The 230,686-nt window shown below is 52.1% G+C and carries 205 protein-coding genes and 2 tRNA genes (2 of these 207 running past the window's edge); 63 read left to right on the top strand and 144 right to left on the bottom strand.

The window, feature by feature from the left end; genetic code table 11:
* From fliF to flgK, 12 genes are all read right to left on the bottom strand, one after another.
* On the bottom strand, positions 1 to 698 hold the start of the coding sequence (gene fliF / locus PGW97_RS04195; RefSeq protein WP_273858859.1) for a flagellar basal-body MS-ring/collar protein FliF. 1,051 nt of this gene lie to the left of the window's left edge; 698 of the gene's 1,749 nt are visible here — the first part of the coding sequence; it begins with the start codon at positions 696 to 698; the stop codon falls past the left edge of the window.
* Positions 699 to 713: 15 nt separating this feature from the next.
* Complete coding sequence (gene fliE / locus PGW97_RS04190; RefSeq protein WP_047883845.1) at positions 714 to 1,025, bottom strand: flagellar hook-basal body complex protein FliE; 312 nt, start codon at positions 1,023 to 1,025, stop codon at positions 714 to 716.
* A gap of 91 nt (positions 1,026 to 1,116) precedes the next feature.
* A complete protein-coding gene (locus tag PGW97_RS04185) occupies positions 1,117 to 2,520 on the bottom strand; it encodes a sigma-54-dependent transcriptional regulator (RefSeq protein ID WP_217392109.1) in 1,404 nt (467 codons plus the stop codon).
* Entirely contained in the window at positions 2,517 to 3,581 is a 1,065-nt protein-coding gene (locus tag PGW97_RS04180) for a sensor histidine kinase (RefSeq protein WP_217392108.1), read from the bottom strand. The genes PGW97_RS04185 and PGW97_RS04180 overlap by 4 nt, the downstream gene beginning before the upstream one ends.
* 203 nt (positions 3,582 to 3,784) lie before the next feature.
* Positions 3,785 to 5,242 carry a sigma-54 dependent transcriptional regulator gene (locus PGW97_RS04175; RefSeq protein WP_047883848.1) on the bottom strand — a complete coding sequence of 486 codons (1,458 nt, stop codon included), beginning with the start codon at positions 5,240 to 5,242 and terminating at the stop codon, positions 3,785 to 3,787.
* 247 nt (positions 5,243 to 5,489) lie between these two features.
* Positions 5,490 to 5,903: a flagellar export chaperone FliS gene (gene fliS, locus PGW97_RS04170; RefSeq protein ID WP_273858856.1), complete on the bottom strand. Its 414-nt coding sequence runs from the start codon at positions 5,901 to 5,903 to the stop codon at positions 5,490 to 5,492.
* 14 nt (positions 5,904 to 5,917) lie between these two features.
* The gene (locus PGW97_RS04165; protein WP_273858855.1) at positions 5,918 to 6,211 is read right to left on the bottom strand and encodes a flagellar biosynthesis protein FliS; all 294 of its coding nucleotides are present in this window, start codon (positions 6,209 to 6,211) and stop codon (positions 5,918 to 5,920) included.
* 28 nt (positions 6,212 to 6,239) lie between these two features.
* Positions 6,240 to 7,637 (bottom strand): flagellar filament capping protein FliD, encoded by a 1,398-nt coding sequence (fliD, locus tag PGW97_RS04160; RefSeq protein ID WP_217392106.1) that lies wholly within the window; start codon positions 7,635 to 7,637, stop codon positions 6,240 to 6,242.
* Between the two features lie 12 nt (positions 7,638 to 7,649).
* Positions 7,650 to 8,087 (bottom strand): flagellar protein FlaG, encoded by a 438-nt coding sequence (locus PGW97_RS04155; RefSeq protein WP_273858853.1) that lies wholly within the window; start codon positions 8,085 to 8,087, stop codon positions 7,650 to 7,652.
* A 73-nt stretch (positions 8,088 to 8,160) separates the two neighbouring features.
* Positions 8,161 to 9,627: a flagellin gene (locus PGW97_RS25140; protein WP_337960369.1), complete on the bottom strand. Its 1,467-nt coding sequence runs from the start codon at positions 9,625 to 9,627 to the stop codon at positions 8,161 to 8,163.
* A gap of 272 nt (positions 9,628 to 9,899) precedes the next feature.
* The gene (flgL, locus tag PGW97_RS04135) at positions 9,900 to 11,126 is read right to left on the bottom strand and encodes a flagellar hook-associated protein FlgL (protein ID WP_273858851.1); all 1,227 of its coding nucleotides are present in this window, start codon (positions 11,124 to 11,126) and stop codon (positions 9,900 to 9,902) included.
* 15 nt (positions 11,127 to 11,141) lie between these two features.
* Complete coding sequence (gene flgK / locus PGW97_RS04130; protein WP_273858850.1) at positions 11,142 to 13,097, bottom strand: flagellar hook-associated protein FlgK; 1,956 nt, start codon at positions 13,095 to 13,097, stop codon at positions 11,142 to 11,144.
* A gap of 671 nt (positions 13,098 to 13,768) precedes the next feature.
* Here flgK and PGW97_RS04125 point away from each other — a divergent pair.
* Complete coding sequence (locus tag PGW97_RS04125; RefSeq protein WP_047883855.1) at positions 13,769 to 13,951, top strand: hypothetical protein; 183 nt, start codon at positions 13,769 to 13,771, stop codon at positions 13,949 to 13,951.
* Positions 13,952 to 14,212: 261 nt separating this feature from the next.
* Here the strand turns inward: PGW97_RS04125 and flgJ are convergent, their stop codons facing one another.
* From flgJ to PGW97_RS04070, 11 genes are all read right to left on the bottom strand, one after another.
* Positions 14,213 to 15,298, bottom strand: a complete 1,086-nt coding sequence (flgJ, locus tag PGW97_RS04120; RefSeq protein WP_273858849.1) for a flagellar assembly peptidoglycan hydrolase FlgJ — start codon at positions 15,296 to 15,298, stop codon at positions 14,213 to 14,215.
* A 29-nt stretch (positions 15,299 to 15,327) separates the two neighbouring features.
* Complete coding sequence (locus PGW97_RS04115) at positions 15,328 to 16,446, bottom strand: flagellar basal body P-ring protein FlgI (protein WP_047883857.1); 1,119 nt, start codon at positions 16,444 to 16,446, stop codon at positions 15,328 to 15,330.
* Positions 16,447 to 16,450: 4 nt separating this feature from the next.
* Complete coding sequence (locus PGW97_RS04110) at positions 16,451 to 17,212, bottom strand: flagellar basal body L-ring protein FlgH (RefSeq protein ID WP_047883858.1); 762 nt, start codon at positions 17,210 to 17,212, stop codon at positions 16,451 to 16,453.
* A gap of 27 nt (positions 17,213 to 17,239) precedes the next feature.
* Positions 17,240 to 18,028, bottom strand: a complete 789-nt coding sequence (gene flgG, locus PGW97_RS04105) for a flagellar basal-body rod protein FlgG (RefSeq protein ID WP_047883859.1) — start codon at positions 18,026 to 18,028, stop codon at positions 17,240 to 17,242.
* A 19-nt stretch (positions 18,029 to 18,047) separates the two neighbouring features.
* Positions 18,048 to 18,800, bottom strand: coding sequence for a flagellar basal-body rod protein FlgF (flgF, locus tag PGW97_RS04100; RefSeq protein ID WP_047883860.1), 753 nt, complete (start codon positions 18,798 to 18,800; stop codon positions 18,048 to 18,050).
* 235 nt (positions 18,801 to 19,035) lie between these two features.
* Positions 19,036 to 20,355, bottom strand: a complete 1,320-nt coding sequence (flgE, locus tag PGW97_RS04095) for a flagellar hook protein FlgE (protein ID WP_273858848.1) — start codon at positions 20,353 to 20,355, stop codon at positions 19,036 to 19,038.
* Between the two features lie 20 nt (positions 20,356 to 20,375).
* Positions 20,376 to 21,089, bottom strand: coding sequence for a flagellar hook assembly protein FlgD (locus PGW97_RS04090; RefSeq protein WP_047883986.1), 714 nt, complete (start codon positions 21,087 to 21,089; stop codon positions 20,376 to 20,378).
* 18 nt (positions 21,090 to 21,107) lie between these two features.
* Positions 21,108 to 21,524 (bottom strand): flagellar basal body rod protein FlgC, encoded by a 417-nt coding sequence (gene flgC / locus PGW97_RS04085; RefSeq protein ID WP_047883862.1) that lies wholly within the window; start codon positions 21,522 to 21,524, stop codon positions 21,108 to 21,110.
* A 3-nt stretch (positions 21,525 to 21,527) separates the two neighbouring features.
* Positions 21,528 to 21,923, bottom strand: a complete 396-nt coding sequence (gene flgB / locus PGW97_RS04080) for a flagellar basal body rod protein FlgB (RefSeq protein WP_047883863.1) — start codon at positions 21,921 to 21,923, stop codon at positions 21,528 to 21,530.
* A gap of 169 nt (positions 21,924 to 22,092) precedes the next feature.
* Positions 22,093 to 22,923: a CheR family methyltransferase gene (locus PGW97_RS04075; RefSeq protein WP_047883864.1), complete on the bottom strand. Its 831-nt coding sequence runs from the start codon at positions 22,921 to 22,923 to the stop codon at positions 22,093 to 22,095.
* Between the two features lie 20 nt (positions 22,924 to 22,943).
* Complete coding sequence (locus tag PGW97_RS04070) at positions 22,944 to 23,861, bottom strand: chemotaxis protein CheV (RefSeq protein WP_047883865.1); 918 nt, start codon at positions 23,859 to 23,861, stop codon at positions 22,944 to 22,946.
* 171 nt (positions 23,862 to 24,032) lie between these two features.
* On the opposite strand from PGW97_RS04070, the gene flgA reads away from it, so the two are divergent.
* From flgA to flgN, 3 genes are all read left to right on the top strand, one after another.
* Positions 24,033 to 24,740, top strand: coding sequence for a flagellar basal body P-ring formation chaperone FlgA (flgA, locus tag PGW97_RS04065; protein WP_273858847.1), 708 nt, complete (start codon positions 24,033 to 24,035; stop codon positions 24,738 to 24,740).
* Positions 24,741 to 24,844: 104 nt separating this feature from the next.
* Complete coding sequence (flgM, locus tag PGW97_RS04060; protein ID WP_047883867.1) at positions 24,845 to 25,156, top strand: flagellar biosynthesis anti-sigma factor FlgM; 312 nt, start codon at positions 24,845 to 24,847, stop codon at positions 25,154 to 25,156.
* Positions 25,157 to 25,173: 17 nt separating this feature from the next.
* Positions 25,174 to 25,599, top strand: a complete 426-nt coding sequence (gene flgN, locus PGW97_RS04055) for a flagellar protein FlgN (protein WP_273858846.1) — start codon at positions 25,174 to 25,176, stop codon at positions 25,597 to 25,599.
* Between the two features lie 328 nt (positions 25,600 to 25,927).
* Here flgN and PGW97_RS04050 read toward each other — a convergent pair whose 3' ends face one another.
* Positions 25,928 to 26,362: an LPP20 family lipoprotein gene (locus PGW97_RS04050; RefSeq protein ID WP_217391998.1), complete on the bottom strand. Its 435-nt coding sequence runs from the start codon at positions 26,360 to 26,362 to the stop codon at positions 25,928 to 25,930.
* Between the two features lie 37 nt (positions 26,363 to 26,399).
* Entirely contained in the window at positions 26,400 to 27,035 is a 636-nt protein-coding gene (locus PGW97_RS04045; RefSeq protein ID WP_273858843.1) for a FlgO family outer membrane protein, read from the bottom strand.
* 213 nt (positions 27,036 to 27,248) lie between these two features.
* Between PGW97_RS04045 and PGW97_RS04040 the strand changes: the two genes are divergently transcribed.
* Together PGW97_RS04040 and PGW97_RS04035 are read left to right on the top strand one after the other, a co-directional pair.
* Entirely contained in the window at positions 27,249 to 28,391 is a 1,143-nt protein-coding gene (locus tag PGW97_RS04040; protein ID WP_273858842.1) for a flagellar assembly protein FlgT, read from the top strand.
* A 47-nt stretch (positions 28,392 to 28,438) separates the two neighbouring features.
* A tRNA-Arg gene (locus PGW97_RS04035) sits at positions 28,439 to 28,515 on the top strand.
* A 281-nt stretch (positions 28,516 to 28,796) separates the two neighbouring features.
* On the opposite strand, the gene PGW97_RS04030 is transcribed toward PGW97_RS04035, so the two are convergent.
* The 6 genes from PGW97_RS04030 to zipA form a co-directional block, all read right to left on the bottom strand.
* A tRNA-Ala gene (locus PGW97_RS04030) sits at positions 28,797 to 28,872 on the bottom strand.
* A gap of 276 nt (positions 28,873 to 29,148) precedes the next feature.
* Positions 29,149 to 30,573, bottom strand: a complete 1,425-nt coding sequence (gene gltX, locus PGW97_RS04025) for a glutamate--tRNA ligase (protein ID WP_273858841.1) — start codon at positions 30,571 to 30,573, stop codon at positions 29,149 to 29,151.
* Between the two features lie 173 nt (positions 30,574 to 30,746).
* A complete protein-coding gene (locus PGW97_RS04020) occupies positions 30,747 to 30,947 on the bottom strand; it encodes a hypothetical protein (protein ID WP_047883873.1) in 201 nt (66 codons plus the stop codon).
* A 383-nt stretch (positions 30,948 to 31,330) separates the two neighbouring features.
* The gene (locus tag PGW97_RS04015) at positions 31,331 to 32,707 is read right to left on the bottom strand and encodes an OprD family outer membrane porin (protein WP_207103298.1); all 1,377 of its coding nucleotides are present in this window, start codon (positions 32,705 to 32,707) and stop codon (positions 31,331 to 31,333) included.
* 504 nt (positions 32,708 to 33,211) lie between these two features.
* A complete protein-coding gene (gene ligA / locus PGW97_RS04010) occupies positions 33,212 to 35,227 on the bottom strand; it encodes an NAD-dependent DNA ligase LigA (protein WP_273858835.1) in 2,016 nt (671 codons plus the stop codon).
* A gap of 122 nt (positions 35,228 to 35,349) precedes the next feature.
* Positions 35,350 to 36,741, bottom strand: a complete 1,392-nt coding sequence (gene zipA / locus PGW97_RS04005; protein ID WP_273858833.1) for a cell division protein ZipA — start codon at positions 36,739 to 36,741, stop codon at positions 35,350 to 35,352.
* A gap of 453 nt (positions 36,742 to 37,194) precedes the next feature.
* Between zipA and cysZ the strand changes: the two genes are divergently transcribed.
* The 5 genes from cysZ to crr all read left to right on the top strand — a co-directional run bounded on the left by cysZ (position 37,195) and on the right by crr (position 42,044).
* Positions 37,195 to 37,956: a sulfate transporter CysZ gene (gene cysZ / locus PGW97_RS04000; RefSeq protein ID WP_047883877.1), complete on the top strand. Its 762-nt coding sequence runs from the start codon at positions 37,195 to 37,197 to the stop codon at positions 37,954 to 37,956.
* Positions 37,957 to 38,172: 216 nt separating this feature from the next.
* A complete protein-coding gene (gene cysK / locus PGW97_RS03995; protein ID WP_217391989.1) occupies positions 38,173 to 39,141 on the top strand; it encodes a cysteine synthase A in 969 nt (322 codons plus the stop codon).
* 314 nt (positions 39,142 to 39,455) lie between these two features.
* Positions 39,456 to 39,713 (top strand): phosphocarrier protein Hpr, encoded by a 258-nt coding sequence (ptsH, locus tag PGW97_RS03990; protein WP_047883879.1) that lies wholly within the window; start codon positions 39,456 to 39,458, stop codon positions 39,711 to 39,713.
* Positions 39,714 to 39,766: 53 nt separating this feature from the next.
* Positions 39,767 to 41,494: a phosphoenolpyruvate-protein phosphotransferase PtsI gene (ptsI, locus tag PGW97_RS03985; RefSeq protein ID WP_047883880.1), complete on the top strand. Its 1,728-nt coding sequence runs from the start codon at positions 39,767 to 39,769 to the stop codon at positions 41,492 to 41,494.
* A gap of 40 nt (positions 41,495 to 41,534) precedes the next feature.
* A complete protein-coding gene (gene crr / locus PGW97_RS03980) occupies positions 41,535 to 42,044 on the top strand; it encodes a PTS glucose transporter subunit IIA (protein ID WP_047883881.1) in 510 nt (169 codons plus the stop codon).
* 342 nt (positions 42,045 to 42,386) lie between these two features.
* On the opposite strand, the gene PGW97_RS03975 is transcribed toward crr, so the two are convergent.
* On the bottom strand, positions 42,387 to 43,280 hold the full coding sequence (locus PGW97_RS03975) for a Dyp-type peroxidase (protein ID WP_217391988.1): 894 nt from the start codon (positions 43,278 to 43,280) through the stop codon (positions 42,387 to 42,389).
* Positions 43,281 to 43,457: 177 nt separating this feature from the next.
* Between PGW97_RS03975 and PGW97_RS03970 the strand changes: the two genes are divergently transcribed.
* Positions 43,458 to 45,056, top strand: coding sequence for a GGDEF domain-containing protein (locus PGW97_RS03970; RefSeq protein ID WP_273858827.1), 1,599 nt, complete (start codon positions 43,458 to 43,460; stop codon positions 45,054 to 45,056).
* A 119-nt stretch (positions 45,057 to 45,175) separates the two neighbouring features.
* Here the strand turns inward: PGW97_RS03970 and PGW97_RS03965 are convergent, their stop codons facing one another.
* Both PGW97_RS03965 and PGW97_RS03960 read right to left on the bottom strand, forming a co-directional pair.
* Positions 45,176 to 45,583 carry a hypothetical protein gene (locus PGW97_RS03965; RefSeq protein WP_047883884.1) on the bottom strand — a complete coding sequence of 136 codons (408 nt, stop codon included), beginning with the start codon at positions 45,581 to 45,583 and terminating at the stop codon, positions 45,176 to 45,178.
* 5 nt (positions 45,584 to 45,588) lie between these two features.
* Positions 45,589 to 46,050, bottom strand: a complete 462-nt coding sequence (locus tag PGW97_RS03960; protein WP_047883988.1) for a DUF2919 domain-containing protein — start codon at positions 46,048 to 46,050, stop codon at positions 45,589 to 45,591.
* A gap of 579 nt (positions 46,051 to 46,629) precedes the next feature.
* Here PGW97_RS03960 and PGW97_RS03955 point away from each other — a divergent pair.
* The 3 genes from PGW97_RS03955 (at position 46,630) to PGW97_RS03945 (ending at position 47,825) form a co-directional block, all read left to right on the top strand.
* On the top strand, positions 46,630 to 46,992 hold the full coding sequence (locus PGW97_RS03955) for a DUF2956 domain-containing protein (protein WP_273858825.1): 363 nt from the start codon (positions 46,630 to 46,632) through the stop codon (positions 46,990 to 46,992).
* Between the two features lie 88 nt (positions 46,993 to 47,080).
* Positions 47,081 to 47,566 carry a DUF1499 domain-containing protein gene (locus tag PGW97_RS03950; protein WP_273858823.1) on the top strand — a complete coding sequence of 162 codons (486 nt, stop codon included), beginning with the start codon at positions 47,081 to 47,083 and terminating at the stop codon, positions 47,564 to 47,566.
* 70 nt (positions 47,567 to 47,636) lie between these two features.
* Entirely contained in the window at positions 47,637 to 47,825 is a 189-nt protein-coding gene (locus PGW97_RS03945) for a hypothetical protein (protein ID WP_217391982.1), read from the top strand.
* A gap of 169 nt (positions 47,826 to 47,994) precedes the next feature.
* Here PGW97_RS03945 and PGW97_RS03940 read toward each other — a convergent pair whose 3' ends face one another.
* The 6 genes from PGW97_RS03940 to napF form a co-directional block, all read right to left on the bottom strand.
* Positions 47,995 to 48,129, bottom strand: a complete 135-nt coding sequence (locus PGW97_RS03940; protein ID WP_084712460.1) for a TIGR02808 family protein — start codon at positions 48,127 to 48,129, stop codon at positions 47,995 to 47,997.
* 24 nt (positions 48,130 to 48,153) lie between these two features.
* The gene (locus PGW97_RS03935) at positions 48,154 to 48,729 is read right to left on the bottom strand and encodes a NapC/NirT family cytochrome c (protein ID WP_047883886.1); all 576 of its coding nucleotides are present in this window, start codon (positions 48,727 to 48,729) and stop codon (positions 48,154 to 48,156) included.
* Between the two features lie 25 nt (positions 48,730 to 48,754).
* Positions 48,755 to 49,225 carry a nitrate reductase cytochrome c-type subunit gene (locus tag PGW97_RS03930; RefSeq protein ID WP_207103302.1) on the bottom strand — a complete coding sequence of 157 codons (471 nt, stop codon included), beginning with the start codon at positions 49,223 to 49,225 and terminating at the stop codon, positions 48,755 to 48,757.
* Between the two features lie 85 nt (positions 49,226 to 49,310).
* Positions 49,311 to 51,797 (bottom strand): periplasmic nitrate reductase subunit alpha, encoded by a 2,487-nt coding sequence (gene napA / locus PGW97_RS03925; RefSeq protein WP_047883888.1) that lies wholly within the window; start codon positions 51,795 to 51,797, stop codon positions 49,311 to 49,313.
* A complete protein-coding gene (locus tag PGW97_RS03920) occupies positions 51,794 to 52,066 on the bottom strand; it encodes a chaperone NapD (RefSeq protein WP_047883889.1) in 273 nt (90 codons plus the stop codon). The genes napA and PGW97_RS03920 overlap by 4 nt, the downstream gene beginning before the upstream one ends.
* Positions 52,067 to 52,069: 3 nt before the next feature.
* Complete coding sequence (gene napF / locus PGW97_RS03915; RefSeq protein ID WP_047883890.1) at positions 52,070 to 52,561, bottom strand: ferredoxin-type protein NapF; 492 nt, start codon at positions 52,559 to 52,561, stop codon at positions 52,070 to 52,072.
* A 428-nt stretch (positions 52,562 to 52,989) separates the two neighbouring features.
* Here napF and narQ point away from each other — a divergent pair, with 428 nt between their 5' ends.
* Both narQ and PGW97_RS03905 read left to right on the top strand, forming a co-directional pair.
* Positions 52,990 to 54,639, top strand: coding sequence for a nitrate/nitrite two-component system sensor histidine kinase NarQ (gene narQ, locus PGW97_RS03910; protein ID WP_254463027.1), 1,650 nt, complete (start codon positions 52,990 to 52,992; stop codon positions 54,637 to 54,639).
* A gap of 4 nt (positions 54,640 to 54,643) precedes the next feature.
* On the top strand, positions 54,644 to 55,270 hold the full coding sequence (locus PGW97_RS03905; RefSeq protein ID WP_273858817.1) for a response regulator: 627 nt from the start codon (positions 54,644 to 54,646) through the stop codon (positions 55,268 to 55,270).
* A gap of 90 nt (positions 55,271 to 55,360) precedes the next feature.
* On the opposite strand, the gene PGW97_RS03900 is transcribed toward PGW97_RS03905, so the two are convergent.
* Entirely contained in the window at positions 55,361 to 55,642 is a 282-nt protein-coding gene (locus PGW97_RS03900) for a winged helix-turn-helix domain-containing protein (RefSeq protein ID WP_047883893.1), read from the bottom strand.
* Between the two features lie 227 nt (positions 55,643 to 55,869).
* The gene (ompW, locus tag PGW97_RS03895; protein WP_047883894.1) at positions 55,870 to 56,511 is read right to left on the bottom strand and encodes an outer membrane protein OmpW; all 642 of its coding nucleotides are present in this window, start codon (positions 56,509 to 56,511) and stop codon (positions 55,870 to 55,872) included.
* A gap of 459 nt (positions 56,512 to 56,970) precedes the next feature.
* Between ompW and PGW97_RS03890 the strand changes: the two genes are divergently transcribed.
* The 5 genes from PGW97_RS03890 (at position 56,971) to PGW97_RS03870 (ending at position 59,880) form a co-directional block, all read left to right on the top strand.
* On the top strand, positions 56,971 to 57,369 hold the full coding sequence (locus PGW97_RS03890) for an MAPEG family protein (protein ID WP_047883895.1): 399 nt from the start codon (positions 56,971 to 56,973) through the stop codon (positions 57,367 to 57,369).
* Between the two features lie 69 nt (positions 57,370 to 57,438).
* Positions 57,439 to 57,792 carry an ArsC family reductase gene (locus PGW97_RS03885; RefSeq protein ID WP_217391975.1) on the top strand — a complete coding sequence of 118 codons (354 nt, stop codon included), beginning with the start codon at positions 57,439 to 57,441 and terminating at the stop codon, positions 57,790 to 57,792.
* A gap of 14 nt (positions 57,793 to 57,806) precedes the next feature.
* Entirely contained in the window at positions 57,807 to 58,937 is a 1,131-nt protein-coding gene (dapE, locus tag PGW97_RS03880) for a succinyl-diaminopimelate desuccinylase (protein WP_217391974.1), read from the top strand.
* Positions 58,938 to 58,944: 7 nt separating this feature from the next.
* Positions 58,945 to 59,643 carry a M15 family metallopeptidase gene (locus PGW97_RS03875; protein WP_273858813.1) on the top strand — a complete coding sequence of 233 codons (699 nt, stop codon included), beginning with the start codon at positions 58,945 to 58,947 and terminating at the stop codon, positions 59,641 to 59,643.
* On the top strand, positions 59,644 to 59,880 hold the full coding sequence (locus PGW97_RS03870; protein WP_047883899.1) for a DUF2897 family protein: 237 nt from the start codon (positions 59,644 to 59,646) through the stop codon (positions 59,878 to 59,880).
* Positions 59,881 to 60,108: 228 nt separating this feature from the next.
* Here the strand turns inward: PGW97_RS03870 and PGW97_RS03865 are convergent, their stop codons facing one another.
* The 4 genes from PGW97_RS03865 to frsA form a co-directional block, all read right to left on the bottom strand.
* A complete protein-coding gene (locus PGW97_RS03865; protein ID WP_047883900.1) occupies positions 60,109 to 61,365 on the bottom strand; it encodes a glutamate-5-semialdehyde dehydrogenase in 1,257 nt (418 codons plus the stop codon).
* Between the two features lie 23 nt (positions 61,366 to 61,388).
* Positions 61,389 to 62,579, bottom strand: a complete 1,191-nt coding sequence (proB, locus tag PGW97_RS03860) for a glutamate 5-kinase (protein ID WP_254463025.1) — start codon at positions 62,577 to 62,579, stop codon at positions 61,389 to 61,391.
* Between the two features lie 113 nt (positions 62,580 to 62,692).
* Positions 62,693 to 63,097 (bottom strand): sigma factor-binding protein Crl, encoded by a 405-nt coding sequence (gene crl, locus PGW97_RS03855; RefSeq protein ID WP_047883901.1) that lies wholly within the window; start codon positions 63,095 to 63,097, stop codon positions 62,693 to 62,695.
* 185 nt (positions 63,098 to 63,282) lie between these two features.
* Positions 63,283 to 64,542: an esterase FrsA gene (frsA, locus tag PGW97_RS03850; RefSeq protein ID WP_084712461.1), complete on the bottom strand. Its 1,260-nt coding sequence runs from the start codon at positions 64,540 to 64,542 to the stop codon at positions 63,283 to 63,285.
* A 230-nt stretch (positions 64,543 to 64,772) separates the two neighbouring features.
* Here frsA and PGW97_RS03845 point away from each other — a divergent pair, with 230 nt between their 5' ends.
* Complete coding sequence (locus PGW97_RS03845; RefSeq protein ID WP_242551830.1) at positions 64,773 to 65,090, top strand: hypothetical protein; 318 nt, start codon at positions 64,773 to 64,775, stop codon at positions 65,088 to 65,090.
* A gap of 154 nt (positions 65,091 to 65,244) precedes the next feature.
* Here PGW97_RS03845 and gpt read toward each other — a convergent pair whose 3' ends face one another.
* Both gpt and PGW97_RS03835 read right to left on the bottom strand, forming a co-directional pair.
* Positions 65,245 to 65,703 carry a xanthine phosphoribosyltransferase gene (gene gpt / locus PGW97_RS03840; protein ID WP_047883903.1) on the bottom strand — a complete coding sequence of 153 codons (459 nt, stop codon included), beginning with the start codon at positions 65,701 to 65,703 and terminating at the stop codon, positions 65,245 to 65,247.
* A 53-nt stretch (positions 65,704 to 65,756) separates the two neighbouring features.
* Positions 65,757 to 67,046, bottom strand: a complete 1,290-nt coding sequence (locus PGW97_RS03835; RefSeq protein ID WP_273858806.1) for an NCS2 family permease — start codon at positions 67,044 to 67,046, stop codon at positions 65,757 to 65,759.
* 1,058 nt (positions 67,047 to 68,104) lie between these two features.
* Here PGW97_RS03835 and PGW97_RS03830 point away from each other — a divergent pair.
* A complete protein-coding gene (locus PGW97_RS03830) occupies positions 68,105 to 69,748 on the top strand; it encodes a methyl-accepting chemotaxis protein (protein ID WP_273858805.1) in 1,644 nt (547 codons plus the stop codon).
* A 132-nt stretch (positions 69,749 to 69,880) separates the two neighbouring features.
* The gene (locus tag PGW97_RS03825) at positions 69,881 to 71,341 is read left to right on the top strand and encodes an aminoacyl-histidine dipeptidase (protein ID WP_273858804.1); all 1,461 of its coding nucleotides are present in this window, start codon (positions 69,881 to 69,883) and stop codon (positions 71,339 to 71,341) included.
* Between the two features lie 287 nt (positions 71,342 to 71,628).
* Here the strand turns inward: PGW97_RS03825 and dinB are convergent, their stop codons facing one another.
* The 10 genes from dinB to bolA all read right to left on the bottom strand — a co-directional run bounded on the left by dinB (position 71,629) and on the right by bolA (position 81,136).
* The gene (gene dinB, locus PGW97_RS03820) at positions 71,629 to 72,720 is read right to left on the bottom strand and encodes a DNA polymerase IV (protein WP_273858803.1); all 1,092 of its coding nucleotides are present in this window, start codon (positions 72,718 to 72,720) and stop codon (positions 71,629 to 71,631) included.
* 223 nt (positions 72,721 to 72,943) lie between these two features.
* Positions 72,944 to 73,165 carry a (Na+)-NQR maturation NqrM gene (nqrM, locus tag PGW97_RS03815; RefSeq protein ID WP_047883908.1) on the bottom strand — a complete coding sequence of 74 codons (222 nt, stop codon included), beginning with the start codon at positions 73,163 to 73,165 and terminating at the stop codon, positions 72,944 to 72,946.
* A gap of 9 nt (positions 73,166 to 73,174) precedes the next feature.
* A complete protein-coding gene (locus PGW97_RS03810; RefSeq protein WP_273858802.1) occupies positions 73,175 to 74,197 on the bottom strand; it encodes an FAD:protein FMN transferase in 1,023 nt (340 codons plus the stop codon).
* Between the two features lie 140 nt (positions 74,198 to 74,337).
* A complete protein-coding gene (nqrF, locus tag PGW97_RS03805; RefSeq protein ID WP_047883910.1) occupies positions 74,338 to 75,561 on the bottom strand; it encodes an NADH:ubiquinone reductase (Na(+)-transporting) subunit F in 1,224 nt (407 codons plus the stop codon).
* Between the two features lie 22 nt (positions 75,562 to 75,583).
* Positions 75,584 to 76,180, bottom strand: a complete 597-nt coding sequence (gene nqrE, locus PGW97_RS03800; protein WP_047883911.1) for an NADH:ubiquinone reductase (Na(+)-transporting) subunit E — start codon at positions 76,178 to 76,180, stop codon at positions 75,584 to 75,586.
* 7 nt (positions 76,181 to 76,187) lie between these two features.
* Positions 76,188 to 76,820 carry an NADH:ubiquinone reductase (Na(+)-transporting) subunit D gene (locus PGW97_RS03795; protein WP_047883912.1) on the bottom strand — a complete coding sequence of 211 codons (633 nt, stop codon included), beginning with the start codon at positions 76,818 to 76,820 and terminating at the stop codon, positions 76,188 to 76,190.
* Positions 76,813 to 77,607, bottom strand: a complete 795-nt coding sequence (locus tag PGW97_RS03790; protein ID WP_047883913.1) for a Na(+)-translocating NADH-quinone reductase subunit C — start codon at positions 77,605 to 77,607, stop codon at positions 76,813 to 76,815. Before PGW97_RS03790 ends, PGW97_RS03795 begins: the two co-directional genes overlap by 8 nt.
* The gene (locus PGW97_RS03785; protein ID WP_047883914.1) at positions 77,597 to 78,841 is read right to left on the bottom strand and encodes an NADH:ubiquinone reductase (Na(+)-transporting) subunit B; all 1,245 of its coding nucleotides are present in this window, start codon (positions 78,839 to 78,841) and stop codon (positions 77,597 to 77,599) included. The genes PGW97_RS03790 and PGW97_RS03785 overlap by 11 nt, the downstream gene beginning before the upstream one ends.
* Before the next feature lie 3 nt (positions 78,842 to 78,844).
* The gene (locus tag PGW97_RS03780) at positions 78,845 to 80,185 is read right to left on the bottom strand and encodes a Na(+)-translocating NADH-quinone reductase subunit A (RefSeq protein ID WP_047883993.1); all 1,341 of its coding nucleotides are present in this window, start codon (positions 80,183 to 80,185) and stop codon (positions 78,845 to 78,847) included.
* Positions 80,186 to 80,821: 636 nt separating this feature from the next.
* Positions 80,822 to 81,136: a transcriptional regulator BolA gene (bolA, locus tag PGW97_RS03775; protein WP_047883915.1), complete on the bottom strand. Its 315-nt coding sequence runs from the start codon at positions 81,134 to 81,136 to the stop codon at positions 80,822 to 80,824.
* Positions 81,137 to 81,283: 147 nt separating this feature from the next.
* Here bolA and PGW97_RS03770 point away from each other — a divergent pair, with 147 nt between their 5' ends.
* The 9 genes from PGW97_RS03770 to PGW97_RS03730 all read left to right on the top strand — a co-directional run bounded on the left by PGW97_RS03770 (position 81,284) and on the right by PGW97_RS03730 (position 89,698).
* A complete protein-coding gene (locus PGW97_RS03770) occupies positions 81,284 to 82,414 on the top strand; it encodes a methyltransferase (protein WP_273858796.1) in 1,131 nt (376 codons plus the stop codon).
* Between the two features lie 73 nt (positions 82,415 to 82,487).
* Entirely contained in the window at positions 82,488 to 83,057 is a 570-nt protein-coding gene (locus PGW97_RS03765; RefSeq protein ID WP_047883917.1) for a YajG family lipoprotein, read from the top strand.
* Positions 83,057 to 83,611, top strand: coding sequence for a peptidylprolyl isomerase (locus PGW97_RS03760; protein WP_273858794.1), 555 nt, complete (start codon positions 83,057 to 83,059; stop codon positions 83,609 to 83,611). The genes PGW97_RS03765 and PGW97_RS03760 overlap by 1 nt, the downstream gene beginning before the upstream one ends.
* 47 nt (positions 83,612 to 83,658) lie before the next feature.
* Entirely contained in the window at positions 83,659 to 84,021 is a 363-nt protein-coding gene (locus PGW97_RS03755; protein ID WP_047883919.1) for a hypothetical protein, read from the top strand.
* Positions 84,022 to 84,148: 127 nt separating this feature from the next.
* Positions 84,149 to 85,522: an AmpG family muropeptide MFS transporter gene (locus tag PGW97_RS03750; RefSeq protein WP_273858792.1), complete on the top strand. Its 1,374-nt coding sequence runs from the start codon at positions 84,149 to 84,151 to the stop codon at positions 85,520 to 85,522.
* Between the two features lie 354 nt (positions 85,523 to 85,876).
* The gene (locus tag PGW97_RS03745; RefSeq protein ID WP_273858791.1) at positions 85,877 to 86,707 is read left to right on the top strand and encodes a nucleoside-specific channel-forming Tsx family protein; all 831 of its coding nucleotides are present in this window, start codon (positions 85,877 to 85,879) and stop codon (positions 86,705 to 86,707) included.
* 453 nt (positions 86,708 to 87,160) lie between these two features.
* Positions 87,161 to 87,985 (top strand): nucleoside-specific channel-forming Tsx family protein, encoded by an 825-nt coding sequence (locus PGW97_RS03740; protein WP_047883922.1) that lies wholly within the window; start codon positions 87,161 to 87,163, stop codon positions 87,983 to 87,985.
* A gap of 143 nt (positions 87,986 to 88,128) precedes the next feature.
* Positions 88,129 to 89,070, top strand: a complete 942-nt coding sequence (gene panE / locus PGW97_RS03735) for a 2-dehydropantoate 2-reductase (protein WP_273858789.1) — start codon at positions 88,129 to 88,131, stop codon at positions 89,068 to 89,070.
* Complete coding sequence (locus PGW97_RS03730; protein ID WP_273858787.1) at positions 89,060 to 89,698, top strand: DJ-1 family glyoxalase III; 639 nt, start codon at positions 89,060 to 89,062, stop codon at positions 89,696 to 89,698. The genes panE and PGW97_RS03730 overlap by 11 nt, the downstream gene beginning before the upstream one ends.
* A gap of 286 nt (positions 89,699 to 89,984) precedes the next feature.
* Here PGW97_RS03730 and thiI read toward each other — a convergent pair whose 3' ends face one another.
* From thiI to pomA, 3 genes are all read right to left on the bottom strand, one after another.
* A complete protein-coding gene (thiI, locus tag PGW97_RS03725) occupies positions 89,985 to 91,433 on the bottom strand; it encodes a tRNA uracil 4-sulfurtransferase ThiI (RefSeq protein ID WP_273858784.1) in 1,449 nt (482 codons plus the stop codon).
* Between the two features lie 288 nt (positions 91,434 to 91,721).
* Positions 91,722 to 92,618: a flagellar motor protein MotB gene (locus PGW97_RS03720; RefSeq protein WP_047883926.1), complete on the bottom strand. Its 897-nt coding sequence runs from the start codon at positions 92,616 to 92,618 to the stop codon at positions 91,722 to 91,724.
* Positions 92,619 to 92,674: 56 nt separating this feature from the next.
* The gene (pomA, locus tag PGW97_RS03715) at positions 92,675 to 93,436 is read right to left on the bottom strand and encodes a flagellar motor protein PomA (RefSeq protein ID WP_047883927.1); all 762 of its coding nucleotides are present in this window, start codon (positions 93,434 to 93,436) and stop codon (positions 92,675 to 92,677) included.
* A 288-nt stretch (positions 93,437 to 93,724) separates the two neighbouring features.
* Here pomA and xseB point away from each other — a divergent pair, with 288 nt between their 5' ends.
* From xseB to dxs, 3 genes are read left to right on the top strand one after another with little or no spacing between them, the layout of a single operon-like run.
* Complete coding sequence (xseB, locus tag PGW97_RS03710; protein ID WP_207103306.1) at positions 93,725 to 93,967, top strand: exodeoxyribonuclease VII small subunit; 243 nt, start codon at positions 93,725 to 93,727, stop codon at positions 93,965 to 93,967.
* The gene (gene ispA, locus PGW97_RS03705; protein ID WP_443147106.1) at positions 93,960 to 94,862 is read left to right on the top strand and encodes a (2E,6E)-farnesyl diphosphate synthase; all 903 of its coding nucleotides are present in this window, start codon (positions 93,960 to 93,962) and stop codon (positions 94,860 to 94,862) included. Before xseB ends, ispA begins: the two co-directional genes overlap by 8 nt.
* Positions 94,863 to 94,878: 16 nt before the next feature.
* A complete protein-coding gene (gene dxs, locus PGW97_RS03700; RefSeq protein ID WP_273858778.1) occupies positions 94,879 to 96,741 on the top strand; it encodes a 1-deoxy-D-xylulose-5-phosphate synthase in 1,863 nt (620 codons plus the stop codon).
* Between the two features lie 112 nt (positions 96,742 to 96,853).
* Here dxs and pgpA read toward each other — a convergent pair whose 3' ends face one another.
* The 8 genes from pgpA to nrdR form a co-directional block, all read right to left on the bottom strand.
* Entirely contained in the window at positions 96,854 to 97,339 is a 486-nt protein-coding gene (gene pgpA / locus PGW97_RS03695) for a phosphatidylglycerophosphatase A (RefSeq protein WP_047883931.1), read from the bottom strand.
* A 3-nt stretch (positions 97,340 to 97,342) separates the two neighbouring features.
* Complete coding sequence (gene thiL / locus PGW97_RS03690) at positions 97,343 to 98,317, bottom strand: thiamine-phosphate kinase (RefSeq protein ID WP_273858776.1); 975 nt, start codon at positions 98,315 to 98,317, stop codon at positions 97,343 to 97,345.
* Between the two features lie 72 nt (positions 98,318 to 98,389).
* Positions 98,390 to 98,857 (bottom strand): transcription antitermination factor NusB, encoded by a 468-nt coding sequence (nusB, locus tag PGW97_RS03685; protein WP_047883933.1) that lies wholly within the window; start codon positions 98,855 to 98,857, stop codon positions 98,390 to 98,392.
* The gene (gene ribH / locus PGW97_RS03680) at positions 98,857 to 99,327 is read right to left on the bottom strand and encodes a 6,7-dimethyl-8-ribityllumazine synthase (protein WP_047878822.1); all 471 of its coding nucleotides are present in this window, start codon (positions 99,325 to 99,327) and stop codon (positions 98,857 to 98,859) included. The genes nusB and ribH overlap by 1 nt, the downstream gene beginning before the upstream one ends.
* Positions 99,328 to 99,512: 185 nt before the next feature.
* A complete protein-coding gene (gene ribBA / locus PGW97_RS03675; protein ID WP_273858771.1) occupies positions 99,513 to 100,616 on the bottom strand; it encodes a bifunctional 3,4-dihydroxy-2-butanone-4-phosphate synthase/GTP cyclohydrolase II in 1,104 nt (367 codons plus the stop codon).
* A gap of 47 nt (positions 100,617 to 100,663) precedes the next feature.
* Entirely contained in the window at positions 100,664 to 101,320 is a 657-nt protein-coding gene (locus tag PGW97_RS03670) for a riboflavin synthase (RefSeq protein WP_047883935.1), read from the bottom strand.
* A 15-nt stretch (positions 101,321 to 101,335) separates the two neighbouring features.
* A complete protein-coding gene (gene ribD, locus PGW97_RS03665) occupies positions 101,336 to 102,481 on the bottom strand; it encodes a bifunctional diaminohydroxyphosphoribosylaminopyrimidine deaminase/5-amino-6-(5-phosphoribosylamino)uracil reductase RibD (protein WP_273858769.1) in 1,146 nt (381 codons plus the stop codon).
* A gap of 54 nt (positions 102,482 to 102,535) precedes the next feature.
* Positions 102,536 to 102,985 carry a transcriptional regulator NrdR gene (gene nrdR / locus PGW97_RS03660; RefSeq protein WP_047883937.1) on the bottom strand — a complete coding sequence of 150 codons (450 nt, stop codon included), beginning with the start codon at positions 102,983 to 102,985 and terminating at the stop codon, positions 102,536 to 102,538.
* A 63-nt stretch (positions 102,986 to 103,048) separates the two neighbouring features.
* Between nrdR and PGW97_RS03655 the strand changes: the two genes are divergently transcribed.
* The gene (locus tag PGW97_RS03655; protein ID WP_273858767.1) at positions 103,049 to 103,267 is read left to right on the top strand and encodes a hypothetical protein; all 219 of its coding nucleotides are present in this window, start codon (positions 103,049 to 103,051) and stop codon (positions 103,265 to 103,267) included.
* On the opposite strand, the gene glyA is transcribed toward PGW97_RS03655, so the two are convergent.
* Entirely contained in the window at positions 103,258 to 104,508 is a 1,251-nt protein-coding gene (gene glyA / locus PGW97_RS03650) for a serine hydroxymethyltransferase (protein ID WP_047883938.1), read from the bottom strand. The genes PGW97_RS03655 and glyA overlap by 10 nt on opposite strands.
* A gap of 445 nt (positions 104,509 to 104,953) precedes the next feature.
* Between glyA and PGW97_RS03645 the strand changes: the two genes are divergently transcribed.
* A complete protein-coding gene (locus PGW97_RS03645) occupies positions 104,954 to 105,580 on the top strand; it encodes a YitT family protein (RefSeq protein WP_217392077.1) in 627 nt (208 codons plus the stop codon).
* 310 nt (positions 105,581 to 105,890) lie between these two features.
* Here PGW97_RS03645 and glnB read toward each other — a convergent pair whose 3' ends face one another.
* From glnB to purL, 4 genes are all read right to left on the bottom strand, one after another.
* Positions 105,891 to 106,229: a nitrogen regulatory protein P-II gene (gene glnB, locus PGW97_RS03640; RefSeq protein ID WP_047883940.1), complete on the bottom strand. Its 339-nt coding sequence runs from the start codon at positions 106,227 to 106,229 to the stop codon at positions 105,891 to 105,893.
* A gap of 117 nt (positions 106,230 to 106,346) precedes the next feature.
* Positions 106,347 to 106,751, bottom strand: coding sequence for a hypothetical protein (locus PGW97_RS03635; protein WP_047883941.1), 405 nt, complete (start codon positions 106,749 to 106,751; stop codon positions 106,347 to 106,349).
* 166 nt (positions 106,752 to 106,917) lie between these two features.
* Positions 106,918 to 107,595 (bottom strand): HAD family hydrolase, encoded by a 678-nt coding sequence (locus PGW97_RS03630; protein WP_273858763.1) that lies wholly within the window; start codon positions 107,593 to 107,595, stop codon positions 106,918 to 106,920.
* A 149-nt stretch (positions 107,596 to 107,744) separates the two neighbouring features.
* Complete coding sequence (purL, locus tag PGW97_RS03625; protein WP_273858762.1) at positions 107,745 to 111,650, bottom strand: phosphoribosylformylglycinamidine synthase; 3,906 nt, start codon at positions 111,648 to 111,650, stop codon at positions 107,745 to 107,747.
* A 380-nt stretch (positions 111,651 to 112,030) separates the two neighbouring features.
* On the opposite strand from purL, the gene mltF reads away from it, so the two are divergent.
* Complete coding sequence (mltF, locus tag PGW97_RS03620) at positions 112,031 to 113,572, top strand: membrane-bound lytic murein transglycosylase MltF (protein WP_443147105.1); 1,542 nt, start codon at positions 112,031 to 112,033, stop codon at positions 113,570 to 113,572.
* 694 nt (positions 113,573 to 114,266) lie between these two features.
* On the opposite strand, the gene tadA is transcribed toward mltF, so the two are convergent.
* Positions 114,267 to 114,818 (bottom strand): tRNA adenosine(34) deaminase TadA, encoded by a 552-nt coding sequence (gene tadA, locus PGW97_RS03615; RefSeq protein WP_273858760.1) that lies wholly within the window; start codon positions 114,816 to 114,818, stop codon positions 114,267 to 114,269.
* Positions 114,819 to 114,941: 123 nt separating this feature from the next.
* Complete coding sequence (locus tag PGW97_RS03610; protein ID WP_047883945.1) at positions 114,942 to 115,829, bottom strand: LysR substrate-binding domain-containing protein; 888 nt, start codon at positions 115,827 to 115,829, stop codon at positions 114,942 to 114,944.
* A 223-nt stretch (positions 115,830 to 116,052) separates the two neighbouring features.
* Here PGW97_RS03610 and PGW97_RS03605 point away from each other — a divergent pair, with 223 nt between their 5' ends.
* Both PGW97_RS03605 and fghA read left to right on the top strand, forming a co-directional pair.
* The gene (locus tag PGW97_RS03605) at positions 116,053 to 117,183 is read left to right on the top strand and encodes an S-(hydroxymethyl)glutathione dehydrogenase/class III alcohol dehydrogenase (RefSeq protein WP_207103312.1); all 1,131 of its coding nucleotides are present in this window, start codon (positions 116,053 to 116,055) and stop codon (positions 117,181 to 117,183) included.
* A 50-nt stretch (positions 117,184 to 117,233) separates the two neighbouring features.
* Complete coding sequence (gene fghA / locus PGW97_RS03600) at positions 117,234 to 118,076, top strand: S-formylglutathione hydrolase (RefSeq protein WP_273858756.1); 843 nt, start codon at positions 117,234 to 117,236, stop codon at positions 118,074 to 118,076.
* Between the two features lie 146 nt (positions 118,077 to 118,222).
* Here fghA and PGW97_RS03595 read toward each other — a convergent pair whose 3' ends face one another.
* The 3 genes from PGW97_RS03595 to PGW97_RS03585 form a co-directional block, all read right to left on the bottom strand.
* Positions 118,223 to 119,779 carry an AbgT family transporter gene (locus PGW97_RS03595; RefSeq protein WP_273858754.1) on the bottom strand — a complete coding sequence of 519 codons (1,557 nt, stop codon included), beginning with the start codon at positions 119,777 to 119,779 and terminating at the stop codon, positions 118,223 to 118,225.
* Between the two features lie 387 nt (positions 119,780 to 120,166).
* Positions 120,167 to 121,726 carry an AbgT family transporter gene (locus tag PGW97_RS03590; protein WP_207103314.1) on the bottom strand — a complete coding sequence of 520 codons (1,560 nt, stop codon included), beginning with the start codon at positions 121,724 to 121,726 and terminating at the stop codon, positions 120,167 to 120,169.
* A gap of 346 nt (positions 121,727 to 122,072) precedes the next feature.
* The gene (locus PGW97_RS03585; protein WP_273858751.1) at positions 122,073 to 122,834 is read right to left on the bottom strand and encodes an FMN-dependent NADH-azoreductase; all 762 of its coding nucleotides are present in this window, start codon (positions 122,832 to 122,834) and stop codon (positions 122,073 to 122,075) included.
* A 57-nt stretch (positions 122,835 to 122,891) separates the two neighbouring features.
* On the opposite strand from PGW97_RS03585, the gene PGW97_RS03580 reads away from it, so the two are divergent.
* Positions 122,892 to 123,737: a LysR family transcriptional regulator gene (locus PGW97_RS03580; protein ID WP_273858750.1), complete on the top strand. Its 846-nt coding sequence runs from the start codon at positions 122,892 to 122,894 to the stop codon at positions 123,735 to 123,737.
* A gap of 223 nt (positions 123,738 to 123,960) precedes the next feature.
* Here PGW97_RS03580 and guaA read toward each other — a convergent pair whose 3' ends face one another.
* Together guaA and guaB are read right to left on the bottom strand one after the other, a co-directional pair.
* Positions 123,961 to 125,544, bottom strand: coding sequence for a glutamine-hydrolyzing GMP synthase (gene guaA / locus PGW97_RS03575; RefSeq protein WP_047883968.1), 1,584 nt, complete (start codon positions 125,542 to 125,544; stop codon positions 123,961 to 123,963).
* Positions 125,545 to 125,650: 106 nt separating this feature from the next.
* Positions 125,651 to 127,114, bottom strand: a complete 1,464-nt coding sequence (gene guaB, locus PGW97_RS03570; protein ID WP_047883969.1) for an IMP dehydrogenase — start codon at positions 127,112 to 127,114, stop codon at positions 125,651 to 125,653.
* A gap of 270 nt (positions 127,115 to 127,384) precedes the next feature.
* Here guaB and xseA point away from each other — a divergent pair, with 270 nt between their 5' ends.
* Complete coding sequence (gene xseA / locus PGW97_RS03565; RefSeq protein WP_273858749.1) at positions 127,385 to 128,746, top strand: exodeoxyribonuclease VII large subunit; 1,362 nt, start codon at positions 127,385 to 127,387, stop codon at positions 128,744 to 128,746.
* A gap of 59 nt (positions 128,747 to 128,805) precedes the next feature.
* Here the strand turns inward: xseA and PGW97_RS03560 are convergent, their stop codons facing one another.
* From PGW97_RS03560 to trmJ, 22 genes are all read right to left on the bottom strand, one after another.
* Positions 128,806 to 129,033, bottom strand: a complete 228-nt coding sequence (locus PGW97_RS03560; RefSeq protein WP_047883971.1) for a zinc ribbon domain-containing protein — start codon at positions 129,031 to 129,033, stop codon at positions 128,806 to 128,808.
* Between the two features lie 588 nt (positions 129,034 to 129,621).
* Positions 129,622 to 130,500, bottom strand: coding sequence for an alanyl-tRNA editing protein (locus tag PGW97_RS03555; protein ID WP_273858746.1), 879 nt, complete (start codon positions 130,498 to 130,500; stop codon positions 129,622 to 129,624).
* A gap of 88 nt (positions 130,501 to 130,588) precedes the next feature.
* The gene (der, locus tag PGW97_RS03550) at positions 130,589 to 132,091 is read right to left on the bottom strand and encodes a ribosome biogenesis GTPase Der (RefSeq protein WP_047886611.1); all 1,503 of its coding nucleotides are present in this window, start codon (positions 132,089 to 132,091) and stop codon (positions 130,589 to 130,591) included.
* Between the two features lie 179 nt (positions 132,092 to 132,270).
* Positions 132,271 to 133,428, bottom strand: coding sequence for an outer membrane protein assembly factor BamB (gene bamB, locus PGW97_RS03545; RefSeq protein ID WP_273858745.1), 1,158 nt, complete (start codon positions 133,426 to 133,428; stop codon positions 132,271 to 132,273).
* A 13-nt stretch (positions 133,429 to 133,441) separates the two neighbouring features.
* Complete coding sequence (locus PGW97_RS03540; protein WP_047886609.1) at positions 133,442 to 134,053, bottom strand: YfgM family protein; 612 nt, start codon at positions 134,051 to 134,053, stop codon at positions 133,442 to 133,444.
* Positions 134,054 to 134,066: 13 nt separating this feature from the next.
* Entirely contained in the window at positions 134,067 to 135,335 is a 1,269-nt protein-coding gene (gene hisS / locus PGW97_RS03535; RefSeq protein ID WP_273858744.1) for a histidine--tRNA ligase, read from the bottom strand.
* Between the two features lie 105 nt (positions 135,336 to 135,440).
* Entirely contained in the window at positions 135,441 to 136,556 is a 1,116-nt protein-coding gene (gene ispG, locus PGW97_RS03530) for a flavodoxin-dependent (E)-4-hydroxy-3-methylbut-2-enyl-diphosphate synthase (protein WP_047886607.1), read from the bottom strand.
* A 14-nt stretch (positions 136,557 to 136,570) separates the two neighbouring features.
* Positions 136,571 to 137,554, bottom strand: coding sequence for a cytoskeleton protein RodZ (rodZ, locus tag PGW97_RS03525; RefSeq protein ID WP_273858743.1), 984 nt, complete (start codon positions 137,552 to 137,554; stop codon positions 136,571 to 136,573).
* Complete coding sequence (pilW, locus tag PGW97_RS03520; RefSeq protein ID WP_047886605.1) at positions 137,544 to 138,302, bottom strand: type IV pilus biogenesis/stability protein PilW; 759 nt, start codon at positions 138,300 to 138,302, stop codon at positions 137,544 to 137,546. The genes rodZ and pilW overlap by 11 nt, the downstream gene beginning before the upstream one ends.
* 67 nt (positions 138,303 to 138,369) lie before the next feature.
* Complete coding sequence (locus tag PGW97_RS03515) at positions 138,370 to 139,491, bottom strand: bifunctional tRNA (adenosine(37)-C2)-methyltransferase TrmG/ribosomal RNA large subunit methyltransferase RlmN (protein WP_047886604.1); 1,122 nt, start codon at positions 139,489 to 139,491, stop codon at positions 138,370 to 138,372.
* A gap of 317 nt (positions 139,492 to 139,808) precedes the next feature.
* A complete protein-coding gene (gene ndk / locus PGW97_RS03510; protein WP_047886603.1) occupies positions 139,809 to 140,234 on the bottom strand; it encodes a nucleoside-diphosphate kinase in 426 nt (141 codons plus the stop codon).
* Positions 140,235 to 140,333: 99 nt separating this feature from the next.
* The gene (gene pepB, locus PGW97_RS03505; RefSeq protein WP_273858742.1) at positions 140,334 to 141,614 is read right to left on the bottom strand and encodes an aminopeptidase PepB; all 1,281 of its coding nucleotides are present in this window, start codon (positions 141,612 to 141,614) and stop codon (positions 140,334 to 140,336) included.
* A gap of 62 nt (positions 141,615 to 141,676) precedes the next feature.
* Complete coding sequence (gene pepB / locus PGW97_RS03500; protein WP_273858741.1) at positions 141,677 to 142,966, bottom strand: aminopeptidase PepB; 1,290 nt, start codon at positions 142,964 to 142,966, stop codon at positions 141,677 to 141,679.
* A 402-nt stretch (positions 142,967 to 143,368) separates the two neighbouring features.
* The gene (gene iscX, locus PGW97_RS03495; RefSeq protein ID WP_047886600.1) at positions 143,369 to 143,569 is read right to left on the bottom strand and encodes a Fe-S cluster assembly protein IscX; all 201 of its coding nucleotides are present in this window, start codon (positions 143,567 to 143,569) and stop codon (positions 143,369 to 143,371) included.
* Between the two features lie 122 nt (positions 143,570 to 143,691).
* Complete coding sequence (fdx, locus tag PGW97_RS03490; RefSeq protein WP_047886599.1) at positions 143,692 to 144,030, bottom strand: ISC system 2Fe-2S type ferredoxin; 339 nt, start codon at positions 144,028 to 144,030, stop codon at positions 143,692 to 143,694.
* A 2-nt stretch (positions 144,031 to 144,032) separates the two neighbouring features.
* Entirely contained in the window at positions 144,033 to 145,886 is a 1,854-nt protein-coding gene (gene hscA, locus PGW97_RS03485; protein ID WP_047886598.1) for a Fe-S protein assembly chaperone HscA, read from the bottom strand.
* Between the two features lie 38 nt (positions 145,887 to 145,924).
* Positions 145,925 to 146,440: a co-chaperone HscB gene (gene hscB / locus PGW97_RS03480; protein ID WP_273858737.1), complete on the bottom strand. Its 516-nt coding sequence runs from the start codon at positions 146,438 to 146,440 to the stop codon at positions 145,925 to 145,927.
* Between the two features lie 88 nt (positions 146,441 to 146,528).
* The gene (iscA, locus tag PGW97_RS03475; protein WP_273858735.1) at positions 146,529 to 146,852 is read right to left on the bottom strand and encodes an iron-sulfur cluster assembly protein IscA; all 324 of its coding nucleotides are present in this window, start codon (positions 146,850 to 146,852) and stop codon (positions 146,529 to 146,531) included.
* Between the two features lie 21 nt (positions 146,853 to 146,873).
* Positions 146,874 to 147,257 (bottom strand): Fe-S cluster assembly scaffold IscU, encoded by a 384-nt coding sequence (gene iscU, locus PGW97_RS03470; protein WP_217393343.1) that lies wholly within the window; start codon positions 147,255 to 147,257, stop codon positions 146,874 to 146,876.
* Between the two features lie 33 nt (positions 147,258 to 147,290).
* The gene (locus PGW97_RS03465; protein WP_047886594.1) at positions 147,291 to 148,505 is read right to left on the bottom strand and encodes an IscS subfamily cysteine desulfurase; all 1,215 of its coding nucleotides are present in this window, start codon (positions 148,503 to 148,505) and stop codon (positions 147,291 to 147,293) included.
* Between the two features lie 32 nt (positions 148,506 to 148,537).
* Positions 148,538 to 149,044 (bottom strand): Fe-S cluster assembly transcriptional regulator IscR, encoded by a 507-nt coding sequence (gene iscR / locus PGW97_RS03460; RefSeq protein WP_047886593.1) that lies wholly within the window; start codon positions 149,042 to 149,044, stop codon positions 148,538 to 148,540.
* Between the two features lie 121 nt (positions 149,045 to 149,165).
* Positions 149,166 to 149,888 carry a tRNA (cytosine(32)/uridine(32)-2'-O)-methyltransferase TrmJ gene (trmJ, locus tag PGW97_RS03455; protein ID WP_217393344.1) on the bottom strand — a complete coding sequence of 241 codons (723 nt, stop codon included), beginning with the start codon at positions 149,886 to 149,888 and terminating at the stop codon, positions 149,166 to 149,168.
* Between the two features lie 242 nt (positions 149,889 to 150,130).
* Here trmJ and suhB point away from each other — a divergent pair, with 242 nt between their 5' ends.
* Together suhB and PGW97_RS03445 are read left to right on the top strand one after the other, a co-directional pair.
* Entirely contained in the window at positions 150,131 to 150,931 is an 801-nt protein-coding gene (suhB, locus tag PGW97_RS03450; RefSeq protein WP_047886591.1) for an inositol-1-monophosphatase, read from the top strand.
* Between the two features lie 326 nt (positions 150,932 to 151,257).
* Entirely contained in the window at positions 151,258 to 153,873 is a 2,616-nt protein-coding gene (locus PGW97_RS03445) for a DUF3772 domain-containing protein (protein WP_273858731.1), read from the top strand.
* A gap of 178 nt (positions 153,874 to 154,051) precedes the next feature.
* Here the strand turns inward: PGW97_RS03445 and secF are convergent, their stop codons facing one another.
* From secF to PGW97_RS03415, 6 genes are all read right to left on the bottom strand, one after another.
* Positions 154,052 to 154,999: a protein translocase subunit SecF gene (secF, locus tag PGW97_RS03440; protein WP_047886590.1), complete on the bottom strand. Its 948-nt coding sequence runs from the start codon at positions 154,997 to 154,999 to the stop codon at positions 154,052 to 154,054.
* 12 nt (positions 155,000 to 155,011) lie between these two features.
* Positions 155,012 to 156,865, bottom strand: coding sequence for a protein translocase subunit SecD (gene secD / locus PGW97_RS03435; RefSeq protein ID WP_084712653.1), 1,854 nt, complete (start codon positions 156,863 to 156,865; stop codon positions 155,012 to 155,014).
* A gap of 24 nt (positions 156,866 to 156,889) precedes the next feature.
* Positions 156,890 to 157,222 carry a preprotein translocase subunit YajC gene (yajC, locus tag PGW97_RS03430; protein WP_047886588.1) on the bottom strand — a complete coding sequence of 111 codons (333 nt, stop codon included), beginning with the start codon at positions 157,220 to 157,222 and terminating at the stop codon, positions 156,890 to 156,892.
* Positions 157,223 to 157,238: 16 nt separating this feature from the next.
* Complete coding sequence (tgt, locus tag PGW97_RS03425) at positions 157,239 to 158,369, bottom strand: tRNA guanosine(34) transglycosylase Tgt (protein ID WP_047886631.1); 1,131 nt, start codon at positions 158,367 to 158,369, stop codon at positions 157,239 to 157,241.
* 288 nt (positions 158,370 to 158,657) lie between these two features.
* Positions 158,658 to 159,710, bottom strand: a complete 1,053-nt coding sequence (gene queA, locus PGW97_RS03420; RefSeq protein WP_273858729.1) for a tRNA preQ1(34) S-adenosylmethionine ribosyltransferase-isomerase QueA — start codon at positions 159,708 to 159,710, stop codon at positions 158,658 to 158,660.
* Positions 159,711 to 159,880: 170 nt separating this feature from the next.
* The gene (locus PGW97_RS03415) at positions 159,881 to 160,969 is read right to left on the bottom strand and encodes a S1 family serine peptidase (protein ID WP_273858727.1); all 1,089 of its coding nucleotides are present in this window, start codon (positions 160,967 to 160,969) and stop codon (positions 159,881 to 159,883) included.
* Positions 160,970 to 161,199: 230 nt separating this feature from the next.
* On the opposite strand from PGW97_RS03415, the gene PGW97_RS03410 reads away from it, so the two are divergent.
* Positions 161,200 to 161,673 (top strand): CBS domain-containing protein, encoded by a 474-nt coding sequence (locus PGW97_RS03410; RefSeq protein WP_047886585.1) that lies wholly within the window; start codon positions 161,200 to 161,202, stop codon positions 161,671 to 161,673.
* Positions 161,674 to 161,715: 42 nt separating this feature from the next.
* Positions 161,716 to 162,309, top strand: a complete 594-nt coding sequence (locus PGW97_RS03405) for an acyl carrier protein phosphodiesterase (protein ID WP_273858724.1) — start codon at positions 161,716 to 161,718, stop codon at positions 162,307 to 162,309.
* Between the two features lie 258 nt (positions 162,310 to 162,567).
* On the opposite strand, the gene aceA is transcribed toward PGW97_RS03405, so the two are convergent.
* The 3 genes from aceA to PGW97_RS03390 all read right to left on the bottom strand — a co-directional run bounded on the left by aceA (position 162,568) and on the right by PGW97_RS03390 (position 167,231).
* Positions 162,568 to 163,872 carry an isocitrate lyase gene (aceA, locus tag PGW97_RS03400; protein WP_047886583.1) on the bottom strand — a complete coding sequence of 435 codons (1,305 nt, stop codon included), beginning with the start codon at positions 163,870 to 163,872 and terminating at the stop codon, positions 162,568 to 162,570.
* 231 nt (positions 163,873 to 164,103) lie between these two features.
* A complete protein-coding gene (gene aceB / locus PGW97_RS03395; protein ID WP_273858722.1) occupies positions 164,104 to 165,714 on the bottom strand; it encodes a malate synthase A in 1,611 nt (536 codons plus the stop codon).
* Positions 165,715 to 166,328: 614 nt separating this feature from the next.
* Complete coding sequence (locus PGW97_RS03390; protein WP_047886581.1) at positions 166,329 to 167,231, bottom strand: hydrogen peroxide-inducible genes activator; 903 nt, start codon at positions 167,229 to 167,231, stop codon at positions 166,329 to 166,331.
* 134 nt (positions 167,232 to 167,365) lie between these two features.
* Here PGW97_RS03390 and PGW97_RS03385 point away from each other — a divergent pair, with 134 nt between their 5' ends.
* From PGW97_RS03385 to ppk2, 3 genes are all read left to right on the top strand, one after another.
* Complete coding sequence (locus PGW97_RS03385) at positions 167,366 to 167,974, top strand: peroxiredoxin C (protein WP_047886580.1); 609 nt, start codon at positions 167,366 to 167,368, stop codon at positions 167,972 to 167,974.
* 257 nt (positions 167,975 to 168,231) lie between these two features.
* Positions 168,232 to 169,026 (top strand): copper homeostasis protein CutC, encoded by a 795-nt coding sequence (locus PGW97_RS03380; RefSeq protein WP_273858719.1) that lies wholly within the window; start codon positions 168,232 to 168,234, stop codon positions 169,024 to 169,026.
* A gap of 174 nt (positions 169,027 to 169,200) precedes the next feature.
* Complete coding sequence (gene ppk2 / locus PGW97_RS03375; protein ID WP_047886578.1) at positions 169,201 to 170,022, top strand: polyphosphate kinase 2; 822 nt, start codon at positions 169,201 to 169,203, stop codon at positions 170,020 to 170,022.
* A gap of 137 nt (positions 170,023 to 170,159) precedes the next feature.
* Here the strand turns inward: ppk2 and phoU are convergent, their stop codons facing one another.
* The 4 genes from phoU to PGW97_RS03355 all read right to left on the bottom strand — a co-directional run bounded on the left by phoU (position 170,160) and on the right by PGW97_RS03355 (position 175,638).
* The gene (gene phoU, locus PGW97_RS03370) at positions 170,160 to 170,870 is read right to left on the bottom strand and encodes a phosphate signaling complex protein PhoU (RefSeq protein WP_047886577.1); all 711 of its coding nucleotides are present in this window, start codon (positions 170,868 to 170,870) and stop codon (positions 170,160 to 170,162) included.
* Between the two features lie 11 nt (positions 170,871 to 170,881).
* Positions 170,882 to 171,700: a phosphate ABC transporter ATP-binding protein PstB gene (pstB, locus tag PGW97_RS03365; RefSeq protein WP_047886576.1), complete on the bottom strand. Its 819-nt coding sequence runs from the start codon at positions 171,698 to 171,700 to the stop codon at positions 170,882 to 170,884.
* Positions 171,701 to 171,718: 18 nt separating this feature from the next.
* A complete protein-coding gene (gene pstA, locus PGW97_RS03360) occupies positions 171,719 to 173,335 on the bottom strand; it encodes a phosphate ABC transporter permease PstA (protein ID WP_273858715.1) in 1,617 nt (538 codons plus the stop codon).
* A gap of 83 nt (positions 173,336 to 173,418) precedes the next feature.
* Entirely contained in the window at positions 173,419 to 175,638 is a 2,220-nt protein-coding gene (locus PGW97_RS03355) for an ABC transporter permease subunit (protein ID WP_273858714.1), read from the bottom strand.
* 301 nt (positions 175,639 to 175,939) lie between these two features.
* On the opposite strand from PGW97_RS03355, the gene PGW97_RS03350 reads away from it, so the two are divergent.
* The 3 genes from PGW97_RS03350 (at position 175,940) to ppx (ending at position 180,227) form a co-directional block, all read left to right on the top strand.
* Positions 175,940 to 176,443, top strand: coding sequence for a glycine cleavage system protein R (locus PGW97_RS03350; protein WP_047886573.1), 504 nt, complete (start codon positions 175,940 to 175,942; stop codon positions 176,441 to 176,443).
* 176 nt (positions 176,444 to 176,619) lie between these two features.
* Complete coding sequence (gene ppk1, locus PGW97_RS03345; RefSeq protein ID WP_047886572.1) at positions 176,620 to 178,713, top strand: polyphosphate kinase 1; 2,094 nt, start codon at positions 176,620 to 176,622, stop codon at positions 178,711 to 178,713.
* Positions 178,710 to 180,227 carry an exopolyphosphatase gene (ppx, locus tag PGW97_RS03340; RefSeq protein WP_273858710.1) on the top strand — a complete coding sequence of 506 codons (1,518 nt, stop codon included), beginning with the start codon at positions 178,710 to 178,712 and terminating at the stop codon, positions 180,225 to 180,227. Before ppk1 ends, ppx begins: the two co-directional genes overlap by 4 nt.
* Before the next feature lie 172 nt (positions 180,228 to 180,399).
* On the opposite strand, the gene PGW97_RS03335 is transcribed toward ppx, so the two are convergent.
* The 5 genes from PGW97_RS03335 to PGW97_RS03315 form a co-directional block, all read right to left on the bottom strand.
* Complete coding sequence (locus PGW97_RS03335) at positions 180,400 to 181,332, bottom strand: PstS family phosphate ABC transporter substrate-binding protein (protein WP_217393480.1); 933 nt, start codon at positions 181,330 to 181,332, stop codon at positions 180,400 to 180,402.
* 183 nt (positions 181,333 to 181,515) lie between these two features.
* The gene (phoR, locus tag PGW97_RS03330) at positions 181,516 to 182,820 is read right to left on the bottom strand and encodes a phosphate regulon sensor histidine kinase PhoR (RefSeq protein ID WP_217393472.1); all 1,305 of its coding nucleotides are present in this window, start codon (positions 182,818 to 182,820) and stop codon (positions 181,516 to 181,518) included.
* A 65-nt stretch (positions 182,821 to 182,885) separates the two neighbouring features.
* Positions 182,886 to 183,575, bottom strand: a complete 690-nt coding sequence (gene phoB / locus PGW97_RS03325) for a phosphate regulon transcriptional regulator PhoB (protein WP_047886569.1) — start codon at positions 183,573 to 183,575, stop codon at positions 182,886 to 182,888.
* A gap of 171 nt (positions 183,576 to 183,746) precedes the next feature.
* The gene (locus PGW97_RS03320; protein WP_273858709.1) at positions 183,747 to 187,532 is read right to left on the bottom strand and encodes an AAA family ATPase; all 3,786 of its coding nucleotides are present in this window, start codon (positions 187,530 to 187,532) and stop codon (positions 183,747 to 183,749) included.
* 36 nt (positions 187,533 to 187,568) lie between these two features.
* On the bottom strand, positions 187,569 to 188,810 hold the full coding sequence (locus PGW97_RS03315) for an exonuclease SbcCD subunit D C-terminal domain-containing protein (protein WP_273858707.1): 1,242 nt from the start codon (positions 188,808 to 188,810) through the stop codon (positions 187,569 to 187,571).
* A gap of 153 nt (positions 188,811 to 188,963) precedes the next feature.
* On the opposite strand from PGW97_RS03315, the gene rdgC reads away from it, so the two are divergent.
* The 3 genes from rdgC to PGW97_RS03300 all read left to right on the top strand — a co-directional run bounded on the left by rdgC (position 188,964) and on the right by PGW97_RS03300 (position 191,885).
* Positions 188,964 to 189,875: a recombination-associated protein RdgC gene (rdgC, locus tag PGW97_RS03310; protein ID WP_273859618.1), complete on the top strand. Its 912-nt coding sequence runs from the start codon at positions 188,964 to 188,966 to the stop codon at positions 189,873 to 189,875.
* Positions 189,876 to 190,233: 358 nt separating this feature from the next.
* A complete protein-coding gene (gene trhP, locus PGW97_RS03305) occupies positions 190,234 to 191,625 on the top strand; it encodes a prephenate-dependent tRNA uridine(34) hydroxylase TrhP (RefSeq protein ID WP_047886565.1) in 1,392 nt (463 codons plus the stop codon).
* A gap of 5 nt (positions 191,626 to 191,630) precedes the next feature.
* The gene (locus tag PGW97_RS03300) at positions 191,631 to 191,885 is read left to right on the top strand and encodes a YfhL family 4Fe-4S dicluster ferredoxin (RefSeq protein WP_047886564.1); all 255 of its coding nucleotides are present in this window, start codon (positions 191,631 to 191,633) and stop codon (positions 191,883 to 191,885) included.
* Positions 191,886 to 192,018: 133 nt separating this feature from the next.
* On the opposite strand, the gene mepA is transcribed toward PGW97_RS03300, so the two are convergent.
* The 3 genes from mepA to PGW97_RS03285 form a co-directional block, all read right to left on the bottom strand.
* Complete coding sequence (mepA, locus tag PGW97_RS03295; RefSeq protein ID WP_273858703.1) at positions 192,019 to 192,858, bottom strand: penicillin-insensitive murein endopeptidase; 840 nt, start codon at positions 192,856 to 192,858, stop codon at positions 192,019 to 192,021.
* Between the two features lie 149 nt (positions 192,859 to 193,007).
* On the bottom strand, positions 193,008 to 193,988 hold the full coding sequence (locus PGW97_RS03290; protein ID WP_273858701.1) for a sugar-binding transcriptional regulator: 981 nt from the start codon (positions 193,986 to 193,988) through the stop codon (positions 193,008 to 193,010).
* A 65-nt stretch (positions 193,989 to 194,053) separates the two neighbouring features.
* Positions 194,054 to 194,182 carry a hypothetical protein gene (locus PGW97_RS03285; protein WP_273858699.1) on the bottom strand — a complete coding sequence of 43 codons (129 nt, stop codon included), beginning with the start codon at positions 194,180 to 194,182 and terminating at the stop codon, positions 194,054 to 194,056.
* A gap of 331 nt (positions 194,183 to 194,513) precedes the next feature.
* On the opposite strand from PGW97_RS03285, the gene PGW97_RS03280 reads away from it, so the two are divergent.
* A complete protein-coding gene (locus PGW97_RS03280) occupies positions 194,514 to 195,344 on the top strand; it encodes a siderophore-interacting protein (RefSeq protein WP_273858697.1) in 831 nt (276 codons plus the stop codon).
* Positions 195,345 to 195,431: 87 nt separating this feature from the next.
* Positions 195,432 to 196,511 carry a 3-deoxy-7-phosphoheptulonate synthase gene (locus tag PGW97_RS03275; protein WP_273858695.1) on the top strand — a complete coding sequence of 360 codons (1,080 nt, stop codon included), beginning with the start codon at positions 195,432 to 195,434 and terminating at the stop codon, positions 196,509 to 196,511.
* 94 nt (positions 196,512 to 196,605) lie between these two features.
* Here the strand turns inward: PGW97_RS03275 and PGW97_RS03270 are convergent, their stop codons facing one another.
* From PGW97_RS03270 to PGW97_RS03260, 3 genes are read right to left on the bottom strand one after another with little or no spacing between them, the layout of a single operon-like run.
* On the bottom strand, positions 196,606 to 197,406 hold the full coding sequence (locus PGW97_RS03270) for an ABC transporter ATP-binding protein (RefSeq protein WP_273858693.1): 801 nt from the start codon (positions 197,404 to 197,406) through the stop codon (positions 196,606 to 196,608).
* Positions 197,406 to 198,518 (bottom strand): FecCD family ABC transporter permease, encoded by a 1,113-nt coding sequence (locus PGW97_RS03265; protein WP_273858691.1) that lies wholly within the window; start codon positions 198,516 to 198,518, stop codon positions 197,406 to 197,408. The genes PGW97_RS03270 and PGW97_RS03265 overlap by 1 nt, the downstream gene beginning before the upstream one ends.
* Before the next feature lie 12 nt (positions 198,519 to 198,530).
* Entirely contained in the window at positions 198,531 to 199,541 is a 1,011-nt protein-coding gene (locus tag PGW97_RS03260) for a FecCD family ABC transporter permease (RefSeq protein ID WP_273858689.1), read from the bottom strand.
* 152 nt (positions 199,542 to 199,693) lie between these two features.
* Here PGW97_RS03260 and PGW97_RS03255 point away from each other — a divergent pair, with 152 nt between their 5' ends.
* Positions 199,694 to 200,629 (top strand): ABC transporter substrate-binding protein, encoded by a 936-nt coding sequence (locus PGW97_RS03255; protein ID WP_273858688.1) that lies wholly within the window; start codon positions 199,694 to 199,696, stop codon positions 200,627 to 200,629.
* Between the two features lie 107 nt (positions 200,630 to 200,736).
* Here the strand turns inward: PGW97_RS03255 and PGW97_RS03250 are convergent, their stop codons facing one another.
* The 14 genes from PGW97_RS03250 to PGW97_RS03185 all read right to left on the bottom strand — a co-directional run bounded on the left by PGW97_RS03250 (position 200,737) and on the right by PGW97_RS03185 (position 224,392).
* Positions 200,737 to 202,362 (bottom strand): amino acid adenylation domain-containing protein, encoded by a 1,626-nt coding sequence (locus PGW97_RS03250; protein WP_273858687.1) that lies wholly within the window; start codon positions 202,360 to 202,362, stop codon positions 200,737 to 200,739.
* Entirely contained in the window at positions 202,355 to 208,930 is a 6,576-nt protein-coding gene (locus tag PGW97_RS03245; protein ID WP_273858685.1) for a non-ribosomal peptide synthetase, read from the bottom strand. Before PGW97_RS03245 ends, PGW97_RS03250 begins: the two co-directional genes overlap by 8 nt.
* Positions 208,931 to 208,977: 47 nt before the next feature.
* On the bottom strand, positions 208,978 to 209,772 hold the full coding sequence (gene dhbA, locus PGW97_RS03240) for a 2,3-dihydro-2,3-dihydroxybenzoate dehydrogenase (protein ID WP_273858683.1): 795 nt from the start codon (positions 209,770 to 209,772) through the stop codon (positions 208,978 to 208,980).
* Entirely contained in the window at positions 209,772 to 213,017 is a 3,246-nt protein-coding gene (locus PGW97_RS03235; protein WP_273858681.1) for an amino acid adenylation domain-containing protein, read from the bottom strand. The genes dhbA and PGW97_RS03235 overlap by 1 nt, the downstream gene beginning before the upstream one ends.
* The gene (locus PGW97_RS03230) at positions 213,014 to 213,964 is read right to left on the bottom strand and encodes an isochorismatase family protein (RefSeq protein ID WP_273858679.1); all 951 of its coding nucleotides are present in this window, start codon (positions 213,962 to 213,964) and stop codon (positions 213,014 to 213,016) included. The genes PGW97_RS03235 and PGW97_RS03230 overlap by 4 nt, the downstream gene beginning before the upstream one ends.
* The gene (locus PGW97_RS03225; protein ID WP_273858677.1) at positions 213,961 to 215,688 is read right to left on the bottom strand and encodes a (2,3-dihydroxybenzoyl)adenylate synthase; all 1,728 of its coding nucleotides are present in this window, start codon (positions 215,686 to 215,688) and stop codon (positions 213,961 to 213,963) included. The genes PGW97_RS03230 and PGW97_RS03225 overlap by 4 nt, the downstream gene beginning before the upstream one ends.
* Positions 215,685 to 216,971, bottom strand: coding sequence for an isochorismate synthase (locus PGW97_RS03220; protein ID WP_337960368.1), 1,287 nt, complete (start codon positions 216,969 to 216,971; stop codon positions 215,685 to 215,687). The genes PGW97_RS03225 and PGW97_RS03220 overlap by 4 nt, the downstream gene beginning before the upstream one ends.
* A gap of 190 nt (positions 216,972 to 217,161) precedes the next feature.
* Positions 217,162 to 219,102, bottom strand: a complete 1,941-nt coding sequence (locus PGW97_RS03215) for a TonB-dependent receptor domain-containing protein (RefSeq protein WP_047886550.1) — start codon at positions 219,100 to 219,102, stop codon at positions 217,162 to 217,164.
* Positions 219,103 to 219,281: 179 nt separating this feature from the next.
* The gene (locus PGW97_RS03210; protein ID WP_273858675.1) at positions 219,282 to 220,526 is read right to left on the bottom strand and encodes an MFS transporter; all 1,245 of its coding nucleotides are present in this window, start codon (positions 220,524 to 220,526) and stop codon (positions 219,282 to 219,284) included.
* A 72-nt stretch (positions 220,527 to 220,598) separates the two neighbouring features.
* A complete protein-coding gene (locus PGW97_RS03205) occupies positions 220,599 to 221,306 on the bottom strand; it encodes a 4'-phosphopantetheinyl transferase family protein (RefSeq protein WP_217392170.1) in 708 nt (235 codons plus the stop codon).
* Positions 221,307 to 221,453: 147 nt separating this feature from the next.
* Positions 221,454 to 221,897, bottom strand: a complete 444-nt coding sequence (locus PGW97_RS03200; protein WP_217392169.1) for a prepilin-type N-terminal cleavage/methylation domain-containing protein — start codon at positions 221,895 to 221,897, stop codon at positions 221,454 to 221,456.
* Positions 221,887 to 223,188, bottom strand: coding sequence for a pilus assembly FimT family protein (locus tag PGW97_RS03195; RefSeq protein WP_273858672.1), 1,302 nt, complete (start codon positions 223,186 to 223,188; stop codon positions 221,887 to 221,889). Before PGW97_RS03195 ends, PGW97_RS03200 begins: the two co-directional genes overlap by 11 nt.
* Before the next feature lie 11 nt (positions 223,189 to 223,199).
* Entirely contained in the window at positions 223,200 to 223,853 is a 654-nt protein-coding gene (locus tag PGW97_RS03190; protein WP_217392167.1) for a PilW family protein, read from the bottom strand.
* Entirely contained in the window at positions 223,844 to 224,392 is a 549-nt protein-coding gene (locus PGW97_RS03185; RefSeq protein WP_107193813.1) for a pilus assembly FimT family protein, read from the bottom strand. Before PGW97_RS03185 ends, PGW97_RS03190 begins: the two co-directional genes overlap by 10 nt.
* 99 nt (positions 224,393 to 224,491) lie before the next feature.
* Between PGW97_RS03185 and PGW97_RS03180 the strand changes: the two genes are divergently transcribed.
* The gene (locus PGW97_RS03180; protein WP_273858668.1) at positions 224,492 to 224,938 is read left to right on the top strand and encodes a type IV pilin protein; all 447 of its coding nucleotides are present in this window, start codon (positions 224,492 to 224,494) and stop codon (positions 224,936 to 224,938) included.
* Positions 224,939 to 225,100: 162 nt separating this feature from the next.
* Here the strand turns inward: PGW97_RS03180 and dnaJ are convergent, their stop codons facing one another.
* From dnaJ to grpE, 3 genes are all read right to left on the bottom strand, one after another.
* Entirely contained in the window at positions 225,101 to 226,243 is a 1,143-nt protein-coding gene (dnaJ, locus tag PGW97_RS03175) for a molecular chaperone DnaJ (protein WP_273858666.1), read from the bottom strand.
* Positions 226,244 to 226,331: 88 nt separating this feature from the next.
* A complete protein-coding gene (gene dnaK / locus PGW97_RS03170) occupies positions 226,332 to 228,251 on the bottom strand; it encodes a molecular chaperone DnaK (RefSeq protein ID WP_047886626.1) in 1,920 nt (639 codons plus the stop codon).
* 208 nt (positions 228,252 to 228,459) lie between these two features.
* Positions 228,460 to 229,092, bottom strand: coding sequence for a nucleotide exchange factor GrpE (gene grpE, locus PGW97_RS03165; protein ID WP_273858663.1), 633 nt, complete (start codon positions 229,090 to 229,092; stop codon positions 228,460 to 228,462).
* A gap of 181 nt (positions 229,093 to 229,273) precedes the next feature.
* On the opposite strand from grpE, the gene nadK reads away from it, so the two are divergent.
* The gene (nadK, locus tag PGW97_RS03160) at positions 229,274 to 230,164 is read left to right on the top strand and encodes an NAD(+) kinase (RefSeq protein WP_242551893.1); all 891 of its coding nucleotides are present in this window, start codon (positions 229,274 to 229,276) and stop codon (positions 230,162 to 230,164) included.
* Positions 230,165 to 230,337: 173 nt separating this feature from the next.
* Positions 230,338 to 230,686, top strand: partial view of a DNA repair protein RecN gene (gene recN, locus PGW97_RS03155; RefSeq protein WP_273858661.1) — the 5' end (the start) only. It continues 1,319 nt past the right edge of the window; only the first 349 of its 1,668 coding nucleotides appear in the window; its start codon is at positions 230,338 to 230,340; the stop codon falls past the right edge of the window.

Here is a 230,686-nt window from a genome sequence, read left to right as displayed (position 1 = left end):
GGTTTGAGCCCCGGCACCGCCGTGGACACCATGTCGACAATTGAATCCACTTCCTGCTGGCCCAGCGTTGCACCGCTGCCCAACGTCAGAAAGACAGTGGCTGATGCTTCCTGGTTATGACGCACAAATACGCTCTGTTTTGGCATCGCCAACAACACCTGCGCTTTGCGGACCTGACGGATTTGTTCGATGGCACGGGCCAGCTGGCGCTCACGACTTAGCTTAAGACGCTCCTGCTCAAGCCGTTGCGACACACCGAAACCCATGTCTTTCAGCAGGATATCATCGCCTTCAGCGGTCGTCTGATTGAGCCCGGCCCGGGTCATCTCCAGCTTAATCGAGGAATAATTATCGGCAGGCACCCGGATGGTGTTGCCTTCCAGGGTGTAAGCAATTTTTTTCTGATCAAAATGATCGAGAATAGGTATCAGCTCAGCCGTTTCAAACGTGCCTAACGGACGCATCTCCGGCTCTTTCAGCCAGGAGATAACCAGCACAATCAAGGCCACGCAGATCGCCACTGACAAGACCAGAATCACCTGACGCAGAAGATCGAGGTTGCCCAGCATGCTGTCTACACGCGAAACACTCTTTTCTTCCGCATCCGGGTTCTGCATATCCAGGCTATCATTCGACAACGCCGGTGTAGATGCCTGCCCAGCCACAGCTAGCTCATTGTTTGAAGACGAATCCGACACTCAATAATTCCTGATTTATACCGGCATGTTCATTAATTCTTTGTAGGCCTCAACCATTTTGTTCCGCACCTGCACGGTTGCTTCAAAGGCCACACTGGATTTGTTGCGGGCAATCATAACGTCAGACAGAGAAACACTGCGGTCACCCTGATCAAATCGCGTCGCCAGCTCGCTGGACTGCGACTGCAGACCGTTGACGTTTTTAATGGCATTGCCCAGCAACGCGCCGAAATCTTCACTGACTTGCTGTGCTGAGGCAGGCTTGTTGGCATTGCTGGCCTCCAGTTTCATTGCCTGGAGTTCCGCCTGAAGTCCGTTTACTTTCATCTTCTCTCCTTACAAATCAGTCTAATTCTTATTGAAATCAACATTCTAAATAAATAATGGTAATGGCAAAACAACAGCATCATTACGCCGGTTAAACTGGGATATCGATTCCAGCATCACGCATTTTTGCCAACTTATAGCGAAGGGTTCGTGGGCTGATCCCCAGTCTTTCTGCGACATCTTTCCGGCTGCCATCGCAGGCACGAATGGTTTCTAGAATAATCGAAAACTCCTGCTCCCGCAGCTCATTTCCTAGGCCATCAGCAGGCACCGCTGTCGAGAAAACCGCACTGCACTTTTCCTGAACAGGCATCACATCCGGAATCACTGCCTGCTCAATGGTCGATTGCAAGTCACAGGCATCCAGCCAGTCCAGCCCTTCCAGCAGAATATCAGCTGAGGTAATGTACTGCCCCTGACACAGAATCAGCGCACGCTGGACGACATTATCCAGTTCCCGGACATTTCCCGGCCAGCTGTAGCGACGCAATTTAGCCAGGGCATCACCCGCAATCTCCGGCAAGGCCAGCCCCTGCTTTTTGCAGTGGCGATCCAGTAGAAACTGAGCCAATGGCTCGATATCGCCCGGACGATCAGCCAGCGCCGGCCACGCCAGCGGAAACACATTGAGCCGGTAATATAAGTCCTCGCGAAAATGCCCGTCCGTGACATACTGCTTCAGGTCACGGTTGCTGGTCGCCAGAACTCGTACATCCAGCTTGATACTTTTACGGCTGCCCAGACGTTCTACTTCTCTTTCCTGCAGCACGCGCAGCAGTTTGACCTGAAGATTCAGGTCCATCTCGCTGATTTCATCCAGCAAAATCGTCCCGCCCTGCGCCTGCTCAAATTTACCCGGACAAGCCTGGACAGCACCGGTAAACGCCCCTTTCTCGTAGCCAAACAGCGTGGCTTCCAGCATGTTGTCCGGTATTGCCGCGCAGTTGATAGCGACAAATGGGCCATCACTACGTGCCGAATGATCATGAATATAGCGGGACATGACTTCTTTGCCCGAACCGCTTGGGCCAAGGATAAGCACGCTGGCATCTGTTTTGGCTACTCTTTCCGCCAACGCCAGCAGCTTACGGGATTTTTCGTCTGCCACTACCGCGGAGGTAGATTCCGTCTTAATCGGCGCATAACGGCCAATCATGTTAAGCAGCACTTCAGGGGCAAAAGGCTTGGCCATGTAGTCGATGGCACCGTCCTTCATGGCCGATACGGCATCTTCAATATTGGCGTATGCCGTCATCAGCAACACCGGCAGTTTCGGCCAGTGCTGCTTGATACTGCGCAGCAGGCTGAGCCCGTCCATGCCTGCCATTTGAACATCCGACACGACGATATCAACCGGCTCCGATTTCAGCAGTAGCAATGCCTGCTCGGCACTCTCTGCTTCCAGCCATTGGTAACCTGCCAGAGCAAGTGTATCGACCAGGGCCTCGCGCAGTCCCTCATCATCTTCAACGACTAAGACACGGCTCTGATTCATAACATAACTCCTGTTTCTGACGTATCGGGTTGATGCGCGTAAGAAGATGACGCAGCATCAGGGACAGGCAAAGAAAGGGTAAAACAGGCACCATTACCTGGTTCAGAAGACACCCTCATCGTTCCCTTGTGAGCATTGACGACCATCTGGACCACAGCCAGCCCCAATCCGGTGCCCTGTTTGCGGGTCGTAAAGAATGGCTCCAGGATTTTTTGCTGCAGCTCGGCGGAGATCCCCGGGCCATTATCCAACACGGCAATATGAATCCGATCGTCTTGTTGTAGTACATGCACAGCAACACGGCAGCCTTTACCCGCCATTTGGACTGCATTGATAATCAAGTTACTAAGGGCATTCGCCAGCGCGTTCACATTACCGACCAAAACATGTGATTCATCATCACAGTCAATGCTGAAATCCACCTGGTTTTGCATTACCAACGCTTCAACCATCGTTTCCAGTTCGTTCAACAGTGCTTCCACGGTAAACCGTTCGATCACTTTGTTGTCGCCACCTTTGGCGAACAACAACATATCATTAACTTGTTTTTCAAGATCATGGAGACGGTCGACCAATTTGGCCTGAAAGCGATCTCGGGTAGCTTGAGCCAGATTCGGAGCCCCCAAATTAGAGGCATACAGCATGGCACTGGACAGTGGGGTGCGCACCTGATGGGCTAAGGAAGCGACCATTTTTCCCAGTGACGACAGTCGCTGCATTTCACTGATACGCGACTGGAGTAGTCGGGTTTCCGTCATATCAGTAATAAAAATCAACTGCCCGCTCTCTGTGGCAGAAATAGCCAGTCTGACACGGCGACCGTTTCGTAGTGACACTTCATGACCGTCGTCTTCTCGGGGCGCAAAGGCACGCTGAATGACCTCAACCCATTTCACGCCCACCAGCGGTTCACCCAGAAGGCGGCAGGCTTCGGGATTCGCTTCGCTGACTTTGCCGGCTGAATCGAGGAAAATCACGCCTGAAGGCATGACATCAAGTGCTTGTTGGTATCGGGCGACCTGCTGCGACATCGTGTCGAGCGAGGCGTCTTTGTTGTCCATCAAATCCCTGGCCATACTGATTTTTTATTAGTAGGTGTTTTCTTTAGCATTTTTCGTGCCAATAAAAAACAATAAGATTCAGTATGTTATGATGGCCAGAAACAAAAACAGCGATGTCAGTATTTTGACACCGCTGTTTTTAAATAGGCACTGCTTATTGTCTTGTCGCGAACTTCTACTATCCGCTCACTCAATACATTGTCTTAGCGAATTTCTTCTTTGTTTAGACCGTATTTACGCATTTTTTCAACCAGAGTCGTACGACGCATTCCCAGCATATCCGCCGCTCGCGCCACGACGCCACTTTGCGCTTCCAGCGCCTGACGAATCATATCAACTTCCAGCTCTGCCAGCATTTCCTTCAGATTCAAACCTTCAGGTGGCAGCCCGCTCAGGCTTAGGGTCTCTTCCGGTTCGCGGCTGTCTGTCGCAAACATGTCAGCCAGTGCCGCACGCTCCTGATCTTCAAGCGACAGGAAGTTTTCTTCCGGCTGGAACTCCGGCAAATCACAATAGCGGTACTTCATCGGCAGGTGGTTAACGTCAACCATCTCGCCCGGATAAAGAATGATCAGGCGTTCAACCAGATTCGCCAGTTCACGAATGTTACCCGGCCAGTCGTGATCCATCAGCGAGGTAATCGCACGCGGGGTAAAGTAAACCGGCTTCGCCCCTTCAGCTTCCATTCGAGCCAAAAGTTCCTGAAGCAGCAGCGGGATGTCTTCAATACGACCGCGCAGGGCGGGCATTTCAATTGGGAAGACGTTCAGGCGATAGTAAAGATCTTCACGGAAAGTATTGTCGCTGATCATCTCTTCCAGGTTGCGGTGTGTCGCTGCGACAATTCGCACATTGGCTTTGATGGTTTCCGTGCCACCGACGCGCTCAAAACAACGTTCCTGAAGGACCCGAAGCAGTTTCACCTGCATGGACATTGGCATATCGCCAATCTCGTCCAGGAACAGAGTGCCGCCTTCAGCCAGTTCAAAGCGACCTTTACGGGCAGAAATCGCACCGGTAAATGCCCCTTTCTCATGGCCAAACAGTTCACTTTCCAACAGATCCGGCGGGATAGCCCCACAGTTAACCGGAACAAACGGGCCTTTACCACGGTTGGAATGGTAATGAATGTTTCGTGCCACCACTTCTTTTCCGGTGCCGGATTCCCCTAATATCAGAACACTGGCTTCCGTCGTCGAAACCTGTTCAATAAGATGGCGGATCTCACTGATCGCTTCACTGCGACCCACCATTGAGCGAAATAAGGTGTTCTTTCGTCCCAACTGAGGCGCCTGAAACGCACGTTTGCCGAGAAATTCCTGGCAGTGACGGAATGCATTGGTCAGCTGACTGTAGTTAAGTGGTAGCTCAAGGTTTCCGACATAATTTGGCAGCCCCGCTAACGCCTGTTCGTGACCAGACAAAGCAATGACCGGGATATGATTATTGATGCGAAGGAAGTCCAGGATTCTGCTGACCGCTTTATCGGCTTTGATATTACCCAGTAAACAGGCACCCCAAGCATTTCCCCACACAGAATTATCGATCTCTTCAGAGGATAAAGTGACATGTTGTTCACCGAGAAAGTTCAATATGACACTAAAATCGTGGCGATACTGCTGATCATCATCAATAACGAGGGTTTTTGCTAAACCTTGCATAGGAAAGATATTGCCTGTCTGTAATTATCTAATCGTGGCACCCTGCCAAACGGATAAAATCCTACAACGTTAATCGCGAATTTTCGTTTATAAAAATAAGATGGTTGCCAGGTAAATTGGCAACCATTGTAATCAATGTACAGTAGAAGGCAACTGACTTCCCTCAAAGTGAGAGACCAGTACAAATGAAGGGGCTTTTGCCGTGCAACAATAGGAATATTTGTCACACGGCGAGGTTAACCATACATTAACCGGCGTTTTCGGCCTGTTCAGTGGCATAATGGTACTCTGCCGGGATTTGATCCCAGGCTGATTTAATTTCACTGATCAGTGAAATTACTTCCGCAATTTTCTCCGGATCGTTGTTCAGATTTGCGTCAAGGATATGACGCATCATGAAATCGTACAGGCGATCCAAATTAACAGCAACGTCACCACCATCAGACATTGAAAGTGTTTCACGCAGACTGCTGATGATTTCCAGGGCTTTATTCAGGCGCTCACCTTTGGCCGCCATATTCCCCTGCTCCATTGCCGCTTTACCCTGAACCAGGCGTTCAATGGCTCCGGCCATCAACATCTGTACGATGCGATGTGGTGAAGCACTGGCTAGCTGAGAGTTTACCGATACTTGCTTGTAGGCCTGAAGGGAACCACGCATGATAATTTCCTAATTTATTTTTGATACATTTGATAAATCGACACTGATTTTTTGCCTTTTTTGGCAATCAACAGCTTCTCTTTAATACGGGAACGGTTTTGCTCCAGCAGATGCTTAATTTCCCGAGTACGCTGCTGTACCTCATCAAATTTTTGACGGGTCAGCGTTTTTTCATCTGCAAGGATAGTTTTCACCATCTCATGACGAGCAGCCACCAACGTCTGTAGCTGCTCCGGAAATTCTTCCGGGTATTCTTCCATTTCAACCATCACTTTAATACGATGCTCAAGCTGATGTAGTTCTTTCATGGTCTTACCTTACTGAGAGCAACACGTTCTAGAGCAACAAGCTCTGCATGGTTGCCAGCTCCTGGGTCATTTGGGCAATCGCGGCATCCATGGCTGACAGTTGTTTGTATGTGCGATCTTCAAAGTCTTTCATACGGGCATCGAGCTGAGACATATCGTCTTCCAGACGCTTTTGCTGCTCTTTCAGGCCATCTTCTTTGCTGGTTATCGTGCCATCACGGCCAACAAAACCTTCCAACAACTCGTCAGCTTTGTCCAAAAAGCCATCTTCACTGGTAAAGTAGGCGCCAAAAGCTGCGAAGTTTTCATCCAACATATCTTTTAGGATGTCATCATCCAGTTCTAACTTACCGTACCTATCCGTGGTAATACCGAAATCAGCCATGCGATATTCCTGTCCATCGACTGTCACAGGCTCATTCATCAAGTTACGCATCTGGCTCATCAGAGAACGAGATACACTGTCGCCAACTAACGGGCCGCCTCTTTCCTCTTCTACGTTATAAGTGGATTGAGACTCAATCATTTCAAATAAGCTGTTGTATTTTTCAACAAACTCATTCAGTGCAGTTTTTGGCTTGGCTGTATCATTTTCGATAGTGATAGTGACGTTTTTAATTTCCACATCATCGGTGTCAGTACCTGTACCGTATGTCCCGGTGAGCCTTTTAGCATCCAACGTGACACCAGCTATCGCATTTTCAAATTTGTTGGTTGAACTAGTAACCGTTGAGAAGCCATCAATAACAATCTGCGCATCCTGTGCGGCCTGCATTTCCGACATACTGCCACCTGGTGCAGCAGGATCATAGGACAAATTTGCCAGATCGCCTGTCATTCCCGACGCATCAATTTTAATTTGATTCTCGGCACCCGTTTTCGTCGACGAGAAGAGAATTTTTGAACCTTCGTCGTCAGTTATCGTGGTCGCCGTAATACCCGGGTTATCTTTAGAATTATTGATAGCAGCAACAACTTGCTTGAGGTTGTTCTTGTCAGAGCTGATATTTATGGTCATCGACTTATCACCCACGGTGATAACCATCTCTCCACTACCCAAATCAGCCTTTGGATCGGCATCAAAACTTGTAGTACTAACGATTTTATGGCTTTTAGCCAGTTGTTTAACTTCTATCGAATAAATACCATTTTGTGCATCACTATCCGCTTTAACTGACAAATAGCCAGCTTCAGAAGACGTTGCCTCTTTACTGACAAAAACTTCGTCTTCTTTGAATTTATCCAGCATATCCTGCATTGAACTGGCAGAAGACTTTACCAACCCATAGGCGCTCAAGCTATTATCAACCTTGCTCATTTGCTCAGAGATACGTAACTGTTTGGGCGTTCGCTCTGCAGCCACAAGCTGCTGCGTCATACCAGCAACGTCTAACCCTGATCCTAAACCACCAACAGATAATCCCATAAGTTCCTCTCTTTACACCTGCTGGCTGAGTGAGCGTGGTGCGTACTTTGCCAGGTTGCTGTTTAATTCAAGCAAATCTTGTGCCGGAATTTGTCGGACAACATCACCACTTTGCTTATCAATGATAAATACAACTTGCTCACCGCTCTCTTCATCCAACTCAAAGCGTAATGAGCGATTCATGCGGCCCATAAGGTTTTCCAGTAACCTTTGTTGCTCTTCCGTTGGATACTTAGGTTGCACTTTTTCTGAAGAGGCAGGCCCATCCACTGACGGTATAAGCTGGGAGTCATTGGTCGATACAACGTTAGATGCTGCATTTGGTGTGCTGTTGACACCATGGGAAGGCAATACATTGCCGTCAGGTGAAGCCGTCGTTGGCTTGTCACCCTGGCGAGCCGAAAACAGATTTGCTACTAATGTACTGGTTTTGTCTGGGCTGATTTCCATACTGTCCACCCATACACGTTCAAATACTCAAAAAGGCCCGGCATTCGCCGGGCCCAAACAACTTAAGTACGAATTACAGCAGGCTCAGTGCAGCCTGTGGGTTCTGTTTCGCCTGAGCCAAAATCGAGGTACTTGCTTGTTGCAAGATTTGGTTCTTGGTCAGGTTGGTGGTTTCTTTAGCAAAGTCAACGTCTTTGATACGGCTGTTAGACGCCGAAACGTTTTCGTTAATGTTAGCTAGGTTATTCAGAGTGTGGTTCATTCGGTTCTGGAATGCACCCAAATCAGCACGCTGCGTATCAATCTGCGCAATTGCGGAGTCAATAGTTGATACCGCGGATTGCGCACCATTTGCACTGGAAATATCAATAGAGTCCACTGAGTTTAGAGATACCGTCTCTGCGCCAGTAGTAATCTGACCCGCAGCCGTACCTTCACTTGTCGTTACAGACAGTGTATTTGACTGAGGGTTATTGGTTTTCAGATTGACCTGACCAGTGAGTGACTGTGTGGCATTAGTATTGTCCACTGTCGCTGTCGCGCCGCCAGTAGTCGACATGTCAGCATTTAGCTCAGTAAGGTTCATGCTAAAACCAGTCGTTGTACCGCCTGCTGTGATATCAATATTTTTGCCAGACTCAGAAACGATATCTACAGTGCCATCGTCATTTGCGATTGCGCGCAGGCCAGTTTCTTTTGAGTCAGCATTGATCTTATCAACCAGTGACGCCTCTTCAGAGCCTGATGGCATTGAGTATGTTTTACCATTTACATCCAGAGTGTTATCGCCAGCTGCGTCAAGTGTCATGTTGCTTAAACGAACACCTGTAAAGGCTTCAGCTTTCACCCCAGTATCTGACGTCGCTTTATTTACTGCAGAAGCAATATCTTCCGCAGATGCCGCGGCAGCAACAGCTACGTCCTTCTGGCCATCAGTACCAGTAACTGTCAGCGTCTGAGCCGTTACCGCGTTAGTACCAGTGGTGTTAAATGAGCTGATCGCTGCACCAGCCAAATCAACAGAAGAGTTACCTAGGGCAGTTGAGCGCATATCACCCAAAGACAAATCAACCGTCTCGTTTGCGTTAGAACCGATTTGGAACTGCTGGGTTCCGTATGTACCATCCAGAAGGTTATTACCACCGAATGTTGTCGTTTCAGCGATACGAGTCAGCTCATCTTGCAGAGCAGATACTTCTTTCTGTAGCGCTGCGCGGTCATCATCAGAGTTTGAGCCGTTGGCAGACTGCAATGACAGGTCACGCATACGCTGCATGATGTTGGTTGATTCCTGCATCGCACCTTCTGCGGTTTGCGCAATCGAGATACCGTCGTTAGCATTACGCATTGCTACGTTCAAGCCGTTGCTCTGACTGGTCAGACGGTTAGAAATTTGCATACCCGCCGCATCGTCTTTAGCGCTGTTGATACGAAGACCCGTAGACAGACGCTCCATGCTGCTGCTTACGTTGTTGTTCGCTGCGCCAAGGTTACGCTGGGCATTCATTGCAGCCACGTTGGTATTAATAGTAACAGCCATAATTTGCTCCCTGTTTATTTGCAACCCAGCTGTGGTAGCGGGGGTTTTGAGAATCAGTTTGTTTAAGTACCTTCTATAACGGCATGGAAAAATAAACCTTTAGGGATTTTTTAATTTTTTTTCCGGTTTTCTAAAACTCGCTCAATGCACAACAATCAAGTCACTAATGACTTTCTTTTGATACAGCCAGTTAGGTTACTATCAATACGATACGCAATAAAAAAGCGGCTAATCATTGCCGCTTTTTTTAAGGGGATATAATCACATCTGCATTACAGATAATTGAACAACGTCAGCTCTTTTGCCTTGTTAAAGGCTGCCTGTGCCGCCTGCATTGCGATCAGATTTTGGTTCATATCAATAATGGCTTCACTGTAATCGACGTCTTCCAAATTGCCTTTTGCTTTACTTAACGTCAGTTCAAAATCTTTATGTTGCTCTTCGAAGGTATCGAGTTGTTTCAAACCGACCCCCACATCTGAGCGCCGCTGGTTCATATGAACATAACCCGCATTAAACTCTTCGATGGTTCGCTGTAAGCCTGCTCGAGCTTCCGGAGAAGCATCATCATACTCAGCATAATCAATCGCACTTTTAATGGAATCGAACAGACTGAAGGTTTTCGCTGGCTCTAAGGTGACGGAGTCATTGGGCTTGATATCCCCATCAAACTGAAAGTTAAGTGAAATCTGACTACCTGGCGCCGGATCGCTGTATTGAATACCAACTGTCGCATCGTAAGCCCCACTGCCGAGAAGGGTGTTACTCGAATCATCGTAAAGTTCGTATTGCATCTCTCCTGCAGCATTTTCAACAAACGCCACACGATACTGCGTCGTATCATTCGGATCCTGATTGGTCGCCGACAATAGTGTCAATCCAGATTCCGGCTGGAGCCCTTGATAATCAGGCCTAAAGTCTCCGAATGGGTTTTCCACAGCCATGAAGACCTGTTGCCCTGGCTGACTGGTGTTTACAAAAACCGACTGGTCAACACGGGCCTGACGATGACCGGTATCACCAAGGTACTGAACATTACCCTGAGCATCCGCGACAAAAGGCATTTGATTCACCTGATTACCGGCGAAAATAAAATTGCCCCCTTCATCCTGACTGTTAGCCAGATCGATCAATCCCTGGTAAAGGCTTTCCAACTCGGACTTGAATGCCGTTTTATCATCCCCAGCCATCGCCCCATTGATCATCCCGATAACTTTTTGTTTGGTGCTGTCAATGTAATTCTCAGCGCCGCTCAAGGCGGTTTCCAGCGAACCAAGGCGGTTCCCGGCAAGGGTGATCGATTTCTGGTATTGATCAATTTGAACGAGCTGCTGCTTGTAGTTTTGCGTCGATACAGAGGCAACCGGGTCATCACCGGCGGTCTGCATTCGTTTACCGGTCGCAAGCTGCTCATTGGTTTCATTGATCATGCTCTGCTTACGCATCAGGCTGGATGTCAGGTTTTGATACTGGGTAAACGTGGATACTCGGCTAATCATAAATCACCCCAAAAATCAGATGGCACGCATCAAGGTATCAAAGGTTTCTTTGGCCACACTCATGATACGAGAGGATGCCATGTACGCCTGCTGGAATTTCATCAGGTTGGCGGCTTCTTCATCCAGGTTAACCCCGGACAGGCTCTGCACCCGTTCGGTTGCGGCATCGAAGTCCATCTGATTTATCTGAGTCATTTTTTCGGCGTTTTGTTTCTGAATACCAACATCGGTCGACAAGCCTTCAAACAGGTCGATGATTGAGGAACGGCCCCCGTTCATGCTTTTTTCCGTTTGCAGAGACTGCATAGCCATCAGATTGGAGTTATCCCCTTCCGCAGGTTTTGCGCCCAGCTCAACGACAAAACTGTCATTGGCTTGTCCGCTTCGGGTCAGCCGCAGCGTGGCGCTGCCGCTCGGATCGGTTAGCTGAAATAGACCATCTTGCAGCGGGTAAGCCAGCGCGGTGCCGCTATTGCCAAGTGAGTCAGTCAAAGTGAGAGCATTACCGTTTGCATCGGTCACCGAGACACTGTCTCCAGCAGCGGAGAGCTGCACTTGGTAACGGCCGGTTGCTGTTGCGCCAGGCAGCGCTTCAAGATGAGCGTTGCCTGTGTTCGTTTCAGTTTCTGTCACGACACGTTGTGCAGCAATCGCTTTCGGGTCGTTGGTATTCAAGCTTATTTCACCGGCTCCCTGACGCACTGGGCGAATCTGCACGCTTTCACCCTCAACCGGGGGCGTACCAATTTCAATGACCATGCCATCAACGGCAATTTGCTGGCCAGCAACACCTGAACCAGCCGCTTGGGTGACCAATTCATCTGCACTGTTGAACAACGAGTAGGTTAATGCACCTGTAACGGGATCAGCCTCAGTTTCCAGGCGATATTCATCGGCTTTGAGCTGTTTTACATCATCAATTGCTACTTTGATGTCAGCCGTACTGCCCACCTCGGTAATCACTCGCTGCTGTTGTGCAGACAAGCTGTTCACGTCTGTAAACAGGTTTTGTCCCGGCTGACCTTCCAGGTCTAGACCCTGACGTTGCATGGTATTGATCTCACTGGCAAAACCAATCGCCATTCGCCCTACTTCATTCATGCCTTTTTCAATGACGTCGCTACGGTATTCGATCAGAGCGCCGATTTTGCCACCCATCGATTCAGCCTTGAGGGGTTTCAGTGAGTTACCATGCTCCAGCGCAACCTGACTTTGACTTGGATCCGGCTCTCCGGGAACAATTGTAAGCTTGGACGGTTCAACGCCGGATACCAGCGTGTAGCCTTGCCCAATCATAATGGTCTGCGCCGGGTTCTCTTTATCAGAGAGCACCGTCACATTGGTGTATTCAGCAAGCTCGTTGATCAACTGCTGCTGCTGATCGTACAAATCATTTTTTTCGCCCCCCTGACTTTCCAGCACTCTGGCATTCAGGGCGGCAAGTTCTTGCCCCAGGGTATTGACCCGACTGACAGAAGCTGCCACTTGATCGCTGACGTCACGGTGCATATCCGTCAGATTGCCATGGGCACTGTTGAGAGTGCTAGCCACCAGACCGGCATTTTCAATCACGGCTTTACGGGAGCCCATATCATTCGGGTGATCCGCCAAGCTTTTAACGGCATCGTAGTAATCGTTCATGTTACTGACCGTTTTACTGGCATTACGGGAAATGTAATCGTCCATAATGGCAAGCTGGCTGGCTTTTTCATTGCTGGCATGCAGCTGTGTCGTGGTCAGCGTCAGCTCTCGGGCGGCAAAGCGATCGTAGGCCCGGCTGACATTATCAATGTATGAGCCAGAACCGTAATAATCCCCTCCCAGCCATACGGCATCATTGGCTTTCTGCTCGGCGAGCTGGCGGCTATATCCAGGTGTATTGACATTATTGATGTTGTGACCTGTGACATTGAGTTGTTTCTGCGAACTCCTCAATCCCGATACGCCAATCTGCAATAAATCCAAAGCCATAATTTCTCCTGGTTTCTACCATTTCGCCAGCCTGCTTACGAAAGCGTTCAGGCCGAACATCAGGGAATTAGCAAAAATCACGCCAACTCAAACGAGACTGATCGCGATTGCCACTCCCTAGTCATTTAATCATTTGCTTACGTGATAATTGCATTCTTGCTGAGGGCTGAGGGCTGAGGGCTGAGGGCTGAGGGCTAAAGTATTCGCATCGGGTGTAGCTGATACATCTCCCCGCTCACGGATACGCAACCCGAACGGAATTTCAGCACCGATCAACATGCCCAATTTGAAATTAAAATGTTCAATCAGCCAAAATAACCAAAGCATTTTTTTGATTTGGCACGATAGCTGCATTAGAAATGGGTGACGCTCTATGACTTGATTTAATTGTTGTATTAAACCAACAGGTCATATCGTCATGCTCGACACCCAAAGCATCTAAATTGATCTCTATGTATAGCTTCCTTTAGGTATGTTTGTAGGTGCTAGAGGGAAAGTAAGATGAAAACACGCAGTCAAGCCACTATAAATCATAAGGTTATCTGAGTTTCCTATGATTTGTACGCTTTGCGAAAACATCAAAAAGACTAAAGGTAGTTTTTATCTTTTCGAGCACTATAATGATTTTTTGATAAAAACAGAGTCAGCTAGGAAAAGTAATAAGGAACAGGATGAATATCGGGATTGCAACGTTACTGGGCTATGCGCTCAAAGAAATCGTGGGTCCGTTTATCATGGACAACATTAATGAAGGTAAGGCTGAGAAAGTTCAGCAGAATGAAATTCATCAGGCACTTTCTGAGAGTGAGGATACGCTGAAAATTGTTTCGACCATTGTCGATATTTTTGTCTGAAAGGCGTTTGTCTAAAAATGCCTTTATCTGACATGCTTTTAGTTAAAGTAAATAAAACCCAACCGTTTACGATGCTACCACTTTCTCTGATTTTATTTGCAGCCAGCCAGAACTGATTACCTGTTCGCTGTAACTAACAAGGTAAACATCTGGTTTCTACATCTGGCTTTTGCTGTTCATGGCTCTGTCACTCATGTCTCAGTAACGACAGTTACCGCGCTTTGGCCATACTTTTTCCACCCTTATTTTTCCATTCCGGCCTTACTTTTCCATCATCTCATTAACCTGATCGAGCACTCTGAGCACCTTCTTACTGTATTCAGGGTCCGTCGCATAACCGGCTTTGTGAATTTCTCTAACAAAACGTTCTGGCTGAGTGCGATAGTTCAGTGCCGTTTCATAGCGTGGGTTATCCTGCAAAAAACGCACATAATCGCTGAAACTGTCCTGGTAAGAGTTATATGACCGAAAAGATGCCCGCTCCTGAACAGGGATGCCCTGATGGAACTCAAGTGTTTGCGTCGTCAGCTTCTTCCCGCCCCAGCGTGAGTCCGCTTTAATATTAAACAAGTTATAGCTGTCGCCGGCGGCATTGCGCAGTACCTTTTTCCCCCAGCCGGTTTCCAGCGCGGCTTGCGCAATCAAGACCCCAGGATCAACCCCGAGCGCACGCCCGGCTCGCATCGCATAAGGTTTCATCGCCTGAACAAACTCATCGGGCGAAGTAAACGAGGTCGGCTTTCTCGGTGGTAAGGCTGGCATCTCAGAAGTGGCAGACACATCAACAGGTTGGGAGACGGCACGATATGGCGGCAACACGTTGCCACGCTCGCTGACAGGCATATTGCTATCAGTTACCGGCAACTGATTCGTCTCGACCAGCAATGAGGTTTTGACGGTATCCGGTGTTTGGCGACTGTCAGCCTCATTGTGCACACTGCGATCAGGCTGTTCAGGATGCAGAAGCTTCTCGGTATCACTGGGGCTCAATATAGTTTGAGCCTCATGAGACGCAGCCTCTTCACCGCTCAGGTGTGCCCCGAGTTGTTCCACAATCAGATCAGCCAACCCCAGGGAGTTCGTCCGGCTAAGCTCACTCGCCATCTGCTCGTCATGCATTTGCTCGAAAAACTTGGTATTTCGGCTGCTCATCAAGTCAGACTCAAACGCCGAGTTAGCTTCTCGCATGGATTTGAACATCATTTGAGTAAAAATGGCCTCAAACTGCTCAGCCGCGGCACGAAGACCCTGAGATTCGCCGTCTTTACCGGTTTTGACACCGGCACGCAGCCGTTCCAGGCCCGCCATATCCAGCACAAATCCCGTGTCAAATTGATTATTTTTCATCTTGTCCTCAAGACACTAAATAAAAAGCTTTAAATAATAATCAACTGGCCTTCAATCGCACCCGCCTGTTTCAGCGCCTGCAAAATTGCCATTAAGTCTGATGGGGCTGCCCCAACCTGATTGACCGCCCGAACCAGATCTTCCAGCGTTGCGCCAGGCTCGAACAGGAACATACGTGAATCTTCTTCTTTGACCTGAATTTCGCTATTGGGCACGACGGCTGTCTGCCCACCGCCGAATGCATTCGGCTGGCTGACCGCATAGTTTTCTTTGATTGAAACCGTCATACCGCCATGGGTAATGGCGGCTGGCTTCAGACGAACATGTTGACCAATCACAATGGTCCCTGTCCGGGAGTTAACGATGATTTTCGCCCCGGCATCGGCAGGTTTAAATTCGATGTTTTCAATTGCCGCCAGAAATGCCACGCGCTGGCTGACATCACGCGGAGCACGTACCCGGACGGACGCGGCATCTACAGCAGACGCGACGCCAGGGCCGAGGAAATCATTTACAGCCTCAACCATACTTTGCGCCGTCGTAAAATCAGGTTCAAACAGGTTAAATGTCAGGTAATCGCCGCGTCCGAACGGATTTGGAACTTCCTGCTCAACAATCGCGCCCGAGGGAACCGTCCCCACCGTTGGCGTGTTACTCATGATGCTCGAGCCATCGGCACCGTCTGCGGTAAAACCCCCGACAACCAAGCTGCCCTGCGCCACTGCATAGACTTTTCCATCCAGGCCTTTCAGGAAGGTCTGTAGCAAGGTACCACCGCGCAGGCTTTTGGCTGAGCCAATAGAGGATACAGTGATATCAATAGACTGCCCTTGCTTGGTAAACGGCGGCAATGTGGCATGTACCGCCACCGCGGCAACGTTTTTGGTACGAAAACGCGCATCAGCCGGCAGATTAATGCCGAAGTTGTTCAGCATGGCTAGAAAGCTTTGCTCAGTATACGTCGCAGAAGACGACTCACCGGTGCCCGGCAGACCGACCACCAGGCCATACCCGACCAGCTGGTTATCCCGCACTCCCGCAACGGATGAGACATCCTTAATCCGAGCTGCATTCGCCACACCGGCCATCATGGTCATAGATGCCGCCAGAACCAGGGAGGTCATCAGGGTAGTAATCAGTCTTTTCATAACTTTACATCGCTGCGTTAAAGAATCGGGCGAACCAGCTTGGCGTTTGCGTATCCTGGCGATCACCGGTCGCCGAATACTGAATACGGGCGTTAGAAATCCGGGTGGACGGAATGGAATTATTGGTATCAATATCATCCGGTCGGATCGTGCCACTCACCCGGATGTATTCATCCCCGCTGTTCAGAGTCAGCCATTTTTCCCCGCGCACTATCAGGTTGCCATTTGGCAGCACTTCAATCACCTCAACCGAGAGTGAACCGGAAAAACTGTTACTCTGATCCGCCGAAGCCGAACCTGAAAATTTGTTGTCGTTACTGAGCAGATAAGACAGGTTGTAATCAGCAATGGTGGCAGGTCGTCCGCCCAACTCAATAGGATCGAGTTTCATGTCAGTGGATTTGCCCAGATCTGAACTGGCGCTTTTTTTCGCCTGGGTCTTTTCCTGCAACATAACAGTGACAATATCCCCCAGACCGCGAGGGCGGGTGTCATTGTACAGATCCTGAGAAGCCGTATTGAACAGCGAACCCGTTGCTGTTGTGTAATGCTCAGGCTGATTAGGAGGACGAACAGCAGACCATGCCGGATCGCCCTGCACCGCATCTTCCCGCGTCCGCACCAGATCAATAATGCCTTTGCTCGGCTCCGTACTGCCTTCCACCGCATCCACATCGCTGACGGCGGTTTCCAGATCAGAACCGGTATCCGGTTTAGACACACACCCCGTCAGCAACAGGATCAGAATCCATACCCCGTATTTCATTGTTTATCCTGCCGCCTTTGATTTAGATTAAAGTTGCTGGTTCACGTAACTCAACATCTGATCCACTGTCGAGATCACTTTCGAGTTCATCTCGTAGACACGCTGGGCTTCAATCATATTCACCAACTCTTCGGTGACGTTTACGTTTGATGTTTCCAGCATGGACTGACGAATGCTGCCGAAACCATCAAGCCCCGGGATACCGTCCTGCGGATCACCACTGGCCCCCGTTGGCAAAAACAGGTTCTGACCAATAGGCTCCAAGCCTCCCGGATTGATGAAGTTGGTCAGGTTGATCTGGCCAATTGGCTGGTTTTCCTGTTGATCACGGATACGAGCAGACACTTCACCGTCGGTCCCCACTGTAATCGCCACGGCGTTATCCGGCACAACCAGTTCAGGCTCCAGGACATAGCCCGAGCCGGAGGTCACAATCTGGCCTTGCTCGTTGACCGTGAACTGGCCATTTCGGGTATAGCCGATATTGCCGTCAGGCATCATTACCTGGAAGAAACCATCGCCTTCCACCATCAGATCCAGTGCGTTGTCAGTGGTCTGGGTATTCCCCTGCGTAAAGACTTTCTGGGTTGCCACCACTTTAGAACCCGCACCCAACATCAGGCCGGATGGCAAAGTGGTGTTCTGTGTGACCTGACCGCCTGGCTGGTTGATATTCTGGTAGAACAGATCTTCAAATACCGGACGACTCTTTTTAAATCCCACCGTTGAGGCGTTGGCCAGGTTATTGGAAATGGTTGAGATATTGGTTTGCTGCGCGTCGAGACCCGTCTTACTAACCCATAGAGCTGGATGCATGCTGTTTTACCCCTGTTTCTTATCCAATACGCATTAATGATGCGGAGGCTTTGTCCATTTCCTCAGCGGTTTTCATCAACTTGACCTGCATTTCGAAATGTCGCTGCAAATCGATCATACTGGTCATTTCACCCACGGCATTCACATTGCTCCCTTCCAGGAAGCCGCTCAGCAACGTGACGGTTGCATCCGGCTCCAACCCGATAGGGTTGGGGGCACTGAATTTAAAGAGGCCATCGACATCTTTGAAAAGGCTTTTGTTATCCGGCTTCACCAACTTGATGCGATCAATCTGGATCATGGCTTCAGGCGGCGCGCCTTGCGGCAAAACATGAATCATGCCGTTCTTCTTAACCTCGATTTTGTTGATCGGCAGCGGAATCTGAATCGGGGTATCCCCTTCACCCAGAATTAACTGGCCGTTGCTGTTTTGCAGCATGCCAGCCTCATCAATTTTCAGGTGACCTGCTCGGGTATAGGCTTCTTTGCCGGTGCTGTCCTGTACCGCCAGCCAGCCTTCTCCTTCAATCGCCACATCTAACTCCCGGCCGGTAGACTTCACACTGCCTTGGGAAAAATCATTACCGGGACGTTCCGTCATAGTAAATACCCGGGTCGGTAAGCCTTCACCATAAGCCTGCATCATACGAGCCTGCTCGAGGTCGGCGCGAAAACCAGTGGTACTCACATTCGCCAAGTTATTGGCATGCAGCTGCATCCCGTACATATCTTGTTTGGCACCACTCATGGCCAGGAAAAGTGCACGATCCATAACATCTCCCTTCAGTCGATGGCAGAATCAAAGCAATTTCCATACCACAGATGCAAATTATTGTTTTATATGGACATAGCGCAGATGGAGTCGGCATTTCAGACGCAGAATTCAGCCACTGCCGATAAATTGGCACCCGGACGAGAAGCTTGAGGAAAAAAATTGCCGCCGACAGGTTGCCGGCGGCGGAAGAACGTTATCGCGTTATGATAACCCCTCGGGTAAACCGTTTGGACTATCGAATCTGCAGAATGTTCTGCTGCAGCTGGTTGTTCACATCCAGTGCACGGGAGCTGGCCTGGAAGTTACGCTGCGCTGAAATCAAATCCACCAGCTCCTGAGTCATATCGATATTCGACTGTTCCAGCGTACCGTTTTTAATGGCACCAAAGGAACCCTGAGCCGCATCCCCCCAGATCACTTCGCCGGACTCCTGACTGACTTTCCACATCGTGCCACCTTGCTGCGCCAGTCCCTGCTCATTTGGCACTCGTGCCATTGCTACACGCCCGACCACCAGATCTTTACCGTTCGAGTAAGAAGCCAGAATATTGCCATCCGGGTCGATATCAACATTGGACAGGTAGCCCGTAGTCGCGCCGTCTTTATCCTGGAAACGGCGGATTTCAAAAGGTGCCGCATATTGGGTGGTGTCTTCGTAATTCATCGACAGCGTTTGTGTCCCATCAGCACCGCCTACGTTGACACCTGCTGCCTGGAAGCTGACCGTCCGGAACTTGTCCGTTGAGGTCATTTTACCGGAGGTGTCGAAAGTCATGCGATGACCCACATGGCCAGTACCATTATTCACGACTTCATTCGCTGGTAAATTTGTCGGGTCAATATTCAATGGACTTTCAGTTCCTGCTGCATCCGTCACCGTGTAGTACACCTGCCAGGAGTTTGCCGCAGTCGGGCTTTCGGCCACATAGTAAGTGGACAGTTTGTACGGTTTACCCAAAGAGTCATACACGGTAGATGACGTCGATTTGTTGAATGAGTCCGGATTCTGTGGATCAAAGGGAGAGTTCACCGGCTGCGTTTCTTTGTTCGGCAGGTTCAGCGAAATATTCATGTTGTTCGATTTCTGCGGCTGACCGAACGTATCACTGATTTTCATCGGCTTAGGCTCATACGAGGCCACCGATTTGGTGTCATTGTTAACTTCATAACCCAGCAGGAAATTGTTTTCTGCATTGACAATTTCGTTGTCGCTGTTGAGGTGGAATGCACCGTTACGTGTCAGGCTGTTCACATTCGGCTCATTTTTATTGGCCGCTACCGCAAAAAATCCGGTGCCCGATACGCGTAAATCCAGCGGGTTATTCGTGTAGATACTTGAACCTTCATGGAACTGCTGAGCAACGGTAGATGTTTGCACCCCGCCGCCTGTTGTGGTTTTGCTGTTCGAGAAAATAGAGTTGGAGTAAACATCGGCAAACGCGGCACGGGACTCTTTAAAGCCGTAGGTGTTGGCGTTAGCAATGTTGTTACTGGTTGTGTTCAGATCTTTCTGGGCTGCACTCAGGCCGCTCAACGCAATATTCATGCTCATTGTTATAATTCCTCTTGCTGTTACGCCTTACCAACCTGCAGGACATCCGTCAGTTTGAACGGAGACTCAAAACCGGCAAGGTTCAGCATAACGCCGCCATCCCCTTTGCCTAGCAGAACACTATTTACATTAGCGTGGGTAAATACTTCAAAATCTTTACTCTGGCCATTGACCATGCCGGAGACTTTCACCGTGTAACGGCCTTCCGGCAACGTTTTGCCGTCCTCGCCTTTTCCGTCCCAGGCGATATCATGGTCGCCGGTCCCTTTCGCGCCTAAATCAATGGTGCGAACCAGCTCACCCTGGGCGTTTTCCACCCGCATTACAGCCTGATCCAGCGAATTCGTCAGTCGCACACGGCCACTGACATCGCCTTCCGCCGTTTTGAAACTGGTCGACTTTGGAATCAGCACATCCTGTCCTACCAGCGATGAAGCCTGCAAGGCTTGATTTGACGTCATCGCGGTATTCAGCAACCCGAATTGTTCGTTCATTTTGTTGATACCATCCACCGTGGCAAACGACGCCATCTGGGCGATCATTTTATCGTTGCCCACCGGCTCGAACGGGTCTTGCTGAGACAGTTGCTTGGTCAGCAGTGACAGAAAATCTTCTTGCTTAAGCTGATTCTGTCCGGTGATTTGCTGATCTTCCTGCACTTTCTTTTCGTGCATCTCTTTTAGCTGGTCGAGATAAGTGAGGTTAGTCTGCCCAGCACCATTAATCGGATTCATCGCCATGCCTCTCTATGCTTATTTACCCATCTGCAGCGTGCTCATCAGCATCTGCTTGCTGGTATCAGCCACCTGGACATTATTCTGATATGAGCGAGAGGCAGAGATCATATTCGCCATCTCTTCCATCACGTTCACGTTCGATTTATAGATATACCCATCAGCGTTCGCGAGCGGGTGCTCCGGGTTATATTCGGCTTGCAGGGGTTTCTGACTTTCGACAATACCTTTAACCTGAACTGGCACACTGTCTTCGCGCTGATAACTGGCGCTCTGCAATGCTGCGGCAAACACCGGATGACGAGCTTTATAGGTTTCAGACGCTGAGCTGCTGACACTGTTGGCATTCGCCAGGTTACTGGATGTGGTATTCAGACGGACGGATTCCGCACTCATCGCCGACCCGGCAACATTGAAGATGTTAAACAAACTCATCGATTACTCCCCTTTCAATGCCTTGCTGAGGTTCTTAAATTTCGCCCCCAGAAAGTCCAGTGACGCTTGGTATTCCAAGGAATTTTGCATAAATAGGTTTTGCTCAAGCTGGGCATCTACGGTGTTGCCGTCACCTGCATCAGGTTGTGTGGGTACACGGTATTTTTGCTCGCCCATCACGGTCGTAGAGGCAGGAATATGCCGGTTGTCCGTACGGCTAAGGCCAATTTTTGCCTCTGAGGTTGCCGCATTCAACGCTCGCTGAAAGTCGATATCTTTTGCCTTGTAGCCAGGTGTATTGGCATTGGCGAGGTTACTAGCCAGTGTTTCTGCCCGTTTAGCCCGCACACCAACGGTATGCTGATGTACACCCAGTGCTTTATCAAAAGAAATTGACATATCTGCCTCCGTAATTCTCTGATAATTACAAAGCAAAGGCCGTGCCAACGTTAAAGTCGGATTGATAATGTGGAAGAAATTAGGGGATAAAATGAAACAGGAGGAAAGAACTTCCCCCTGTTATTTACTCATCGGGCTGCTGGCCGAATGGCTTAGCTGGCAGCGACAATTACTTCAGCTTGTAAATGATACCCGGGTTACAACGGATCATTTCGAATTTATCACTCAGCCCTGTCAGCGACTCAGAAGCACCAAGGAACAAATATCCCCCTGGATTAAGACTGGTTGCCATTTGATTCAGCACTTTGGCTTTCATTTCCGGTGAGAAATAGATCAACACGTTGCGGCAAAAAATGACATCAAACTTACCTAGCAGTGCATAGCTGTCTTTCAGGTTCTGCGGACGGAAATTCACCATTCGCTTCACCTTATCATTCACCTTCATTCGACCGTCGCCGTTGTTTTCAAAAAACATCCGACGGCGCTCCGGCGATAATCCCCGGCTAAGTGCCAGGTTGTCATACACACCGGCGCGGCATGTTTCCAGCATCGTCTGGGAAATGTCGGTGGCCGTAATCTGAACCCCGGCGGTCAACATTCCCGGACGACGGTTTTGCGTTTCCAGCACCGTCATGGCAATCGAATACGGTTCCTGACCAGAGGAGCTGGCCGATGACCAAACCTTTATCGGGCGCTTGTTGGCAGCCAGCTCTGGCAGAATTTTGTCGGCCAGCACCGTATACGGATAAGTATCACGGAACCACAACGTTTCATTGGTGGTCATGGCATCCACGGCAGCGACTCTCAACTCACGGTGGCGACCGGAGATCACCAGCTGCAGCAACTCCGACAGTGACGAGAGAGCAAAACGGCTGATGAGTGGAGTGAGCCGGCTGCGCACCAGATACTGCTTGCTGTCACCCAGAACTATTCCACACTGAGCTTCAAGAAAACGGCAAAAATCACGGTATTCCTGATCATTAATTGTTATCGCTGTCATTTACTACTCAAAAATTATTGTTATCGTGGCATTGCGGCTTTTACCGCTGCACCTAGCTCATCAGGATTAAATTTCGGAATAAATGCATTCGCACCGACGCGTTCAACCATCGCCTGGTTGAACACACCACTTAGCGAGGTGTGCAGAATCACATGAAGATCCTTCAGTTTCGGATCGTTACGGATTTCAGCGGTCAGGGTGTAGCCGTCCATTTCCGGCATTTCAATATCTGAGATCACCAACGCCAATTGTTGATAGATATCCCCTTCTTTCGCCATTTCACGCAGGGTCAAAATGGCTTCTTTGCCATCTTTGACTAACACACATTCACAGCCAATAGCTTCAATGGCACGCTGAACCTGCTTACGGGCTACACTCGAGTCATCTGCCACCAGAACCCGGCGTACTGCTGGCAGGTGTTCAACCAGCTCTTCCAGGATGGTGCCTGTGATATCGGTATTTGCCGGAGAAATTTCATCCAGAATCTTTTCAACATCCAGAATTTCAACCAGTTCATTGTCGATTTCTGTAACGGCAGTCAGGTAATTCGCCCGGCCGGCCCCTTTTGGCGGTGGCAGAATCGATTCCCAGTTCATGTTAATGATACGTTCCACCGAGGAGACCAGGAATCCCTGCACTGAGCGGTTAAACTCAGAAATGATAACAAAGCAGTTATCCAGGTCATCAATCGGGCGGCCACCGGTTGCCAGGCTCATATCAATCACAGAAATGGTCTGGCCACGAATATGGGCGATGCCTTTAACTAAAGGGTGTAAGTTTGGCATGGTCGTCAGCTTTGGACACTGCAACACTTCTTTGACTTTAAAAACGTTAATACCGTAGCGCTGACGGCGGTTAAGTCTGAACGTTAGCAATTCCAGTCGGTTTTGCCCTACTAGCTGGGTGCGTTGGTTAACTGTATCCAGGATCCCCGACATAAGGATGACTCCATGTTATTTGTTTTAATAATTTAGATACGCGTTAGATGGGAAGTATCACGGCAATTCGCGTATGATAGCAGACGGTATCCGATTCCGGCTATCCGGTTGATGCAATGACTTACGAGGCTAACTATAGCCACTTTTTCTCCGCAGCAATGGGCGAAGACCGTGACCCCAAAAACACTTTTAAGATTACTAATCTTTTTTATCGGCCTGACAAGCACATTCTTTAGCAATTTTGTTCTTGGTTCACAGCAAAATATTCTTGAACAGGTCCAGCAAACGGCAGAGCAGTTTGTAACCGCACTGATTGATCCGCCTGACAATGGTGAGCTTCACGTGCAAGCTTCCCCTCTCGACAGTCGGCTTCGCCTTAGCCCGTGTCCAACTGAACTGGAAGCCACGGTGCCAGGTAAGCAGTCACTGACAGGTAATGTCACCGTCCTCGTCAAATGTCCGGCGGCAGACTGGCAGGTCTATGTGCCGGTAAAAACGCAGCTCATGCTCCCCCGCGTTGTTACCACGAGACCATTAGGACGGGGAATGGTGATTACCGCCGATGATCTCACTATACAGATGGTTGACTTACGCTTTCAGCGCGGAATGATTTTCGAACGGCCAGCTCAGATCATTGGCTCAAAAATGAAGCGCAACGTCAAAATGGGCGACACCATTCAAGGCAATGATATCTGCCTGGTATGCAGAAATGACCCGGTTCGTATCAATGCCGGAGGGAGTAACCTGAGCATCATCACCGAAGGCGTTGCCCTGTCTGACGGTTCGTTAGGCGAACAAGTTCGGGTGCAAAATGCCCGCTCCAAGAAAATCATCAATGCCTCTGTGACGGCAGTGGGTGAAGTGAGCGTAAGCTATTAAAGACAAACGACCAGCCCGGGATAAACTTGCGTATAATTACTAAAGTATTACCCACTACTGCCGATATCAGGTACATCCAGGTAACCGTGTAAGAGAAATGTCGTATGCCCAGCATTAATCAGTTAAGAACAAATTTGTCGTCCTCGCCGTTGACGACCCAGCGCTCAGGCGAGCAAAAAGAGAAAGCTCAGGTCAGTCAGACCAGTGAGCAGCAGCAAACCGATCAAGTTTCTCTGAGCTCTCAGGCTAAATCAGCAGGCAGCATTCATAAAGAGCTGGCGGCCATGCCGGAGAGTTTCGACAACCAAAAGGTCAGCCAGATTAAAGAAGCCATCGCGAATGGTTCATATGTCATTGATGCAGAAAAGCTGGCTTCAAACTTGCTTAAATTCGAAGACGAACTTAACGGGATGTAACTGACAGGTCATTGAGTATGTCTTCTATTCAGCAGCTTATTGTGCAACAGCAGGAAAATGTCCGCCGCCTTCTAGAAAACCTGAAAGCGGAACAACAGGCAATTGTCAGCCGCCATTCACAGCACATTGCGGATTGTGCAAAACAAAAGCTGGCGATTATCGACAATATCAAACTGGTGGATTACCAGCTTGGTCATCATGCCGAGACGCCATTGCTGAAAACAGATGACCAACTGATCACTGCTGTTGCCGCTATTCAGGCTGGCATTGCTGAATGCAATACCTTGAATGAAGTGAACGGTGAAGCTCTGCTACGCGCGCAGCGTACCTTCCACAAACTCAATAATCTGTTACAGCAGAGCCGAGGCAAACACCAGATGACTTATAACAGCGAAGGCCAGGCCACCAACACGCGTACACTGGGTACCGATTTAATTGCCTGATATTGTCAGCTTTACTGCTAAAACGGGTTCTGGCAACACTCGACATAGAAAGCTATTCATATTAGAAAGCAATTCATAACGAACTGTACGGAAACCCTGTCATAGAAAGTTGTTCATATGACGTAAAGCAGACGGTTATTTACGCTATCATCCACTGGCAAGATTGTGAGTACTCACGCTGGGCAAGTGAGTATCACGGAAAACCGGTACAGGTAGGCAGAACAAATAAAAAAAGCGGAAGGTATCTTCCGCTTTTTTTATTGCAGGTGACCCGTCAGCCAAACACCACCTTCAAACACCTTCGCCAAACGACATCGGCATCTTCATATTAAAACAGCGACGTCTGCTTGTTAGGGACATGATAGACATCCCCGACATCACTGAGGCGCTCCATCTTTTTCATGTCCAGACGCATTTCAGTCACATAGCTGTCTCCGACCGGGTAGCTACGGATCACTTCTGCACCGCGGATGTTCCCGTCCACACTGGCATCAGTACTCTCAATACTCAGTTGCTGATCATCAAGCCCAGCCTGAGCACTGATTCGAAAACCATAAACCTGCTCAGCCAGTTCACGATACGCATCAATTTTTGACGCTCTCATCGCCCGAAGCTGCTTTTCTTCCTGGGTACGTCCGCGCTGCTCGCTAATGGACGCATACCCAACGGCGGTAATCACATCCGTTGCACTGCTTCTGCTCTGCAACATGGGCTGACAGCCCATCATAAATACACTCAGCAAGAAGATTAATCCGTAGCGCATGTCTGCTCCCAATCTTTTAACTATCAGGTTGTAATAATCAAGGTTTTAGAATGACGTTATTATCAGCGTAAATTGCTGCGTCATCACGAATTATCACCCCGTTTCTCATCCGAACTTTGTTCAAGGTATCGAGGTCGCTGCCAATACGCTCAGCCGGCAAAAAGCCCTGCGCCGATGCAATCACGACTCGCGAACGCATCCCAATAATACGGGCATTGACCATCACCCCTGCGGCCTGACGAACCATCGTTCCCGTCAGAACAAAATCAACCGGTTGTTCCGCAGCCAGATCTTTCCAGTTACGGCTAATGGCAAAATCCCCTTCCGTCGTCACTTTTATGGCGCCGGTCGCTTTATAGTCAACCACGGTATAACCACGCTGCTGCATCTGGAACATAAAGCTCTCTGCGACAGTATTCCCCAACCAATTGGTTTCCCTCATGTCCTGCAGATCAACAAACGATGTCACAGCCAGCGGGGTTTTCGCCGTCAGGTATTGATTCGAGGCCACTAGCTGCTCGGTCATCCCCTCAATGAAGTAATCAATGGTATGGCGTGGTGTTTCTTTCAACATAAATGCACTGCCTGAATACGGCTTTTTACCGTTGTAAACAGGCGAGTAGGTACAAGATACCGTAACCAATGCCAGTACCAGTACGATCCAGTTTTTCATTCTAACCAGCTCCAAATGCGACGAGTCTCAATGCCATAGTTTTTTATCGTACAGTCGGAAAAAAACTTTACCGACTCGCTGCAAAATTGCGTATGGGAACACTTTTTGCTTAATCTTTTATTATTGTGCCAACAGCTCAGCCATAAAACTGAAGATAACAAGCCTGTTGGTATCACTAAGCAATTTTCGTACCTATAGTTAAAAGTGATCTCAATGAGAAAAAAAACAAGCGCGTTGCTCCTGAGCCTGTGTTCCTTGCTCTCGGCGCCTTTACAGGCATCCTGGTATGAGATCACCGGCAATGCCATCATCCTCGAGAGTGAAAGCCTGGCAAGACAAAATGCCCTGGAAGACGCGGTGTTTCAGGCCACCAGTTATGCCGGAGCGGATATCGCTAATATCGGCCTGATTAAACCTTACCTAGAGGATGGGAAGAAAGACTATCACTTCAGCGGCAACGAAATCCGTCATATTTCTGTCACTAAGACAGAGAAGAAAGGCGGCAAATATTACCTCACCGCTCGGATTGAGATCGCACCATCGGCAAAAAATTGCCACCGTACTCAATACAAAAAGGGCTTGCTACTGGGCGAGTTTGCTATTGCCTACCCTCAGCACGCCGCGCTGGGATCGATTTACCAGCTGGGTGACGATTTCACTCAGCTGTTTAACCGCCAACTTAATAAGAACTCCCAGAGCTTTGTCACTGCCGGCATCACACCTTTCCCGGTTAATCCCGGCCAGCCTGATTCATTGACTATGATGGCGGAAGATAATGACGCTCAATATATTGTCAGTGGCGAAATCACCGATTTGACTTCAACGGTAGACAACCAGATCCTCAGAACTGACAAGATCAATCGCCAATTTGCCGCGACATTGATGATCATTGACGGAAAAACCGGCGAGATATTGATGCAGAATAACTACCGGGAGGTGGCTAACTGGCCATTTTCCCGGACAAGCCTGGTGGATACCAAAAGTGCCCGTTTTTGGCAATCAGGCTACGGGCAGGCAATTGTGCGGGTCAGTCGCAACATGATGCTGGATTTGGAATCAGCCCTATCCTGCCGCACCAGTTTGCCTGAGGTGGTCAGTACCCGAGGCAACGCCGTGCAAATCAATGTCGGTCGAATTCATGGTGTTCGCGCCGGCGATCAATTGGCTTTGTGGCACTCCGCCGGATTTATTGATCAAAATGGAATTCCCCGGAACCGAATGGTACAAACCAATATCACACTCACCGTTGACCGCGTGTACGAAAAATCTTCCGAGCTGGTTGTCAGACAGCCCGAGCTCGCGGCCAGTATCCAACCCGGTGATTTACTGACCAAACAGCTCAGAACGCTCGACTAATTGCTTAATTTATAGTTAATTTTTTGTATAATGCCTGACAAGCAGTTGCTCCCTTAGCTCAGTAGGATAGAGCGTCCCCCTCCTAAGGGGAAGGCCACAGGTTCGACTCCTGTAGGGAGCGCCATCAAATATCAAAAAGCCCGGTACTCAGCTGTACCGGGCTTTTTTGTTTAGTTCAGCGAAAGGCCTTTTTGTACACCTGTTTCGCACACCAGCGCCCGCTCTCTCTGACTCCTTCATCAGTACAAACCGTGTCACCGACGCTTCTGTACCATCGCCTCAGCCTCTCATCGGACCTAAAGTAAAAACCGGTGAGAAGAACCAAAAAGCATCGCAGCTAACCCATCCGAACTTTTTTAAAGGCTATAAAGCAAAAAACCCCGCCAAAAGGCGAGGTTTTAAATTTGGTGGAGCTAAGCGGGATCGAACCGCTGACCTCTTGCATGCCATGCAAGCGCTCTCCCAGCTGAGCTATAGCCCCAAATTGTGGAATAGATAATAAAAACTTAATGAAATCATGTCAATGAACAAAAAGCCTCTCTCAGCCCCCATGATTTAAAAGCGTTAAACAAATCACAATATCCTTTGTTTTTTGGTTATTTTTCCACCACCAATTAACCAAAACGGGCTACGTCGATACAAAGCCAACGATTGACAACAGCTGCTTGAAATTTGTTTAGAGAATAAAAAAACCGGAGCAAAAGCTCCGGTTCTACGCTATCCAGAGGTCAAGACAACCTCGATTAAGCAGATATTATTAGCTGTTAGCTTCACGCTCAGCAATGTATGCCAGTGCCATTTGGATACGAGCCATAACACGCTCTTTACCAACCAGGCACATGACAGCATCAACAGATGGAGACTGACCAATACCAGTAACGGCAACACGCAGTGGCATACCCACTTTACCCATGCCCAGATCCAGCTCTGAACACGTATCCTGAATCACCTGATGCAGGTTTTCTGTTGTCCACTCACTCAGTGCTTCTACTTTTGCCAGCGCCAGTTCCAATGCTTCTTTCGCAACAGGACGCAGGTGTTTCTTCGCAGCACCGGCTTCAAATTCACTGAAGTCCTGATAGAAATAGCGAGATTGCTCAGCCAGTTCAATCAGGGTGTTACAACGTTCACCGACCAGCTTGATCACATCCGTGATAGCCGGACCTGAAGTGATGTCGATTTCTTTTTGATCAAGGTGCCATTGCAGGTATTGCGCAACGTACTCTGGCTCAGAATGCTTAATGTAGTGATTGTTCAACCACAGTAGCTTATCAGTGTTAAATGCCGATGCTGACTTGCTGATGGCATCCAGGCTGAATAGCTGAATCATTTCTTCTTCAGAGAAGATTTCCTGATCGCCATTTGACCAGCCCAGACGTACCAGGTAGTTCAGCAGTGCTTTTGGCAGGTAACCGTCATCACGGTATTGCATCACACTGACCGCACCGTGGCGTTTAGACAGTTTCGCACCGTCATCGCCCAGAATCATGGCACAGTGTGCAAACTCAGGAATAGGAGCGCCCAGCGCCTTGTAAATATTGATTTGGCGAGGCGTGTTGTTGATATGGTCTTCACCACGAACAATGTGCGTAATGCCCATGTCCCAGTCGTCAACCACTACACAGAAGTTGTACGTTGGGCTGCCATCGGTACGACGAATGATCAGGTCATCCAGCTCGGTATTGGAAATTTCGATGCGGCCACGGATATGGTCATCAAAAACTACCGTACCTTCCTTCGGATTACGGAAGCGAATACAGAATGGTGTTTCTTCTGTCGCCGCTGCATTAGCTGCGATCACTTTCGGGTGGTTCGCATCGTAACGAGGTTTCACGCCAGCAGCCATCTGCTCTTCACGAATTTCGTCCAACAGCTCTTTCGGACAGTAACACTTGTATGCTTTGTCTTCTTCAAGCATCTGGTCGATCAGCTGGTTATAACGATCAAAACGTTTGGTCTGGTAGTATGGGCCCTCGTCCCAGTTCAGACCCAGCCAGTTCATCCCCTCAATAATGGCATCGATCGCTTCCTGAGTTGAACGTTCCAGATCTGTATCTTCGATACGCAGAACGAATTCACCGCCCGTATGTTTCGCATACAACCAAGAATAAAGAGCCGTACGAGCACCACCAACATGCAGAAAGCCTGTTGGGCTCGGAGCAAAACGCGTTTTAACCGTCATGAATAATACCTAATTAATCGAATCGCCAGGCGAACACCCGGCCCAGAAAATGGCAACTAGTTTAGCACTTGAGACGCGGAAGGAAAATATTGCAGAGAGTATGTCTGGACTGGAAAGTTAATATCGGGAGCAGAAGGGACAAGCCCTCCTGCTTCTAACCTGTTAATGCGAGGTTAGATAACACTTTTTCCGCCTTTTTGCTGGCAGATATGCAATGGGACCCAAGATTCAGTCACCTTGCCTTGCTCGTTTTCTACCATACAACGGTAAATGGGCATTGCCGGTGCACCACCTGATCCCTGATTAGCTATCGCTAAGCCGGAATTTACTGCCCCCAGCAATCCAATCGTCAAAACAACCCACTTCAGTTTCATGGTTAACTCCTTAATTTCCGGTTATTGTCACATAAGGTGTTTAACAACCACTGCATTTGAGATGCTTTAACAGTATAGGTCAGTAAAAAACAACTACTCTCATAGCATATTATTTTTCGAAACGAAGTAAATCACTGTCTCGACGCTGGTACAAGAGACTGAGATTTATAGATAATTTTTAATTCTAAATATCAAACAAAAAAGACACTCTGATTTCCGTCTTTTATGTGTATTTTTCACACTTTATAAAATATCCACCGTCGCCAAAATCTCACTCACAACACTCAGGACGTCTCTCCCAACGGTAAGCAGCATACCTGACGCAAACATAAAAAGAGCCAGCCCGAAGGCTAGCTCTTTTATAGGCAGTGTAAAACGTTCGATTACTTGATGGTAAATGGCAGGGTCAAGGTAACCTTAATGTCAGACTCGTCTTGGAACAGGTTTGTCCAACCCGTCCAGTTTGGCGTATCTGTATCGTTCACGTATTCGGTGTAGTAGAAACCAATATTAGCGCCTTTCAGAGCACCATTTTGGATAGCGTAGTTGGCAAACACACTACCTGAGTACTCGAACAGGTCATCCAGGCCATCAACATCTGAAGATGCCATACCCGCCGCGGCACTGAAGCCTGCACTGAAGCCTGGCGCACCCAAATCGCTGAAGTCACGGTTTACCGAACCAAACACGGCAAACTCGCCATCGTGGTTAAAGTCAGAGCGGTTGTTCCACCAGATATCGTAAGCGCCGTTAGAACCGCCGTACTGGCTGGTCAGACGGTATGCAAAGTTACCCATGCTGTTCGAAATATCTGTCGAATCGGCAATGGTGTAAGTGGCTTCGGCACGTACTGTGTACTGACCAAATGTTTTGGCTGACAGGAAAGCCAGGTGGAAAGCCGTATCGTCATACTGCTCATCATCATCAATTACGTAAAGCTGTGGAGACAGGTACCAGCCGTTATCCAGCGTTTGCTTCAGTTTGATGTGTGCATTTTTACGATCGCCGTCGGTCAGACCGGCATATGCCACATCCAGCAGCAAACCATTCCCGAAGGTGTAGCGTGCACCCAGCGAGTAGGCATCGCCAGCATCTTCGTTTTTCGTCGTTCTCAGTTCATAAGTATCTTTGAACCATGGTGCCTTATAACGCGTTGCGTATACCGCCCCCAGCTCTAAGCCCCCCACAGAGAAGCCTAATTCACCACCTAGGTAAGTACCGGCCGCATAACTCCAGTTCACCCCCATGGCAGTAGGAACGCTTGGTTGGAAGTAACCCAAACGCGCCTTGGCATTTTCACCCAGCTTAAACTTAGCAGCCACAGTCTGATAGCTAACACCATTGCTGTTACAATCAGTCCAGACATCAGAACAAGAATTAGAACTCGCATTCTTATCGAACGGGTTATTGACATCCCAGAAGTTCATCTCGTGGTCAGCACCACCGTTCTGCCACATGTCAAAGGTCGCATAAACGTTCAGGTCTAACCCCACCACCCCTGAAGCATAACCGGAGCTAAAGCCCAAGTTTGTGTAGATAGAGCCATGGTCAAGGTTAGTTTCTTTATCTGTGTCACTACCGGTCACAGGATCGTAGTTACCACGAGTACGATCGCGCATCCAGAAGTTCACGGCACCGTTGATGGTTGAATCTTCAAAAAAGCCTTCGGCATGAGCCACTGGCGCAGTCGCCATTGACATACCCGCGACAAAACCGATTACAGCAGCACTAAGAGCAGAGCGCTTGAATAGTTTTTCCATGGAATAACTCCTAAATAATAACTAGCTGTTTTGTTCACGTACCTCAGTTGGCCGCCGTAGGTACGCAACAAATTCATTTTTGAGTGCACAGTCCAACTGCGCTTAGTTCACAACTAAGACTACTTTCGCAGCAAAAAACATCAAACATAACTTAATTAATTCTTTAAAAAATATGACTGAGTGCAAATATTCAGGGTGTTCGGTGATCGTGATCAAAAAAGTTCAATCACACAAACAGATAAACAATAAAACAAATGAATATCAACAACTTATATTTATTTCACATTAATAAATTGCGAGCTAGACAGAAAGAAACGAGCGTTTTCTGCAATTGATTACATTTTCAAATCCTTTAAGAAAACGATTTTTGCCGAAAAATATTTTTCAAATGAAAAAAGATTGAGAAAAATGAGGAGAAAATAAAAAGCCCTAGATAAATCAATACCTGGGGCTTGTTGGAGATATTATAAATTGTAAAAAAAGAAATTAACGAAATTGACGATATTAACGAGAAATGACGTTTATCAGGGTTTGCTCATCCCAAATTTCGATGCCCAACTCCTGTGCTTTTGCCAATTTTGACCCAGCCGCTTCACCAGCCACCAGCAAATCGGTTTTCTTTGAAACACTCCCCGTTACCTTTGCCCCTAACTTCTGCAGTGCGGCTTTGGCATCAGAGCGACTCAGCTGAGATAAGGTACCTGTCAATACCACCGTTTTGCCATCCAATGGCAACTCAGCATCTTCATCGGGTTTTTCAATAGCTGGCCAGTGAATCCCCACCTCAAGCAATTCTCGGATCACACTGAGGTTGTGTTCCTCACGGAAGAAGTTATAAACGTGAGCAGCAACAATAGCCCCTACATCAGGCACCTTCATTAACTGCTCTTCAGTGGCATTCTCGAGATTCTCCAGCGTTTCAAAGTAATTCGCCAGGTTTGCCGCTGTCGCCTCTCCTACTTCACGGATTCCCAAAGAGTAAAGGAAACGAGGCAGTGTGGTTTCTTTTGAGACCGCAAATGAATCGACTAACTTCTGTGCGGATTTAGGCCCCATACGATCCAGCACCGTGACAACCCCCGCCGACAGCTTGAACAAATCCGCCGGGGTCGTCACCATTTCCCGTTCGATCAACTGCTCTATGACTTTTTCGCCGCAGCCATCAACATCCATTGCTTTGCGTGACACGAAATGCTTTAGTGCTTCCTTACGCTGCGCGCGGCAGATCAGCCCACCAGAGCAACGGGTTACTGCTTCACCTTCGACACGCTCGACATGTGAATCACAAACTGGGCACGTTTGTGGGAATACGATTGGCAGAGCATCTGCCGGACGGCGACTTGTTACAACCGATGCAACCTGAGGGATCACATCACCGGCTCGGCGAATAACCACGGTATCGCCGATCATCACACCCAGCCGCTCAATTTCGTCAGCATTGTGAAGGGTCGCGTTACTGACGGTTACCCCCCCGACAAATACCGGTTCCAGTTTTGCTACCGGAGTAATGGCACCAGTTCGGCCAACCTGAAATTCAACATTTCTCAGTACTGTCAGCTCTTCCTGCGCCGGGAATTTATAGGCAATTGCCCAGCGAGGGGCTCGCGCAACAAAACCCAGTTGCTGCTGTAGCTCAATAGCATCCACCTTGATCACGACACCATCAATTTCGTATGGCAGTGACTGACGCTTGTCACCAATATCCTGGTAGTAAGCAATGACTTCTTGAATGTTATTCAGCTGTCTGACTTCCGGACACATCGGCAGCCCCCAGTTTTTCAACTGGACAAGACGCTGGTACTGGCTCTCTGCCAGCTCCATGCCCTCAACAACACCGACAGAGTAAGCATAAAAATGAAGCGGTCGAGTTGCCGTGATCCGAGGATCCAACTGACGCAGACTGCCTGCTGCTGCATTACGTGGGTTGGCAAAAGTTTTTTCGCCTTTCTTGCGGGCCTTCTCGTTCAGATCTTCAAAACCCTGCTTCGGCATGAAAACTTCACCGCGCACTTCCAGACGACGGGGCCATCCTTCGCCACGAAGACGGAGAGGAACAGCACGGATCGTACGTACATTTTCGGTAATATTTTCACCGGTTGTACCGTCACCACGGGTCGCAGCCTGAACCAGTATGCCATTCTCATACATCAGGCTCACCGCCAGACCGTCCAGCTTCGGCTCACAGCAGTACGTCAATGATGCGGCAGCCGGTAGCCGATCTTTCATGCGTTTTTCAAACGCCATCAGCTCCTGATCATCAAATGCATTGTCCAGAGACAACATAGGGATCTCATGCTGGATTTGAGTGAAAGCGGCTAAAGGCTGTCCACCAACACGTTGGCTTGGGGAATCGGTGGTGATCAGCTCAGGATGTTCAGCTTCCAGTGCCAACAGCTCCTGCATAAGGCGATCGTATTCTGCATCCGGAATCTCCGGGTTGTCTTCAACGTAATAACGGTAACCGTGGTAAGCAAGTTGTTCACGCAGCTCAGCCAGCTGCTGCTGAATATCATGGCTCATTGTGTTTCCTATCCTCTGCCGGGCTCGGGTTAATCATGAAAAAGCTGGCCCGGTATAAAAAACAAAGCCCTTTATACTGTGGCGTATAAAGGGCAATTTATTCTGCTCTCTGATGAGATTAATCAGACGTTCGTATAGCGATGCGCTTTTTCACGATACTGGCTGATACGGCGTGGGGTGATCAGAGAACGCTCGTGATCCAAAACATCCGCCCCCAGCGTGTCAGCAATGCGCTGAACGGTTTGCAACATCAGATTAAAGTGCTCATCGGCCCGCCCTGCTTCCGCCGGCAACATCAGATAAAAAGCAACCCCCGGGGTTTCAAAATTATCGCTGCCGCCTTCTGGGAAGTGAGCCGGGTGCACCATGTTGGTCACGGTGAAAATAATCGGCCCTGTCCCCGCTTTGTCCAGGTGACGGTGGTAAACCGAATTCTCACCAAAAATCAGGTTGTTTTGCTCAAAAGCATTGAATAATTTACTGCCGCGCAATGTGTGACCGTTACGAGCATGCACACCCAGCATCAGATAATCTGGTGGCAGCACTTCTGGTTCTGGTTCCGGAATCACTTCAGGCTCCACAATGACGGGCTCGGCGACTACTTGCTCGACAGGAACTGCCTCCGCCGGGTTGATTTGCGCAGCATGGCTGATTGGCGCAGCAGCTACATCCACAGGCACAACGTCAGACTGAGCTTGGCTATCGGACCCTACAGGCATAAACGCCATCTGGTGTGCTGTCGCCTGAGGTTGCTTCTCGGCTTGCGGTACAACATGCTCGCTTTCTTCTACGACCGGTGCAAATGTCGGTTCCGCGCGCACAGGCTTATTAGCCGCTGCTTTCGAGGCAACCGGCTGTGGCGCAACGGTTTGCGATGCTGTATTCGTTCGTGTTTGTGACGCGATTCCCTGAGCAGAAACGGTTTCTGGAACAGTTTCAGAAACGATTGCTTGATGCGGTGCCATCGCTGGAATCACCGCCTCCGAAGTCACAGTCTCAGGTACAGCCGCTGTTTGTGGTGCATGAACTACAGGCTGTAGCGAGTGCGGTTGCAGCTCTGGCGTAGGCGCAACTTCAACAAAGTCAGTTGGTGACGAAACCACGGGTTGTTGCGCCATTGGTTCTTGAATCACTGGCTGCTGGATACCAGGCTGTTGGATCGCAGGCTGCTCAGTGACAGGTTGTTCAGCAACTGGCTGAGGTGTGGCCTGAGTAGAAGGCTGCACGTCTAACAACGGGTCAACGTCCAGTTTGGCACCGAAATGCAATTCAGGTTCTTTTCGTTCCGGTTTAACCGGCTCCGGTTGCGGGCTTTCATGGTTCACGACACGTACTGAGCCCACACCATCTTTATCAAACCCGTCAGAGTCCCGAGATGATTCACTCAGCTTGCCCAGCGGTTTTTCGCTAAACTTCGCGGGCTTTTCCTTTCGACTGCTCCACAGACCATGCAGCAACAATGCTGCAATCGCGAGTGCACCAACAATAATTAGAACCAGACGCAATTCCTGCATATGAATACTCTGAATTTACTCGTTTCCCCATCAAGGGGTGAATCAACATTTCTGGTATCCCCCGGTATCGGCGATCCGGTAAGTACCGTGACACAAAAACCCGGTTGCAGTTTTCTCGTTTATCGCACTGACTCAGCAGACACGTAATTTGACGAACCATGTAGCCGGATTTATTACCCATGTGATTTTCTTGTTATCAAGAAAAATACACATCGGCAATCATTACTGTATCAAAACTCAAAACATAATGAGAAGGCGAATATGCTTAATCGTGTAAGATAGTGCTATCGAGCACAAAATCGACCACTCCTTGAACAATTTTACGGCGGCTTGACCTGTCAACAGCCCATGTAGATTGCGTCTTTCCGCTACACAACGTTAATATGCCCTCATACCCAACAAGGCTCATTAACGTATTCAGAGCCGTTGCCCTTTATTCGCCGAGGAGCTTTTATGCAATCACCGCGTCCTATTCAATCGCCATTAAGCGGTGCCGGATACTTTTTCCGTGGCCTGTCGTTGGCAATGGAGCCGGGAACCCGACGTTTCGTCCTGTTCCCGTTGCTGATCAACATTGTGCTTTTCGGCACCGCGTTTGGTTTTGTTCTAAGTCAGCTAGACGTCTGGATCAGTGGCTGGATGGACAAACTGCCAAGCTGGCTGGACTGGCTGTCATACGTATTGTGGCCTCTCATTGCTATCGCAGTACTGGTTACCTTCTCTTATATATTCAGCACCATTGCCAACTGGATTGCCGCACCCTTTAACGGCTTACTGGCTGAGCACCTGGAAGCCAAGCTAACCGGTAACAAAGCCCCTGATGCCAGCATTGCCACGGTCATGAAAGATCTGCCGCGCATCATGCACCGCGAATGGGTGAAGCTGAAATACTACCTGCCAAAAGCAATTGGTCTGCTGATCCTGTTATGGATTCCGGCCATTGGTCAGACGCTTGGCCCGGTGTTGTGGTTCTTGTTCAGCGCCTGGATGATGACAATCCAGTATGCGGACTACCCATTTGATAACCACAAAGTGCCCTTCCCAGCGATGCGCGATGCGCTTAAGCAAAAACGCGGGAAGTCGCTGAGTTTCGGCAGTCTGGTCATGCTGTGTACCATGACTCCAATCCTGAACCTGTTCGTCATGCCGGTTGCCGTCTGTGGTGCAACAGCGATGTGGGTGGATAACTACCGCAATCAGTATCGCAATTACTGATTCTCGTAACAAAATACCGCCAGAAAGCGAACCGGAAACGGTTCGCTTTTTACGTTTTGTGGCCTAGGTTTACATTTATTAACATGCACCCGCCCTGCCAATCTGAATGCGTCCTTTATAACAATAAGATATAACCACAAATTCCTTTTCAAACGTCTATCTGAGATTATGCTTAGAGTGTCATTTAATTTGAGCGTGTTACGAAGGAACGACACAATGAGCAAAATTTACGAAGATAACTCCCTGACTATTGGTAATACCCCTCTTGTTCGCCTTAATCGCGTCAGTAAAGGTAACGTTCTGGCTAAAATCGAAGCCCGTAACCCAAGCTTCAGCGTTAAATGCCGTATTGGCGCCAACATGATCTGGGATGCCGAGAAAAAAGGGATTCTGAAAGAAGGCGTGGAACTGGTCGAACCAACCAGTGGTAACACCGGGATCGCCCTGGCCTTTGTTGCCGCTGCACGTGGCTACAAACTAACTCTGACCATGCCTGAGAGCATGAGCCTTGAGCGCCGTAAGCTGCTGAAAGCTCTGGGTGCAAATCTGGTTCTGACCGAAGCCCCGAAAGGGATGAAAGGTGCGATTGAAAAAGCCGAAGAAATTGTCGCTTCAGCACCTGAAAAATACCTGCTTCTGCAACAGTTCAACAACCCAGCCAACCCGGAAATCCACGAAAAAACAACAGGCCCGGAAGTTTGGGATGCCACTGACGGCGAAATTGATGTGTTCGTATCCGGTGTCGGTACCGGTGGTACGCTGACAGGCGTCAGCCGTTACATCAAGCGCCAAAAAGGTAAAGCAATCACAACCGTTGCGGTTGAACCAAGCGAGTCACCAGTGATCACGCAGGCCCTGAACGGTGAAGAACTGAAACCGGCTCCTCACAAAATCCAGGGGATTGGCGCAGGCTTCATCCCAGGCAACCTGGAGCTGGATTTGATTGACGAAGTGCAACAGGTCAGCTCTGAAGACGCCATTGAAATGGCACGCCGCCTGATGGAAGAAGAAGGCATTCTGGCAGGTATCTCATCCGGTGCGGCTGTTGTTGCAGCAAACCGTATTGCAGAGCGTCCAGAGTTCGCAGGTAAAAACATTGTTGTCATCCTGCCAAGTTCGGGTGAACGTTACCTATCTACTGCCCTGTTTGCCGGAATTTTCACCGAAAAAGAAACGCAACAGTGATCACAGTTTTAACGGATAACGTGATCTGAGTCATCTTAAAGCCCCCTAGCAGGGGGCTTTTTTGTTGCAATTCAGGCGTAGCTCTAATATAAATCCGGTGTGTTTTATTTCCAGCCTCAAAATAAAAGGTCAAAAAACGACCTGAAAGAGACATGGAAAGCGAGAAAAGTCACAAAACATTGACTTGGATTAAACTCAGGCACCGGATTGTTAAGGTAGTTTATACTCCAGATTAGCGAGCATAGCTTAAAAGGGTTAAGCTTACTTTCAGTTACGTTAAGATTAAATAAATAATATTTGTATCGGGGTGAAAAATGTATCAAAAGCAAGTTGAGATCACTGCAGAAAACGGTCTACACACTCGTCCAGCTGCTCAGTTCGTAAAAGAAGCAAAAGGCTTTGACGCAGACATCACAGTGACTTCAAACGGCAAAAGCGCTAGCGCTAAGAGCCTGTTCAAGCTTCAGACTCTAGGTCTAGTAAAAGGCACAGTAGTAACCATCTCTGCTGAAGGTACTCAAGCTCAAGAAGCTGTTGACCACCTGGTTGCCCTAATGGACGAACTGCATTAATCCGCAGCCCGTTTATTACTTTTCCTAGTTATACGTCAAATTAAGGTAAGGCTATGATTTCAGGTATCCTGGCATCTCCTGGTATTGCTTTTGGTAAAGCACTACTACTGCAGGAAGAAGAGATTGTTCTGAACAAGACTCCTGTTTCTGCAGACCAAATCGAGAATGAAATTCAGCGTTTCTTCGATGCTCGAAAAAAATCTTCTGAGCAACTGGAAGTAATCAAGGAAAAAGCGCGTGTTACCTTCGGTGAAGAGAAGGAAGCCATCTTTGAAGGCCATATCATGCTGCTGGAAGACGAAGAGCTTGAAGAAGAAATCATAGCCTTCATTAAAGACAACAAAGCATCAGCTGACTACGCTATCTACTCTATTATCGAAGAGCAGGCCGTTACGCTGGAATCTCTGGATGACGAATATCTGAAAGAGCGCGCTACCGACATCCGTGATATCGGCAGCCGTGTTGTGAAAAATGCTCTGGGTATTAACGTTGTTAACCTGAGTGCCATCAATGAAGAAGTGATTCTGGTTGCCAACGACCTGACACCTTCTGAAACCGCACAAATCAACCTGAACTACGTTCTGGGCTTTGTGACTGATATCGGTGGCCGTACTTCCCACACCTCCATCATGGCACGCTCTCTGGAGCTTCCAGCCATCGTTGGTACCAACAACATCACAGCGAAAGTGAAGAACGGCGACATGCTGATTCTTGACGCAATCAACAACCAGATTGTGATCAACCCGTCTGATGATGAGCTAACCAAATTCAAAGCAATCCGTGATCAGTACCAGGCTGAAAAAGAAGAACTGGCAAAACTGAAAGATCTGCCAGCAATTACGCTGGACGGTCACCAGGTAGAAGTCTGCGGTAACATCGGTACAGTTAAAGACTGTGACGGTATCAACCGTAACGGCGGTGAAGGTGTTGGCCTGTACCGTACTGAGTTCCTGTTCATGGATCGCGATGCCCTTCCAACTGAGGAAGAGCAATACCAGGCTTACAAAGAAGTGGCTGAAGCCATGCACGGCGAGCCTGTGATTATCCGTACTATGGATATCGGTGGCGACAAAGATCTGCCATACATGGATCTGCCAAAAGAAATGAACCCGTTCCTGGGTTGGCGTGCGGTACGTATCAGCCTGGATCGTCGTGATATCCTGCGCGACCAGCTGCGCGGTATCCTGCGCGCGTCTGCCCACGGCAAGCTACGCGTTATGTTCCCGATGATTATCTCTGTTGAAGAGATCCGTGAACTGAAAGCAGCTATTGAAGAGTACAAAGCAGAACTGCGTGCTGAAGGTCTGGCGTTCGATGAAAGCATCGAAATCGGCGTGATGGTAGAAACCCCTGCTGCGGCGTCAATTGCGCACCACCTGGCTAAGGAAGTAGACTTCTTTAGTATTGGTACGAATGACTTAACCCAGTATACTCTTGCGGTTGACCGTGGTAATGAGCTGATTTCACACCTTTACAACCCACTGTCACCTGCGGTCCTGACCGTGATTAAGCAAGTTATTGATGCTTCTCACAAAGAAGGCAAGTGGACCGGTATGTGTGGTGAGCTGGCCGGTGACGAGCGTGCGACCCTACTCCTGCTGGGTATGGGCCTGGACGAGTTCAGTATGAGCGGAATTTCTATTCCACGCATTAAGAAGATTATCCGCAACGCGAACTATGCCGATGTGAAAGCCATGGCTGAGCAAGCGCTTGCTATGCCTACTGCCGCTGAAATCGAAGCGCACGTAGAAAAATTCATCGCAGAAAAGACCATCTGCTAAGATAGCTGCAGATAAAATAACAACGCTTAGGAGCAACGATATGGGTCTGTTTGACAAATTGAAGAAGCTGGTTTCTGACGACAGTGCTGAGGCTGGTGCAATTGAAATCATCGCGCCACTTTCTGGTGAAATTGTAAACATCGAAGATGTGCCAGATGTGGTTTTCGCTGAGAAAATCGTTGGTGACGGTATCGCTATCAAACCAGCTGGTAACAAGATGGTTGCCCCTGTAAACGGTACTATCGGTAAAATCTTCGAAACTAACCACGCTTTCTCTATCGAGTCTGACGACGGCATCGAACTGTTCGTTCACTTCGGTATCGACACTGTTGAACTGAAAGGCGAAGGCTTCACTCGCGTCGCTGAAGAAGGTCAAACGGTGAAAGTGGGCGACACTATCATTGAGTTCGATCTGGCACTGCTGGAAGAAAAAGCGAAATCTACTCTGACTCCTGTTGTTATCTCTAACATGGATGAAATCAAAGAGCTGAACAAGCTTTCTGGTGCAACCACTGTTGGTGAAACGCCTGTGCTGCGCGTTAAGAAATAAGACAACATCTGTTGTAGATAGCCACTCGCTATTGTGACATCAAAGCGCTGCCTTCGGGTGGCGCTTTTTGTTTGTCTGGCATTGTGTAGCGCCCTGTCGCAACACAAACATAAAAAAGCGAGAGGCTTTGCTCTCGCTTGCTTTGATTCTGTAAGGCCTGCTTTTCTGAGTGTCTGATAGACTCCAGGAGGGCGATGTATATATCGCCCATTTTTCCTAATTCCCCGTGCTCTGCAGAGTCGCCGGCTGTCGCAACAGCATGGCAATCCACTGACCGGGGCAGAACATACACTCAAGCTTGGTACCGGCGCGACCTTGCCGGGATCTTTTCTGCTTGGCTGATTACAGAGACTGCAACATTTCCATTGATGGAGCGAAGAAATACGCCCCGGTAACCGCAGATGTAAAGCGCAGCAGTTGGTCAGTTTTACCGTCAGTATGGCCGTACATGCTTTCCAGCATCGCTTTAAAGTTATGCTGAGTATTGCAGTAAGCAATGAACAACAGGCCATGGTCGCCGCTGACAGTGCCGTATGGCAGGCTGTGACGAACGATTTTCAGCCCTTTGCCTTCTTCTTTAATGTCAACACGGCCAACATGAGATGCTGCAGGAACGTTCTCCAGCTCTACAGAATCTGGTTTGGTACGGCCAATCACTTTTTCCTGAGCCTGAATATTCAGTCGATTCCAGGCTGGCAGGTTATGAACAAAGCGCTGCATCATCACATAACTGCCGCCCGCAAATTCGCCATCCTGAATCAGTGCCACATCAGCACGCGCTTCACGGGTTTTCGGATTTTCCGTACCGTCAATAAAGTCCGTCATATCACGGGCATCCAAGTATTTGAACCCGTAAGTTTCGTCCAGAATGTCCAGCTCTTCCGCTACCGGTTCCATGAACTTGCGTAGCAGGTAGAAATTAAGGTCATGACGACTAGAGTTAACGTGCAACAGAATATCACCGCCAGTTGCCGGAGCTGTAATCGCTCCCTCACCTAACGCAGTAAACTCATCAAACTGAGCCGGACAGCCTTTTTCCATCGTCAGCCAGAAAGGTTTACCGAATGCCACAGAGGCACGCAAATCCGCATGTTGCTGGCTATTGACACTCTCAACCAGATCATGAAGTTTCTGGCACTGCTCGACCACAGCGTGTCGGTCACCTTTAACATTCATGACCACATACAGTGCAAATGGACCGGCCTCTGGCAAAATTAGGGGTTGTGCAGTTGCCATATCTTTCTCCTGTTATTGCTCTCATTGCGCTTCGCGCTTTTCAGTCCGTTGATTATAACGCGTTTTCCATCACTATCGTTGATCATTGTCAGCGGTCGCAAAAATCCGTGTTCGCCTTTACATCTTTGATTAAGTTGTTGAAAATAATGAACACCATTAAGCACGTATTTGCATATTGTGAAATTCATCCCTTTTCTCTTCCTTTTATACAGTCTGATTGCCTGGCCATCCTTCGCGCTTGAATCTGTCACGTTGCAATTGCGCTGGCATCATCAGGCGCAGTTTGCCGGTTACTACATGGCACAGGTAAAAGGTTTTTACCGTGAAGCTGACATCAATGCCACGATAGTTCCCGGCGGAGAGGGAATTAATCCGCTCGAGCAGGTAATGAATAACCGGGCGGATTTTGGCGTTGGCAATACGGAGGTGCTGATCGGCTTCGGACAAGGCCAACCGGTTACCGCGCTGGCGGCCATTTACCAGCACTCACCGTCGATATTATTGGCCCGCTCCGATAGCCAGATTGATACCCTGACCGATCTGAAAGGCAAGCGGGTGATGATGTTTGCCGGCAGTACGGATGCCGAGTTGATCAGTTTGCTGACTGGCAACCAGATTCGCCTGAATGAGTTCGAGGCGGTGAATACCTCAGGGAATATTCAGGATCTGTTATCCGGCCGGGTCGACGTTTTCAACGGCTACCTGAATAATGAGCCCTACCTATTGAAGGAGTCAGGAGTCAAACCGGTGATCTTCCAGCCGGCTCAACATGGCATTGATTTTTACAGTGATATCCTGTTTACCCATCGACATACCGCAGAGCAGAAACCGGATCTGGCAGAGCGATTCCGAACAGCCAGTATCAAGGGCTGGTACTATGCACTGTCCCACCCGGAAGAAACACTGGATGTGATCGAATCACATTATCCGTCGCGAAAAACCCATGAGCATCTGGCCTACGAACTGGAAACATCACGCCCGATGATCCTGGCTGATTTGATCGAAATTGGCCATATGAATCCCCATCGCTGGCAAACCATTGCCGATCAGTTGAGTCGGCATGCCCTGATGCCACCAACAACAATCAATGCACAGTTCCTGTTTCACTACGACGCCCCTGACGCTGACAACCACCATCTGGCGATTGCTAACTCGGTATTTATCTTACTGGGCTTAGCGACGACTGCGGCTTTTCTTTACATCAAAAACGCCCGCCTCAAACGTGAAGTCAGTTTGCATAAACTGGCCAGAGAGCGGGCAAACCGTCAGGCACGCCGGGATCCATTGACCGGGGTTGCAAACCGGGTCGCGCTTCGGGAGATGTTGTGGGAAAGCATCTACAAGCCAAAGAATAAACAAGCTTATCCTGTATTACTGTTTATTGATCTGGATAACTTTAAAACGGTCAATGATACTTACGGCCATCAGGTAGGTGACATGGTGTTGCAGCAGTTTTGCCAGCGGGTGAAAGCTTTGCTGTCCGGAAGCGATGCTTTTTTTGCCCGGCTCGCAGGGGATGAATTTGTCGTTTTACTGCCCGACGCCCCCCACTCTGCGGCCGAGTCGCTGTCCCAACAGCTCAATCAACTGGCAACTGAACCCTTTCAGATGGGCAAGCAGTCAATACACATTGGCGCCAGTATCGGGGTCACCCGCTACCGGCAGGGAGACACACCAGATTACTTCTTATCCCGGGCTGATACCCAGATGTACAAAAACAAAAAACGCTCCCGACAGGAGCGCTCTTCTTCTGAGTTACCGATCTCTAACCAGTAAGGCAACTCAAATCATTTTTTTAGACCTACTTTTATACCTACGCATACACCCGCGCGGCCAATCTTTAACGCAAAAAGCAGGTGCAAAAAGTAGGCGTAAAAATAAAGCCAAATCGTCGTTTAGACTGATGTCACGGCAACTTGCAGCTTCAGTTGTTTTTCCCCTTCACTGTCTTGCCCTTCATACAAAATCGGGGTATCCAGTCCAGTGGAAAGGGTTGGAGCAATCAGGGTTCGCCAGCCGCCATCATCAAGTCGCTCCTGCACCTTAAAGGCGATCTTCACTTGTTCGGCGGAGACTTCTATCAATTCAGCACTCCCCACCAATTCGCGTTGATTCTGGCCAATTTCATCCAGTGTGCCAAAAAATACCGTTTCTTCACCTGGCAACAGCGACAGTGACGTATTCACCGACCGGGTCATACCTGCCCCAGTCAGCTCAAAATTAACATCCAGCAACCAGTCAGCCATGGCTAACGGGCTTAATAACGCACTAAACAGAACCAGGCCTTTACCCCAATCGTTCATGTTTGTTACCTCTCTATCGGCTTGTCGGCAAATGTGTTTCTGACCCGAGAACTTCTGAGTAAGTAACCGCCCAGCCATAGCGTCAGTAACAGGCTGATAGCTCGGGTCCAGCTGAACGCCCCGTGGGTCAGGATCAGCTGATGCATTTGCAACGCACAATCTGTGATATATGCCAGCAACAGGATGATTTTCCCCCGCTGCCAGATAAAATTAATGACTTTGTTGTTCTTATATCGGTGACCGGACAACCACATCAGCAACATTGCCGGGAGGCCGATCGCCATTGCCAGGTACAAGTTCTGTGGCAACGGATACAATGTTTCCAGAATCCGGGCTCCTTGCTGTCGACTGGCCCCTGCAATAATAAAAACCAGCCAGCCTTTTGCGCTGAAAAACAGAGTTAGCCATAACATGGCTGAAGGTTTCAGCAGCCCGTGACGGTCATAGGCTTCAATCGGGTATAACACCGTATTTCCCCAAACAATTACGATTTCAAATGGCGTTTCACATGCTAATGACTGACATGCCATTTGCTGACGTCATACCTTCTGATTCAGGCATGTCATTGACTTGCTACATGCGACTTACTCTATGCAATGGAGGCTGATGTGATCATTTTCAACACCAGCGCAGGTCAACGGTGTTTTCTGCTATATCTGACCGGTTTACTCAAGATAAGCCTTTATGATTATCGCACCAGCAGCCGTGGTAAATTCTGTGCTTTAACGCACTTTAAAACAGTTCAACTTGTAGCCAAGTTCACGTTTTTACGTTAAGTAACACACAAATTTCTAGTTTTATTACACAAGTCACATTGGGGATAATTATGCACCACCTCCCGGAAAACCCCTAATAATTCATTACTTTTCATTGCGTTAAAGATAAAAATAAAAATTCACACTTGGGCAAAATTCATTCACACAATGAAATATTTTTACGTGTTGTGTGATCACTTTTCATTGCCTATCGCATTAGCTTTCCCGCTGACGGAGGGTATAATTTGCCTCTGATAAATGATTCGACATTACACAACGACGGCAATCACTATGGCAGTCAAAAAACCACAGCAAACCCCATCTCCGGAAACCCAAACAGAAGCAATGCGCATTGCCCGCGCGACGCAAAAACCGGGGCAAACCAAGGAACAAACCAAACTGATTGCTCAGGGAATTCAACACGGTATAGAGCAGTACAAGAAGCAACAGAAAGCCAAGGCTCGAGAAAGAGATAAACTACGAAAGAAACAGTCCAAGGATAAGAACCCACTTAACGACCCGGCTACTTCTTACGACCACGACAATATCGCCCCACATGACCCATCATTGGCTACCCCGTCTCGCCAACAATGGCTTCCCTGGGTTCTTCTTGGCTTATCGTGGGTCGGGTTTCTGGCTTTCTACCTGCTGTAACCCATACAGAAGCTGCATTGGCGCTCAGCAAGACCGCCAACAGATATTGCGTTCATCCGAACTCAGACGACATACAAGGAATTCTGTCATGATAACAAGTCGATTACGCTTCTCCCGCTTTCCATTACTGACGGCTTTGAGCTTGGTACTCGCGGCGTGCAGCAGCACTGCTGCCCAACAGTCATCAGAAAATGACACGAGCACTCTCAATCACATCAAAATTGCTCAGCCGTGCGGCGACAAACCTAATTGCGTCTCCACACTTGATGCGCGTCAGGATTTTCAGCTTGCTCCGTTTACGCTGACGGAAAAAGGAGAAAAATACTGGAAAGCGGTCAAACGGGTCGCGACTCAGTTACCGGGAGCACGGATGGTTGAAGATAAACCGGACTATATCCGCATCGAGTGCACCAGCCGGGTCTTTAAGTTTGTGGATGATTTTGAGGTCCAGCGCGACGGCAACCAGCTCATTGTCCGCTCAGCATCCCGAGTCGGGTACTATGACTTCGGCGTCAATCGCGATCGCGCTGATCAGTTCCGAGAGTTATTAAAAGCGCAGGGTTATTTGCAATAACTTATTTGATAATAATTATCAGTTAGATCTATAATACTGGCTGGAATGACTCTTCTTGTTGGGGTGTCTTATGACCAAAGCCAGTTTTTTGCTGTTCTGTGTGATGGGCATCATCTGTATGGCACTGCTGCAACTTATTGATGCCAGTGTCGGTATACTGACGCCTGACCAGTATTTGCTGGAGTGGGGTGCCCTGGATGCTATCTGGATCAGCCTGCTCGCTTTAGCGGTATATGAAAATTTTCTGCACCGCGAATAATGCCGCCGACTCTTTTCAGGCTCAGGCTTAGCCTACAGCGAAGTACTAAGACAGGGCTGGAAAGACCAAAGGCTAAGAACGAAAAAGCCATGCCTCCTGACTACGGTCAGAAGACATGGCTTACGTTGGCTGATGCAATCACACCAGTCACCACCGACGCAACCGGTACTTAACTTTGCTTGTCTTTTCCTAACGACAGCAGACCAATGCAAATCACCGCAACGGCCAGAAAACCGCTCAAAATTATGACTGGCATCGCCGCATAACCCAGTGTGTGCCAGATTACCGATTCGAGTGTACTCATACGTTTCTCCTCCTCTACCGACGACTACTGCCAGCCTTCGATGCCTTTCATATCAGGCAGTTTGTGAGCAATCCCTTTATGACAGTCCACACAGGTTTTCTCTCCGGATGCCAACGCGGTAGAGTGCTGTTTCACACTGCGCGCGCCCTGCTCTGAGAAATCCATATACTCAAATTCATGGCAGTTGCGGCACTCTTTGGAATCGTTATTTTTCATCCGGTGCCATTCCCGGTTAGCCAAATGACCGCGCCTTTCCTGGAACTTTTCTTCCGTGTCAATCGTGCCTATCGCAAAGGCCACCAGCTCTTTCGATGCCTGTACCTTGCGCACAATTTTATCGGTCCAGTTATGCGGAACATGGCAATCAGAACAGATAGCCCTGACCCCGGAGCGGTTCGAGTAGTGAATCGTTTCCCGAATTTCTTTCACAATCGGCGCATGACACCCGGAGCAGAACTCTTCCGTATTCGTCGCTTCCATCCCGGTGTTAAATGCACCCCAGAACAGCAGGCCGCCCATAAAACCCATGAACAGGACCAGCCCGACCGCCACTTTACTTGGCGAGGTGAAGCGCCGCCAAAAGGATTTGATTATCTTCATTAATAGCCTCTTCTTTTCTATCCGGCTACTCGCGCAGCGCATCAACACGCTGGAAGTCATTGTCGACCAGTGGCTTCGCATCTGCCTGAGGCACATGGCACTGAAGACAGAAGTAACGCGATGGTGAGACATCAGACAGTACCTGCCCCTGACGAGGAGACTGGTAATGCGTCACACTGATTTTGGTCGCGCCCATGTCGTTGGCATTTTTCCAGCTGTGGCAGGCCAGACATTTATTGGCATTCAGAGAGACTTCATAGTTACGGATGGTATGCGGAATCAGCGGTGGCTGATAAACATAATCACTGTTAATGGTGCCCTGATCGCGAGGGTACCGTTTCATCGGATCAGCCGGACGAGTTTCTTCCAGGTTGGTGGCCCCGCGCAACGAAGACAGGCCACCTGTGCCGCCCGGATTATTCAGTGCTTCAGCACTGTGAACAACGCCGGTCAGCATCATACCGACTGCCAGAACTGCTAAGACTAATCGTTTCATTCTATTCTCCGCCTTAATGGCTAAATTCAGGTCGAGAGCAGGCTGCCTGCGTCAGGCAAACAGCCGCTGCTACATAGGTGACTTATCAGGCTTTAGAAATTTTGACCGGGCACTTCTTGAAGTCGGTCTGTTTCGATAACGGATCCGTTGCATCCAGAATCAGCTTGTTCACCAGAATTCGGGCATCAAAGAACGGAATGAAAACCAGCCCGACCGGTGGACGGTTACGACCACGGGTTTCAACGCGGCAGCGCACTTCACCCCGGCGAGACTGAACCAGTACCTCATCGCCACGACGCAAACCACGAGCCTGCGCATCATCCGGGTGGATGAAACACACCGCATCCGGCACCGCTTTGTACAGCTCAGGTACCCGACGGGTCATCGTTCCGGTATGCCAGTGCTCCAGTACACGGCCAGTACACAGCCACATGTCGTAGTCTTTATCCGGGGTTTCCGGTGCCGGCTCAAACGGTGCAAAAATGATATTCGCTTTACCGTCAGCGTTGCCGTAGAACTGATAGCCTTTACCTGCTGCAACGTACGGATCGGAACCTTCAATGAAACGCCACTGGGTTTCTTTGCCGTTCACGACCGGCCAGCGCAGACCGCGTACCTGATGGTAGGTATCATATGGTGCCAAATCGTGACCATGGCCGCGCCCAAACGAGGCGTATTCCTCAAACAACCCTTTTTGCAGGTAGAAACCCTGCGCCTGCGCATCATCATTCAGCGCCTGCGCTTCCGACAGCGGGAACTGGTCAATCTGGCCGTTGCGGAATAACACATCAAACAGCGTTTTACCACGGTACTGCGGTGCCTTTGCCAGCAGCGCGTCATCCCACACTTCTTCAACCTTGAAGCGCTTGGTAAATTCCATGATCTGCCACAGATCCGATTTAGCCTCACCCGGCGCTTTTACCTGCTGATACCAAACCTGAGTACGGCGTTCAGCATTGCCGTAAGCCCCTTCCTTCTCAACCCACATGGCGGTTGGCAGAATCAGGTCGGCAGCCTGCGCAGTCGCAGTCGGGTACGGGTCAGAGCAGACAATGAAGTTCTCTGGGTTACGGTAACCCGGCAGGCGCTCTTCATTGATATTCGGACCGGCCTGCATGTTGTTGTTACACATTACCCAGTAAGCATTCATTTTGCCGTCTTTCAGCATCCGGTCCTGCAAGACTGCGTGGTAACCCGGTTTTGGCGGAATCGTCCCTTCCGGTAATTTCCAGATTTTTTCAGCAATCGCGCGGTGCTTCGGATTGGCCACCACCATGTCTGCCGGCAGACGGTGAGAGAATGTTCCCACTTCACGAGCCGTACCACAGGCGGATGGCTGACCAGTCAGCGAAAACGGGCCACTCCCCGGTTGAGAAATTTTGCCAGTCAGCAGGTGGATGTTGTACACCAGGCTGTTCATCCACACCCCACGGGTGTGCTGGTTCATGCCCATGGTCCACAGCGACATCACCTTCACATTTGGATCGGCGTACTGCTTGGCCAGCTCGATCAGCTTATCCTGCGGGACACCGGACATTTCTGAGGCTTTCTCGACGGTGTATTCCGCCACCGATGCTTTGTATTCCTCAAAGCTCATCGGGTGCATCTTGCCCGAGTTGGCGTTCTTCGCTTTCACCTGCAGCGGGTGATCATCACGCAGGCCGTAGCCGATATCAGTGTCAGCACGTTTGAAATTGGTGTGCTTATTAACAAAGTCCCAGTTAACGGCATCATTTTCGATGATGTAATTGGCAATAAAGTTAGCAATCGCCAGATCCGTCTGCGGATGGAAGATCATGCCGTTATCTGCCAGCTCAAACGAACGGTGCTGGTAAGTGGACAGTACGTTCACCTTCACATGCGGATGGCTCAGACGACGATCCGTCACACGGGTCCACAATACTGGGTGCATCTCGGCCATGTTCGAGCCCCACAGCACAAAGGCATCGGCATTTTCAAAGTCGTCATAGCACCCCATCGGCTCATCGATACCGAACGTACGCATGAATGCCCCCACGGCGGATGCCATGCAGTGACGCGCATTCGGGTCAATATTGTTGGAGCGGAAACCGGCTTTCATCATTTTGGAGGCCGCATAGCCTTCCATAACCGTCCACTGGCCGGAGCCGAACATTCCCACCCCTGTCGGGCCCAGTTTGTTCAGCGCAGCCTTCCATTTCTCGGCCATGACGTCAAATGCCTGATCCCAGGACACCGGCTGAAAATCGCCGTCTTTGTGATATTTGCCGTCTTTCATGCGTAGCAAAGGGGTCTGCAAACGGTCGGTGCCGTACATGATTTTCGACAGGAAATAGCCTTTAATACAGTTCAGGCCACGGTTGACCGGAGCTTCAGGGTCCCCTTGAGTAGCCACAACCCGCCCGTTCTGCGTCCCCACCAGAACAGAACACCCGGTGCCACAAAAACGACAAGGCGCTTTATCCCATTTAATTTTGGTTTCGTCAGAACTAACAATTAAGTTAGTTGCTGAAGCCGGTAGCGAGATTCCCGCTACCGCTGCTGCTGAAGCAGCGGCGTTTGCTTTCACAAACGCACGTCTTGTCATTTTCATGAATCATCCTCAGATTGCGAATCAAAGTGTTCAATTTGGTGATACACTAAAAACGTCGTTAAAACGTGTTCTAAGTTATTGATTTTATCTATGGTGTCGGTCACGAAGCCCTGGTTTTCAGTTTCCAGAACCACAATGACTTTCCCTTCTTCACTGTCGCCGTAAATTTCCGCATTGGGCATGGCCGCGATTTGATCTTTCACGGAATCCAGAAAAGCCGGCTTCACATGCACGACCAGACTTGAGATATGGACTTCTTGTAGTGCCATGGCCTAACTCTCTTTGTTTTTAGGATTAACCACTGTGATCGCTGAGGTCGGGCAAACCGACACACACGCACCACACCCGGTACAATTGGTTGCCTCAAGTTCAGGCTGGGCCACGCCACCCGGTTGCAGCCGAAAACGGATTGCCTGGGTTTCACACATGTCGCCGCAACTGCGACATTCAACATGCTGATACGCCAGACACCCCTCTCCGATTTCCGCTACCATTGCCCATGCTGGCGTGGTTTGGGGATGAAACAGCGGTTCCGGACACACATCGGCGCAACGATAGCAAAACGTGCATTCTCCCCGTTTAAAATCGACTTCAGGAAAACCGCCGTCCCCGTGAATAATGATCTGCGTTTCACAGGCCGCGGCACACTTCCCGCATCGGGTGCAGCCGTCCGTGAAAATGTCGTCGTTAACCATCCAGGGTAAGCGTTGTTGCTCAGGTTTCGAGCGTCGGGTCAGTAAGCGGCGACGGGAGCGATCAAACATTGACTCATTCCTTTATGAAATATTATTAATAAACATAGCGCTTACCGACGGGCATACTCGCATCAGTACCGAATTCACCCGCTGAGTTGCTGCATTCGCAGCAAGCCTATTCACAAGCTGTCATTTTCTGACACCGCCAGTGTAAATTTAGTAATAAATGCTTAAATACCTAGTAAGGGTTAAATAGGGGGGGACTTTGTTTTGGATCAATAAAAGTCAACGACAGCTTTCACACTATTGACTGGCATTCTTGAGGCAGGCACCCCAAATATTCTCAAAAGGGATAAAACACAATGAGCATTCCCATTCTGCCGCAAGTCAGCGTACACTCAGTTCAGCCACCTTTCCGTCACTAATCCAATAAATAATAAGGAAGAATTGTGCAGAACCGGCCACTAAAGCCCGTGACGACCACCATCGCCCGATCCATGCTCGCCATCCTGTTGCTGTCGGTTGCCACTACCAGCTTCGCCCTTCTAACGCTGGCGTCGAGCCTGAATGATGCTGAAGCCATTAACGTTTCCGGATCACTGAGGATGCAGAGCTATCGCCTGGCCTATGATGTCGAAACGGAATCACCCGATTTACTCCTGCATGTTGAACAGTTTGAGCACTCGCTTCTGTCACCTTCCATGGCCGCTTTGTCACACTGGACCGTCCCGGACACCATTCAGTCCCATTACAGCAATTTGCTGCATCGCTGGCAGACACTTTATCCCTTGCTCCGGGATGGTGACGAGCAGGCTTACCTTCGCGAGGTTGCGCACTTTGTCGATCATATCGACGCATTTGTCCTCGAATTACAGGAATTTTCCACCATTAAACTCCAGGTCCTATCGATTGTCGGCGGCCTGGGGTTAAGCCTGATTCTGCTGGTTGCCCTGTTCACGATTCACTTCACTCAGCGCAAAATTGTCAGCCCACTCAAGCAGCTGGTGTTTGCCAGTGAACAAGTGAAAAACGGCCAGTTCACTCTGAACCTCAACCTGAAAAGTGATAATGAGTTGGGTCTGCTGGCTGGCACGTTTAACACCATGGCTTCAGAGCTGGGCAAGCTGTACCGCAACCTGGAAAAGAAAGTAGATGAAAAAACCCGCCGCCTGCGCCAAGCGAACGATTCACTGCAGGTGCTGTATAACTGCTCGCAGGAGCTGACCGAAAGCCGGCTGACCTCGAAGAACTTTGCCGCGATGCTAAAAACCTTGCTTCATATTGAGGGGCTGACCGCGACCAAACTGGTGATCGAGGAAGCCAGCGGTGCCAATACAGAAATCAGCGCCGGCACACCGACTGAAGGTCACTGGCACTATCAGGATTTGGAGCTCGACGGCCAGATTCTGGGACAGCTCTGGTGGCAATACACCCTGCCCTGTCCGGATCAGAGCCTGATCGACAACATCAGCCGCACCCTTGCGCGGGGCATTTATTACAATCGGGCCCAGAAACAGGCTGAGCAGTTACTGCTGATGGAAGAACGGGCCACTATCGCCCGCGAGCTGCATGACTCCCTGGCGCAGTCGCTGTCTTACCTGAAGATTCAGGTGACCCTGCTCAAGCGCCAGCTCAGCCAGGACGAAAAGGAACGGGCGATGGCGATCATCGGTGAAATTGACGCCGGCTTGTCGGGTGCCTACACCCAGCTGCGGGAACTGCTGAGCACTTTCCGGCTAACCATCAAAGAGGCCAACTTTGGTGAAGCTCTGGTCGAAATGCTCAAGCCGCTGGAAGATCAAAGCGATGCATTGCTGATCATCGATAATCAGCTGTCGTCGCTTAACCTTGATGCGCACCATCAAATCCATCTGCTGCAACTCATCCGTGAAGCGGTACTCAATGCCATCAAGCATGCCGCGGCAGACGAAATCATCATCACTTGCAGCCAAAATGAACACGATATTACTATCAGCGTCAAAGATGACGGGATTGGATTTGACCCGGCCAACGAAAAACTTAACCATTATGGTCTGGCGATCATGACAGAGCGGGCATCGCGCCTGCACGGTACACTGGATATAAACACGACCCAAGGCTCCGGGAGCGAGGTATTGCTTCGTTTTCAACTGGAGCCTCAAGGATAACGATATGGCAACCTGGAAAATAATGATTGTCGATGACCACCCGCTCATGCGCCGTGGTATCCATCAGCTACTGAGTTTTGAAAGCGATTTTGAGATTGTTGGTGAAGCCAGCAACGGGGCTGATGCGCTCCAACTCGCATCGGAAGCCGAGCCGGATCTGATCCTGCTGGATCTCAACATGAAAGGGATGTCAGGGCTCGATACCCTCAATGCCATGCGGGCTGAAGGTATTCAGTCTTGCATCGTGGTCCTGACCGTTTCTGACAGCAAAGCCGATATTCGAGCCCTGCTGAATGCCGGTGCTGACGGCTATCTGCTGAAAGATACCGAGCCGGATGAGCTGATCGATCTGCTAAAGCAAGCCCTGTGCGGTGGGAAAGCCTATAGCGAGCAGGTGCGGGAATACTTGGCAGACAACGATTCACAGGAGTCACTGCTTGATTCCCTGACCGACCGCGAGATGCAGATCCTGCAGGAAGTCGCCAAGGGGTTTCGCAACAAGCAGATCGCCGAGTCGCTGTTCATTTCTGAAGCCACGGTCAAGGTACACATGAAAAGCCTGCTCAAAAAGCTTCAGGTGAAATCACGCACTGCTGCGACGGTTCTGTACCTTGAGGCTCAAGGGCAGTAGAACCAGCAAGCGCTAATAAACGCAGCGAAAGAAAAACCGCAGACAAAGAAAAACCGCAATCGCGGTTTTTTCTTTTTGACGCTGTGTCAGTTAGTGGGACACCGATGCAATGATGTCCTTCTCCCGGGATTCCACCCACTGCAAATCAAACGGCCCCCAATCACAAAGCTGGTAGTAACCGTCATTATGACGTTTGCCGTCCTGAATAAAGGACAGCTCAATCCCAAACCCCGGCAAGGCTTTCAGTACGTCCTGAATAGTACGACGCGGCCAGCCGGTAATTTCAATTAACTTCGGCACATTAGGGCGATCAAGCTGCTCAACGAGCAGAGCGAGATACAGACGACGGGCAAAAACCGGATTCAGTTCCATTGAGACCTCCATAAGCTGATGGTTTTTTATTATTCCGTCTTCTGCTGAAGGGATGTTGCGTTTGATCAAGTTGCGGTAGGATTTCCAAGCACGTGCGATACGGTAGAGTGACGCATCTCGCAAAACTGCGGATTTAACGGGGAGATAAAAATGTTACCGCTTTGTAAATCAAATAACTAGGCACAACCCTCTCGGGTTGTGCCTGTGTTTTGATCATCCGGATAGGATTAGAACGTGTAACCGGCAGAAACCATAAATACCCATGGGTCGATATCGGTATCAATCGTTACGCGATCATTGCCGGCTTTAAAGCTTACGTCAGTATTGATATCGGCATACCATACTGATGCACCAACGAACCAGTTATCTTTCAGCTGGTAGTCAATACCTACGTTCGCTGCCAGTCCCCAAGAATCATCCAGTTTCAGATCCGACAGACCCAGCCCTTTCCCCTTACCGTTAAAATCTTCGTTAAAGAACGTGGTGTAGTTCAGGCCAGCACCCACGTAAGGACGGAACTTACTGGTGCTGTCCAGGAAGTAGTACTGAATCATCAGCGTTGGTGGCAGGTGCTCTACCTCAGCGATATCACCAACACCATTACCCAGTGATACGTCGTGTTTGAACGGGGTCGCAGCCAGCAGTTCAATACTGATATTGTCAGTCAGCATGTAGCCCACAGTCAGGCCAAGCTGAGTATTTGAGCTCACGCCAAATTCACCCAGACCCAGTACATCGTCACTGCTTTCATTCGGTACAACCGTCGCGGCACCAGCACGCACCAGGATGTCACCTTGTTTGTGAGCCAGCGCATAAGGGGCGGCAGAAAGGGTTGCGAACGCTGCTAAAGCACAAATTGTTTTTTTCATTATTATTGACTCCATTCCTTTTGAAACCCCAACAGGAAATTTATCGGGCTTGTCGTTTGAATGGTGCAGAATGTAACCACATTGAAACAGGCACGTATTGACTGAAATCAATTTAGAAAAATTAACACCAATAAATAACTTTTGATACAGATCAACAACTTAAAAACGATGGTATTTAATGGGCTACGAGTGTGCTTAAAATGGGCTTAAACCGCACAAAATATAAAAAACAGCTCACATTTCCTGGATTTACCTAACATCCTTTGCACTCTTAAATGAGGAACCGAAAAACATTTTTATCCTCACGAATTAATTGCCATCAGGTGCATATCAGAGAGGTGTTTGCCTCTTGCTCCACGGCATACAACCTCCTTCTGCCGATTCACTCGATGCACCGGCGTCAGACTCTCCCCTATACTGATCCCATTACCGTCAGGAATAATGTAAGAGGATACCGCCATGACCCCGGCATTTTGGTGCATTGTGATTGCGATCTTCATGAATTACCTGCTGGCGGGACTGGGTGGCTGGCTCACTACCCAGCAAACAGGCCGACTTGATATCCGCTATCCCCGCCTTCAGGCACAGTCTCTAACCGGAATGGCGGCTCGGGTAAACGCCGCGCAGGCCAACAGCTGGGAAATCCTGACTGTCTTTGCCTGCTCCGTATTCATTGCCCACCTGGCCGGTGTGCCAGCGTCCCAGTCAGCCCTGCCCGCCTACCTGTTTATCGCCTCACGCATCCTGTATTGCGCCTGCTATACCTTCAACCTGATCCCCTGGCGCACCGTGGTTTTTGTGGTCGGTATCTTTGCCTGTCTATGGCTGATAAAAATGGCGGCCAGCTATAGCGGTTAAGCCATTGCTAACCCCAGCCATTCTCGTTATAAAGAGGGACCAAATTCACAAAAAGTCAGTCAATCCACTATGAGTACCATCGCCTACGGCATTAAAAATTGCGACACCATTAAAAAAATGAAGAAATGGCTGGACGCAGAAAATATCGCATACCGTTTTCATGACTACCGCGTTGATGGCCTCGACCGCGACATGCTGGAAGCATTTGAAGCTGAACTCGGCTGGGAAGCCATGCTGAATAAGCGTGGCACGACTTTCCGCCAGCTCACAGAAGACCAGAAAGCCAACCTTAATCAGGAAACCGCGCTGGCGCTGATGCTGGAATACCCAGCGATGATCAAACGTCCGCTGCTGGTCCATAACGGCGGCTACCACCTTGGCTTTAAACCGGCCCAGTACCAAGAAATTTTCCAAACCAACTAATTAAGGATACAAGGATGTCAGATAGTCCGGTCATCGCGCTGGCCAAAGATTTAATCAGCCGCTCATCCGTTACCCCCGAAGATGCAGGTTGCCAGGATGTGATGATTGCCCGCCTGAAAGCACTAGGGTTCACCATCGAGCCTATGGTTTTCGAAGATACCACCAACCTGTGGGCACGCCGCGGTACAGAGGCACCACTGCTGGTGTTTGCTGGTCATACCGATGTAGTGCCAGCCGGTAACCTGAACCACTGGCATACGCCTCCTTTCGAGCCAACAATCATTGACGGTTACCTCCACGGCCGTGGGGCTGCCGATATGAAAGGCTCGCTCGCTTGTATGATAGTGGCAATTGAACGTTTTCTGGCGGAACACCCTGAACACACAGGCTCAATCGGCCTGTTGATCACATCTGACGAAGAAGGGCCGTTTATCAACGGTACCACGCGCGTCGTGGATACGCTGGAAGCGCGAAATGAGAAAATCGACATGTGTATCGTGGGTGAACCATCCAGTACCCATGCCGTGGGTGATGTCGTGAAAAACGGCCGCCGAGGCTCCATCACCGGTGATCTGATCATTAAAGGCACGCAAGGACATGTTGCCTATCCGCATCTTGCCGATAACCCGGTGCATCGTGCCATGCCGGCACTGGCTGAACTGGCAACAACCACTTGGGATAACGGCAACGAATTCTTCCCGCCGACCAGCTTCCAGATCGCGAACCTGGCGGCCGGTACCGGCGCATCCAATGTGATTCCGGGGGAATTCCACGTTCAGTTCAACTTCCGCTACAGCACCGAACTGACTGAAGAGGACATCAAGCGCAAGGTGCATTCCGTTCTGGATGCGCACGGCTTGGAGTATGAGATAACCTGGACGTTCAGCGGCCATCCGTTCCTGACCGATACAGGTACCCTGCTGGAAGCCGTTGTGGCAGCCATTGAAGAAGTGAACCACCAGAAACCTGAACTGTTGACTACCGGCGGAACCTCTGACGGTCGCTTTATCGCGCAAACTGGCGCACAGGTTATTGAGCTGGGTCCGGTAAACGCTACCATTCACAAGATCAACGAGTGCGTAAAAGTCGCAGATTTAGAGAAGCTGACCGATATGTATCAGAAGATCATGGAAAAAGTGCTTTAACACTATCATGTTAATTCACCCAACAACTGCCCGGCCGCACAGCGCCGGGCAACTGACCGGCCAGGACACCAGTCATCTGGTGGCCGTCGGTAACCAGTTTGTCCACCAGCAGATGGCGCCCGCACTGCGTGCCATGCAGCAGGCCGCACAGACCGCCGGGTTTGACCTTCGGCTGGCCAGCGCATTCCGCCCGTTTGAACGTCAGCTGCTGATCTGGAACAACAAGTTCAACGGCTTACGCCCGATACTCGACAGCCAAAGCCAGCCACTGGATCCGGCAACGCTGACGGATCTCGAAAAAATTCATGCCATTCTTCGCTGGTCAGCTCTGCCCGGAGGCAGCCGCCATCACTGGGGCACGGATGTTGATGTCTATGCCGCCAACTGCCTGCCGCAAGACACCGCATTGATGCTCGAGCCCTGGGAATACGAGCCCGGAGGCCACCAGGCTGAATTCAGTGAATGGCTGTGCCACAACATGCATTCATTTGGCTTTTACCTTCCTTACCGGGAAGAGCGCGACGGAGTGGCCTGTGAACCCTGGCACATCAGCTATTTTCCTGTCAGCCAGCATTTACTGGCACAACTGACTCCCGAGATGCTGAAAGCTGTGCTCAGTCACAGTGACATTGCCGGAAAGTCGCATATCCTGAAAAACCTTGATAATCTTTATATTAAGTACATAGAGAATATCTGCGAGGTGTAAATGGAATGGCTGCTCAACCCTTGGGTAATCACGCTGATTATTGTCAGTGTTCTGGTCAGCAACATCGCGGCTCTGAAGTACACGGCCAACATGAAGTTTGACTATAAGGACAAGGTCAAATACATGCAGGAAAAACACCAGCGTGAACAGGCCCAAAACAATGCGGAGCAAGACCCAAACGTTGCCGATCAAGCGACAGCACAAGAACAGCAAACAGAGCAACATAAAAACCCGTAAACTGACTTGCTCAAGAAGCAAATTTGCTTAATAAGCGCCTTGCTCAAACCGCACCCATAAAAAAAGCGAGAGTTAAACTCTCGCTTTTTTTTCTGATAACTCATCCCGCCACTGTTAGCAGGTCGCCCGTTCAATCGGCCACAGCGATAACAGCGAGTAAGCGCGGTGTTTGAAGTCAATGCGCGCTTACGATGCAATTATCGTTATGGCTGACTTAAAAGATAATCATTAAGCCCGAGCCAAGTAATCAGCGATCCCTACCCATTTGTAACTTGTTAGCTCTTCCAGCCCCATCGGGCCACGTGCATGCAACTTCTGAGTCGAAACCGCCACCTCGGCTCCCAAGCCAAACTGCGCACCGTCAGTAAAACGGGTTGATGCATTCACGTATACCGCGGCTGAGCCTGCTGCATTCACAAATCGCTCGGCCGCAGCCAGATCATTGGTCATGATGGCGTCGGAATGGCTGGCATTATGCTTACGCATGTGTGCAATCGCTTCATTCACGTCTTTCACGACTTTGATACCCAACGTAAAACTCAGCCATTCGGTGTCGAAATCCCCTTCAACCGCTTTACGCAGGTTGGCGGCTTTGCCTTCCAGCAGCTCATAAGACGCTTCATCGGCTACCAGCAAAACTTGCTTGGCATTCATTCGCTCAGCCAGACGCGGCAGAAACGCTTCGGCGATCTTCTCGCTAACCAGCAGGGTATCCAGTGCATTACAGGCCGACGGACGCTGCACTTTGGCATTTTCTACCACGGTCAGCGAGCGAGACAGATCGGCACTGGCATCCACGTAAACGTGGCTGATCCCAAACCCACCAATAATGACCGGAATCGTACTGTTCTCTTTGCACATCTTGTGCAAGCCTGCGCCACCACGCGGGATGATCATGTCAACGTACTGATCCATCTTCAGCAATTGAGAAACCAGTTCACGATCCGGCTTCTCGATATACTGCACCGATGCCGACGGCAGGCCGGCTTTTGCTAGCGCGACCTGAATAACTTTCACCAGTGCCATATTGGAGTGGAAGGTTTCCCGACCACCACGCAGAATACTGGCATTACCGGTTTTCAGGCACAAGGCGGCGATATCAATGGTCACGTTCGGGCGCGCTTCGTAAATCACCCCAACCACACCCAGCGGGACACGACGACGGCTCAGGCGCATGCCATTTTCCAGTACCTTGCTGTCGAGCTCAGAGCCCACCGGATCATTTAGACTGATCACATTGCGGACATCGTTGGCAATGCCGCTCAGGCGCTCTTCATTGAGCAACAGACGGTCAATCAGGGCATCCGTCATCCCTGATGCTTTCGCCGCTTCAATGTCCAGGGCATTGGCGGCCAGAATAGTGTCGCGATTGGCTTCCAGCTCATCGGCGATAATAGCCAGTGCTTGGTTCTTTTGCTTGGTTGCAGCGGTAGCCAGTTCAAAGGCCGCCTGCTGCGCAGCCTGGCCCATCAACTCAAGATTCATTGTGTTCCCTCAAATGCTTTTCTTTAAATAACGACCAGATCATCACGATGAACGGCAACCGGACCGTATTCGTAGCCCAGCACCCGGTAGATATCCTGGCTGTGCTTGCCGGCAATCTTCGACAAATCTTTGCTGGAGTAACGGCAGATACCCCGTGCCAACAATTCACCACGGGTGCTATAGATACGCGCCACTTCTCCCCGCTCGAAATCCCCGCGAACTTCGGTGATCCCTTTCGACAGCAGGCTGCTGCCCCGCTTTTGTACGGCAGCAACCGCACCGTCATCGATAACGATATCACCTGCTGGCGGAGGCCCGGCCAGAATCCAGCGCTTGCGGCTTTCCAGTGGGGATTCCAGCGGCAAGAAGCGAGTACCAACCGACTCACCATTGGTCAAGGCAGAAATCACATCCGGGCGACTGCCTGCGGCAATCGTCACTTCAATGCCGGCACGACGTGCTACGTCAGCCGCTTGCAGCTTGGTTGCCATGCCACCGGTACCCAGGCCGCCAACACTGCCACCGGCAATCTTGCGCAGGGTTTCGTCAATGGTGTGGACTTCACGGATCAATTCCGCATCCGGGTTATTACGCGGATCGGCCGTAAACAGCCCCGGCTGATCGGTCAGCAATAGCAACTTGTCAGCTCCGGTCAGAATGCCAACCAGCGCGGACAGGTTATCATTGTCACCCACTTTTATTTCGGTGGTCGCCACCGCGTCGTTTTCATTAACGATCGGGATAATGCCGTTATCCAGCAGCGCAACAATCATATCCCGCGCATTGAGGAAACGCTCGCGATCATCCAGATCAGCACGGGTCAGCAGCATCTGCCCCACGTGTAGGCCGTAGATCCCAAACAGACTTTCCCATTCCTGAATCAGTCGGCTCTGCCCTACCGCAGCCAGCAACTGCTTACTGGCCATGGTTTTGGGCAATTCGGGGTAACCAAGGTGCTCACGTCCCGCGGCAATTGCGCCGGACGTAACGATGATGACCTTGTGCCCCTGGCGGCGAAGTAAAGCACACTGCCTTACCAGCTCAACCATATGGGCACGATCCAATTTCAGGGTACCACCAGTCAGTACACTGGTTCCCAGTTTGACAACAATGGTCTGGGAAGCAACGGTCGTTTCTTGCTTCGCCTGCGCCTGAGCGGCACGCACGGCAACACGACTGGTTTGCTGTTCTTGAAGGAAATTTGTCTCTGCCATAGGGATCTAACAAAAATAATGAATAGACTGACGTTGTATCAATACGCTTAAAAAATCACAAGAAAAATGCGCCATTAAGGCGCATTTTTCTTGGCAATAAACAACTTTTTAACTCAGGCGGCGCTACCCAGTTCGGGTTCTTCCAGCGCTTTAGAGGCGGTTAATGAAAGTCCCAGTTCATCAACCAGCAAGCCCTTTAATTTCGGATAGAAATCATCCAGCGTCTGCTGCACAGCCTGAACGTGTTTCGCGGGCACGGTGTCCTTATCCCACTCCCCCTGATCGTTAAACCGACCAAACTGGTAGTGATACTCAAACCCGTTTTTCGTCGCTTCCATGATCAGCCACCAGCCCCAGAACTCACGTTCTTCCGGTGCTTTCTTGGCGCTGATACAGCTCGACAGGCAGTCAAAGAAAAAATGTCCCTCTGCAGAGAGATTCTGGCGAAGATAAGGCCCCAACGCCGTAAGCTTGGTCATCAAACGGCCATGCGGGGGAAAAGTCACTTGCGTTGTCATCGTCGTTCTCCATCCTTAGCAATCAATCAGCGGTGTTATCCCCCAGCCTGTATGGCTGGCCTTGCTGGGCAAGGTAGCCGGCATTCCTTCCGGCTTTTGTACCCACCATTTAAGCCCTAATACGCTGAAATTGCAACATTCCGTTTACAAGATTCCATTGGCAACATTGCGTTCAGCGACAATGATCAGGCCAGTTTTTCTTTCAGCCAGTCAACCACTGTAGTCATGGCACGGTGGTAACCGTCATGCAGAGGTTTGTCAGGCAGGGTAATGGCTTTACCGCCCCAGCTCGACATCGCAATCAGCTGGTTATCGATTTCAGTACATACCGGGTCACCTTTCAGGCCGATCCCCAGCATCGGTATCTCAATTTTCCGGCGGCCGACCAGCCCTTGCAGCTTCAGCGACCAGGCCGGGAGATGGGAAGTCAAACTCGCTTTGGAGACCCCGTTTTTCCCCATCCGGGACGCCATCATATCCAGGTACATACGCGGCATTGAATCCAGACGTTTTGGATCAGCCAACGCGGTATGAATCATTCCCCCCAGACTGATACAGGTCTTGAGTCGGGTCGGCTCAAGAAAACCGAGGCGAATGGCCGCATTACCACCGAAACGTAACCCCAGCATGGCAACCCGGGTGTGATCGACCCAAGGCACGTCTTTGACCTGTTGCAGTAACGCCTGGTGAAGACGACTGGTGTCTTCCGTCAGTGACCAGTGGCTACTGTGTCCGACAGAGGGCATGTCCAGCGTGATCATGGCAAACCCGGCCGGGCCGAAATAGTCTTTGTACAACCGCCACAGATCCGACTGAAGCGTATCCAGCCCGCCACTAACAATAACGGTCGGCAACAATTTATCGGTGCAAGGCAGATGGATAAAAGCCTGGAACGTCTTGTTGTCGTACTTCACATCTATGGTACGCATCTGATGTGGCAGCTTTTCCATAGCTTCGCGGTAAGTCTGATTCGACTGCAGCTCCGCCTGTGCGGCCAACTCATCCCCTTTAAGGTGCGGGTAAGCCCCCACACTGTAGTACATACTGGCAATCAGCAGTTCTTCCGCGGCCTTTTCCACCTCGCCGTTTTCGAGCATTTCCCGTGCAGCCTTCTGCCTTCTCGCCCCGACCTGACACCACTCATACACCCAGTTTCCGGGTTTATAGCCAATCACGGTATCCAGCAAATCGTCGCGGGTACGGGCTGCTTTCGAACTGGCAATACGGGCAAAGATGGCCTCCATCTCAATAGGGTCAATCCCCTGCCAGATCCATTGCGGACGACGCATAACCCGATACCAGCCAGCTTCACTATCGCCATCCAGGGCGCTGTGAATCGGCGTATCTTTAACATGGGCGAGCTTTACCAGGCTGGATGTTTCTTTCGACGTTTGGCGTGGAGCAAACAGCTTTTCAGATAGGTTGGTTTTGGACGGTTCAGACACGTGGGACTCCATCTCTGTCGCGACGCGCTGCCACGGCAAAAAATGGCGGCGTCATGTAGTAGGTTCTTGTGAAGAGTATACCATCCATCAAATGCTTACTATATGCCAGCCCTAACAAAACCGGCATCCGGACTGGACAAGTCACGGGGAATGCCGGTACGCGTTTCTCAAGCCAAACAAACGTCAGCTATGCTTGTACTTACCGAGCAGTATTTCGTACGGTGAACAATATGCGTAGTCCTGATATGCGTAGCCTTATTATGCTGATTAGCGTGGTTTTCTTTTCCGGACAAGCTCTGGCGTTTGGCAGCGGTGGCTCTATGGGGGGAAATCCCGGCGAAGCCTCAGGTGGGGTCAATGCCAAAACCGCCTTATGCCTTGATGTCTCGGGAGAGCGGATACCCGGCAGTTACCAGACCAAACTTGAGCGCCAGTGCGACATTACCGGTAATACCGCCGTTGATCTGATTAACTTCAACAATTTCTATCGCAATAAACCCCACAACGAGTCCTTGTCTGATATCCGGGCCAAAGCCCACCGCACTTGATAGGACGGTTCAAAGAGTGCGACGACTGGCCTTTCACTACCAGTGCCAACCGGTCAAATCACCGTCAATCACAACTAGTAGGCAAAAAGAAAGGAGCCTTTCGGCTCCTTTCCTGTGTGTTTCGCTTCGCGGCGATAACAGATGCTGTCGACAATCAGCGCTTGGCAATCGGGTCAACAAATGTCACTGCCATATCCCAAGGCTGTTCAATCCAGGTATCCTGAGGAATGTCGACCACGTAGTCATCAACCAGGTGTTTACCCGCTGGCTTAGCACAAACGGTCACAAATTTTGCTTTCGGGTACATCTGACGAATCACTTCCGCCGTACCGCCAGTGTCCACCAGATCGTCAACCACGATGAAACCTTCGCCGTCACCGTCTGCTTTTTTCAGCACGTTCATATCGCGCTGGTGATCGTGGTCGTAGCTTGAGATACACACGGTATCTACGTAACGAATACCAAGTTCACGAGCCAGAATGGCAGATGGCACTAGGCCACCACGGCTAACGGCAATGATACCTTTCCATTGATCCGCAGGCAGTAGTTTTTCTGCAAGCTGGCGGGTATACATTTGCATGTTGTCCCAAGTGATGACGAACTTATTACTCATATCCGATGAACCTCTGAGTCAGCGGCAGCGCCGCTGGATGGATTTATAAACTTTTATAGGAAAATAATTTTAGCAAGAAACAGGGCAGCAATTACCCAGACGCTGATATTGATATCCCGCCCTTTACCACTCAACACTTTGACAGCAGCATAGGTAATAAAACCAAGACCAATTCCCTCTGCTATGGAATATGTTAACGGCATCAGTAGGCAAACCACAACTACTGGTGCTGCTTCTGTTAAGTCGCGCCAGTCAATACTCACCAAACCGGACATCATCAGGATGGCAACATAAAACAGCGCGCCTGCAGTGGCGTAGGCTGGCACCATACCGGCCAGCGGAGCAAAAAACAGAGACAGCAAGAACAGGACACCGACGGTAACGGCTGTCAGACCGGTGCGGCCACCAACAGCAACGCCCGAGACACTCTCAACGAAAGAGGTTGTGTTTGACGTCCCCAGAACCGCACCTACAGATGTTGCCGTACTGTCAGCCAGCAGCGCACGGTTCAGGCGTGGTAGTTTGCCATCTTTGTCCATCAGGTTCGCTTTTGTCGCCACACCCACCAGGGTGCCGGCTGTGTCGAACAGGTCAACAAACAGGAAAGCAAACACAACAGAAATCAGTCCAACTTCCATAGCGCCGGAAAAATCCAGTTGCATAAAGGTTGGTGCAATGCTTGGTGGCATAGAAACAACACCGTTATATGCCACTTCACCGAACACAATACCCATTCCGGTTACAACCAGAATAGCAATCAGTACCGCCGCTTTGTAGCCACGGTGTACCAGCGCAATGGTCAGGAAAAAGCCCAGCGACGCCATCGCGGCAGGGAAGCTGGTCAAGTCACCAATGTGTACCAGCGTGGCAGGGTTATCAACCACAATACCCGAGCTTTGCAGAGCGATGAAAGCCAGGAACAGACCGATACCGGCAGAGATTCCCGTACGCAGTGCATGAGGAATCGCATTGATGATCCACTCACGAACCTTCAGCACACTCAGCGCAATGAAGCACAGGCCGGAAAGGAAGACCGCAGCCAGAGCGACCTGCCAGGTATGCCCCATGCCCAGAACAACACTGTAGGTAAAAAATGCATTGAGGCCCATACCCGGAGCCTGAGCGACCGGATAGTTCGCGACAAAGCCCATGATAAAACAGCCCACCATGGCAGCCAGACAGGTCGCAACAAAAACCGCGCCCTGATCCATCCCTGTCGCCGACAGCATAGTCGGGTTGACGAAGATGATGTAGGCCATGGTCAAAAAGGTGGTAAGGCCCGCCAGAACTTCAGTCCGAACATCGGTACCGTGTTCTTTCAGTTTGAAGAGTTTCTCAAGCATTGCTCTCAATTCCTTGGAGATATTACGCAAGTGTTGTTGTGTCTGTCTCGGCCTGAGCTAACATCAAAGTTAACGTCTGCCCGAACGAAAAATAGAAAACGTTTGCGTTTTCTATTTTTGGGTGGCGATTATATGCCTCTAACTCATCAATTTCCAGAAAATAACGTATTTATCACTAATCCACGCCGACAAATGGATAAAAATCCATCCCACCTTCTGAACCGCCAACACAAACCACTTATAAAACAACAAACTAAAATACAAATACGTTGAGTGTATTTTATTCAGGTGGGATTTTTCCGGGAAACGCAATCGATAATCTGTGCAGATTGAGCCACATATTTAGCCCTTACATCGAGATGTAATCGAATACATCACAGGCTGGCAAAATTCCGGCAACATTTAGGAGAGGGATTCAGGAAAAACACGCAAAAAAAAACGCCACTCCAAAAAGAAGTGGCGCTAAGAATGTAACTATAAACCGAAGAGCAGTTTTAAGAGATTCTCAAATTAAGGGGGTGAACAATACAGTTCGATACTTCGCACTCTGTCACTCAGAACAGAGAGCCAAGAGTCAGAAATTAGTAGCCGAATGAGCTTGGGTACTGGAAGTTAGCAGTATAAACAGAGCGCATGTTCCAATATTTTGTAACAGATTCAAAAACTTTCATTATTATCACCTTTAACTATTAAGCAAATACACACATAAACAATCGTGTTCGGCCTGCTTGGCTTCACTTAATCTCGGTTCCCTGGAGGCGATTTATCGGGCTCATCCTCGAGCAACTTGTTATGTCGTTTATCTTCTCTCTGAAGATGAGGCTAATATACCCACATCGTAATAAACTTTCAAGCAATTTCTTTAACTTCGTCACATTTTTCATTACCAATAGGGACTATCACGCTTGTATTGTAATTTTATTACAAAAAGGAATATTCCTTCTTTAACGCCCTTGAGACCAAAGTGTAACCGAGCCCTCTTGATCCTCTGACAACATGCAACATATGCTTAACACTGGTGATTATGCAATAACTATAATAAGGACAGAGGCAAAACCATGGCACGATTCCAACAACTCAGAGCACTCTCCATTAGCAAGCGTCTATACCTCATGGGTATCACAATTACCTTCCTGACTCTTGCCCCACTCATTCTCTTTGTATCCAGCTATCAGTCTGATTTTATGAGTCAGAAACGTCTTCAGACCCGGCATCTAGTCGAAACGGCATACAGCGTAGTGGAACATTTCTATCAGCAGGAACAACAGGGAGCACTTTCCCGTCCGGCCGCTCAGCAGCAGGCTAAAGCCGCCATCGCCGCTTTGCGGTATGAAAAAAATGACTATTTCTGGCTCAATGACATGACGCCAGCCATGATCATGCACCCGTTCAAACCGTCCCTGGATGGGAAAAGCCTGACCGATTTCCATGATCCGAACGGTACTCCCCTCTTTGTCAACATGGTCAATGTCGTTCGCCAACAGGGACAGGGATTTGTCGATTACTATTGGGAGAAACCCGGCCATGATGTCCCGGTTGCCAAAATCTCCTATGTCAAAGGTTTCACTCCCTGGGGATGGATCGTGGGCTCCGGTATTTATGTGGATGATGTACAGGCCCTGTTCTTCGCTAAACTGAAACAGCTCGGCGGGATGCTGGCCGGCTCACTCTGTCTGATGTTTGCCATTGCCTGGTATATCGGACGTTCTATCACAGCTCCCTGTGAGGAAACCGTGGCCGCGATGGAAGATATCGCCGGTGGTGACGGCGATCTGACACAACGCCTGCCAAGTCTGGGGAATGATGAGCTGGCCCAGCTTGCTCGCGCCTACAATACATTTGCTGAACGATTATCGGGCATGCTGCGAGACATGGCTCCGGTCAGTACCCAGATCACCGCGGCCGCCACCCAGCTCAACAGTGTTGCCTCACAAACTGCGACGAGTGCTGCCTCATCGCACCGTGGTATTGACAGCGTCGCTGCCGCGATGAATGAACTGCACACCAGTAATCAGGATGTGGCACAAGCGGCCCTGCAGGCGGCTGATGCCGCGACAGAAGCCCACCAGCAAAGCGAAGACAGTATCGCAGTGGTCTCGACCGCATCGGATGAGATGCGAGCCCTGCTGACATTGCTGGACGAGGCCAACAGCAGCGCCCAGGCGCTGGCCCAGGATTCCGAAACCATCGGGTCGGTGCTGGATGTCATTCGCGGCATTGCAGAGCAAACCAATCTGCTGGCACTGAATGCGGCCATTGAAGCCGCCCGGGCCGGTGAACAAGGTCGTGGTTTTGCCGTGGTAGCCGATGAAGTACGCACCCTCGCCACCCGAACGCAAACCAGTACCAATGAGATAGAAACCATTATCGGTAGCTTGCAGACCAAAGCACACAGCGTCAGCACGGCCCTGCTGGAAACGCGGGAGCAGTCGGCCAGTACAGCAGGTCATGCCGAGCAAGTGGCAGATGCCCTGACTGTCGTGGGCAGCCATATCACCCGTATTCGCGAGCTGAACCAGCATATCGCCGAAGCCAGTGGACAGCAGACGCTGGCAGCCGAAGAAATCAATATCAACCTCAGTCACCTGACAGAGCACAGCCACCAGACTGTTGAACAAGGCGACCAGATTGCTGCTAGCAGTGAACAATTACTTGCCAGCGGTCACAGTCTTGAAAGGCACATTCGCCATTTCAAGATTTAGCTGTAACCGGATCAGGCGCAGTGGTATCCTTGAGGTCAATTGCGATGGTGAATTATGCTAATAACTTAGGTGTATATAGCAGATTTCATCTACTTAATCGCACTAAACTGAAAGTTTATAAAGGAGACTGCTGTGTCTGAAATCAGTCAACTATCGCCACAAGTTGTGTGGCAATTCTTTGACCAAATCTGCTCGATTCCTCACCCATCTAAGCATGAGGAAGCTCTGGCACAACACATCATTACATTTGCCGAAGGAGAAGGCCTGGAAGTTCGCCGTGATAGCGTCGGTAACGTCTTTATCAAAAAACCGGCAACACCGGGAATGGAAAACCGCAAGGGTGTGGTTCTGCAAGCGCACATTGATATGGTGCCGCAGAAAAATGAAGACACAGACCATGATTTCCTGACTGATCCTATTCAGCCTTACATCGACGGCGAATGGGTGACTGCAAAAGGCACCACACTGGGTGCCGATAACGGCATGGGCATGGCTGCGTGTCTGGCCGTGCTGGCCTCGAAAGACATTGAACATGGCCCGCTGGAAGTTCTGCTGACAATCGACGAAGAAGCCGGTATGACCGGAGCCTTCGGCCTGGACAAAGGCTGGCTGGAAGGCGAGATTCTACTGAATACTGATTCAGAGCAGGAAGGCGAAGTGTACATGGGCTGTGCCGGCGGTGTTGACGGCGCCCTGACCCTAACGGTAAACCGTGAAGCGGTACCGGCGGATCATCAGGCAGTCAAACTGGTGGTAAAAGGCCTGAAAGGCGGTCACTCTGGCTGCGACATTCACACCGGCCGTGGCAATGCCAACAAGATTCTGGGCCGTTTCCTGTTCGGCCACGCGCAAGAGCTGGGTCTGCGCCTGCACGCCGTAAACGGTGGCAGCCTGCGTAACGCCATTCCGCGTGAAGCCAACGCGGTGGTTACCCTGCCTGCGGCCAATGTCGATAAGCTGAATGCACTGTTCGCGCATTACCAGGAACTACTGGTTACTGAACTGGGTCGCGTTGAAACGGGCATTAACCTGTTCACTCAGGCTGTTGAGCTGCCGTCAGATGTGATCGTTGAAGCTGACCAGCAACGCTTCACTAACCTGCTGAACGCGTGCCCGAACGGTGTGATTCGCATGAGCGACGACATCGAGGGTGTGGTTGAGACGTCACTGAACGTGGGTGTGATCACCACCGATGCGGACAAGATCACTGTGCTGTGCCTGATCCGCTCACTGATCGACTCTGGCCGCAGCAACGTGGAAGGTATGTTGTCAGCAGTTGCTGCACTGGCTGGTGCTGAGTGTACATTCTCTGGTGCTTACCCGGGCTGGAAACCAGATGCCGATTCAGAAGTGATGCACCTGTTCCGTGACACCTATGAAACGATTTACGGTAAAAAACCAAACATCATGGTTATCCATGCTGGTCTGGAATGTGGCCTGTTCAAAAAGCCATATCCGGAAATGGATATGATTTCGTTCGGCCCGACGATCAAGTTCCCGCATTCGCCGGATGAGAAAGTGAACATTGAAACCGTTGGCCTGTTCTGGGATCAAATGCAGGCAATCCTGAAAAATATCCCGGTTAAGCAGTAATACCGGATCAGGGTTTCAGCCTGAGTGCATCATAAAAAGCGAGTCCGGGTGACTCGCTTTTCTTTTTGCGCTTTTCCTTTAGTACTTTTCTTTTAGCGAATACTGCGCGTCTTCTCTTCGTTCTTTTACGCACTTCGGCTTACATAACACTTTCCTGTATCCCTCAATTGCCAGCATCACTGCGGCTTTCCGTTCATCCGTTCAGTCTCGCCCTGACTATCGGTATTCAATGTCTGTCTCCCGTGCTCCATCCTGAATTGAAGCCCGTGATCGACTCTAGCCTTCATTCAAAAGCCTTCAAATGACAGCTGCTGCGCTTTAGTGCCCAGCTCCAGCCCGACATTTATCCCAATCAAACGGATCTCCCTGTCCTTCTGGCGGGTCAGGGCTTCTTTCAGTAACGCGGTAAACTGGGTCTTATCAAGTCGGCCCTGAGTGTGCTCAACCGTTGTCTGCTGAAAATCAGCAAATTTCACTTTGACTCCCTGGCGGGCAATCGTCAGGTCAGGTCTGACCCGGCGCAGCCGGTTTTCCAGTTCAGGATAAAGCCGCTCGATCACCTCCCAGCATTCGTTGTAAGTGCGAATGTTGTGAGAAAAAGTCCGCTCGACGCCAACGGATTTTCGCGCCCGCTCCACCACCACTTCACGCTCATCAATGCCATGCGCACGAGACCACAATGACTGACCAAATTTACCAAACTGCTGCAACAGCATATGACGGTCATAATGCTGTACATCACGGCCTAGATACAGCCCCCGCTCATGGAGCCGCTGAATGGTCACTTTCCCTACCCCAGGAATTTTTTCCAGCGGCAAGTCGGCCACAAATGCTGGTACCGCGTCCGGAGTCACCACAAACTGGCCATCCGGTTTATTCAGGTCAGAGGCTATCTTGGCAATAAACTTCACCGGTGCAATGCCAGCTGAAGCGGTCAGCCCCAACTCTTCTCGGATAGCACGGCGGATATCTTCCGCTATCAGAGTGGCTGAGCCATGCAGTAAGGAGCAGTCGGTCACGTCGAGATAAGCTTCATCCAATGACAGAGGCTCAATCTTGTCGGTATAACGCTGAAATATAGCCCGGATTTGCTGTGATACCTCTTTGTACACCCCCATTCGCCCGGCAACCAGGGTCAAATGCGGACATAACTGAAACGCCCGTGCTGTCGGCATCGCTGAGCGAACACCGTATTTACGGGCCAGATAATTACAGGTACTGATCACTCCGCGCTGTTCAGAGCGGCCACCGATCGCTATCGGAATATCACGCAACGCCGGGTTATCACGCATTTCAACAGCCGCAAAAAAGCAATCCATATCCACATGGATGATTTTGCGCTGAATCGGCAGCTGCGTGATAGGGGCAACAGGTGACATAAGGTCTCAAAGTAACTGGTCATATATACAGTAACCATTATAGTGAGAGCGTGCCGGAGTGTGAAGCCCCACAACAAGGCGGAGGAAGTGTTAGCGGAGACTGAGAAACACGAAAAAGTTACCTCTTACAAACCAGCGCTAAAATCTGACAGTGATTATTGGTACTGAAAAACAAACACCCCGGCGCAGGCCGGGGTGTTTGGGGATAAAGCATCAAGCAGAATTACAGAATCTGATTCTTCTTCCACTCAGCCTGGCGCGCAGCACGGGCTTCACGCTTTTTACGGGCGTCACAAGGCTCCGGGCAATCACATTCTTTTTCAATGCCAATGCTGCCAAGACCACCGCAGCTGCCGCTGACAGTTTTACGCTGGAAAATATAGCCCACTGCCATAGCAGCGATCACCAGCAGAAATACCGCAAACGTTGTCAGATAAATAGCCATGATATTTCTCTACTTCTGTTTCATGTAGGGAGCAAATGCATCGGAAGCAAATTCCGTGAAGCCCTGCTCGGTTTTAACAATCAGGAGAACCGGCAGGCCTTCCTGGTTCGCCAGCGCCAGTGCTTTTTCCTCACCCATCACGGAAAACGCCGTAGCCAGGGCATCAGCCGTCATGCAGGACTCATCCAGCACAGTGACCGATACCACGTGGTTATCAATCGGATGACCTGTATTCGGATCAATCAGATGAGAATAACGGACACCGTTCTCTTCAAAATAATTCCGGTAATCCCCAGATGTTGCCACAGCCATATCACCCGGTTCAATCACTTCCTGAATCGCGCGGCTGCCATCTTCAGTCGGTTTCTCGATAGCAATACGCCATGCTACACCTTCCTGATTTTTACCTTTCAGGCGCAGCTCACCACCCACTTCAACCAGGTAATCAGCAATATTCAGATCATCAAAGTAATCGGCAATCACATCCACGCCAAACCCTTTAGCGATAGAAGACAGGTCAACGTACAACTCAGGGATTGCTTTTCGCAGGGCATTGCCTTCAACACTCAGGTGTTCAATGCCGACAATCTCACGACGGGTTTCTAGCTCATCCGCGGTTGGGGTTTTCTCCGGACGCGCTTCCGGGCCGAAGCTCCACAGGTTAACGATTGGCCCGACAGTTACATCCAGCGCACCATCAGTCAGCTTAGACAGCCGAATAGCTTCCTTAACCACTTTTGCCGTGTCTGCTGAAACCGTAAACGGCTCAGTAGAACGCGACTGGTTAAATTGACTGAGCTCGGAATGCTTACGGTAAGTCGACATCTGATCGTTCACCAGCTCCAGACGACGATCAATCTCAGCCTGCATGTCCGTTGCAGCCGGTAAGCCTTCCTGCTTAATCAACTTAATAGAGTAATAAGTTCCCATTGTTGAGCCCTGAAACTGAACCAGCTCTCGCTGATCGCCACAGGCCGACAGGGTAAATACAAACACAAGCATCCAGAATGCTTTGTTCAGGGACATCTTCATCAACAACTCCAAAGAGAATCACTGTTAGCGGGTACTTACACCAACAGAATAACCACAGAAAAATTGTCATCACCCGGGGGCATGACGAAAAAAGGCTGACCCTTCATCAGGGTCAGCCAGTTTTTCCGGGTTGCGGCTAATTAGCCACCGAAGTCATCCAGTAGGATGTTTTCGTCTTCAACACCAAGATCTTTTAGCATGCCGATTACAGCAGCGTTCATCATTGGTGGACCACACATGTAGTATTCACAATCTTCTGGTGCATCATGATCACGCAGGTAGTGTTCATACAGCACGTTGTGAATGAAGCCAGTGTAACCATCCCAGTTGTCCTCAGGCTGAGGATCAGACAGTGCACAGTGCCATACGAAGTTTTCGTTTTCAGACTGCAGCATGTCGAAATCTTCAACGTAGAACATTTCACGCTTAGAACGGGCACCGTACCAGAAAGACATCTTACGCGTAGAGTGCAGACGCTTCAGCTGGTCGAAGATATGTGAACGCATTGGCGCCATACCCGCACCACCACCGATGAAGACCATCTCTGCGTCAGTATCTTTCGCAAAGAACTCACCGAATGGACCAGAAATCGTACACTTATCACCTTCTTTCAGTGACCAGATGTAAGATGACATCTGACCTGGTGGTACATCTGGGTTATTTGGCGGCGGCGTTGCGATACGCACGTTCAGCATGATAATGCCGAACTCTTCTGGGTAGTTCGCCATCGAGTAAGCACGGATGATTGGCTCATCCACTTTAGACTCGTAACGGAACAGATTAAATTTGTCCCAGTCGCCACGGTATTCTTCTGGAATATCGTAGTCTGCGTATTTCACGTGGTGAGCTGGCGCTTCAATCTGGATGTAACCACCTGCACGGAAAGGTACAGACTCGCCATCCGGGATTTGCAGCTTAAGCTCTTTGATGAATGTCGCTTTGTTATCGTTAGAGATAACTGTACATTCCCACTTCTTAACGCCGAAGATTTCTTCTGGCAACTCGATGTCCATGTCAGATTTCACGTTAACCTGACAGGCCAGACGCTCACCTTCACGGGCTTCACCTTTAGAGATGTGGTCAAGCTCAGTTGGCAGAATGTCACCACCACCTGATTTGATTTTCACGCGGCACTGACCACATGAACCACCACCACCACAAGCAGATGATACGAAGATACCGTTACCTGCTAGAACACCTAGCAGCTTGCCACCCGCAGCGGTTGTAATCGCTTTTTCCGGGTCGCCATTTACTGAGATAGTAATGTCACCTGATGGTACCAGCTTGGATTTAGCGAACAGAATCACTAGAACCAGAGCCAGGATAATCAGGGTGAACATAACTACGCCAAGAATAATATCCATTAATTATTCCTTTTTATCCTGATTACAGCTGAACACCGGAGAAGGACATGAAGCCCAACGCCATAAGGCCGACAGAGATGAAGGTGATGCCCAGGCCACGCAGACCAGCAGGTACATCAGAGTACTTCATCTTCTCGCGGATACCCGCAAGCGCAACGATTGCCAGCATCCAACCGATACCAGAACCGAAGCCGTAAACCACAGATTCAGCAAAGTTATAATCACGCTGTACCATGAACGATACACCACCGAAGATCGCACAGTTAACGGTGATCAGCGGCAGGAAGATACCCAGCGCGTTATATAGCGGCGGGAAGAAACGGTCCAGAATCATTTCCAGAATCTGTACCAATGCCGCGATAACACCGATAAAGGTGATGAAGTTCAGGAAGCTGAGATCAACGCCTTGAACCAGAGCACCGTCTTTCAGCAGCAGGTTGTAAACAAGGTTGTTTACCGGTACAGAAATGGTCAGTACAACCGTTACTGCAACACCCAGACCGAAAGAGGTCTTAACTTTCTTGGATACCGCCAGGAAGGTACACATACCCAAGAAGAATGACAGCGCCATGTTCTCGATGAAAATCGAACGAACCAGCAGGCTTAGATAATGTTCCATGTTCCCCTTACTCCTTCGCTTCTACTTGTTCTGGACGGAAGGTACGGATAGTCCAGATCAGGAAACCAATCAGGAAGAAAGCAGATGGTGCCAGTAGCATAATACCGTTAGGCTGGTACCAGCCACCTTCTGAAATCAGAGGCAGAATCTGAACACCGAACAGCTTGCCTGAACCCAGCAGTTCACGGAAGAAACCAACAGTAATCAGTACGAAGCCGTAGCCCAGACCGTTACCAATACCATCCAGCAGAGATGGCAGAGGTGCTGATTTCATCGCGTATGCTTCTGCACGACCCATTACAATACAGTTAGTAATGATCAGACCAACGAATACTGAAAGCTGTTTAGAGATATCGTAAACAAATGCTTTCAGAATCTGGTCTACCACGATTACCAGAGAAGCGATGATTGCCATTTGAGCAATGATACGCACACTGTTAGGAATGTGGTTACGGATCAGCGATACGAAAAAGTTAGAAAACGCGGTAACAAACGTTACTGCCAGCGTCATTACGAACGCTGTTTCCAGTTTGGTGGTTACTGCCAGGGCAGAACAAACACCAAGGATCTGCAGAGCGATTGGGTTGTTATCAATAAACGGCCCAAACAGAACCTTTTTCATTTCTTTAGTATCAGCCATTGTTCAGGCCTCCCTCACGAATCTTCGCCAGGAACGGACCGAAGCCCATGTTACCCAACCAAAAATCGAATGTGTGCTGCACACCATTACTGGTCAGTGTTGCACCGGACAGCGCATCGACACCGTGCTCGCTACCTTCAGGAGCGCCGCCTTTTACGATGCGGATAGCAGGGTTTAATTTGTCGTCAAACAATTTCTTGCCAACGAACTGATCACGCCAATTCGGGTTCTCAACCTCACCACCCAGTCCAGGAGTTTCACCCTGTTCATAGTAAGTGATACCGGCAATAGTATTACCGTCAGTTTCAACAGCGATAAACGCGTACATCATTGACCACAGACCGTTACCATGAACAGGCAGGATCACTTTGCTGATGCCGTCGTTCGCATCTTTCACCAGGTAGATTTTCGCGATGTTTGCGCGACGAATGATCTTCGCTTTGTCATCGTCTGCACCCAGACGAATTGACTGCGCAGGATCTTTCGCTGCATCACGCTGTTTGTAGTCTGCTGGAGAAACACCGTCTTCAGACTGAGCAACAAACTCACCAGTTTCCAGGTTAACCAGCTTAGGTTCGATGAACTGCTGGTATGCTTCGCTAATGTTTGTGCCATCTTGCAGAAGACCGGCAACAGACAGGATGTTGCGCTGAACGTCAAGAACAGCATTTTTTTGCTGCATAGGACGCAGAGCAACCGCAGCTGCTGATACCACGATAGAGCACACCAGGCTCAGCGCGATAACAACAATGAGCGTTTTTTTAATGCTATCGTTATTACTTGACATGACGAGCTAGTCTCCGCTTGATGTTGCCCTGAACTACTAGGTTGTCAAATAGAGGAGCGAATAGGTTAGCAAACAGAATTGCCAGCATCATGCCCTCTGGGTACGCAGGGTTTACCACACGAACCAAAACAGCCATTACACCGATCAGTGCGCCGTACCACCACTTACCTTTGTTAGTAAAGGCAGCAGACACTGGGTCAGTGGCCATGAACATCATACCGAATGCAAAACCACCCAGAACCAGGTGCCAGTGCCATGGCATGCTGAACATTGCGTTAGTGTCAGAACCGATGATGTTGAATAGCGTCGCCGTCGCGATCATACCAATCATGGTACCGGCAATGATGCGCCATGAAGCAATGCCCATGAACACGATCATTGAACCACCAAGAATGATGAACAACGTTGAAACTTCACCGATTGAACCAGGGATACGACCGATGAATGCATCCATCCAGCTGATCGCTTCGCCAGTTACTGTGTTGATCACGCCAGCCTGACCGCCTTGTGCCCACTGGCTCAGCGCCGTTGCACCAGAGAAGCCGTCTGCCGCAGTCCACACCAGATCACCAGAGATCTGAGCTGGGTATGCGAAGAACAGGAATGCACGACCTGCCAGAGCAGGGTTCAGGAAGTTACGACCAGTACCACCAAAGATTTCTTTAGCAACAACAACACCGAAGGTAATACCCAGTGCCGCTTGCCACAGAGGCAGTGTTGGTGGGACGATCAGAGCAAACAGGATAGAAGTAACAAAGAAACCTTCGTTAACTTCGTGCTTGCGGATCATACAGAACAGGACTTCCCAGAAGCCACCTACCAGGAATACTGTTGCGTAGATAGGCAGGAAGTAGGTTGCACCCAGTAGCATTTTGCTACCCCAACCCGCGTCTGCAGACATCGTACCGCCCAGCATCTGAGTCAGCCAGTAGTGCCAGTCACCTGCCACGATAGCTGCCAGTTGCTCACCGGCGTACATGTGGTTCAGGGCAACAATTGCCTGATCACCCACGTTGTACATACCCCAGAACATGGCTGGGAATACCGCAAACCACACCATGATCATGATACGCTTCAGGTCAATGCTGTCACGTACGTGCGCACTGGTGCGTGTCACTTGGCCAGGCGTATACAAAAGTGTGGCAACTGCTTCGTACAGTGCAAACCACTTCTCGTGCTTACCACCCGGCTCAAAGTGGTGTTCAATTTGCTCGAGGAAATTCTTGAGGCTCATGAATTACCCTTCCTTCTCAATCTTGTTCAGGCACTCACGCAACAGTGGGCCGAACTCATACTTACCTGGGCATACAAAAGTACACAGTGCCAGATCTTCTTCATCCAGTTCCAGTGCACCCAGCTGCTGAGCACTATCCGAGTCACCTGCACACAGGTCACGCAGAAGCAGTGTCGGCTCAATATCAAGCGGCATTACACGCTCGTAGTTGCCGATTGGCACCATAGAACGCTCAGAACCGTTGGTTGAGGTGGTCATGTTGAACAGCTGACCAGGGAAGAACTGACTCAGGAAAGCGCGAGTGACAGAGAATTTGTTTTTGCCCGGAACAATCCAGCCAAATAGTTCTTTTTCACGACCTTCGCGAAGTGCAGAAACCTGCAGGTGGTAACGACCCAGGTACGCGTGAGGGCCAGCTGCGTGCAGACCGTTCAGCACAGAGCCAGACAGCACACGAACTTCACCAGGCATCAGCTCAGAGTCAGTCAGTTGCTCGATAGAAGCACCCAGCTGAGTACGAACCAGACGTGGAGAGTTCACAACAGGGCCTGCCAGCGATACAACGCGGTCAGTAAATAGCTCACCAGTCAGGAACAGGTTACCGAATGCGATAACGTCCTGGTAGTTGATGTGCCATGCCATGTTTTGCATGTCAGCGCCAAAAAGCATGTGAATATGCGTACCCACCAGGCCAGCAGGGTGCGGACCGTTGAACACGTGTTCTTCAACATTGGCTTCTTTAGCACGAGGAAGGCTGGCACCAGATTTACAAACCAGTACTTTACCGCTCGTCAGACGAGACAGCACAGTCAGACCAGCTACGAACGCATCGCTTTGTTCGTTGATAATGACTTCTGGATTAGCCGCTAGAGGGTTAGTATCGATGGCAGTTACGAAGATCGCCTGAGTTTCAGCGTCGATCGCAGGGATCTTGCTGAATGGACGCGTACGCAGCGCTGTCCACATACCAGACTCAACCAGCTGCTCAACAACAACTGAACGCTCTAGCTGAGCCAGTTGACCTGCTTCGTAGCTGTTGAACGTAACTTGCTCGTCGCCTTCTACGTCAATAACAACAGACTGTAGAACACGCTTTGCACCACGATTGATTTCTGCAACCTTGCCGCTGGCTGGTGCAGTGAATTTAACACCAAGATTCTTTTTGTCCTCAAAAAGAACCTGGCCTTTCTTCACTACATCCCCTACGCGGATATGCATTGTAGGACGCATACCAACATATTCTTCGCCAAGCAAGGCGACACGAGAGATGGCCTTGCCATCATTTATCGCCTGGGTAGGAGTCCCTGAAATTGGGATATCCAGACCCTTCTTTATTGTAATCATACGCACTTGCACTACATTAACGGGAAAAAAAACTTTTCATTGCGCAATTAGACACGACTTTCCTTCGTCCGATGCTGGCTCTATCCTCCGCCAGCGCCGCAACATCCTATTTACTTACTCGTCACACTTTTTGTCGCGAGTAATTTCAAGGCCGGGATTTTAGCATTAAATCAGTAGAATTTACTATGCCAAACCTCGCTAATCGGACTGAAAATCGGCTAACTCTTTAAACGCAATATGGTTATTTGACGATTAATTTGAGCTGACGCACAAAAGTGAGAAACCCTAAAATTTATCATGATTTTTTCACCCGCATCAGCCAGTTAATAAACCAACAACAAATTCAAAACACTTTCAACAGACGGGAAATATGCCGCTTCCCGAGTTGTTTCAAACTTGTCGAAATGTTAATAACTGCAGCTTCTGCTAACATCATGCATCACATTTACCTACCCTTTTGTGTTACCAGTCTGCTCGGGCAAGCAATTTACGAGATTGTATGCATATTGAACGACAATTAATGCCGCTAACCTCTAAAAATCAGCTCAAAAAAAAACCGCTGACGGCGGTTTTTTCGTTTTAAACAGATAAGCCATTCTATATCAAACAGATATGAATTTAATGACTTTTTGAATATTAGCCGAGTTTGGAACCGCCTCGGCAAGCCGGCGATGCAGGCGCCCCATCGAACAGATTTTGCCATTCACTCTGGGTGTACGTGTGAATCGCCAGCGCGTGAATATCATTGGCCAGCTCATCTGCCAGCGTGCTGTTAATGGCGCGGTGACGGCCAATCAGGCGCATCCCTTCAAACTGTTCGCTGACCACAACCACTTTAAAGTGGCTTTCCGAACCTGCGGGCACATTGTGCATGTAGCTTTCGTTGACCACTTCCAGGTGAAGCGGGGAAAAAGCGTTATGCAGCTTCTCTTCAATCCGTTCCTTAATCATCTCTTACCCTCTCCTGTGGCATCAACGGCATTGCCATCCTGACAGAGCGGTTGGCCTGAATTCTTGAATCATAAAATTGGTTTGCAGTACCGGCAGGTTTTGCGAGAATACCGGTTTGTGCGTAAACATACCGTAAAGTAATCATTAATGAAACCAGAGCTGACCCTACACGGACGGACGCTGACCTTACAGCGCTACCCGGTAAGGAATAAAGAACCCCTGCAGGCATGGGATGCGGCAGATGAATACCTCATCAACCATATCACGGAGAGCGACATTACGCTGGATCCGGCGCGCCCTGTTCTGATCATGAACGATAGCTTTGGCGCACTGACCTGTTGGTTTGCCGCACAGGGCCCGGTCTGCTCCATGACAGACTCCCACATTGCCAAGCTGGCTACCGAGGCTAACCTGGCAGACAACCAGCTACCCTCCGTGACCGTTACAGACTGCTTGGCTGACTTGCCGGCGAACCCGCAGTTGGTTCTGCTCAAACTACCCAAAAGCAATCGCCTGCTGGTCTGGCAGCTGCAGCAACTGTGCCAGCATCTGCCAGCTGACTGCATCGTGATCGCGGCAGCCAAAGCCAAAGAGATTCACACCTCGACCCTGAAGCTGTTTGAAAAACACCTGGGCGAGACCAAAACGTCTCTGGCGGTGAAAAAGGCTCGTCTGATTTTTTGCCAGTCCGATGTGAGTCAGGCGGCACCGCTTCCGCCTCCCCTGATGTGGGACGTGCCGGAGCACAACCTCACCCTGACCAACCATGCCAATGTTTTCTCTGGGGACAGCCTCGATATCGGCGCACGCCTGCTGCTAGAACATATTCCGGCAAACCCTGTCTACAAGGATATTATTGATCTTGGCTGTGGAAACGGCGTAATTGGGATCAAGGCCGCTCAGCTGAATCCGCAGGCAACGGTCACCTGTATTGATGAAAGCTATATGGCAGTGGCGTCGTGCCGGGAGAATGCAGACCGTAATCTGGATAATCCCGCGCAACTGATCGCGAAAGTAAATAACTGTCTGGACGATTTTCCAGCTGACAGTGCCGATCTGGTACTGTGTAATCCACCGTTCCACCAGCAGAATACGATCACCGATCACATTGCCTGGCAGATGTTCCACGATGCCCGTCATACCCTGCGAAACCAAGGGGCGCTGATCGTGATTGGTAACCGCCACCTGGGCTACGGTGAAAAACTGAAGCGCCTGTTCGGCAACGTCAGTGTCGTGGCGCAAAATAATAAATTTGTGATTTATCAGTCAGTCAAATAACAATAATTTCTACACTTTACTTTTTGCGGGTGCCTGCAAACGGCAGCCATCCCGAGAGATTAAGGAAAATACAATGAAAAAACTGCTTCTTGCGGCCTCTATCATGGCACTCACGGCTTGCTCAGCGCCAACAGAACCTCAGCTGAATATTAACCCGGAGCCAGTCCTGGCATCGCAACCGGTTGTCAAAGGAAAAGCACTGGCTGTTGACAGCCGCGATCTGCGTCCGGCGCAATTTGTGGCCGTTGTCGACAATGGCGAGAAGAGTGTACAGCCGCTGCACGCCAAACAAAACCTGCGTCTGGTCATGCAAGATGCCCTGACCCGCCAGTTCGGTGCACAAGGTTACACCATTGACAATCAGAGCCAGAGCAAGCTGCGTCTGGATATTCTGGAAGCCATGGTGAACGTAAAAGACGGCATGATGAGCCACGACCTGAGCAGCAAGCTGCAAATACAGCTGGTTGTTGAGTCGCCGAAGGGCAAATTTGTGAAGCGCTACTCTGGCAAATCAGCACGCAGCGGAGCGATGAGCGCATCGGTGGAGAAAATGGAAGAAGCCATGAATAACCTGATCGGCGCCGTGCTGAAAGACATCTACGCGGATCCGGAGCTGAATACTTACCTGCAGGAGAACCTGTAATGTCCCGCAGTCTGTTTGCCCTGCTGCTGGCACTGGCGTTACCGGTCAGTGCGGCTACCCAGGTCCAGTTCAGCACCAGCCAGGGTGAGTTCGTAGTGGAGCTTAACGAGGAAAAAGCCCCGGTCACCAGCCAGAACTTTCTGCGTTATGTGGAAGACGGCAGCTATGTCGGCACCGTTTTTCACCGTGTGATACCCGGTTTTATGGCACAGGGCGGCGGCTTTGATAAAGAACTGGCGATGCGTCCGACCTACGCCCCGATTCAGAACGAATCAGGTAATGGTCTGAGTAATGACCGCGCCACCATTGCCATGGCCCGCACCCAGGCACCGGACTCGGCAACGCGCCAGTTCTACATTAATTACAGTGATAATCGCTTCCTGAACGCCCGTGGTAACCGTCCCGGTTACGCGGTATTTGGCAAAGTTGTGAAGGGGTTCTCAGTTATTGAAAAAATGGCTGAAATTCCTACCCATACCGTTCGCTCCAAGGGTATGAAAGATGTGCCCCAGCAGCCTATAGTTATTACAGCTGTAAAAATTCTTAATAAATAGACATAGGCAATGTCACCTGATCATTGCCCTATGATCAGGTGACTGCCATGCTCAAGATTGTCTCCTCCCGTCCCGAGCTACCGACCGAACAAATCAGTCAGCATATCGACGATTATGCTCCCGCCATTGCGCTGTGCGCGCTGGGAACCATCAGTGGCGAGGTGAGCTACGAGTCGATGAAAAAAACCGTCACCGAACACCTGCATGACTGGTGGAAACTGTCAGTCCCATCCGGCACGCCCAAAGATGGCTACGAGTCTACCTACTGGTATCTGGTTCATCTGCTGGAATCACTGGAAGAACATGAATTACTTGGAAATAACTTCATGCAGTTCAAAGTCTCGTGCGCAGCACAATACCTGCTCGGACTGACTGAGCGTCAGGACAAAATGCAGGGCATACGCCCCTAGTCTACCGCCTTACATCACCGCTTTTATGCCCGTTTCTCTCCTGTTTTTACCATCTATTAACTGAAGTCTTCCCCCAATTGACCGTATAATCAGCGGACGTCGACGTGTTTACAGAACTGAGGGGTACATGGAGCAATCAATCGACAACAGCAATAATATGGGGTGGCGCGTCTACCTTAACCGCAAAGTGCTCATCATGCTGGCGCTGGGATTCTCGTCCGGCCTGCCGCTCCTGCTGGTCTTTGGTACACTCTCTTTCTGGTTACGCGAGGCTGAGGTCAGCCGGACCGATATCGGCTTTTTCAGCTGGGTGGCGCTGGCCTACGGCTTTAAATGGATCTGGTCTCCCCTGATCGACCGCTTCCCGATTCCCGTTCTGTCATCGCTGTTGGGACGCCGCCGTGGCTGGATGATCTTTTCTCAGCTGATGATCATTCTCTCTTTGCTCGGGATGGCAGTCAGCAACCCACAGGCTGACCTGATGCAGCTAGCCATTTTTGCTGTCATTGTTGCCTTTTCGTCGGCCTCACAGGATATCGTGATCGATGCCTACCGCATCGAGATGGCCACCGAACGGCTGCAGGCGGCGCTGGCCGCCGCTTACATGACCGGATACCGTCTCGCGATGATCATGGCCGGTGCTGGTGCTCTGGCTCTGGCCGCCTGGTTTGGCTCCAATAGCGAGTATGACCCGGTGGGCTGGCAGTCGGCCTATTTCATCATGGCCGGCCTAATGCTCATTGGCCTGATTACCGCGTTGTGTATCCATGAACCAAACATTGACAGTTCCGCGATTGATAATGCCGAGCGTGCCCATCGCCAAAAGTTGCTAGAGAGAGGGCTGTCACGCTGGCAGGCACGTTTACTGGCCTGGTTCTATACCGCCGCTGTAATGCCGTTCAAAGACTTTTTTGACCGTTACGGCAAACAAGCCCTGCTGCTACTGGTTTTGATTGGCTGTTACCGAATTTCTGATGTGGTCATGGGTGTCATGGCCAATGCGTTTTATGTGGATATGGGCTTTACCAAAACCGAAGTTGCCTCTGTGTCTAAAATCTACGGGGTCATCATGACGCTCGCCGGAGCCGGGCTCGGCGGTATTCTGGTCAGTCGCTATTCGACCCTGCGGATTCTGGCGCTCGGCGCGATTCTGTCGGCGGTGACGAACCTTGCATTTATGTTGTTCACCTACATTGGCAACAGCCTGCCAATGCTGACGCTGGTTATCTCGCTCGACAACCTGAGTGCCGGTATCGCAACCGCGGCATTTATCACTTTCATGTCGAGCCTGACCAATGTGGCTTTCTCAGCCACTCAGTATGCGCTGTTTAGTTCCATCATGCTGCTGTTCCCGAAATTCATTGCCGGTTTTTCCGGCATGTATGTGGACATGTTCGGATACAACACCTTTTTCTTCACCACCGCTTTGATTGGCTTACCGGTACTGCTGCTGATTTCACGGGTCGGTAAACTGAGCCATCCGCTCACCGAGCAGAGCTAGCTAACACTGCTCGCGTCTCGTCGCACCGTTTTGTGGAGGTATTCTGTTGAGCAGTATGGCCTCCTTTTCTCACTCCCTCTGTTATTCCACAAATTCCTCCTCTAAGTGGAGCGGCTTAGAGGAGCCAATTCACACTTAGTTCAGAAAATCAGCGGAAATTCACACTAAAAACCGGCATAAGATCACCCTTTACCGAATTTGAAATCGATTACAGCCGATCAAGATCACAACTAGCAAAGGATTGCGCAATCGTTACATTCACAACAGTGACGCAAAGCAATAGAATCACCGCCAACAAAACACGGACAACAAAAAAGTCCGGATTTCAGAGACACAATTAGCGAGAGTTCACCCATGCGTAAATCACTAGTAGCACTGAGCGTGCTGGCTGCAACTGCCCTGCCAGCTGTTGTTAACGCCGCAGATTATTCTGACGACATCCACAAAAACGATTACAGCTGGGCTCAATTCAACCTGATGTATACAGTTGATGAGCTACCAGGTGAATCTAGCCACGATTACCTGGAAATGGAATTTGGCGGACGCTCTGGTATTTTCGACCTGTACGGTTACGTTGATGTGTTCAACCTGACCAGCGACCCTGACAGCGACAAAGCAGGCGCGGACAAAATCTTCATGAAGTTTGCACCGCGTGTTTCTCTGGACGCAGTAACGGGTAAAGACCTGTCTTTCGGCCCAGTTCAGGAACTGTACCTGGCAACACTGATGGAATGGGGCGGTGGCGGTGCAACTAACTGCAACGAAGACAGAACAGTTTGCCTTCCAGGTAAAACAACAAACTCACAAAAAGTCGGTTTGGGTTCTGATGTGAACCTGCCATGGTTCGGTAAAGTTGGCCTGAACCTGTACGCTACTTACGACTCAAACCAAAAAGACTGGAACGGCTACCAGATTTCTACCAACTGGTTCAAACCATTCTACTTCTTTGACAACGGCAGCTTCATTTCCTACCAAGGTTACATCGATTACCAATTTGGTATGAAAGATGAGTACGCGACCGCAAGTAACGGCGGCGCAATGTTCAACGGTATCTACTGGCATTCTGACCGTTACGCGGTAGGTTACGGCCTGAAGCTGTACAAAGATGTTTACGGCATTAAAGATTCAAACAACTTCAAGTCGACAGGCGCTGGTCACTACTTCAGCGTTACTTACAAGTTCTAATCTTGTCGTCTGAATTGAATGAACAAAAAAAAGCACCTTCGGGTGCTTTTTTGTCTTTTGGCCACAAACATCCCCACTTTTGCCTCATTATCTCAATCTTAAGAGAAGAATTTTTTCCGAGACATGAACATGCAATTGATTAATTTTTCTCACTTTTTTTTGATAGTCTTGCCTGTCGCATTGCTCGACATCACCTTTTACCTAAGACTCGTCTCCCAAAGTTAAGAAATTCTCCTAGCCTTAATATGATGAGGCAAATCATGCTCCCCCCAATGCAGCGGTAAAAGCAGTGCAGTAATACCAGTCGTGCAGCATTACAAGCCGTAGACCCGTTTGCCCGTCACACAAACCTTTCACCATAAAAGCAGTGGTCAATAATCTGTACCTTTTTAGCGATCTCAGGTGGTGGTGAAAGTGAATAAGCAATGGCACTTAGGCTAGCGAGATACCATCATGCATAAATATTTAACTCATTTGGCACTGGGATCAGCAGCATTGTTCAGCGGTCATAGCCTTGCTGCTGACTACTCTGATGATATCCATAAAAATGATTATAAGTGGTTTCAATTCAACCTGATGTACGCGCTTGAGGAGTATCCCCGCAACGACAGCGATCACAGCGGGCACGACTATCTTGAGATGGAATTTGGTGGGCGCTCAGGGATTTTTGACCTGTATGGCTACATTGACGTTTTCAATCTCACGGAACACGACGGCAGCGACAAAAACGGCCGACCCAAAATGTTCATGAAATTCAGCCCCCGCCTGTCGCTGGATGCCATGACCGGAAAAGACCTTTCTTTTGGCCCGGTTCAGGAACTCTATCTGGCAACTCTTTTTAACTGGGATGGCGGCTACGATCGCACCGGCTTTCAGGGCGTGAACAACTCCTTCTGGGGGATAGGCTCAGATGTGCAGGTGCCTTGGTTTGGCAAAGTAGGGATGAACCTTTACGCCCTTTACGATATCAACGCTAAAGACTGGAACGGGTATCAGTTTTCGACCAACTGGTTCAAGCCTTTCTATACCTTTTCCAACGGCAGCTTTGTCGCCTACCAAGGGTACATTGACTACCAGTTTGGGGCAGACAGTACGTTCAAAGGCAATCATCAGGCCAACCATGGCGGCACCATGTTTAATGGCTTGTACTGGCACTCTGACCGTTATTCTGTCGGCTATGGTCTGAAACTGTTCTATGACGTTTACCTGATTGATGACTCCGATGCACTCGAGTCCACCGGCCCCAGCCACTACTTCTCCGTCACCTACAAGTTCTGATGTTCCGCCGCCTTCGGGCGGCGGCTTCACCTCTCGGCAAGCCCTAATGGAATGGGCGCCAGCGATGTTGGAACCATGCTATGATCCTGCTTTCTTTCAACCCGATCACCTTCCGGGATGATCATCGATAGCAAGGACAGCAGGTGAAAATTACCCTTGTAGGCGCAGGTGCCATTGGCCAACTGTGGGGATGCCAACTTAAACCGAACCATTCAGTTCAGTTCTGGACGCGCCGCTCTGAACCTTTCCTCGATATTGACTACACCGCGCTGGAGCCAGCCTGCAGCCGCCGTATTCGAATAGATGCCAACAATCCCACCGCGCTCAGCCAGGCAGACATGGTGCTGATTACCGTCAAAGCTTTTCAGGTCGAGGCAGCGCTGGACAGCATACTGCCGCATCTTTCCCCAACCACGCCAGTGATTATTATGCACAACGGCATGGGCACACACAGCCTTGTACTTCGCCGCTTGGTAGAAGAAAACCGCCCCCAGCAGCCGGTGCTTTATGCAACAACCTCACAGGCCGCTTTCCGACCGGGCCATTTTCAGGAACAATCACAGGGCTATTCACCTCTTCAGCATACCGGCAGAGGGCAAAGCTGGATCGGTGCGGTCAATGACGCCGGGAAATGCCATGCTGAGCTGGCCGCGGTACTGGATAATGCGCTGGCTCCCTGTCAGTGGCATGATGATATTTTTTTCCCCCTCTGGCAAAAGCTCGCGATCAATTGCGCGATCAATCCGCTGACCGCAATGCATCAGTGTCGTAACGGTGAACTGGCGGCACCACAATTTTCCGGAGAACTGAACAGCATCTGCCAGGAAGTGGCGGCGGTAATGAACGCCGAAGGGTATCCGACCAGTGCCAACACCCTGCACCAGCAGGTCGAGAATGTCATTCGGGCAACCGCGGCCAACTACTCATCGATGAACCGGGATATTCACCACCACAGGCCGACAGAAATCGACTATATTACCGGGTATCTTGTTCGACGCGCACAGGCGCACCAACTGGCCGTACCGACCAACCTTGGCCTGTGGCAACACATAAAACGATTGGAGCAACACGACCATGACCAATGACCACTCCCTGCCACGTCCGATCCGGGTCGCTGTCTGTATCGCCCCCGGCACCGAAGAAATGGAAGCCATCAACGCCATCGATATTCTGATCCGGGCGGGATTTGATGTGACAACCGCCAGCGTTGACTCAGACGGCGCGCTGATGATGGAAGGCTCGCGCGGTATCAAGCTGGTCGCGGACGTCCCCCTGGTCCAAATTGCCGATGAGCCGTTTGACTGTGTCGTCCTGCCGGGCGGCCTTGGTGGCGCCGAGTATTTCCGTGACAGCCCGTTGCTGCTGGAATTCGTGCGACAGCACAAGTATGACGGCAAGCTGGTCGCCGCCATTTGTGCCACGCCGGCTGTCTTTCTTGAGCATCATCAGGTCTATCCTGATGCCCTGATGACCTCGCATCCGGCGTTTATTGATACCATCCCGGCCTCGCGCCGCCGCTCCAGACGGGTCACTTTTGATGTGAACAATAACCTACTGACCAGCCAGGGACCGGGGACCTCACAGGAATTTGCACTGGAGATCATTACCCGGCTGGCCGGCAAACGGAAAGCCGCTGAAGTCGCCGAGCCGATGGTCATGTGGCCGCACATGAATTATGACGTGATGCCGAAAAACGAGTCGACCTCATCGTGAGTCTCTGTGTCCGGTAATGAACCTGTGACATTCTGCCCTTCTGCCATTGCGTCTGCCATTGCAAAAGTGTTGGCGATAGAGTGTTGAAGAAAGTCTTTACGGCAAGCCAATAAAAAACGGGAGCCCTTGGGCTCCCGTTTTTTATGTCATGCTGTTCAGTTCAGCGATTCTCAGTTCCAGCCCTTTTAGTTACAACACCAGTAGTTACAACACCAGACTTTGAAGATCTGGGCGGGCGGTATTTGAATCTGAACCGTTCTCAGCACCTTGCCTTTGAATCGCCTGATTACGGGCGGTAAACCTTGACGTTTTCGAAGCCATTTTCTTTCAGGTACAGCGCCTGAAGCCGGCTCATCACACCACGGTCACAGTACAGCAGATACGTTTTATCTTGCGGCAGATCGCCGAACTGCGTAGCCAGTTTGTAGAACGGCAGGTGTTTCACCTCTACGTTATCCAGCTCCAGCGGGTTTTCGTCTTCTTCGTCCGGGCTGCGGATATCCAGTACTATCGCACCATCATCAATCTGAGCAACCAACTCGATTTCCGGCGCTTTTTCCTGGCTTTCTTTTTCGATATCACGAATGTCCATCACTCGGGCCTCTGATACCACGCGCTCAAGAATAGTGAAGTCAAATTTGGCTTCTTCTGCTTCCAGCTTCTCTTTAACCGCTTTTACCGTCGGACTCTTAGAAATCACACCACAGAATTCAGGCATCGTCTTGGCGAAATCTTCGGTGCCAATATCACGCGCCACATTGATGATGTCTTCTTTGTCCCAGTTGATCAGCGGTCGCAAAATCAGCGTATCCGTTACGCCATCAATGTGACGCAGGTTGGTCAGGGTCTGGCTGGATACCTGACCCAGCGCTTCACCAGTCACCAGCGCCTGAATGCCGAAACGTTCAGCTACCATACCGGCCGCACGCATGAACATACGCTTGAGCACAACGCCCATCTGGCCGTCAGCAATGTTTTCCAGGATTTCAGCAACGACCGGTTCGAAATCAATAGCGATGAACCGCACTTTCGCAGACGAGCCGTATTTCTTCCACAGGAAGTGGGAGACCTGCTTGACACCAATTTCGTGCGCCGGACCACCCAGGTTGAAGAAACAGTAGTGCACTTTACTGCCGCGCTTAATGTGCAGATAGCTGGACACGCCTGAGTCAAAGCCACCGGAAATCAGGCTCAGAACATCTTCCTGCGTTCCCAGCGGGAAACCGCCCAGACCTTTGTGGCGCGCCAGAATCTGGTTCAGTTTGTCGTGATCCACTTCCACACGCACAGTGATGTCAGGATCTTTCAATTTCACTGAAGCCGACGCCACCGCCTGGTTCAGACCGCCACCGACATAACGCTCCAGCTCAATCGAGGTAAAGTCGTGCTTACCGATTCGTTTCGCACGGACACAGAACGTTTTGCCTTCCAACTGGTCACGGACGTGTTCCAGTGTCTGCTCGTAAATATCGTGCAGGTCAGTAAACTCAGTCTGTTTGACTTCCAGTACGTGGTGAATACCCGGCGTCTGGGTCAGCACGGCCAGTACCTGATCACGCAAGCTGTCATCCTTCGAGGATACTTCAATGTGACTACGACGGTTGTACACCGCCATGGAGTCGGACAGACGCTGAAGGATAATGCGAATGTTACATTCCAGGATCTTTGTAAAGCGTTTTCGTACAGACTCACTCTTTACGAAAATCTCCGGATGGGGTTTAACAATAAATTTCATAACACGCTTCGCTACACTGGGCCAAACAAAACCAAAAGGATCAAAGGCGCGGATTATACCGCATGCAGGCAGTGGCTGAAAACAGGACGTTGTATTTAACCAGGTGCAATTACCTCCTGATGCAATTACCTATAGTGTAGGCACATTTTCTGGCCGCGTAGATAATCCGCCATTTTCCTGCTGTCGGTGAAACGCACCAAGAAAAAAAGCCGCCCGGTCAATTCCGGGCGGCTGAGAGTGGTTGACGTGGCGTTCCTGTCGTACAAACAACAGGAAAATCGTTACCCGTCAGGGCTGTGCCTGCGCCTTGCCAGCTGCGTCTTGCGAGGAAATTTCATCGGTAAAATGCGGTTTCCCCTGCATGATAGAAATTTCAACCCGGCGGTTGGCCTTACGCTCTTCTTCCGTGCGGTTGCCGTTCAGCGGTTGAGTATCAGCCAGGCCGACAACTCGCAGGCGCCTGTGGTCGAAGCCTTCCACTTTTTCCATCTCTTGCGCCACAGACACCGCGCGCTGGGCAGACAGATCCCAATTCGAGCGATACAGCTCAGAATCCAGTTTTACATTGTCGGTGTGGCCGGTCACCCGCACATCGCCGGGAATGTCTTTCACTAAATCCGCAACTTGCCGAACCAGCGGACGGAATTTAGGTTGCAGGAAAGCAGAACCTTCAGGGAACGCACCTTTTTCCTTAATCCGGATCACGACCTGCTGCCCCAGGTTTTCCACTTCGATTGCGCCTTCCTCAATTTCCCGATCCAGCGCCTGCTGAAGTACCTCCATCAGTTGCTCTTGCGCTTCCGATGAAGGATCTTCGCTACTCTGCTCATCTTTTGCGGCAACGTCTGCACTGTGGCCACCGGTTAACTTGCCGGCTTCACGCTGAGTGCCACCGGCCCGATCCGACTCCCCTTCATGAAAATCCAGGGTACGTTGGGTCATGTCGATGGTCTGCTGCATGATCACTTCAATCGGCGTGGGCTCCGGACGACCGGGACGAAACTCCTGGGCAATCACACTGGTCCCTTTCGGGATGTCTTTAACTTCCAGCATGTTCTGTACCCCGAAAGCAAACTTCATGGAACCGGCAATCTGCTTGAATTTCAGTACATCCATTTCAGAAAATGACAACAACAGTACAAAAAAACACATCAGCAGCGACATCAGGTCAGCAAAGGTTCCCATCCACTGCGGCAACCCAGGCGGGGGACACTTATGTTCTTCTTCCACGCTCGCTCCCCTTACTCATCCGCATTAATGGAACGCTTCTTCTCGTTGAGGTAGTTTTTCAGGTAACCGTCAATCACCCGCGGGTTCTGACCATCCTGAATCGCCAGCACCCCATCGAGGATCAGACGGCGGTTGAGTTTTTCCTCATCTTTGCGCAGCGCAAGCTTGGCGGCAATCGGTAGCATTACCATGTTGGCCAGAATGGCACCGTACAGGGTTGTCAGCAAGGCTACGGCCATGGCCGGACCGATAGCTTTCGGGTCATCCATGTTTGACAGCATCGCCACCAGACCAATCAGGGTGCCGATCATCCCCATCGCCGGGGCAACATCCCCCAGGGCCTTGAAAATGCTGATGCCCTGCTCATGGCGCTCATTGGTCAGCGCAATGTCTTTTTGTAGCGTTGCCCGCACCACGTCGGCATCATGGCCGTCAACCAGCAAGTCGATCCCTTTCCGCAGGAAAGTGTTTTCCACGTCCATCTCTTCCAGCGCCAGAAAACCGCCCTTACGCGCGGCATCCGCCATCTCGACGATTTTCGCGATCAAATCTTCCGGGTTGTCGGTTTTAAACATAAAGGCTTTGGCGGCAATTTTAGCCGCACCGAAGAACTGCCCGATGCTGTACTGCATCAATGCAACAAATAACGAACCACAAAATACGATCAGGATGGACTGGGTATCCACAAACATCCCGAAACTGCCCCCGAGCACCATCGCCATGATGACAAAGGCAAAAGAGCCGACTAATCCGATTAGGGTCGCCAAATCCACTTGAGAATCTCCAATTCTTTCATTTGCTCGCGAGTTAACGTGGCCTATTGTAGCCAGCCACTGCTCGGTTTCATAGTTCGGTGACTGACGGAACGCCTGCCGTTCACGATTTTTGGCATCGCTATATCACACTGTTTGTGGGTATATATCGGCATGATGGCACTTTGATTTAGCTTTTCTTGGGAAAAGGTGAAAATTACTGTCTGTCACACAGTTTACTGTGCGATAATTTGACCCGGATAAAGCTCTACGTTATTTTTCGAGCACTTAAAAAGAAACGACACCATTATGGCAGCCAAAAAACCAGAAAATATGGCTTTCGAAGCCGCACTGGATGAACTGGACGCAATTGTTCAGGAGCTCGAATCCGGTGATATCGCGCTGGAAGATGCGCTGAAGAAATTTGAACGCGGCATTGCGCTTGCCCGTACCAGCCAGCAGAAGCTGACTCAGGCAGAACAACGCGTAGAAATTCTGCTGCAAGCCGATGACCAGGCTCCCCTGACCAACTTTGATGCAAGCCATGAATAACAAGCTTTCACTGGCGCAATCCCTGCAGTTTTACCAAGAGCGAAATATTCAGCAGCTCGGCCAATGGATTGACGCACAACCTTATGCTGAACACTCTCTGATCAAGGCTATGAAGCACGGCACCCTGCTGGGTGGCAAACGTGCTCGCCCGTTCCTGACGTATGTCACCGGTGAAATGCTGGGTGCCCAGACGGCGGACCTTGATACCCCAGCCGCAGCAGTTGAATGCATTCATGCCTATTCGTTGATCCACGACGATTTACCGGCCATGGATGACGATAACCTGCGTCGCGGCCAGCCGACCTGCCATATCGCTTTCGATGAGGCGACCGCCATTTTGGCCGGTGATGCCCTGCAGACTCTGGCGTTCGACATTCTGTCCTCCGGCCCGCTCAGCGCCGATGGGGAAACGAACCGTGTCGCAATGATTCAGGAGCTGGCGAAAGCCTCTGGCTCACAAGGCATGTGTCTGGGTCAGGCGCTGGATCTGGAAGCCGAAGGCAAGCATGTCGGCCTTGAACAACTGGAAACCATCCACCGCCATAAAACCGGAGCCCTGATCCGCTGTGCGATCCGCATGGGCGCGCTGGCAGCCGGTGAAAAAGGGCGTGCCGTACTCCCCCAGCTGAACCAGTATGCCGACGCAATTGGGTTGGCCTTTCAAGTGCAAGACGATATTCTTGACGTCATTAGCGATACCGCCACCCTCGGCAAGCCGCAGGGCTCTGATATCGAGCTAGACAAAAGTACCTATCCTGCTCTTCTCGGGTTGAATGGCGCCAAGGCAAAAGCGCATCAGCTGTATGAACAGGCGCTACACGCGCTGGACGCGATACCCTACAATACAGACCAACTAGAAGTTTTTGCCCGATACGTCATCGAGCGCAATAACTAAAATAAGCGCGAATGATATGACACTGGATATTTCAAAATACCCTCATCTGGCTCTGGCCAATACCCCAGATGAACTTCGCCTGCTGCCGGCAGAAAGCCTGCCCGCCGTCTGCGATGAGCTGCGTACATACCTGCTGAATTCTGTCAGTCGCAGCAGTGGCCATTTTGCCTCAGGGCTGGGTGCGGTCGAACTGACCGTGGCTCTGCACTATGTGTACAACACCCCGTTTGATCACCTGATCTGGGATGTCGGCCACCAAGCCTACCCGCACAAGATTCTGACCGGTCGCCGAGATCAGATGCCGACCATCCGCCAGAAAGGCGGCCTGCATCCGTTCCCGTGGCGCGAAGAAAGTGAGTATGACGTACTGTCCGTCGGCCACTCTTCAACGTCGATCAGTGCCGGTCTGGGAATGGCGATTGCCGCTGCCAAAGAAGGTCAGGGACGTAAAGTCGTGAGTGTTATCGGCGACGGTGCAATTACCGCCGGGATGGCATTCGAAGCGATGAACCACGCCGGGGATATTCACCCGGATATGCTGGTGATTCTGAACGACAACGAAATGTCGATTTCAGAAAACGTAGGTGCCCTGAACAACCATCTGGCTCGCCTGCTGTCAGGTAACCTCTACACCACCATCCGCGAAGGCGGAAAGAAAGTGCTGTCCGGTGCGCCACCGCTCAAAGAGATGGTCAAGCGTGCCGAAGAACACCTGAAAGGCATGGTGGTTCCGGGTACCATGTTCGAAGAGCTGGGCTTTAACTATATTGGCCCGATTGACGGCCATGACGTCGAAGAACTGGTCAAGACCCTGCGGAACATGCGTAACCTGAAAGGACCGCAGTTCCTGCACATCATGACCAAAAAAGGCCGTGGTTATGCACCGGCCGAAGCCGATCCGATTAACTATCATGCCGTACCGAAGTTTGACCTGACGCAGACGCCAATTCCAAAAGCGAAAAGCCTGCCGACCTTCTCCAACGTGTTTGGCGACTGGTTGTGCGACATGGCTGAGCTGGATGAAAAGCTGATGGCCATTACCCCGGCCATGCGTGAAGGCTCCGGCATGGTACGGTTTTCGAAAGAGTTTCCGGACCAGTACTTTGATGTCGCCATTGCCGAGCAACATGCGGTGACACTGGCAACCGGTCTGGCCATCGGCGGTTATAAACCGGTTGTGGCGATCTACTCGACTTTCCTGCAGCGTGGCTATGACCAACTGATTCACGACGTGGCGATCATGGACCTGCCGGTCATGTTTGCTATCGACCGTGGTGGTCTGGTGGGAGCGGATGGTCAGACCCATCAGGGCGCGTTCGATCTGAGCTTTATGCGCTGCATTCCGAACATGGTGATCATGGCACCGAGCGATGAAAACGAATGTCGCCAGATGCTGTACACCGGCCACCAACATCAGGGGCCAAGTGCCGTACGTTATCCGCGCGGCAGCGGGACAGGCGTCACACCGGAACGCGAGATGACGGCACTGCCTATCGGCAAAGGGATCATTCGCCGTGAAGGGGAAAAGGTTGCCATCCTGAACTTTGGCACCACCCTGTGCTACGCGCTGGAAGCGGCAGAAAACCTCAATGCCACCGTGGCCGACATGCGCTTTGTAAAACCGCTGGATGAAACCCTGATCCTTGAACTGGCGGCTAACCATGATGTACTGGTCACCGTCGAGGAAAATGCCATCGCCGGTGGTGCAGGCAGCGGGGTCAACGAATTCCTGATGAAGCAGAAAGTCCTCAAGCCGGTTCTGAACCTGGGCTTGCCGGATCGCTTTATTGAGCAAGGCACACAGGCCGAACTGCATGCCGCCCTGGACATTGATGGCCCAGGCATTGAGAAGCAAATCCGCGCTTACATGGCCGATTAAGCCTCAGGCAAGTCCAATTAAAAAAACCGCGCAATGCGCGGTTTTTTATTTCTGACGGTTTTAAGTTTGGCTTTTTATCCCGTACTGAGATCGTGACTAACTGCCCACGTAGCTACCAGCCCAGCCAGTGGCCTGTTCCCCATAGGGCGATCATGGCCATGAAACCTGCCAGAATATCATCCACCATGATCCCCAGCCCGCCATGAACATGTTTGTCCAGCCAGCTGATTGGCCACGGCTTCACCATATCGAAAAAGCGGAACAGGATAAAACCGGTCAATACCCATTGCCAGCTCACGACCGGCGCAATGGCCATGGTGATCCAGAACCCGACAAACTCGTCCCAGACAATACTGCCGTGGTCGTGCACTCCCATGTCATCAGAAGTGCGCTGACAAATCCGGATGCCCACCACCGCCGCGACCAGCGTCAACAGCAGGTAGATGCCATACGGTAGCTGCGCCAGCAACAAGTAAAACGGCACAGCCGCAAGAGTTCCCATGGTGCCCGGTACGACCGGTGACAACCCGCTACCGAATCCGGTCGCTAGCAGATGCCACGGGTTTTTCAGATTAATGTTTGCTTTCGGATCCGTCACAGCTTACTCCGCAAAATGATCATAACCATGCAATTGCCAGTCCAACGGCTGGCCATCGCGCACCAGGCTGACTGCACTACCCGCCCGAATCTGGCCGATACAGGTTGCCTTTACACCGGTGTGGGCCATCGTCGTATCAACCGCGCCACGATTTTGTGCCGGTACGGTAAAGCAGAGTTCGTACTCCTCCCCGCTGGTCAGCGCAAGTTGCAGCGCCTTATCTCGGTCAGGCATAAACTGGCACAGCTCAGGTGACAGCGGCAGAGCATCCACATCCAGCTCAGCTCCGACCCCGGACCGCTTCAGGATATGTCCCAGATCTGAAATCAGGCCATCTGAAATATCCAGAGCTGCCGAGGCTATATCACGCAGTGCTTGCCCGGCCAGAATCCGGGGTTGCGGCTCATAATGGCGCGATAGCAGCGTTGCCGCCAACTGGGCATCGTCAGTGTGTTGCTGGTTGAGCAGCAACGCCAACCCGGCGGCGCTATCACCCAGGTTGCCGGTCACATACACCCAGTCCCCGACTTTTGCCCCGCTGCGGGTCAGCGCCTGTCCCTGAGGGACAAAACCATGCACCGTCAAAGTAATACTCAACGGCCCTTTGGTGGTATCGCCCCCCACCAGCTGCACCTGATAGTACTCCGCCAGGGCAAAGAAGCCCTCACAGAACCGGGCCAGCCAGGTTTCATCAGGTTCCGGCATCGTCAGCGCCAGTGATACCCAAGCAGGGGTCGCCCCCATCGCTGCGAGATCACTAAGATTAGATGCCAGTGCCTTGTGCGCAACAAGCGCAGGATCGGCATCTGGCAGGAAGTGGGTACCGCAGACCAGTGAGTCGGTGCTGACCGCCAGTTGACTGCCAGACGGCACTTCGAGCAAGGCGCAGTCATCGCCGATTGCTAAAGGAACATCTTTCCGGGAGACCGCCTGCTGGGAGAAATAGCGGGCAATCAGATCAAATTCGTTTGTTGCCATGTGCTTTTATGGAAGGGTTCTCAGTCTAGATAGAAAAAAGGCCAGCAGTGCTGGCCTTGTAAGTATTCGCGCTTACTTCTTACGAAGTGTCGGTGCCGCTTTATCCAGCACACCATTCACAAACTTGTGGCTGTCTTCCGCGCCGAAGGCTTTCGCCAGTTCGATCGCTTCGTTAATCACTACTTTGTATGGTACGTCATCACGCTTCATCATCTCGTACATAGCCAGACGAAGCAGAGCAAGTTCCATCTGATCCAGGTCCTGTAGCGGACGTGACAGGTATGGACGCATTTTGCTGTCCAGTTCCTGGTGGTTCAGAACAACACCCGTCAGCAGATCACGGAAGTAGGCAACGTCTGTCTGCGGTGCAGCCAGAACAGGGGCATCAGCCTGATGCTCTTCTTCTTCAAAGTTGTCGCCAGACAGGAAATGCTGCTCGATATCAGCAACATTGCCTTTGGTGATTTGCCAAGAGTAAATAGCTTGCACTGCAAACTGACGTGCATTACGACGTGCGGCTGGTTTCACACTAACCCCCATTAGGATTCAATTTGGGACAGGACATTAACCATTTCAAGCGCGCTTAGTGCAGCCTCTGCCCCTTTATTACCAGCCTTGGTACCGGCACGCTCAATGGCTTGTTCGATGGTATCAACAGTCAGTACACCAAATGCCACCGGAGTGTTGTACTCCAGAGCAACCTGTGCCAGACCTTTGTTACACTCACCGGCAACATAATCAAAGTGTGGCGTACCGCCACGGATCACAGAGCCAAGCGCAACAATAGCGTCATAACGATCGCTTTTAGCTACTTGCTGAGCAACCAAAGGCAGCTCGTAAGCACCAGGGCAACGTACAACAGTAATGTTGTCATCACTTACCTGACCCTGACGTTTCAGCGCATCCAGAGCGCCTTCCAGCAAGCTTTCATTAATGAAGCTGTTGAAGCGAGAAATTACGATAGCAACTTTTGCGTTTGGTGCCGCGATGGCGCCTTCGATTACCTTCATGGGCCTTCCTGTGACTATGTCTTTTTTCCGGTATGAGAAACCGCGGGAGTCTATCACACTTTATGCGTTATACCAATTGGCATCTTTCATGCGTATAAAGCGAGAACGCCGCACTTTCTGTTCCAGCTATTAAATGATAAGTCAGCGGGCCAGGGCCCGCTGATAAAATACGAACAGCGATGTGGTTATTCGCAAATATATTCGACCACTTCCAGACCGAATCCGGACAGTGAGTGGTAACGCTGGGTACTGGATGACAGCAGGCGCATCTTGGAGACCCCCAGGTCAGACAGAATCTGTGAGCCGACACCGACCTGACGAGACTGGTCTTTCGGGTTGAGCTTCACCTGCGGGTTGCCCTCACGTTGCGCCGCCATATGCTGCACCTTGGTAATCAGTGATTCCGGATTTTCCACTTTGCTCAGAACCACCAGCACCCCGCCTTCATCGGCGATACGTTTCATTGCACACGGCAGTGTCCACTGGCTGGCACCGGAGTGCAGGATATCTTTGAAAGTGTCCTGCAAATGCACACGTACCAGCGCTGGCGTATCAGCAGAAACCGGCCCTTTCTGCAGCGCAAAATGGACCTGGCTGTCGATGGTGTCGCGGTAAGTGATCATCTCAAACTCACCGAACTCTGTTGGCAGAATACACTGCGCGATACGCTCAATAGTGGTTTCGTTATTGTTGCGGTACTCAATCAGATCAGCAATGGTCCCCAGTTTCAGACCATGCTGCTCGGCGAACACTTCCAGGTCCGGACGGCGCGCCATGGTGCCGTCTTCATTGAGGATTTCAACAATCACACTGGCCGGCTCCAGCCCCGCCAGACGAGCGATATCACAACCGGCTTCGGTGTGGCCAGCGCGCGCCAGCACTCCGCCTTCCTGCGCCATCAGCGGGAAGATATGGCCCGGCATCACGATGTCAGCTGGGGTTGCATGCTGGGCCACCGCGGCCTGCACTGTGCGAGCACGGTCTGCGGCAGAGATACCGGTTGTCACCCCTTCCGCCGCTTCAATGGAAACGGTGAAGTTCGTGCTGAACTGCTCAGTATTGTCCTGCACCATCAGCGGCAGTTTGAGCTGCTGACAGCGCTGCTTAGTCAGCGTCAGGCAAATCAGGCCACGTCCGTGGCGCGCCATAAAGTTAACGGCCTCAGGGGTGATTTTTTCGGCGGCAATGATCAGATCGCCTTCGTTTTCCCGATCTTCATCATCCATCAGAATGACCATTTTGCCCTGACGGATATCCTCAATGATTTCCTTTGCACTGCTCAATGCCATAACGCTACCTTTTGTTGTTGTGTCTGCTTGCTGAACCGCCTTGGCGGTTATCTCAGAAATCCGCTACGTGCCAGTAGATCCATCGAAACCTGTGACGACTGAGCTGCGGCTTTCTCTCCCAGCATCAGGCGCTCCAGGTATCGGGCAATCACATCCACTTCCAGATTCACTTTGCGACCCGGCTTGAAGCTTTCCATCGTGGTTTCAAGCGCAGTATGCGGCACGATGGTCAGTTTGAATTCGTCGCCACGCACGGCGTTAACGGTCAGGCTGATTCCGTCGACGGCCACCGAGCCTTTCTCAGCGATGTATTTCGCCAGATGCGACGGCACCTTCACCCAGAACTCAATGGCACGACCGGTTTGTGTCCGCTCGACAATCTCCGCCACATGGTCGACATGGCCCGAGACCATATGCCCCCCGAAACGGGTGGTCGGCAACATGGCTTTTTCCAAATTCACTTTCTGGCCCGGCTTGTAGGAAGCAAACGCTGTCCGTTGCAGGGTCTCCAGTGACAGATCGGCTACATAACCGGACCCGGTTAGGGCAACCACGGTCAGGCACACGCCATTCGTGGCAATACTGTCCCCCAATTTTACATCGGATAGATCGAGCTTGCCGGACTCCACGGTTACAGAAATGTCTTTGCCTTTCGGTGTCAGCGCGGTAAGGGTACCGACCGCTTCGATAATGCCAGTAAACATGAAAAACCTTTTTGATTAATTGTGTGTGGGACGTGCCGTGATACGGATATCCGGGCCAACCATGCGAACATCGCTGATGATCAGCTCCGGCACCTGAGCCATCGCCGTCAGACCGCGGAGATCCACCAGCCCGCGACTGTCACTTCCCATCAGTTTAGGTGCCTGGTACAAAATCAGTTCATCGACCAGCCCGGCAGCGAGCAGCGCACCGGCCAATCCGGCACCGGCTTCCACCCAGATATGGTTAATATCATGACCAGCCAGTGTGTCCATCAGTGCGCTCAGATCAATCTGTCCCAAAGGGTGTGCTATTGAAGCTTGTACCGCTGTGGCCGGCACCAGCACCTGCTGCACAGACTCTGGCCATGTCTGGGTGTCCGCCTGAGTCCTAATCAGCAGCGTTTCGCCCGGCAACCCAATCAGCTGATGCAACGGTGTTACCCGGTTGCGGCTGTCGATAATGACGCGTTTCGGCTGACGGAGTTCGTGTTCAGGGTACTGCTGCTGCACACTGGGGTTCAGTGAGGCCCAGCGCACGTTCAGGGAAGGATTGTCTGCCAGCACAGTCGCACTGGTTGAGAGAATTGCACCGGCTTTAGCGCGATAACGCTGCACATCGGCTCTTGCGGCCGGACCGGTAATCCACTTGCTTTCACCATTTGCCAGCGCAGTACGACCATCCAGGCTGGCTGCCAGTTTCAGTTGGACAAACGGGCGGCCGGTTTTCATTCGCTTGATGAACCCGGGATTCAGCGCCTCAGCATCTTGCGCCAGCAGCCCAACCGCAACGTCAATGCCCGCCTCCTGCAACATCTTGATACCGCGACCGGCAACTTTGGGGTTCGGATCCACCATGGCGCATACCACCCGGCTGACCCCTGCGTTCACCAACGCTTCAGCACACGGCGGAGTACGGCCGTAATGGGAACAGGGTTCCAGCGTTACGTAGGCGGTCGCGCCTTTTGCTCGCTCACCGGCCGCACGCAGGGCAAAGACTTCAGCATGGGGTTGACCGGCACGGTAGTGGAATCCCTCGCCGACAATTTCTTCGCCGTGAGCAATTACACACCCCACATTGGGGTTTGGAGCTGTCGTGTACTGACCGCGTTGTGCCAGAGTGATGGCACGATGCATCATGGCATGGTCATTAGGTGAGAACATTTGACTACGATTCTTCTCAGACTGGCCGGACCCGTTACGGCCCGGCTGGAGGACTTACTTTTCCAGTTTGGCGATCTCTTCACCAAACTCACGAATATCTTCGAAACTGCGGTAAACAGAGGCAAAGCGAATATAAGCGACTTTATCCAGCTCTTTGAGCGATTCCATCACCAGATTACCGATCATTTCTGACGGCACTTCACGCTCGCCGGTAGCCCGCAACCGTGACTTGATGGTGTTGATCGCCCGCTCGATATCGTCGGTGCTGACCGGGCGCTTTTCCAGCGCACGCTGAATTCCACCGCGTAACTTATCTTCGTTAAACGGGTCGCGGCTGCCATTGGTTTTGATCACCCGAGGCATCACCAGCTCGGCTGTTTCGAATGTCGTATAACGCTCGTTGCACGCCAGGCACTGACGGCGACGGCGTACCTGGTGACCATCTGCCACCAGGCGAGAATCGATCACTTTGGTGTCATTCGCACCACAAAAAGGACAATGCATCTTGCCTCCTTATTTTCGGTATCTCAGTGTACCCCATTTCAGCGCTATGTAGAGAGTACTCGGATGAATTTTATGCCGGAAAGGCAGCAATTTCCGTATGATCGACAAAAGCAGAAAGCAGAAAGCAGAAAGCAGAAAGCAGAAAGCAGAAAGCAGAAAGCAGAAAGCAGAAAGCAGAAAGCAGAAAGCAGAAAGCAGAAAGCAGAAAGCAGAATAACAAAAGGGCTTGCCGCAGCAAGCCCTCAAAAACATCAGAACGCGATAACGAGTGATTATGCGTAAACTGGCAGGCGCTTACAGATTTCCAGCACCTTCGCTTTCGTCGCTTCAATCACTTCAGGATTGTCGATGTTGTCCATCACGTCACACATCCAGCCAGCCAGCTGCTTGGCATCTTCAACGGTGAAGCCACGGCGAGTGATCGCTGGGGTACCAACACGGATACCTGATGTAACGAACGGGCTGCGTGGATCATTCGGTACGCTGTTTTTGTTCACAGTGATGTTTGCAGCGCCCAGTGCGGCATCCGCTTCTTTACCTGTGATACCTTTGTCAATCAGGTCAACCAGGAACAGGTGGTTTTCAGTACCGCCGGAAACGATCTTGTAACCGCGCTCCAGGAACTCACCAACCATTGCTTTTGCGTTTTCCACAACACGCGCTTGGTAGTCTTTGAACTCAGGCTCCATTGCTTCTTTGAAAGCCACGGCTTTCGCGGCAATCACGTGCATCAGAGGACCACCCTGACCGCCAGGGAAAACAGCTGAGTTCAGTTTCTTGTACAACTCTTCGCCAGCATTTGACAGGATCAGACCACCACGTGGGCCCGCCAGTGTTTTGTGCGTAGTCGTTGTTACCACGTGGGCATGTGGTACCGGGTTCGGGTAAACACCCGCAGCAATCAGACCAGCAACGTGCGCCATATCAACAAAGAAGTACGCGCCCACTTTGTCAGCGATTTCACGCATGCGTTTCCAGTCAACAATCTGTGAGTAGGCAGAGAAACCACCGATGATCATCTTCGGCTTGTGCTCAAGTGCCAGCGCTTCCACTTCGGCGTAGTCAATCTGACCGTCAGCATCGATACCGTAAGGAATGATGTTGTACAGCTTACCAGAGAAGTTAACCGGAGAACCGTGAGTCAGGTGACCACCGTGTGCCAGGCTCATACCCAGAACGGTATCGCCAGCATTCAGCAGTGCCATGTAAACAGCGTTGTTTGCCTGTGAACCTGAGTGCGGCTGAACGTTCGCGTACTCAGCGCCAAACAGTTGGCACGCACGATCGATAGCCAGTTGCTCAGCTTTGTCGACATACTCACAGCCACCATAGTAACGCTTACCCGGATATCCTTCCGCATACTTGTTGGTTAGTTGAGAGCCCTGTGCTTCCATCACACGTGGACTGGTGTAGTTTTCAGAAGCAATTAACTCAATGTGCTCTTCCTGACGCGCAGTTTCTTCCTGAATGGCTGCAAATAGTTCAGCGTCGTAATCGGCAATATTCATGTCGCGCTTTAGCATCTGTCTCTCCTGACTCAGATTGTTTCATACCATTTTGTCTAAGTTGCGGCAGTTTTTCGCGCCCCGGACAAAGCGGTGGTAAACATACATTTTTGGCACAAAACTGGAAAATCGCAAAGCTAGGCGCCACGCGGACGCAAACGTTTTCGTCATGCCAGTAGATAACGCCGTATTTTACAGAAATTGATCTCAATCAGGTAGCCCTAAAGCGACTTTTTATTAGTATTTATTTCTCGTCGGGGATGAATTATTTTCAACTTGATCAATCCCTGCCCAAACAACAGGTAGACCATAAATTTGATTACACAAGAAAATAGTGAAATTTTATTTGTACAAATTTGTAAATAATTTAATACATACGCCATTGAAGCGTTTTCGTGATGAGGCTCATCTTTTTACTAAAGGAGGATTATGATGAGCGCCATCAACGAAAAGGAGTGTTGTCTTGAGCGGTTATACCCATTCACTGAAAGAAAATATCATTGCCATTCTCACCGGCACCTTTATTGTCTCTCAGGGCGTTTTCTTTTTGCAGCAGGCTAACCTGCTCACCGGCGGTACCACGGGTCTGGCACTGCTGCTGAGTCACTTTGTCGATCTCACTTTCGGCCAGCTGTACTTTATGATGAATATGCCGTTCTACCTGATGGCCTGGTTCCGTATGGGGAAAAGCTTTGCCATCTCCAGCGTGGTCGCCGGTGGTCTGGTATCGGTGATGACCGACAACCTCTATCAGGTGGTAGAAATCAGTCGTCTTGACCCGCTGTACTGCGCGGTTATCGGGGGTCTGCTGATGGGCCTGGGGATGCTGATCCTGTTCCGCCATAAAACCAGCCTGGGTGGGTTTAATGTGCTGGTACTTTACCTGCAGGAAAAAATGGGCTGGTCTGCCGGCAAGCTACAGATGGGCATCGACTTTGCGATTCTGACGGCTTCTTTCTTCCTGGTCAGCCCAACGGTTCTGATGTACTCAGTGATCGGTGCCTTTATGCTGAATCTGGTTCTGGCGATGAACCATAAACCGGGGCGTTACAGCGGTAATCAGGCACAAAAAAACCGCGCGAACGCGTAAACGCCAGCAGATACCAAGCGCTGTCACCCGGTGACAACTGGCTAAAAGCGAAGAACAGAAAAGGCTTGCGAACGCGCAAGCCTTTTTTATTTTGATAACCGATAAAGATTCAGCGCATGGCTTTGCCTGTACCTCTACGGCCCTGCACTGCCCTATTCTCTGCTTGTATAACGTCAAGCGGACAAAGCTTTTGGCTGGACAAGGCTATTGGGTAAACAAAAATATCGACCGGGGCACCTTTTTCTTGCAGGTATAAAAAAACGCGCTCCGGGCGCGTTCTTTCATTCATAGCACGGTTGAATAAGCGGGATCAGATCGCCTCTTCATCCTCTTCGCCGGTACGGATACGCACCACACGCTCGACATCAAAGATGAAAATCTTACCGTCACCGATTTTTCCCGTCTGGGCCGTTTCAATGATCGTGTCGACGCACTGGTCAGCAACATCATCGGCTACCACGATTTCCAGCTTCACTTTCGGAAGAAAATCCACCATGTATTCCGCGCCGCGATACAGCTCGGTATGGCCTTTTTGACGCCCAAATCCTTTCACTTCTGACACGGTCATACCGGTAATGCCGACATCAGCCAGCGCTTCACGAACATCATCAAGCTTGAACGGCTTAATGATGGCTTCAATTTTTTTCATGTTCATCATCCTTTGCTTGAGCAGAGGTCGGTGACGGCTCAGGCGTAAACGCCGCCAACTGCCTGATTAATATTGCCCGCAGTATAGCAAATAGGTTCGCCCCTGTTGACAGGCGGTTCAGTATTTTTCTGTGGGGAGCACCACATCGTCGTCCATCATTTTCAGCAACAGCAGTACCGCAAAAATCAGTACCAGACTGTTGAGAAACACGATCACCGGCTGCCGGAACTCCGGCTGAAACAGCTGGGGCAGATACGGGATCAGGCTATAGCCGAAAAACATGGTGACAGCAGGGATGAAGAAATAAAGCGGGATGAATCCCCAGCGATTGCCGCGGCACAGCCCGGCAATCGCGGTCAGACCGGAAATCAGTACCAATGTAGCAATCACGCTGGGCACGATCCCGATTTGCTTGAAACTGAAAATTGCCGCGAAGGTATCCGCATAGCGGATCAGGCAGATCACCACCAGTGCAGCCAGCCCTTTGGCCGCAAGGAGAAACCCATTGCGTGTGTCGTCCATTATTCTCTCTCTTCCTTGAAAGCGTGTGGAGCTGGCTGTGATCGGGATAAAAAATAATCGCATAGTTTATGCGGGTAATGTCAACAGCACAACAGTTATTTGAACAATGTTTCTCTCTTTGCCCTAACCTGCCAAATTGGCGCTGACCGCATTCAAACAACGGCAGTCAGCCATGCATTCGCACCAGATCCGCAAACCCTTCCAGGCTTCTGACAACCCGGGTCGATACCCGATTTTCTGCCCGGTTACGGTTCAACCAAACAGCTTTCATTCCCACATCACTGGCTGCCTGGGCATCCAGCTTCGGATGGTTGCCGATGTACCAACAGGCCGATGCCGGTTCGCTGGCCCGTCGCAGGGCGTGCTGAAAAATCCGCCGATCCGGTTTCGCCACTCCCACTTCTTCCGAAATCACCATGAACCGGAAATAATCCCGGATCCCGGTTTCGCGTAGTTTGGTTTCCTGATGAAACGCAAAACCGTTCGTGATAATGGCTAAAGGCGACAACTGCTGCAGGATGTTTAGAGCCGGCAGCACGTCTGGAAACAACATCCAGTGCTGGCGGTACAACCGGTAGTACTCCACGCTCAGCTTTTCAGCCTGTTCATCGCTCAGTGGCATCCGGAACAAAGCACTGATTCGTGCCCGTCGTAACTGCTCGAAACTCAACTCACCCGAACGCCAGCGCGCACGCTGCTGATCGGTGATTCGACGCCAGTCTTGTTCTATTCCATCAGAACAAGTCTGAATCTGCGATGAATAACGCGCGGCAAAAACCCGGATGGCCTGTTGCTCAGCGCCATCATGATCAAGCAGTGTATTATCGAGATCGAAAAATATCACATCGCCTCCGCGGTATATTCAACGCTTATTTCCAGCATAATCAAAATCTTGCCGATTCGGCGAGAAAAATTCGTGTCAGAAATAAAAAAACCGCCCATTTAGGGCGGTTTTTGTTCACAAGACGTTCTTTTACCGACAGATACCGGGGATTATCCCAGGTTCACGCGTGCGTTGCGGAACATACGCATCCACGGGCTGTTCTCGCTCCAGTCATCCGGATGCCATGAGTTCGCCACGGTGCGGAAGACACGCTCAGGGTGCGGCATCATGATAGTTACACGGCCATCCTGCGTCGTCAGACCGGTAATACCGTTCGGAGAACCGTTCGGGTTCGCCGGGTAGTTCTGGGTCACATTGCCGTAGTTGTCCAGGTAGCGCAGTGCAACAGTACCAGACTGCTCAATCGCCGCCAGGTGCTCAGCATTGCGTACTTCAACACGACCTTCACCGTGAGAAACGGCAATCGGCATACGTGAGCCTGCCATTCCGTTAAAGAACAGGGAGTCGCTCTGCTGCACTTCCACTAGGCTGAAGCGGGCTTCGAAACGCTCAGATTCGTTACGGACAAAACGCGGCCACAGGTCAGCACCCGGAATCAGGTCGCGCAGATTCGACATCATCTGACAGCCGTTACACACACCCAGTGCAAACGTGTCGTTACGGTGGAAGAAGCGCTCGAACTGGTCGCGAGCCAGATTGTTGAACAGGACTGACTTCGCCCAGCCTTCACCGGCACCCAGTACGTCACCGTAAGAGAAGCCGCCACAGGCAACCAGGCCGTGGAAGTCGTTCAGGGCAACACGGCCAGCCAGGATGTCACTCATGTGTACATCTTTTGCTTCAAAACCGGCACGGTCAAAGGCAGCAGCCATCTCAACGTGAGAGTTCACGCCCTGCTCACGCAGAATCGCCATTTGCGGCTTAGCGCCAGTGGCAATGTAAGGGGCCGCCACATCTTCATTGATGTCAAACGACAGGGCAACATTCAAGCCCGGATCGTTCACGTCCTTCTTCGCGTCAAACTCCTGCAGAGCACCCGCCGGGTTATCGCGCAGCGCCTGCATCTGGTACGTTGTTTCTGCCCAGATAGTACGCAGTTCAGTGCGGCTTTGCTCCAGTACACGGTCATTGCCGTTCCAGATTCGCAGTACGTCCTCGTCAACCACCGTACCAATAACGTGGCTACATGCTTCCAGACCGTGAGCGGCCAGTACCGACTGTACCTCGTCCAGGTCATCAGTGCGTACCTGAATCACAGCGCCCAGTTCTTCGTTAAACAGGGTCGCCAGCACATCGTCACACGCATCGCCGTCAGTGGTGTTAATGTCCACTTCCACCCCGGTATGACCGGCAAAAGCCATTTCTGCCAGAGTGACATACAGACCACCGTCACCACGGTCGTGGTAAGCCAGTACTTTTTCATCACGGACCAGTGCCTGAACCGCGTTAAAGAAGCCTTTCAGCAGCTCAGGGCTGTCCACGTCTGCCGGGGCATCACCCAGTTGCTTGTAAACCTGTGCCAGGGCAGTCGCCCCCAGACGGTTCTTCCCGCAACCCAGGTCAAGCAGCAGCAGCGTTGACTCGCCTTTGTCAGTACGCAGCTGTGGCGTTACGGTCTTGCGGATGTCTTCGACACGACCGAACGCGGTAATGATCAGCGACAGCGGTGCCGTCACTTCTTTTTCCTGCTCCTGATCCTGCCACTTGGTCTTCATTGACATGGAGTCTTTACCGACCGGAATCGTCAGACCCAGCGCCGGACACAGCTCTTCGCCCACCGCTTTCACTGCTTCATACAGACCGGCGTCTTCACCCGGGTGACCAGCTGCAGACATCCAGTTGGCAGACAGCTTGATACGTTTCAAATCACCGATATCGGCGCTGGCAATATTGGTGATCGCTTCACCGACAGCCAGACGGGAGGAAGCCGCAAAGTCCAGCAGTGCTACCGGCGTACGCTCACCCATCGACATGGCTTCACCGTGATACGTGTCGTAGCTCGCTGCAGTCACCGCACAGTCCGCTACCGGAACCTGCCATGGGCCAACCATCTGATCGCGCGCCACCAGGCCAGTTACCGTACGGTCACCAATGGTGATCAGGAAGGTTTTCTCGGCCACAGCCGGCAGACGCAGTACACGCTGGGTCGCGTCTTCCAGATCGATACCACTGCGATCAATCGCCTGACCTTCTGCTTTCTGCGTGGTCACGTCACGGTGCATCTTAGGCGGCTTGCCCAGCAGGATATCCATCGGCATATCGATTGGAGTATTGTCGAAGTGGCTGTCTTCCAGTGTCAGATGACGCTCTTCAGTCGCTTCGCCCACCACCGCATACGGGGCACGCTCGCGCTGACAGATAGCATCAAACACGTCCATATCTTCAGCCGCCACAGCCAGCACGTAACGTTCCTGAGATTCGTTACACCAGATTTCCAGCGGGCTCATGCCCGGCTCGTCATTCGGCACGTCACGCAGCTGGAATTTACCGCCACGCTCGCCATCGTTCACCAGCTCAGGCAGGGCATTCGAGATACCGCCCGCGCCCACATCATGGATAAACGCAATCGGGTTGGCATCACCCATCTGCCAGCAGCGGTCAATCACTTCCTGACAACGACGTTCCATTTCCGGGTTTTCACGCTGTACTGACGCAAAATCCAGATCCTCGGCCGACTGGCCAGAGGCCATAGAAGAAGCGGCACCACCACCCAGACCGATATTCATCGCCGGGCCACCCAGCACGATTAGCTTGGCACCAACCGGGATCTCTTTCTTCTGCACATGCTCGGCACGGATGTTACCCATACCACCGGCAATCATGATTGGCTTGTGGTAACCACGAATTTCTTCACCGTTGTGCGATGCCACTTTTTCTTCATACGTACGGAAGTAACCCAGCAGGTTAGGACGACCGAATTCATTGTTGAATGCGGCGCCGCCCAACGGGCCTTCCAGCATGATATCCAGCGCGCTGACAATACGCTCCGGCTTGCCGAAGTCGGTTTCCCATGGCTGAACAAAGTTCGGAATTCGCAGGTTCGATACAGTAAAGCCCACCAGACCGGCTTTTGGCTTACCGCCGATACCTGTTGCGCCTTCGTCACGGATTTCACCGCCTGAACCGGTTGATGCGCCTGGCCATGGCGAGATAGCCGTTGGGTGGTTGTGAGTTTCCACCTTCATCAGAATGTGTGCGTCTTCCTGATGGTACTGGTACTGACGGGAGGTCGCATCCGGGAAGAAACGGCCCACCGTGGAACCTTCCATAACGGCGGCATTGTCTTTGTAAGCTGACAGCACGTAGTCGCCGTGCTGCTCATAGGTGTTCTTGATCATCTTGAACAGGGACTTGGCCTGATCAACCCCGTCGATCGTCCAGTCCGCGTTAAAGATCTTGTGGCGGCAGTGCTCAGAGTTTGCCTGCGCGAACATCATCAGCTCGATGTCATTCGGGTTACGGCCCAGCTTAATGAAACTGTCCACCAGGTAGTCGATTTCATCTTCCGCCAGTGCCAGACCCAGGGTAACGTTTGCTTCCTCAAGCGCTTGACGGCCACCGGCAAGGATGTCCACGCTTTTCAGCGGGGCTGGTTCAGCCTGCGTAAACAGTACTCCAGCCGCATCCAGATCCGTAAATACCACTTCCATCATGCGGTCATGCAGCAGACCTTTCAGGGCTGACAGCTGGTCATCTGTCAGAGATGCCGTGGTGTCAACATAGTAGGCCGTACCGCGCTCAAGACGCTTAACCTGGCTCAGGGCACAGTTACGGGCGATGTCGGTAGATTTGGAAGACCAAGGAGAAATGGTGCCCGGACGAGGTGTCACCAACAGCAGCAGGCCGGAAGGCTCATGTTCTGCAATCGTCGGACCGTAAGTTAACAGGCTGGCCAGCTTGTCTTGCTCTTCCTTGTTCAGCGTCGCTGACAGATCAGCAAAGTGCATGAACTCAGCATAAATGCCTGACACAGGCAGATCTAATTCGCGGCAGCGCTCTAGCAGCTTGTTAACGCGAAACTCAGACAGTGCGGGTGAACCACGCAAAATTTCCATGTGCGTACGTCTCTCGATTAGCAGTTGAATGAAGGTGATATTGGCCTAATCCCCGTCGAAGACCGGGATAATTACGTCAATGCCACCTCGTTTGCCAGCATTTTACGAGGCGAGTTTGTCGCGATGGGGCGTAGTATAAGGGAAATCTTTTTGTGACGTAACACTTGACGCAACCGTTTGCGTGTTTTTTTTTCGATCACGCGAAAAAACCACGAAAATGCCTCATTCTCATCCCCGGTTTCGGGTATACTGCCCGACCTTTCTGACAGCCTGTCAGGATACCCATACCGCAAAAAACTGCTGTCATACAGGCGAGGATTTTGCGTATTTGATGACCTTTGGTATAAAGGACGCCCGATAGATACTGAGAGCATAGTTAATTGAGCAATCTCCGAACGCATTCCACTGTCAGACATATCATAGCCTTACTGCTAAGCACCCTGCTTCTGAGCGGCTGCTTGTGGCAGGAAGCTCCGCGTACAGATTTGGAGCGTATTCGGGAAAACGGTGTTCTTCGAGTCGGCACCCTCAATAACCAGCTTTCCTACTACATCGGCAGCGATGGTCCGACCGGGCTGGACTACGAGCTTGCCCGCCGGTTTGCCAAAAAACTGGGGGTGAAGCTGGAAATGAAGCCGATGCTGAGCCTGTCGAACATGTTCCCGACCCTCAAGCGCGGCGATGTGGATATCCTGGCCTCCGGGCTGACCATGACCGCCGACCGCCTGGCCGATTTCCGTGCCGCTCCGGCCTACTACTACGCCAGCCAGAAAGTGGTCTATAAAAAAGGACAATGGCGACCGCGCAGCATCGAAGATCTGGCCGAAAACAAAGGTGTGCTGACCGTCGTGAAAGGCTCCAGCCACGAAAAGACCCTTCACCTCCTCAAACTCCAGCACCCTACCCTGACCTGGAACAGCGTTGTCGAAACCGACAGTGACGAGCTGATGCGCCAGGTGGCGGAAGGTGAGCTGGACTACACCATGGCAGACTCGGTTGATGTCGCCCTGAACCAGCGGATTTACCCGGACATCGCGACCGCATTAGAGCTGACGGAAGACGAACCTATCGCCTGGTTTGTTAATCAGCGTCACGACGACAGCCTGTATGCCCTGCTGATTGAATTCTTCGGCGACATCAAACAAAGCGGTGAACTGGCCAAACTGGAAGAGAAGTACTTCGGCCACGTGGACAAGTTCGACTATGTTGACACCCGCGCCTTCCTGCGCGCCATGGATCACAAACTGCCAGAGTGGAAAAATCTGTTCCAGCAGTATTCCGGGGAATTTGACTGGCGCCTGATCGCCGCCCTGTCCTATCAGGAATCGCACTGGAATCCGCAGGCGGTATCACCGACCGGCGTCCGCGGCATGATGATGCTGACCCTGCCGACAGCCAAGGCTGTAGGCGTGAAGAATCGTCTGGATCCAGAGCAGAGCATTCGTGGCGGCACGGAATACCTGCGCAAAATCATCGCCCGGATCCCGGACAGCATTGAAGACCATGAGAAAGTCTGGTTTGCCCTGGCCTCTTACAATGTTGGCTTTGGTCACCTGATGGATGCCCGTCGCCTGACCAAATCACAAGGCGGCAACCCGGATGCCTGGAGTGATGTCAAACAGCGGCTGCCGTTGCTACGTAAGCGTAAGTTCTACACCCAGACGCGCTACGGCTATGCCCGTGGTGATGAAGCCCTGAACTACGTGGAAAACATCCGCCGCTATTACCAGAGCATTATTGGTTATGAGCAGGCACACAGCCTGCCGCCAACCGATGACATAGCCATTGTGGACGGGCTGAACACCATCCAGCCACCAGCGGTCTCTGAGAGCCAGAGCGCGCTGCCCGTTCCGCCGCCACCGTCCACTACACCGTCAGATGAGCTGCCGGACATCAGCACCAACAAAACGGCCAGTAACTAATGGGGTTACCGGCCATTCGCCAGTTTCAGACCTGCCATGGAAAATCAAACGGCAATTGATGACGTTATTGGCAGGAAACGCTAGTGTCTGGTGAAACTAGCGGCCTGAAAGCGCTGTAACCTGCATGACGACAGCCAGCCCAGGCCAGCCCCCTCGCGTGACCTTCACTTTCAATGAAAAACAGCAAGTTCAGTGAGATCACGCTAGCAATACGGGATAATTCTGGTCCACAGCCCAATCATTTTCGCTGATACTGCAGAAAAAGGAGCCTGCGTACCGGGACAGTCCGTATGGCAGGAGAGAAATATTTGCAGGAGGCGCTATGCAGTTTTCGAAGAAAAAAGCCCTTGACCGAATGAGGACGCGGATGGCGGTCTCGGCAACTCGCCGTAAACGCCTGCATGCCAACATTCGAAAAAAAATTCACTGGCGGCATCGTAACTTTGTCCTGAGCTGTTGTACGGAGTAACCCTGTGTTACCCGACACAGTTAAGTCCAAGGTGCTAAGGTGCTGTGCACAGAAATACACACGCACCGGCGCACCACCATTCAGACGCTATCACCTTATTCGGGTGCGTGACGACACTCAGGCACAACGAAAACAAGGGCTCATTTGAGCCCTTGTTTGTTTTTACGGTGCCATTCAGTTGGTCTTGTGGTGAGCGCGACAACAAGCCTTGCTGGCCATCCATCACTAAGAGCGGTTCTGCTTATCACTGTCTGGCTGAGCGGTTGCCTGCTCCGCAGCGCGACGGGCCAGTTTTTCTGCTTTTTTCTCTGCCCGCCGCCGCCGGAAGAAAGCCTGCAACTGCTCGCGGCATTCCACTTCCAGTACACCGGACTGAATCAGCACATGGTGATTTGCCTGCTCATAACTAAGCAGGTTCATGATGCTGCCCGCAGCGCCGGTTTTCGGATCTTGCGCCCCATACACCACTTTGCCGATCCGGCTATGGACCATGGCGCCGGCACACATAGGGCAGGGCTCCAGCGTCACGTAAAGGGTCGCTTCCAGCAGCCGGTAATTTTGCAGTACTTGCCCGGCCTGACGCAGCGCCATGATTTCCGCATGTGCCGTTGCATCATGCTGAGTAATAGAGCGATTCCAGCCTTCCCCAATCACCCGTCCTTCGTGGACGATCACGGCACCAACCGGGACTTCCCCGTCGGCTTCTGCCCGGGCGGCCAGTTCAATGGCTCGGCGCATAAAAATTTCGTCGTTTGACGAGGCGTTCTGGTCACTCATGGCTCTTGGTCTACCGAAAGATAACTGCTTATGGGGCGCTGATTATACCCAACCCCCGCCAAGATGCGAGGTGCAAGGACAGCACCTGCCGCGCCATCCCAGTTTACATCAAGGTGAACCGCATCATAGCGGACGGGGACGCGGCAGGCGCTCGGCCAGAAAATCCACCAGCAATCGCACTTTTGGCGACAAGTGACGGTTTTGCGGATACAGCACCCATATTCCTTCTTCCGGTTCCTGAAACGCAGACAACACAGGGATCAGCCGTCCTTGGGTAAGGTCATCACTGATGTAGTAATCCGGCAACTGAATCAGCCCCAGCCCTTTCAGCGCGGCATCCCGTAAGGCATTGCCGCTGTTGCAACGCAGGTTACCGGTGACTCTGAAGCTGCGCTCCCGCCCCGCTTCCTGAAAGTGCCAGTGATCGTGATTGCCAATCAGGCAGTTATGGTGACGCAGCTCAGACAGAGTGTGCGGAGTACCGTACTTTTCCAGATACTCCGGCGCGGCGCACACAAACTGGGTGCGGTGTGACAGTCGCCGAGCCACCATCGTCGACGGGCTGTTCAGGCGGCCAAGGCGAATCGCCAGATCGTAACCGCCATCAATCAGATCGACAGTCTGGTTGGTCAGTATCATGGTCACTTCAATACTCGGGTACTCCAGCATGAAGTCATTAATCAAAGGCATGATGAACTGTTCGCCGTAGGTCACCGGTGCAGTCAGCTTCAACAGCCCCCGCGGCATACCCTGTCGTTCACTGATCGCCCGCTCAGCTTCAGCCAGGCTATCGAGAATCTGGCGGCAGTGGCGGTAGTACAACTGACCTTCTTCGGTCAGCGACACTTTCCGGGTCGTCCGGTAAAACAGCTTGGTATTCAGGCGGTTTTCCAGGGCACTGATTTGACGGCTGACCTGGGCAGTAGAGATACCAAGTTGCCTTGATGCACCCGTGAAACTGCCGGTTTCTGCCACCGAAGCAAACTCGGTGACCCCTTCCCATCCAAACATTTCGTCTATTGTTACCACACAGTAAAAGTTATTTTCATTTTAAGCTAATTATCATCACACGAGAAACAAATATACTGACAGCCAGATATCAGTGAGCGGATGGATTTCGCCACGCTCACTCGTTTGCCATGAAAATCACCTATTTTTATAGCGATTGCTTTTGTCGCAGTCGCAGGGAATAACAGACGGGTAACCCCTTTACTCAGACGGAGAGAACACGACCATGTCAGAGAAATTCATCAAATCACGCGCCGCTATTGCATGGGGTCCGAAGCAGCCATTGTCGATTGAAGAAGTGGATGTGATGCTGCCGAAGAAAGGCGAAGTGCTGGTGCGCATTGTCGCGACCGGCGTCTGCCACACCGATGCCTTCACCCTGTCCGGCGAAGACCCGGAGGGAATTTTCCCGGCCATTCTGGGCCACGAAGGGGGCGGTATTGTGGAAATGGTCGGTGAAGGCGTCACCAGCGTTGCCGTGGGCGATCATGTGATTCCTCTGTATACCCCGGAGTGCGGCGAATGTAAGTTCTGCCTGTCAGGCAAAACCAACCTGTGCCAGAAGATCCGTGAAACGCAAGGTAAAGGCCTGATGCCGGACGGCACCACCCGCTTCTACAAAGACGGTCAGCCGATTTATCACTACATGGGCTGCTCAACGTTCTCTGAATACACGGTTCTCCCGGAAATCTCGCTGGCTAAAGTCAACAAGGAAGCTCCGCTGGAGGAAGTCTGCCTGCTGGGCTGTGGCGTGACCACCGGGATGGGCGCCGTACTGAAAACCGCCAAGGTGCAGAAAGGCGATACCGTGGCCATTTTCGGTCTGGGCGGAATTGGTCTCTCAGCAGTGATCGGCGCCACCATGGCGGGTGCCAGCCGTATCATCGGGATTGACATCAACGAAGATAAATATGCGCTGGCGAAAAAGCTGGGAGCCACCGATTGCATCAACCCGAACGATTATGACAAGCCGATTCAGGAAGTAATTGTCGAGATGACCGACGGCGGTGTCGACTTTTCGTTTGAATGTATCGGTAACGTCAACGTGATGCGTTCCGCCCTGGAATGCTGCCACAAAGGCTGGGGAGAGTCGGTGATCATCGGGGTCGCTGGTGCCGGACAGGAAATTTCCACCCGTCCGTTCCAGCTGGTAACCGGTCGCGTGTGGCGAGGCTCAGCCTTTGGTGGCGTCAAAGGCCGTTCAGAACTTCCGGGTATCGTGGAAGACTACATGGCGGGCAAATTCAAGCTGGATGACTTCATTACCCACACCATGGGTCTGGAAGGCATTAACGAGGCTTTTGACCTGATGCATCAAGGCAAAAGCATCCGCTCTGTGATCCACTACGATAAATAACCTGTTAGGCCGGGAGGCATTCACCTCCCGGCTGCGTTATGAGAGCTGTTATGACTATCGAAAACGTAAGCTGGAATAAAAGCTTTGGCGGCTGGCACAAACAATACACCCACCACTCTGATGTACTGGGTTGTGAGATGCGCTTTGCGATCTATCTGCCGCCACAAATCGCACAGGGTGAAAAAGTCCCGGTGCTGTACTGGCTGTCCGGACTGACCTGCACCGACGAAAACTTTATGCAAAAAGCCGGTGCCCAACGGATAGCGGCCGAGCTCGGCATTGCCATTGTCGCACCGGATACCAGCCCGCGCGGTGAGGATGTACCGGATGATGCTGACGGCGCCTATGACTTTGGCCACGGGGCCGGTTTTTATGTGAATGCCACGCAGGCACCGTGGAACCGAAACTACCGGATGTACGATTACGTGGTGCATGAGCTGCCGGCACTGATTGAAACCCATTTTCCGGTGAACGACAAACGCGCGATCAGTGGCCATTCCATGGGCGGCCATGGCGCACTCATGATTGCCCTACGCAACCCGTCCCGCTACACCTCCGTGTCAGCGTTCAGTCCGATTGCCAACCCAGTCAATTGCCCGTGGGGGAAGAAAGCCTTCACGCACTATCTGGGCAACGATCAGGAAAGCTGGAAAGCGTACGACAGTGCCGAGCTGATGAAGCATAATGCCCAGCCCGTGCCTGCCCTGGTTGATCAGGGGGATCAGGATAACTTTCTGGCGGAACAACTGAAGCCGGAAGCCTTGCTGTCTGCGGCACAGGCTGTCGATTATCCGCTTGAACTGCGGATGCATGAAGGGTACGACCACAGCTACCACTTCATTGCCAGCTTTATCGAAGACCACCTGCGTTTTCATGCGCAGTACCTGCTGTAAACCGGCAAAAAAATAGCCCGCATTATGCGGGCTATTTTAATGGCTCATCTTTTTCAGCTGACGGCAGTGTTCTGCTGTAGGCTGTTTCAACTCTAACCCTTCACGCTTGGGCGCTCCGGCTTTGTCATTACCGCTTATCCGTTGACTTAGAAGCCCAGAGGGATACCGAAAGTAAAGAACGCAACCAGTAGCGCCGTCCAAGACAGCAAGAAAGTAATGGAGTACGGCACCATCATCGCAATCACATCGCCGAACGACAGCTCTGGCTTGTACTTACGCATGAAGGCCAGCACCACCCCGGCATAGCTCATCATTGGTGTAATGATGTTGGTTGACGAATCTGCCACACGGTATGCCGCCGTCACCATGTCCGGTGTCATGTCCGGGTTCACCTGGTACAGCATCGGGACAAAGATCGGCCCCAGCAGCATCCATTTCGAGGTCAGGCCGCCGACAAACAGGTTAATCAACGCGGTTGTCAGGATAAAGCCGATAATCAACAGGATCGGGAAGTTCTGCAGGCCCAGCGAGCCCAGGAATGTTGCCCCCAGATACGTGACATACGTGCCCAACCCGGAGAAGCCCAGCAGTGCAAGGAAGTTGTACGAGAAGAACGTCAGGACCAGAATATAGCCCATGGTGTTCATCTGCTTCACCATGGCGGAGACCACGTCCTGCAGTGATTTGAATTTACCGGTCGAGACGCCAAAGAAAATACCGATTGTCGCGAACACCATGGCAATCAGCAGAATGACGTTATCCAGATAAGGTGTCACCTCGCGACCCGCTTCGTTGGTGTACGTCGCCAGTGGCCCCATCGCCAGCGCCGCAACCGCAGCCAGTGACAAAATCAGACCGATACCTGCCGCACGCAGGCCCTTGTCTTCAGCATCCGTCACCTGGAAGTCATCCAGATTCAGATCTTCCGGGATCTGGTAAGGCATCTTTTCAAGACGAGGGCCGACAAAACGTACCGTTACCCATGCGCCCAGAGCCGCCAGCAAGAAGGTGGAGGTGGCGATAAAGAAGTAATGCATGGTGGCTGGGTTAATAGGGTTGCCCTGTGCCGTTACAAACGGAATGCCTTGTGATTCAGCAAAAATGCGGGCGTTAACGCCAAGGATAACATCAGATGGTGTCGCTGGAATCAGGTTGGCAGAGAAACCGGCTGACACCCCGGCAAACGCCGCAGCCATACCGATTAGCGGGTTCTTACCCAGTCCGGCATACAGCAGGCCAGCCAGCGGGATCAGGATCAGGTAACCGGCGTCACTGGCAATTGAACTCATGATACCCAGGAACACCACCAGCAGAGGCAACCAGCGATCGTTAATACGCAGGCCCACTTTCTTGATTACGGTCGACAGCAAACCGGAATGTTCGGCAATCCCGACCCCGACCATCACGATCAGGATCACACCCAGAACGCCTCGGCCAAAGGACAACCAGTTTGTCAGCAGCGCATTATCAAACATCCAGCGTACATTCTCTGCCGCCAGCATGTTTTTAATGGTGTGAGTAACCGCACTCCCGTCCGCCCCGGTTGTCTGGAATTGCAGACCCCCAATTAAACCGGTCATCAGCAGACAGAAGACAAACAGGCTCATGAAAATAATTACCGGGTCAGGGATCTTACGGCCGACCCTTTCAATCACTCTGATTATTCCTTTATTTCTGGCAATCGGTGCCAATGTGTCACTCATTATCGTTATTTCCTTATTCCATAAACGAGAGATAATACTGTTAATGGCAGTGAAAATAACAAAATAAACCTAAATATCAAAACAAAATATCAAACTTATTAATCATAAATAAAACCAATAAAAACAATATAATCAATAAAACAAACCAACAAAGAATATATATTCAGAACATAAACCCATAAAAACAACAAAATTAAGAATCACAAACAATCAGAATTAAGTAACGAATAGTTACCAACAACCAGAATTCATATCCAACAAGAATATAACCCTATATATCCACCCCACGACATGCCTTTTGGCTATGTTTCAAAAGACAAAAAAGCCCCGCATGGCGGGGCTTGCTAATGGTCATGCTGCAATTACATGCAGTAAATTTGGGGTAGTTTACATCGAGTATGTGTACGGAGCCTGAATACCCAGAGGAATACCGACTGCCCAGTAAGCCAGCAGGAACAGTGTCCAGCCAATCAGCATCGCAATCGAGTAAGGCATCATCATTGAGGCCAGCGTACCGATCCCCGCCCCTTTCACGTAGCGCTGCATGTACACCACCACGAGCGGGAAGAACACCATCAGCGGCGAAATAATGTTAGAAACAGAATCCCCCACTCGGTAGGCCGCCTGTGTCAGCTCCGGAGAAATACCAACCGCCATCAGCATCGGCACCAGAATCGGACCAATCAGAGCCCACTTCGCTGATGCCGAGCCAACCAGCAGGTTTACGAACGCCGTCAGCAGAATCATCCCAACAATCGTGATCTGACCCGGCAGGTTCATCGCTTTCAGTAAATCAGCACCTGACAGTGCCAGCAGTGTTCCCAGATTCGACTGGCTGAATGCCGCCAGGAACTGAGCACAGAAGAAAGCCATCACAATGTAGCCGCCCATGGTTCCCATGGTGGCAGACATCGCTTTGATAATGTCATCGCTCGTTTTGAACGTACCGGCAACACGACCGTATACCACACCCGGAATCACGAACAAGATAAAGATCAGCGGTACAATCGACTGCATCAGCGGAGCCGCAAACGCCGTAATTTCGCCTTCCGGAGAACGCAGCGGTGACGTTTCTGGCAAAACGGCAGCAACCAGCGCAATGATTCCCAATACCATGGCCCAACCAGCACGGTTAAAGGCTTTCGATTCGATCGCGGTAAAAGAACCCAGATCCGGTGCCTCTTCCGCATCTTCATCGACCGGCGTCTGGTTCAGGCGCGGCTCAATCACTTTCTCTGTGACATACCAGCCAATCGCCACCACAACAATGGAAGACAAACCGGTAAACATCAGATTAGCCAGCGGGTTTACCACATACGTCGGGTCCAGAATTTGTGCGGCAGACTGAGTAAAGCCAGCCAGCAACGGATCGATACCCGAAGGAATAAAGTTGGCGGAGAAACCACCCGATACCCCGGCAAACGCCGCGGCAATACCCGCCAGCGGATGGCGACCGGCAGCATGGAAAATAATCCCGCCCAGAGGAATCACCAGCACATAACCGGCATCTGCCGCGGTATGGGAAACGATAGCCACTAAAATCAGTGTCGGCGTCAACAATTTCGCCGGCGTGATGTTCAGCATCTTTTTCAGGCCGGTGTTAATAAACCCGGATGCTTCTGCTACCCCTACCCCAAGCATGGCAACCAGAACGATGCCCAGTGGCGCAAAACCGGTGAAGGTTTTCACCATTCCCGCGAGGAAGCTCGACAGGGATTGTCCCGTCAGTAGGTTGTTAATCTCAATTGCCTGGCCTGTAACAGGATGGATCAGTCCGAACTCGAACTGAGAAAGGAGTGCCGACAAGCCCCATACAATCAGTAGTCCCCAAAAAAACAGCAAAGCCGGGTCAGGGATTTTGTTACCCGCTTTTTCAATAAAATTGAGGAATTTATCCATTGCACTGGGTGGTGTATCCAGTGCCTCTTTTACAGCTTGATCACTCATGGGAGCTCCATGGAAACAGATGATGTTGTTAATTTGCGACGCTTTTATCGTTCTTCGTCAGCCGCCCCGGCAGTAGCCGTTCACAGGCCTCCTTCGGATTGTAATAAAAAGCGCCGCACAAAAAGTGCGTTATGCTAGTTAACAATAAAATAGTTCCCATAGATTTTGTAATGAAATATTAATACAAAACATTACACCAACAATAACAAAACAACTTAGCTTCACAGCAAAACATCACAGTTAACATAGGTTCCTCACTATAGGAGTACTTTCCGGAACAGAGACGAAAAACAGAGGCTCGGAGGCCTCTTCATTTTTCTGTTCAGCAAGCACGCTTAGTGCGGGATTATTCCCGGAACGGAGAGCCGACTTTATTCGCCAATTCCTGCCCGAGTTTCCTCGCCCTCTCCATCGCGTCATTAAGAGACTTCGTGTGTCTTTTGTCCCCAAATTCCTGATATTCAGCAGCGATTTCATAAATCGTATCAACGCCTAAATATTTACTTAAAGTGCGGAGATGAGGCACTAGGTGACCATGCTCTTCTCGTATTCCGCCTTTTTCAAACCCAAACTCTCCACTGGAAGTAATGATCACCAGCGTTTTGCCACTGAACAGTGGCTTCAACGGGAAATCCCCGCGAGAAAGGTCAAAGTCAAACGTTTTGTTAATACGTATGATCTGATCAAACCAGGCTTTAAGGTGGGCAGGCATACCGTAGTTGTACATCGGAGATGAAATGACAATGATATCGGCCTGGGCGACTTCCTGAATCAGTTTGTCGGATAGCTCAAGCAGAGCCCTTTGATTCTCTGTTTGCCGTTCTTCTGGGGTGAACACCGCCCCTATCCAGTTCTGATTGATGAACTCGGGCGGATGCATACCGACATCCCGGTAAATATACTGATTTGTGGTATGTACTTTTCTCCACGCCTCTGTGAACTGAATGGCAATATTTTTCGAGATGGAATTATGCCCCGGGTTCTCGTTACTCGCCGCTCTGACGCTGGAATCAATGTGAAGTAAAGATGTCATTTCATTTCCTTGGTTAATTAAAACACCAAAACTATACTCACCCCACAACCCGCCAACAAACGAGATAAATGTCATTATAGATGCGTTAAACTCATCTATAATGGCGCAAAAACAACCACATGGTCATGCCTGATGCAGGTTTCATTACAAGCACTTAAAGCGTTTGAGTCAGCCGCCCGCCACGGAAGCTTTAAAGCTGCCGCCCATGAACTGTCACTAACCCCAACAGCGATTTCTCATCATGTACAGAATCTCGAAAGCCGTCTGAATGTGTCTCTCTTTCATCGAAAAGTACGGAAGATTGAATTGACCGAAGCTGGGAAAAAATTAGCCCTGGCTGCAACCAGCGGATTCCGTACTATTGCGATGGCAATAGACGAAATTAAGTTCTCCGGCAATAACATTCTGATTTCGACCACGACGGCTCTCGCCTCCATGAGGCTGATCCCGGCTATCGAAGAGTATATGCGCTTACATCCAGGCGTTTTGATAGACGTGTCGACAGGAGAATCATTCGATAATTACCCTAATACTCTGCCGATCCGATTTGGTAGTACGGAGTCCGTAAAAACATCTGACATTCTGAAACATGAAAAATTTGATGCCTTTGGAACCCCGTCCTATCTCGACTTTTCGAGTAAGGCTGACAGGTTTAAGATTATTTCCACCAGGTGGAAAAACCGGAAACTACCACCAGCGCCCGTCCACGCATGGCTGGAAAAGAATGGAATTGAACAGAGCAAGGTTGAGTATGTCACCTATGATCAAGAACTTATTGGGATTCAGGAAGCCTTATTAGGAAAAGCCCTGGTCTTTTGTTCAACCACCTTAACCGCTCCTCTTATCACGGCTGGCATTTTTCATTCGTTTAATTCAAATCCCGTAGATACTGAATTTTGCTTTTACTGCCCTGACAAAGAAAAATATGACACTAGGACACACGAAGCATTCCTGTTATGGCTTGAAAAGTTATTGTAGTGGTCTGAACCTCAATTTGTTCTCTGATCATGCCAGCATGGTATCGGGCGTAATCCATGGCATTACTGATGAATCATACCCATCAAAATACCACGGTTAAACCGTGCTTGGCGTTGCCAGATATTGCCAAAAATGACTAAGACCAAAACAAAAAAAGTCCGCAATTATGCGGACTTAGATATGATTTAGTGCCTGTTAGTGCCAGACGTTTCCGGTTGGGAAATTATTCCCACTCGATGGTTGCTGGCGGCTTACCAGAAATGTCGTAAACCACACGGGAAATGCCGTTTACTTCATTGATAATACGGTTAGACACTTTACCCAGGAAGTCGTATGGCAGGTGTGCCCAGTGCGCAGTCATGAAATCAATCGTTTCAACAGCACGCAGTGATACTACCCAGTCGTACTTACGACCATCGCCCATAACGCCCACAGAGCGTACTGGCAGGAAGACAGTGAAGGCCTGAGAAACTTTGTTGTACAGATCCGCTTTATGCAGTTCTTCAATGAAGATAGCGTCAGCACGGCGCAGCAGGTCACAGTACTCTTTCTTCACTTCGCCCAGTACACGTACGCCCAGACCTGGACCCGGGAACGGGTGACGGTACAGCATATTGTACGGCAGACCCAGTTCCAGACCGATCTTACGCACTTCGTCTTTGAACAGCTCTTTCAGCGGCTCAACCAGACCCATTTCCATATCATCCGGCAGACCGCCCACGTTGTGGTGAGACTTGATCACGTGCGCTTTACCGGTCTTCGATGCCGCAGACTCAATCACATCCGGATAGATTGTGCCTTGTGCCAGCCACTTCGCGTTCTCCAGTTTACCCGCTTCTTCATCGAAGACTTCAACAAACACGCGGCCGATGATTTTACGTTTGGCTTCTGGCTCATCCACACCTTCCAGTGCAGACAGGAAACGATCTTCAGCATTAACGTGAACAATGTTCAGGCCGAAGTGGTCGCCAAACATTTCCATTACCTGGTGGCCTTCATTAAGACGCAGCAGGCCGTTGTCAACGAAAACACAAGTCAGTTTGTCACCGATGGCACGGTGCACCAGCATTGCAACAACGGAAGAATCCACACCGCCTGACAGGCCCAGGATCACTTCATCATCGCCCACTTGCTCTTTGATACGTGCAATAGCGTCTTCGATGATGTTCTCGGAAGTCCACAGCTTCTCACAGCCACAGATGCCCAGAACGAAGTTTTCGATAATGCGCATGCCCTGACGAGTGTGAGTCACTTCCGGGTGGAACTGTACACCGTAGAAATGCTTCTCTACGTTCGCCATCGCAGCGTAAGGACACGTCTCAGTTTCAGCCACTTTGACGAAGTCAGACGGGATTTCAACCACTTTATCACCGTGGCTCATCCAAACGTCCAGCAGCGCCTGACCGTCATCAGACAGCGCATCTTCAATGTTGTGGAAGAAGTCTGTTGGCTCAACAATTTTCACCTGCGCATAACCAAATTCACGCTCGGTTGAACCAGCAACTTTACCGCCCAGCTGCTCAGCCATGGTCTGCATGCCGTAGCACACACCAAATACCGGTACACCCGCTTCAAACACATATTGAGGGGCACGAGGAGAGCCGGCTTCGGTCACACTTTCCGGACCGCCTGACAGGATAATACCGTTCGGATTGAAGTCGCGGATATCGGCTTCATCGACGTCCCAGCTCCACAGTTCACAGTAAACGCCAATTTCACGGATACGACGTGCGATTAGCTGCGTGTACTGAGAACCAAAGTCCAGAATCAGGATACGTTGGTCATGAATATTTGTGGTCGTGCTCATTTCAGGCTGTCTCAAAAATCAGTGGAAGGTGGGGGCTAAAAAACGCCCCCGATCTTATACGAGTTTTTTAGTTAGGCAAACGTTTTCGCAATTCGTTGCGTAGCGATTAGCCCAGACGGTAGTTAGGTGCTTCTTTTGTAATCGTCACATCGTGAACGTGAGACTCTTTCATGCCAGCACCAGAGATACGAACAAATTCCGCTTTAGTACGCAGCTCTTCGATGGTTGCCGAACCGGTCAGACCCATGCTTGAACGCAGGCCGCCCAGTTGCTGGTGAACGATTTCTTTCAGGTGACCTTTGTACGCCACACGACCTTCGATACCTTCCGGTACCAGTTTGTCTGCCGCATTGTCAGTCTGGAAGTAACGGTCTGAAGAACCTTTTGACATCGCGCCCAGAGAGCCCATGCCGCGGTAAGATTTATAAGCACGGCCCTGGTACAGCTCTACTTCACCCGGTGCTTCTTCCGTACCGGCGAACATTGAACCGACCATCACACAGGATGCACCAGCCGCAATGGCTTTACACATGTCGCCGGAGAAACGGATACCGCCGTCTGCGATTACCGGAATGTCGTATTCGTTCGCTACGGCCGCTGCATCAGCGATAGCTGTAATTTGCGGAACACCCACACCGGTCACGATACGAGTGGTACAGATTGAGCCTGGGCCGATACCCACTTTCACAGCACTGACACCAGCTTCAATCAGGGCACGAGCACCTTCTGCCGTCGCTACGTTACCGCCTACGATTGGCAGGTTCGGGTAGGCAGTACGGGTTTCGCGAATACGCTGCAGAACCCCTTCAGAGTGGCCGTGAGAAGAGTCAATCAGCAGTACGTCAACACCCGCTTCAACCAGCGCTTTCACACGCTCTTCGTTACCGGCACCGGCACCCACCGCTGCGCCCACACGCAGACGACCGAACTCGTCTTTACACGCATTAGGCTTACGCTCTGCTTTCTGGAAGTCTTTTGCCGTGATCATGCCGCGCAGCTGGAAGCTGTCGTTAACCAGCAGCACTTTTTCAACACGGTGCTGCTGCATGATTTTTTCTACTTCTTCACGTGATGCGCCTTCTTTGGCAGCCGCCAGTTTACCTTTTGGCGTCATCACATCTTCTACTTTCAGGGAAAGGTCGGTCACGAAACGAACGTCACGGCCGGTAATAATACCCACCAGTTCGTTGTTACCAGTCACTACCGGGTAACCGGCAAAGCCGTTTTCTTCAGTCAGGCGCTTCACATCTTCGATGGTGTTGTCTGGTTTCACGGTGACAGGTTCTGATACCACACCCGCTTCGAACTTTTTCACCATGCGAACTTCACGAGCCTGCTGCTCAATGGACATGTTTTTGTGGATGAAGCCAATGCCACCTTCCTGGGCAAGGGCAATCGCCAGGCGACCTTCAGTGACGGTATCCATTGACGCTGACACCATAGGGATGTTCAGCGAAATGTCTTTCGTCAGACGGGTGCGCAGATCGGCAGTGTTAGGCAGTACAGTTGAATGGGCTGGAACCAGCAGAACATCGTCGAAAGTCAAAGCTTCTTGTTTGATTCGTAACATTGCAATATCTCACACCAAGTAGAGGTTTAAAGAAGGATAAAATATTGCGAACGAATTATACGTAGGGTGCAAACGTTTGGCTAGAATTTTTTTTGATTTTTTTATTGATTATTTTCCCTTGATCTGTAATATATTTCGGTTAAGTTTCCGGTGTTGCGGTCGCCGTTTTACGACCAAGATCTGTCCACAGATCTGCCCAAAAAATAGCAAACGATATCTTCTCTCGTTTTCCGCACCCGCCTAAGCCTCCGACTACAGGTTTTCTGCCGCGTGACCCTATTTTCTCCCCAAACTCAGAACAACGATCGCATTTATACCGTTTCCAGCCTGAACGCTCAGGTCAGACTGATCCTTGAGAACGAAATGGGAGTTGTCTGGCTGGTTGGTGAACTGTCTAACCTGTCGATGCCGGTCTCCGGCCACTGGTATTTCACCCTGAAGGACTCCCGTGCTCAGGTGAAATGTGCCATGTTCAAGGGCACAAACCGACGGGTCACCTTCAAACCGGCCAATGGGACCCAGGTTCTGGTCAAAGCGCGATTGTCGCTGTATGAACCTCGTGGGGACTACCAACTGATCATCGAAAGCATGCAACCGGAAGGTGATGGTCGACTGCAGCAACAATTTGAACAGCTGAAAATGGCACTGGCCGCCGAAGGTCTGTTTGCTCAGTCGCTGAAAAAAACGCTGCCGGATTTACCTCGCCGGGTCGGGATTATTACCTCTAAAACCGGTGCTGCACTGCATGATATTTTACAGGTACTAAAACGCCGGGATCCCAGCCTGCCGGTTGTAATTTACCCGACCATGGTACAGGGTGAAGGAGCAGCCATTTCAATTGCGCAGGCTATCGGCCGGGCAAATGCCCGCCAGGAATGTGATGTCCTGATTGTGGGGCGTGGCGGTGGCTCTTTGGAAGATTTGTGGGCGTTCAACGAAGAAATCGTGGCCCGCACTATCGCAGCCAGTCAAATCCCAATTGTAAGCGCCGTCGGCCACGAAGTGGACGTGACGATTGCTGACTTTGTCGCGGACGTACGCGCACCGACCCCTTCAGCAGCCGCTGAGCTGATAAGCCGGGATATGACCCACCAGACCCAGCAGATACGCCAGCGACAGCAACAACTGCAAAGCGCTATGCGCCACTACATGTCTGAACGCCTCGCCCAGGCTATTCGCCTGCAGCACAGGCTGGACCGCCAGCATCCGCAAGTTCGCCTGAACCAGCAACAACAGCAACTGGATGAGCTGACCGGACGCCTTGGTCACACCATGCAACGCTACATGGCCCGTTACCAGCAGCAATTGGAGCAATACAATTACAAACTGGCGCTGCACTCTCCTGCCCGCACGCTGGCAACCAAACAGAACCAGCTCCACCGGCTGGAAGATAGGCTGCAGGAAGCCATGGATCGTCGCTTGGTCGCCTCTGGCCACCGACTGGCAATGGCAGCCGAAAAACTGGAAGCGGTCAGCCCGCTGGCAACACTGGGACGGGGATATTCCATCACCCGCGACAGTAGCGGCACAGTGGTTCGCAACAGCAGTCAGGTGTCGGTCGGTGACACGATTCATACCCGACTGGCCGACGGCGAGATAAGTTCTGTGGTCAGCGAGTCGTCTTCCCGTTAATCTGAAGCCCATCAATCTGTGTCCATTAACCCCATGTGTCCCGTCAGGGTTGATGGAGGCTATTCGGCCCTGACAAACTCAATCCGGATTCTGGATTTAGACTTCAACTCATTGCACTGATTACAAAAATAACTGGCGGCACCGCAGGCTGCCAGCTTTTCCAACTGGGCTGCACAGTCCGGGCAGTACGCTTGCTTTCGCCAATTTTTACCGCAGTCCTCGCAGTGGTAATGATTGTCATGCCAATGCATTTCCGTTTGGCATTCCGGGCAAAAATTCTGTTCCATGTGTTACTCCTAATCAGGCATAGTCGGCATTTTTATGCGCCGTATCCTAGCGCAAGTTGTTTTCACTGCCATTGATTCAGCTTAGGAATCCGCTCTCTGGCTCTCTGGCTCTCTGGCTCTCTGGCTCTCTGGCTCTCTGGCTCTCTGGCTCTCTGGCTCTCTGGCTCTCTGGCAGAGCATCTCACTACACGTGTAGCTTCATAAAAGCCATTCGATATTTTTCACTGCGTGTTCTTCGCACTCGCCTCTACTGCTTATCCAATATCTCTTTTCTACCGCGAAGCCTGAGCGTACCTGATTCTGTTGATCAACGTGATAAACCCTATTGATCAGCGATCAGGTTCCAAAAGAACATTTATCAATACACTTCCCGAAAGCATAAGTTACATATGCTGTTTTTCAATTTAAACCGACATATTATTTTACTAACATGGTTTTAAAGCCCATAGATCAAGAATGTTGTAAACCCATAGAATCAGGATCCAGCAAACTTTACGACGGTTATCAGATACCATCATTTCATTAATAATAGTCTGATAAATATAAAAAAATCGCCATCAAGGCGATTTTTATCAACGGGTTCGGTGATCAAGCTTTAACACTGCGGGTGATCATTATCAACTCCTGCTCATTGCGAATATCAAACGATACGGTCAATGATGCGTACTCGGCCAGAGAGCGGACATGAGTACCGCCACAAGGGATTTCGACTACATTCCCTTCTAGCAGATCGCACTGCCAGTAGCGGGAATCTGTCAAAGCAGAGCCTTCTTTGCGAAGTGTCACCGGAAAACCTTCGTGGCACCAGGCAGTCAGCTGCTGGTTCACCTGCTCCGTGATGTCAGGCAGAGCTGCGAGCATCTCTGCCGTATTCATTCCGCGTTTTCGCAGGGTCTTCCCGAGGCGATAAGTATCAGTACTGCAATCTTCGGTCACACGGCTTTCCGTTTGCGCATAACTGTGGAAATCGTAGTGCCCGAGTTCATCTTTCCGTGATGCCTCTTTTCGCCAGAATCCCTGATGGAGGACCTTGTTAAGCGCCAGCGAGGAAAGGTGGCCCCCACTGTGGCCACGGCTCAGGGCCTGCTGATAAATCTCATCGACAACCAACTCAACAGCCACCCCTGCGGCCAGCACCATATCAGCGGCAAGCTGATGCACCACAACAAACACCCAGCCCGGCTCAAAGCGTTTGACTGGAATCGCGGCGCCGACAAACAGCTGTCCGGTCACCAGTTCAACGGCACCGACATGACAGCCGACAACAGGTTGGCTATCGCCTCCCCACTTCAGTATTCCGCGGTCTGCCGGATGATCCGGCCAGATGTGGCTGACCGGGTGAAAAGGGGTAACATCGGTCACCACATACAGGCCGCCTTGCCCATCGGCTTCAACGAGCTGTACATTCGCCTGTGCCTGATACTGATAATCCGGAAAGACCACCCGGGTTGCGCTTATCGCTGTCATAACTGTCCTTCATTGTTCGAACTGCTAAGCATGATAACAAAAAGCCCGGCGCTTGGCCGGGCTTAACATTCAGCAAAAACGGTGAGTATTACTTATCACGGTTTTTCAGGACATTGGTCAGACGTTTACGCTGACGCTCCTGAGAAATAGTCAGCTTCTGCTTCTTACCTTCAAATGGGTTTTCGCTGTTCTGGAACTGGATACGGATCGGCGTCCCCATCATTTCCAATGACTTGCGGTAGTAGTTCATCAGGTAACGCTTGTACGAACCAGGCAACTCGTTCACCAGGTTACCGTGGATCACGATAATCGGTGGGTTATAACCCCCTGCGTGCGCATATTTCAGTTTCACACGGCGGCCACGGATCATCGGCGGCTGGTGATCATCCTGCGCCATCTGCAGAATGCGGGTCAGCATTGATGTGCTGATACGCTTCGTAGCAGATTGGTAAGCCTCCTGTACGGATTCATACAGGTGACCCACACCGGTACCGTGCAGGGCAGAAATAAAGTGGATACGGGCAAAGTCCACAAAGCCCAAACGGCGATCCAGCTCAGACTTCACGCGCTCTTTCACTTCGTTATCCAGACCGTCCCATTTGTTGACGGCAATAACCAGTGAACGGCCGGCATTCAGAGCAAAGCCCAGCAGGCTCAGATCCTGATCCGAGATGTTTTCGCGGGCATCGATAACCAGCAGCACCACGTTGGCGTCTTCAACGGCTTTCAGGGTTTGAATAACCGAGAATTTCTCTACCGCTTGGTGCATATTTTTACGACGGCGAATCCCCGCGGTGTCGATCAGAACGTATTCCTGGCCATCGCGCTCCATCGGGATGTAAATCGAGTCACGGGTTGTACCCGGCATATCGAACACTACAACGCGCTCTTCGCCCAGAATACGGTTGGTCAGGGTAGATTTACCGACATTAGGACGACCGATGATCGCCAGCTTAATCGGCTGCTCTTGCAGACGCTTGTAAGCGGCTTCCGCATCAGCTTCTGACAGGTTTGCTTTTTCGATGTCTTCAACCGATGTCAGATCTTCGATCTGTACTTCATCGCTTTCTTCGCCTTCAGCTTCTTTCGCCTTCAGGTTTTCTGCAAACGGTGCCAGCGCACGCTCCATCAGCGCGGTTACGCCACGGTTCTGTGCTGCTGCGATTTGGTACATCGCATCAACACCCAACTGCCAGAATTCTGCACACGCACTGTCGCCATCAATACCGTCAATTTTGTTCACCACCAGGAAAGTGGGCTTTTCACGGCTGCGCAGGTGCTTGGCAATCGCTTCATCCGCAGCGGTCAGACCGGCACGGCCGTCGACCAGAAACAGAACCACGTCCGCTTCTTCGATCGCCGCCAGCGACTGCTCGGCCATTTTGGTTTCGACGCCTTCTTCAGAGCCGTCAATACCGCCGGTATCGATCACGATAAATTCGTGCTCTTCTAACTCGGCCTTACCGTATTTACGATCCCTTGTTAGGCCAGGAAAATCAGCTACCAGCGCATCCCTAGTCCGGGTAAGACGGTTAAATAACGTCGATTTACCCACATTTGGGCGCCCGACAAGGGCAACAACAGGAATCATAACTACCTCTTACTTTTCATAGTCTTAATGACATATTTTCCATTCATTCTTGCCTCCAGCGAGCCTTCGCTCTGCCTTCATCCGACAATAATATCGCGAACGGATATAACAACAACGGCTCCTGACTGTATCCACAGCAGGAGCCGAGAAATGAGAATGGCGCGTATTATAACGACAAATTACGGCATTTGCATTTTGTAAATACGACCATCACGGGTCATTACCAGGTATCCGTCAGGCAGTACCAGCGGTGGTACCGCAATGCCACTGCCATCCGTTTTCTGCTGTGCCACGAAATCACCGGTATAACGATCCAGCCAGTGCAGATACCCTTCACTGTCACCAACAACCAAGTAGCCGTTAATCACAGTCGGTGCACTCAACAAGCGGTATTCCAGGGTATTGTTTGTCCACAACGGCGTACCGCTGCGGGCATCCACTGCAACCACATGGTCCTGATCGTTAATCAGGTATACCTGGCTACCATCAACCACGAAATCCGTTGCTGATGAGAAGTTACGCTTCCAGGCGGCTTGTCCTGTACGCAGGTCAATTGACACCAGGTTACCGTTGTAACCGACCGCATACAGGCGCTCACCGCTGATGACCGGTGTCGCATCGACATCGATCAGGCGATCAATCTCGGTAGCACCTTTGGGTGAGCCAATCGGCTGTTGCCACAGCATCTGACCATTGTTCAGCAAAGCACCAGCCAGACGGCCATTCGCCATGCCCCAGAACACCCCACCGGAAATAGACACCGGTGAGCTGTCGCCTCGCAGCGTCAGGGTCGGCACTTCACTGCCCAGTTGCCAACGGCTCTGCCCCGTTTCTGCATCCAGTGCCTGCAGGACTCCGCGGCTGGTGTTAACGACCACCAGACCTTCATCGACCAACGGTTTTGACAGCACTTCACCTTCAACCGGATGACGCCATACCAGCTCACCCGTTTCTTCATCCAGTGCAATCACTTCCGCATTTTCAGAGCCGATAAACACTTTGCCATATGACAGGCTGATACCACCCGCAAGACGGGCCGGAATGTCCGTTTCCAGATCCTTTTCCCAAATCAGGTCACCGGTTTCCGGGTCCAGTGCTTTCACCAGTCCAACACGGTCAGCAACAAAAATTTTGCCGTAACCCTGCGCCGGCGTCAGTTTGGAGAAGAAATGGCTGATGCCATCCCCAACTGACGTGCTCCAGCTTTGCGTCGGAGTAAATGCACTTTCAACCTCAGGCAACGGAGCCATTTGGATATTATCTTCCTCACTGGCACAACCGGCCAGCAGCCCCACAGCCAGGGCAACAGAGATCGCTTGCTTCAACACCTTCTGCATATCGACGTCTACCCTACTGTGCCAAATCGTCCAGCTTCAGCTGCAGCGCCGGAGAGGCACCGTATTGCTGAGCGCTGACATAGGCTTCACGAGCAGCCAGGGTATCGCCTTTTTGCAGCAGGACATCGCCACGCAGTTCGGCCACTTTGCCCTTCCAGCTTTCGGCGGTCACTTTATCCAACTCCGCCAGCGCTTTATCAAACGCATCCTGTTCAGTATAGATGCGAGCCAAACGAGTCTGTGCAACAGGCAGAATTGCCTGATCTTTAGTGTTGCTGATCGCCCAGTTTAGTTGTGTTACCGCCGCATCGAGATCGCCGCTTTGCACCTGAACTTTAGCTAGCTGCAAAGCTGCCAGTACTGCGTACTGGGAGCTTTCATGGCCAGCGATAAATGCCTGAGTATCCGCAACGGCGTTTTCACTGCCGGCTTCCAGAGCATTGATCACCTGAGTATAAGCATCAGATGCCTGCTCCTTGGCTGACTGAACTTCCGCCTGATAATAGCGCCAGCCAGCCAGTCCACCCAGACCAATCACAGCACCGAGAACAACGGCCTTACCGTTTTCTTTCCACCAAGCTTTAATCTGTTCAACTTGTTGTTCTTCTGTGATATTGCCGTCCACTTCCTGTCCTCTCTTAAATCAATTCAGCCAGCTTAGCGGCCACTTCGTCCTGTGCCATTGTGGTTTGTTCGCCACCACGCAGATCTTTTACCACTACAGTGTTCTCGGCAATTTCATTCTCACCCAGAACCAGTGCGACTACAGCACCAACGTTATCGGCACGCTTAAACTGTTTCTTGAAGTTGCCGCCGCCAAAGTGAGTCATCACTCGCAGACCCGCCACTTCTTCACGCAGTTTCTCAGCCAGTTTCAGACCAGCCATCATGGTGCCTTCACCAGCGGTAACCATGTAGACGTCAACCGGACGACGGACATCTGTCAGTTCCAGAGTTTCCATCATCAGTACCAGACGTTCCAGGCCCATCGCAAAGCCGACAGCCGGTGTCGCGCGACCACCCAGTTGTTCAACCAGACCGTCGTAACGACCACCACCACAAACGGTACCCTGAGAACCCAGGCTTTCAGTGATCCACTCAAACACGGTGCGGTTATAGTAGTCCAGACCACGCACAAGACGTTCATTTACTTGGTATTCGATGCCAGCAGCGTCTAATAGTTCACATAATCCGGCAAAATGTACCTTGGATTCTTCGTCCAGGTAGTCAGACAGCTTAGGCGCATCAACCAGGATTTCCTGAATCGCGGCGTTTTTGGTATCCAGCACGCGCAGCGGGTTGGTGTGCATACGGCGTTTGCAGTCTTCGTCCAGCACATCAATATGCTGTTCCAGGAACGCAACCAGAGCCTGGCGGTAGTCTGCACGGGCTTCCAGTGAACCGATCGAGTTCAGTTCCAGACGGACATGCTTGTCGATACCCAGCTCACGCCACAGGCGGGCTGTCATCATGATCAGCTCAGCGTCAACGTCTGGGCCGTTCAGGCCGAAAACTTCCACACCGAACTGGTGGAACTGACGGTAACGGCCTTTTTGCGGACGTTCGTGGCGGAACATCGGGCCGGTGTACCACAGACGCTGTTCCTGGTTGTACAGCAGGCCGTTCTCGATACCCGCACGCACACAACCCGCAGTGCCTTCCGGACGCAGTGTCAGGCTGTCACCGTTGCGGTCGTCGAATGTATACATTTCCTTTTCAACAACATCCGTAACTTCACCAATCGCACGACTGAACAAATGCGTTGATTCAACGATAGGCATACGGACTTCGCTGTAACCGTACGCGCTGACAACTTGTTTAATCGTCGCTTCCACTTTTTGCCAAAGCGGAGACTGAGTTGGTAGGCAATCGTTCATGCCTCGAATTGCTTGAATTTGTTTCGCCACGTTTATTCTCGTTAACCGATGGGAGATTGGAGTTGAATATATAGGTTATAACGCAAACTGTGAACCGCTCCGGGTCAAGACCGGCGCGATTCACAGCAAATAACGTTATTTTTCTGTCACATCAATCCGGTTGTTCAGATCCAGCATTGATGCTTTGGCGCGGATTTTGGCTTCCAGCTGATCAATCATGTTGTCGTTATCAAAGCGCTCTTTCTGACGGATACCGTCATCGTAGAATGCACTTTTGCGGTTACCACCGGCAACCCCGAGATGAGACACTTCCGCCTCACCCGGACCGTTAACCACACAACCGATCACGGAAACATCCATAGGGATGGTAATGTCTTCCAGACGCTGTTCCAGTTCGTTCACAGTGCCAATCACATCAAATTCCTGACGTGAACAAGTCGGGCACGCGATAAAGTTGATGCCGCGAGAGCGGATACGCAGTGACTTGAGGATGTCATAACCGACTTTCACCTCTTCAACCGGATCAGCCGCCAGAGAAATACGCAGGGTATCACCGATTCCTTCTGCCAGCAGCATACCAAGACCTACCGCCGATTTCACCGATCCGGCACGGGCACCACCGGCTTCAGTAATACCCAGGTGCAGCGGCTGGTTGATTTGTTTGGCCAGCATGCGGTAAGACTCAACCGCCAGGAACACATCGGAAGCTTTCACACTGACCTTGAACTGGTCAAAGTTGAGGCGATCCAAAATGTCGACATGGCGCATCGCTGATTCCACCAGCGCTTCCGGTGTTGGCTCACCGTATTTCAGCTGCAGGTCTTTTTCCAGCGAACCGCCGTTGACCCCGATACGGATCGGGATATTTTTGTCACGGGCGCAGTCTACCACCGCACGGATACGGTCTTCGCGACCAATGTTACCCGGGTTGATACGCAGACAGTCCACGCCGTATTCCGCCACTTTCAGGGCAATACGGTAATCGAAGTGAATATCTGCCACCAGCGGCACATTCACTTGCTGTTTAATCAGTTTGAAAGCTTCCGCAGCTTCCATGGTCGGAACAGAGACACGCACAATGTCTGCACCTACGTTTTCCAGCGACTTGATCTGGGCAACGGTTGCGTCAACATCGGTCGTGCGGGTGTTCGTCATCGATTGCACCGCGATAGGTGCTCCGTCGCCAATAGGGACATTACCGACATAAATACGGGTTGATGGACGGCGTTTAATTGGAGACTCGTTATGCATTACATTCACTCTGTTTACTGCGGCAGTTTCAATCGCGCCACTTTTCCAGCAGGGTACCTGCTCAAATCGACAGGCTCGCCTTTGAAACTCATGGTTACCACACCCGGCGCACCCAGCACCACTCGGAACGGCGCGTCCCCATCCAGTTTCAATACATCACCGGACTTCTTGATACCACTGTCAAGGCGTTTGCCGTTGGCATCACGAATTTCAATCCAGCAGTCGCCGGTGAAACTCAGTTCAAGGTCCGATGCGGCGGCAGCGATTTCCTGCTCATCCGTGACTTCATTATTCATTTCAGCAGCCAGGCTGTCAGCACTGTCGACCGGTGCCGTCTCTGTCGCAGGCTCCGGCGCGGTAAAGCTGTCAGCAAATTCGGCTTTCGGCTCGTTGGCCGTCAGGCTGTCTACCGGATTGACCGGCTCATTGCCAAACGTTGTTACCACACTGGCTTCTTCTGACGGGTTAGCATCCGGAGAAAGCGTGGTTGCCGACGGCTGACGGGTTACACCAACGGCCAGTGATTCATCCAGCGGCTGGGCCGACTGCTCCAGCGAAGCGGAGACATCGGTCTCCGGTGCCATCTGCAGGCTTTGCCACCACCACATGCCGGTCAAACCGATAAACAGGATCGCCAATACCCAAGTCAAGCGCATGATACGGTTATCGTGCGCTTCACGCTTGGTACGGCGGGAGAAGCTCTGCATCTCCTGCTCCTGAGGCGGAGCATGACCCAGCTGGTCAAGCCGCGCGATCACTTCCGCATCGTTAAGCCCGACAAACTTGGCATATGAACGCACATAGCCACGTGTAAACGTGGCCAGTTGCGCCTGCTCAAAATTATTTTGTTCAATATCGTTCACCACCGAGAGGCGGAGCCTCAATCGGCTGGCAACATCCTTCTGCGAATAGCCTAATTTCTCACGAGCCTGACGCAGCATATCGCCGGGAAGAATGGCCTCTTCTGTTGAGCGTTCTTCGTTCTGTTCAGTATTCATTGGCTAGATAATTTTGATATTGCTTGGAGTCCGGGTACTTCTCTTTCAGAAGGCCAGCATACTTGTCAACCAATGTTTCTCGACCGGCCTCTTGCTCCAGTTGGATCAACAACCACAAACTGTCAGGGTTGTACCCGTACCTGTTATTAAATTTAAACAGCCGTACTCGGGCTTCGTTCAGGTTGTCCGCTTCAATGTCCATCTTAGAAAGCTGCAGCATGGATTTAGGCCGATATGGATCATACGACAGGGCTTTGGAAAAGTAATCCCTTGCCTCAGAATCGCTGCCCTTTTTCAGGCTGCATAACGCGGCATTTTCGTAACTGGCCGAAGTCAGATAGTAGTACGGTTGCTTGATGGCTTTTTCGAAAGCATCAATCGCTTCCTCATAGCGTCCCTGTCCACACAAGAATACGCCATAATTATTCCTTACGTCGCCATTTTTTGGCGAATCCCGCAGCGCCTGCTGATACATGGCTTCTGCGGCATCAGGTTCATCAACCTTCTGATAATAGTAGGCCATGGCATTCTGGGCACGATAGTATTTCGGTGCATATTCCAGCGCACGTTCCAGATTATCTCGGGCTCGCTGCCACTGGCCATTGTCCAGATATCCCAGACCTAAGGTGATTCGGGCTTCGGCCGCCTCTACCTCATCAACTTCCTGTTTCGTTGTGCCAGCTTGATCGACCGTAACACATCCGACCGTTAAACTACACAATAATAGGTACATCGTCCACCGTACCATGGCCAGCCGCTCCTTTGTCCTCAGTAAATTTCAGCCAAACCTGATGGTTTGGCTGAATGATCGTCTATTAGACTGATTTTACCGGGATTTGTTCACCGTTTTGAAGCTTAGCTTGGGTGCGTTTCGTGCGGTCAATCACATCGCCAACCAATTGTCCGCATGCGGCATCAATGTCATCACCACGGGTTTTACGAACGGTGACGGTGAAATCGTATTCCATCAGCGTTTTCATAAAACGGTCAATACGGGAGTTACTTGGCTTCTTGTACGGTGAGCCCGGGTACGGGTTAAACGGGATCAGGTTAATTTTCGCCGGTGTATCGCGCAGGGTATGAGCCAGCTGGCGCGCGTGATCCATATCATCGTTGACGTGATCCAGCAGGATGTACTCAACGGTCACACGGCCACGGTTAGCATTGGACGACGCAATGTAGCGACGTACCGAAGCCAGAAAATCTTCGATGTTCCAGCGATCGTTAATCGGCATGATTTCAGAACGCAACTCATCCGTTGGCGCATGCAGTGAAATCGCCAGTGCCACGTCGATTTTGCCTGTCATCTGATCCAGACCAGATACCACGCCAGAGGTTGATACCGTTACGCGACGCTTTGACAAACCAAAGCCCAGATCATCCAGCATAATTTCCAGTGCCGGGATCAGGTTTTTCATGTTCAGCAACGGCTCACCCATTCCCATCATCACCACGTTGGTGATTGGGCGACGGCCGGTTTCTTTTTCCACACCGACTTCTTTGGCTGCACGCCAGACCTGGCCGATGATTTCAGAGACTTTCAGGTTACGGTTAAAACCCTGCTGTGCCGTTGAACAGAATTTACAGTCCAGCGCACACCCAACCTGAGAAGACACACACAGCGTGGCGCGATCGTCTTCCGGAATGTATACCGTTTCAACGTCCTGCGAACCCACACGCATCGCCCACTTGATAGTACCATCGCTCGAATACTGCGCTTCTGATACTTCCGGGGCACGGATTTCCGCCACCAACTTCAGCTTTTCACGCAACTTCTTGTTGATGTTGGTCATTTGGTCGAAGTCATCACAACCGAAATGGTAAATCCACTTCATAACCTGATCGGCACGGAAGGCTTTTTCGCCCAGTTCATCGGCGAAATACTGACGCAGCCCTTGGCGATCAAAATCCAGCAGATTAGTTTTAACAGTTGTCATCGGTTGTTGCCTCTTTACTCATGCGTGACGTTATCTGTACCTTGGGTAAGCTGCATATTATGGCTTACGACAGGACCTTTTAGGGACTGAAACCCCGCCGTCATCGGCTTGAATTTCAGTTTGGATTTAAGGCGCGAAATTGTACAGGCTTTGCCTGCGAGTTTCCACTTGTTAACACATTGGCAGCGTCTGGAGAAAAACACTGCGTCTCGTGACTGGCGAGCAGGCATAAAAAACGGGAAGCCAGGCTTCCCGTCAGATTCTGATAGCAGCATCAACGCCGCCATTTGTGCCAATAATTTACAAGGGCAGCTTCATTAGCGAGGGCAGATTTCGTCTTCGGCAAAGAAGTAAGCGATTTCGCGCGCTGCTGAAACCGGGCTGTCAGAGCCGTGTACCGAGTTAAGGCGCATGCTTTGCGCGTAATCTGCACGCAGCGTGCCGCATGCCGCTTCTTCCGGATTGGTTTTACCCATCAGCTCGCGGTAGCGGGCAATCGCATTTTCGCCTTCCAGCACCTGCACCATTACAGGGCCTGATGTCATGAAGGCAACCAAGTCATCATAAAACGGTTTGCCTTCGTGCTCAGCATAAAAGCCTTTCGCTTTGTCTTCAGACAGGTGCACCATTTTCGCGGCAATAATTTTCAGCCCAGCACTTTCGATACGCTGATAGATAGCACCAATCAGGTTACGTTCTACAGCGTCCGGTTTTACGATGGAAAATGTTCTTTCAATTGTCATTATTATTGTTCCTTTTGAATCGTTCAGAGGGAAGCCGACCAGCCAGTCCTGACATAGCGCCTTTATGGCTTCCCATCGAGGAAACAACGCGTGTCGCGTTTACTGCAGCAACAGTGCTGCAATGTTCGCGACGCCTAAACCTGTCGCCCCTGCTGCCCAACGGCTGTCTCCGCTGTCACGGAAGCAGGAAGCCAGGTCAAAGTGTACCCAGCTGCTGTTGTCTGTATCTACAAAGCGGGACAAGAACGCGGCGGCATTCGATGCCCCGCCCATACCCCCACCTTTCTGCGCCCGGCTGTTAGCCGTATCTGCGTAGAATGACGGACAGTGACCCTGATGCCATTTTTCCAGCGGCAGCGGCCAAGCTGGCTCATTCACCAGTTCAGACAGTTGCTGCGCCTTAAACACCAGTTCTTTGTCCAGTCCAAACAAAGCGTTGTAATCACTACCTACGGCCATCATAGCTGCACCGGTCAACGTCGCGGCGTCAATCACAAGCGGCGCTTTAGTTTCGGTAGCAGCAATCAGGCCATCGGCCAGAACCAGACGTCCTTCGGCATCGGTATTCACGATTTCAACGCTCAGGCCGTTCTTGTACGTTAACACATCCCCAAGCTTATAGGCGTTACCGGCAATCATGTTTTCCGCACAACACAGGATCAACTTCACACGTTGACGCAAACCTTGCTCAATGGCGTAGCCAAGTGCCGCGGTCACGGTCGCGGCTCCGCCCATATCGCACTTCATGGTGACCATGCCTTCGCTCGACTTGATGCTGTAACCACCAGAGTCAAACGTGATCCCTTTACCGACCAGGCACGCCGCTACCGGCGCGTCAGCGTTACCGGTCGGGTTGAAGTCGAGCGTCAACATGACTGGCGGACGGCTGCTGGCACGACCCACGCTGTGGATACCAATCCAGCCGTGCTCAACCAGTGCATCTCCCACAATCAGTTCGTGGCTGATCGCATCACCGGCAATACCGCCTAGAAACGCAATCGCTTCTTCCGCGAGCTTCTCCGGATACATTGCTTCTGGCGTTGCGTTCACCACCTGACGTACCCAGTCTGCACTGCGGCGACGGGCATTCAGCAGTTCCAGCTCATCTTCATCAATGGATGCCCAGCGCAGTTCAACCTGGGTTTTCGTATTGGCAAAGCCGCAGTAAAACGCCCACTGGCGCTCATAGCTCCAGCCAGTACCTTCTAGGCTGGCGCTGTTAATCCCCTGGCTCTGCAACTGACGTGCCGCCTGCTGAATACGACGCAGCGGGAAATCACCGAAAAAGTGAATTACCGCCCCTTCCGCTTCATAAGACACCAGTGCGTTATCACCCCAGATACCCGAGTAAGTGTCTGCAGAGAGTGAAATCCTTAACATATCTTTTCTTCCTTTTGCGGCCGCACGCTCAGGCAGCCACCGTTAACTTGGTTAATGAGTAATTACTCTTCATCACACAGGATGTTAGCCAGGGTGCGCACGCCCATACCGGTTGCGCCAGTGCCCCACTTATCGCTGGCCGACTTGCGGTAGGTACCGCTGGCATCGATGTGCATCCAGCCGTTTTTGTAGTCTTCCACGAAGTAAGACAGGAAGGCCGCAGCGGTGCTTGCTCCCGGCATGAACTCACCTTGTGAGATGTTCGCCAGATCGGCAAAGCTGGATGGCATCATGCTGCGGTGCTGCTCAGCCAACGGCAGCGGCCACAGACCTTCATGCTCTTCGCTGGCTGCCATCAGGGCTTTTTGTGCCAGAGCATGGTCAAAGCTGAACAGCGCGTGGTAATCGTTACCCAGCGCATTTTTCGCCGCGCCGGTCAGGGTCGCGCAGTCGATGATCAGTTCAGGATTCTGCGAGCTGGCATAAATCAGGCCGTCAGCCAGAACAAGACGTCCTTCTGCGTCAGTGTTCAGCACTTCAACGGTTTTGCCGTTCTTGTAAGTGATCACATCACCCAGTTTGAAAGCATTGCCGGAAACCATGTTTTCCGCACAGCACAGGACAAGCTTGATACGTTTGTTAGTGCCACGTGCAATGGCCAGTGCCAGCGCACCCGTCGCCAATGCCGAGCCGCCCATGTCCGCTTTCATCGCTGACATGCTGCCCGACGGTTTAATGCTGTAACCGCCTGAATCGAAAGTAATGCCTTTACCAACCAGGCAGGTGTGAACCGGTGCATCCGGGTTGCCGGTCGGGTTGTAATCCAGACGCAGCATTGCCGGAGAATGAATAGAGCCACGGCCGACAGTGTGAATGCCCACCCAGCCTTCATCCAGCAGGTCATTACCTTTGATGATTTTGTAGTTGACGTGCTCCGGAGCCAGAGACTTGATGAATTCACCGGCACGGGTAGCCAGTTGTGACGGGCGAATGATTTCTGCCGGCTGGTTAATGATTTCACGAACCCAGTTAGTTGCCATCAGGCGCGCCTGTAGTTCCGCTTCGTCTGCCTCTGACAGACCTTCCCAGCTCACTTCGTTACCCGGTTTGGTCGTGCGGTGGCCCTGAATAAATGACCAGATCGCTTCCAGATCCCAGCCTTCGCCAGTCAGTTGTACCTGCTTGATGCCCATACCGTCCAGCTTACGGCCGGCACGCTGAATGGTATCCAACAGGTTGTCATCGTTCAGGTGAACCAGAGCCCCTTCTCCGACGAACGTCACCAGAGCATTGCTGCCCCACTTCTCATCAGCAGCTTCCCTGGACAGTTGAACAATCATTTTGGCAGACATGAATTACTCCTTGGGTTGGTCGCCTTCCCTGTATGTGATGAGGAAAGACACAAAGTCGGTTAAACGTCCTGACGTCTGTTTCCGGTAATCCTCGCTGTAACGCCGTGAGGTAACAAAGGCATGACAACACTGTTATCGGATATAACAGCCTGTATGGGGGCGCTCACTGACTTTACCAAGGGGGTCACCGTCGGTTTCATTCGATTTCGGGCAATTTAACCGTAAATAACCGGAACAATAGAGTTAAATATTTTGTCTTTAACTCTATTTTCAGAATATTGAATACTCTGCCTTGCTCCCGATAAATAAACAAGTTGTTTACAACGAGACTAAGAGCAAGATCAGATCCTCGGCTGAGGAAGAGAAGCGTTTAGCGTAGAAAAAGAGAGGGGCAGCCGCAGATTATTCTGCTTCTTCGATCCAGTACATTTGCACGGCTTCCAGCACGCGTTCACTGCAGTGTTTCGGATCGTCGTCGAAGTCTTCCAGTTCCAGAATCCATTCCCGTAGATCGGTAAAACGGATTGTGGTCGGGTCAACATCAGGGTGCAGCTCAGAAAGCTCAATCGCCAGTTCGCGAGAATCAATCCATTTCAAGCCCATACGATACTCCTTACTCGTTTGCTCAGAGGGTACACCGTTGCCGGACAGCGGCACACGCCAAGGTTGGAATTGTTTTAGTGTAGCGGATCTGCCGGCGACAGGGCGCCGGCAGAGAGTCACAATCAGTGGCCTTCAGACGCCAGATTGATCGTGTATTTCGGGATTTCAACCACCAGGTCTTCATCCGCCACGCGAGCCTGACAGCCCAGACGTGATTCCGGCTCCAGACCCCATGCTTTATCCAGCATGTCGTCTTCCAGCTCGTCACTTTCTTCCAGCGAGTCAAAGCCTTCACGGATGATCACGTGGCAAGTTGTACATGCGCACGATTTCTCACAGGCATGCTCAATAGCAATCCCATTTTTCAACGCCACATCCAGGACTGTTTCACCGGTATTGGCTTCCAGCACCGCACCTTCCGGACACAGTTCATCATGGGGTAATACAACAATCTTAGGCATGCCTAAACCTCATCAATCGAATGACCAGCCAGTGCGCGACGAATAGACTGATCCATCCGACGAGACGCAAATTCCTGGCTTGCTTTATCTGTTTTCTTAATACCGGCTTCAATTGCACGCGGGTCTGTACCCTGACGCAGCTGAACCAGTTCCATCATGACAGCTTCCAGCTCTTCGCGCTCTTCTTTGCTCAGCAGGGTATCCCCGTCCTGAGCCAGCGCGGCAATCAGACCTTCCAGTACGCGATCTGCCTCAACTTGCTGCTCGGCAAGTGCACGGGCGTCTTTGTCTTCCTGTGCGTGAGCCATAGAATCGCGAATCATGGTCGCAATTTCATCGTCGGTCAGGCCGTAAGACGGCTTAACCTGGATAGACGACTGTACGCCACTGCTTTTCTCCATCGCGGTCACAGACAGTAGGCCGTCTGCATCAACCTGATAGGTCACGCGGATATGAGCAGCCCCGGCCGCCATGGCCGGAATGCCACGCAGTGTAAAGCGGGCCAGTGAACGGCAGTCATCCACCATTTCGCGCTCACCCTGCACCACATGTACGGACATCGCTGTCTGACCATCTTTAAAGGTGGTGAACTCCTGGGCACGAGCCACAGGAATTGTGGTGTTACGCGGAATAATTTTTTCAATCATGCCGCCCATGGTTTCGATACCCAGTGACAGAGGGATCACATCCAGCAGCAGCATCTCAGAGTCAGGCTTGTTACCCACCAGGATATCAGCCTGAATCGCAGCACCGATCGCCACCACCTCATCCGGGTTGATTGACGTCAGTGGTGTCTTACCGAAGAAACCACCAACCATCTCACGCACCAGTGGTACGCGGGTTGAGCCGCCAACCATGACGGTTTCGATCACTTCATCAGTCGTTACATCCGCATCTTTCAGCGCACGACGGCAGGACATCAGGGTTTTCTTCACCAGCGGCTGAATCAGTGTCTCAAACTGTGCGCGGGTTACCTTACCCTGCCAGCCCAGCACATCCACTGCCACGCTGTCGCTGTCAGTCAGAGCTTCTTTCGTCTGTTGAGCGACATCTTGCAGTAGGCGCTGCTGCTGCGCAGACAGCGCGGCGGTCACGCCCGCCTGCTCGGCGATCCAGTCCGCTAGCAGATGGTCGAAGTCATCGCCGCCCAGTGCCGAGTCGCCACCGGTTGCCAGCACTTCAAACACCCCTTTGGACAGGCGCAGAATTGAGATATCGAACGTACCACCACCCAGGTCATAAACTGCAATCACGCCTTCCTGACCAGAGTCCAGGCCATAGGCAATCGCAGCCGCCGTTGGCTCGTTCAGCAGACGCAGTACATTTAGGTTCGCCAGTTTAGCCGCATCTTTGGTACCGGCACGCTGCGCATCATCGAAATAAGCCGGCACAGTGATAACCACACCGGTCAGCTCACCACCCAGAGCAGCCTGAGCACGCTCGTTCAGATTTTTCAGAATTTCGGCAGAAACCTGTACCGGGTTAACCTCGCCCGCACGGGTCACCAGTTGCGGCAGGCCATTGTCGGTCGCTTTAAACTGGTATGGCAACTGCGGATAACGCTGCTGGATATCCGCCAGCGAACGACCCATCATACGTTTCACTGAAATGATGCTATTGGCAGGGTCCTGCTGAGCAATGTCACGCGCCTGATGGCCGACAACAATGCCCGCTTCGCTATAATGCACGGCCGAAGGCAAAGTCGATCGCCCCAGCTCATCTTTCAGGGTTTCGGTGGTGCCGCTGCGAACCGCAGCTACAAGTGAATTGGTGGTACCCAGATCAATGCCCACCGCCAGCTTATGTTGGTGCGGGGCAGCGCTTTGGCCGGGTTCAGCAATCTGTAACAGTGCCATGTTTGTTCCTGTGGAGTTAGTACCGGGTTTGGAAAAGATCAGTCAAGCAGGCTGTCTTCCAAACGCTCAACTTCATCACGCAGCTTAACAATAAACTTCAGCTTGCGCACGACGTCGGCTGCGGTTTCCCAGTTTTCATCTAGTAGTCGTTGCTCAAGATCAGCCATGTTCGCTTTGTACAGCGCGGTGACCTCTTGCTCGAAATCAAACAGTGCCGCTTCGGGATCACTGGCTTGCGGGATATCTTCCAGAGTTTCACGCAGTTCCATTTGCTGCATCAGGAAGACAGGATCCTGGAGGGTCTTCTGCTCGCCCCGGATCTCCACCCCTCGCTCTGCCAGCATATACTCAGCGCGGGAGATCGGATTCTTCAGCGTCTGGAATGCATCGTTAATCTGAGCGGCTTTCTGCACAGCCATCAGACGATCACGCTCTGAAGCCGTTGCGAAATTGTCAGGGTGAAAACGGCGCTGTAATTCCCGGAACTGATTTGCAAGAAGGCTACCGTCCAGATCAAACTGAAAAGGTAGCCCGAAGAGTTCAAAATGATTCATATCACGTCAGTAACTGTAAAGCTGAATCCAGAAAAACAGAACCTGATAACCGCCGGAGGGCAGCAATCAGGCTCCGTTGACTCAGCGATTAAACGTTGAAGCTTTCACCACAACCGCATTCGCTGGAAACGTTAGGGTTGTTAAACTTAAAGCCTTCATTTAATCCTTCTTTGGCAAAATCCAGCTCTGTCCCTTCGAGGTAAACCAAGCTTTTGGCATCAACGATAATTTTGACACCTTTTTCTTCGAAGACGAGATCGCCTTCGTCCAGCTGGTCGACAAACTCAAGGACGTAGGCCATTCCTGAACAGCCTGAAGTGCGTACACCCAGTCGCAGGCCGATGCCTTTTCCTCGGTTTTCTAGGAAGCTAGCGACGCGACTTGCTGCCGCTTCAGTAATTGTAATGGCCATACAACAACCCTTAAAACGTTATTATTGTTCGTGCTTTTTCTTGTAGTCGCTAACTGCGGCTTTGATTGCATCTTCCGCCAGGATCGAGCAGTGAACTTTAACCGGTGGCAGTTCCAGCTCTTCCGCAATCGCAGAGTTTTTGATTGCAGCAGCTTCGTCCAGAGTCTTACCTTTCACCCATTCAGTGATCAGTGAGCTTGACGCGATAGCTGAACCACAGCCGTAGGTTTTAAATTTCGCATCTTGGATGATGCCGTCTTCAGATACTTTGATCTGAAGTTTCATTACGTCGCCACAGGCTGGTGCACCCACCATGCCGCTACCAACGTTTTTGTCATTTTTGTCAAATGAGCCAACGTTACGCGGGTTCTCGTAATGATCAATTACTTTTTCACTATATGCCATGACAGTTTCCTCAAATACGTGATGACCGCTATATCAGTGGTGTGCCCACTCAACCGTGTTCAGGTCAATACCTTCTTTGTACATATCCCACAGCGGAGACATTTCACGTAGTTTCTCTACCGCGCCGCGGATTTGCGAAACTGCGTAGTCTACTTCTTCTTCAGTCGTGAAGCGACCGAAAGAGAAGCGAATTGAGCTGTGTGCCAGTTCATCGTCCAGGCCCAGCGCACGCAGTACGTAAGAAGGCTCAAGACTTGCCGATGTACAGGCAGAACCAGAAGAAACAGCCAGATCTTTCAGCGCCATCAGCAGAGATTCACCCTCAACGTACGCGAAGCTGATGTTCAGGTTGTTTGGCAGGCGTTGTTCCAGATCACCATTGATGGTCATCGCTTCCATACCTTCCAGACCTGCCAGCAGACGGTTACGCAGAACCAGAGCGTGCTGGTAATCTTGCTCCATCTCTTCTTTAGCAATTCGGAATGCTTCACCCATACCGACAATCTGGTGAGTCGCCAGCGTACCGGAACGGAAACCACGCTCGTGGCCGCCACCGTGCATTTGCGCTTCCAGACGGATACGAGGCTTACGGCGAACGTACAGTGCGCCAATACCTTTCGGACCGTAAATTTTGTGCGCAGACAACGAGATCAGGTCAACTTTCATTTCCTGAACATCGATAGGCAGCTTACCCGCAGACTGAGCAGCATCCACATGGAAAACCACTTTTTGCTCACGGCAGATTTCGCCAATAGCAGCGATGTCCTGAATAACACCGATTTCGTTGTTCACGTGCATGATAGAAACCAGCACCGTGTCTTCACGGATAGCGTCACGCAGTTTAGCCAGGTCAATCAGACCGTTAGACTCAGGCTCTAGGTACGTCACTTCGAAGCCTTCACGCTCCAACTGACGGCATGGGTCAAGAACCGCTTTGTGTTCTGTTTTACAGGTGATAACGTGCTTGCCTTTCTTGTCATAGAAGTGGGCAGCACCTTTAATGGCCAGGTTGTCTGACTCAGTCGCACCTGATGTAAATACGATTTCGCGCGGGTCTGCATTCAGCAGATCAGCAACTTGCTCACGAGCAGTATCAACCGCTTCTTCAGCCTGCCAACCAAAGCGGTGAGAACGAGAAGCCGGGTTACCGAAGTTTCCATCCATCGTCAGGCATTGCATCATCTTCTCTGCAACGCGAGGGTCGACCGGGCAAGTAGCGGAATAGTCAAAATATATTGGCAGTTTCATCTTCATCTCCGAAAACACGGACGTCTAGTTCTCTAGGAGCGAACATCGACACCGATAGCGGTGCTGTCGTGTGTATTTTTGTGTCCAAATGACGATTTCTTCAGGATTTGATCCTGTCGATCAGAGATCTCCTGTACGTCATTATCTTGCATCAACTCACCAAGAGTGATGTTGTTCAAAAAGCCGCTGATACGGGCGCTTAAATCATGCCACAGCGTATGGGTCAGGCAGCGTACTCCGCCCTGACAATCACCCTTACCCTGGCATTTCGTCGCGTCGACTGATTCATCGACTGCGGCAATCACCATACCAACAGCAATATTATTGGCATCTTCGCCTAGGCGGTAACCACCACCCGGACCACGCACGCTGGCAACCAGACCAGCCTTGCGCAGGCGTGAAAACAGTTGTTCCAGATAGGATAGTGAAATCCCCTGACGTTCAGAAATATCCGCCAGTGGAACAGGACCATCCTGAGAATGCAGAGCCACATCCAGCATGGCTGTGACTGCGTATCTTCCTTTTGATGTCAATCTCATAACACACCGCTACCCACGTTTGTTCATGGGAGGAGTGTCGCATACCCGAGTAAAATGGTCAAGTATATACCTGAGCAATTTACTCAGACATTTAACCATTCAGTTTGTATGCCTACTAGCATTACTTAAAAAGAGATTTTTCTATGGAAGACAGAATTCCACGCAGGATATTCAGCTCCTGCGCTTCAGGCCTCGCACGGGAAAACAATCGGCGCATTTTGGTCATGACCATGCTTGGTTTATCCGGATCGATAAACGCGGTTCGCGTCGCGACTTGCTCCAGATGCTGGTAGAACTGTTCGAGTTCTTTCATGCGAGGATAATCATCATCCTCTGGCTGACCGGCATATTGCTGGCTGTCGAGATGTGCCATCCGGATTTCATAGCTGATGGTCTGAACCGCCATCGCCAGGTTCAGGGAACTGTATTCCGGATTGGCAGGAATGTAGACATGGAAGTGGCAGCGTTGCAGCTCTTCGTTGGTCAGGCCCGTACGCTCTCGACCAAACAAAATCGCCACCGAATGGTTGGCGGCTTCTTTAACGGTGCGGATACCGCACTGACGCGGATCCAGCTGAGGCCACTCCAAGGTGCGCGAACGGGCACTGGAACCGACTACCAGACCGCAGTCGGCAATGGCTTCATCCAGGGTTGCCACAATCCGGACATTCTCAACGATATCAGACGCCCCGGCTGCCAATGCGTACGTAGTTTCGTCAATCTCACAGGCTGGGTCGACCAGCACCAGATTGGTCAGTCCCATCACTTTCATTGCTCGGGCAGCCGAACCAATATTGCCCGGATGTGATGTACCAACAAGAACCACACTGACTTTTTCTAACATGGGGGTGTAACTTCCGACTCGCTTATAGTGAACCGACAGATTCTAACACAGAGTTTTTAAAATAGGTGAAAACCTGTAAAAACAAGGTTGCATTCTGCGGTTGCGTGAATTAAACGAATAAAAACGCATCACTTTTCCTGACGCAACCGTTAGCGTGCAAAAAATAACCACTTCCCTTTTGCTCAAGCTCTGATATACTCGCCGCCGCTTTTTAGTTCTTTAACATCCGTTGGGAAGATCCTATGCATCCGATGCTAAACATCGCCATTCGCGCTGTGCGAAAGGCTGGTGACCATGTCATTAAATCACTAGAAAAACCGCAGACTATTGAAGTCGCAAATAAAGGTACTGATGTTGTTACCAATATCGATCATGAAGCAGAAGCTATCATTATCGACACTATTCGTAAGTCTTATCCTGATCACTGCATCGTAGGTGCTGAAACTGGCAATTATGACGGTAAAGACAAAGAATGTCAGTGGATCATTGACCCAGTGGATGGCACCAAAAACTTCGTTCGCGGTTACCCGCACTTCGCTATCTCTGTAGCCCTGCGTATGCGTGGCCGTACAGAAGTTGCCGCCGTTTACGACCCATCTCGCAACGAACTGTTCACAGCAACCCGTGGTTCTGGTGCTCAGCTGAACAGCCAGCGTATCCGTGCTTCTCAACCACGTGACCTGACTGGTACGACACTGGCAACTGGCCTGCCTTACGCAGCAAAACAACATGCTGAAAGCTACATGAAAATCCAGAGCGCTCTGTTTGTTGAGTGTGATGACATGCGTCAGAGCGGTTCTACTGCACTAGACCTGTGTTACCTGGCAGCTGGCCGCGTTGACGGTGTCTTCAAGCTGGGTCAGAAACCTTGGGAAATCGCAGCCGGTGAACTGATTGCTCGTGAGTCTGGTGCTATCTGTGCAGACTTTACTGGTAACACTAACTACATGAGCACTGGCAACCTGGTTGCTGGTAACGCACGTGTTGTTAAGCCTCTGCTGAGCAAAATCCGTGAACACGGCAGCGACGCGCTGAAAAAATAATGCCAGAGTCGCTCATTGACTGAGTGCCTGTTTCGAAACGCCCCAGCAAATGCCGGGGCGTTTTTTTTTGCTTAACCACGGTTCGTCTTGCCGTGCTTCAGAGCCCTCATGGCTCTCGTGCCTGATCCTATTTCTCTTCTTTTATTACTTCTTCTATTGCCACTTTCTTCCGCCGTCCGATGCCTCTTCTTGATTGGCCCTGATTTCCCCCTCCATACTCATCGTTCGCACTCCTGCTCAGGCGGCCTGCCTATTTTTGACTTATTCTAAAATATCCGTCATTTCCACCCGGCCTACCTGACAGCCGGAACGAGAAGGAGTCACGCATGCGCACTGACCAGACTGGATGGCTCTCGTTCCTTCGAGGCTCAGGGGGGCTTGCGGTACTCACTCATTTCTTATGGCTACTGTTGCTGCTTGGGTCAGTGCTCACGTATGGCGCAGACTTCAGTCAGCAGGAGCCATATATCTCCTGGGAGAAAACCGCGAAAAAAGCCGAGCAATTGTTGTTCGATAAAAACACCACCAATGGTCAGTTCGAAGCTATCCGACAACAGCTGGCGGAGCAACGAGATCAAGCCTATAAAATTGCGAACTATAAAGATGTTGAAGTCCGGACATTAGAAGCCCAGCTTGATGCTTTGGGGCCGCCTCCGGCCGAGGGAGAAAGCGAGGCTGAAGTGACCGCCAAGCGGCGTGCAAACCTCGAACAATCGCTGGCCATCGCCAGCGGCCCCAGCTTTTATTCCGAAGGGGCTTACGAGCGGGCCAATTTGCTGATCAGCGAAATTGACTCCAGGATCCGGAAAAACACCACTCAGGAATGGCTCAATAAAAGCCCGTCACCTTTAGTGCCGTCCCACTGGAAAACGGCGGTCACGGAATGGCATACCTTTACGGATAAAGTCAGCCAGGAATTTCAGGTTTACCTAAGTGACGAAGAACGAAAGCACAAGCTGCTGGCGGCGCTACCCTTATCTATTGCCCTAATCGTACTGGCTGTTTTACTGATTGCGATCATCCAGCCGCGGATAATTGAAAAGTCAGAGATCGCGATCCGTAAAATCAGGAAAAAGAGCCTCGCCTTTCTGGTCAGCCTAATGGCTGCATGTCTGCATTTACTGTTTCCAATTCTGAGTTTCCTCGCCATTTACACCGCCTTTCTGGTCTCAGGTCTGCGGCTGACATCGGTGAACACAGTTATTGCGGCGATGCCTTTCATGGCGCTGTTTCTGGTGATCAGTTACTGGCTGGGATTCCTGATATTCCGGCCGCGAACACCAGATCAGCGCATCATCAGCATCACAGATTCCGTGGCCCGCCGCGGCTTACGTACCTGTGTACTGCTCGGGCTGTTCATCTGTCTGATTTCTCTGATAGATGCGTTACAGCTCGACTATACCTTCAGCCCGGCCTCAACCGCCGTCTTTACCCTCCCGGTTATCGTATTCGGAAGCTTGCTGATGTGGCGACTGGCTCTGATCCTCAGCAAAGCCGTTGAACAGGACCAGTCGACCGAAGGTGAACATACCGATACGGTCAGCAGCGGCGTCCTGAAAGCCCTTATTGTGTTGATGAAAGCCTCCAGTATTCTGAGTGTGCTTTTCGTTTCAATTGGTTACGATAACTTAGCCAGACAGGCCATTATTCCGATGGTGGTGTCGATTGGTCTCATCGCGTTTGCTATGGTGGTTTACTACGGGATACTGGGCCTGATGGCACGCTTTGGCGATCAGGATGATGATCAGAGTGATGTGCCGAGCGGCAGCCAGCATGGCCTGATCCCCTTCTTTCTGATTGCGCTCATCACCCTGATTGTGGCGCCGCTACTGGCGATGACCTGGGGCGCAAGGCTGACAGATATTGCTGAAATATGGCGCCTGCTCTCAGAAGGTATTGAGCTGGGCGATGCCCGAATCTCTCTCAATGTTATCCTGACCCTGTTTACCGTGCTGTTTGTCGGTGTTGTTGCCACCCGCTGGCTGCAGTATGTACTGCGTCATTCGGTGCTGCCCAAAACCAAAACCGATGCAGGTGCCCGTACCGCGCTGATCACCGGCGTCGGCTATGTCGGCTACACTCTGTCGGCACTGATCGCGGTTTCAGCCGCCGGGCTTAACTTGTCGAGCCTGGCAGTAGTTGCCGGTGCGCTGTCAGTCGGGATAGGTTTCGGCCTGCAAACGGTCGTCTCCAATTTTGTATCCGGGATCATTCTGCTGATTGAGCGCCCGATAAAAGAAGGCGACTGGATTGAAGTGTCCGGTTACTCCGGCTTTGTGAAAAAAATCGCGGTACGCTCCACCCGGATAGAAACGTTTGACCTGCATGATGTGGTGATTCCCAATTCAGATCTGATCGCCGGCATTGTGAAGAACATGACGCTGCGCAGCAGTCATGGCCGGCTAGTGGTTAAAATTGGTGTTGCCTATGGCAGTGATTTGAAGGTGGTGAAATCGGTGCTGATTGATGCCGCCAAACAACACGACATGGTGCTGAGTTACCCCGCCGCCCCAGTGGTGATATTCACTGAAATGGGCGACAGCGCATTGCTGTTTGAATTGCGCTGCTTTATCCGAGACATCCGCCAGGTCTTTGTGGTCAAATCGGATCTGCTGTTTGAGATCTACCAACAGCTCACCGATCACGGCGTGTCCATTCCTTTCCCGCAGCGGGATATCCATATTAAGAATCTGTCCGACTTGGTGCCACCTCAAACCAGCCGTGAGCACAAAGACAATGAGAAAACAGGTGATGTAGAAGACGGTGAAAATACAAGCGGTAAAAAGACAGACGGCGAGAAGACTGGCAATAATAAAACTGACCCGATAAAAACTGCGGCCACCAAACCTGAGCGCAAAGCGGATAACGCCAATCCGCAGGATACCGACGCGGGCCATGCGACAGGCAATGCCGCCAGCGATAACGAAAGCGATGCGCCCTGACGGTAATGGCTAATTAGTGTGCGACCTGACCTCCCTATCACTGCTGCCTTAGCGTGATCCTCAACAAATAAAACGCACTAAAAAGCGAAAGCAATCAATCGTCTCCAACAGAGATAAAAAAATCCGGGCCAGGCCCGGATTTTCTATTCAGAACAACGTGTGTTTTCGCTGCCGTGCCTTAAGGCATGGCATCAAACTCTTCGCCTTCTTTTTCTACCTGCGGCGGCATCAGGTGCTCACGGGTGATCCCCAGTTTCAGCGCCAGTGCAGAAGCCACATAGATAGAAGAATATGTACCAACCGTGATACCAATCAGCAGGGCTGCCGCAAAGCCGTGGATCATGCTGCCGCCTTTCACGAACAGGGCAATCACCACAAACAGCGTCGTCGCTGAGGTGATCAGCGTACGGCTCAGGGTCTGAGTGATCGAGCTGTTCATGATTTCCGCCGCATCGCCTTTACGCATCTTACGGAAGTTTTCACGAATACGGTCGAAGACAACAATGGTATCGTTCAGGGAGTAACCGACCACGGTCAGCAGAGCTGCAACGATAGTCAGGTCAATCTCAATCTGTGTGAACGAGAAAATACCAATGGTGATGATCACGTCGTGCGCCAGTGCCAGTACCGCACCGGCTGCCAGACGCCATTCGAAACGCATGGATACGTAAAGCAAGATACAGATCAGGGAAACCAGGATCGCCAGACCACCCGCTTCAGCCAGCTCGTCACCCACGTTCGGACCCACGAACTCAATCCGACGCATTTCTACGTTCTGCCCGGTGCCAGTACGCAGGGCATCAATAATCTGGTTACCCAGCTTCTCGCCCTGTGCATCTTCACGCGGCTGCAGACGTACCATGACATCACGTGCCGTACCGAAGTTCTGCACAATCGCATCACCAAAACCAGCCACTTCCAGCGAGTCACGGATTTTGCCCAGATCCGCCGGCTTTTCAAAGCCGACTTCAATCAGCGTACCGCCGGTGAAATCCAGGCCCCAGTTCAGCTTTTGGGTCGTCACGGTCGCAATCGCCGCAATAATCATTAGGGCCGACAGGAAGAAGGCTCCCTTCGACCAGCGCATAAAGTCGATCACCTTATTCGCTTTCATAATCTGAAACATGTCAGCGTCTCCTTAGATCGACAGCTTATCGACGCGCTTGCCGCCGTAAACCAGGTTAACCAGAGCACGGGTACCAATGATCGCCGTGAACATAGAGGTCAGAATACCGATCGACAGGGTAACCGCGAAGCCTTTAATGGCACCGGTTCCCACAGCAAACAGAATGATTGCCGTGATCAGTGTGGTGATGTTCGCATCGGCAATAGTACTGAAGGCATTGGCGTAACCTTGCTGAATCGCCTGCTGCGGACTGCGTCCGTCGCGAAGCTCCTCACGAATACGTTCAAAAATCAGCACGTTGGCATCCACCGCCATACCGACGGTCAGTACGATACCGGCGATACCTGGCAGGGTCATGGTCGCCCCCGGAATCATCGACATCACACCAATAATCAGTACCAGGTTCATCGCCAGCGCCATGTTGGCGAACAGGCCGAATCGACGGTAGTACAGCAGGGTGAATAACATAACCGCGATCATGCCCCAGATACACGCCTGGATCCCCATATCGATGTTCTGCTGACCCATAGACGGGCCAATGGTGCGTTCTTCAACGATAGAGATTGGCGCAATCAGTGCACCGGCACGCAGCAGCAGCGCCAGGTTATGCGCTTCAGCCTGAGAATCGATACCTGTGATACGGAAGTTACGGCCCAGCGCGGTCTGGATAGTCGCCTGGTTAATCACTTCTTCGTGTTTTTCCAGGATAACTTTACCGCTGGCGTCACGTTTACCGCTGTCTTTGTATTCGGTAAAGATGGTCGCCATCAGCTTACCCACGTTGTTACGTGAGAAGGCTGTCATTTTGCTGCCGCCTTCGCTGTCGAGCGAGATGTTTACCTGCGGACGGCCATATTCATCAGCACTTGAGCTTGCATCCGTGATGTGAGAACCCGACAGGATCACTCGTTTTTTCAGAACAACAGGGCGCTGATCACGGGTGAATTTCACTTCGCTGCCTGGTGGCACACGACCGGAAGCCGCTGCCGCCAGATCAGCCGCGCTGTCGACTTCACGGAATTCCAGAGTAGCGGTTGCCCCCAGGATTTCTTTCGCACGGGCAGTATCCTGTACCCCTGGCAGTTCTACCACGATGCGGTTTGCACCCTGGCGCTGTACCAGCGGCTCAGCAACACCCAGCTCATTCACACGGTTACGAAGAATGGTAATGTTCTGATCGACGGCGTAGTTGCGGATTTCTTTCAGACGCTCTTCAGTGAAACGCGCCGTCAGAACAAAGCGACCGTTGCTGCCGGAATCAGTGAACAGCATATCCGGGTGCAACTTAGCCAGCGCGGATTTGGCTTCAGCCAGTTGCGCGTTGTCACGCAGACGCACTTCTACCGTGTCAGTGGTTTTGGCGATCGCACGGTAACGAATCTTGGCTTCACGCAGCTCGGTACGGAACGTTTCTTCCTGCTGACCCAGCAGTTTTTCCATCGCGGCGTCCATATCCACTTCCATCAGGAAGTGCACCCCGCCACGGAGGTCAAGGCCCAATTTCATTGGGTTAGCGCCGATAGCTTCCAGCCAGTCAGGAGTCGATGCAGCCAGGTTCAACGCAACAACATAGTTATCGCCCAGCTGTTCATTCAGAATATCGCGAGCACTGATCTGTGTATCAGTGTCGTTAAAGCGGACCAGGACAGTGCCGTTTTCGAATGCGACGGATTTATAAGAGATTTGGTTTTTTTTGAGATCTTCGGTAACGGTATCCAGCGCGGACATATCTACCGAGGCGCCACGCGCCCCGGAGATTTGAATTGCTGGATCTTCACCGAACACATTGGGAAGCGCATAAAGCAGACCGATGATCAGTGTAAACACCACCATCAGGTTCTTCCACAAGGGATAACGGTTTAGCACTGCTGTGATCCTTCAAAGCAAGTTTTACAGAGACTTCATTGTGCCTTTTGGCAGAACGGCAGAAACAAAGTCTTTCTTGATGGTAACTTCAGTCGTGTCGTTCAGAGCGATAACGATGTAGTCGTTTTCTGCTGAAACTTTCGTGATACGACCAACCAGACCACCGTTTGTCAGCACTTCGTCACCTTTGCCCATAGAAGACATCAGATTTTTGTGCTCTTTCACACGTTTCGCCTGCGGACGGTAAATCATGAAATAGAAAATTACCGCAAACAGACCAAGCATGATGAAAAGCTGCATGCTGCCACCCTGAGGTGCCCCTTCCGCTGCCGCGTGTGCTTGAGAAATCAGACTCATTTACTAACGTCCTCGTTTAGTTGTTTTCGTTTAATGGTGGAACTTCACGGTTACGACGCGCGTAGAACTCTTCTACAAAAGCGTCGAAACGATCTTCTTCAATCGCCTTACGGATACTGGCCATCAGACGCTGGTAGTAACGTAAGTTGTGGATTGTATTCAGACGCGCACCTAGGATTTCATTACATTTATCCAGGTGATACAGATACGCCTTCGAGTAGTTGCGACAAGTGTAACAGTCACAATGCGGATCGAGAGGACTTGTATCCGTTTTATGTTTCGCATTACGGATCTTGATCACACCGCCAGTCACAAACAGGTGACCATTTCGGGCATTTCGGGTCGGCATTACGCAGTCGAACATATCGATACCACGGCGAACACCTTCCACCAGATCTTCTGGCTTGCCTACGCCCATCAGGTAACGAGGCTTGTCTTCCGGCAGCTGCGGACAGGTATGCTCAAGAACACGGTGCATGTCTTCTTTTGGCTCACCGACCGCCAGACCACCGACGGCATAACCGTCAAAGCCGATGTTGGTCAGCCCTTCCACGGAAACATCGCGCAGGTCTTCATATACACTACCTTGGACGATACCAAACAGTGCATTTTTGTTACCAAGTTTGTCATGGTGGTTACGGCTGCGCTGTGCCCAACGCAGTGACATCTCCATCGACTTCTTCGCTTCGTCGTGTGTGGCCGGGTATGGTGTACACTCATCGAAGATCATAACGATGTCAGAACCCAGGTCATTCTGGATTTCCATCGACTTTTCAGCGTCCATGAAAATCTTGTCACCGTTTACCGGATTACGGAAATGCACACCTTCTTCCGTGATCTTACGGATATCGCCCAGGCTGAAGACCTGGAAACCGCCGGAGTCAGTCAGAATCGGGCCCTGCCACTGCATGAAGTCGTGCAGATCACCGTGCAGTTTCATTACTTCCTGACCCGGACGCAGCCACAGGTGGAAAGTGTTACCCAGCAGGATTTGCGCGCCGGTGTCTTTTACTTCTTCCGGCGTCATCCCTTTTACGGTGCCGTAAGTACCTACAGGCATAAATGCCGGTGTTTCCACCGTACCGCGTTCAAACTTCAGGCGACCACGACGGGCACGTCCCTGAGTTTTATCTAATTCAAATTTCACAAAGCCTCCAACAGCCAGAGAAACAATCTGACATTTCATTTCCCGGCCGGTTATGGCCAGGAATACCCTGACGCCGCAACGGCGAAGCTGCAGCGCCTGTCTGCCAGGGGGCTTCCCCGCTGGCAAGCCACTACGCATTTAAGCCTAGTGGAAGAAACTGAGATTGGTCGGACTAAGCGCCCAGCCCCTCTTCAGGAATGAATATCGTCTTGATATTCAAAGACAACAAAGGCCGCATTCTAGCAAATGCAGCCTTAAGTAACACTGACTTAGACCATTAACTGGCCATCAAGCGGTCTTACGGGTGATGAACATCGAATCACCGTAACTGAAGAAACGGTAACGATTTTCTACCGCTTCTTTATAAGCATTCATGGTGTGCTCGTAACCGGCAAAGGCACTGACCAGCATGATCAGCGTCGATTCCGGCAAGTGGAAGTTGGTGATCAGCACATCCACCAGCTGGAATTCATAGCCAGGGAAGATAAAGATATCAGTATCACCGAAGAATGGCTTCAGCTCGGTGCCGTTTTTCACCGCGTCCTGCGCCGCGCTTTCCAGCGAACGTACCGACGTCGTGCCGACGGCAATCACACGTCCGCCGTTGGCCTTGGTTTCCGCAATCGCCGTTACCACCTCTTGCGGTACTTCGACATACTCGGCATGCATATGGTGATCATGGATGCTGTCCACACGCACCGGCTGGAACGTACCGGCACCCACGTGCAGGGTGACAAACGCCAGATTCACGCCTTTTTCTTTAATCGCTGACAGCAGCGTTTCATCAAAGTGCAGGCCTGCTGTCGGTGCTGCTACCGCACCCGGCTTGGCGTTGTAAACCGTTTGGTAACGCTCTTTATCAGCCTCTTCATCCGGGCGGTCGATGTATGGCGGCAACGGCATGTGGCCGACATCTTCCAGGATTTCCAATACGGTTTTGTCGCTGTTAAAACGGATTTCAAACAGCGCATCATGGCGGGCAACCATTTCTGCCTGATACTCGTCGTTTTCACCCAACAACAGCTCGTTACCCGGCTTTGGCGGCTTTGACGCGCGAACGTGGGCCAGAATGCTTTTATCGTCCAGCATGCGCTCAACCAGCACTTCCAGCTTACCGCCGGACGCTTTGCGACCGAACAGACGGGCAGGGATAACTCGGGTATTGTTAAATACCAGCAGATCGCCCGGCTGCACCAGATCCAGCACGTCTTTAAAGCCTTTATGGGCAAGCTCACCGTTATTACCGGTCAGTTGCAGCAGGCGGCTGGCTGTGCGTTCAGGTTGCGGATAGCGAGCAATCAGCTCGTCAGGAAGGTCAAAGTGAAAATCTGAAACTTGCATCGTTAGGGCCCTAAATTACAGCAGGCAGCTAGTATAGGCTGCCACACTGCAAGATCAAGCAGAGATCACTCTCACGCGCTGCAAGTTTTTCCTCTCTTTATGCACACCGGATTAGCGGGCTTGTGATAACCCGCCCGGCGGGATCTCGTTTCAGGGGGAAGTGAACCCATTCAGGCTCGGCCAAGACCACGGCGTCGACAGGCCAGCACCATCAGCCCGCAGAGCACCCAGATGCTCATCGTGCCCCCGCCACTGCTACCACCACCACTCGCGACCGGCTGTGCAATGGGAATTCCCTGACCGGCACCGGAATAATCGGCAGTGAACGGATTGCGGGAAAACTCCGGTGTGGCCTGAGTAAATAGGCTGCCGCCAACTTCACTGGCCAGCCAGTTACGGTAAGTCGCCACTTGGGTATAAACGCCCGGCAGGCGCCCGGCACACCCTTCGCCGAAACTGACCAGGCCAACCAAGCGCAGTCCGAAATCGCTGTCCCCGGCTGCCTGCGGGTTCTGCCACACCAGCGGCCCTCCCGAGTCACCAAAGCAACTGTCTCGCGCCAGTTCAGGAGCCGTAGAACCGGCACACACATAAATACTGTAATCGTTCGCGGTGACACTGCTGCCCCACATGCCATCACAGCGGGAATCCGGTACGCCTGACAATAAGGTCTGCCGCAGCCGTGTTGAGCCTGAACTGGAATCGCCAACAGACGTACTGCCCCAGCCGGATACCAGCAGGTTCGCTACCCGCTCAGCATTATCGACCCAGCCATTGGCAAACTCGAGGTCAGCCGCCGCCTGCTCGCCGGACGTTGCGAGCTGTATCGGACGAGCGCTGTCAGGCAGGGTTTCTGCCAGCTTCAGCACGGCAATATCATTCGAAAATCGGGTAGAGTTATAATTGGGGTGTATCACGATGCTCTCAACCCGCACAGCACTAGCGGAAGTCGCACTGAAGATGGAAGTAATACCAGCCCAAACTTCCACATCTTCCGGCGCAACCAAGCTCTGGCCGTTACGCATGCAATGCGCGGCGGTGATAACGGTAACCGGGCTGATAACCACCCCACCGCAGATAAACGTGCGCGCCCCCTCACTGTCACGAAACGTCATGTTCAGATAAGCCTGCCAGGGCAGCTCATTGGGCGCCGTTTCAATACCACCAATAATTCGGGCTTGTGAGACCGGTTCTGCTCCAGTGGCCTGGAAAGGTAAGCACATAGACCAAGACAACAAAATAAACAACAGCTTATGCATTGATTTATTCCTACATGGCATGTCGTTTATTGAGTATATGACACAATCTTATTTTTAACGGATGAGAAACAAATGAGACACAGTCAAATAACTTGTGTTTTCTTTGACGAGTGTCATGGGTTGCTTATTCAGGATTGGCTACAGTCAATACGTAGGCAATGCATACAGAATCGAGAGGTACAGCTGTAGCGAGCCACAGGGAGGATAAATCTTTGATACAGGAGGCTTGTATGTTTACCGTAGCTGATATGATGACCCCCAACCCGCATACGCTGAGTACCAGTCACACTCTGGCTGATGCGAAGCGGGTGATGGCGAAATACCACATCCACCATGTACCGGTCACGGATGAGAACAACCACCTGGTTGGGTTAGTGAGCCAGCGCGATATTCTGGCCGCCCAGGAATCAAGCCTGGAGCATATCTCGCAATCCCGCTTTGTTTCTGCGCTGGATATTCCTCTGGCCGACAGCATGCACCGGGATCTGATGAGTGTGGCACCCAATGCCGGATTAAAAGAAGCGGCCCTGTTCATGCAGAAACATCAGATTGGCTGTTTGCCAATCATTGACCACAATAAACTGGTCGGTATCATCACTGACTCCGATTTTGTGTCAATTGCGATTAACCTGCTGGAAATTCAGGAAGAGGTAGAACCCCTTGAAGAGGAAGGCGAAGAAGACGGTTCAGATTCTCTGCTCTAGTTACCAACCCCGGCGTCATCACGCCAGAAAGTCACCGCAAGCATGAACTTTCTGGCACATTTACATCTGGCTGAGCAGTGCCAGAGCCATCTGGCGGGTAATTTGCTGGCTGATTTTGTCCGGGGTAATCCTGACCAGCAATTTCGCCAGGACGTTGCCGACGGAATCCGCCTGCACCGTTTTATCGACAGCTATATTGATGCTCTGCCTGAAGTCCTTGAATGCCGACGCTTGTTTGACACCGATACCCGCCGGGTCAGCGGCATTGCTCTGGATATCACCTGGGATCATTTTCTGGCCCGCCACTGGACACAATTTCACCCCCAACCGTTAACTGAGTTCGTTCGCACTGCCCGCCGGGAAGTCGAACAATTCTCGGATCCGGCCCCCGAGCAATATCTGGCGACAATGGCCCGGATGTGGCAACAAAACTGGCTGGAACAATACAAGCACGTCAGCACACTGGAGCGGGCTTTGCAGCGTATGGCATTGCGTCGTCCCCGGCTCAATCAATTGGCAGCCTGCCCGGACGTGATTCTGGCTCACTATCCGACTCTGGAGCAGCAGTTCTTTGTGATTTACCCTCAGGTCAGCCGGGCAGCTCGACAATTTCGACAGCAGCAACTTCAGCCGTAGTGCCATGCCTGCAGTATCAACAGTTATAGCCAGTCAGCGCTGACGCGAAGAACAACCTCAGGCATGAAGGGTTTTTCAGGCGACGCCTAATTACAGAAGGTGCGCCCAACAGAGCCTGGGATATTCCCCAGATAGCATTGCAGATAGAAATAAAGGTAGAAAAAAGAAAAAGAAAAAGAAAGAGAAAAAAAGGAGCGCACCAGGCGCTCCAAAAGACTATCAACGATTACTAGGAGTTTAAGGGTTTATACCCATTTTTTAGAATTGCTCTTCTTCTGTAGAGCCAGTCAAAGCCGTAACGGAGGAATTACCGCCCTGAATGGTATTGGTCATCTTGTCAAAGTAGCCAGTACCCACTTCCTGCTGGTGCGCCACGAAGGTGTAACCTTTCGATGCAGCTTCAAACTCAGGACGCTGTACTTTCTCAACATAGTGGCGCATACCTTCACCCTGAGCATAAGCGTGTGCCAACTCAAACATGTTGAACCACATGTTGTGAATACCTGCCAGTGTGATGAACTGGTATTTGTAGCCCATGTCAGACAGCTCTTGCTGGAACTTAGCAATCGTGTCGGCATCCAGGTTCTTTTCCCAGTTGAATGATGGCGAGCAGTTGTAAGCCAGCAGCTGATCCGGGTACTGAGCATGAATCGCTTCCGCAAACTTACGCGCTTCTTCCAGACACGGAGTGGCCGTTTCACACCAAATCAGGTCAGCGTAAGGGGCATATGCCAGACCGCGGGCAATCGCCTGGTCAATACCGGCACGAACGCGGTAGAAACCTTCCTGAGTACGCTCGCCCACAATGAAGTCAGCATCATACGGGTCGCAGTCAGAAGTTAGCAGATCCGCAGCGTTAGCATCGGTACGGGCAATAACCAAAGTCGTAGTACCGGAAACGTCAGCCGCCAAGCGTGCTGCAACCAGCTTTTGTACCGCTTCCTGAGTCGGAACCAGAACTTTACCGCCCATGTGACCACATTTCTTCACAGAAGCCAGCTGGTCTTCGAAGTGAACCCCGGCTGCACCTGCGTCAATCATATTACGCATCAGTTCATACGCATTCAGGACACCACCAAAACCAGCTTCAGCATCAGCCACGATAGGCAGGAAGTAGTCGATACCCTCTTCCGGGTTACCGCCATTTGACCACTGAATCTGATCAGCGCGGCGGAAGGCATTGTTGATACGTTTTACCACGGTTGGCACTGAATCGACCGGATACAACGACTGATCAGGGTACATCGTTTCCGCTGAGTTGTTATCTGCTGCGACCTGCCAGCCTGACAGATAGATAGCCTCAATACCCGCTTTCGCCTGCTGCACAGCCTGGCCGCCGGTCAGTGCGCCAAGACAGTTAACATAGCCTTTCTTCGCGTCGCCATTGACCAGGTCCCACAGCTTGTCAGCACCACGCTGGGCAATAGTGTTTGCCGGCGCAAATGAACCACGCAGATTAATGACTTCTTCTGCGGTATAAGTCCGCTTTACATTTTTCCAACGTGGGTTTTCTGCCCAATCTTTTTCCAAGGCTTCGATTTGTTGCTGGCGAGTCAGTGTCATAATGATGTCCCTCGTTTCAGTTGCGATAATCCGCATCACACTTTAGTTATTGAACTGAGTTTTACCGCCCGGAGGTAATCCCTCCCCCGGGCACTGCATTTTCTGTCGCTGGCTGTTACCACTTCGAATACAACGGGTTCTATTTCATCCACTTCGAAAACTAGCGCTTCGAAAACAGTTGTTGCTAAATTCTGTGGGTACAAGAGATTCTCATACCCTGCTCCTGCATCTTCAGGATAAGTATTCGTATCCCGGCACCGTCAGGAAGTTCACCAGCTCGTCACTGGTGGTCAGGCGTGACATCAGCACCGCGGCTTCGTCATAGCGCCCGGCAGCAAAACGTGATTCCCCGACTTCCTGTTTCACGACGTCCATTTCCTCTTTCAGCATTTGCTCAAACAGCGCTTTAGTGACCATTTGTCCATTGCTGAGTGTTTTGCCGTGTTTAATCCACTGCCAGATAGAGGCTCGGGAGATTTCTGCCGTGGCGGCATCTTCCATTAATCCGTAGATAGGCACACAGCCGTTCCCGGAGATCCATGCTTCGATATACTGCACCGCGACACGAATGTTGTGGCGCATTCCGTCTTCCGTACGCTCGCCGTCACAAGGTGCCAGCAGTTCGGCAGCCGTAATCGGAGCATCTTCACTGCGGCTGATGTCAAGCTGATTGCTGCGCTCGCCCAGTACCCCATCGAACACCGCCATGGCTGTGCTCGCCAGACCAGGGTGAGCAACCCAAGTGCCATCGTGGCCGTTATTGGCTTCAAGCAATTTGTCAGTCTGGATTTTATTCAGTACCCATTCATTGCGCTCTGGATCTTTCGATGGAATGAAGGCCGCCATGCCTCCCATCGCAAACGCACCACGTCGGTGACAGGTTTTCACCAGCAGACGCGAGTAAGCATTCAGGAAAGGTTTTTCCATCGTCACGACCTGGCGATCCGGCAGAATACGGTCAGGATGGTTACGCAGCGTTTTGATGTAGCTGAAGATGTAATCCCAGCGGCCACAATTGAGGCCCACAATGTGCTCTTTAAGGCTGTAGAGGATTTCATCCATTTCAAAGACGGCCGGCAGAGTCTCGATCAGTACCGTGGCTTTGATCGTGCCGCGCGGCAGACCGAATTCATCCTCGGTAAAGCTGAATACTTCGCTCCACCAGGCGGCTTCCTGATGCGCCTGCAGCTTTGGCAGGTAGAAGTACGGACCGCTGCCTTTTGCCAACAGTTGCTGGTGGTTGTGGTAAAAATACAGTGCGAAGTCGAACAGGCACCCAGGGATAGCTTCTCCCTGCCACAACAGGTGTTTTTCCGGCAGATGCAGGCCGCGTACGCGACAGATCAGCACCGCAGGATCATCGTTCAGTTGATAGTGCTTGCCGTTTTCCGGGTTGGTGTAGTCGATGGTGCCGTTCACCGCGTCTCGCAGATTACGCTGGCCATCCAGCACTTCATTCCATGCTGGAGCAAACGAGTCTTCAAAGTCGGCCATGAACACCTTTACATCCGCATTCAGGGCATTAATCACCATCTTACGGTCAACCGGACCCGTGATCTCCACGCGGCGATCTTGCAGATCGGTAGGGATGTTCTGAATTTTCCATTCGCTGTTACGGATCTCTGCAGTCTCCGGCAAGAAATCAGGCAACGTGCCGGCATCAATGGCTGCCTGGCGAGTTTCCCGTGCAGCCAGCAGCTGAGGGACCCGGGAAGCAAAACGTTGCACCAGTTTTTCCAAAAACTGCTGAGCCCCGTTATCTAGAATCTCTGCCTGCGCCGGTGTCAGGTCAGTCTGAAGTGACAATTTCACTTCATGGCTTGCCGGTGTATGTGTGTCCATTTCTCTCGCCCCTTTCAGCTGTAACTTTATCACCACGAATGTCAGTAACCTGATTTTGGGTTATCGACCATCCCATGGCCATAACACGTTAGTTACGTTGCCTTAACAAAAAATGAATTGCAAGCCACCCCCATTTTTTCACATTTCCGCAACACAGGATCTAAGTATTTAAAAACAACAACTTACAAATATTAGAGTAATAACTCAAAACACCAAATTGAAACAGAATTCAGGTGATTACTCGGTTTTTCACCAGATAATAAAAAATCCATAAAAATGTAACGAGTTACGTAATAAAATTTCAGTTTTTGCCAGTTCAAACGAATGTTCAAATTTGCGTTTCAAACAAAAACACAAATTCAACCCTAGAACCAAACCCATGATTTTTAAGCATGAAAACGCAGTGTTTGGGACGAAATTTATACAACCAAAATAGCAACAAGAGGCATATCAACCCTATTTATTCGCTACGCGAAACAACATATACCTACAAAACAGTTTGAATAGCTCACTGGTGGACTATGGGTAAGATCGGGAAAGATGAAATAAAAGCAGGATAATGTGCTGAGAAAGCGATTTTTTCTCAGCACACCAGTAAATTGGAGGAAATAAAATCAGAGCAGTCCGGCAACAATTTCTGCCAGGCGTTCGAAGGTGCGGGTACGGGTAGAGGTCGGACGCCATACCAGTCCTATCTCACGGTAGGCTTCTTCCTGGCCCGGCGGATCAACAATCACCAGGTTCTGGTTATCCAGCAGGCCATGATCGATCGCCATCTGGGGAATGAAGGTGGTGCCCAGCCCGTTCGCAACCATTTGAACTAACGTATGAAGACTGGTCGCCGTGAAAGGGTTAATCTTCTCTTTCGACGTCAGTTTGCAGGCAGAAACCGCGTGATCGGTCAGACAGTGCTCTTTCTCAAGCAAGAAGACCGATTCATTCGGCAGATCGGCATACCGCAGCGGTACGCTGACCTGTGAAGCCTGCTTCTGGCTGATCACCATTTTGAAATCGTCACGCCCGACCACCTGACTGTGCATACCGTTAATATCCACCGGCAGCGCCAGAATCAGGACATCCATCTCGCCATTACGCAGAGCCGTCAGCAAGTTGGCCGTGGTATCTTCCCGCAGCAATAAATGAAGGTTCGGGTGGAGGCGGTTCACCTCCTGCACCAGATCGCAGAGCAGGAAAGGGGCAATGGTCGGGATACAGCCGATGCGCAGCTGACCATCCATCCCATCCCCTCCTTTACAGTTGGAGAGCTCCATCAGATCCTGGGTACGAGCCAACAGTTCCCGGCTGCGTACGACCACGTCCTCCCCGGTCGAGGTAAAGACCAGAGACTTGTTGTCACGCTCAATAAGTTGACAGCCCAGCAATTCTTCCAGATTCTGGACGCCGGAGCTAAGGGTTGACTGACTGACAAAGCAGCGCTTGGCCGCCTCACCAAAATGTCGGGTTTCAAACAGGGTCACCAAATAGTGCAGCTGTTTAAGTGAAGGAAACTTGTTCATCGCAATTTTCGATTACATCAATCTATTTATTCCGCTTTTTTCAATGTACCAGTTTCGTTATAGTTTGTCCCGTTCAAACAGAAGCCTACCGGAAAGGTCGGCGACAAACACAATATTTTAGGAGCACCAAACACATGGTACTAGTAGGTCGTCAAGCACCAGATTTTACTGCTGCAGCTGTTCTTGGTAACGGTGAAATCGTTGATAACTTCAACTTTGCAGAATACACAAAAGGTAAAAAAGCGGTAGTTTTCTTCTACCCACTAGACTTCACTTTCGTATGTCCTTCTGAGCTGATCGCTTTTGACAAGCGTTTCGAAGACTTCCAAGCGAAAGGCGTTGAAGTAATCGGTGTTTCTATCGACTCTCAGTTCTCTCACAACGCATGGCGTAACACTGCTGTTGAGAACGGCGGTATCGGTCAGGTTCGTTACCCTCTGATTGCAGACGTTAAGCACGAAATCTGCAAAGCTTACGATGTTGAGCACCCAGAAGCAGGCGTTGCGTTCCGTGGTTCTTTCCTGATCGACGAAGAAGGCGTTGTTCGTCACCAAGTAGTTAACGACCTACCACTGGGCCGTAACATTGACGAAATGCTGCGTATGGTTGACGCTCTGAACTTCCACCAGAAGAACGGTGAAGTTTGCCCAGCACAGTGGGAAGAAGGTAAGAAAGGTATGGACGCTTCTCCACAAGGCGTTGCTGCTTACCTGTCTGAGTTCACTGCAGACCTAGGCAAATAAGACATCTTATTGTCGTAAATCACACTCGCTCAACGGTGTGACGGCACAAACGTGAAAACGTAAAGCCGAAAAGTCAGTCTATGACACAATAATATGAGGCCCGGATACACCGGGCCCTTTTCGTTTCTGTCTTCCGCTTTCTGCCCTTTCTCCCTTCCCCAACTGAATGACTCCTCCCGCTGTCTTGATCTGTGCTATCGCATCAGACATTCGGATGCTCTACACTGCAGATTCTTCACAATAACTGAGCTAACCCGATGACACTCCGGCATATTGAAGTCTGTATCGATAACATTGAATCCCTGCATCTCGCCCAGCAAGGCGGTGCAACCCGTATCGAACTGTGTTCCTCCCTCGCCCTTGGCGGCCTGACGCCCAATCCGGGACTGATGAAACTGGCAGCCCGTCACGCGACGGTGCCGGTGTACGCCATGATCCGCCCGCGTCAGGGGGATTTTCTGTTTAGCGAGCAGGACAAAGAAATCATGCTGGCTGACGTCTACGCAGCTCGTGAAGCCGGATTGCAAGGCATTGTGGTTGGTGGCCTGTTGCCAGACAGCCGCATTGATGCCGAGCTGCTGGGTGCCTTGTGCCGGGAAGCCCAGGGGATGGGGGTGACTTTCCACCGTGCCATTGACCAGTGCCTTGAGCCGTTTGCGGCACTGGACACCATCATGTCTCACAACTGTGAGCGAGTACTGACCTCCGGCCTTAAAGCCAACGCCTATGAGGGCATTCCGGTACTGGCTGAGATGGTCAGATATTGCGGTGACCGACTGGCCATTATGGCCGGTGCCGGGCTGCATGCCGGCAACGTGGTAGAGATTGTGCAACAGACCGGCGTGCAGGAAGTGCACCTGTCAGGTAAAAGCACCCGTTCCAGCCTGATGCAGCAATATTCACAGGAAGCCTATATGGGCAGCGCTGAGGTTGATGACTTTACCATTCCGGTCACTGACCCGGACAAAATCAGGGCTGTTGTCCAGGCACTCCAAACTCTCGACAACCATACCCCATATAGCCATACCCCACACAATCAACATCGTTCCTGAAGCTATTCCTGCATGCCGTCCCTGCCACACCAAAGACTTGGCAGGGACGGTTTGCTTTTAGCTGCCCGATACAGAAAAAGTGCCATTGGTTTCAAATAATTAGCTATCCAATTCGTCAAGGTTCTCATTCCGCGTTACTCTTTTGTTAAGCGCAGTAAAAAGTGAGAGACAGGTATGGGTTATCAGCCACCAGCACAACGATTGAAAAAAAAGGATTACGACTCAGAGCTTGAGCGCCTGCAGATTGAACTCGTCAAACTGCAGGAATGGATCAAACAGGAAGAGCTCAAGGTTGTGGTGATTTTTGAGGGCCGCGACGCCGCCGGGAAAGGAGGCGTTATCAAGCGCATCACCGAAAAACTCAACCCTCGGGTATGCCGGGTCGTAGCACTGCCCAAGCCCACCGAAAAAGAACGGACCCAATGGTACTTCCAACGCTATGTCGCTCACTTGCCGGCTGGCGGTGAAATGGTGCTGTTTGACCGCAGTTGGTACAACCGGGCCGGGGTCGAGAAGGTCATGGGGTTCTGTACCGACGACGAATACGAAGAATTCCTGCGCTCCTGCCCCGAATTTGAACGCATGTTGGAGCGCTCCGGTATCATCCTGCTGAAATACTGGTTTTCCGTCTCTGATGAAGAGCAGGAAAAACGCTTCCTGGAACGGATCAACACCCCGATAAAGCGCTGGAAATTCAGCCCGATGGATTTGGAATCCCGCTCGCGCTGGGCAGCCTATTCCGAAGCCAAGGATAAGATGTTCGCATACACCGACACCAAACAGTGTCCCTGGTGGGTGGTGGATGCCGATACCAAGAAAAAGGCGCGCATCAACTGCATTTCTCACCTGTTGTCCCAGATCCCTTATGAAGAGATTGATTACCCCAAAATTGAGCTGCCAGACGTGAATAAAGAAGGGTATATCCGGGCGCCTGAAGATGATCAGACCTTTGTTCCGGACCTGTTTTCTGATGATGCTGACGACGACAGTGAATAGTCACTAGTAAATAGTCACTAACGTGGAAAACAAGAAAGGCGGACTGGTCCGCCTTTTCTTTTGCTCCCGGCTTCTTGCATCAAACGCCTTGCACCCGATTTCACCCAATCGATTTGACTTGCCCGGCGCAGCATCAATCAGCGCAGAATATCTTCCCGCTCTTGCGGGCTGGTGTGGCGAATATCCTTGCCTTTGACAAAATAGATGATGTATTCGCAGATATTCTGGCACCGGTCACCGACCCGTTCGATAGAGCGGGCTGACCACATTACCTGCAACACGTTAGGGATCGAGCGCGGGTCTTCCATCATGTACGTCATCAGCTGACGGATAATCGCTTCGTATTCACGATCAATCCGGTCATCTTCTTGGTACACCTGAATCGCGGCTTTAACATCCATCCGGGCAAACGCATCCAGAACCTCATGCAGCATACGCACCGCGTGCTGACCCAGCGCCTCCAGCGACACCAGCAGGTTGTACTGCTTATTGGTGAAGTTTTCCAGCGCCACTTTCGCTATGCTCTCGGCCACGTCACCGATCCGCTCCAGATCGGTAATGGTCTTGATAATGGCAATCACCAGACGCAAATCACTGGCGGTTGGCTGCCGCTTGGCAATGATGCGGGTACAGGCTTCATCAATTGCCACTTCCATGGCGTTGACCTTATGGTCATCTTTGATCACCCGGCGAGCCAGCTCAATGTCCTGTTTATGCATCGCTTTAAGGGCGTCAGCCAGCTGCTGTTCTACCAGCCCGCCCATCGCCAGAACATGGGAGCGGATGCTCTCCAGCTCGGCATTAAACTGGCCGGATATATGACGGCCAAGGCTTACATTGTCTAACATCGCTTAACTCCTTAACCGTATCGACCTGTGATGTAATCTTCTGTTCGTTTTTCGCGTGGGGTGGTGAAAATATCATTGGTACTGCCGTATTCCACCAGCTCGCCCATGTGCATGAATGCCGTATTGTCTGACACCCGTGCCGCCTGCTGCATGTTGTGCGTCACGATGATCACCGTGTACTTGGTTTTCAGATCGTTGATCAGCTCTTCAATGGTCAGCGTCGAGATCGGGTCCAGCGCTGATGTCGGCTCATCCAGCAGCAGCACCTCCGGTTCAATGGCAATCGCCCGGGCAATAACCAGACGCTGCTGCTGACCACCGGACAACCCGAAAGCATTCTCGTGCAGGCGGTTTTTCACCTCATCCCACAACGCAGCACCGCGCAGCGAGTTTTCCACCGCGTCGTCCAGTACCCGACGATCCCGGATGCCCTGCAGACGCAGCCCGTACACCACGTTCTCATAAATCGATTTCGGGAACGGGTTCGGGCGCTGAAACACCATCCCGACCCGGCGTCGCAGCGAAGCCACGTCCACCTTATTATCATAGATGTTCTGCCCGTGCAGCATGATCTGGCCGTCAACCCTGCACCCTTCAACCAGCTCATTCATTCGGTTGATACACCGCAGCAGGGTCGATTTCCCGCAGCCTGACGGGCCGATAAACGCGGTCACCTGCCCTTTAGCAATGCGCATGTTGATATCAAACAGGGCCTGATGGTTGCCGTAATGCAAATCTAGCCCCTCGATAGACAACGCCGTTTTTTCCTCGGGCAACGCGGACAAGTCAACGGGGGCAAACAAACCGATTGGGGAATTAATTGAAAACATAATCCTTCCTGACTCTCGCTATTGCTCCAGGGAGCGGAACTTCTCTCGTAAATGGTTGCGGATACCGATGGCGGTCAGATTCAGACCAACAATCACCGTCACCAGTAAAAATGATGTGGCATACACCAGCGGGCGGGCAGCTTCAACGTTCGGACTCTGAAAGCCGACATCATATATATGATAACCAAGATGCATGAATTTACGATCCAGGTGCAGATACGGGAAGTGGTTATCAATCGGCAATGACGGGGCCATTTTCACCACTCCCACCAGCATCAAAGGGGCCACTTCCCCGGCGGCGCGGGCAACTGCCAGGATCAATCCGGTCATGATTGCCGGACTGGCCATCGGCAATACCGTCCGCCACAGGGTTTCTGCCTGTGTCGCGCCCAATGCCAGTGAGCCGTGCCGGATAGACACCGGAATCCTCGCCAGGCCTTCTTCGGTCGAGACAATCACAACTGGCAGGGTCAGGATCGCCAGCGTCAACGCCGACCACAGGATACCCGGCGTACCGAATGTCGGCGCTGGCAGCTCAGAGGCAAAAAAGACCTCATCAATGGTGCCGCCTACCATGTAGACGAAAAATCCCAGCCCGAACACCCCGTAAACAATGGACGGAACCCCGGCTAGGTTAATCACCGCCACCCGGATCAATTTGGTAAACATACTTTTCCCGGCATACTCGTGTAGGTAGACGGCCGCCATCACCCCTAGCGGAGTGACAATCACGCTCATCAGCAGCACCATGAATACCGTACCGAAAATCGCCGGAAATACACCGCCCTCGGTATTGGCTTCGCGCGGGTCCTCGCTGACAAACTTACCGAGCTGATCCAGCCAGTGCACCAGTTTGGCCGACAGTGTCATTTCATTCGGAAACCACAAATCGAGGATCTGCGCTAAAGGCAGAGCAATTTCTTTGCCTGACATTTCCCGCACGATCAGCGTGTCGCTTTCCAGTTGCTTGCGCAGTTGAGTCAGTTGCTGCTCCAGGGCATGAAGGGACTGCTCCAAGCGGATTCTTTCTGCCGGATCCACCTTGCCGCCATCTTTACGGCGCAGCCGCTCAAACTGGTAGTTAAGCGATTTCAGCTCATTTTTTTCCAGCTGACGAATCTGCTCCCGCACGGCAATGGCCCGCATCAGGCTGAGGTTAAGGCTATCCAGCGAGATCGGCCTGCCGTCCTCATACAATGCGGTGGGCACCCCGTAGAAACGGCCATTTTTCATTCGCTCGATGACAGCTACCCCGGCTGCCGGTTGCTGGCTCACGATATGCGGTGCCAGTACCGTCACAAAGTCACTGCCCAGCAGATCCCGGTTGCCGGTTTTGATGATGTAACGATCAACCTGACCGGCCGCGGCAAACGCCGACGTGTCTACCCCGGCATCAGCCAACTGCTGAACCGGTACCGTTTTCCGCTCGTACAACTCACCGATGACGGTGCTGTGTTCCATGGCCGGCTGACCATTCACTGACAACTCAAACTGATAAACAGGGGCTGGCCAAAAATAGCCCAGCCCCTTCCAGCCGATCAGTAATAACAGCCCCAGAACCGCCACAAGGCTCAGACTGACAGCGCCGGCGGTCAGCCAAATCCAGGGCGAGCCCGATTCAAACCATTTACGCATGATGCCACGTCGTCATTGTTGTTCTTTTCGTCTTCATTCCTGTGAAAGTCTCTTTCGCTCTGTGCACTGTCTGGCGTGCCTCATCAGAGTGAACTGTATTTTTCCCGCAGCCGCTGACGTACCAGCTCGGCGACGGTATTAAAGAAAAAGGTAAATACAAACAGCACAAAAGCTGCCAGGAACATTACCCGGTAGTGAGAGCTGCCCACTTCGCTTTCCGGCATTTCAATCGCAATGGTGGCAGACAGGGTGCGCATTCCCTCCAGCACGTTCCAGTCGAGGATCGGCGTATTCCCGGTCGCCATCAGCACAATCATGGTTTCCCCGACTGCGCGCCCCAGCCCCATCATCACGGCGGAAAAAATCCCCGGACTGGCAGTTAGCAATACCACCCGTGTCAGTGTCTGCCAGTGGGTCGCCCCCAGCGCCAGCGAACCGCTGGTCAGGTGGCCAGGTACCGAGAAGATCGCATCTTCCGCAATTGAGAAAATTGTCGGAATCACCGCAAACCCCATCGCAATCCCGACCACCAGAGTATTGCGCTGATCGTAGCCAATGCCCCACTCATTATTCAGGTACACCCGCATATCGCCGCCAAAGAGCAGCGTTTCCAGCGCAGGGCTGAGAGCAAAACACCCGTAACCGACCAGCACGATAACCGGCATCAGCAACAGGATATGGAGACCGCCGGGAATGCGCTGACGAAAACGTCCCGGCAAGAGCGCCCAAACCAGTCCAGCAGCCATCATTGCCAACGGGAAGGCCACCAGCAGCAGGGCAATCCCCGCCAGATTTTTTTCCACAATCGGCGCCAGCCAAATCCCGGCCAGAAAGCCCAGAATGACCGTCGGCAGCGCTTCCATCAGCTCAATGGTCGGTTTAATCACCCGCCGCATCCGCGACGACATAAAATACGCGGTGTAAATTGCACCGGCCAGTGCCAGTGGAACCGCAAAAAACAGGGCATAGAGCGCCGCTTTCAGGGTACCGAAAATGATTGGCACCAGACTCAGCTTAGGTTCAAACTCATCACTGGCCGAGGTGGACTGCCAGACAAAATCCGGCTCCGGATAGCCCTCGTACCAGATTTTCTGCCACAACGAGGCAAAACCGATTTCCGGATGGCGGTTGTCGACTTTATAAGTCTGCCACTGATTGCCCGTAACGGCGACCAGACGATCGGCGCGCGGCGAAATCATCAGGGTGTCCGGCACCTTATCAGTAAATACCGCAGAACTGTAGATAGCCCCTTTCACTGTGGTATAAAACGCCGACAACTGGCCGTCATCCTGCAGCACAAAGAAACCTTTACGAGCATATTCCGGGACCAGCGATGTAACATTGCCAGGCGGCAGAGCAAATTCACGGGTCTTCACCAGCGAGCGGCGCCCGTCTTTCACTACTTCAAACCACTGCGCCACACGGTGCTCGCTGTCCGTGATTAACAAGGAGTTGGCTCCGGACAACAACGCCAGCTGACGCGGCTCCGCATCGCCGTCTGCGACACTCACCACCTGACGGATCTGCGCCTGCGCTTCGCCCAGAGTCACAACATAGATACGTTTTCCGGCCAGCAGATACAAGGTTCGCGCATCCGGCGTGACCGCCAGATCATCAATAGGCTCTGCAACGCCTTCCAACGCGAAGTCAGTGGCCTGCCAGTGCTCTGGCCCCGTCTGCCCCAAGACCTCTCCCCCGGTGAACTTTTTCACCCGGATACGCTGATCTGCGGTCACCCCCGCCAGCACGGCCCGACGGCTGCGTACCGACACTGCCAGTTTAACGATCGGCTGGCGTTGCGGATCAAGCTGCAATGGCTCCTGCCCGAGCGGAAATGCCATCGACAAGCCGCTTTGATAACCGTCACCCGCAGCAAGCGGCCGGGCTATCACCACTTCGCCTTCGCTGCCGCCGAGGGCGATCAGATCTTCCGCCGGCAGGCTGCGCCCGATGCTGGTTGTATGTGGCAGTAAGGTGTATTGGCGAACTTCGCGACCGGGATCGGCCGACGTCAGGGGGATCACCGACAACTGCCCGGTATCGGACAGGCGAAACAAGGTGTCGTTGCGATCGTTAAAAGTGACCAGTGCCGTGCGATCTGCAAAGGAGGTCGAGAAAGCCTGCTGAGGTACCACACGGACCGCAGAGAAAATCGGCAGGATCACATAAAGCAGGTAGAAAAAAATCAGAACTAAGGTAATTAATACGAAGATCCCTCCAGCTGTCACTCCATATCGGGCAAGCTTATCGGTTACCTTCCGGCCAGGACTGTTTCCCATCAAAAATTCGCTGGCCTTTGCCATTATTACCTCAATAAATTTACACGCTTACTTATAATATTGCCTTTAGATGACAATTATATGACAACGAAATTGTCCCAGCTACGGGGATGGATCCCGCCGCTTGCAATAGCCACTTTGCAGCATACTTAACAGGACGCACTGCAATAAAAATGTCACAAAACTGTTCTACCCTTTACTGCAGGTAATTTTGTACAGTTTTCAATAACCTGAATTATTACGAAACTAGACAGAACATACACCAGGTCACATAATGGTCAATAGCCTCCGGCTTTCTATCGCCTCAACGAATAAGGATATCGTTATGAAGCACCTCATCATCACTGTTATTGGCCGCGATCAGGCGGGTCTTGTTGAAACCCTTTCCGATACAATTTACCAGAACAACGGTAACTGGCTGTCCAGCAGCCTGAGTAAACTCGCCGGCCAGTTTGCCGGGATCCTGCAAGTGGAAGTCGCCGATCAGCACATTGCCGCGCTGAGCAAAGCACTGAGCGAGATCGAAGCCCTGCAAGTGCAGATTGTTGAGGATGAAAGCAAGACCTCACCGACCACCACCCTGTTTAACCTGCTGGTTACCGGTAATGACCGGGTAGGTATCGTGAAAGATGTCACCACTAAGCTCAAGCAGCTGGGCGTCAACATCAACAAGCTGAAAACCGACTCTGACAGCGCCCCCAACTGGGGCTACCCCATTTTTACCGCTGACTTCCAACTGGAGTTGCCGGACGGACTCAGTATTGAGCATGTCCAGGAAGCGCTGGAGTCGATTGCCGATGACCTGACCATTGATATTGATAATAACTAAGGCCTGAGCCCGTTTCAGCTGTACCTTTAGACGGATTGCTGCGCCGCTCCCTGCCGGTATGTCGCCTCAGGCGGCTATCTGTGGGGAGTCTGGGCATGCGCAGTAGACACCACTGGTAGGAAGAAACCGGCCACAGGCCAGCAGTACCTTTAGCCCAAGCTTTCTATAGGAATAAAATGAGCACGGAACCTCTCTATTTAGAAAAAGAACTCAGTTGGCTTTCCTTCAATGAACGTGTGCTGCAGGAGGCTGCCGACAAGTCAGTCCCCCTCATAGAGCGTGTGCGTTTTCTCGGTATCTTCTCCAGTAATACCGATGAGTTTTACAAAGTACGCTTTGCCGATGTAAAACGCCGCATTCTGATCAATCAGGAAAGAGGCAGTAACGAAAACTCCAAAGAACTCCTCAGCAAAATCCAGAGTCGCGTGCTCAAACTGAACCAGGACTTCGATACCCTTTATAACGAAATTCTGCTGGAAATGGCCCGGCGCCACATTTTCCTGGTCAATGAACAGCAGCTCGATGATCATCAGCAAAACTGGCTCCGAAAACATTTTCGTACCCAAATCCTTCCCCACATTTCGCCAATCCTGCTGACCGATGATGTGGATTTGCTGCAATTTCTTAAAGACGAATATTCCTACCTGGCGGTAGAAATGCAGCAAGGCGACAGCAAACGCTATGCCCTGCTGGAAATCCCGACCGATCAGCAGCCACGGTTTATCAAACTGCCGGAGGCGAAAGGGAAGCGCCGCAAGACTCTCATCCTGCTGGATAACATTATCCGCTTCTGTCTCGATGAAATTTTCAGCGGGCTGTTTGAATACGACAGTCTGGCAGCCTATGCGATGAAAATGACCCGCGATGCGGAATATGACCTGAGCCAGGAAGTGGAACACAGCCTGATGGAGCAGATGTCTGAAGGCCTGAGCCAACGTCTGACGGCCATGCCGGTCCGGTTCGTGTACCAGCGCGATATGCCAGCGGATATGGTCGACACCCTGTGCAGCATGCTTAAAGTCTCCAGTTACGACAGCATTATCCCGGGCGGCCGTTACCATAACTTCAAAGACTTTATCGGTTTCCCGAACGTCGGCCGCAACTACCTGGAAAACAATCCGCTGCCACCGCTCGAAAGCTACCAGTTTGTCAGCGCCCGCAACGCCTTTGATGCGATCAAAGCGCAGGACATCCTGCTGTATTACCCGTACCACACCTTCAACCACATGACGGAGTTGGTGCGCCAGGCAGCGTACGACCCGAAAGTGCGCAGCATCAAAATCAATATCTACCGGGTGGCCAAACAGTCCCGGATCATTGAGTCAATGATTGATGCCGCCAACAACGGCAAACGGGTGACCGTGGTGGTCGAGCTGCAAGCTCGTTTCGATGAGGAAGCCAATATTGAATGGGCCCGCCGCCTGACCGAAGCCGGCGTCCATGTGGTGTTTGGCGTACCGGGCCTGAAGATTCACTCCAAGCTCTGCCTGATCACCCGTATCGAAGGGGATGAACTGGTTCGCTATGCCCATATCGGTACCGGTAACTTCCACGAGAACACCGCCCGGATTTACACTGACTTCTCCCTGATGACCTGCAAGCCGGCAATCACCGACGAAGTCCGCATGGTGTTCAGCTACATCCAGAATCCGTACCAGCCAGTGAAATTCAGAAAACTGATTGTCTCGCCGCGTAACTCGCGCTTACGGATGTACGACCTGATTGATCGTGAAATTGCCCATGCCAAGCAAAATCTGCCGGCGGGTATTACACTCAAGGTGAACAACCTGGTGGATAAAGGATTGATCAACCTGCTTTATCAGGCCAGCAATGCAGGCGTGAAAATCAAGCTGATCATCCGTGGCATGTGCTCGCTGATCCCCGGCATCAAGGGCATCAGTGAAAATATTACCGCGATCAGCATCGTCGACCGCTTCCTCGAACACCCGCGAGTCATGGTGTTTGATAATAACGGCGATCCGGAGGTTTTCATTTCTTCCGCTGACTGGATGACCCGAAACATCGACAACCGAATTGAAGTCGGCTGTCCGATTGACGACCCGGCCCTGAAGCAAAAGATCATTGATATCCTCAATATCCAGCTGTCAGACACCGTCAAGGCCCGGGTACTCGACCGCGACATGAGCAACAATTATGTGTCCCGGGGCAACAAGCGGAAGATCCGATCTCAAATCGAGATCTATGATTATCTGAAGCAGTCGGAAAAACAGCTCAAGAAGCAAGCGCAGAAAAGTGAAAACGACGCATGACAGAACCCGAAGCACCCCGTGAAATTGCCGCGATAGATATTGGCTCCAACAGCTTTCACATGGTTGTTGCCCGCGTGGTCGGCCAGAGCCTGCAAATTATCAGTCGCCATAAACAGCGTGTGCATCTGGCCTCCGGGCTGGATGCGCAGCAAAACCTCGATCAGGCCGCGATTCAGCGCGGCCTGAACTGCTTGGCCATGTTCGCCGAACGCCTGCAAGGGTTCCCGCCGGAAAATGTCCGCATTGCCGCAACCTATACCCTGCGCCAGGCCAGAAATGCCCACGTTTTTCTCAAGCGGGCTGAAGCTCTGATCCCGTACTCGATCGAAATTATTCCCGGCACCGAAGAAGCCCGCCTGATCTACCTTGGCGTGGCTCATACCCAGCCGGACAACGGCCGCAAGCTGGTCGTTGATATCGGTGGCGGCAGCACAGAGCTGGTGATCGGGGAAGGTTTTCATCCTCTGATTGCCTACAGCAAGCACATGGGCTGTGTCAGCTACAACAAGCTGTTTTTCCCGAAAGGCAAAATCAGCAGCAAACGCATGGCTGCCGCCCAGCTGGCTGCCCAGCAGAAAATGGAAAGTATCGCCAACACCTACATGCGTGCCGGCTGGCAAACGGCAATCGGCTCCTCGGGCACCATCAAGGCGATCCGGGAAGTGCTGATCGGCATGGGCCATCAGGACGGCGTGATCACCCCGGAACGGCTGGCACTGCTGATTGAGGCCATGCTGAAAGTAAAACAGGCGGACGAGCTGGATCTACCGGGGCTGACAGACGACCGCAAACCGGTGTTTGCCGCAGGGGTAGCTATCCTCAGCGCAGTCTTCAAATCGCTGGACATTGAAGAGATGATTTTCTCAGACGGCGCCTTGCGTGAAGGGCTGTTGTACGAGATGGAAGATCGTTTCCGGTTCAGTGATATCCGGGTCCGGACCGCTACCGCAATGGCCGAACAGTACAATGTTGATCTAGCCCAGGCAACGCGGGTTAAGGAAACGGCCGAAATGCTCTACAGCCAGATTGAGCCACAACCGGGGCTGGCCAAAACCGATCTGGCCACCCTGCTCGGCTGGGGCGCCCAGTTGCACGAAGTCGGCCTGAGCATCAGCTATCCGGGCTTTCACCGTCACTCGGCCTATCTCCTGCGGCACAGTACCATGCCCGGGTTTAACCTGGAGCAGCAAACGGTGCTGGCAACACTGGTCAGATACCAACGCAAGAGCCTGAAGCTGGAAGAGATGCCGGAGCTGAGTATTTATAAGCGAAAGCACCTCTACCCCCTGATCCGCACCCTGCGCCTAGCCGTGGCATTGAATGGCCAACGCAGTGACAGCCCGCTGCCACCGATCACGGTTGAAGCCAACAAAGAAGAGTGGCGCCTGATTCTGCCGGAAGGCTGGGAAGCCGATAACCGGCTGCTCGCCGCCGATCTCCGTCAGGAGCAAGAATACTGGCAGAAAGCCGGCTGGCAGCTGCACCTATGTGAATCGCCGCTGCTCATCGCGTAACCACGGACATCGACCAGTACTAAATGCCAGCTAGGTGCTAGGTGCCAGGTGCCAGGTGCTAGGTGCCAGGTGCTAGGTGCTAGGCAAAAACACAAAACGGCTTGCCCTGAGGCAAGCCGTTTTTAGTAGTTAGCCCCATTTGACCGCTCAAGAGCTGACCGGCCGAGGAAACTCACAGCTCCAGTTGGCGCAGGGTCGCTTCAACGGAACTGGAGGGCAGCGGGATGTAGCCGTCCTTCTCCACCAGATCCTGGCCGGTGTGAGAGAGAATAAAACGGACAAACTCAGCCACCAGCGGCGACAACGGTTTGTCCGGCTGCTTGTTGATGTAGATATACAGATAACGAGACAGCGGGTATTTGCCGTTGACGGAATTCTCGATGGTAGCAGCCACATAGTCAGTTCCTTCCCGGGCAATCGGAATCGCCCGAATCCCGGTCGTCTGGTAACCCACCCCGGAGTAACCGATCGAGGTCAGTGAACTGGCGACCGACTGCACCACCGATGCCGACCCCGGCTGTTCATTCACGTTGTTGCGAAAGTCACCGTGGCATAGGGCCTGCTGTTTGAAGAAACCATAGGTGCCGGATACCGAGTTACGCCCAAACAGCTGAATATCCCGCTCGGCCCAGCGCCCAGTCATACCGACCTGTCCCCAATGATCAATAGGCGTCAGCCCGCCACAACGCAGAGTTCGGGAATAAATCGCATCCAGCTGAGCAAAATTCAGTCCTTTCAGGGGATTATCTTCATGGACAAACACCGCCAACGCATCAATCGCCACCCGGATTTCAGTCGGCGGGTAACCGAATTCCTGCTCAAACGCTGCAATTTCTTTGGCTTTCATCCGGCGGCTCATCGGCCCCAGCTGCGCTGTCGATTCAATCAGGGCTATGGGCGCGGTAGACGAACCGGCCGCCTGGATCTGAATATTGACCCCGGGATAAAAGCGCTTGAATTCTTCTGACCAGTAGGTCATCAGGTTGGCAAAGGTATCAGAGCCGACTGATGACAGGTTGCCGGCTATCCCGACCCCAGTCACCGGCTGGTAGTCAGGTAAACGGCTATGGGTGGCCTGCGCCGGACCGCTGGCCACCAGTGTCATCAGCACGCCCAGCCCGGCTGACAAAACCCCGGCTGACAGGCGGGTACGCAATGCCCGTGGCCAATGAGCGAGGCGGCGCAGTTGGTACAGGGCTACTTTCCCTCTCGTCCTCAAGACGGCTTACTCCTTAAATACGGCAAAAGCGGCCACAAGGGCCGCTAAGAGTCACAGATGTTTTTGCGCTCAGGCCGCTTTGGCAACCAGGCGCTGTGGCAGGGTAAAGGAGAACGTACTGCCTTCGCCCACCACACTTTCAATTTCCAGGTGCGAGTCATGGTGACTCAGAGCATGTTTCACAATAGCCAGCCCCAGACCGCTCCCCCCGGTTTCCCGAGAGCGGGCCTTATCCACCCGGTAAAAACGTTCCGTCAGGCGGTGAATGTGCTGCGGTTCAATGCCCTGCCCGTGGTCAATCACTTCCAGCCGTGGCCCGCCCGGAGACAGGAACCAGCGTACTTTGACTTCCGCATTGGTCGGGGTGTGTTTCACCGCGTTGTACACCAGGTTAGAAATCGCACTGCGCAGCTGATCTTCATCACCACGTACTTTGAGGCTTTTATCAACTTCAAAAGTGAACAGGTGCTCATCACCACCGCTGAGAGACACCGCTTCTTTTTCCAAGATTTCCAGCATTGCCGGTACATCGATGGTTTCTTCCAGCTCGATATTCGGGGCCGCCTCAATCTTCGACAGAGTCAGCAGTTGCTCCACCAGTGAGTTCATTCGGCTTAACTGCTCAGTCATGACGCCATGGGCTTTATCCCACATCGGGCCAACCAGCATATCCGGATCTTTGGACATTTCCAGATACCCCTGCAGCACCGTCATCGGGGTACGCAGTTCATGGGAAACGTTAGCAAAGAAGTTGCGGCGCATCCCCTCAAGCTGCTTTACCTGCGACACATCACGTACCACCATCAGGTATTCCCCTTCGGTATACGGCATGATACGCAGCTCCAGCGTGCGGTCAAAATTAAAGGGCGAGGTAATTTCCAGCGGCGTATCAAAGGTGCGTCCGGCCAGATAGCGGACAAAATCCGGACTGCGCAATAGGTTACTGATCGGCTGCCCGGCATCATCCGGCCAACGGAATCCCAGCAGATCCTGCGCCAGCTTGTTACACCAGACGATGTTCCCTTCGCTGCGAAAGACAACAACAGCATCAGGAAGGGATTCCGCACCATTGCGGAAGCGGCGGATCAGAGTTGCCAGTTCTTTGCGGCGGCGACGGTTGCGCTGTTGCAGCCGGTAAATGCCATTAAACAGAGGTTCCCAGCTGCCCGAGCCGGAAGGCGGTGTCAGGCTGCGCTCTTTCCACAGCCAGTTGGACATTTTCAGCTGATTATGAAAATGCCAGATAAGTTGGATCCATGTTGCCACCAGCAAGAACCAAGGCATATAGCCAAAGATCATTCCCAGGGCCACCCAAGGCAAGTAGAAAAGGATCAGTTCCCAGACCAACTTTTTCCACGACAGCCGCTCAACCATTGTTTACTCCGTGACAGCGGAGCATTCAGGTCACTCCCGCTGTCTGTTACTGCTTTGAAAAACCACTAAACCCGTGTTGAGAAACGATACCCGGCACCACGTACAGTCTGCACCAGCTTATCGTGACCATGTGCTTCCAGCGCCTTACGCAGGCGACGGATGTGAACATCGACCGTACGGTCTTCGACATACACATTGGTTCCCCAGACATTGTTCAGCAGCTGTTCACGGCTGTACACCCGCTCCTGATGCGTCATAAAGAAATGCAGCATCTTAAATTCAGTCGGCCCCATCTCCAGCGGCTGCTCGTTCGAGGTCACACGGTGTGAGACCGGATCCAACTTCAGCCCCTGGACATCAATCACATCATCCAGCGAAGTCGGGGATACCCGACGCATCACGGCTTTCAGCCGTGCCATCAGTTCTTTCGGAGAAAAAGGCTTGGTGATGTAGTCATCCGCACCGACTTCCAGTCCGCGGACTTTATCTTCTTCCTCACCCCGCGCCGTCAGCATCACGACCGGAATCTGGCGTGTTACTTCATCGCGTTTCAGGTGTTTAATCAGGTTAATACCGGAACCGCCAGGCAGCATCCAGTCAAGCAGAACCAGCTCAGGGTACGGCTCGCAAATCTTTTCCAGCGCCGTGTCGTAATCCTCAGCTTCAATAGCCTGATAGCCTTTTTGTTCAAGAACAAAACAGAGCATTTCGCGGATTGGTGCTTCGTCCTCTACAACAAGAATCCGTCTTACCATAATGTTCATTACCTACTTAGTTGCTGTCTTTCGAGCGCCATTATGTGTGTAAAGTATGACACTTTTGTGACTAGCCCGGAGAAAAACGTAACCTGTTGTATATGAAACTGTCATACAAACCAGGTTGTGAATCAAGCTCACAACCCGGCCGTACAATATTCAATCAGGCGCTTAGCCTTTGACCGCTATTTTACTCCGTCCCCCGCCCTGCGCTTCAACGCAAACCTGCACCCCGATACGCTCCACCAGCGTGCTGACATGGGAGATCACGCCGATCTGACGTCCATCGGCCTGCAGTGCATCCAGGCAGGACAGTGCCATTTCCAGGCTGTCCGGGTCCAGCGTACCAAAACCTTCGTCAATAAACAGTGACCCCAGTTGGCGCGTATCGGCCGCGAGGGAGGCCAGCGCCAACGCCAGAGCCAGCGACACCAGGAAACTTTCCCCGCCTGACAGCGATTCCACGCTGCGCACTTCGTCGCCCATGTCGTGGTCAATCACCTGCAAGGCTAGCGGGCTGCCCGGAACCGGTTGCAGCGCGTAACGCGGAGCCAGCTCCTGCAAATGCTCATTGGCCAACACCACCAGCTGCTGCAGGGTCAGTCCCTGTGCCAGCGTGCGGAACTTGTTGCCGGTTGCCGAGCCAATCAGCTCGCTCATCTGGCCCCACAGTTCAGTTTGCTGTTGCTGCGCCGCCAGCTTCTCGGTCAGCTCCCCGGCCTGCTGCAGTGCCTGTTCAGCCTGTACCAGCCGTTGACGCAGCCGGAAGATCTGCTCTTCCAGTCCAGCTTTGTCCTGCTGCCACTGGGTCTGCAACGGGGCCAGCTGGACGCTGATCGGCTCTGCCGAGTTCAGGGCCAACTCAAAAGCCTCGCCCCAGTCACGGGCAGCATCGGCTGCAGCCTGATGCAGCTCAATGGCGCGCTGTCGCTCCTTCAGCACTGACGCCGCCTGGGTGAGCGCATCATCCAGCGCCTTCAGGGCCGCCTGCTCTTGCTCCTGCCAGTGCTCATCTTTACTCAGCAACTGCATCAGCTGATGTTCATTCAGTCCCAGCTTTTCCTGCCAGCCCAGCCAGTCATGCACCACCTGACGGTGCTCCGCTGCCGTCTCTTTTTCCTGCTGCTGCCAGCCTGTCAGCGCTGCCTCGGCGGCGGCCACTTTCTCACCGGCCTGGCGCTGCGCCTGCTCCGTTTCAGTCAGTCGCTGCTGGGCCTCAGACATAGCGGCTTTGTGTTGGGCCGCCAAGCTGTCAGCATTCTGCTCACCGATGATAGCGACCCGTTGCTGCCAGGTAGATTTCGCCTGCTGCTGCAACGTCGCCGCTTTCTGCTGCCATTCCGCCAGTTGGCGATAGCCTGCCGCCAGTCCGGCTTCCAGTTCTGCCAACTGCGGTGCCAGTTCCGTTAATTGCTGATCGGTCTGCTCCAGCTCTTTCTTACCGGAAAGATAATGTTCAACCTGTTGTTTCAGCTGATGAATATACTGCTCCGAACCGTGCTGACGCAGCATCTGCAGCCACTGGTTGCTGCCGTACTGCTCGTTCAGAGCCTCACTACGAGCCGCCAGAATCGCCTGTTGGGTCTCGCTCTGTTGCTCAATCGACTGCAGTCGTTCTTTCCACTGAGTCGCACTCTGCTCCAGCTGGTGCTGACGCTCTTTCATTTCCGTGGCGGCCTGCTGCAACTGCTGTTGCTGATGTTGCAGATGACGCCCGTGCTGAATCTGCTGCTGAGCCAGTTCCATCGCCTGCTGCTGCAAACGGATGTCACGGTAAACCTGCTCAGCGTCCTGCTGCCATTGGCGTAATTGGTCGTTCAGCCGGGCGGTGTCCGGTGACGCCGTCAGGCTCTCCTCCAGCTCCAGTTGTTTGAGCACATCCAGCAGCGGAGCCAGCAGTTGATCCTGATACTGGCGGAAACGGTGCAACTCATTATCAATCACCGCCAGACGCTGCTGACCGTGTGGTAACTGCTGTTGCAGGTGGCGGCGTTCTCCCTCTCCGTCCTGCAGTTGCTGCTGCAGTTCACGCAGGCGTTGTTGCTGTTGGTGCAGCAAGCCTTCAACCACCGGATGCTGCGCGGCGTACGGATGATCTTCCGAACCACACAACGGGCACGGGGTATCAGGCTTAAGCTGGCTGCGGTACTCCGACAGGTTCACCACGGCCAGACTCTGCTGGAACTGCTGCTCGGCTTCCTGATACCGGGCCCGCAACTGCTCCATCGCCGGAGCCAGTGCTGCCAGTCGCTGCTCCACCTGAGTCAGATACTCAGTCAGCTCTTGTCGCTCGCCCTGCAGTTTTTCCGTCTGCTCCAGCAGCCCGGCCCACTCTTTGGTGCCGGACATCGCCTGGCGCAGGGTATCGAGTTCGGCTTGCTTGTCGTTGTATCGTTTCTGGCTGTCGGCCAGCTGCTGCTCTTGTTGCGCCAGATCCAGTCGGGTCAGCTGCTGCTCAAGCTCGCCTAAGTGACCGCTCACCTCTTTTTGTTGCTGCTCCAGCAGCGCCAGATTGCGAGACTGCGATTGCTGCTCATGCAGGATCTGCTGCTTTTCCTGAGCCAGACGGCCTAAGGTGCGATGCGCCGAGAGGTACTGATCCAAGTTATCCAGAACCGGCTGATACTGCTCCGCGACACCGGCCAGCTCATGATATTGCTCGAGCTGGATCCGCAACTGATGCTGGCGGGTTCGCCACTGCTGCTGCTGGCGTTTTTTCTCGTCCAGGGCAGTCTGCTGGCGCTGACAGTCATTCTGATGCTGCAGGAACTCAGCCTCAATGGCGCTCAACTGACGCTGGGTTGCCGCCAGTTGTTCATCCAGAACCGTGACCTGCTTAAGTTTCGGCTCCAACGCTTCCCACTGCTGACGGGCCGTGTTCAGGGCTGTGCGGGCCTGCTGCACCGCGCCATCGGCATTGACCAGCTGCTGCTTGTCCTGAACCAGACTTTGCTGGGCATTGGCGATTGAGGTTTCCAGCTTCGCCAACTGCAACCGGGTTTTCTGCAGCAGGGAAAAATCGTGTCTGGCCGGTTGCGCTTTGGCTATCTGTACCAGTGTTTCACGACGGGGAGCCGCCTCCTGGTGCTGTTGTTCTGCTTGCTGGCGGGCCTGCTGCGCATCCGCGCATTGCTGCGCCAGGCGCGCTTCGGTCTCCAGCGCCTGCTGATGCTGCGCCAGCGCTGTCAGTGATTGATCGATACCTTGCAGCTGCGCTTTGAACTGTTCCAATTGAGCGGATAACTCGGCCTTTTGCTCATCATCCAACAGTTCAATGTCCCCCAGCTGCGCCTGAAGCTGAGTCAGTTTCTGTTTTTCGTCCCGGGCGCGTTCATAGGCCGCGACGGACAGGCGGCCGTAAATCTCACCGCCGGTCATGCGTTCGAGCAGAGCGGCACGCTCGTCGGATCCGGCTTTAAGGAACGCGGCAAATTCCCCCTGCGGCAGCATTACCGCCCGGCGGAACTGTTCAAACGTCAGGCCAATCAGGCGCTCAATCTCCGTCTGCAGCTCGGCTTTTTTACCGGCAAAACGCTGTCCGGTGTCGAGGTTTTCCAGCCATTGTTCCGCGGCCTGAATACGGCCGTCCGCCTTGCCCCGAGCACGGCGCACATGCCAGTGGGCCCGCCAGGCGGTGCCGTCATTGGCCATGAAATCCACCTCGGCATAGCCTTCGGCCTTGCCGCGCGACAGAATGCTGCGCACGTCATTGGCCTTGATCCGGTTCGACTCATCATCGCGACCAATTTCAGCATCGTTTTTCTTGTTCGATTGCAGGCGGGGAATGCGGTCGTACAGCGCCAGACAGATGGCATCCAGCAGCGTGGATTTTCCGGCCCCGGTCTTACCGGTGATGGCAAACAGACCGGCTTCGCCCAGCCGGCCACCGGCAAAATCGATCTCAAACGGTTGCTGCAGACTGGCAAGGTTTTCACCACGTAGCGCAAGTATTTTCATCGTTGTTGTGCTCTCTTCATTTACTCGGTGGCTGTATTACAAATTCGCTTCATCTTCTTCGACATTGATCAGCAGCTGCTCAAACGCGGCCGTCATCGCCTCATCCGGTTCGCCCTGATATTTCTGCGTCCAGCTCAGGTTGAACACTTGCTGTGGCGTCACATCAGACAGACGACGGTGCCCCAGTCCCTGCTGAGTCTGGGTCGCCGGATAATGAGGCGTAATTTTGGCCAGACGCACGGCTTTGCCATCCAAGGCTGCCATGATTTTTTCCCGCAGCAGGGCTTGTGGCTTATCAAGCAAAACATGCACTTCCAGAAACGGCTGCTGCTCGCGCGGCTTGCCTTCCACGTCCAGCGCGCTCAGCTCTTCAATTACCAGGGCCAGCGGTGCCGGTGACGCCGGAACCTTGAGCATGTCCACCACGCGCGGCACTGAGACCGGCTCAATCGCCGTCACATCGGCCCCGTCGAAGTCCACCAGCACCACCTGGTGGTTGTAGCCCCGCTCTGACATGGACAACGGCAGCGGCGAGCCGCTGTAGCGGATGTGCTCCTGCTTGGCGACCCGTTGCGCCAAATGCAGATGCCCGAGCGCCACATAGCTCAGGTCCTCAGCAAAAATGGACGCCGGTAAGGCATGCTGGTTCCCGCCCAGTACCCGACGCTCTGACATCTCTGACAGCTTGCCCGAGGCCATGTAAGCATGTCCCATCCCGATCAGTGCCTGATTCGGCTGGCGGCCATGCCGCGCCGCTGCGGTCACTTCTCCATACAGGGTTTCGACCCCCTTGATCAGGCGATCATCCTCTTCACTCAGACCATCCGTACGCAGATCGGCACTGCGCAAAAACGGGACCGCCAGCACCCAGGCTGCCTGCTGCCCGGAGGCGTCGGTCAGCGGCACCAACATACGTTCGGTGTCCAGCTCGCCATCTTCACGGCGATGAATCCCCCCGACGATATGCAGGTCAAACGCTTTCAGCAATTCATGCGGGGCATCCAGCTTACTTGGCGAATCGTGGTTGCCGCCAATCATCACCACATTCAGGTTCGGCAGGTTTTTCGCCAGCCGGGCTAGAAAACGGTACAACATGCGCCAGGCACTGGCCGGCGGATTGGCCGTATCAAAAATGTCCCCGGCCACCAGCAATGCATCGGCCTGACTGGCTTCCAGTGTGTCTGCCAGCCAGTCAAGAAATGCCTGATGTTCGAAATCCCGGTTGTAACCATGCAGCTGATGACCCAGATGCCAGTCGGAGGTATGGAGAATCTTCATTACAAATCTATATGCCGAGTTGGAAAACTGCGTGAGATTGTACCGCACTTTTTCTTTCGCCCAACCCGGTGGCCGAGAAAACCAACGACATTCTTTTATCAATGCAATAAGATTGACAGCCAAATGCACAACCTAGGATCTGTAACAGCCATGATGTGGTTTAAAAACGTACTTACCTATCGCTTCAGCCGCGAAATCGACATCAACCCTGACCAACTGGAACAGCAACTGGAAGAATTCCGTTTTACACCATGTGGCAGCCAGGACATGCAGAAATTTGGCTGGGTACACGCCCTGGGTAAACACGGTGATATGTTTACCCATGTGGCCGGTGACAACATCCTGATCTGTGCCCGTAAAGAAGAAAAAATGCTGCCGTCGTCGGTGATCAAAGAATCACTGAGCGAGAAAATCGAGGCGATGGAAATCGAACAAGGGCGTAAGCTGAAGAAAAGCGAAAAAGACACCCTGAAAGATGAGATCGTGATGGATCTGCTGCCGCGCGCGTTCAGCCGTCGCTCCCAGACTTACGCTCTGATCATGCCAAAAGAAGGCTATATCGTGGTTGATGCCGGCAGCTTCAAGAAGGCCGAGGAACTGCTGGGCCTGCTGCGTAAATCAATGGGCAGCCTGCCGGTTGTACCAGTTACCCCGGAAAAACCGGCTGAACTGACCATGACCGAGTGGGTACGCAGCAACGAATCACCTAACGGCTTCACCATTGGTGAAGAAGCCGAGCTGAAAGCGATTTTGGAAGACGGCGGCGTGATTCGCTGTAAGCAACAGGATTTGTCGTGCGATGAAATTCTGGCGCACATTGAAGCAGACAAACTGGTCACCAAACTGGCAATAAACTGGCAGGATCGCATTGACTTCGTGCTGAACGAAGACCTGTCGGTAAAACGCCTGAAGTTCTCCGACGAACTGCGCGATCAGAACGACGATATCGACCGGGAAGACATGGCGCAGCGCTTGGATGCTGACCTGTCTCTGATGGCTGGTGAGTTTTCCGCTTTCCTGCCAAACCTGTTTGACGTGCTGGGCGGCCTGGAAGCCAAAGCCTGATCGGTTGGCACCACACGACTCCTGTCACAAAAACACCGGTCACAAAAAAACTAGCACTCAAAAAACATCGAACACTCAAAGAAAAAAGGCGACCTCAGGTCGCCTTTTGCTATCCCGCCCCGCGGGTCACCCATCGTTTATTTGCCGCCTGTGTATCGGTTCCTGTCATTCCAACCGGTTGTTTTCGGTTAGCCGTGACCGTCCCTTTCGAGCAACAGCACCGCCCGCCATCAGGATTCCTGCCTCATTTCCCTCTATCCATTGCCTTTGTGGGTGGGATCACAGTAAAATCCCGCCTCAACTCCGTATCCCGAGTGATACGGCCTGATTTGCAATCAGACACTGGATTATAAGAGCTATGTTTAAACCTGAATTGTTATCGCCTGCGGGCAGCCTGAAAAACATGCGTTACGCATTTGCCTACGGCGCAGATGCCGTGTACGCCGGCCAGCCACGTTACAGCCTTCGTGTTCGTAACAACGAGTTCAACCACGAAAACCTGAAAATCGGTATCGACGAGGCGCACGCGCAGGGTAAGAAACTGTACGTGGTATGTAACATTCAGCCGCATAACTCTAAGCTGAAAACGTTCATCCGTGACCTGGCTCCTATCGTTGAGATGGGCCCGGATGCTTTGATCATGTCTGACCCAGGTCTGATCATGATGGTGCGTGAAAACTTCCCGCATATGCCAATTCACCTGTCAGTTCAGGCGAACGCCGTTAACTGGGCAACCGTGAAATTCTGGGCAACTCAAGGCGTTGAGCGCGTGATCGTATCTCGTGAGCTGTCACTGGAAGAGATCGAAGAAATTCGTGAACACTGTCCGGAAACCGAGCTGGAAGTGTTCGTACACGGTGCACTGTGTATGGCGTACTCTGGCCGTTGCCTGCTGTCTGGCTACATGAACAAGCGTGACCCGAACCAGGGTACCTGCACCAACGCCTGCCGCTGGGAATACAAAGCCGAGAAAGCAACTGAAGATGACGCGGGGCAAATCGTGGAAATTCAGGAAGCCTCTGCCGTTCAGATGCAAGAGCCAGAGCGTCCGGAAGTGGCAATCGGTAAAGGCAAGCCAACTGACGAAGTGGTGCTGCTGAGCGAATCTCACCGCCCGGATGAGAAAATGGCAGCGTTTGAAGACGAGCACGGCACTTACATCATGAACTCGAAAGACCTGCGTGCCGTTCAGCACGTTGAGCGTCTGACGAAGATGGGTGTTCACTCACTGAAAATCGAAGGCCGTACCAAGTCGTTCTACTACTGTGCCCGTACCGCACAGGTATACCGCAAAGCGATTGATGATGCTGTCGCCGGTAAGCCATTTGATGAAACCCTGATGGGTACCCTGGAGAGCCTGGCTCACCGTGGTTACACCGAAGGTTTCCTGCGCCGTCACACGCACGATGCCTACCAGAACTACGAGTACGGCTACTCTATTTCTGACACCCAGCAGTTTGTGGGTGAGTTCACCGGCAAACGCCGCGGTGATCTGGCAGAAGTCGAAGTGAAGAACAAATTCGTTGTGGGCGACAGCATGGAGCTGATGACCCCGAAAGGCAACGTGATCTTCACCCTGGAGACCATGGAAAACCGTAAGTCTGAAGTGATCACCGATGCCAAAGGTAACGGCCACTTTGTCTTTATCCCGGTACCTCAGGATATGGATCTGGAATTCGGTCTGCTGATGCGCAACCTGAATGCCGGTGAGAACACCCGTAATCCTCACGGTCCTAAAGACGGTAACTAATCGCAATGGCATTGCTAATTACAGAAAAGTGCATCAACTGCGACATGTGTGATCCGGAGTGTCCGAACGACGCGATCTCCATGGGTCCGGAAATCTATGAGATAGACCCGGACAGATGTACCGAGTGTAAAGGGCACTACGACAAACCGACCTGTCAGTCGGTCTGCCCGATCACCAACTGTATTATTACTGACCCGGAACACATCGAGACCGAAGACGAACTGCTAGAGAAGTTCGTCACCCTGCAAGGTCTGGTGTGAACCCACTGGTTTTGCCATCAAAAAGCGCCCTGTCGGGCGCTTTTTTCGTATGGTTTAAATGCTTGCCTTCCCGCTTATCGCAAACAGCTTGACTCTTCGTCATCGAAAGACGCATTCGGATACCAGATGGGTTTCAGCTGTCTTTTTGCAGTAAAGCCACGCACTGGGCCGGTGGTACTACCGGCGGTTTCTTTTTCACCTTGGCAACCGCCTTCGGTTTCTCTTTGGTGACCGGTTTAGGTTTAGGCCGCCAAGAAGCCAGTTCCGCGCCGCAGCCATCACCCGGCGGGGGCGGCGTCTGCGCCTTACAGCTGGTATCACCTTCCGGGCAATTCAGCCGGACATGGAAGTGGTAGTAATGGCCCCACCACGGCCTGACTTTCCGCAGCCAGTCACGTTCTTTCCATTCCCGCTGGCACAACTGCTCTTTGATCACCGGATGGACAAAAATCCGCGCCACACGTTCATCTGCGGCCGCGAGCTGAATCATCAGTGCCTGTTTATCACCCCAGTTTTTCTTGTTGATGCGGTACTGCTTAAGGTGCACCATCGGCAATGGCTGCACATCAATCAGCTCTTCATCACTCAGCGGTTTATCCGACAGCTTCAGCCAGATATCTGCATCCAGCCCGGTCTGATGACTGGCGTGCCCGGAGGCAAAGCGTCCCCCCCGCGGCATCGCGATATCCCCGACCAACAGCTGTCCCAGCTTAAGCTGGTTCACCCCGTGAGCCAGATCGTGCAGAAACTTGATCATATCCTGATGGCCATAATAGCGCCCGCGATAAGATCGCATGACCTGATAACCATCCCCTTCCAGCGGCAGGCTCTGCCCGCCCGCCAGACAACCGTTACTGTATCCCCCGATTGATTGCGATTCCCCGTGACTCGGGGTTTTAACTTTTTCCCACGGACTCGCCCATGCGGCCTGGCTGACCACGACTGCCAGCATCCATACATATCGTTTTAACATTGCGCGCTCCCCATTTCCCCTTATCAATCTTAGCAAGCTCGCCGGAAGTCAGGGTAACTCCCTCGGTTAAAACGCCGGCCCACCTTTCAAAAAAGGCCGCCCGCAGGCAGCCTGATCTCAACTGATCCGAAATGGCATCATCAGATCCTTTATTTCATTTGTTGATCCAGATTGAGGATGGTCAGGGCGTTGCTGACACTGGTGGCCAGCACATCCACCACACCGGATCGCAATGCGCCCAGCAGCGCCAGGGCTTTACTGTTTTCCGCGGCGGTCACCACCACAATCGGGATATGGCGCAGCTCTTCCATGCTCAGACCAATCACCCGGTCGCTCATCATGGTGTCGGCTCGGCGACCCTGACTGTCAAAAAAGTCATAACCGGCAATGTCACCTACCACCCCTTTCCGGATCCGCGCCTCTACGATTTCCTGCGGGGTAAACCAGCCCATTTTGACCATGTGGCTGTTCTCGTTCATATCCCCGACCCCAACCAGCGCGACATCCGCACGGCGGGCACGGTCCAGTGTTTCTTTGACCGTGCCGTTTTTCATGATGGCTTCTTTGACTTTGATATCATCGACATACGCCGGTGCGTACAGGGTTTCACTGATCCCGTCGTATTTCTTGGCCAGCTGGCGGCAGATATGGTCGGCATTGATGGCATTGCCTGAGCGGTGCGTACCGCCGATACCACAGACAAAACGGCAGTTGCGATGCGGCACTACGCCGACATGATTGGCGATAGAGGCGATATTGCGTCCCTGACCTACCGTCACCACCATATCATCGGTCAGAATGGAAGAGAGGTAGCTGGAAACCAGACTGGCAACTTGCTGGCGCTGACTTTCATCGTCCGGCTGGTCCAGTGCAATCAGGGCACGTTTAAGGTTAAAACGCTCAATCAACTGCTGTTCGAGTTTCTCGCTGAATACCGGATGATACTTTACCGTAATTTCCACCACTCCTTCATCCCGTGCCCGGCGGAGCAAGCGGCCCACTTTCGCCCTCGACATGCCGAAGGTTTTGGAGATTTCTTCCTGGGTCGCGCCGTCCTGATAATAGGCAATGGCGATCTCAGTCAGCAGATCGCTGTCTACATAGCTGGTGTCATTCGGGGTGGCAGTCATTAACCAGTCCTTACATTCCGTCAAAAAGCCCTGCGGCATCATGGGTTAACCGCCTAAGTGTACCGCTATTCCCATGAAGCGGCGAGCGTTCCGGCATTCATGGCAACGAAGCCATGGTGACTGTTATCGTCCCCCAGCCCTGATGGTTGAAACAGCAGCGATAACAAAAAGACTGCTACTTTGCTCTTTCTCACTCCTCGCACACCTTTTAGGCTTATGGTAAGCCTAAAGCTGCACAGGCTGTGCGCTCAACACAGCCCCTCTTAAATACAAACAATAAATACCTGTTATTATTGGTTTTTATTTTTCGTGCAGCTTTTTACCTGCTATGTGACTAAAGCTCAGAAAGCTGCCCTTCGGCCTCATCAGACAGACAACCCTTGCCCAAATCCTTATTGTTATTACTGTTACTGTTTGTTTTAACTGGTGTGATCTCAGTAACTTAGATGAGCTTTTACTGTTAACACTGTTGAGTTTATGTATAATCAAACGAGAATGGATATCATTATTGATTAAGGAGCCACTATGTCCTCAAATGACAGCACGGTTAAACGTCAGCCGGTGTTACTCACCGTGAAATCTGTCCAGGATTTGGGCCCGCGCTACCGGCGCATCTGCTTCACCTCCCCTGAACTGGCACACTACCCGCCATGCAGTCACGGCGCCCATATCAAGATCATGCTAGCCCACGGAGACCAGTCCGAGCCGGTGTTGCCGGCGATGACAGAAAGCGGCCCTAAATGGGCATCGGCGGAAGACAAACCTTTGCTGCGCACCTTCTCGGTACGCGCCCTGCGCCGTGAAGTCGGTGAGATAGATATCGACTTTGCCCTGCACGGCGATATCGGGCCAGCCTCTCGGTTTGCCCTGGCCGCCCGCCCCGGCGATAAGCTTGGTATCTCCCCGCCGGGCGGCCCGTTCCCGATGCTCAAACCGGCCTCACAGTACTTCCTGGCCGGTGATTTGACCGCTCTGCCCGCTATTGCCGCCATGCTCGAAGACATGCCTGCGGACAGCCGGGGGTATGTCGCCTTGCAGGTGCCTGACCATACCGATCTCCAGGATCTGGTCTGCCCGGAAGGGGTCAAGATTGAGTGGTTCTTTGGTCAACCCAATCAGGTTCAGCCGCTGATCGACCAGTTCTGCCTGCAGCTTGAAAATGACAAGCACCATGTCACGGACAGCTATTTCTGGCTGGGTGGCGAAGAGCAGATCGTCGTGGGTCTGCGGCGCTACATCCGCCGTGAGCTGGATGTGGATCGTTCACAGGTTTACGCCATTCCCTACTGGCGCTTTGGTAACGATGAAGACAGCTATCACGCCAGACGCCACGAAGTAATTGATAATAAAGAATAAGAATCGACCACCTGTAACGACGTCAGGCTGAAAGGCCTGGAAGCACAAGAGTGATGTCATCGACCGATGACAACAAAGGAACCAACAATGGCTATTGACCCTTCAGTGATCCGAGCCCACTCATGGCAGGCACTGCCTACCCCGGCCACGCTGGCTCAGGATATTCCCTGCCCGCCGGCGATCACCGGACACATCTCTGCCTCGCGAAAGGCCATCCGGGATGTCCTGCACGGCCACGATGACCGCCTGCTGGTGGTGATTGGTCCGTGCTCCATTCACGACCCGAAAGCGGCGCTGGACTATGCCCAACAACTGGCCGCGTACGCCGAGCAGCATCAGGACCAGTTAGTGGTCGTGATGCGGGCCTATTTTGAAAAACCGCGTACCACCGTTGGCTGGAAAGGCTTACTGTTTGATCCGGATCTGGATGGCAGCTATCACATCACCAAAGGGCTGTATCAGGCTCGCGAGCTGCTGATCCAAATTAACGCACTGGGGCTGCCGACCGCGACTGAGTTCCTCGACAACACCAGCTTTACCTATCTGGCCGATCTGATGAGCTGGGGCGCGATTGGCGCAAGAACCACCGAGTCCCAGCCACACCGGCAGCAAACGTCCGGACTACCTTGCCCGGTAGGGTTCAAAAACGGCACTGACGGCAATATCAGTGTTGCCATGGATGCAATGATCGCCAGCCGCCATCCGCACCTTTACACCACCGTCGGACAAGATGGTCAGCTTTACGCCGTTAACAGCACCGGGAATCCGGATTGTCATCTGATCCTACGCGGCGGAAAGACGCCAAATTACAGTGAAGATGATATCCGTCATGCGCTACAGCAGCTGCATGCCAAAGGGCTGATGACCGGCGTCATGATCGATTGCAGCCACGGTAACAGCCTGAAGCAATACCAGCGCCAACTGCTGGTTGCCGAAGAGCTCTGTCGCCAGATTGGCAACGGGAATCATGCCATTGCGGCCATAATGGCAGAGAGTTTTCTGGTTGAAGGTCGTCAGGATATTGCGGCAGAGATGACCTACGGCCAGTCCATTACGGATGCCTGTATCGGCTGGGACGATACCAAAACCCTGCTGACCATGCTGGCCGATGCGGTTGAGCAACGCCGTCAGGGCTGCCCGCGTCAGCTGGCTGCCAACGAGGGTTAACGCCATTTGGGGCACTGATAAACCGGTTACTGATAAAAGCCAAAAGCCAGCCGATTCGGCTGGCTTTTGGCTTTTATCAGTGCGCGTCAGAGCATCAACCCGTGAGTCGTTGCCAGTCGGCCTGACGGCGCGGCACGATCACTGGGGCATCATCAAACGGTGCCTGCAAAATATCCACATGGGTGTTGTACAGCTTATCGATCATCGGTTTGGTGATCACCTCGCGCACCGGGCCTGCCGCCACGACGCCTTGCTCGCCGATGGCAACCAGCTCATCGCAGTACCGTGCTGCTGCCGCCAGATCATGGATCACCAACACCACGGTTTTTCCTACCGCCACCATCTGGCTGATGCTTTCCATCACTTCAATCTGATGACCGATATCCAGTGCGCTGGTTGGCTCATCCAGCAGAATCACGCCGGTATCCTGAGCCAGAATCATCGCCAGCCAGGCACGCTGACGCTGGCCGCCGGACAGGCTTGCCACCGGCTGTTGCAGCAGATCTTCCAGTTTCATCCATTTAATAGCGTTGGCAACCTGTGCCGCGTCCTCATCACTCCACTGACTGAACCAGCCCTGATGGGGATGACGACCATACTGCACCAGTTGCTCGACTGTGATCCCGGCCGGGCTGATGGGTTGCTGCGGCAAAAAAGCCAACTCTCTGGCGAGCGCCTTCATTGAGTAGTCGGCCAGTGACATGCCGTTTAAGGTAATGTTTCCCTGCTGCGGGACCAGTTGCTTGGCCATCATTTTCAGCAGGGTCGATTTCCCCCCGCCGTTCGGCCCGACAATGCCGACCAGTTTTCCTTTACCCAGGCGGAATGAAACATCCTTGAGGACGGTTTTGTTCTCGTAGGAAAATCCTACCCCTGTCATCGTTAACGCTGTCATTAGTCTGCCTGTCCTTTATCTCGCAGAAGAAAAATAAATAGCATGATGCCGCCCAGAATCCGGGTCATGATGCCAGTCGCCACCTCATGGGGGTCAGCCAGCACCCGCACCAGGGTATCGCTCAGCAACAGTAGCAGTGCGCCCAGCATAGCGGCGGTCCAGAGCGGGACGACCCGTCCTTTGAGCAGGAAGCTCGCAATAATCGGCGCCGCCATCGCAATAAACACCACCGGCCCGCCAATTGCGGTGCCCAGCGCGGCGACCAGAATCGCCAGCATCAGGATGGCTACCTGCACCCGATTGACATTCACCCCCAGGCTCTGCGCTGTCGGGATGCCCAGCCGCAACACAGCCAACTGGCGGGAGAAATACATCACGGCCGGACAGATAAGCACCAGCAATCCAGCCACCGGCAGGCTGACGTTGTAGCCCTGACCGACAAAGTTCCCCATAGTCCAGAAGTACACGCTGCTGACGTGCACAATCGATTCGGTGGACATCAGGAACTCTCCCACGGCCCGCATCAGCTCCGACACCCCGATACCGATAACCACGAACAAGTATCCCTGCTCACCGGGGTTACGGCACAAGGTGTACAGCATCACGGCAGCCACCACCGCCCCCAGCGGCGCCGCCCACCACGGCCAGGCTCCGAGTGTGAGATAAAGCGTAAAAAAGGTGATAGCCAGTGTGGCCCCTTCATTCACCCCGACCATATCCGGGGTAGCCAGCCGGTTGCGAACCAGTGTCTGAATCATGCAGCCGGACAGCCCCATCGCGGCCCCGGCCACCAGCACGGCCACCACCCGGGGCAGACGAATTTTGAACACCATGATCTCGACCATCCGGGTCGATTCCCCCAGCAGGGCTTTCAATGCCAGCCAGGGGGTCAGTTTGGCAGAGCCGACGCTGATCGCCAGCAGGCTCAGGCCCATCAGCGCAACCAGCAACAGCGTCCCAATCCATACGGCGCGCCGCTCCACCAACAGGGTTTTACGGCCCAACCGCCACAGCCATTTGCCGTGCGGTATGTGTTGCCCCGGCAGTGCGGCGGCTGGCGGCGTGTATTGTTGCGCGCGCGCTGGCATCACTTGCTGCATCCCTTTTTCCATCAGCAACTCCTCCTACTTCACGGCCAGTAATGAGCGGAAACCGCCCCGTCGCACCACCCCAATCAGTACCGGGGCGCCAATCATCGCCAGCAGTACACCGTTTGGCATCTCATACGGCTGAATCATCCAGCGTGCCAAAATATCTGCGGCCATAATGAAGCAGACGCCGAACAGCGCCGAAAACACAACCTGCAATGACAGCCGCACCGGCTCCACCATGCGGGCACAGTACGCCGCCAGGAAGCCGACAAAACTGATCGGCCCGGCAACCGAAATAGCACAGGCAGTAAATAAGGTTGAGGCCAGCAAGACACCAATACGAACCCAGTGGGTATTGATCCCCAGCGAGCGAGCCTGCTGCTCGCCCAGCTGCATCATGGTGAGCTGACGGGCCAGCAGAAAAGTCAGCACGACTGCGACCAGCATAAACGGTGAGACCATCGCCATGGATGCCATATCCGCAGCCGCCAGCGAGCCTAGGTTCCAGAATCGGAACTGATCCAGCACCACCTGATGCGACAAGAGAATAAAACTGGAGATACCGCCAAACGTGGCATTCATTGCCACCCCGACCAGAATGAGTTTGAGCGGGCTGGATTTGCCCATGACATGACCGACCAGCAGCACGACGATGTTGCCGGTCAGCGCGCCCAGCCCGGACCAGACCAGATACCCTTGCGCCGATTCGACGCCAAAATAGGTCAGTCCGGTCACCAGCCCCAATACCGCCCCGGCATTCACCCCGAGCAACCCCGGCTCAGCCAGTGGATTGCGGGTCGCGCTTTGCAGTAAAGACGCCGCCAGCGACAGGCTGACTCCGACCATCAGGGCGCACAGTGTGCGCGGCAGTCGCAAGGTATCCATCACCATGATCATGTGCTCTGACGGATTGATGGCCGAGAAATAGTACGCCAGCGCATCTGCTGCACCGTATTCTCCGGCTCCGACCGACAAAGACAATAACGAAAAAAAGCAGACACAAACCACGCCCGCTCCCAACCAGACAAGGTGATGTTTCGACACGCTTGCAACTCCATGTATATCGACGAGGCTGGACATGATATCAACCCGCCTTTTCGCTGAACAGCAATAAATAAAAATAGTTCTCAATATCCTTATCAAGTACAATTGCGAACGATTCATCTCATTCACTGATTTGCATAATAAGGAGTATTATGTTGCTTCGAAGCCTGTTTACCGCGTTGGCCCTGTTCTGCATGGCGAGCCAGGCCACTGCCGCCGATACCCGTACCGTTGACAATGCCCTGGGCGAACAAGTTACGGTTCCCCTGCACCCGAAACGGGTGATCACCCTGAGCGAAATCGACCTCGATACCGCCCTGGCGCTCGGTATGACACCGGTCGGCACCGTTAACGGCCGTGGTCAGCAAACTCTGCCGCGTTACCTCGCCCCGGCTATCAAGGGCGACATTCAGATTGTCGGCGATCTGTCCCGACCGAACCTGGAAACCATTCTGGAGCTGGAACCGGATCTGATCCTGACCGCGCCAAACCGCCCGGAAGTGATTGAGCTATTGAATGAAATTGCCCCGACCGTGGTGACGTTCAACTATGGCGAAAGCTGGAAAGAGGTTTTCAAGCGCACCGCCACTATCCTGAACCGCGAGGCGGATGCCGATTCCTTTATGCAGCGCTATCAATCACATGCTGAGCAAACCAAACAGGCTATTGGTGACCAACTGGGCCAGACCATCAGCGTCGTACGCTGGAACCCAAAAGGACCGGCTTACATGTTCCGCGATTCGTTTGCCAGTCAGGTGATTGCCGATGTCGGCATGAAACGTCCGGATAACCAGCAAGATCCGGGGCATACCCATTCCATGTCACTGAGTCTGGAAGCGTTATCAGTGCTGGACGGCGACTGGATGGTGATCGGCACCCTCAGCACGTCCGGCGAAGCCGTGGATGCCATGAAACAAGCCGAAAATACCCCTGCCTTCCGCCAGCTGAGCGCGATTAACGCCGGTCGGTTTACCGCTGTGGACGGCTCACTGTGGACCTCCGTCGGGGGCCCGCTGGCCGCGATGAAAGTGATGGATGACATCGCCAAGCTGGTAAACAAGCCGGAAGCCCAATCGGTGACGCAATAACCCTTACCACTGGTTGCCACGCTAAACAAAAAACCGCCTTTCGGCGGTTTTTTTGTCAGTTAAGTTTATTTGTCGGTTAAAGACAAGAGAGGAATACCAATCCGTCGCTAACCGGCCACCAGCCGCTTACGATCGACCTTACCGCTGGCGGTTTTCGGCAGACTGTTCAGCCACACGAACCGTCCCGGAATCATGTAGCCCGGCAGGTGTGCCGCCAGTGCCTTACGCAGCTGCAAACGCGTCATACCTTGTGTGCGAGTCACTTCTTGTGAAATTGGTGCCCCAGCCGCATCCTGTTCCAGATACGCCACCAGCATCGCCTGCTCACCTTCGCCTTCCAACCTGACGGCTGCATCACTGACACCATCCAGCTCGCGCAGCCGGGCTTCGATCTCCCCCAGCTCAATCCGGTAGCCGCGCAGCTTAACCTGATCATCCAGCCGTCCCAGATACTGATAGCGATCGTCCGCCAGCCGCCGGACTTTATCACCGGTGCGGTAATAACGCCGCCCGTCTGCACGAACCACAAACTGCGCCGCGGTCAAATCCGCCCGCTGCCAGTAACCATCACTCAGGGCATCACCATAAATGCACAGTTCCCCTTCCAGCCCTTCGACCACCGGTGACGCGGTTTCATCCAGTACCAGATGGCCATACCCGGCCAGACTCTGGCCGATGGTGATCGGCTGCCCCGGCTGCACGGTCGACATCAGTGACCAGACCGTGGCTTCCGTGGGTCCGTAACAGTTCCAGAGCACCTCGCAGCGCGAATGCAGCTGCTGCGCTAATCCGCTGTCCAGCGCTTCCCCGCCGGTCAGCGCGGTCATCCCGGATTGGCCTTGCCAGCCGGTGTTTACCAGCATCCGCCAGAAGGTCGGCGTGGCCTGCAATACATTCACAGACGGGTGCTGCGCCAGCGTAGCCGCGACAGCATGAGGATCTTTATGTGCTTCGCTATCGGTCAGCAACAAACGGCCGCCCACCAGCAAGGGGGCAAAAATCTCCAGCATCGAGATATCAAACGCGATGGTGGTGATCAGCAGCCAGTGACAACGGGCATCCAATTCCAGTCTGGCGACCGCGGCACACAGGAAGGTTGCCAGCGCCTGATGACTGATAACGACCCCTTTCGGTTTGCCGGTTGAGCCGGACGTGAACATCATATAAGCCGTGGTATCGGGCCTCAGCTTCGGGCTGAGTGTCAGAGCCCCCACACCACCATGCTGCGTCCGATGTCGCGTCTGTTCTTTATTGTCATCCAAGCTAACAACCGGACAGCGAAATCCGATGGCTGCTGGCACTTCACTGCCAGCCTTATTGCCAGTTTCATGACCAGCCTCCAGCACCGCATCCAGCTGCGCTTCCTCAGCAATATCCCGTAGCCGCCCCGCCGGAAACAACGGATCGAGCGGGACAAATGCCATGCCGGAAAACAGACAGGCCAGTAACGAGGCAATCAGAGTGGGCGTTCGCTCCAGATGGATCCCAACGCGGCATCCCGCCGTCAAGCCCACCTGCGTCAGGCGCTGCTGTACCCGTGCCGTATCAGCCAGCAGATCACGGTAGCTGAGCGATACATCGCCAAAGTCGATGGCCACCCGTCCGGACTCGGCCGCCCCGTTCAGGGCGGCCTCCAGCATAGTTGCAAGATCACGTGAAAATATAGAATCACGTGAAGAAACACGCGCACACCAAGACGCGGACAGTGCGTTTGTCTGATCCAGATTAGACATCGGCCACCTCCCGTTCAGGCTGCTGAGCATACGTTTCGCTCAGTGCCCGGCACATCGCTGCCGGTGTGGCATGCTGATACAGTTCTGCCAAAGTCACGGCCTGCTTCTGCTCCTGCTGGCTCAGCGCCTGGTTCAGACGCTGCACCAGCGCAATCGCCCCCAGAGAATCAATCCCCAATGCACACAGCGGCTGATGCCAGTGCGCGCTGTCCGGCGTGACCGTCAATGAAGTACTCTGCTGCCACACATGACTGACCAACTGGCTAATAGCCGGTGGCCAAGGCCCATCAAGAGATACCGGAGCTGCCTTCACATGATGCCTACTGTTCAAACATTGCGGCTCAGCCACAGATGCCAGCGGGAGCAGTGGCAGCACTTGCTGCGGATCGGCAGCAATCACCGCTAACAGCTCGTCCTGCCAACGCATCAGCACCTCGCGGGCGCGAGCTGGCTCGACCTGCTGCCCGTCAAATTCAAAGCGCAACGACAGCTGGCCGCCAACCTCATTGACCACCAGGCTGAGCGGGATTTCCACCTTTTCAAAAGCCGGTCCGAACTCCGGTTGCAGTACAGCGCGGAGATTATTGACGGGTTGTTCGGTGGGTGTCATCTCTTGCTCTGGGGCCTTCTGCTCTGAGGCTTCCGGTCGTGGATAGTTCTCGTAAACAAACACGCTGTCAAACAGTCGTCCGCGTCCGGCTTGTAGTGCGATCAATGACTGCGTGGCGTGCTGGTTCAGCGCCATGGTCTCACTTTGCAGCCCGGCAAGTTGCACGGCCAATGGCTGCGATTCCTGCCAGGTCATCATCAGCGGCAACGTATTGATATAGAGCCCGACGCTGGCGGTGATCCCGTCAACCGGCGCATCACGCCCCGGCACCACATTCCCAACTATGGTGGTCGTCTGGTCACTTAACGGCTGACCGGTAGCACGTGCCACCAGACGGTGCCAGGCAAACTGCGCTACCGTGCTGTGAGTGACGCCAGCCTGACGGGCAAAATGCACCAGAGCAGCCTGCGCCTCCGGCGACAGTGCCGTTTTGACCACCTCGGGTTGCTGTTGGTAAGGGGACGCCGCAAAACCGTGACCAAACAACAATGTCAGATCATTGGCTTTTGCTGTCGCCAGCGACTTCTCAGCCCAGAAGGCTGCCGTGTCGGCCTGCTGTCTGAAGGCATACTCAGCATGGGCCAGATACGCCTGATCGATTGGCAGCACGGCGGATTCCTCGATATGCTCGCTCTCAGACAAGGATTCATACGCCTGATGAAGCGCCACAAACAGACGCGGGCCACTCCAGCCGTCAATCACCGCGTGGTGGCAGCTGAAAATCACCTGAATATCATCGTCCGCCAGACGGAAACAGCGCACGCGTAACAGCGCCTCGCCTTGCAGCGGGATTCCCTGCTGGCGATCCTGCGTGCAGTATGCGGCAATCACCGCCTGCGGATCAGCCTCATCGGTCAGATCCACCACGTCAAACGGCAGTACACACTGACGCTGCACCACCTGAATCAATGGGTTTGCCTCGCCAAACGGCCCGCTTAATACCGTCCGCAACGCCGGATAAGCGCTGACGACCGCATGCCATGCCTGCCGGTAACAGGTCAGATCCAGCGGCTGTCGGTATCGGATCGGGGTTTGCAGCAGATACGATTCATCGTCAGGGCAACGCTGCTGATGGGCAAACATGCTTTGCTGCAGCGAAGACGCCGGTAGCAACGCGTCGATATCAAACCGTTCTGACAACGCATCCAGCTCTGGCTGGGTCAGGGTGACCAACGGGTGATCTGACGGCGTCGACTGCCTGCCGTGAGTCACGGTGTGCTGCTCACAGTAACGGATCACAGCCAGCAGGTTGGCTTTAAATGCCGCCATAAACTGCTCACTCAGAACCTGATCCAGAACCCCGACCTGACGCATTGTCAGTTGTCCTTCATAGATCCCGCCATGCAGGCTGATCAGCTCAGCCCCCGGGTTCAGCGGTGAAGCCGTTTGCCCTGGTATTATCGGCAGCGGACGCCACGGTTCCGGTTGCAGCCCTTGCTTGTGGGTCTGACGCCCCAGGTAGTTAAAGACCACTGGCGAGAACGTCAGCTGCGCGCCCTGTGGATGATAGCTACGCAGCGCATTGAAGCCGATACCATTATCCGGAACCTGCCGCAGCGCCTCTTTGGTGTGCTTGATCGTTTCCGCCAGCGAAGGCTGCATGGCAACGGTGCACGGATAGGTACTGGTAAACCAGCCGACGGTACGGCTGACATCGAGCTGCTCGGCAATGTCCTCGCGGCCATGCCCTTCCAGCATCACGGTCGATTGCTCGCCCCAGCCCAGTTCATTGAACGTCATGCCGAGAGCCGCAAGCAGCAGATCGCGCACCTCTGTGGTAAAGGCACTGTTTGCCTTACCGACCAGACGTTCAGTCTCGCTCTCATCCAGTTCCAGCATCGCCTGGCTCGGAATCACCTTGCCATCACTGTCACGGTTCAGTTGATTTGGTAACGCGCAGTAGCGGGCATCGCTAGCGGACTCACAACGTGACTGAGCCGCCTCAAGCTGGCTGTGCCAATAGTCAAACTGTTCCGGATAACGGTCAGCATAGGCTTTCAGGGCATCGCCCCACTGGCGATAGCTGGAGGTTTTCGCCGGCAGCGGCAGCCCCTGATACAAACGCTGCAGATCTTCGGCCAGAATCCGCCAGGAAACCGCATCCACCACCCAGTGATGCAGCGCCAGGAACAGCCCAGTCTGGGGCTCTGCGCCTTGCTCGGACTGAGCCTTTGGCAGCGGCAAATGACGCACCCGCGCCCAGGCCATTACCGGCCCGTTGACGAGATCGAACTGCGATTGCAGCGTTGTCAGCGCATCATACAGCTCGCTTTCAGTCATGTTCGCCGCATCCAGTTCCACCAGTTCCGGTACTGTCACCGACGCCTGATAACGCTGGCGGCGCGTGCCATTGTCGTCCGTTACCCGCAGACGCAAGGCATCGTGGTGAGCCAGCAGTTGCGCCATCATGCTGGTCAGCCGGGCAGCATCTACCTCAGGAATAGCCAGTACCACCGCCTGATTCCAGTGCGCCGGACGGGCAAAAGGCTGAGCATCGAACCAGCGCTGAATCGGATGCAAATCAAACGTACCGGCCAGTTGTCCCTGCTCGGCATCAACCGCCCGTTCATGCTGCGAATGGGCTGCCAGCGTCCGGCACAACTTACGCACGGTTTTCGCTTCAAACACATCTTTGACGGTGCAGGCAAAGCCCGCATCACGCAGCCGGGTGTTGAGCTGAATGCTGAGGATCGAATCCCCGCCGAGACGGAAAAAGTCATCTTCAACCCCCAGTTCGGTGTTAAGCACCTCGCGCCAAATCGCCAGTACCTCAGCTTCAAGGTCATTATCAGGCTGAGCACCGTCTCCGGTTACTAGCTGGCGGGCCGGTAACCGGCTGATATCCAGTTTGCCGTTTACGGTCAGTGGCAGCTCATCCAGCACAATGAGTTCTACCGGCACCATATATTCCGGCAGAATACGGGCTGCGGCCGCCAAAATTTGCCCCGGTTCGACACGTCCAACCGGTGAGGTATGTGGCGTCATCTCTGACACTGATTCCGCCGTGGCATAGGCCACCAGCTGGCGCTGCGCGCCTTCACCGACCACGATCACTCGGACCTGATGGAGCTGCGGCGCAACTTTCGCAATCTGATTTTCAATTTCAGCCAGCTCAATCCGGTAACCGCGCAGTTTTACCTGCTGGTCAATCCGGCCCAGGTACTCCACTTCACCGTTATTGAGCCAGCGTGCTTTATCACCGGTGCGATAACAGCGAACGGTCTGCCCGGCAATCTCCCGCGTGACAAACACATTCGCAGTCAGCACTGGCTGGTTAAGGTAACCCCGTGCCAGCCCCCTGCCAGCCAGGCACAACTCACCGGCCACGCCCACCGGACAAAGCTGTCCTTGTTCATCCAAAATCACGGCCTGGGTATTCTCAACCGGATGGCCAATGGTCACCGGCTCTCCCGGTTGCAACTCTTTAACCAGCGCGGTCACAGTGAACTCGGTCGGGCCATACATGTTCAGCAGGCGCAGTTTGCCCTGCCAGCTGGCGGCCAGATTGGCCGGGCATGCTTCGCCGCCAAATGCCACCGTTTTGAGTGAGGTCAGCGGACGAGGAGCCATGGCCGCAAACAGCGCGGTCGAGTTGATCATATGCGTCGCACCGTGCGCTTCGGCCTGCTCCAGCAGGGTGTCATCCGGCTCGCCAAGCACCAGTTTCGATCCGGCAAACAATGGCAGTATCGCCGTCATGTTACCGGCATCAAATGCCAGCGACATCGGGTTAAACATCACGCTGGCGGATGTCAGGTGCAAACGGGCAGTATGGTCGGTCAGTACGTTCGTAAACGCACCATGTTCCACTTCCACCCCTTTTGGCAGGCCGGTCGAGCCCGAGGTGTAGATCACGTAAGCCAGATCTTGCGCCGTCACCGTGATTGCCGGTGCCGTCGCAGCGGTCTGGGCCAGCCTCGCCACCGTTGCCGCTTCCGTCACATTGACTACCTGGCATCCGGTCAGCCCCGGATGCGCCTCAGCAAACTGCGCATCCGGCGCAATGACCACCGCCAGTTGGGCGTCGTCAACCAAGTGCTGTAACCGTGCCGTCGGGTAAGCGGGATCCAGCGGGACATAACTCATGCCCGCTTTCCAGGCGGCCAGCGCGGCAACCGCATACTGGGTCGTGCGACTCGCGACCACCCCGATTTTCTGCTCGGCAGACGATTCATCGGTCATGTGCGCCAGTAGATACTGCGCCAGGCGGTTCGCGGCCTGATCCAGCGCCTGATAGGTAATCGTCCTGTCGCTACCGGTCACCGCCGGTTGTGCCGGATACGCTGCGGCATGGCGGCTGATTTGCTCATGGATCCGCAGAGCATCCGTCACGGCCGCAGAATCACCAGGCAATTCACCAGCAGCCATGGGCTCACCATTAGCCACAACCAGACTGGCCAGCGCCTTGCCGATTCGAGCCTGATGCTGGCGGTCTACCATCGGCAGCTCCATCACCGGCGATTGCGGTTCAGCCAGAATGCCATCCAGCAGCATCAGGAACATCTCGGCGAAACGGGCTACCGTCTGGTGCTCAAACACCCCTTTGCTGTAGAGCCATTCCAGCCGGACACCGTCTACCAACTCAGTAACCTTGAGCGACAAATCGGTTTTCGCCGGCAACACCGGAGACGGCTCTTCCACTGCGCCACAACCGGGGATCAGATCGTTGAAATCCACCTTGGCCTGATAAACCAGCATGATCTGGAAAATCGGGTTAAGCGCCGTGGTACGGTCGGCACCGATGGCTTCGCTCAGGGCTTCAAAGCGGAACAGCTGATGGTCAAACGCGGCCAGATCCTGCTCACGGCAGTAACGCAGGTACTCGGCGAAGGTCAGGTTGTCATCCAGCTGAGTACGTAACACAATGGTGTTGACGAAAAAACCCACCACATCTTCGATGTCAGCGCGCTCGCGATAAGCCAGCGGCGTCCCGATCACCACATCCCTGTCGCCGCCCAGACGGGCTATCAGCAGTGAGAACACCGCGTGCAGGCCGATAAAATACGAGGTGCTGTGTTGCTGGCACAAACGCTGGAACTGCTGCCATTGCGGCAACGGAATGGATGAAAACACCAGTGCGCCATCATTGTTGTGGCTGGCCGGGCGCGGTTTGTCGAGCGGCAGGGCATGCACTTCCGGGATACCTTTCAGGCGCTCCACCCAAAACGGGCGGAACTCTTCGTGGTAGTCACGGAAGGCCGGAGAGTTGAGCCAGTGGGCATAGTCGATATAGTTGACCGCCGTTGGTGTTACCGGTTGCGGCTGGCTATTCTGATAGGCAAGAAAGGCCTGCTTGAAATCGGCAAACATATTTTTCACCGACCAGCCGTCAGAAATAATATGGTGCTGGGTGAGCATCAGCAGGTGCTCTTCTTCACCCAACCGGACCAGCTCCACCCGGGTTAGCTCGCCTTTTTCCAGATCAAACGGGCGATAAATGTCTTCCTCGACCATTTTCACCAGTGCCTGCTCGCGCTCGGCCTGCGCCAGATGAGACAGGTCATGATGAGTGACCGCCAGCTCAGCCTGCGCGGCAATATGTTGTTCACCTTTGCCCTGGCTATTGCGCACAAACCGGGTACGCAGGCTGGCATGTTTGGACACCAGCGCCGAGAAGGCGTATTCCAGCGCGGCAACATCCAGCTTGCCGGTCAGGCGAAAATGCACCGGCATGTTGTACAGGTGCGAGTTATCTTCGTACTGCTCAATAAACCAGAGGCCACTCTGGGAGAAAGAAAGCGGCCCGGAGGCCGCCTGTTGTACGGGGATCGGTTGTTCGTACGCCTGACGGGCGTGCAGGCAGCGAATGATGGCGTCTTTGTTATCTCGGATCTGTTGCCCGATTTCCGGTGTCAGCGCCTGCTTGCTGCACTGGGAAGTCAGCTGCCCTTTCTCATTCAGGGCCAGCCGGATCCCTTTGCGCTCAAGGTCTGCCAGTAATGAAATCATGTCTGTCATGATGTTTTCCTGTGTCGTGTTTTGCTGTATCGCTGATGAGCGCCTGCTCAGGCATTAAGAATCGCGCCGCCATCCACCACAATGTCCTGCATGGTGACATGGCTGGCCAGATCCGACGCCAGGAAAACCACCACCTGAGCGATCTCTTCCGGCCGGGCAATTTTGCCCAGCGGAATCCCCAATTTGAACTGCTCCTGGAAACCGGCAATAGTGCGCTGCTCGGCATCGTCGCTGTGCCACAAAGATCGCTGCATCCGGGTATCGGTTGACCCCGGTGACACCACATTGCAACGCACACCGTAAGGAGCCAGCTCAAGGGCTGCACAATTGGCCAGACTGGTCAGCGCCGCTTTCGAAGCACAGTACGCGGTCATGTGAAGACGCGGAATATGCGCAGCATTGGAGCTGACGGTGACCACCGCTCCATTACGCTGCTGCTTGAACACCGGGATCAGTTGCTGCAACAGGTAAAACACCCCGGAAGCATTTACGTTGATACAGGTGTGCCAGTCATCAACGGTCAGCTCTTCGGTTTGCCCCATTCGCAAAATCCCGGCCACGTTCGCCAGCACATCAATCACCGGCTCCACGGCCAGAATGGTCTGTGCGACCTGACGGACTGCAGCCGGATCACTAATATCCACCTCATATGTGGCAAACGGATGGCTGATGCCCTCGCCGCGTGCGGCACTGAAATCAATGTCCAGCCCCATCACCCGGGCACCCAGACGATGGAAGCTCATCGCCACCTCATGACCGATCCCGCGCGCAGCACCGGTCACCCATACGACTTTGTTCTCGAACTGACCGGTAAAGGTCATTGCGGTTTGTTGTTCTGCCATCACCACACCATCTCCACTTCATCTTCACTTTGTTGCTGCATCTCGTCGAGATAGCGGCAGAAATCACTCAATACCGGGCGGTCAAACACGTCTGACACCTTGATGCTGACTTCAAACTCCGAGCCCAGACGGTTCACGATCTGGATGGTCTGCAACGACTGCCCACCCAGTTCAAAGAAGTTATCCTGCGAGTCAATTGAGCCCACCCCGAGGATCTGCTGCCAGATCGCACCGACCCGGTTCTCCGTTTCGCTGGCCAGCACCTGTCCGGTGCTGTCTTGCTGATAGCCCGCCAGCAAGGCTTTACGATCCACCTTGTTACTGCCGGTTTTCGGCAACGACGGGAAAAAGCGAAAATCGGTCGGGATCATCGCCGGCGGCAGGCTTTCCTGCAGGGCTTTCTTGATAGCCAGGGCATTAAAGCGGTCATACTGCTCACCGGCGACAAACGCCACCAGACGACGAAGACCGTTATCAAACACCATTCCCTGCACGCAGGCTTCTTCAATGCCGGTCAGCGCCAGCAGATGGGATTCCACTTCGCCCGGCTGAATCCGGTAGCCACTGATTTTGAATTCGTTATCGATCCGTCCCAGATACACCAGCTGGCCGTGTTCCAGCGTGACCCGATCGCCGGTGCGATAAACCCGGCAAAACTCATCGCCAACCTGCAAGGTCGAGAAAGCCGGGTGGTTCTGGCCCAGATAACCGTCTGCCAGGGTGTCCCCCATGATGACCAGCTCGCCGGTCGCCGCCGGACGGGACTGGCTGTCGAGTACCAGAACATTAACACCGGGCAGCGGCAGGCCAATCGGTAACTGGCTGTGCTCGCCGCTGAAGTGTTGCAGGTCAGTGCAGGTCGCCACGACCGTGGTTTCTGTCGGACCGTAGGTGTTAAACAGGTGAATACCGTTTGCCAGGCCAGTACCGGCAGAACCAGCCGCCTGTCTCGCGTTCTGTACCGCTTTCTGCCACTGCGCCAGCGGCTCGGGATACACGGCTTCCCCCCCGATGATCACACCACGGAGTGTGCCTGGCAGGGAGGCTGTGCCTGCTTGCAAACTGACTACCCACTCGTTCCAGAAGGCCGTCGGCAGATCCAGCACTGAAATCGTTGCCGCCTGCACCGAATCGGAGAAGGTTGCCATCGACTCCAGCATAGCGTCGGTACGCAGCACCAGCGTCGCCCCCTGACTAAGAGTGACAAAGATTTCTTCAATGCTGGCATCGAAGTTGAACGGGGCAAACTGCAGCACGCGATCAGCTGCGGTGACACCGTAGGTTGCCGCCGCTGCGGCCACGAAATGGTTCATCGCATGATGACTGATGGCCACGCCTTTCGGCTGGCCGGTCGACCCGGAAGTGAACATGATGTACGCCAGCTCAGATGCTGCAGGTTCGGTGAACGCACTTCCTTCATTGAAAAAACAGGTTGTATCAGAAGGGCCAGATTCAACTAACCCCGCAGACTGTAGGTGCCCCGCCAGCTGAATCGTGACCGGCAGTACTGACAGACGGTGCTGATACTGGGCCTCGGTGATCACAGTGCGGATCCCGGCCTGACTGACGATGCTGCTCTGGCGCTCAATTGGCTGGTCCGGATCCAGCGGTACATACACCGCCCCGCTCAGCATGACGGCCAGCACAGTGGTGATACACGGCAGCGAACGGCTCAGCGCAACGCCAACTTTCTCTCCCTCGCTGATTCCCTGTGCCCGCAACGTACCGGCCGCAGCCTCGGCTTTTTCTACCAGCACCTGATAGGTCAGTGACTCCCCCTCTTGCTCAACGGCAATTGCGGTCGGGTGTTCAGTCGCATGACGCCGAATCTCGGCCAGGACTGAGGCCGCTGCCGGGCGCTGCGGCTCTCCCTGAATCAACGCAGCAAGCCGTGCCTGCGCGTACAGGCCACCCAGCAGCGAGGCCGTCGTTTGGGTCGGTTCAGTCAGCCAGGTAGCCATCAGGGTCAACAGTTCCTGTTGCAGCCCCGCCAGCTGGCCTTTTTCGTACACCGCCGGGTTAGCGTCAAAGTCAACCACCGGCAGTCCTTCTGATTTACAGTGCAGCTCAATGGTCAAATCTTCCACCGGCCCCGCGCTGAGGTTCAGGGTATCGGCCGCCAGATTGCCGTACTGCAACGGGTGATCAAACGGCATGATGTTAACCAGTGCGCCGTATAACCGCTGGCTGCCGCCGACCCGGTTCAGGTCACGGCGTAGATCTTCATAGCGATAATGCTGGAAACGGCGCATTTTCTTTTTGTGTGCCGCGACCTTGCGCGCCACACTCAGCAGGTCATCCTCATCGGAGACCTCAACCACCAGCGGCACAATGTTCATTTGCATGCTTGGCACCGTCAGGGACTTCGAGCCCAGCCGGTTCATCACCATCATACCCAGCACCACCTGCTCGCTGTTGCCGTTACTGGTGATATTGCTGTTGGCACCATTGTGGCTGACAGCCGTGTTGTACTGACGCAGATGGGTACAGAGCGCGGCAAGGAAAATATCCGCCCAGGTCAGCTGATGCTGGTCCGCCAGCGTCTGGCACTGCTGCCACAGGCTGTCACTGAAGGTGGTACTCTGCCGATGGAACCGGGCGGCTATCGGGGCTACCTCGGTACTGTACGACGACGGCGCAGTATTCCCTGCCAGCGTTTCCAGCCAGAACTGACGGGCTTTGTCATACGCCCCGGAATCGCGGCGCTGCTGATCTTCGTCCAGTACCGCACTGAAACTGCCGAATGGCGACGGGGTGACCATCTGTCCTTGCACCAACAGCGAATAAACCTCGGCAATCCGCTGGAACATCAGGGTTGTACCAAAGCCGTCCAGCGCAATGTGATGGACACAGTTGTAGAGATAGTCATGCTGCTGCCCACGAAGCAAGGCAAAACGACACGGCAGTTGCTGTTCCAGATCGAACGCCAGTGTCATATCTTCTTCAGCCCAGCGACGCACTGCCGCAATCTCCTCGGCTTTGCTTCCCGCTTCCGAAGACAGCTCCACCACATCAAATGCCACAGGCTCGGAGGCGGCAATGCGATACGGCTGTTCGTTTTCACTACGGTAATAGCAGGACAGGCATTCGCTTTCTGCCACTGCCTGACGCACCGCCGCTGCCAACTTTTCGGCATCCACCTTCCCTTCAAACACGATGCACTCAGCGGTGTTGAACAGGGCTTTGTCTTCATTCAGGGTATGGCCCAGCCACAAGCCGTGCTGGGCAGTATTCAGGGCGATCATGCCACCGCCTCCTTTTGCCCGCGTTGTGGTGCCAATGCGGGCGTGTTCTGCAATGCCTCTGCCAGCAGAGCCCACCAGTGGTTAAACGTAGGCTCCTCCGCCAGCTGCACAAAGTTGAGCACAATCCCGTGCTTACGCCATTCGGTGATCAATGACATGATCTGCACCGAATCCAGACCGTAATCGACCAGGTTTTCATCCGGATCAAACTCGTTAACGTCTTCTTCCACCAGGCCGGCAATGCGCGCCAGCAGGCCGCTGCGAGTCAGAACAGCAGGCAGGTCATCCTGCTGGTCATCGATAAGTTGAGGCTGTTGAGGCTCACCAATCAAGGCGGCGGTAGACACCACCATCCCGGCCCGTCCGGCCACATAGCGCAGCGCCATTTCATGCTCTTCCAGTGAAAAATCAGCAATGGCGTCCCCCACCATGAACGGTTTGATATCACGCATAAAGGCATCCACCGCCGTCATCAGGCAGCCGATATGGCCATAGATCCCGCCAATCAGCAGCTGATCCCGACCCAGCTCTTTGAGCATGTGCTCCAGCGGCGAACGCTGAAACGCCGAGTAACGCCACTTGTCGAGGACGGTATCGCCGGCTTCCGGCGCCAGCGCCTCAACCACTTGTTGTAGCTCAGGAGACTTGTTCAGGCCCGGGCCCCACATGTCGTTGAGCAGGGCACGATCTGCCATGTTCTGCTCTTTCGGCTGGGCGGTGTAAATCACCGGAATACCGTTGGCTTTGCAAAAACGCTTCAGGGCAACCAGATTACTCAGCAAGGTCAGCATCAGCGCGCTGTCACGCTCATAGAAACTGACAAAGTACTCTTGCATGTCGTGGATCAGAAAAGCCGCTTTCTCCGGCGCAAATGCCCACTCGACTTTATTGGCAGGAAACGCCTCGGCAGCTGGCATGGTGTAAGTCGGCAATGATGGGATAGTCATGATAAAACGTCCTTTTCTGGCTGAGGCTGTAACTGGGCGTGAACTTGGTCGGCGATCTGCTGACGCAGGGCTTTTTTGTCAATTTTGCCGACATGGGTCATCGGCATGGCATCGACGGTTTCGATGCGATCGGGCAGCTTGTAGTCGGCGATACCGCATGCCCGCAGATGCTTTCGAATCGCAATGGTTTTGAGTTTGGGGTTAGTGGTAACGATAAAGGCGCAGCTTTTCTCCCCCATCACCGGATCCGGCATCGCCACCAGCGCGGCCTGAGTGATTTCCGGCAGGGCCAGCAGCTGGTTTTCGATCTCTTCCGCCGCAACTTTCTCGCCGCCACGGTTAATCTGATCTTTGTCACGACCAACCACCATCAGGTAGCCGTCGTCAGTCATCACCACCACGTCGCCAGAGCGGTAGAAGCCGTCCTGATCAAACGCAGTTTGGTTATGTTCGGGACTGTTGTAGTACCCGCGGAAGGTATAAGGGCCACGGGTCAGCAGCGCACCGGGGGTACCCCGCGGCACATCCTGACCGTTTTCGTCAACGATGCGGATTTCGTCATCTTCGCTGATAGGCCGCCCTTGGGTATTGAGCACATGCCATTCGCTGTCGTCGAAGCGGGTGTAGTTCACCAGCCCTTCGGCCATGCCGAAGACCTGCTGCAACTGACAGCCCAGTTCCGGCTGAATACGGCGAGCCAGACTCTCCCCGAGCCGGGCACCACCAACCTGCAGAAACTGCAGACTTGCCAATTCTGAGCCATCATCGGCCGCGGCCTGCAACCACAATGTAACCGCCGGCGGCACCAGAGAGGTCATGGTGACCTGATGGCGTTTGATCAGCGGGAAGCAGGTCATCGGGCTAGGCTCCGGTGCCAGTACCACGGTGCCTCCGGCATAGAACACCCCCAGCGCTCCCGGAGAGCTCAGGGTAAAGTTATGCGGCACCGGTAATGCACAGAGGAAAACCGAGTCGCGGTCCAGCAGGCAAATCTCGGCGCTGGCTCGCACGCTGTAGTAGTAGTCATTATGAGTACGTGGAATGAGTTTCGGCGTACCGGTACTGCCGCCGGATAACTGGAAGAAGGCAACTTCAGAGGCATCCAGCTCAGGCCATGAGCGGAGGGCGTCATTGTGGCCATGTGTTGTACTACCAGACACGGTATTGTCAGACACAATATGAGTCGCGGTCAGTTCACCTTTGATAGCCGCAGCCAGCGAGTGGCCAAAAGGAACCTCATCAGAAGCCTCACCGTCCACCAGCCAGTGCCGCAGCGAAGGATACTGCTGGCTGAGCGCCTGTGCATACTCATTGTCGGCGAACAAGCTGTGGCGGGAAGACACCACCGCCAGCGTCGGCTGAATTTGCCCGGCATACGCCGACAGCTCGTGGCGGTTATGGCTGAACAACGCATTCACCGGCACCACGCCCAGTTTCATCAGGGCAAAAAAGACAATGTAGAACTCAGCCACATTTGGCAGGTGCACCAGGGCGGTGTCCCCCGGTTTTATGCCCAGTTGCAGCAGCGAATCCGCCAATCGGGCAGCGTCCAGCTCCAGCTGGCGATACGTCCAGCTGCGCTCGCCGCAAATCAGCGCCCGGTGTTCCGCGCGCTCACTCTGATGACGGATAAGGATGTCGGTCATCGGCACATCGATCCAATAGCCTTTCTCCCGATATGAAGCGGCAATCTCGGCCGGCCAGGGGGTATACGCAATGCTCATGCGACCACCTGTTCGCCCAGTCCGAAGGCATTGAGCATGGTGCCCAATTTAGCCTCGGTTTCGGCCCACTCCGCCTGCGGACAGGACGCATTGACAATACCGGCCCCGGCAAACAACCGTACAGAGTTGTTAAACACCTTGCCACAGCGGATGGTCACCGCCCACTCACCGTTCCCCTGGGAGTCACACCAGCCCACCATGCCGGTGAACATGCCGCGCTCGTACGGCTCTAGCTCTTTAATCGCATCACGGGACAAGTTAAACGGGAAACCGCACACCGCGGGGGTCGGGTGCAGCAGGCAGGCCAGTTGCAGCACATTGTAGCTGGCCTTGTTACTGGCCTTGTCACTAGAGTTGTTGTTGGCATTAAGGCTGGCTTGGCCGCTGGCTGACTGAGTTGCTGGTTCCTGATTCTCACAGGCGTTGAGCTGCCCCTCGATACGAGTCGACAGATGCCACATCGCGGGGGTATGAATCAGTGACGGGTCAGCCGGGACGTCGAGCTCACGGCAATATGGCGCTAGCTGCTGGGCGATCTCGTCTATCACCAGCCGGTGCTCGTAGAGATCTTTTTGCGAATGCAGCAGCGCTTGGCTGATTTGCTCATCCGCGTCTTTACTGGCCTGACGCTTCGCTGAACCCGCCAGTGGATTAGACAGAATCTGGTTTCCTTCCTGGCGAATCAGCAGCTCAGGGCTGGCGCCCAGCAATACGGACTGATCCGGCTGCGGAACAGAAAAGTGGAACCCCTGCGGGTTTTGGCTGATCAGCCGGGCAAGAATGTCGTGGGCCGAAACCGTGTCGCTCAGCTCGATATTAAGGACCCGAGACAACACGGCTTTCTCCAGACGGGTGTGATGGAACTTCTCTACCGCCTGCGCGACCGCGTGTTTGAACACCGATTCTTCCGGCTCACTGCGGGTCGACAAGACGTGGAATGACTTGGCCCCAGCCGCGTCAGATTGCCCGCTGACCATAACCGGATTGCGTTCGGTCACTTCAACCTGTTCAGGAATATAAAGGCAAGAAGGCTCGGAGACATCAAACGGAATCGAACCGATAAGAATAGGATTTTCGATGCCGCGGGCTTTTGCCTCGGCAAATTGATGCGAAATGACCTGCTGGAATTCGCTGTGCGGGTGTTCGCCGTTAATGGCGGGGGTGGTAATCCGCTGGCTAATTCCCCGTCCTCTGACGGTCCGGTAGGCGGAGGAGAAAAAAAGGTCACTGTCGGGTGAGAATACCGGATTCAGTGACTGATTCTCACTTTGCGCGTGTTGCATGTCACAACTCCCTTTTTACGCAAGACAAGGTGCAGCTTACTGAGGACAGTAAACCGGCTGTTTGTGCTTTGACGTTGGCTTTTGACGTTAGGTTTTAATAGTTAGAAAGTGACGTCACATTGCTGGTCGTAAGGAAAGAAAGAGCCAACTCCGTTGGCTCTTTCGGTGTCAGTCGTGCTGACCATTGTTATTAGAAGTCGTAGGAAATCCCTGCGTACACACTGCGGGCTTTCAGGATGTAATCAAGCTGTGTCGCGGTATCGTCCCGCTCTTCATCCGTCAGGTTGGTTACACCCAACTTCAGGTTCAGGTTCTTGATGGCTTCGTAGCGGGCACCCAGATCCAGTGTGCCGTACCCATCCAGTTTTTCACCCGAACGTACATACTGAGAACCGGTGTACTGATAAGACGTGTAGGCATGCAGATTATCCAGCGCCTGCCAGTCAATCTGAACATTCGCCGTATGTTTCGGGGTCAGGATCAGATCTTTCTTCGTGTTTTTGTCTTCAGCACTGGTGTACATGTAGTTTGCCGACACAGTGATCGTGTCGGTAAGATCAAACCATGCCATGGTTTCCACGCCTTTAACTTCAGCTTCATCTACGTTGAAGTAGCTCAGCTCAGTTTTCACGCGATCCCAGTTCTCTGCCTGAATCATGTCCTCAATGTCGTTTTCGAACAGGGTCAGACCGGCACCCCAGCGACTAGCTTCGTAGCTGGTGCCCAGCTCATAGCTCAGAGAGGTTTCCGCTTTCAGGTTCGGGTTACCGACCACACTACAGGCACCACGACAGGCCAGCACGGAGTAAGCATCACTGTACTGGTTCAAGCTTGGTGCTTTGAAGGCTTTACCCACACCACCTTTCACAACCCAGTTATCGTTGATTTTGTACACCGCATACGCACGCGGGCTGAATTCGCCACCGTAGACTTCGTGGTCGTCAAATCGGCCACCCAGCGTGATCGCCAGATCTCCCAGAGAGAATTCATCCTGCAGGTAGACCGCTGCCTGGTTATAGCTCACCGAGCCACTGCCCAGCGTCAGGTTATTCTTGAGCTTGATGTCACGGTACTCCGCCCCGCCGGTCAGCAGGTGATCACCAACATAGCCCGACAACTGCACGTCAACCGTGTTGTTGGTCTGTTTGATGTCACCCACGGCACCATTCAGCTCAGAGTCATCCATCAGCTTGGACTCATCAAAGCTGTAGCGCAGACGGGAATCAAAGTTTTCCCAGTAGCCATTGTGAGTCAGGGCAACGTTATAACGCTCCAGCTCCTGCACATTGTTCACGGCACGGCCCCAGTTATTCCAGTCCGCATCACGATCATCTTTGCTGTACAGCAGATCCAGGTCGATATCCTGCTGCTGGTTCACCAGCCATTTCAGGTTTGAGAAAATGTTCAGCTCATCGCGTTCTTCCAGAACATCCGTATCCGGGTTAACGGATTTGTTGGTACGCCAGGCATCACGATCGCTTTTTTCAACAATCAGGTTCGCCAGCAGGGTGTCAGGAACCAGTGCACCGCTCACATAAGCGTTCAGCTTGTGGGTATCGCCACCGGAACCTTTGGTAATACCGTCATATTGGTAACCCACTGAGCCCTGCACATCTTCTGTCGGCTTACGCAGGATCACGTTAACCACCCCGCCCAGCGCATCCGCACCATAAAGGGATGACATCGGGCCACGAATCACCTCGATACGCTCAACCGCAGACATCGGGATGCTGGACAGGTCAAAATCATTACCGTAGGCACTGGTCAGTGCATCACGGGAGTTAATCCGGCGACCATTTACCAGCAGTAGCGTGTAGTCTGCCGCCAGGCCACGGATTTTGATTTCATTTCGGCCGTAAGACGTACCCGGGTTGATGTTGATACCTGGCAGCTTGCGGATCGCTTCTGCGACATCGTTGACCACCAACTGATCCAGATCTTCACGGGTGACATAAGACACAGAGGCTGGTGCTGTCAGCTCCGGGTGCGCCGTTTGACTCGCCGTCACCACCATCACTTCATCGGTGGCGCTCTCTGCCATCGCTGTAAATGATGAAACCAGGCCCAATACGCACAAGGCGCGGTTTAAACGAGTTAGCTTGATAACACTATCCCCTTGATGCTGATACATTTTCACACTCCATTACGAACAATGGCGCAAATGATAATTATTGTTATTTTCATCGTCAACAAGGAATCTACACTTTCATGCACTTTTTTGACATGCGTGTAAATTATTGACGCATATTAGTAACAGCTTGACTGGGGTTTTTCAGACTGAGGAGTGAAGATGAGGGTTGCCCCGGGGAATTACCCCGGAGCGTGTTGTGAAGCCTGCGACTGTTTCAACGCAGGAATGAACCAGCAGGCAAGCAGAGGAACGGTTAACGCAGAAACCATGGTCAAGGCGGCCAGTGTATCCAGCCCCTGCAACTGATGATCTTTGCCGGACACCAAATACAGCGAACTCATTACACTTGCCGCGCCGGCTGCCAGATTGGACATGGTTGACTGATACGTCATGAACGCGGCCCGAAACTGTGGCGGCGGAACCCGCGAAGTAAAGGCGGCCAGCACCGCACTGCGCGCCGAACTCGATGCCATAAACAGAATGAAAATCAGATATACCAGCTTGTCGGCGCCTTCACTGACAAAGCCGTAATACACCACTACAGCCACCACCGCGCTGAGGCCGAACAGCGCAGTTTGGCCAAAGCCTTTATCCATCATCCGGCCGGAGTAGCGCATGGCAACAATGCTCATCAGACCACCCAGCAAATACAGATAGCTGATTTCATCGCGCGGGAAACCCAGATTGAACTGGAAGTACGTTGACAGGTTTGGCACCAACAAGAAATGGCCGAACAAGCTGACCGCCATCATGCCCATCGCGAGCAAGAACGGCGTAGACCAAATCATTGCCGACAGCCCAGATGCTCTCGCGCCATTCGTTACCGTTGCTGTTGTCGTCGGCAACGGGGAGTGAGGTTGCAGCGAAGGCATGTACAGCTGTACTGCCATTGCCATCATCAGGCCCATTGCGCCAAACAGGAAGAACGTTGACTGCCAGCTCAGCCATTGGGACATCTGCAAAGAGACCGGAACGATAATGATCGCAGCCAGTGAAAAGCCACTGGCGACAAAAGCCATCGCCCTTCCCCGCTCGGCGACCTGAGTCACATCAATGACCGCCGCCATAATCAATCCGCTCAGTGGACCAGAGAAACATCCTGCCGCGACAAACAACAGCAGTAACTGCTCCGGGGTGGCCGCAAAACCGCAGATCAAAATCAGTACTGAACGGAGGAAAAGAAACAAGGTCAGCGCCGAGCGCCGGTCATAGCGATCAAGAAGCGGAGCCAACAGAAAACCGACAATCGCCGAGCCCAATGTGGCTCCACCACTGATGTAGCCGATGTGCTCGCCCTGAAAACCGATGTCCCGCACCAGATCCGGGCCAAGCGGCATAACCATCATCAGGGTACCGACAGAGAGCATGTTAATCAGCAGAGCAAGCCGTAAAACAGACTTGGAATTCAGCGTGTTATTGTCCATAACGACACTACCAGTAAGAAAAAAGGCGATTGTAGCGACCTTCACTCCAAATCACAATAATGATAATTATTATCAATCGAAATATTCTGAGCGAGTAAAGGTGAGCACTGACTCCCCCATCATCTGGTAATACACTTTGCCTTTTCGCCCGGAGGGCAACGTTGCCGCCAGTTCGCACTTCAGCTCAAAATGGAGCCATTGCTCATCCAGGTGGGTAAACGCCACTTCCAGAAAGTCAAAATAACGCTGTACCTGAGGATACAACGCTTTAAAAATGCTCTCTTTGGCAGAGAAAATCAGTGTCATCAGGACACAATCATCCATCCCCTGCGTACCGAGCCTTCGCCCTTCTTCAGGGTCAGTCACCACACCTGCCATTCCGGCAACGAGCTCTGGTGCAATCAATCGTTCAATATCCAACCCAACACCGCAGCGATCATGAGTTTGATGGCTGATCACACAGGCCGCCAACTGGTCATGATGACTGATACTGCCGACAATGCCATGCGGCCAGATTGGCGCTCGATTCGGCCCAATTGCCACATCCTGAGACTGGATGCCTCTCTGCTCCAGCAATGTGCGCGCCAGAAAACGCCCGGCCAGAAACTCAGCCTGGCGTTTAGCCACCGCTGTTTTAACAGGCTCAGGCGCCGATATCGAGAGTTGCCGGAACAACTCGTCAGAAAAATGACCTAACTCGAAACGACCAACCAGCATAGCAAGATCGTCATCAGGCAGGAAAACGGACTCAACCGCGTGAATAAATGCCGAATCATCCATGTGAACGCAACACTCTATTAAACAATAATAACTCGCATTATCGTAATAATAGAATTGCAATACAACGGCCATTTCGTTCTACAACCGTGCGATAACAACAACCGTATTTACCATCATTTCTACCGCTAAGGCCGATTACCAAGGGCTCTACATCAGCAATGGGCTGTAAGCAGAATATCCGCCAACAAGTGACACACTGCCATTTTGGCCTTCACGATCCACCCAGTTAACCGTTACCTTCAGTTTCTTGAACAGGATATTGCCAGAGGCATCCGTTTTTGCCGCCCCAACCACTGCGACGCTACCGGTCATGGGTGAAAAGTCAATTTTACAAGACTCCAGATTCGACAACGTCAGCGAGGTCACAGTACCGTTGCAACTGACATTGGCTCCAACATTCTGCCACAGCATGAGTTGCTGCTCTGCTTTACGCACGGCCTGATACTGTAAATCGGTTTGTTCACTTTTCAGCTCGACATAGGACTGCAGTTTCAAAATGGCAACCAGCGAAAAAGAGATCACCAGCACTGACACCAGCACCTCTACCAAACTGAAGCCTCGCGATGGCTTAATCTGCAAATTAGAAGTCATGCCAACTCCCTTTCAAAATAACAGGCTTCTTACCAAAGGGGCTCTCAGAGTAATCGACTTTGCCTTTAGAATAACCCGGCTGGAAAGCCCCAAACACATGAGAAATACGATCTGGCGAGTCTAAATTGAAGGCTCCCCGTGTTATGAAACTGCCGCGAAAATAAAAAGGCACATTAGCTAAATCAGTGCCCGGTAAATGCACCCCAAGACCAGAATCACTCCAGGCAGCCAGCAGTTGTTCATTTGTCATGCTGATATCAAATAAATAGAGATTCCCATGAAAATAGATATTGGTTGAGGAGTACAACAAACCATCTTTAATAACAACCGTCACGGCATCTTCCGCACTGGCAACTTGCGGATACGTTACTCCTTCCAAGTCACAGGTGCCTTCAATCCATATGTAACGCTGTTTCTCTTTCAATGGCTTAGATTTATTTGTATCAATGATATTTTGAATTTTAGTTCCACAATTTTGTACTTTTTTAAACTCGACTGTTTTTTTAACGTCACCGACGGTTATCTCTTTGCTCAGGGTATCTCCGGTAATTTTCACTTGAAATTTATCCACCACCTCAGCCCAACGTTCCCTCGGCACCGCAAAGTTTTCGTCAAAGAGATCAAGATCTAATATATCTTGCTGAATATCATTCTTATATTCTTCAGGTTTTTTAGGAGAAACCGTTTTATGTGATTCATTACAACTTATTTCCACCCCATCTATTTTTTTTCTATGCCCATTCTGATCATGGGGATCACGCACAACTAAATCGGCACCATTAAGCAGGTGAAGTTTACCTCCGGTTCTAATCGAACTGCAGTCATATCCCGCACCATTTTTCGCACCTTCATAAGGATCTATTGTTTGAGAAACGTTGAAAGCGATACTGCCAGATGAAGAAAAAGCGGCCGTTGGTCCATTCGAACCTGATGCCATAATATAGAGAGACGATACGGCTTCACCATTTGTTACCGCATCTTTCGATACTGACGTTAATTTATATTTTCCTGATGCAGGAATATGATTAAAACTTATCGTGCCATCATGACAACTAGTGAAATCATGAGAGGCCGTCACATCTTTGGAGGTAACAATAATTTCTGCCGCACATTGTAATGCCGTATTTGACTTCGCTTTTAATTCTTTAGAGACAATCACATTTTGGGCTTTTTTCAAGTTGAATCCCTGTACGGCTAATACACTAAATGCATACAAAGCCATAACTATGGCTATTACCATAGTGATCATCAATGTTGAAAAGCCATGTGCTTTCTGCCGGATTCTATTCATGCCTCAATGTCCTATGGCGCTATATTTGGTAGAGTGACATTCACACTTCGCTGCTCAGTCATGGCGCCAAGCGTTCCCTGAATGGTAATGGTTAAATTTTCTATACTTGCCGATGAACCCGGTTTTACAGAGGGTAACTTTGTTCGTAAAAAGTCTAATTGCGTTACCGTTACCATCGGATTGTTGTAATCCTGCCAATGAGAACTACTACAAGACCAATTAGTTAGCCCACTATAGTTTTTATAAATTTCGAATTCTTTCTTTCCGTCTTTATTACTGTCATTCCAGCGATAACCTCGGGCATCGCTATCCCTGACACTGACCACACCCGGGCTAGAATCCTCATTGTAGGCAAACACAATACAAGTACCACTCGAAGCAGTTGCAGACCCATCAAGTAGAAGGCTCGATTTTGCGCCCGAAACATCATTCAGAATAAAGTTATTCGAAGACGTACAGTCTCCGCAGTATCCAGCTCGACGGATATCATCCGCCATCATGAGTAAAATCCCATCTAATTCTGATTTCAAAGATGCATGCTTTAATTGATTATTACTGGTCGATAAGCCAAACGAATAAGATGAAGTAATGACACTTAACGCAATCAATCCAAGAAAGGTAGAGATCAGTAATTCAATTAATGTAAATCCTTTCATTATACGCATAAAGATTTACCACCATGTGTTAAGCTAGAACAAGGAAATATAAAGCCTACATCCGTTATCCTTACGCCTGATACAAAATTGGGGTCACTGGTACTGTTTACCAGTACTCTTCGGCTATTTGTTGATTTTCCTGTTGTGGGATTAAAGGCGACTAATATTCCTTCAGAGAGATTAACAACGCCCCCACCAGCATTAACCGTTTTTATATTGTAATGATGACTATTATCGAATATAAAACGAGGATAATCCGATGAGGCTAATTCACAGCTATCACTGTCTCCTTGCTTTCTCATGCCTATACAGTGATTATTATTCGAGTCAATCTCATAAAATAACTCAACAGAAACGTTTCTCTTTACTGCTTCTGTTTTAGCCAATCTAACAAATTCAAATAATTGTTCGGCTTCGCTATTTACCTTGCTGTGATTAACCATGGTATTAAAATTTGGAACCGAAAAGGTAGCTATTATTCCAATTATACTGATGCTGAGTATGAGTTCTAAAAGCGTTATACCTTGATTCATCTTCCAATATTTCATAAAAACCACTAAAACTGAAATAGATTACTTGAAAGCAATCTATCACAGGGTTTAATTTTGAGCATATCCACAAAATTTGTTTTCGTCGCGGTTAAAAAAATGAGTGAAATGAAAAGGTGTTTTTTTCAGAAAGGTTTGACCTTGATTGAATTACTGATCGTCGTCAGCATCATCAGTATTATTAGTGCCATTGCCGTCCCAGCTTACAACAACCACGTCGAGTCAGCGCGACGAGTAGAAGCGCGTTCAAGTCTGATGGAACTGCATTTATGGGCGGAACAATATTTCACTCTCAACAGAAGCTATCCCAGTTCAGGTAACTTAAGTGCGGGATCGCCATCCTGCAGCGCCTGTACACTCTCCACGCACTATACATTTTCGATTACTAATTCCGGGGCGGGGCAAGACCGGTTTGTGATTACAGCTGCACCCAAATCAACCGGGGCACAAAAAAATGACAGTTGTAAAAAGCTGACCATCAATGCTGCTGGTATTAAGAAAGGCTATGGTTCTGGGAGGGCTAACAACTCGGATTGCTGGTCATGACAAGTGAAAAGTAAAAAGTGAGTAACCAGATCTATTTACTGTAATAGGCGTATAGCTCTTGCAGTATGCGGCTACCATAAATAAGCGTTAACCATATACGGTTCACAAGCAACAAAAAAGCCAGCATTTGCTGGCTTTTTGTATTTTATCAGGGCTTATAAATTACCCGGTCAAATCATCAAAGAACTTCTTCACGCCGTCGAAGAAACCTTCTGATTTTGGCTTATGCTTTTTCGCGGCTGAGCCACCCAGGGTCTCTTCCAGCTCCTGCAGCAGTTCTTTCTGGCGGGCACTCAGGTTCACCGGTGTTTCGACAACCAGCTTACAGATCAGATCACCCACAGCGCCACCGCGTACCGATTTCACACCTTTACCACGCATGCGGAACATGCGCCCGGTTTGGGTCTCTGCCGGTACTTTCAGTTTCACACGGCCATCCAGCGTCGGGACTTCCACCTCGCCGCCCAGTGCCGCCATCGTAAAGCTGACTGGTACTTCGCAGTACAGGTTGTTGCCGTCACGCTCGAAAATGTGGTGCTGCGCCACGTGAACCTGAACGTACAGATCCCCGGCTGGTGCACCAAATTCTCCGGCCTCACCTTCACCGGTCAGACGAATACGGTCACCCGTATCCACACCGGCAGGGATTTTAACTGACAGTGTCTTGGTTTCTTCTTTGCGACCCTGACCATGACAAGTACCACACGGCTCTTTAATGATCTTACCGCGGCCATGACAATGCGGACAGGTTTGCTGTACAGCAAAGAAGCCCTGACGCATCTGTACCTGGCCTGAGCCATGACAGGTACCACAAGTGGTTGCAGAGGTACCTTTTTTCGCACCGCTACCGTCACAGGTATCACAGTGAACCAGTGTCGGAACACGAATTTCTTTGGTACAACCGCGAACAGCTTCTTCGAGTGTCAGCTCCATGTTGTAGCGCAGATCGGCGCCGCGCTGCGCACGTTGCTGACCACCCCGACGGCCACCGCCACCGAAGATATCGCCAAACACATCACCGAAAATATCACCGAAATCAGCACCGCCGCCGAAACCGCCACCACCAAAGCCACCGCCCTGTTCAAAGGCTGCGTGACCGTACTGATCGTACGCGGCGCGCTTCTGAGGATCCGTCAGGATTTCATACGCGTGCTTTACTTCTTTGAATTTTTCCGCTGCCTGCTCATCACCCTGATTACGGTCAGGGTGGAATTTCATGGCAAGACGCTTGTACGCCTTTTTAATGTCACGTTCTGAAGCATCACGAGCAACGCCCAGAACCTCGTAAAAATCTCTTTTTGACATAAGGATTTGTCACCTGCCTTAATACAGCTACGGGCGTAAGAGTAGCCTCCAACGCCCGTGCTCAAAATAAGATTAAGCGTTAGCTCTCTTATTTCTTGTCATCTTTGACTTCTTCAAACTCAGCATCAACAACGTTGTCGTCTTGCTTCGCTTGCTGCTCGCCAGCACCGCCTTGGGCTTGCTGAGCTTGAGCTTGCTGCTGGGCAATTTCCATCAGCTTCTGAGAGGCTGCGATCAGTGCTTGTACTTTCGCATCGATTTCCGCTTTGTCTTCGCCTTTACGTGCTGTTTCCAGCTCGTTTACAGCCGCTTCAATCTTCTCTTTCTCATCAGCTGGCAGTGCATCACCCGCTTCTTCGATTTGCTTACGAGTACCGTGAACCAGCTGGTCAGCTTGGTTACGTGCAGCCGCTAACTCTTCGAACTTTTTGTCCGCTTCTTTGTTAGCTTCTGCTTCCTGAACCATTTTCTCGATCTCTTCCTCGCTCAGACCGCCTGAAGCCTGGATAGTGATCTTCTGCTCTTTACCCGTTTGCTTGTCTTTCGCAGACACGTGCAGGATACCGTCCGCATCCAGGTCGAATGTTACTTCGATCTGAGGCATACCGCGTGGAGCAGGCTGGATGCCTTCCAGGTTGAACTGACCAAGCGACTTGTTGAAGTGCGCTTGCTTACGCTCACCCTGCAGAACGTGGATAGTTACTGCGTTCTGGTTATCTTCTGCTGTCGAGAACACCTGGTTCGCCTTAGTAGGGATTGTGGTGTTTTTCTCAATCAGCTTAGTCATCACACCGCCCATGGTTTCGATACCCAGAGACAGTGGAGTTACATCCAGCAGCAGTACGTCTTTTACTTCACCCGCCAGTACGCCACCCTGAACCGCAGCACCGATAGCAACAGCTTCATCAGGGTTCACGTCTTTACGTGCTTCTTTGCCGAAGAACTCAGCCACTTTCGCCTGAACCATAGGCATACGAGTCTGACCACCCACCAGGATAACGTCAGTGATGTCGCCTACAGACAGATCAGCATCAGCCAGTGCTACTTTCAGCGGCTCAAGAGAACGCTGTACCAGATCTTCAACCAGAGACTCAAGCTTCGCACGAGTCACTTTGATGTTCATGTGCTTAGGACCTGTTGCATCTGCAGTGATGTAAGGTAGGTTCACATCAGTTTGCTGTGCAGATGACAGTTCGATTTTCGCTTTCTCTGCGGCTTCTTTCAGACGCTGCATCGCCAACGGATCGTTCTTCAGGTTGATACCTTGCTCTTTGTTGAACTCGTCAACCAGATAGTTGATCATGCGGTTGTCGAAGTCTTCACCACCCAGGTGTGTGTCACCGTTGGTTGCCAGAACTTCGAAGGTTTTCTCGCCTTCAACTTCATCGATTTCGATGATAGAGATATCAAATGTACCACCACCCAGGTCGTAAACCGCGATAGTGCGGTCGCCGCCTTTCTTGTCCAGACCGTAAGCCAGAGCAGCTGCAGTTGGTTCGTTGATGATACGTTTAACTTCCAGACCTGCGATACGGCCAGCATCTTTTGTTGCCTGACGCTGTGCATCGTTAAAGTAAGCAGGAACGGTGATTACTGCGCCAGTTACTTCCTCACCCAGGAAGTCTTCAGCAGTTTTCTTCATTTTTTTCAGAACTTCAGCAGATACCTGAGGCGCTGCCATTTTCTGGCCTTTCGCTTCTACCCATGCATCGCCGTTGTCAGCCTTAACAATTTTGAAAGGCATGATTTCGATGTCGCGCTGAACTTCTTCGTCTTCAAAACGACGGCCGATCAGACGCTTGATCGCAAACAGTGTGTTTTCAGGGTTAGTCACCGCCTGACGTTTAGCAGGCTGACCAACCAGAGTTTCACCGTCTTGGGTGTAAGCGATAACAGATGCCGTTGTGCGCTCACCCTCAGCATTTTCAATTACACGTGGCTTGTCACCATCAAGTACTGCTACACAAGAGTTGGTTGTACCCAAGTCAATACCAATGATTTTACCCATCAGGCTTTCTCCGAAATTCATTTAGCTTATTTGCCAATAAACCGTTCTTGGTTATTGGCAACGCGGAAGCGTCCGCAGAAATTGGTTTACGATGTCGTATGACTACTAGATAAGGGCAGCCATTCGCTTTTCAAGGGTGACATCGAAAAAAAATTCAAAAAAATAAAAGCCCGCCTGAAAAGCGGGCTTGGTTGGCAACTCTGCCCGCTTACGCCAGAGTATCGACGTTACCGGATGCCGCTTTAGATACCATGACCATCGCCGGACGTACCACGCGGCCGTTCAGCTCATAGCCCTTCTGCATCACCAGCATCACAGTGTTTGGCTCGTGCTCAGCGCTTTCCTGAATCGACATCGCCTGATGGAATTCAGGGTTGAACGCTTCACCAACCGGGTTGATAGCAACCAGACCAAATTTCGCGACAGTGTCGGTCATGGTCTTCAGCGTCAGCTCAACGCCTTCCAGCATTGGCTTGATCGCTTCATCAGTCTTGTCGGCCATCTCAATGGCACGTTCCATATTGTCGATAACCGGCAGTAGTTCGCCCGCAAAACGCTCCAGCGCAAATTTACGTGCTTTATCGATTTCCTGCTCAGTACGGCGACGCATATTTTCTACGTCAGCGCGAGCACGCAGAACGCTGTCCTGCTGCTCTCTCACTCGAGCTTCGCTTGTCAGCAACGCCGCTTCCAGCTCAGCAATACGTGCTGCTTGCTGTTCTTCCAGCGTCATTTCCACAACGTCGGCTTCAGCATTGTCTGTTGATTCAGTCTCAACCGTTTCAACTGTCTCGTCTTGCTTCAGCTGCTCGTCCTGTACTTTTTTCTCTTCGTTGCTCATGCTTTCGCTTCTCCGCCAAGATCATGGTGTTCATTCAGAGGATGATATCGTCCACATCATCCTAAAATCTACGTATGCGCATATTATGGGGATGAAGTTCAATGATTCAAGCCGATATCGCTCACAAAGCGCGACAAGTCGACAATCCAAACGCTATACTGGCTGTCTATTAATTTGTTGGATCATGAACATGACACGCGTATTCAGCACTATTGCGATTATTGGCAAACCCCGCAACCCGGACGCCCTGCAGACTCATATGAGCCTGTATAGCTGGCTGACCGAACGGGGATACGACGTCATGGTTGAACACCGACTTGCGAACGATCTGGACTTACCCGCTAATGTGTTCAGTGACTTGCTGACGATCGGCGATAAAGCTGACCTCGCCATTGTGGTTGGTGGTGACGGTAACATGCTGGGTGCGGCACGGGTGCTTTCCCGCTTTGATATTACGGTGATTGGTGTAAACCGCGGCAGCCTCGGCTTTCTGACAGATCTGGATCCCGATGCCTTCGAGGAAGAGTTACAGCTGGTATTGCACGGTGAATACGTGGTCGAAAAACGGTTTCTGCTGGAAGCGGAAGTCCACCGGCACGGCATGATAAAAAGCCGGAATGCGGCACTCAACGAAGCCGTGCTTCACCCGGATAAAATCGCGCACATGATTGAGTTTGAAGTGTATATCGATGACCGATTCGCTTTCTCTCAGCGCTCGGACGGGCTGATTATCTCCACCCCAACCGGCTCCACCGCGTACTCACTGTCTGGTGGCGGACCAATCTTATCTTCTGAGCTGAATGCCATTTCGCTGGTTCCAATGTTCCCGCACACGCTGTCGTGTCGCCCGTTGGTGGTTGACGGTAACAGCCGAATCAAACTGCTTGTCTCACCGGAAAACGGCAGCACGCTGGAAGTCAGCTGCGACGGTCAGGTTTCCCTGCCAGTCAGCCCAGGCGATGAAATCCACATTTATCAGAGCCCGGAAACCCTAAAGCTGATCCACCCGAAAAATTACAGTTATTACGAGGTGCTGCGCGGCAAACTGGGGTGGTCAAGCCGGCTGTTTTAACGCCACCTCCCCCCATCAAGCCAGCCTATAAAGCTGGCTTTTTTATTCTCCGTTATCAGCATGTTATCTCCCTCCCAAATCACCTGCTAAAAATTTCTCAACAGTACTTTACTGTATGTAGATACAGTATATACTGTATGAAAAAACAGGTGTTGATTTAAACAGGTGAACACATGCTGGCTCATATGACGATCTCAAACTTTGCTATTGTCAAAAACCTTGAATTTGAACTGAAACCGGGAATGACCACCATTACCGGTGAAACCGGTGCCGGTAAGTCGATTGCTATCGATGCCCTTGGCCTTTGCCTGGGCGATCGAGCCGAAGCCAGCATGGTCCGCCCCCATGAGGATAAAGCCGAAATCTCGGCTGCCTTTTCACTGCTGAATAACCAAGCTGCACGTCGCTGGCTGGAAGACAATGATCTGATTGATGGCGACGAGTGCATTCTGCGTCGTGTAATCACCAAAGAAGGTCGCTCCCGGGGTTTTATTAACGGTAGCCCGGTGCCAGCCTCGCAGC

The sequence above is a fragment of the Photobacterium sp. GSS17 genome (assembly GCF_028621875.1).
Lineage (GTDB): Bacteria > Pseudomonadota > Gammaproteobacteria > Enterobacterales > Vibrionaceae > Photobacterium > Photobacterium ganghwense.
Note: the sequence above shows the minus strand (reverse complement) of the source record. Positions and strands in the feature narration are given on the sequence as shown.

Bases quoted from the DNA above. Each gene is read 5' to 3' on its own strand.
- PGW97_RS03875 (WP_273858813.1), top strand. From the start codon at position 58,945: ATGTTAATTCACCCAACAACTGCCCGGCCGCACAGCGCCGGGCAACTG.
- ribD (WP_273858769.1), bottom strand. From the start codon at position 102,481: ATGTTCTCACCTAATGACCATGCCATGATGCATCGTGCCATCACTCTG.
- grpE (WP_273858663.1), bottom strand. From the start codon at position 229,092: ATGAGCAACGAAGAGAAAAAAGTACAGGACGAGCAGCTGAAGCAAGAC.
- PGW97_RS04050 (WP_217391998.1), bottom strand. From the start codon at position 26,362: ATGCGCTACGGATTAATCTTCTTGCTGAGTGTATTTATGATGGGCTGT.
- ligA (WP_273858835.1), bottom strand. From the start codon at position 35,227: ATGAGCCATGATATTCAGCAGCAGCTGGCTGAGCTGCGTGAACAACTT.
- PGW97_RS03950 (WP_273858823.1), top strand. From the start codon at position 47,081: ATGATAACAAGTCGATTACGCTTCTCCCGCTTTCCATTACTGACGGCT.
- PGW97_RS04165 (WP_273858855.1), bottom strand. From the start codon at position 6,211: ATGAAAGAACTACATCAGCTTGAGCATCGTATTAAAGTGATGGTTGAA.
- PGW97_RS03245 (WP_273858685.1), bottom strand. From the start codon at position 208,930: ATGACAGACATGATTTCATTACTGGCAGACCTTGAGCGCAAAGGGATC.
- PGW97_RS03975 (WP_217391988.1), bottom strand. From the start codon at position 43,280: ATGGCAACTGCACAACCCCTAATTTTGCCAGAGGCCGGTCCATTTGCA.
- PGW97_RS04090 (WP_047883986.1), bottom strand. From the start codon at position 21,089: ATGAATCCGATTAATGGTGCTGGGCAGACTAACCTCACTTATCTCGAC.
- PGW97_RS03750 (WP_273858792.1), top strand. From the start codon at position 84,149: ATGGAGCAATCAATCGACAACAGCAATAATATGGGGTGGCGCGTCTAC.
- hscB (WP_273858737.1), bottom strand. From the start codon at position 146,440: ATGAATCATTTTGAACTCTTCGGGCTACCTTTTCAGTTTGATCTGGAC.
- PGW97_RS03670 (WP_047883935.1), bottom strand. From the start codon at position 101,320: ATGTTTACTGGCATTATCGAAGCGGTCGGTACCCTTACCGCGCTGACA.
- phoR (WP_217393472.1), bottom strand. From the start codon at position 182,820: ATGGTTGAGCGGCTGTCGTGGAAAAAGTTGGTCTGGGAACTGATCCTT.
- iscR (WP_047886593.1), bottom strand. From the start codon at position 149,044: ATGAGATTGACATCAAAAGGAAGATACGCAGTCACAGCCATGCTGGAT.
- PGW97_RS03185 (WP_107193813.1), bottom strand. From the start codon at position 224,392: ATGAAATATTGGAAGATGAATCAAGGTATAACGCTTTTAGAACTCATA.
- ispA (WP_443147106.1), top strand. From the start codon at position 93,960: ATGAATAACAAGCTTTCACTGGCGCAATCCCTGCAGTTTTACCAAGAG.
- pilW (WP_047886605.1), bottom strand. From the start codon at position 138,302: ATGGTACGGTGGACGATGTACCTATTATTGTGTAGTTTAACGGTCGGA.
- flgK (WP_273858850.1), bottom strand. From the start codon at position 13,097: ATGGCTTTGGATTTATTGCAGATTGGCGTATCGGGATTGAGGAGTTCG.
- PGW97_RS25140 (WP_337960369.1), bottom strand. From the start codon at position 9,627: ATGGCTGTTACTATTAATACCAACGTGGCTGCAATGAATGCCCAGCGT.
- napA (WP_047883888.1), bottom strand. From the start codon at position 51,797: ATGAAAATGACAAGACGTGCGTTTGTGAAAGCAAACGCCGCTGCTTCA.
- PGW97_RS03945 (WP_217391982.1), top strand. From the start codon at position 47,637: ATGACCAAAGCCAGTTTTTTGCTGTTCTGTGTGATGGGCATCATCTGT.
- bolA (WP_047883915.1), bottom strand. From the start codon at position 81,136: ATGATTAAGGAACGGATTGAAGAGAAGCTGCATAACGCTTTTTCCCCG.
- pepB (WP_273858741.1), bottom strand. From the start codon at position 142,966: ATGTCTGCCAAAATGATTGTTCAACTGTCCAGGGAAGCTGCTGATGAG.
- PGW97_RS03835 (WP_273858806.1), bottom strand. From the start codon at position 67,046: ATGCTTGAGAAACTCTTCAAACTGAAAGAACACGGTACCGATGTTCGG.
- phoU (WP_047886577.1), bottom strand. From the start codon at position 170,870: ATGTTAGACAATGTAAGCCTTGGCCGTCATATATCCGGCCAGTTTAAT.
- PGW97_RS04115 (WP_047883857.1), bottom strand. From the start codon at position 16,446: ATGAAAAGACTGATTACTACCCTGATGACCTCCCTGGTTCTGGCGGCA.
- PGW97_RS03795 (WP_047883912.1), bottom strand. From the start codon at position 76,820: ATGGCTGATACTAAAGAAATGAAAAAGGTTCTGTTTGGGCCGTTTATT.
- rodZ (WP_273858743.1), bottom strand. From the start codon at position 137,554: ATGAATACTGAACAGAACGAAGAACGCTCAACAGAAGAGGCCATTCTT.
- flgG (WP_047883859.1), bottom strand. From the start codon at position 18,028: ATGCATCCAGCTCTATGGGTTAGTAAGACGGGTCTCGACGCGCAGCAA.
- trmJ (WP_217393344.1), bottom strand. From the start codon at position 149,888: ATGTTAGAAAAAGTCAGTGTGGTTCTTGTTGGTACATCACATCCGGGC.
- iscX (WP_047886600.1), bottom strand. From the start codon at position 143,569: ATGGGCTTGAAATGGATTGATTCTCGCGAACTGGCGATTGAGCTTTCT.
- PGW97_RS03740 (WP_047883922.1), top strand. From the start codon at position 87,161: ATGCATAAATATTTAACTCATTTGGCACTGGGATCAGCAGCATTGTTC.
- fliS (WP_273858856.1), bottom strand. From the start codon at position 5,903: ATGCGTGGTTCCCTTCAGGCCTACAAGCAAGTATCGGTAAACTCTCAG.
- thiL (WP_273858776.1), bottom strand. From the start codon at position 98,317: ATGGCAACAAACGAATTTGATCTGATTGCCCGCTATTTCTCCCAGCAG.
- proB (WP_254463025.1), bottom strand. From the start codon at position 62,579: ATGGCAGAGACAAATTTCCTTCAAGAACAGCAAACCAGTCGTGTTGCC.
- PGW97_RS03905 (WP_273858817.1), top strand. From the start codon at position 54,644: ATGGCAACCTGGAAAATAATGATTGTCGATGACCACCCGCTCATGCGC.
- flgM (WP_047883867.1), top strand. From the start codon at position 24,845: ATGCCCAGCATTAATCAGTTAAGAACAAATTTGTCGTCCTCGCCGTTG.
- nqrF (WP_047883910.1), bottom strand. From the start codon at position 75,561: ATGGATATTATTCTTGGCGTAGTTATGTTCACCCTGATTATCCTGGCT.
- mepA (WP_273858703.1), bottom strand. From the start codon at position 192,858: ATGTTAAAACGATATGTATGGATGCTGGCAGTCGTGGTCAGCCAGGCC.
- cysK (WP_217391989.1), top strand. From the start codon at position 38,173: ATGAGCAAAATTTACGAAGATAACTCCCTGACTATTGGTAATACCCCT.
- flgF (WP_047883860.1), bottom strand. From the start codon at position 18,800: ATGGATCGTGCACTTTTCCTGGCCATGAGTGGTGCCAAACAAGATATG.
- PGW97_RS04175 (WP_047883848.1), bottom strand. From the start codon at position 5,242: ATGCAAGGTTTAGCAAAAACCCTCGTTATTGATGATGATCAGCAGTAT.
- nrdR (WP_047883937.1), bottom strand. From the start codon at position 102,985: ATGCATTGTCCTTTTTGTGGTGCGAATGACACCAAAGTGATCGATTCT.
- flgN (WP_273858846.1), top strand. From the start codon at position 25,174: ATGTCTTCTATTCAGCAGCTTATTGTGCAACAGCAGGAAAATGTCCGC.
- PGW97_RS03865 (WP_047883900.1), bottom strand. From the start codon at position 61,365: ATGAATCTTGAGTTGATGGGCCAGGCTGCGCAGCAGGCGGCCTTTGAA.
- PGW97_RS03770 (WP_273858796.1), top strand. From the start codon at position 81,284: ATGAAACCAGAGCTGACCCTACACGGACGGACGCTGACCTTACAGCGC.
- PGW97_RS03885 (WP_217391975.1), top strand. From the start codon at position 57,439: ATGAGTACCATCGCCTACGGCATTAAAAATTGCGACACCATTAAAAAA.
- ndk (WP_047886603.1), bottom strand. From the start codon at position 140,234: ATGACAATTGAAAGAACATTTTCCATCGTAAAACCGGACGCTGTAGAA.
- hscA (WP_047886598.1), bottom strand. From the start codon at position 145,886: ATGGCACTGTTACAGATTGCTGAACCCGGCCAAAGCGCTGCCCCGCAC.
- PGW97_RS03900 (WP_047883893.1), bottom strand. From the start codon at position 55,642: ATGGAACTGAATCCGGTTTTTGCCCGTCGTCTGTATCTCGCTCTGCTC.
- nusB (WP_047883933.1), bottom strand. From the start codon at position 98,857: ATGGGGGTTAGTGTGAAACCAGCCGCACGTCGTAATGCACGTCAGTTT.
- ppx (WP_273858710.1), top strand. From the start codon at position 178,710: ATGACAGAACCCGAAGCACCCCGTGAAATTGCCGCGATAGATATTGGC.
- fliE (WP_047883845.1), bottom strand. From the start codon at position 1,025: ATGAAAGTAAACGGACTTCAGGCGGAACTCCAGGCAATGAAACTGGAG.
- phoB (WP_047886569.1), bottom strand. From the start codon at position 183,575: ATGGTAAGACGGATTCTTGTTGTAGAGGACGAAGCACCAATCCGCGAA.
- PGW97_RS03210 (WP_273858675.1), bottom strand. From the start codon at position 220,526: ATGGACAATAACACGCTGAATTCCAAGTCTGTTTTACGGCTTGCTCTG.
- PGW97_RS03515 (WP_047886604.1), bottom strand. From the start codon at position 139,491: ATGACAACTGTTAAAACTAATCTGCTGGATTTTGATCGCCAAGGGCTG.
- pstA (WP_273858715.1), bottom strand. From the start codon at position 173,335: ATGCGTAAATGGTTTGAATCGGGCTCGCCCTGGATTTGGCTGACCGCC.
- PGW97_RS03585 (WP_273858751.1), bottom strand. From the start codon at position 122,834: ATGACATTTATCTCGTTTGTTGGCGGGTTGTGGGGTGAGTATAGTTTT.
- PGW97_RS03350 (WP_047886573.1), top strand. From the start codon at position 175,940: ATGAAGCACCTCATCATCACTGTTATTGGCCGCGATCAGGCGGGTCTT.
- PGW97_RS03765 (WP_047883917.1), top strand. From the start codon at position 82,488: ATGAAAAAACTGCTTCTTGCGGCCTCTATCATGGCACTCACGGCTTGC.
- thiI (WP_273858784.1), bottom strand. From the start codon at position 91,433: ATGAAATTTATTGTTAAACCCCATCCGGAGATTTTCGTAAAGAGTGAG.
- ribBA (WP_273858771.1), bottom strand. From the start codon at position 100,616: ATGGCATTGAGCAGTGCAAAGGAAATCATTGAGGATATCCGTCAGGGC.
- nqrM (WP_047883908.1), bottom strand. From the start codon at position 73,165: ATGGCTATTTATCTGACAACGTTTGCGGTATTTCTGCTGGTGATCGCT.
- pstB (WP_047886576.1), bottom strand. From the start codon at position 171,700: ATGTTTTCAATTAATTCCCCAATCGGTTTGTTTGCCCCCGTTGACTTG.
- PGW97_RS03445 (WP_273858731.1), top strand. From the start codon at position 151,258: ATGCGCACTGACCAGACTGGATGGCTCTCGTTCCTTCGAGGCTCAGGG.
- PGW97_RS03265 (WP_273858691.1), bottom strand. From the start codon at position 198,518: ATGGAAAAAGGGATGCAGCAAGTGATGCCAGCGCGCGCGCAACAATAC.
- PGW97_RS03935 (WP_047883886.1), bottom strand. From the start codon at position 48,729: ATGAAGATAATCAAATCCTTTTGGCGGCGCTTCACCTCGCCAAGTAAA.
- PGW97_RS03270 (WP_273858693.1), bottom strand. From the start codon at position 197,406: ATGACAGCGTTAACGATGACAGGGGTAGGATTTTCCTACGAGAACAAA.
- der (WP_047886611.1), bottom strand. From the start codon at position 132,091: ATGATTCCTGTTGTTGCCCTTGTCGGGCGCCCAAATGTGGGTAAATCG.
- PGW97_RS04040 (WP_273858842.1), top strand. From the start codon at position 27,249: ATGAGAAAAAAAACAAGCGCGTTGCTCCTGAGCCTGTGTTCCTTGCTC.
- PGW97_RS03390 (WP_047886581.1), bottom strand. From the start codon at position 167,231: ATGAACAAGTTTCCTTCACTTAAACAGCTGCACTATTTGGTGACCCTG.
- dxs (WP_273858778.1), top strand. From the start codon at position 94,879: ATGACACTGGATATTTCAAAATACCCTCATCTGGCTCTGGCCAATACC.
- PGW97_RS03890 (WP_047883895.1), top strand. From the start codon at position 56,971: ATGACCCCGGCATTTTGGTGCATTGTGATTGCGATCTTCATGAATTAC.
- PGW97_RS03720 (WP_047883926.1), bottom strand. From the start codon at position 92,618: ATGGGAACCTTTGCTGACCTGATGTCGCTGCTGATGTGTTTTTTTGTA.
- PGW97_RS03810 (WP_273858802.1), bottom strand. From the start codon at position 74,197: ATGAAGATGTCCCTGAACAAAGCATTCTGGATGCTTGTGTTTGTATTT.
- PGW97_RS03290 (WP_273858701.1), bottom strand. From the start codon at position 193,988: ATGACTGCCACCCCGAATGACACCAGCTATGTAGACAGCGATCTGCTG.
- pepB (WP_273858742.1), bottom strand. From the start codon at position 141,614: ATGTTAAGGATTTCACTCTCTGCAGACACTTACTCGGGTATCTGGGGT.
- PGW97_RS03790 (WP_047883913.1), bottom strand. From the start codon at position 77,607: ATGTCAAGTAATAACGATAGCATTAAAAAAACGCTCATTGTTGTTATC.
- PGW97_RS03180 (WP_273858668.1), top strand. From the start codon at position 224,492: ATGAGTGAAATGAAAAGGTGTTTTTTTCAGAAAGGTTTGACCTTGATT.
- fliD (WP_217392106.1), bottom strand. From the start codon at position 7,637: ATGGGATTATCTGTTGGTGGTTTAGGATCAGGGTTAGACGTTGCTGGT.
- PGW97_RS03320 (WP_273858709.1), bottom strand. From the start codon at position 187,532: ATGAAAATACTTGCGCTACGTGGTGAAAACCTTGCCAGTCTGCAGCAA.
- flgL (WP_273858851.1), bottom strand. From the start codon at position 11,126: ATGATTAGCCGAGTATCCACGTTTACCCAGTATCAAAACCTGACATCC.
- suhB (WP_047886591.1), top strand. From the start codon at position 150,131: ATGCATCCGATGCTAAACATCGCCATTCGCGCTGTGCGAAAGGCTGGT.
- PGW97_RS04070 (WP_047883865.1), bottom strand. From the start codon at position 23,861: ATGTCGGGGATCCTGGATACAGTTAACCAACGCACCCAGCTAGTAGGG.
- PGW97_RS03755 (WP_047883919.1), top strand. From the start codon at position 83,659: ATGCTCAAGATTGTCTCCTCCCGTCCCGAGCTACCGACCGAACAAATC.
- dnaJ (WP_273858666.1), bottom strand. From the start codon at position 226,243: ATGTCAAAAAGAGATTTTTACGAGGTTCTGGGCGTTGCTCGTGATGCT.
- dapE (WP_217391974.1), top strand. From the start codon at position 57,807: ATGTCAGATAGTCCGGTCATCGCGCTGGCCAAAGATTTAATCAGCCGC.
- guaA (WP_047883968.1), bottom strand. From the start codon at position 125,544: ATGAGCACGACCACAAATATTCATGACCAACGTATCCTGATTCTGGAC.
- PGW97_RS03415 (WP_273858727.1), bottom strand. From the start codon at position 160,969: ATGCATAAGCTGTTGTTTATTTTGTTGTCTTGGTCTATGTGCTTACCT.
- PGW97_RS03355 (WP_273858714.1), bottom strand. From the start codon at position 175,638: ATGGCAAAGGCCAGCGAATTTTTGATGGGAAACAGTCCTGGCCGGAAG.
- flgJ (WP_273858849.1), bottom strand. From the start codon at position 15,298: ATGAAAAATAATCAATTTGACACGGGATTTGTGCTGGATATGGCGGGC.
- cysZ (WP_047883877.1), top strand. From the start codon at position 37,195: ATGCAATCACCGCGTCCTATTCAATCGCCATTAAGCGGTGCCGGATAC.
- ppk2 (WP_047886578.1), top strand. From the start codon at position 169,201: ATGGGTTATCAGCCACCAGCACAACGATTGAAAAAAAAGGATTACGAC.
- aceA (WP_047886583.1), bottom strand. From the start codon at position 163,872: ATGACACTGACTCGCCAGCAACAAATCGAAGCCTTGGAAAAAGATTGG.
- purL (WP_273858762.1), bottom strand. From the start codon at position 111,650: ATGGAAATTTTGCGTGGTTCACCCGCACTGTCTGAGTTTCGCGTTAAC.
- PGW97_RS03405 (WP_273858724.1), top strand. From the start codon at position 161,716: ATGAACTTTCTGGCACATTTACATCTGGCTGAGCAGTGCCAGAGCCAT.
- PGW97_RS03595 (WP_273858754.1), bottom strand. From the start codon at position 119,779: ATGAGTGACACATTGGCACCGATTGCCAGAAATAAAGGAATAATCAGA.
- PGW97_RS03315 (WP_273858707.1), bottom strand. From the start codon at position 188,810: ATGAAGATTCTCCATACCTCCGACTGGCATCTGGGTCATCAGCTGCAT.
- iscU (WP_217393343.1), bottom strand. From the start codon at position 147,257: ATGGCATATAGTGAAAAAGTAATTGATCATTACGAGAACCCGCGTAAC.
- PGW97_RS03555 (WP_273858746.1), bottom strand. From the start codon at position 130,500: ATGACAGCGATAAGCGCAACCCGGGTGGTCTTTCCGGATTATCAGTAT.
- PGW97_RS03335 (WP_217393480.1), bottom strand. From the start codon at position 181,332: ATGACACTGGTGGCCAGCGGTCCGGCGCAGGCCACCCATAGCCGTTTA.
- PGW97_RS03275 (WP_273858695.1), top strand. From the start codon at position 195,432: ATGGCTATTGACCCTTCAGTGATCCGAGCCCACTCATGGCAGGCACTG.
- PGW97_RS03920 (WP_047883889.1), bottom strand. From the start codon at position 52,066: ATGGCACTACAAGAAGTCCATATCTCAAGTCTGGTCGTGCATGTGAAG.
- dnaK (WP_047886626.1), bottom strand. From the start codon at position 228,251: ATGGGTAAAATCATTGGTATTGACTTGGGTACAACCAACTCTTGTGTA.
- aceB (WP_273858722.1), bottom strand. From the start codon at position 165,714: ATGGACACACATACACCGGCAAGCCATGAAGTGAAATTGTCACTTCAG.
- PGW97_RS03610 (WP_047883945.1), bottom strand. From the start codon at position 115,829: ATGTTTGGATGGGAAGGGGTCACCGAGTTTGCTTCGGTGGCAGAAACC.
- PGW97_RS03605 (WP_207103312.1), top strand. From the start codon at position 116,053: ATGTCAGAGAAATTCATCAAATCACGCGCCGCTATTGCATGGGGTCCG.
- crr (WP_047883881.1), top strand. From the start codon at position 41,535: ATGGGTCTGTTTGACAAATTGAAGAAGCTGGTTTCTGACGACAGTGCT.
- PGW97_RS03300 (WP_047886564.1), top strand. From the start codon at position 191,631: ATGGCATTGCTAATTACAGAAAAGTGCATCAACTGCGACATGTGTGAT.
- PGW97_RS03965 (WP_047883884.1), bottom strand. From the start codon at position 45,583: ATGAACGATTGGGGTAAAGGCCTGGTTCTGTTTAGTGCGTTATTAAGC.
- fghA (WP_273858756.1), top strand. From the start codon at position 117,234: ATGACTATCGAAAACGTAAGCTGGAATAAAAGCTTTGGCGGCTGGCAC.
- PGW97_RS03845 (WP_242551830.1), top strand. From the start codon at position 64,773: ATGCGTAGTCCTGATATGCGTAGCCTTATTATGCTGATTAGCGTGGTT.
- flgC (WP_047883862.1), bottom strand. From the start codon at position 21,524: ATGAGTTTGTTTAACATCTTCAATGTTGCCGGGTCGGCGATGAGTGCG.
- narQ (WP_254463027.1), top strand. From the start codon at position 52,990: ATGCTCGCCATCCTGTTGCTGTCGGTTGCCACTACCAGCTTCGCCCTT.
- gltX (WP_273858841.1), bottom strand. From the start codon at position 30,573: ATGACGGTTAAAACGCGTTTTGCTCCGAGCCCAACAGGCTTTCTGCAT.
- PGW97_RS03380 (WP_273858719.1), top strand. From the start codon at position 168,232: ATGACACTCCGGCATATTGAAGTCTGTATCGATAACATTGAATCCCTG.
- fdx (WP_047886599.1), bottom strand. From the start codon at position 144,030: ATGCCTAAGATTGTTGTATTACCCCATGATGAACTGTGTCCGGAAGGT.
- PGW97_RS03385 (WP_047886580.1), top strand. From the start codon at position 167,366: ATGGTACTAGTAGGTCGTCAAGCACCAGATTTTACTGCTGCAGCTGTT.
- ribH (WP_047878822.1), bottom strand. From the start codon at position 99,327: ATGAAGGTAATCGAAGGCGCCATCGCGGCACCAAACGCAAAAGTTGCT.
- ptsI (WP_047883880.1), top strand. From the start codon at position 39,767: ATGATTTCAGGTATCCTGGCATCTCCTGGTATTGCTTTTGGTAAAGCA.
- PGW97_RS03830 (WP_273858805.1), top strand. From the start codon at position 68,105: ATGGCACGATTCCAACAACTCAGAGCACTCTCCATTAGCAAGCGTCTA.
- PGW97_RS03205 (WP_217392170.1), bottom strand. From the start codon at position 221,306: ATGGATGATTCGGCATTTATTCACGCGGTTGAGTCCGTTTTCCTGCCT.
- PGW97_RS04020 (WP_047883873.1), bottom strand. From the start codon at position 30,947: ATGAAACTGAAGTGGGTTGTTTTGACGATTGGATTGCTGGGGGCAGTA.
- PGW97_RS03190 (WP_217392167.1), bottom strand. From the start codon at position 223,853: ATGCGTATAATGAAAGGATTTACATTAATTGAATTACTGATCTCTACC.
- PGW97_RS03580 (WP_273858750.1), top strand. From the start codon at position 122,892: ATGCAGGTTTCATTACAAGCACTTAAAGCGTTTGAGTCAGCCGCCCGC.
- secF (WP_047886590.1), bottom strand. From the start codon at position 154,999: ATGTTTCAGATTATGAAAGCGAATAAGGTGATCGACTTTATGCGCTGG.
- PGW97_RS03220 (WP_337960368.1), bottom strand. From the start codon at position 216,971: ATGCAACACGCGCAAAGTGAGAATCAGTCACTGAATCCGGTATTCTCA.
- iscA (WP_273858735.1), bottom strand. From the start codon at position 146,852: ATGGCCATTACAATTACTGAAGCGGCAGCAAGTCGCGTCGCTAGCTTC.
- rdgC (WP_273859618.1), top strand. From the start codon at position 188,964: ATGTGGTTTAAAAACGTACTTACCTATCGCTTCAGCCGCGAAATCGAC.
- PGW97_RS03250 (WP_273858687.1), bottom strand. From the start codon at position 202,362: ATGTCTAATCTGGATCAGACAAACGCACTGTCCGCGTCTTGGTGTGCG.
- crl (WP_047883901.1), bottom strand. From the start codon at position 63,097: ATGACAACGCAAGTGACTTTTCCCCCGCATGGCCGTTTGATGACCAAG.
- yajC (WP_047886588.1), bottom strand. From the start codon at position 157,222: ATGAGTCTGATTTCTCAAGCACACGCGGCAGCGGAAGGGGCACCTCAG.
- PGW97_RS03940 (WP_084712460.1), bottom strand. From the start codon at position 48,129: ATGAGTACACTCGAATCGGTAATCTGGCACACACTGGGTTATGCGGCG.
- PGW97_RS03410 (WP_047886585.1), top strand. From the start codon at position 161,200: ATGTTTACCGTAGCTGATATGATGACCCCCAACCCGCATACGCTGAGT.
- guaB (WP_047883969.1), bottom strand. From the start codon at position 127,114: ATGTTACGAATCAAACAAGAAGCTTTGACTTTCGACGATGTTCTGCTG.
- glyA (WP_047883938.1), bottom strand. From the start codon at position 104,508: ATGCTAAAGCGCGACATGAATATTGCCGATTACGACGCTGAACTATTT.
- PGW97_RS03200 (WP_217392169.1), bottom strand. From the start codon at position 221,897: ATGACTTCTAATTTGCAGATTAAGCCATCGCGAGGCTTCAGTTTGGTA.
- dhbA (WP_273858683.1), bottom strand. From the start codon at position 209,772: ATGGCAGAACAACAAACCGCAATGACCTTTACCGGTCAGTTCGAGAAC.
- zipA (WP_273858833.1), bottom strand. From the start codon at position 36,741: ATGCAGGAATTGCGTCTGGTTCTAATTATTGTTGGTGCACTCGCGATT.
- PGW97_RS03195 (WP_273858672.1), bottom strand. From the start codon at position 223,188: ATGAATAGAATCCGGCAGAAAGCACATGGCTTTTCAACATTGATGATC.
- PGW97_RS04125 (WP_047883855.1), top strand. From the start codon at position 13,769: ATGAATATCGGGATTGCAACGTTACTGGGCTATGCGCTCAAAGAAATC.
- PGW97_RS03560 (WP_047883971.1), bottom strand. From the start codon at position 129,033: ATGGAACAGAATTTTTGCCCGGAATGCCAAACGGAAATGCATTGGCAT.
- PGW97_RS03230 (WP_273858679.1), bottom strand. From the start codon at position 213,964: ATGACTATCCCATCATTGCCGACTTACACCATGCCAGCTGCCGAGGCG.
- PGW97_RS03870 (WP_047883899.1), top strand. From the start codon at position 59,644: ATGGAATGGCTGCTCAACCCTTGGGTAATCACGCTGATTATTGTCAGT.
- PGW97_RS03225 (WP_273858677.1), bottom strand. From the start codon at position 215,688: ATGAGCATTGCGTATACCCCCTGGCCGGCCGAGATTGCCGCTTCATAT.
- ptsH (WP_047883879.1), top strand. From the start codon at position 39,456: ATGTATCAAAAGCAAGTTGAGATCACTGCAGAAAACGGTCTACACACT.
- xseB (WP_207103306.1), top strand. From the start codon at position 93,725: ATGGCAGCCAAAAAACCAGAAAATATGGCTTTCGAAGCCGCACTGGAT.
- dinB (WP_273858803.1), bottom strand. From the start codon at position 72,720: ATGTCACCTGTTGCCCCTATCACGCAGCTGCCGATTCAGCGCAAAATC.
- PGW97_RS04185 (WP_217392109.1), bottom strand. From the start codon at position 2,520: ATGAATCAGAGCCGTGTCTTAGTCGTTGAAGATGATGAGGGACTGCGC.
- PGW97_RS03465 (WP_047886594.1), bottom strand. From the start codon at position 148,505: ATGAAACTGCCAATATATTTTGACTATTCCGCTACTTGCCCGGTCGAC.
- PGW97_RS03780 (WP_047883993.1), bottom strand. From the start codon at position 80,185: ATGATTACAATAAAGAAGGGTCTGGATATCCCAATTTCAGGGACTCCT.
- PGW97_RS03655 (WP_273858767.1), top strand. From the start codon at position 103,049: ATGAATTTTATGCCGGAAAGGCAGCAATTTCCGTATGATCGACAAAAG.
- PGW97_RS03745 (WP_273858791.1), top strand. From the start codon at position 85,877: ATGCGTAAATCACTAGTAGCACTGAGCGTGCTGGCTGCAACTGCCCTG.
- PGW97_RS04075 (WP_047883864.1), bottom strand. From the start codon at position 22,923: ATGACAGCGATAACAATTAATGATCAGGAATACCGTGATTTTTGCCGT.
- PGW97_RS03215 (WP_047886550.1), bottom strand. From the start codon at position 219,102: ATGTATCAGCATCAAGGGGATAGTGTTATCAAGCTAACTCGTTTAAAC.
- PGW97_RS03590 (WP_207103314.1), bottom strand. From the start codon at position 121,726: ATGAGTGATCAAGCTGTAAAAGAGGCACTGGATACACCACCCAGTGCA.
- bamB (WP_273858745.1), bottom strand. From the start codon at position 133,428: ATGCAGAAGGTGTTGAAGCAAGCGATCTCTGTTGCCCTGGCTGTGGGG.
- queA (WP_273858729.1), bottom strand. From the start codon at position 159,710: ATGCAAGTTTCAGATTTTCACTTTGACCTTCCTGACGAGCTGATTGCT.
- flgE (WP_273858848.1), bottom strand. From the start codon at position 20,355: ATGAGCATGAATATTGCGTTGAGCGGCCTGAGTGCAGCCCAGAAAGAT.
- PGW97_RS04180 (WP_217392108.1), bottom strand. From the start codon at position 3,581: ATGGACAACAAAGACGCCTCGCTCGACACGATGTCGCAGCAGGTCGCC.
- glnB (WP_047883940.1), bottom strand. From the start codon at position 106,229: ATGAAAAAAATTGAAGCCATCATTAAGCCGTTCAAGCTTGATGATGTT.
- PGW97_RS03730 (WP_273858787.1), top strand. From the start codon at position 89,060: ATGACCAATGACCACTCCCTGCCACGTCCGATCCGGGTCGCTGTCTGT.
- PGW97_RS03235 (WP_273858681.1), bottom strand. From the start codon at position 213,017: ATGATCGCCCTGAATACTGCCCAGCACGGCTTGTGGCTGGGCCATACC.
- ispG (WP_047886607.1), bottom strand. From the start codon at position 136,556: ATGCATAACGAGTCTCCAATTAAACGCCGTCCATCAACCCGTATTTAT.
- PGW97_RS03785 (WP_047883914.1), bottom strand. From the start codon at position 78,841: ATGAGCCTCAAGAATTTCCTCGAGCAAATTGAACACCACTTTGAGCCG.
- PGW97_RS03955 (WP_273858825.1), top strand. From the start codon at position 46,630: ATGGCAGTCAAAAAACCACAGCAAACCCCATCTCCGGAAACCCAAACA.
- PGW97_RS04110 (WP_047883858.1), bottom strand. From the start codon at position 17,212: ATGAAATACGGGGTATGGATTCTGATCCTGTTGCTGACGGGGTGTGTG.
- PGW97_RS03635 (WP_047883941.1), bottom strand. From the start codon at position 106,751: ATGGACGACACACGCAATGGGTTTCTCCTTGCGGCCAAAGGGCTGGCT.
- napF (WP_047883890.1), bottom strand. From the start codon at position 52,561: ATGTTTGATCGCTCCCGTCGCCGCTTACTGACCCGACGCTCGAAACCT.
- PGW97_RS03760 (WP_273858794.1), top strand. From the start codon at position 83,057: ATGTCCCGCAGTCTGTTTGCCCTGCTGCTGGCACTGGCGTTACCGGTC.
- trhP (WP_047886565.1), top strand. From the start codon at position 190,234: ATGTTTAAACCTGAATTGTTATCGCCTGCGGGCAGCCTGAAAAACATG.
- gpt (WP_047883903.1), bottom strand. From the start codon at position 65,703: ATGAGTAATAAGTTCGTCATCACTTGGGACAACATGCAAATGTATACC.
- PGW97_RS03280 (WP_273858697.1), top strand. From the start codon at position 194,514: ATGTCCTCAAATGACAGCACGGTTAAACGTCAGCCGGTGTTACTCACC.
- PGW97_RS03255 (WP_273858688.1), top strand. From the start codon at position 199,694: ATGTTGCTTCGAAGCCTGTTTACCGCGTTGGCCCTGTTCTGCATGGCG.
- PGW97_RS03930 (WP_207103302.1), bottom strand. From the start codon at position 49,225: ATGAAACGATTAGTCTTAGCAGTTCTGGCAGTCGGTATGATGCTGACC.
- flgB (WP_047883863.1), bottom strand. From the start codon at position 21,923: ATGTCAATTTCTTTTGATAAAGCACTGGGTGTACATCAGCATACCGTT.
- PGW97_RS04155 (WP_273858853.1), bottom strand. From the start codon at position 8,087: ATGGAAATCAGCCCAGACAAAACCAGTACATTAGTAGCAAATCTGTTT.
- ompW (WP_047883894.1), bottom strand. From the start codon at position 56,511: ATGAAAAAAACAATTTGTGCTTTAGCAGCGTTCGCAACCCTTTCTGCC.
- PGW97_RS04045 (WP_273858843.1), bottom strand. From the start codon at position 27,035: ATGAAAAACTGGATCGTACTGGTACTGGCATTGGTTACGGTATCTTGT.
- ppk1 (WP_047886572.1), top strand. From the start codon at position 176,620: ATGAGCACGGAACCTCTCTATTTAGAAAAAGAACTCAGTTGGCTTTCC.
- nqrE (WP_047883911.1), bottom strand. From the start codon at position 76,180: ATGGAACATTATCTAAGCCTGCTGGTTCGTTCGATTTTCATCGAGAAC.
- PGW97_RS04015 (WP_207103298.1), bottom strand. From the start codon at position 32,707: ATGGAAAAACTATTCAAGCGCTCTGCTCTTAGTGCTGCTGTAATCGGT.
- tadA (WP_273858760.1), bottom strand. From the start codon at position 114,818: ATGAGTGACCAGAACGCCTCGTCAAACGACGAAATTTTTATGCGCCGA.